Genomic DNA, 224548 nt, shown 5'->3' with positions numbered 1-224548 from the left:
GTGCGCAGCATTCCGATCATGCACTACAGTTCCCCCGAGGGACATTGCGAACTGTTGTTCCGGAACGTCCGCGTTCCAGTTTCGAATCTTATCGGTGAGGAGGGAAACGGTTTCAGACTGGCACAGGAGCGGCTCGGTCCCGGGCGCGTGCATCACTGCATGCGCACCATCGGCCAGTGTGAGTTGGCGCTTGAGCTCATGTGCGAGCGTTCGTTGGAGCGACAGACGTTTGGGCGTCGTATCGCCGATTTCGCCAATGTGCAGGACTGGATCGCTGAAACACGGCTGGAGATCGATCAAGCCCGGCTTCTGGTATTAAAGGCGGCCCACAAAATGGATCGCGAGGGCAATGCGGCGGCGCGCGTCGATGTTTCGGCAATTAAGATCGTTGCGGCCCGGCTTCAGACACGGGTGATCGACAGGGCCATGCAGGTGTTCGGCGCAATGGGCCTGACGCCAGATACACCGCTATCCTATCTGTGGACTTGGGGGCGCGCCCTGCGTTTTCTCGATGGCCCTGATGAAGTTCATCTGCGTGTTGTTTCCCGAGCGGAACTGGCAAAAGCCAAAGCCAACAGCGGCAAAAATGCACCCTATTTTGTGCCGCCTATCGGCCTTGAAGCAGGATGAGCGCGACCGCGCGATTTCAGCTAACGCGCTGGCGATTGGCCGAACGGAAAAACCCTGCGCGGAACGACGTTGATGTCGTCTTTGGCACATTTCGGACCTCTCGCGAGGTCTGACTTGCGTCCCGACGCGCGAGCGAATAGTCACGCGGACTATTCCACTGATCCTAGGCGGATTTCCCGGAGCGCTGGTCGACGGTTTTGACCCTGAACGCGCGATCGGCGCCACCCACCGGAGGGATAGGCACGTCGCATCCGCCGCTGCGACTATCGCGCCCAGCGTGTTGGTGGCGAGCAATCTGAAAGACTTCGACTTCGCAGCGCTGGCCGCACTCGGCGTCAAGGTCCAGACGCCCGACGATTTCCTGCCGGATCTGTTCGACGCAAACCCGGCGCTGAACGGGAAGCTACCGGCGGGCGAAACGAGATAGGCTAAGTTGCAATCATCGAGCGCGGCGACGATTAGACGGCGCCGATGACGGGAAGCTCTATCGGTAGGGGCCAGACGTGATCATATTTTGATCCGGATCAACGCAACGATGGTCGGGCTAAGATTGAATGCAAAGTGTCTGAGGGGCGCTCCGGCAAGGAGCTGAGATACCGTAACTTTGCAACGGGAAAAGCGCGGTGACTTGATCCGAGTCATGCCGGCGAGGGGACGGGAATGCTTCGAGAACCATCTTCCCTATACGGAACATCTTCCGTCATTGTAATTGGCGCAGGCATCGCCGGTAGCTGGCAAGCGTTGCTGTTTGCGCATGCAGGCTACGATGTCACACTGCTTGATCGGGACAGCGCTGAGATGACCCAAGCGACCAGTCATTGGGCTGGTGGCATGCTGGCGCCCTGGTGTGAAGGCGAATCCTCCGAACCACTGATCACGCGCCTCGGCGTTCAGTCGCTCGATCTGTGGCGTCAACATTTGCCCGAAACACCGTTCAACGGTTCTCTTGTCGTCGCCAATTCACGCGACCGCCCGGACTTCGAGCGCTTCGCAAGGCGGACGACCGGCCATGAACGCCTTGATGCCGGGGGTGTCATGAGTCTTGAGCCATCGCTGGACGGAAGGTTTCGTGAAGGCCTGTTCTTTGCGGGCGAGGGCCATGTTGAACCACGCGTCGTGTTGCCGCAACTGCATGCAAGGTTTGTAGCGAATGGTGGCATCGTTCGATTCCAGTCTGAATGCGATCCAGAACAGCTTGCTAAGGAGACCGACAGCATTGTGATCGATTGCCGGGGCCTTGCAGCCCGTAAAGAATCCTCCGACCTACGCGGCGTTAAGGGTGAGATGGCCATCATTGAAACGGCGGAAGTACAGTTGTCGCGCCCGGTACGCTTGCTGCACCCGCGCTGGCCAATCTACGTCATTCCGCGCGATGACAATTGCTTCATGATCGGTGCTACCACCCTCGAGAGCGAGGATACCGGGGTCAGCGTACGCTCGGCGCTGGAATTGCTCACCGCAGCTTATGCCGTTCATCCGGCATTCGGCGAAGCGCGTATCGTCGAGATCGGGGCAGGGCTTCGGCCTGCGTTTCCGGACAACCTGCCGCGCATCATCGTCGGCAATCGAAAAATATCAGTGAACGGGCTTTACCGTCATGGATTTCTGCTGGCGCCCGCACTGGCCGAAATGACGCTCGCTTATGCGCAGCGCGGTTTCATTCATAATGAGGTGATGCAGTCTTCCTTCGATGCGGCGTTCTAAAAGGCGACGCGTGTTCGCCGGTAGCTGAAGAGCAGCATTAGCCCTCCCATTCGCGCGCCGAAATGTCGAGATCGAGATTGAGAAGGTCGATCGTCCGCCGCGCGATATGATCGATCATCTCGAATATCGAACTTGGCTTCTGATAGAATGCCGGAACCGGCGGCGCAATGATTGCGCCGATTTCTGTCGCCGCAGCCATTGCTCGCAGATGACCGAGATGCAGAGGAGCCTCCCGCACCATCAGCACGAGCTTCCGCCGCTCCTTGAGTTGAACGTCTGCCGCGCGGACCAGAAGATTGTCTGCGGCTCCCGCGGCGATCGCAGACAAAGTGCGGATCGAGCACGGTGCCACGATCATGCCCGCGGTGCGAAAGGAACCACTGGCGATGCTCGCGCCGATGTCTTCATTTGAGTGATGGTGCGTGACTAGCGCGGAGACAGCCGACAGAGCGTTTGGCCCTATTTCGTGTCGGACCGTCCGTTCGGCACTGCGCGTGACCACCAGATGGACATCGCATTGGTCATTCTCCGATAGCAACTCGGCAACTCGTACGCCGAGCGCTGCGCCCGAGGCCCCGCTGATGCCGACCACGACTCGTAACCGGTTGCTCATCGCGCGCTCTCTCCGAATGCGGCGTTTGGCGGTAGGCCGAGCTGCTGCCAGAGCCTGTCCACGCGCTCGACGACCGCGCTGTCCATGGTGAGGAGCCGCCCCCATTCGCGATCCGTCTCGGGATGGACTTTCGTGGTCGCGTCGATACCAAGCTTGCCGCCGAGGCCCGGTTTGGGGGAAGCAAAGTCGAGATAGTCGATCGGCGTGTCCGTCAACGTGATGAGATCGCGAGAGGGATCGGAACGGGTAGCAATCGCCCACATCACGTCGGACCAGTTGCGCACATCGATGTCTGGATCAACGAGGATGAGAAATTTCGTGTAGGTGAGCTGTGGCAGCATTGACCAAAGCGCAAGCATAACCCGCCGCGCTTGTCCCGGATAACGCTTAGCAATAGATGCGACCGCGATCCGGTATGAACACGCTTCAGGGGGGAGCCACAGATCGACGATCTCGGGAAGCCGCTTCTTGAGCAACGGCACGAGAAGCTCGTTGAAAACTTCGCCGATGCGTGAAGGTTCGTCGGGCGGTCGGCCGGTGAAGGTGGAAAGATAGATCGGCTGTCGGCGCATGGTGATCGCGGACACGCGCATCACGGGAAAATTCTCGACGGCGTTGTAGTAGCCAGTGTGATCGCCAAACGGCCCTTCCGGCGCTGTCTCGCTTGCGGAGACGGTGCCTTCTATGACTATCTCCGCTTCAGCGGGAATCATCAGCGGGACGCTGACGCAACGCGCGAGCGGAAGACGCGCACCGCGAAGGAGGCCAGCGAAGCGGAATTCAGAGAGTGTTTCTGGCAGGGGAAGAACTGCTGAGAGAATCGTTGCGGGATCGGCACCAATTGCGATAGCAATCGGCATGTCGAGCCCGCGAGCCTTCCATTGGTGATGATGGCGGGCGCCCCCGCGGTGGGCGAGCCAGCGCAGGATCGCACGATCGCGGCCGATCACCTGCATTCTGTAAACGCCAACATTGGCATTGTTGCCGGCCTCGTCGTCGGGCGGCCCGGTGATGACCATCGGCCAGGTGATGAGCGGCGCTGGTTCCTGCGGCCAGCAGACCTGCGCCGGCAGCCGCAGAAGATCGATCGATTCTCCGCGCCACACAATGTCCTGTACAGGCGGCGTGTCGACCTGCTTGGGGCGCATCGCCATGATTCCGCGAGCAAGAGGCAGTTTCGCGATCGCGTCTGCGAAATCGCGCGGCGGACGCGGCTCACTCAGTTCCGCGAGCGCTTCGCCAAGGGCTGCAAGCCGATCGGGATTGACGCCGAGTCCCCAGGCGACGCGTTCCCGTGTGCCGAACAGATTCACGAGGACAGGCATTTCAGCTGTAGTGCCGTCGGCCTTGATCGCCGCCTCGAACATCAGCGCCGGGCCGCCTGCCTGCAGGACGCGTCGATGAATTTCGGTCATCTCGTGGACGACCGATATCGGTTCGCGGATTCGGATAAGCCGGCCGCCATTTTCAAGATGGGAAAGGAAACTGCGTAGATTGGTGAAAGGTGGCTGGTCGCGGCGCAGCACGGGTATGTTCTCCAGAATCTCAGAGTCGATAAGTATTCCTCTGCGTCTTTGCTGGAGGATACGGATCTGTATAGGCCAGTGTCATGTTCAGCGAACATGGCGGCGGAAGCTGTGGCCGCTCCCACCGCAGTCTATGCGTGTGCGATCAATGCTTTCCCGCCTGCGGGGATATGGAGCGGGCGGCATCGGTCCATCGGCAATGCGGCTTGCCGGATGGAATGAGATCGATCATGGATATGGCCATTGCGTTCGATACTCGGCGCAGCAGTACGATGGAGATGTTGCCTCTGCCACTCTCAAGTAGTGCAATGTAACGTTCGGAAATGCCCGACGTCTGGGCCAGCGTCTTGCGCGACATGCCGCGAATATCGCGTGCGGCCATGACTCGTTGACCGAGTTCCTCCAGAAAGATCACGTCTGCGCGCTGGATCATATGAGACCGTCATCGTGGAGTGGAAGGGGCCGCCATCTCCAGGGCACGTACCGAAAATGTGCGAGTCTGGAAATCACGGGAGGGACGCGGCACACCGCTTCCTTAGAATCATATTCAGCATGGATTCTCCGAATGTTCATTGTTCTCGAACAAAGAGTTCGTTTCGGCCGGATGATATGAAGACTTGAAAGGGGGAAGTCTCATGCCGGTATCCGGTTCGTCCATATCGAGGCTGCCGCTTGTGTTTGCCCTTGCGGGGCGAGTCCTGCCGCTTTTGCCGTTGCAGCCGGTACTCGCCGCCTCGCTTTACGGGATACAGAAGCGGCATCCGCAAATTTTCGATCGTCTCGGCGCCCATGCCGCCAAACGGTACGGGCTCGATCCGACAGACCTGCCTTTCGCCTTTGTGCTCAAGCCCAGGAGGGTGAACCCAACGGTCACTGCAACAAGGTCCCTGCCGCGACAGATTGACGTCCGGATTACGGGGCCTCTCGCGGCGCTCATTGGACTCGTGGACGGGTCCTGCGATGGGGACGCGCTCTTCTTTTCGCGGGATCTTCAGATCGAGGGCGATATGGAGGCAGCGGTCGCGCTGCGTAACGCAATCGATGACGCCGGAATTGACATTGTCGCTGAATCCGTCGCGTGGATGGGACCGTTGTCGCCCGTCGTCGAGCGGTTCGTGCGGAGCGTCATCGGCGATCCCCCCGGACAGCAGCGGAGCGATCTGACGTCCAAAGGCGGATCATGGAACTGATCTGTCCCGCCGGAACGCCAGCCGCACTCAAGGCCGCCGTTGAAGCAGGGGCGGATGCGGTCTATTGCGGTTTTCGCGACGAGACTAATGCGCGCAATTTTCCTGGGCTTAATTTCAGCCGCGAAGAACTGCGGGCGGGGGTCGCGCGTGCCCACAAATATGACGTTAAGGTTCTGGTTGCCATTAACACGTTCGCGCGAGCGGGAGCGCTCGACGTCTGGAAACGCGCGGTCGACGATGCGGTCGAGGCGGGCGCAGATGCTTTGATTGTCGCCGACGTCGGCGTACTCGACTACGCGGCGCAACGTTATCCGGACCAGCGCCTTCATGTTTCGGTTCAGGCCGCCGCTGCCAATCCGGATGCAATCAATTTCTATATGAAGGCGTTCGGAGCGCGCCGGGTCGTTCTGCCCCGAGTGTTGAGCGTGGCCGAAATCGCTGCGATTGCGCGCGAGGTCAGTTGCGAGATCGAGATCTTCGTCTTTGGCGGCCTTTGCGTCATGGAGGAGGGGCGCTGTTCGCTCTCCTCCTACGCCACGGGAAAATCCCCGAACATGCACGGCGTTTGTTCACCGGCAAGCGATGTCCACTATCTCAAGCGGGATGGGCAGCTCATCTCGCGCCTCGGCGAATTCACGATCAACAAGTTTTCCGCGAAGGAGGCGGCGGGATACCCGACGCTGTGCAAGGGACGTTTCCAGACTGAGTATGGTGCCGGCTATCTTTTCGAGGACCCGGTGAGTCTCGATGCAACCTCCATGCTGCCGGAATTGCAGAAAGCCGGCGTCACGGCGCTGAAAATCGAGGGACGGCAACGCGGCCGCGCCTATATCGAGCGCGTGGTCCGCAATTTTCGTCAAACGCTCGCGGAACTGGAAGGCGGTCTTCCTGCTCCGGTGGGCGGGCTGGTCGCTCTCACCGAAGGTCAATCAACGACTGCCGGAGCTTATCGCAAGAGCTGGCGATGATGCCATATATGTTTATGATTCACGACATATCTCGGGTGAGGTCACGCCGATGCAATTGACCCTTGGGCCTGTGCTCTACCATTGGCAACCTGAGCAGTGGCGCGACTTCTATTTTCGCATTGCCGAGGAAGCGCCCGTCGATGTGGTAGTGGTCGGCGAAATCGTATGTTCGAAACGTTCGCCGTTTTTCGCGGAACATATGCCTGTGGTGATCGAGCGGCTCGCGGCTTGCGGCAAGCAGGTTGTTCTCGGATCTCTCATTCTCGTGTCGTTGCAACGGGAGCGACGGCAGATGGCGGAACTTGCCGCAAACACGGACTTCATGGTGGAGGCGAACGATCTATCCTGCTTTGGATCGCTCGCGGGTCGCCCTTATGCAATCGGCCCGTTTGTGAATATCTACAACGAGGCGACCGCCGCCTACTTCGCCGGACGGGGGGCGCGTCGCATCTGCCTGCCCCCCGAATTGCCGATGGACTCGATCCGGACCATCGCGACCGCTTTGCCAGGCGTCACAACGGAGGTCTTTGCCTTCGGTCGCGTGCCGCTGGCGATCTCCGCACGCTGTTATCATGCCCGCCTTCACAAGCTGTCAAAGGACAATTGCCGTTTCGTTTGCGAGAAAGATCCGGACGGGCTGACTGTGACCACGCTCGATGGCGAGCCGTTCCTTGCCATGAATGGAGTGCAGACCATGTCGCATGCGTGTGCCAATTTGCTGGGGGAGGTGGAAGAGCTTGCCGCAGTGGGCGTCGGTGCACTTCGCCTGTCGCCGCAGCAATGCGACATGGTCGCGGTTGCCCAGGTTTTTCGCGACGTGGTCGACGGCAATCGGGAACACGAGGATGCGACTCGCGCGCTGTCGCAGATTTATCCCGATGTTCCGTTCGCGAATGGCTTCGTGCATGGACAGCTGGGCGCTGCGTTTATCTCAGCCTCCAAGGAGCCTGGTCTGGGTGGCGGCCGGGCACAGATGCAGCATTCGATGCCATGAGTCACGACAACGCAGCGTCAGCACGATTTGGGAAAGAAACGGTCATGGCGGAGCAAGGCCGAAACTGCGAAACTCTCGATCTGATCGCACGGCTACAGATTGTACTGACACGCACGGATCTGGACTGCAGCTGCCGAGAGCTTCTCAGCGGCGCTCTTGAGCGATTCTCGGATCTTGAAACGCGCCGTCTTTCGAGGCGATCGCTGCTTCGTGCCCGCGATCAGAAGGATCGCATCGCCGCTATTCTCGCGCTTCTGTCAGAACTCAACCAGTTGACCGAGAACGAGAGGGACCGCACTGTTTTCGTGGAAATGGCGTTGCTGTTTGATGAAATCGGCCATTCGGCTGCGGCTGGCGCGGCCGCCTTGCGTGACATCGATCCACCCAAGGTGAACTGTCCACGCGATGAGCTGTCGTGCGCAGTCAGCACGATTCGGCGGTAGCTGCCTGTTTCAGACAGCGCGGCTGTAGACCGGGCCGGATGTCCCGATGTACGCATCGAACGCGGAGGCGACGCTGCGCACCAGATGGCGTGCGTCATCCCTGACTGAAAGCACAGCGCCGTCGAGACTAACGACGCCATCAGCCGTCAGTCTGTGCAGGCGGGTGGCTGATTGTAGGGTGGCTGCCGGCGTTGTGCCATGCCTCGTGCAAACCTGCTGAAGGTCGACGCGGAAGTCGCACATGATACGTTCGATAATGTCGGCACGCAGGCGGTCATCGGCTGTCAGCGCATAGCCCTTCTCGGTCGCCAGATCGCCGCGGCCGATCTGCGTGCAATAGGATTGGGTCGCCGCGTCATTCTGGACGTAGCCTTGGTTAAGCCGCCCAATGGCGCTTGCGCCGAAGCCGATCAGGACATCACTTGTGTCGGTAGTATAACCTTGAAAATTCCGGTGAAGGCTCCCCGCCGCTTGCGCCGTCGCCAGACTATCTCTCGGAAAGGCGAAATGATCGAGGCCGATCTGCCGATAGCCTGCCGCGGTCAAGGAGTAGGCGATCATGTTCGCCTGAAGGTGGCGATTGGCACCATCTGGAAGTGCGGCTTCATCAATCTTGCGCTGGTGTTTCTTGAACGTGGGTACATGCGCATAACCAAAGACCGAGAGACGGTCGGGACGAAGCCAAAGGCATTTCCTGACCGTATCGAAACATGACGCCACTGTCTGATGCGGCAAGCCGTAGATCAGGTCGAAGTTTATGCCGCGCACACCCGCCGCTCGCAATTGTTCGGTCGCAGCGGCCGTGTCTTTAAAACTCTGAATACGATTGATGGCTTGCTGCACGGCGGGGTCGAAGCTCTGCACGCCGAGGCTGGCCCGCGTGACGCCGCTTGCGCCGAGTTCAAGTATCATCTCACGGGTGAGCGTGCGCGGATCGATCTCGACGGCCACCTCAGCGTCGGGAAGAAGAGTGAATTTTTGCCTCAGAATATTCATCAGTTCTGCAAACTGCGAGGGCGTCACGATGGTCGGCGTTCCTCCGCCGAAGTGTATGTGATTGATCCTGAGCGGCCGCGCGACATGACTTGCCACCATGTCGATCTCGCGTCGCAGCGCGGCGAGATATTCGGCGATGGGCTCGTTGCGCCGGGCAATCGTCGTATTGCAACCGCAATACCAGCACATGGACCGGCAGAAGGGAACGTGTAGGTAGAGCGAAACCGTTTGTTGTTGCGGAATCGATGCGAGCCACTGGCGATAGGTCTGCTGCGAGATAGTGCGTGAAAAATGCGGCGCGGTCGGATAGCTAGTGTAGCGCGGTAGACGTTCCTCGCCATAACGAATGTTGAGATCGGAGCGCATGCGTGCGGGGGCTCGGTGAGGGTTCACGGGCATATCTTGTCATGCATAATGAAAGTTGGCGTTCCTACAGGGCAAACCATCCGACCAGATCACCAGGCTTAACATCGCCGTAGTCGGGTTTGATCACGACAAACCCCTCCGCCTTGCTTAGAAGGAAGAGCTTTCCGGAATTGTTTCTTGGAAGTACATCCACAAGGGGGGCTCCGTTAGCGTTATATCCCTTGAGAACTCCAGGCAGATAAGTCGAACGCCCGGTCCGGCATGTCCATGTGAAATCTGCGATCACGGGACGTACAGGCTCAACGCGCTGCTTCAGACCGGCCCATGCTCGCAATAAGCCATCGACCACGACGCGGAACGTCGTGAAGACTGCCCCGGGATTACCTGGGAGGCCGATATAAGCGGCCTGTCCGACCTGACCGAGTGTTAGCGGCTTTCCGGGTTTGATTGCGACGCGGGTGACTGCGATCGTTCCATCGCAACCTCGGACGACGTCAGCCATATGATCTTCATCGCCGACCGAAACGCCGCCTGTGGTGATAACTACATCCGCCTGCGCTGCGGCATCTCTCATATAGGCGCGCAACACTTTAGGCTCGTCATGAGAAGTGCCAAGATCGATGAGGTCGATCCAGGGTTTGTCCAGCAGGCCTCGCAGAATGTAGCGGTTCGAATTGTAAATCTCACCCGGCGCTATATCCTCCCCGGGCTGGCGCAATTCGGACCCTGTCGAGAAGATAGCAACGCGGAGTTTGCGGAACAGCTCCACCCGCGGTATTCCCGCCGATGCCGCGACGCCCATCGCCCGCGGGTCCATCAGACTCCTGCGCTCGATCAATGTGTCGCCGGTCTGGACATCCTCGCCGCGGAGCCTGATGTTCTCGCCACGTTGCGGAATGCGGGAAAGCACGACAATATCCCCCTCGCGCCGTATTTCTTCTTGGGCGATGACGGCATTCGCGCCGGGCGGGATCGGTGCTCCAGTCAGAATTCTGACGGCGCTACGGGTTCTCAGCGTGATTTCTTCCTTCGTGCGGCTGGCTGCGATGTGCCCGATCAGTCTCAACCTTACCGGCAGAGAGCTACCAATGTCCTCGACATTGACGGCATAGCCATCCATCGCACTGTAATCGAAGTAGGGTTGCGGCGCTTGCGCAGTGAGGGTCTGCGCCAGAACACGTCCAGAGGCGTGTTTCAGATCGACGGACTCCGTCGTCACGGGAAGTCTCAACCTCAACCCTTTCTCGACCGCGAGATCGACAGGGGTCAGCGTGCCGTCCTCATGATCCGCGCACGTCGGCTGCAAGATTTCATCCTGCTGGTTGCTGTGACGCTGGCGCAGAACAGGCGATAGCATCTCGGAGGATTTGCGAGGATGACCCATTTGTGCGCTCCATTCTACTTCAGAGGAACGATGCCCGTGTTCCGCGGGGCCATCGCCTGCAACATTTAGCAAGTCCTCCGAGCTTCACTTTGCGCTATCGCAATGCTGTGTCGCTATTTTGTGCTGCTGTTCATACCTTTCGCGACGATTATTTGCAGCCGTGTGCCTCATTCATTGGGTTCATAAGGAACGGCAGAAAGCCGGCGAGCCAGACACCGTATGCGGCCGACCACAATGCGGCACTCAGTCCGTAGTGGAGGCCGGTCAGAGACGGACCTAAGCCCAATTCAGGTAAAATGCGTACGATGCTCGCGCATACCATCAGCGCCACGGCCGCATGTGCCTGCCAAGGGAGGACTAGCGAGCGACCGGTATGGCGCAAGCCCGCGACGATGAAAACAGCCAGTACGGCAAGACCGAGGCTGCCGACTGAAAGCATGTGCAGTCCGGTTGCCGTCGCGACGGGAGCTCCCAGGCCGGACAGGCCGATCAGCAGAAAACCTCCTCCGGCAAATGCATTGGCAATGGCAAGGGCGAGTACTTGCGTCTTCAGGACGGCCATGCCGATGAACCATTCGGCAAGCCGATCGAAGAAAGTCGCCGCAGCGGCGAGAGCGAGGTAGGAGGGTGCGGTGGAGTGCGGAAACGCCAGCGCTGCGACGGCATAAATCGACACCATGCCGGCGGCGAGGTTTTGGCGTCCCGGATGCGGGCGATAGGGCGTCGTCTCTCCGCTTGGATCCAGCGCGAGATTGATCACGACGATATTGATGCGGGCAACTGCCAGCGCGAAGAACACCAGAAAGATGATCAGCGACGTCTGGAGAAGTTGTCCAGCGAGATCGATCCGTCCGGTTAGCCATGCTGCACGAATGCCCAACTCGGCGAGCGCGAACAGTCCGACCCAGATGGCGAAGGAAGCATGCCGGGTACTGCGCCGTTCCAGCAGAGGTTTCAGCACATACCAGAACAGCAGCGACAGGAACGCGACGTCCGTGACGCCGACGGGAAACACAAGTGCTTCGATGCCGAGAAGGCCGACGATTCGTCCCGGCAGCCAGAGACCAAGCAGCAGCAGGAGGTCGCGTCCCCGTCGGGGCTGCGTGTCCGTCCATTCGGGAACGGCTGACGTCAAGAAACCTGCGAGTGCCGCGCCATATGTGCCAAATATCATCTCATGCGCGTGCCATTGATGGGACGGAATCGCATGCGTGTACGGCAGCGCGAATACAAACAGCGTGGTCCATATCAGCGGTGATAGCATCGCGTGGAGCGCTGCAACCGGAAAGAACAGCAGCAGTCCTTCGACCAGCAGCGGGTGGCGACGGACGCTCGCGTCTGTTCCCTGCAATAATGCAATCGTCACGGCAACCCTTTTCTTTCGCCGTCGAATAGTTCGGAAAATGCGGGATCACGCGACCATGCTTCCATCATATCGAAGATGGCGCGGTCACTGCGGTCACCGGGCCGTCCGTCGATGCGGCGATTGGTGACGAATCCCGTGCCGCCTTCCGATAGCACGACCAGTCGATCGGCGACGCGCACCGCCTCTGAGAGATCGTGTGTGACGAATAGTGCGGAAAAATGCTCCCGCGCCGCGGCAGCGATCACGAGATCCTGAAGTACACGCTTGAGGCCGACATCGACCGCCGTGAATGGTTCATCGAAGAAAATCACATCGGGATCGACCGCCAGCGCCCGCGCGACCGCGGCGCGCTGGCGCATGCCGCCGGATAGTTCGACAGGATACTTATCGAGGTCGTTGGGATGAAGGCCGACCTCGCGCGCACGTCGTTCCGCGATCTGGCGGTGTGAAGTGCTTTTGCCTCCCGTTACGCGGAGTCCGTAGGAAATATTGTCGCGGGTCGTTACCCACGGCAGTAGCCGTGACTCCTGAAAAACTACCGCGTGACGCCGATAGGACCTACGGATGCGCCCGCGCAGCGGATCGATAAGACCGGCCGCGATTTGCAGCAACGTGGTCTTGCCGCAACCGGAGGGACCGAGCAGAGCGACGACCTCGCCGGGCGCCAGCGAGAAATCGAGTTTCTCGAACACCGCACGGCCAAGGAAGGCATGGCCGATTCCTTCCAGCACGAGCTTCATCGTTTGATCCCCCATGGCAAGCCGGCTTCGCGCCAGTTCTCCAGACGATCGCGGATCGGGTGCAGCAGCAGGTATTCGGTGAACAGGGCAAACGCGACAGTGACCACGATCAGCGCCATCACGCGAGGAATATCGAACAGTGCGCGGGCGGTGGCCAGTTCGCCGCCGATCCCGCCGGAGTTCGACAGCAGTTCCGCCATCACGGTGACTTTCCAGGCCGTGCCGGCTGTTGTGGTCCAGGCCGGAAAGAGATACGAGACGAGATGAGGCGCGGTGATGGTGCGAAAGCGTGTCCATGCGCCTGCCCCGAAGGAGCGGGCCATCATGTCCAGTGAGCGGTCGCGTGTGGCAACACCTTGTAGACCGCCGGCGAATGAAATCGGCAGCGCAGCAACCACTACCGTTAGTACGGCCGATCCTCCGTTCGATCCGAACCAGATCAGGGCAAGCACGATCCATGCGATCGGCGGCACGCCGAGAATCACGGTGACAATCGGTCTTGTCAGTCGCATCGCCGCGAACGAAAAGCCTGCGATGATCCCGGCGGCGCTACCGAACGCGACCGCAAGCGCAAAGCCGGCGAGTGAGCGGATCGCAGTTTCACCCGCTGCTTTCGCGAAGCTAGACTCCTGACCGATACTGCCGATAGCGTAAAGAGTTTCCAGCGGCGAAGGCAGTACGAACGAGCCATAGATTTCATGGCCCGCCTGCCAAGCGGCTGCCAAACAGAACAGGCCCGCAGCACCCGCCCATCCCGACCACAGATAGCGACCAGCCCATGCGGCGAAGGCGAGACTATGCGCTGTCAGTTTCACGGTGTCGATCTCATAAGGCGAAGAACCCGTTGTCGGGTTGCTTTCCACCGATGATGCGCGGGTCTTCCTTGGCAAGCACATCGAACAGCGTTGTGAGATCGGCGCGGGCCGTAGTTGCGCGCGCAACGACAAGGTTGCTGTATTCTATGGAGCGTTCGATGACTGTCGCAGGAAGGCCGAATTCCGGGGCTGCAAGGCCTGCAGCTGCGGAGGGATCCTTGATCACAGCCGTCACAGCGGTCTCGAGCGCCTGTTGTAGAGCGACGATGCCGTCAGCCCCGATCTGCGCTGTGAGCTTATCGGTCACCGCAAGTCCCGCCTGTGGAATCGTCGCGCTTCCCGTAGCCCTTGTCCAGACTTTCTGACAATCGATGGCGTGTTCGAGATTCTTCCACGCTGTCCACTTGGCGCGCATAATGGAGCCGGTGCTCGCCGGCTCAGTGAGGAGCGCTGCGTTCACGCGGCCTGAAATCAGCAACTGCACTGCTTCCGGCGGTGTTCCTGAATACTCGATTGCGATGTCCGACGGATGAAGACCTGCCGCTGCCAGCAGGCGGCGGAAAATGAGATCGGGCATATCGTTGCGGAAGGGTACGGCCACGCGCATGCCTTTCAGGCTGGCGATATCAGTCACCGTCCCGGATGGCGCCACGACGTAGAGCAGACCGCGCGTCATCACATTGGCGAGCCGCACTCCGAGTCCGCGATTGTAAAGGTTGGCGGCGACGTTGCTCGGAACGACCACCGCCGTCATGTTGCCGGAGCTGAGGCCGGCCCGCATTTCATCGGGCGTTTTCCAGGCCTTGAACGACGCGCCGGAAGCGAAGGGCTTGAGAAGTCCGTCCGCGATGGCTTGCGCCAGGATGATCGAAGGGGCGGCGGGCGGTCCCCACAGCGTCAGCGGCTCGGCGGTACGACCAATGCGTGGACATGCAAACATCGCTGTCGAGGCGGTTACGAATGTGCGGCGATTCAGCATGGAAACTTCCTGTCCTGGATTTCGGGGTGCCTAGAACTTTGCCTTGATGCCTCCGTAATAACCTCGCCCGTCGCCGGGCAGGAACGCTGCCTGATCCGGCCGCGCCACATCGACGATCAGTGTCGATGAGGCGTAGGTCTCGTTGAACAGGTTGGTGACTTCCGCGAACAGCGTGAAATGCTGGTTGAGCTTGTATTCGGTCCGCACATCGACGACGGCATACGGATCAGCAAACAAAGTGTTCATGTTGTCGACCGGCGTCTTGTCGGGACTCCATCGCACCGCGCCTTGAAGTCTCCACGCGTCGGTCGCCTGGAATTGCAGCATGGCGTTGATGAGATGGCGGGGTGCGCCGGCCAAGCGATTGTTGCCGCGCACCGGATCGTCCTTGAAGCGGAAATCCTGATAGGTGTAGGCGACGCGGGTGGTGAGCTGTTTGGTCAGCTTCGCGCCGCCTCCAAGCTCGATGCCGAAATGCGTCGTCTTGTCGGCGTTGATAGCGCCGATCGATGCGCCCGTTGCATCGCGCAGGCTGAGCAGTTCGTTGTTCACCCAAGAGTAGTAAACCACCGCATCCCACGAGAAGACGTTGCGCTGGCCGCGCCAGCCGCCTTCGATGGTCGTTGCGGTCTGGGCTTTCAGGTTCGGAGTAAGGAATGCGGCGGAGACTAGGCCGGGATTCCCGGGAGCCGGACGGCCTGCGCTGCTGTTGGGCGTGCCGTTGATGGTTGCCAGCAAATCGTCATGCGTCGGGGGCTCGAAGCTGCGGCTGACCGCGGCGAAGATGGTCTGATTGCTGTCGGGTCGATAGCTCAGGCCGAGGCTCGGATTCCAGCCGCTGTATGTCCTGTTGTAGTTCGTGCTGACAGTCGGGACAGCGCCGTTGGGCAGCAGCATCGTAGGATTGGCCGGATTGTAGGCGATCGTCGGGCGTGTCGCGAGATTGTAGGTGTCCTTGTTATCGCGCGTTGCATAGGCGTAGGAAATCGCGGGCGATAGGAAGACCGATTGCCAGACAGGGAGGTTCAGGCCCGAATAGAGCGACAGCGTCGTCGCATCGAGTTCGCTCTCGCCGAATTTGGCGCCGGTCCTTCCGCCCTGATTGATGTAATTGCCGCGATCCGCGGAGCCGATGGTGTATTGCGCCGTGCTCTCGAACAGTGGCAGCAGGCTCGCCGCGTCCGGCTTGTAGGCGTATCGCACAAGACCGGTGAAGTCGCCGCCCGTGGTGGTCCGCACACCTGATGAGATTGGGAACCGGAACATGTCGTCGGTGTAGGTGTAGCCGAGCGCTACATCGTAGATGTGGGCGTCAAAGGTGGCAGTCGTCCGCGATCCGATCAGGAACTGGCTGGCCTCGCGTCGCGGCTTGTCGCGCACGACATTTGGTCCCGGATTGATTGAGGTGCTGGGCGGGATGAAGGTCGGCCCGGTGGCGACCTGCCGCGGATTGCCTTCCATCATCGCTTTTGTCAGCGGCCCCGCGACGTCGAATCCGAGATCGGTATAACCTGCGAAAAAGCGCGTGGTCACGTTCTCCGACAGTTCGACGCCGATATTGCCGTTCACGCTGATGCGTTGGGATTCATTGTAGTCGCGGAAGCCGTCGCGCCGGCTGATGTCGGCCTGGATCAGGGCGTCAACATTGTCCTTCTTGCCGCCAGCCTGCCCCCCGAAATTGAATTGTCCGAAGCTGCCTCCGCTGATCACGGCTTTCGTGCCGGGTGAATTGGATCCCGTCGGCGAGGCGAAGTTGATGGCGCCACCGAGCACGGTCGCGCCGAGCCGGTTGGCCATGTAGCCACGATAGACTTCGATCGAATCAGCCTGCTGTGGATTGGCGAAGCCGACGATGTAGGAGCCATCAGCACGGTTGATGGGAAGGCCGTTCTGAAGAACCAGGATGCCGCGTTCGACGGGGTTCTGTTGAAGGCCCGATCCGCGAATCTGGACGCGCGGCTGATCGTTGCCGCCGAAGAAATCCTGCACGACGACGCCGGGAACGCTGCTGAGGGCCTTGGACAACGTGAGATTGGCTGTCTCAGGCATTTCGTTCGCGGTAATCAACCCAACTCCACCCGGAAGCGCATTCAATCGCTCACGCAAGGAGCCCGATGATACATTTTGCGAGCTTTCGACGTTGATCGGATCGAGAGTCATCGTCGCGCCCGGCGTTGCAGATTGTGCAAAGCAAACTTGGCCGGTGGTCGTGCACAATAACATCGCGATTGTCAGTGGTGTGATGATCTGCGATGGCGCCGTCGGCAAATGCGTCTCAGTCGCAATCGCGTGCCGCAAAACTTCCTGCTTCATTCCAGTTGCCCCAGTTACCATGCAGCGTGATTATTTAGATCGGTTCTAAAAGATACATATCAAATATATCTTTTATGGCAAAATCCACATGACAAGAGATTTGTCAAATGTCGCGCGGGTGCACTATCGACCTGACATGAATTGTCGAGATTGATCTGGATGGCAGTTGGGCTGTCTGGATCAGATGTCGTTTACGGGATTTTTATCCGCCATTGTTTGCTTTGAATCAAAGAACGGAGATTCGCCCCTTACATTTGATCGATTATAAATTATGGTTTTCCGGAATATCATGTTGAAAACATGAGCATCCAGCGCACGTAAATCTCGGATTATCGCGTGGATGTTCCCGAAGCGCACCAACGACTGGGCATCGGGCTACTGTTCTTGTACCGCCATCAGATGCGTCCCATTGATGATCGGCGGCTTGGTGAAGCGTTTCCTTCCACCACCTCATCGAATTGCGGCCCTCATTAATCATATCAGCATCGATGGATATCGGCGCGCTTTGCGGCAGCGCTGGGTCGGTCGCTGCTATGGAGATGATCCTGGCGTCAAAGCCGGAAGATGGAGACGCGTATCGAGTGCGAAGGCTTCCTGAATGTGCTGCTGGTATGCGCCTGTCGCCTTGGTCGGATCGAAGATCAGATTCCAGCTATGGGTGGACACCGCGCTTGGAATGACGACGAACTGGTGCTTGGTCAGAAGCGCATCACCGAACGCCTGCTGTCCTGCGCTTGGGATTCCGGGCCGCAGCCAGTTGACGTTGGGAACGTCGGCAGGCTGAACCACATGAACGCCAGACACGTCGACGACATGAAGTGCGGTCAGGACATGTGGCAGCGTGTCGAGCGCTTTGAAGCCTTTGTGAACCGCGACTTCGAGGATCGCGGTCGCGGGATCGAGGGCGCTATAGACGACGCGAACACCTTTGCTGTTCCATCGGCCGCCGAACTGGAAAGCCCCTTCGCCACTATCGCAGGTCGGCGCGAAGCGCGCCTGATCGAGGCGCCAGGCGATGAGATGGCTGCCTCCCAACGGCACTGGCAAAGGCGTCATGCATAGACGCCGTATGCGAGACGTTCGAGATATTGCTCAACAAGTTCGATGCCCGCTGGCGTGGCAAGCAGGTCGATCGGGCGGCGCTGGTCAAGGCCGATAGCCGGACGCTCGAGCCACTGCTCGGCCTCTCCCTGCGAGCCGAATACGTCCGTGGCCTTGGCCAGGATTTCGGCAAACTTCCAGGTTCGCCCGCTTTGTTCCTGGCTGAGCGGCTTGGCGGGAGCGTCCTTGCGCCGCTGAAAGGTGCGAAGGCTCATTCCGACGGCTTTTTCCAGCGAGTCCGTCTTGTGAATCACGAGGAGTCCGTGAATGAGGTGGTTCAGCGCGGATCCGGGCAGCCCATGCACCAACAGCTCATGGGCGTCGAGGGAGCTTGTGATGGGGCGCGACAGGATGCGCGGCCCGCCAAGCAGTTCGGCCACTTTCTGCAAGTGATCCCCTGGCCCTTTCGAACCCGGTTTTTCGGCGGCGACGGCCATGGTGGCGCCCCTCTGACACGTGTCACTTAAATATGTGTCATATGTCGCAATAAATCAAGTATGGCGGGGGCCTAGTTTCCCGCGAAAGAGCTCTTGCATCGTGCTGACTGCGGTGCGGGCGCTTACGATGTCGGATCGTCGATGAGTCGCTGCGGACGCGCGAAGACAGCGAGTTGCTCCTTGTCGTCCATGACAATCTCACGTCCTCGAATCCGCACACCGTACTCGGTTAGATACGCAAGGCTTCGCGATAGGTTTTCCCGCGTGGTGCCAATGTGTGACGCCAGCGTGCCGCGGTCGAATGGAATCACGACATTTCCTTGATCAATGTCCTTCTGAGCCTCGGCCAATATCCAGTTGGCCAGCCGTTCGACGCTCGACCGTGCCATGTATCCTTTGAGTTTCTTGACCGATCCGCGGTAAGCGAGCGCAAGTTCTTTTGCGACCATGCGGGCAAAGGCGACGTCCTGATCGAAAATCTCACGGGCTCGCTTTGCGGGAATCAGCAGAACGCGTGATTCAACCAGCGTTCTTGCCGAATTCAAATAGGGTTGGTCGCTGACGATGGCTGCAAGAATGAAAGTCGACACCGGATTGACCAGTGAGATCCCCCACTCTCCACCATCCTGCTCGGTGTAAATCTCGGCGAGGCCGTCGATCAGCACATGAAGGAAGTCGGCCTGATCGCCTTCATGGATCAGGACGACACCGGCTGGAAATTGCTGAAGCAATGCAGCATCCAGCAGACGCTCCAGATTCTCTAGACTCATTTCGGCAAACAGCGGCAATTTCCGCAACTGTTGGAGTTCATGGGGACGCAATGGCATCGCTCCGCTTCAGGGTCGCTGATGGATTGTGATGTTTATCAATTCAAAATGCAACAAACGTCATTTCGCAATGCACAAAACATCAAGCAGCAATGCCTATTTTCATATAAGTCACCGCTGACCGGCCCCAGCTTGATCCAGCGCAAATCAATTCCGGCCTCAAGAGGCGATCTCCAACCCATACGGGTTTTGGGGATGCACTATGAGCGGGTCAAGTCCAGTCGGTACGGCTCCAGGTCGGGCGCTTTGGCTTTCGACCATTGCTTTCACGATCTGCTTTGCAGTTTGGACGATCTTCTCGATCATCGGCATCCGCATCAAGCAGGATCTGGGCCTTAACGAAACCCAATTCGGACTTCTGGTTGGCACGCCCATCTTGAGCGGATCGCTAATTCGGCTGGTCCTCGGTGTGTGGACCGACCAGTACGGTGGCAGGCGCATCTACACCGTTGTGATGCTGGCGGCTGCGATTGCCACCTATCTGCTGACATGGGCGCATACCTATCCGCAGTTTCTGATCGCCGCGCTCTTCGTCGGCATAGCCGGTGGCTCGTTTGCGGTCGGCGTCGCCTACGTCTCGCGCTTCTACCCAGCAGGTAAGCAGGGTACGGCGCTTGGCATCTTCGGCGCGGGCAATGTCGGCGCTGCAGTCACAAAATTCGTGGCGCCGTTCGTGCTGGTTGCTTATGGATGGCAAACCGTTGCGCAGGTGTGGGCGCTGGCGATTGGCGCGATGGCCATTATCTTCTGGCTGTTCTCGGAAGAAGATCCGGTTGTGCTCGCGCGCCGGAAAAATCATGAGAAACCGAAGAGCGCGTGGCTGGAACTCGAATCTCTCAAAAATATTCAGGTTTGGCGCTTTGCGCTTTACTACTTCTTCGTTTTCGGCGCGTTCGTCGCTCTTTCGCTGTGGTTGCCGCAGTATCTGATTAACGTTTACGGCGTGAACATCAAAACCGCGGGCATGGTCGCGGCCATGTTCTCGTTTCCCGCCAGCGTGTTCCGCGCATATGGCGGACACCTGTCGGATCGGTATGGCGCGCGCCGGGTGATGTACTGGACACTCCTCGTCGGCGTTCTTTGTACGTTCATCCTGTCCTATCCGCCGGCCGATTACATCGTGCGGACCGTGTCCGGGCCGGTGAGTTTTCATATGGAAATGGGCCTCGTGCCCTTCACCGTCACTGTGTTCGTGCTTGGCTTCTTCATGGCGCTTGGCAAGGCGGCCGTCTTCAAGCACATCCCGGTCTATTATCCCAAGCATGTTGGTGCGGTTGGCGGCCTCGTCGGGATGATCGGCGGCCTCGGCGGCTTTGTGCTTCCGATTGTGTTCGGTGCGCTTAACGACCTCACCGGGTTGTGGACGAGCTGTTTCATGCTGCTGTTCGTCCTGGTCGCAGCCTCGCTTGCCTGGATGCATCTTGCCATCCGGCAGATGGAGCGCGGTGTTTCGGGCGAGGCACTGAGAAAGTTGCCCGAATTCCCTGAAATGGAAGAAATCCACAAGCCGGAACATGTCGGCGCTCTGTCCGGCGTGGTGTTGACCGACTGGCGTCCTGAGGACAAGACGTTCTGGGATACGACGGGGCGCGCCATCGCGCGGCGCAACTTATGGATATCGATCCCTTCGCTGCTGCTGTCGTTCGCGATCTGGCAGGTATGGTCGGTGGTCGTGGCGAAGCTGCCAGCGGTCGGCTTCAAGTTCACCACGGCGGAGTTGTTTTGGCTGGCTGCGTTGCCAGGTATTTCCGGTGCGGTGCTGCGCATCTTCTATTCGTTCATGGTGCCGATCTTCGGCGGACGGCTGTGGACGACGCTCGCGACTTGGTCGTTGATGATCCCGGCTGTCGGCATCGGCTATGCCGTGCAGAACCCGTCGACTCCTTATGCCCTTTTCCTCGTGCTGGCGCTGTTGTGCGGGCTGGGCGGAGGAAACTTCGCTTCTTCGATGGCGAACATCTCGTTCTTCTTCCCGCGTTCCGAAAAGGGGAATGCGCTCGCGCTCAACGCCGGACTCGGCAATCTCGGGGTCAGCACCGTGCAGTTCGTGGTGCCGCTCGTGATCACCGCGGGCGTGTTCGGCTGGTTCGGCGGCGATCCGGCGATGGTGACAAGCGGCACGCAGCAGGCGCCGCTCTGGTTGCAGAATGCCGGCTTCATCTGGGTGCCGTTTATCGCGGCGAGTGCCTTCGCCGCCTGGTTCGGAATGAACGACATTGCTTCGGCGAAGGCCTCGTTCGCGGATCAGGTCGTGATATTCAAACGCAAGCATAACTGGATTATGTGCTGGCTTTATACTGGCACCTTCGGCTCGTTCATCGGTTATGCGGCGGGCTTCCCGCTGCTGGCGAAGACGCAGTTTCCGGCGATCGATGCAATGCCGTTCGTGTTCCTGGGACCGCTGGTGGGTGCCTTGTCCCGGTCGGCCACCGGCTGGATCTCCGACAAATGGGGCGGAGGCCGCGTCACGCTGTGGGTGTTCGTGGCGATGATGATGGGCGTCGTCGGGATTCTCTATTTTCTCGGTATCAAGGATCAGCCGGGCGCGTTCTGGGGCTTCTTCGCCATGTTCCTGTTTCTGTTCTTTGCGACGGGCGTCGGCAACGCATCGACCTTCCAGATGATCCCGAACATCATGCGCAAGGAGATTGACCGCTTGATGCCAGGAGCTGACGTCACGACGCGCATGCGTCAAGCGGAGAAAGAGTCGGCCGCGATTACGGGCTTCACTTCGGCGATTGCTGCATTCGGCGCATTCTTCATTCCGAAATCCTACGGAACGTCGATCGATCTCACCGGCGGCGTACAGGCTGCGCTGTGGGCTTTCTTCATCTTCTATGTGACGTGCGTACTGATCACCTGGGCCGTCTACACTCGCAGAGGCGGCCTGCTTCATGACATCGAACGGCGTGGCGTAACAACGTCCGTCCCACAGCCAGCTCAGTAAGGAGAAAAACGATGAGCCATTTCCTTGACAGGCTTACGTTCTTTACGCGAGCCAAAGCCGAATTTTCCGGCGGTCACGGCATCACGACCACCGAGGACAGATCGTGGGAGGACGGCTATCGGAAGCGCTGGCAGCACGACAAGATCGTTCGCTCCACGCACGGCGTCAATTGCACGGGGTCTTGTTCGTGGAAAGTCTACGTCAAAGGCGGCATCGTCACCTGGGAAACCCAGCAGACCGATTATCCGCGGACGCGGCCTGATCTGCCAAATCACGAGCCGCGCGGATGCGCGCGGGGCGCAAGCTATAGCTGGTATCTTTACTCCGGAAACCGCGTGAAATATCCGCTGGTGCGTTCCCGGCTGCTGAAGCTGTGGCGCGACGCCCGGGTGATGATGACGCCGGTAGCGGCATGGAAGTCGATCGTTGAGAATCCTGACAAGCGCGCCTCCTATGTCAAGAAGCGCGGTCTTGGCGGCTTCGTGCGCGCAAGCTGGGACGAGGTCAACGAGATCGTCGCAGCCGCGAATGCCTACACCGTGAAGAGCTACGGGCCGGATCGCATTTTCGGCTTCTCACCGATTCCGGCGATGTCCATGGTGAGCTATGCCGCCGGCGCGCGGTATCTTTCTCTGCTCGGTGGCGTGTGCATGTCGTTCTACGACTGGTATTGCGACCTGCCGCCGGCATCGCCGCAGACATGGGGCGAACAGACCGACGTGCCGGAAAGCGCCGATTGGTACAATTCGGGCTTTCTCATCCTGTGGGGCTCCAACGTTCCGCAGACGCGTACGCCGGATGCTCATTTTTACACCGAGGTTCGCTACAAGGGCGCCAAGAGCGTCGTGATCTGTCCGGATTATTCGGAAGCGTCTAAATTCGCCGATCTATGGGTTTCGCCGAAGCAGGGCACCGATGCCGCCCTCGCCATGGCGATGGGTCATGTCATCTTGCGCGAATTCCACATCGATCGGCAGGCCAAGTACTTCAACGACTATGCGCGGCAATACACTGACATGCCTATGCTGGTGCGTCTGGTGAAGCAGGGTGAGTACTATGTGCCGGAGCGCTTTATACGTGCGTCCGACTTCGACACCACATTGGGTGAAACCAATAACCCGGAATGGAAGACCGTCGCCTATGACGAGAATTCCGGTGAGATCGTCGCTCCGAATGGAACGATCGGTTTCCGCTGGGGCGAGAAGGGTAACTGGAATCTCGAGGAGAGAACGGCGGATGGGCGGGAGACGAAACTCCGGCTGTCGCTGATGGACATCCAGGATGACGTTGCTTCAGTCGGCTTTCCGTATTTCGGCAACCGCGAGCACGATCATTTCCTTGGCACCGATCATCCTGACGTGCTGATGCGTAACGTGCCGGTGAAGGCGCTCCAGCTGGCGGACGGCGAAACACTCGTCGCATCTGTGTTCGATCTGTTCGTCGCCAACTACGGTGTCGATCGCGGTCTGGGCGGTGCGCATATCGCCGCAAACTACAACGACGTGGAGCCCTACACGCCGGCTTGGGCGGAAAAGATCACCGGTGTGCCGCGCGATCAGATCATCACGGTGGCGCGAGAATTTGCTTTGAACGCCGAGAAGACGGGCGGGCGCTCGATGGTGATCGTCGGTGCCGGGTTGAACCACTGGTACCACATGGATATGAACTACCGTGGCATCATCAACATGCTGGTGATGTGCGGATGCGTGGGCCAATCTGGCGGTGGCTGGTCGCACTATGTCGGGCAGGAGAAGCTGCGCCCGCAAAGCGGGTGGCTGCCGCTCGCCTTCGGCCTCGACTGGAGCCGTCCGCCGCGCCAGATGAATTCGACCTCGGCGTTCTACGCTCACACCGATCAGTGGCGCTATGAGACGCTCGACGTGAAGGAAGTTCTGTCGCCGACGGCGCCAGCAGGTCCGTGGGATGGTGCGCTGATCGACTATAATGTGCGTGCCGAGCGCATGGGCTGGCTGCCATCCGCGCCGCAGCTTCAGGCCAATCCGATCGAAGTGTCAAAGCGGGCCGCGGCATCTGGCCTGGAAGCCAAGGATTATGTCGCGAAGGCTCTCAAATCAGGCGAGTTGAAGCTTGCGTGCGACGATCCGGATAATCCAAAGAACTGGCCGCGCAACATGTTTGTCTGGCGCTCCAACCTTCTGGGAGCGTCCGGCAAGGGTCACGAATATTTCCTGAAGCATCTGCTTGGTACCAGCCACGGGGTGATGGGCAAGGATCTCGGCGAGGACGGCAAAAAGAAGCCGAGCGAAGTCGTCTGGCACGAAGAAGCGCCGGAAGGCAAACTTGATCTTTTGGTCACGCTCGACTTCCGCATGTCCACGACCTGTATGTATTCGGATATCGTGTTGCCGACGGCGACTTGGTACGAGAAGAACGATCTCAATACCTCCGATATGCATCCGTTCATTCATCCGCTGACGGCGGCGATCGATCCGGTGTGGGAGTCGCGCAGCGACTGGGAGATCTACAAGGGTATCGCCAAATCGTTTTCCAAGGTGGCGCCCGAAGTGCTGGGCGTGGAAAAGGATGTCGTTCTCACTCCGATCATGCATGATACGGCGGGCGAGATAGCACAGCCCTTCGACGTGAAGGACTGGAAGAAGGGCGAGATCGATCCGATCCCCGGCAAGACCATGCCGGCGGTCACCGTGGTGGATCGCGACTATCCGAACATCTACAAGCAGTTTACGTCGCTCGGACCGCTGATGGAGAAGCTCGGCAACGGCGGCAAGGGCATGAGTTGGAACACCGAGCATGAGGTCGATCTGCTCAAACACCTGAATGGCGTGGTGACCGAGGAGGGGCCGAGCAAAGGTCTCGCGCGCATCGATACAGACATCGATGCCTGCGAAGTCCTCCTGAGCCTCGCGCCTGAAACCAACGGCGAGGTTGCGGTCAAGGCTTGGAATTCGCTCGGCGGATTCACTGGTCGCGATCATGCCCATCTCGCGATCCCGAAGGAGGATGAGAAGATTCGCTTCCGGGATGTGGTCGCGCAGCCGCGCAAGATCATCTCGTCGCCGATCTGGTCCGGACTGGAGTCGGAAAAGGTCTGCTACAACGCCTGTTATACGAACGTCCACGAATTGATCCCCTGGCGCACGCTCACCGGGCGTCAACAACTCTATCAGGATCACCTGTGGATGCGGGCCTTTGGCGAGGGCTTCTGCGTCTATCGGCCGCCGATCGACACCAAGTCGGTCAATCCCGTGATCGACCGCAAGCCGAACGGCAATAAGACGATGGTGCTGAACTTCCTCACGCCGCACCAGAAATGGGGCATTCACTCCACCTACACCGACAACCTGCTGATGCTCACGCTGTCGCGCGGCGGGCCGATCGTCTGGATCAGCGAAACAGACGCGAAGGGCGCCGGCATCGTCGATAACGACTGGATCGAGGTCTTCAACACTAACGGGGCACTGGTGGCGCGCGCGGTGGTCTCCCAGCGCGTCAAGCAGGGCATGTGCATGATGTACCATGCCCAGGAGAAGATCGTGAACGTGCCCGGCTCCGAGCAGACCGGTCAGCGCGGCGGTATCCACAACTCCGTGACCCGTATCGTGCTCAAACCAACGCACATGATCGGCGGATACGTCCAGCAGGCGTACGGCTTCAACTACTACGGAACCGTCGGCTCGAACCGCGATGAATTCGTCGTCGTTCGCAAGATGGCAAACATCGACTGGCTCGATACGCCGCTCGACGCAACCACACCCGGCCTGGAGGCTGCAGAATGAAAATCCGTGCCCAAATCGCGATGGTGCTGAATCTCGACAAGTGTATCGGGTGTCACACCTGCAGCGTAACATGCAAGAACGTCTGGACCAGCCGCGAAGGCATGGAATACGCGTGGTTCAACAACGTCGAAACCAAACCCGGCATCGGTTATCCGAAGGATTGGGAAAATCAGACACGTTGGAAAGGCGGCTGGACGCGCAAGCGTAACGGCTCGATAGCGCCGCGGATCGGCGGCAAGTGGCGCGTGCTGGCGAATATTTTCGCAAATCCGGATTTGCCGGAGATCGATGACTACTACGAGCCGTTCACCTACGACTATGAACATCTGCAGAAGGCCCCGGAGATGGCGGCGATGCCGACTGCTCGCCCGCGCTCGCTTATTTCCGGCGAACGCATGGAAAAGATTGAATGGGGTCCGAACTGGGAGGAAATTCTTGGCGGAGAATTCGCAAAGCGTTCGAAAGATGTAAATTTCGACGGCGTGCAGAAGGAGATCTACGGTCAGTTCGAAAACACCTTTATGATGTATCTGCCGCGGCTGTGCGAGCACTGCCTGAATCCGACCTGCGTTGCGGCGTGTCCTTCGGGCGCGATCTATAAGCGCGAGGAAGATGGCATCGTCCTGATCGATCAGGACAAATGCCGCGGTTGGCGCATGTGCGTCTCGGGATGTCCCTACAAGAAGATCTATTACAACTGGTCTTCGGGAAAGTCGGAGAAGTGCATTTTTTGCTATCCGCGGATCGAGGCCGGTCAACCGACCGTGTGTTCCGAAACCTGCGTCGGCCGCATCCGCTATCTCGGCGTCGTGCTCTACGATGCCGATCGGATTGCCGAAGCGGCCAGCACACCTGACGAGCGCGACCTGTATCAGGCTCAACTCGACGTTTTCCTGAATCCCAACGATCCGGCGGTGATCGCGGAGGCAGAACGGCAGGGCATTCCCCATGCATGGCTGGAGGCCGCTAAGATATCGCCGATCTGGAAAATGGCGATGGAATGGAAGGTGGCGTTCCCGCTGCATCCTGAATACCGCACATTGCCAATGGTGTGGTACGTGCCGCCGCTGTCGCCCATCACCTCGGCCGCGTCTGCCGGCAAGATCGGCTCCGACGGTGAAATGCCCGACGTCAAGTCGCTGCGCATTCCAATGAGGTATCTCGCCAACTTGCTGACAGCAGGGGACGAGAAGCCGGTGACGCTCGCGCTCGAACGTATGCTTGCGATGCGCGCCTTCATGCGCGCCAAGACGATCGACGGGGTCGTCGATGAAGCGATTGCACGGCGGGTCGGACTGAAAGCCGAACAGATCGACGAAATGTACAAGATCATGGCGATCGCAAACTACGAAGATAGGTTTGTCATTCCGACGGCCCATCGCGAAGTGGGCGCCGACGCCTACGATATGCGCGGCTCCTGCGGCTTCACGTTCGGTAACGGATGCTCGGGTGGCGAAACCGAAGTTAATCTGTTCGGCTCACCGCGCAAGGACAAAACTCCGATGGAGGTCATGTGATGAAGACGTTCAAAATCCTTTCGGCGCTTCTCACCTATCCCTCCCAGGATCTGATTATGGCGGCTCCAGAATTCAGAGCGGTTCTGGATTCGGAAAATCTCGTGCCTGCCGCCCGGCGGCGCGCGCTTGATATTCTTATCGAGCAAATCGCGACTGGTGAGCTTTACGACCTTCAGGAGGATTACGGTCTGTTGTTCGACCGGAGCCGTACGCTTGCCCTGCATCTGTTCGAACACGTTCACGGTGAAAGCCGCGACCGGGGCCAGGCCATGGTCGATCTGAAGAAGCTCTACGAGGATGCCAGCTTCTCAATTGCCGCCAATGAACTGCCGGACTTTGTGCCGTTGTTTCTCGAATTCCTGTCGACGCAGCCAGTGGCGGCGGCGCGTGATCTGCTCGCTCAGCCGGCACATATTCTAGCCGCAATGGCCGAGCGGCTTGGCCGGCGCAAATCCAGCTATAGAGCCATCTTCGATACGCTTGTGGCGATCGTTGCCGTAGCGCCGCAACGAGAGATTGTCGATGAACTCCTGAAAGGTCCCGATCCGGATCCAATGGATTTCGCTGCGCTCGATGCAGCGTGGGAAGAAGAGGAGGTCAGGTTTGGCCCGGGCACGCAAGGTCAGAGTGCGTGCGGGCATGAAAGCCTTGCCGCCCGCCTTCGTCATGCCACGCGCGCGGTCAAACCCGCGCCGTCAGCCCTCTAAAGGGAGGCAACAATGATGCAATCGCTCAACTCTATCGTCTTCGGCTGGTATCCCTACCTTTGCTTCACAGTGTTTCTGCTCGGGAGCCTCTTTCGGTTCGATCGCGAGCAGTATACGTGGCGTACCGGATCGAGCCAGTTGCTGCGACGTCGTCAGCTGATGTGGGGTTCGAACCTTTTTCACGTTGGCATCCTGGTGATCTTCGGCGGCCATTTCGTCGGCCTGCTGACGCCGATCTGGGTGTTCGACATGATGGGCATCTCGCACAGCTTCAAGCAGATAATGGCGATGGTTGCTGGCGGCGTGGCGGGCCTGATGTGCCTTGTCGGCATTACTCTGCTGACCCACCGCCGATTGTTCGATCCGCGCATCCGCGCCAATTCGTCGTTCGGTGACACCGCGATCCTGCTGATCCTGTTCGCGCAGTTGCTGCTCGGTCTTGCCACCATTCCGCTGTCGGCCGGCCATCTCGATGGTCATGAGATGGTGAAATTCATGAACTGGGCGCAGGCCATCGTCACGCTGCAGCCGGATGCCGCTCAGTATGTTCTCGACGTGCACCCGATCTTCAAAGCACATCTGACGCTGGGCATGACGATCTTTCTCGTCTTTCCATTCACGCGCCTAGTCCACGTCTGGAGCGCTCCGGTCTGGTATCTCGGCCGGCGCGGCTATCAGGTGGTGCGCAGCCGCACCGGTGGCCGGGTTGCCCCGCCGCCGGTCCAACCCGCGGAGTAGATTCATGGATTGCTCAGTTTCGAATGTCTTGCCGAAGCCGAAGACGATCAGTGTGAACGGGGTGCTTATTCCCCGGGAGGCGATCGCTAGGGAAGTCCAGAACCATCCTGCCGAAAAGCCAATTCTGGCGTGGCAGGCGGCGGCTCGTGCCTTGGTCGTGCGGGAACTGTTATTCCAGGAAACCGCGCGCCTTGGCGTCGAGGCGGAGCCCCTCAGCGATCCCGATGGCCGCATCGAGACAGCGGACGAGGCTGCGATGCGGACGCTGGTCGAGCGTGAAGTCATCACACCCGAACCGGACGAAGCGGCCTGCAGACGGTTTTACGAACAGAACCGCCAGCGGTTTCGCTCGGGAGATCTTTATGAGGCAGCTCACATTCTTGTCGCCGCCCCGCGTGGCGACGTGGCTGCGCGTGGCGAGGCGCGGGCGACTGCCGATACGATCCTTGCGGCCGTGAAATCGGACCACGCCGCTTTCGCGGATCTTGCCACCAATCATTCTGCTTGCACGACGTCGGCATTGGAGGGTGGGTACCTGGGGCAGATCACTCACGGACAAACCGTGCCGGAATTCGAGGCGGCACTGGAACGGATGCAGCCAGGCGATATTGCGATCGTCGAAACCCGTTATGGCTTTCATGTCGTGCGTCTTGATCGTCGCGCGGAAGGGCAGATGTTGCCTTTCGAGATCGCACGGGAGCGGATCGCCGACTATCTGGCATTCAGCGTCGAACATCGGGCGCTCGCGCAATACATCTCGATCCTTGCGGGCCGGGCCGAGATTACCGGCATTTCGCTCGCGGCCGCGGACACGCCACTGGTCCAGTAGAAAGGAACGCCGCATGCAACTCGGTGAAATTATCCGTGGCTTTGACGACGAGGTCCATGCGGCGGAAGCGCTGATTGCCTGCGGCGACATCGTACTGTTGGCGCGTGTCGATGCCATGATGCACCGGTTCGGGGAAAGCGTCGGCGAATATGCATCGGGGGCCGTGCGACGTTTTGCAAACCTTGCCGGCAGCGAAGACTGGCTAGGCCTTATGAATGCTCTCGAACGTACCAGTGATCCGGGGGCGGGTTGTCTGACGTACATGATCGCTTGGTCGCTGCAGCAGGACGAAGCCCCGCCGGCTTCTCACAACGATATGGACCATGCTCATGCGGGATGCACGTGTGGAGGAAGCGGAGGCTGTTCATGAGTCTCGGACGCGACAACCCAACCAATCTCACGGAATCAAAGCCGCTCGCACGGATCGGCATTCTTGTTGTCTCTGATCGCGCGAGCCAGGGTCTCTACGACGACAAGAGCGGGAAGGCTGTTAATTCCTTCCTAGGAAAGGTCATTCGGTCGAACTGGATCGTTATCTTCAAGATTATTCCTGACGGCGCGGAAAGCGTTGCTAATGCGCTGATCGAATTGTCGGATCGCGAAGGTTGCGATCTTGTTCTGACAACAGGCGGGACCGGACCTGCTCCACGCGATCTCACGCCCGAGGGAACGCGCATGGTCATCGGTCGCGAACTGGTTGGTTTCGGTGAATTGATGCGGCGAGTCAGTTTAGACCACGTTCCAACGGCCATTTTGTCGCGTCAAATCGCCGGTACACGCAATCATTCCCTGATCGTCAATCTGCCCGGTCGCCCTGCAGCCATCGACGTCTGCCTGAACGCGATCTTCCCTGCGATCCCGTATTGTCTTGAGCTAATCGGGGCGCGTCCAATCGAGGTCAATTCCGATGTTTGCATTGCATTCCGGCCCGGCGCCTGATTTGACGCGGCAGCACGAACCGAGCCTTGCCGCGATTGTCTACGCGAACGACGAATATCCGGATGCGATTTTCAAGTGGATCGTCAGCGAATGCCGCTCGCGCAATCTGGTTCTCTCAGGAGTTCTGCAACACCCGGTATGCGAGGGATCCGATCGGCGCTGCGATGTGCTGCTCGAAGATCTCGCCAGCGGTCACCGCACTCCGCTTTTTGACGACCGCGGCGCAGGCGCGAGGGGATGCCGTCTTGATGTGGCGGCTCTGGTCGATGCCTCCATGAAGGTCGAAAGAAGCCTCGAGAATGATCCTGCCCTGCTTGTGCTTAACAAGTTTGGCAAGGTGGAAGCCGATGGCGGGGGGATGTGCGGTCTGATGGCGAAAGCGCTTGAGCGCGGCATCCCGGCCATTATCGGAGTGCCGGCGCGCAACCTAGATGCCTGGAGAAATTTTGCCGGCGAATTTTCGACCGAGCTTTCGGAAAATGCCGATGAAATACGAAAATGGCTTGGAGAACTCTATTAGAGAGTTCCGTCATGGTTGCGCACATACCAATTCACAGAACCGGCATTTGCTTTTGCAGATTGCCTTGTTCCGATATCAAGCGGAGCGAGTTGACTGATTGGTTCCGGTTGTTCGATCCTGTCTCCGGCTGCGCCCTAACTCCTGCCGAAGAGCATCGAATGTCTCGGCATTAGGACAATACTCGTGATAGTTCTTTAGCGCCGTGCCTGCGGCAAGTTCACTTTGGCATCGGCTTGTCGCCAAACATTCGGAACAAACGACACTTATGTCGCGAGCTACGCCGCTATCGAATGATCTGATTTTATTCATATCGAGTTCAAGCGCATACATAAGACGTCGTGATTGATCGTCGGTGCGGCCGCCGCGTGCAATAAGTCGCCCCAAGACATCCTCGGGTAGTCCAATATCCCGCGCCAACTCACCCCGCTGAATCCTATCGAGGGATCTAAGCTCACGCACAGCTATCCAACGGGAAAGCCGCCGCCTCAGAGTCTCAGCGAAATCATAAGCCATGGGCCATCCTCCAGTTTCGTATACTATGGCATGCAACAAAGTTACGAACTTTGTTTTGGCGCAAACTAGAGTGTCAGAAAGCCGCGGAGGATTTCGCGCGTGAGTATCGCACCGTGACGTCATATGAATTGATCTGGATCAATTAGGAGACTGAGAATTCGCAGATAATGCGACGATCCGCTCGTGTCTTATGTGTAGTTAGCTGTTGGTTAGGGGAACTGGGAAGTGCCAGAATGCGGGTCAAGCATCCATCCTGGAGCAGCCTGATGCCGCAGTCCGCCCTCCCGCGATTGTCCGGTGACTGTCCGCGCCGTTGTCTGCATTGCTGGGCGCGCGCGCTCAGCTTGTGCGCAGCGCTCGGCTCAGTCGAACTCCACGACCTAGAAAAATTAGGTAAGGAGACCCGCTTCGCATCGAAGGAATCCTTGTTTTCGGAAGATGAGAATGCCAGCAAGGTCTATAGTCTGACGCAAGGCGTCGCGCGTTTGTATAGACTGTTGCCCGACGGACGACGCCATATCGTCGGGTTTGCATTGCCCGGAGATTTCTTGGGAACGACACTTTCCGATCGCTACAGTTTCTCGGCCGATGCGATTACACCGATTGTCGCCTGCCGGTTTTCCAAGGAAGGGTTCTCGCGCTTCGCTGATGACAAACCAAATATGTTGCGCCGAATGAATGAGTTCGAGGTGCGTGAGCTTCATTTGGCCCGTAACCAGATGCTTCTGCTCAGTAGCCGTTCGGCGGAGCAGAAGGTCGCGTTGTTTCTCATTGGCTGGCGCGACCGCATCGCACGGCTTGGGGAGGAGCCGAAAACCTTGCCATTGCCCATGAAGCGCCGGGACATTGCGGACTTTCTTGGCCTGACAATTGAAACGGTGAGCCGCACATTCACCCAGCTTGAGCGGGAGAAAGTCATCATCAATGTTCCGAAGGGATTTCGCTTGCTGAATCTGGCGCGCGCAGAAGCTCTGGCGTGGACGTGATGAATTGTCCGACATCGGAAATTTTGAGAAGAGATTGATTTCGCTCAAAGACCTCGCATCCTGATCCGGCATACTGCCGCTTGACGAGACGAGATTTTCATGCCGGTCGACGGCGAGCCCGATTACGCATCATCTGAAAGACGGCAGCATTCGCCATATGTCAAACAGAAAGCGTTACGGCTTGAGGAGTTAACGGCGGTGCCGCGACTGACGGTGACAAAACCAGAACTGATGCCGGGAGGAAGCGACGCACTCTTTCGCAAATGTATTCTTGATTTTCTAGCATTCAGTGCGCGGGTGAGCCAGTGCCGCGCGGGTTTTGGCGAACGGTTTGGAATTTCGGGTGTCGCCTATACGACGCTGATATCGATCGCATACCTACAGGGAGAGAGGGGGGTAGGCGTCAGCCGTATTGCCGAGCACCTTCATGTATCGGGTGCTTTCGTCTCGATCGAAGTATCGAAGCTCGTTGAGGCGGATCTTGTCAAAAAGCGGATCAACAAGAATGATAGGCGTCGCGTTCTGCTGACGGTGACGCCAATAGGGAGGCGGTTACTCGACGATCTCGTCAGTGTGCAAGCCCCTGTTAACGACGCGCTTTTTGATTGTCTGAGCGCCGCCGAGTTTCAGCAACTGTCGTCGATGATGGAACGTCTTGTGCCCTGTGGCGACCAAGCGGCTATGCGAATCGGCTCGTTACCGCGGCGAGCATCATTGCCGTCATGACTGCTGACCATAGCCTTGAGTGATCAATGTCGACGGCATTCTCTCTTCGCGAGGCACGCAAAACGTTGCTGAGATTCAAGAAGAAAGATAAGAAGAAATACATCGACGTATTCAAGAATCTCTACTATCGAACTGGAAAATCGACCGAGGGCACCTGCAACAACTTTCATTGTTCGAGAGCAGACTGACTATGGTCCGGCTGTCCGGCCGAACCAAACGATCGATTTCCCCTCGCTTTGCTCTCCGTTATCCCGCCACATGGCGGACCGCGGCACGCGCCAGAATACGCACCTTCTGGTTCAGCGGGAAACGGCCGAAGTTGGTTTTGACCGTCCCGGTGGTAAACGCCGTGCGCTTCGAGTAATCGATCCGTACATCCACGATCACTGGCAATCCGCTGCGCGAAACTTCATTCGCCTTATGGAGGACATCGGCAATCGCCGCGTTATCCTGCATGTGCAGATAAGTCGCACCGGTGGCCAGCGCAACGCCTTCGATATTCAGCGTTCCGAGCTTGGTGCAGGGCTTGCGTTTGTAAGGGATTTGCTGCGCTTGCGCGATCTGCGCCAGTTCGCCATCGTTGAACACATAATATATGACGCCCAGATTATTCATGGCCGCCGTTAGTATTTCCATGCACGTCATCAGAAACGCGCCGTCGCCGACGATCGTTTGTACAGACCGGCCGGGATGAGAGAGCTTGGCCCCGATCGCCGCCGGCACCGCGTATCCCATGCAATTGAAATCCGTCGGGAGGATCACGCTTTTCGGGGAATGAATCGGCATTAGCTCCGCCGTGAGGAAGGTGTGATTGCCGTCGTCGATCACGATGATGCCGTCGTCGGGGGTCTGGTGCCGGAGTTCATCGAAGAAGCGCGCCGGATTGACGAGACCCGCAACATCGTGGTCGTACCAGGTCGCGCGATAAGCGATCTTGTCGCGCTGAATCTGCTTTCGCAACGACGTCTGCTGCCAATGCCGCGGCACGCTGGCCTCTAGCTGGATCAGCAACTGCCTCAGCACTGTTCCGGCATCATCCGCGATACTGACTTTGGCCGGGTAGTTCGCGTTGAACACCTCGGAGTTGATATCGATATGAATCAGGTTTTCCGGCACCTTCACGCCGTAACTCCCGGTGGCGATTTCCGAGAAGCGCGTGCCGATAGCCAGAAGACAATCGCAATCCCTGAATGCGTTCTGCGCCGCCGGCACCGCTGATGCGCCGAAGCCGAACCCCACATGCAGAGGATGGTTGCCCGGAAAAGACGACAACCCCTGCAAGGTCGTCGCGACCGGTGCTTCCAGCCACTCAGCAAGGCGCACGACCAGATCTGTCGCGTCGCGCGCGCCCCAGCCGACAAACACACCCGGGCGTTTGGCGTGCCGCAGCATTTCGGCCGCAGTGACGATGTCCGACACAGCCTCCACCGGCGGCCGCGCCGGCGGCAGGTAGCGCGGTAGTTCGCCCACTTCCTCTGTCATCAGCAGGATGTTGACCGGCAACTCGACGAATACCGGCCCCGGTTCGCCGTGGATGGCGATCGCGTAAGCCTCGAACAGGATCGGTACGACCTGTTCGTGGCTGGTGACGTGGAAAGTCGCCTTGGTCAGCCCACTCATGAATTTTTGGGAGTCCATCTGGTGTAGCTGATAGCGATAGTCCATGTCGGTCCGAGGACCGCCGCTGATGACCAGCATAGGCACGCCATCCAGGAACGCCTCACCGATGCCGCTGCTGGCGTGAGTTAGCCCCGATGCGGGCACCACAGTCAGCACGCCGATCGAGTCGGACAAGCGGCTGACAGCGTCGGCCATGAATGCACCGCCGCCTTCATGGGTCACCAGCACCGGCGTGATCTGATTTGAATTATTCAGTTCGTCGTAGAGCTCCGTCGTATGCACGCCAGGAATGCCGAAGGTGAACCGCGCGCCGATCTGCTCCAGCGCATAAACAGTGAGCCAAGCTCCAGTTCTTTTCATCTTTTCCTCCCGAGCTTCAAGAATTGAACTTGCCGCTGATCGCAGCGGCAGCGGCGCGGCCGGACAGTATACAGCCGCCGAGAAACGTTCCTTCCAATGCACGTAGTCCATGCATGCCGCCGCCGCCGAAGCCGGCCGCCTCGCCGACCGCGTACAGACCGTCGATCGGCTGCCCGGCAGCGGCGAGCACGCGGCTTTGCAGGTCGGTTTGGATCCCGCCCAGACTCTTGCGGCTGGTAATGAACTCGCGAACGGCAATCAGCGGTAGTGCCTTTGCATCGCGTATCGGTTGGAATTTACATAATCTCAGCCGGTCGCCGCGATATTGCCGCAACGCGCCGATGCGACGCAGTTGTTCGTCGTTCATCAGGCTCGGGCCACGCACGATAGTGGAATCATAATGCCGGACTGCGTCTTCAACGGCGGTCAGTTGCACCGCCTGGTCACCCTGCAACGCATTCATTTTTTCTACGAGTTCCGGCAGCGTTACTGCCGTCACGAAGTCGAGGCAGTGACTGAGCATTTCATTCACCAGCCACCGGTTGCCGAACAGGATGTCGCGCAAGAACGCGAATGGCTTCCTGTCGCGGATCGACGGATTGAATTCGGCGCCCGACACGGCCAGTTCCTTCAGCGCAATGCGCAGGTTCATGATCTGCCATGAGTACTGCTTCTGCTGGGCGCAGATGTCGGTCACCAGCCGCCGGGTGTCGAAGCCGGACACCAGCGGCTGCGGTCCCATGCGCTCGCCGCGCCAGTTGAGCCACAACGCCGAGCGCGGCGGCACCAGCGATAGCCCGTGATGCGGTTTGCGCGGGCGCGGATGATGCACTCCGGCAGCATAATTCCACATCTTGTCCATGTGGGTCAGCGTGCCGCCGACCGTCGTCACCGCGTCGTGAAGGCGGCCGTCGGCAAAACGGTGTGAGCCATTCAGCAACTGCGCGGGCGGCATATTCCAGTCGCGATGCCAGCTTTGTCGCACCCGTTCCAGATCGCCATTGATGCCACCGGCGGCCACCACCACCCGCTCCGCGCACGCCTCGAACGGGGTCTGGTTGTTTTCATCGACCCCGGACGCACCGTCGACGCCGCCGTCGCGCATCAGCAGGCGATCGACCCGATGCTGAAAATGGATGGTCAGCCGGTCGGCGTTGGCATGTTCGCGCAACGCCGCGATCAGTCGCTCCGCCAACCTCTTGCCGGTCCCCCACACCACATGAAAGCGCGGAACGGAATTGCCGGGACGGAATTCGCCACGCTCAACCCAGTTGATGAGCGGCAGAAAGCGCACACCGTAGCGGCGCACCCAGCGATGGACATCCGATGTGCTGCGTTGCACGTAAGCCTCGGCCCACGCCTTGGGCCATGTATCGTCAGAACCGAATTCGGCGAAGCTGTGCCAATCGCGAAGCGCCAGGTCGGTCGAGTCGCGGATGCCCTGGCGGCGCTGCTCCGGCGAGTCGACGAAAAACATTCCGCCGAAACTCTCGCGCGCCAGACCGCCGAAGACAGATTCCTCGTCCCGATCGAGCAATACCACCGACTTGCCGCTGTCGAGCAAATCGAGCGCGGTGGTGATCCCCGCGATCCCGCCGCCTATGACCAGTACCTCACTGCGATACACGCGCATCTGCTTCTCTCGTCCGGCTTTTCGTGTCAGTATCCATGCAACAAGAAACCCATCGTAACTAATCGCCTCAGGGGCGGCATTGTCCGCGCAAACAACGAAAATTGTCCCGGCAGACCGGATGACCGGGCAGGTCCTCATACAAGACAGGACCGTAGCTGTCGGTTGGGTCAAAGCTATCGTTGCTGCTGCCCAGCGCGGCGGCGGCGATGAAGCAAAGATGCTGACCGCCGCCGGCATCGATTCTCTACCCAACGATCCGCTGGTGCGGATACCGCTCGATGCAGTGGTGCGATTATGGCGCGCCGCCATCGACTCGACCGGCGACAGCGCATTCGGCCTGCGCATGGGACAGGCGATCGAACCGACGTCCTTCGACGTGGTTGCGTACACGCTGATATCAAGCAACAGCTTACGCGAAGCGATCATCCGCTTGCAGCGCTTCCAGAAGCTGATCAGTGACGGCGGCCGCGTTCAACTGGTCGAACGAAACGGGCTGGAATGGATGATGTATCAGTCGATGGAAGCGGACCTGCCGTTCTCGCCGCAACAGGTGGAAGCAGCGCTGGCTTGCTCAGTGACGCTGATGCGATGGGTTATAGGCGCGAGCTTTGCACCTGCCAGAATCTGCATGGCGCACGCCGCCATCGCTCCTTTATCCGTTTATCGCGACATCCTAGGGTGCGAGCCCGAGTTTCGCAGCCGCTTTAACGGCATCGGCCTGCCACCGTCGCAGCTCGACGCCTTGTTGCCCGCACGCAATCCTGAACTCTGCCACCTGCACGAATTGATGGCCCGCCGGCAGCTATCGGCGCTGAAGCATTCCCCTAACATCAAACAGCGGGTCGCAGCGATCCTGCAACAGCTTCTCACGCGAGGCATGGCCCACAAGAAACAGGTCGCGTCATTGATCGGTATGTCGCCGCGCACGATGCAGCACCGTCTCGCTGAGGAGAACAGCAACTTCGCGGCGTTGTTGGACGAAGTACGGCACAGGCTGGCACTAAAATATATTGCCGAGCCAATGCTGAGCCTCAGTCAAATTGCGGAGTTGCTGCATTTCTCGGACGCCAGCGCGTTCTATCGAGCCTTCAGGCGATGGACCGGTCGCGCACCGGGCGAATATCGCCGCACGATCAATCCGCAACCGGCGATCCCTCGCGCCGATTCGGAAAAAGCCGACTATTCTGCGCCCGACGCATGATTGTTCGCATCGCAAAGCGCGTCTGAGGCGCCGACCAAAGTACGTCCCCTCGCGCCCCTATAAGTAATTGGAATCGCACATTTCGAATTCCGAGACGGACCGCCGGAATCCGACCATGCGGCACTCAGTCGCCATTCACCAACTTACCTTGGACTGGACCTGTCCCCGAAGATCTGCGCGATCTATGCTGAATCCACCGATCACCTGCGGAAGATGCGGTACACTTTTTCAATGCATCTGATCTAGAATTTTCCTCGCCTAGGCCAGAAGGCAGCGGCGCGGACCAGCACGGTTGTAACTGCCTAGGCGGAAAAGTTCCTGACGGTCTGGTCGTTCACGGCGTTTCCGATCTTTTCACCGTCAAGGAGCACGAATTTCATTCGCTCAGCTTTGTGGTTTGTGCATGACCGGCGGTCGTTCGCCAAAATCAACGACCGAGCGTTGCAGGATACGGCCCGATTCATCGACGCGTAGCCGGCCGCGACGGTTGCCGTAAAAAAAGCTCAAGCGAAACTGCCCCTCGTGATCGTCGATACCGCGTTCGCACACACTTGTAATGGCGTGCTTCCGCATGAGTTCGGGGATGTCAGCAGGGTGAATATGAAGAAGACTACCCAGCGTTGAGCTGTCGACACAAAAGGCGCCATCTTCGATTTCGATGTGATGGCTGCTGGCGGATCTATCGTTGGATTGTTCACGGGAGCTGTGAGTTTCCACCGGAACGTCATTCGAGGCAGAACGGTGGTCGTTTGGCGGCGTCGGAAGGGCAACATTCCCAAGATTGCTTCGCATGATCACACGCTCTCTTGCTGCTTGAACGTAATAGATATATAATGTATATATCTTATGGTTCAACCACGGAGAACCGCGAATTGGATGGGGCCGCAGACGGGTGGAGATGGGCAGTCGGCCTTTTCGCCGTCGCAGCTGTATGGGCTGGTTTGCTGCTCGGCGTGTCGTTTCTCGCCACCCCTGCAAAATTTCTGGCGCCCAATCTTTCGCTGAGCGTGGCGCTTGATGTCGGTCGACATACGTTTGCGGTTTTCAACAAGTTGGAGTGGCTGCTCGCTGCGACGGTGCTCCTGATGGCATTTGGGGCGCGTGCGCGATTAAGCGCCATGATGGTCATCGCGCTTTGCCTCGTGGTTGCCGTGGAGACGTTCTGGTTGTTGCCGCTGTTGGATCAGCGCGTCGGATTGATCATCTTGGGGCAGCAGCCGCCAGCCTCGAACCGGCACAGCCTCTATATTTTGCTCGAGCTTGCCAAGCTCGCTGCGCTGATCGTTGTAAGCATCGATATGACGCGGCGGCTTCAGCGTCCGCTGAATCCGTCGTGATGTGTGCGATCTTTTTGATGCGCGGGCATTCTCGCTGAGACGTCACAATGTCTGTTGAGTAGTCGCGGCAGCATGGTTTCGGGGCGAGCTTGCAAAAGATACCGTGTGTGCATCTTTTGGGGATGAAGGATTCTTCGAGATGTCACGGATGGCCTACAACTCTCGGAATCTGCGATGCGATTGACACATTTCTCGGACTACGCGCTCCGCGTACTAATGTACGCGGCTGTGCGTGGTGAAAACTTGATCACTATTGAGGAAACGGCCAAGTTGTACGGAATTTCCCGGGCGCATCTCATGAAAGTCGCAAACCAACTCACCCGGGCTGGCTACCTAAAAGCCATTCGGGGGAGATCGGGCGGTCTTGCATTGGCCAAACGTCCGGATGCGATCAGTCTCGGCGATGTCCTAAGGGTCACGGAGCCGGATTTTGCCTTGGTCGAGTGTTTCACAGCCGACAACCGATGTCTGATCACGCCACGCTGTCGGCTACGTGGTGCCCTCCACGAAGCGCTCGCTGCCTTCGTCGGAACGTTGGACGGTTATACGCTGGCCGATCTGATTCTTAGCCCCAAGGATTTCGGGATCAAACCCGCGGTCTGATCGATATTTGTTCATCATTTATCGTCCATTTCCGAGATGGAACTTGCATGAGCTGACAATTCTTATAAGAGTCATTTTTAGTATATCTTTTTTTGGCCGGCCGGTGGAGTAGCACTCAATTTGACCGACTTGCAGCTCCGTGAAGCGAAGGAATTGGCGATGTCTGAAGACGTTCATGCCTCAGAACGAGTGATCAATGTGCGGGATATTGATCCACGTCATCGTCACAGGATCATCCTCCAGTTATTCGAACAACTTGGTTCGGATAGCAGTCTTCAACTGGTGGTAGATCATGATCCAAGACCCCTGCGTCTTCAGCTCGAAGCAAAACATGGAGCGCGCTGCCGATGGACATACCTCGTTCAGGGACCGGATGTTTGGCGAATCCGGCTTCAGCAAGGCTAGGAAATTTTACGGCTTGAGATTTGTTGGCGACGCCATCGGTCGCATACAGATTGATGCTCGTTTCGTCGGATTGCGCGGGTACCGAAGCGATGTGAGGCTGAGGCGTGCTGATCCGGTGTCGAGGAACGGTTGATGACAACACAAAGTACTCCGGTGCCGCGGCTGCGGCTCTACCAGGGACCTGCGGTTTTATCCTACGGGTTCAGGCCATTTTTCCTGCTCGGCGCGGCTTATGCGGGACTTGCCGTTCTGGCCTGGTTGCCGGTGTTTCTGGGGGAGTTGACGCTGCAGACAACGTTCGCTCTACGCGACTGGCATGTGCACGAAATGCTGTACGGCTATTTGCCAGCGGTCATCACCGGGTTTCTGTTCACGGCGATTCCGAACTGGACCGGACGGTTGCCTATTCAGGGTATCCCGTTGCTCGCGCTGGTCATCGTTTGGATCATCGGACGGCTTGCCGTGACATGCTCGGCGGGGATCGGCTGGTTCGCAGCCATGCTGATCGATATCAGCTTCCTTGCGCTGATCACGGCCGCCATCGGACGTGAAATTCTCGTCGGACGAAACTGGCGCAACCTCAAGGTTGTCGCGCTGGTCGCGCTTCTTCTCCTCGGTAACACCGCTTTCCACCTAGAGGCACATTTCGCCGGTACGGCGGATTACGGCATTCGTGCAGGTATTGCCGTTGTCGTCCTGCTGATCCTGCTGATCGGTGGCCGGATCATTCCAAGTTTCACACGCAACTGGCTGGTGCGTGAAAATCCCGGACGCCTGCCGTCTCCCTTCGCCAGGTTCGACGTGGCGATCGTCATCCTGAGCGCGGTGGCACTGCTGGCGTGGGTTTTCCGTCAAGATGGCTTCTGGATGGGCATCCTGCTTGCACTGATCGGAGTCCTGCACGTCATTCGCCTCGGCCGATGGGCTGGTGACCGCACTTTCCGGGAGCGCCTCGTCCTCGTCCTACACGTCGGATACGCTTTCATTCCGGCTGGCTTTTTGCTATCTGCGGCATCTGCCTTCAGTTTCGTTCCCGCAAGTGCCGGCGTCCACGCGTGGATGGCAGGAGCCGCCGGAGTCATGACGTTGGCGGTGATGACACGTGCAAGTCTTGGTCATACTGGCCAGCGGCTGACGGCCTCGCTCTCAACGCAGGGAATTTATGCCGCTATTGTGATTGCGGCGCTTGCTCGCATCTGCGCGGTCATGGTCCCAGCCTGGAGCGGCCAGTTGCTGCATCTAGCCGCCTTTGCATGGGCAACGGCATTTCTCGGCTTCGTAGTTTACTTCGGCCGTGCGCTTATGAGTGCGGCGAAGTGACAGCGCGCAGAGATATGTCCTGCTGCTGGCCCGCAATGCGCAGGAACGAGTCGGAGATGGCACGTCAGCACTCTCCCGTTGCGCCGCCTGTTTCTTTGCGTTTTCGCAAAATGCCGCTACTTTGTTTTCGGTATCCCGTCTTCGCTATGACGATTTCCACTTCCTCACGATCAGGATAGATAGATGATTGCCCAGCTAACAAAGTCCGAGCGACAGAACGCCCTCGTTCTGTTTCTGCTTTTGGCAGTGGGCGGCCTCGCTATGGCAGTCGTCGGACACGATGATCCATTGGGCGTTCATGGCGCCATCGTCTTGATCGCTGCCCTCGCAGGCATCTTCTTCGTTATTTCGCGCTACTACGATCCGGAGCCCTCGCGGGATCGGCTCGAACGCTATTACGACGATCCCACCAAGGTCGGAATTGTACTGGCGATGGTGTGGGCCGTTGTAGGAATGTTCGTCGGCGACTGGGTCGCCTGGCAGCTTGCCTATCCGAACCTGACCTTCGACGCCGCGTGGTCGAGCTTCGGGCGGTTGCGCCCCGTCCACACGTCGGGCGTGATTTTCGGCTTTGGTGGCAACGCCCTGATCGCTACTTCGCTCTACGTCCTCCAGCGGACATCGCGGGCGCGGTTGCCCGATCAGCTAAGTCCCTGGTTCGTCCTGCTTGGATACAATCTGTTCTGCGTGATCGCTGCGTCGGGCTACCTCATGGGTGTCACGCAGTCGAAGGAATACGCGGAGCCGGAGTGGTATGCGGACATCTGGCTGGTGATCGTGTGGGTTGTCTACTTCGTGATCTACCTGCGCACGCTTGCCCGCCGCAAGGAGCCGCACATCTACGTCTCCAACTGGTACTACATGGCCTTTATCCTGGTCGTGGCCATCCTGCACATCGTCAATAATCTCGCCGTGCCGGTGTCGTTCGGACACGCCAAAAGCTACTCGGCTTTCTCCGGTGTTCAGGATGCGATGACGCAGTGGTGGTACGGCCACAACGCCGTGGCTTTCTTCCTGACATCCGGCTTTCTGGGCATGATGTACTACTACATGCCGATCCGCGCAGGGCGGCCGATTTTTTCCTACCGGCTGTCCATCATCAGCTTCTGGGGTATCACCTTCATGTACATGTGGGCGGGTTCGCACCACTTGCACTATACGGCGTTGCCGCATTGGGTTCAGACGCTCGGCGTCACCTTCTCTGTCATGCTTCTGGTTCCGTCGTGGGCGTCCGCAGCGAACGCGTTGCTGACGCTGAACGGCGCCTGGCAGAAGGTGCGCGACGACGCGACGCTGCGCTTCATGATGATTGCCGCGGTGTTCTACGGGTTGTCCACTTTCGAAGGCTCGTTCATGGCGATCCGTTCGGTCAATTCACTGTCGCACTACACGGACTGGACCGTGGGGCATGTGCATGCGGGAGCGCTTGGCTGGGTCGCGATGATCACGTTCGGATCGATCTATGCCTCCGTTCCGTGGCTATGGAACAGACAGCAGATGTATTCGTCGCGGCTGGTCGAGGCGCACTTCTGGCTCGCGCTTGGCGGAACGCTCGTCTACGTTTTTGCGATGTGGAATTCCGGCATCATCCAGGGGTTGATGTGGCGGACCTACAACGACAGCGGCACGCTCGCCTATTCGTTCATCGAAACGGTCACGCCGATGCATCCATATTACATCGCGCGTGCGATCGGCGGCCTCATGTTTCTGATCGGCGCGCTGATCGGCAGCTACAACATCTGGATGACCATCCGCACCTCGGACCAGCCGGAGGAGGAACGCGCTATGGATCGCCCGGTGCTGCGTCCCGTGGCTAGTCCGGTTTTGCAGCCAGGAGAATGACATGAGTTTCTTTGGTCTGCATTACAATCTCGAGAAGAAAGCCGTCGGCCTCGTCCTCGCGATCATCGGCGTCGCCAGCATCGGTGGTGCCGTTGAGATCGCTCCGCTCTTCACGATCCATCAGACGGTGGAGGAGGCGCCGAACATGCGCGTCTACACGCCGCTCGAGGTCGCGGGGCGCAACATCTACATCCGGGAGGGATGCTACGCCTGTCACTCCCAGATGATTCGTACGCTTCGTGACGAAGTCGAACGCTATGGACCGTACTCGCTCGCGGTCGAGTCCAAGTACGATCACCCGATGCTGTGGGGCTCAAAACGAACGGGCCCGGACATCGCGCGTCTGGGTGGGAAATATTCGGATGAGTGGCATGTGGCGCATCTCAACAATCCTCGCGACGTCGTCCCTGAGTCGGTCATGCCCCATTACTCCTGGCTTGGGCGCAATTCCCTGCGCAACGATGATCTCGGCGGACATCTTGCGGCGCTTCGCAAGGTCGGAGTTCCGTACACGGATGAGATGATCGTCAACGCGGCCGCGGATGCGTACGGTCAGGCTGCTCCGGATTCCCCGCGCGCCGAGGGCGTGGCCAAGCGATACGGGGAGGCCACGAACATTCGCGCTTTCGATGGTCGCCCCGGCGAACTGACGGAGATGGATGCGCTTGTCGCCTATCTGCAGATTCTCGGGAAGCTGACGGATGCAGCGCAGAAGACTGCAGCTTCGGGAGCACAATGATGCCGATTGATCATGACTTCACAGTCTGGTTCTCCAAGTCATTCGGTTTGTTCTATCTGATCGCAATGTCGGCGGTGATTGTCGTCTATGCGTATTGGCCGTCAAACCGGAAGCAGTTCGACGCGGCTGCGCAATCGATCCTCGGCAACGAGGACAAGCCGTTGAAGGACGAATCATGGCGGTAGAGGAGCGCGACCCGCACACGGGATATCTGACGACAGGTCACGAATGGAGCGGGATCAAGGAACTCAACACGCCCGTTCCGCGTGCAGTCTACCTGTTCCTGATCGCGACAGTGCTGTTCAGCGTCGGGTACTGGATTCTGATGCCGGCCTGGCCGATCGGGGTGACGTTCACGAAAGGGTTGCTCGGAATCGATCAGCGCACCAGCCTTGAAGCCGATCTGCGGGAGGCCGCAGCGGAACGAAAGGCGTGGAGCGATCAGATCGAAGCGAAGAGCTATGATGATATCCGGAAGGATCCCAAGCTGATGCGGATCGTCCGGCAGACAGGGCAGACGCTGTATCGGGACAATTGCGCGGCCTGTCACGGTTCGACCGCACAAGGGTCGAAGGGATATCCAAGCCTGACGACTGCGTCGTGGCTGTGGGGCGGCGATCCGGCGACGGTAGCGGAGACGATCCGCGTCGGGATTAATTCGTCGCACAAGGACAGTCGCGCCTCGCAGATGATGGCTTTCGGCCGGGATGGAATCCTGAAGGCGCAGGAAGTCGATGACGTCGTCGATTATGTGCGCAGCTTGTCTGATCCGAAGGTCGCGCAGAAAATCTCGGTGCCGAGGCTCAATGCCGGCAAGACGGTGTTCGCAGCGAATTGCGCCGCCTGTCACGGCGACGACGGCAAGGGAAAGACTGAGATGGGCGCACCGGACCTTACAGACCACTTCTGGATTTACGGTGGCGATCTGCAATCGGTCTCTTCGACAGTCTGGAACGGGCGGCAGGGGAAGATGCCGACCTGGGAGGAGCGCCTGTCCGCTCTCGACCGTAAGATTCTGGCGCTTTATCTGACCGACCTGCCGAGGGCCGCGCAATGAACCGGATCCCGCTCCGATCGCCGAAGGCTGTGCTTTGGCTTGCGGTCTGCGCCGGGTTGCTTCTGGTGATCGGCGCTAACGCGCATCTCGTCTATGTTGCGGTCATGTCGCAGCCGGAATGCGTCGCTCATGCGCGCGCCGGTGAGCCTGCGCCGAACCAGGCGCGGTTCGGGGCCGCGCGCTCGTCATGCAATCCGCAAACACGTTGAGGCCACGATCATGGCGACCATTCCTGTTCTGGTTCCACCGCTGCCCCGCGAGAAGCCCTGGAAGCGCGATGTCCCGAATGCCGCGGCGCTTCAATGGCTGTCGGCCGGCTGGAAGGATTTCAAGATCAATCCGGGAGCAAGTCTCGGATATGGTTTGCTGGTCTATCTTGTATCGGTAGCCACCACTGTTGGGCTGTTTGTCTTCGGCTGGGACTACATTCTGTTTCCTGCATTCGCCGGCTTCATGGTGATGGGGCCAATCCTCGGCATCGGACTCTATGAGAAGAGCAAGCGGATTTCCGAGGGGAGGCCGGTCAGCCTTCTCAACATGATGCTGGTCAAGCCGAAGTCCGGCGGGCAGGTGCTGTTTGCCGGCGCGTTGCTGGTCATGCTGACGCTTTTGTGGATGCGCGCCGCTGTTATCATTTATGCACTGTTCTTCGGGGTCCGCCCGTTTCCGGGCCTTGATCACATCGTCGCGATGCTGCTGACGACCGGAACCGGCTACGCGATGCTGCTTATCGGCAGTGCGGTGGGAGGCCTATTCTCGGCATTCGCGTTTGCTATCAGCGCGTTTTCGATACCGATGCTACTCGATCAGCGCGTCGACGCCTTGACGGCAATGGGAACGAGCATGGCGCTGGTGTGGCACAATCTGCCGGTAATGCTGACATGGGCTGCGATCATGCTGGTTCTTATCGTCTTGAGTCTTGCGACAGGGCTGTTGGGTATGATCGTGGTCTTTCCTGTGCTCGGTCATGCGACCTGGCATTCCTATCGGACGATGTGCGCGGAGAATCCGGCCTGATCGGAGGAGTGCGTTATGAGTTGTTGCGACACAGGTCTGGCTGTCGCGGCGATCGCTGCCGAATCCGGTGCGATCGGAGAAGAGGTTCGGCTGGCAAGCCGTGACGTTGGCGGTGGATTACGGCAGACGGATCTCTCGGTGCCCGGTATTCACTGCGGCGCCTGCATCGCGACGATCGAGCGTGAACTCTCGAAGCTGCCCGGTGTGGAGCATGCCCGCGTCAATCTCTCGACGAAGCGGGTCACCGTCCGTTGGCGCGGTGCCGAACCGGTTCCGGCGTTCATCGAAACGTTGAAGGGCGCAGGCTTCGACGCGCATCTGTTCGACGTCGAATCCTCGCGGGGCGATCCCGTTTTCTCCGAATTGATCAAGGCGCTCGCTGTCAGCGGTTTCGCGTCAAGCAACATCATGCTGTTGTCGGTATCGATATGGTCGGGCGCGGATGCCGAGTCCCGCGACCTCTTTCACCTGTTGTCCGCGTTTATTGCTCTCCCGGCACTGGCCTATTCAGGTCGCGTCTTCTTCCGTTCAGCTTGGCGGAGTCTCCGGCACGGACGCACCAACATGGACGTTCCGATCTCGATCGGGGTCCTGCTGGCTTTCGCCCTCAGCCTTTACGAGACGGTCGTTCACGGGCCGCACGCCTATTTCGATGCGGCGATATCGCTGCTCTTTTTCCTGCTCATCGGCCGCACGCTCGATCACATGATGCGGGAACGGGCGCGTAGCGCTGTCACGGGGTTGGCACGTCTCGCCGCACGCGTTGCCCGGCTCGCTGGCGACGACGGACGTCAGACGTTTATCCCTGTTGCTGAAGTCAGGCCGGGCATGTTGCTGCTTGTCGCGGCTGGAGACCGCGTTCCGGTCGATGCCACGGTGAAGCAGGGCGTTTCCGATATCGATGTTTCCATTGTCTCGGGGGAGAGCGCGCCGCAGACGGCGAAAGTCGGCTCGGTTCTTCGCGCCGGCTCGCTGAACCTGACCGGACCGCTGACGGTCGTAGCCAACGCAGGCGCGAGCGACTCGTTTCTTGCAGAAATGGTGCGGTTGATGGAGGCTGCGGAGCAGGGGCGCTCGGCATATCGCCGGATCGCGGACCGTGCGGCGGCGATGTATGCGCCCGTGGTGCACCTCACGGCTCTTGGCGCTTTCGTCGGCTGGTTGTTCGCGACCGGAGATTTCCATCGCGCGATCACGATTGCGATCGCTGTGCTTATCATTACCTGTCCTTGCGCGCTTGGCCTGGCGGTGCCGATGGTGCAGGTCGTGGCATCGCGGCGCCTGTTCGAAGCGGGTGTGATGGTGAAGGACGGCGGTGCGCTGGAGAAGCTCGCTGAAATCGACACGGTCCTGCTCGACAAGACAGGGACGCTCACGTCGGGAGACCCGCAGCTGGTTGTCCGCGCCGGCAACCAGCAGGCGCTGTCCATCGCGGCGGCGCTCGCATCTCGTTCATCTCATCCGTATTCACGCGCGATCGCGCAAGCGCTGGTCCCTGACGGAGCGCCATCGCTCGACGGGATTGTTGAGCGCCCCGGACTGGGGCTGGAGGCGCGCCTTGGCGCTGACGCGATCAAGCTAGGGCGGCCGTCCTGGGCTTCGCAGCAGGATGCCGCCGAAGAATCGTCTGTCGTTCTCTCCAGGGCAGGCCGGATCATCGCTGCTTTCGATTTTCAAGACCGGATGCGCCCAGGTACGGAAGAAGCTGTCGCGGCGTTGACAAGCGAAGGACTGGATGTGGAAATCGTCTCGGGAGACAGTGAGGCGCGGGTCCAGCGGCTCGGCGGACTCCTTGGGATCGAAGCGACTGCGGAACTGATGCCGAGCGACAAGGTGGCGCGGATCATCAAGCTGCGTGCCGCAGGCCACAAAGTATTGATGGTCGGAGACGGCTTGAACGACGCTCCGGCCCTTGCCGCAGCTCATGCTTCCATCGCGCCGTCGTCTGCCGCCGATGTCGGACGGCAGGCCGCCGACGTCGTGTTTCTTCAGGAGAGTTTGATCGCGGTTCCGCTGGCCGTGCGAGTTGCGCGACAGGCGAAGCGACTCGTACATGAGAATCTGGTGCTGGCGGTCGCGTACAATGTCATCGCGGTGCCGGTGGCCGTGGCGGGTTACGTGACCCCGTTGGTCGCCGCGGTTGCGATGTCGGGCTCTTCGATTCTTGTAGTTCTGAATGCGCTCCGTCTTTCCGGACTCGCGGGACGAGCATCGCCAAAGAAAGAAATCGCACAGGTTGCTCGCTTCGTCGAGGCAGCCGAATGACGGACTACTATTATCTCATACCGATTGCGATCGCTCTCGGGCTCACGGGCCTCCTGGCCTTCATATGGTCGCTTGGAAGCGGGCAGTATGAAGATCTCGACGGCGCGGCGGAGCGTATCCTTCATCAGGAGACGGACGAACCGCTGAGTTGATCGGTTTCATTAACCTATCGATCAGCACACGGACACAGTAAGGTTGCACATCGCTCAGCCACCAAATCCATTTAAGTCGGAAGAAGTGGATGAAAAGCGAGGTCGGCCCAAGGATCGAAATTTCCCGCGGAGAGTGACGTTTCCAAAGCTGATGACGATCACGGCATGGGTCAACCACCCCCTGACTATTGCGATAGATATCTCGATCCGGCGCGCGGCGCGTGCCCAACTTCTCCTCCTCCTCCTCCTCGACTTTAATAATCAAGCATCCGCAGCGCGGTGACCGCAGGTAGCTCACAGTGATCGGCCTGCGTTTCGATCGGCGAAGACGTCGATCGTTCAGACAGAAAGCCAATCGAACGTCGGTTTAGGAGCCAAGCCCGAACTGCTTCATCGAATAGGGTCTCGATGACAGAGTCTGTCGTGGTAGGTGGGATCGGCTTCACTCAGTTGATGGTCCCCGTCACGTCGCACTAAAAGGATCCATACATTCGAGGTGCTGTGACCTAGAGCAGCCTAGGTTGAGCCATGTGCAGGACGACGATTTGGCGGCCGCGATGAGAGCGGGCCGCCGGATCGGTTGCAGCCGTTGTTCCCAAATCAAGCTGCAAAAGGTAATAAAGGTTTAGCTCCAGCTACCAACGGAAGGGGGTTGCCGGCCATGGTTCATCCGGTGGACGTCATTGTAGGCAAACGGATTCGGCTGCGTCGCTCTGCGCTTTCTATTTCTCAGACAGAACTTGCGGAGCGTCTGGGCCTGACGTTTCAACAAATTCAGAAATACGAAAGGGGATCCAATCGCGTGAGTTGCAGTCGTCTGGTTGAACTGAGTAAGGCGTTGGACGTTCCTATCGTTTATTTTTTCGAGGATACAGGAAGCGACGAAGGCAGGCTGTTCGACCAACTTGATCTCAGAATCATCCCGGAAGTACGGCGCCTCGTTTCCGCATTTCAGAAGATCGAAAATACGCAAGAACGGCGTTTGGCCATTGCGCTCATGGAAAGCATGGTGACAGGTTCCGATAGGTGACCTCTTGCCAATGGGAAATCCTCACATAGCCGCAGACCGGTACGAATCTCATGTGTCGAGACGCCAGTGTCGCTGTTGTCGTAGGCTGGCAAGCCATCGCAATTCCCCTCTACCGACCGGCTGCCTTTCGCGCATCGCTTCCAGCTTCCCAAGCCTTCATACCATGATTTGCGGCTTCGGTTGATCCGGTTGCTACCTTCTCAGGCTGACAACGGGTCGTCGGCGGGTTGCCACAGGTGCGGCCCAGTTCAGCCCATCCTACGCATTTCCCATTTGGGCCACGATAGCCGGGTCCACCTTTGTCTCCGCATTCCGCGAGAACAGAAGTTGATGCGAGCGAGATAATGAGCAGTGCGAAGAGCCATCGCATAGCGATCAGCTACCGGCAGAGGCCTGTGCGACATCGATCACATGGCGGTCGGCTCCCACGGAGATGATGATCTTGTAGCTCTTCTGATTGCCAGAGGGCGGGTTGGTTGGTGGTGAAAGGTGCAGCGCGCCTCCATACCATTCACCTGGCATCAAAGTGTTGTCCTTGATGACGGTTTGCTCAAGCTGGGCCATATTTCGCTGTCCGGTTTCGATGGTGTTAGAAATCATGACTTCATTCTGCACAGCAGCGTTATTCTGAGCGATGGCTGCTGCCGTCGGACTGTAAAACGTGCCTGTACGTCCGCCTGGCGTTGTGTAACTTCCGTACCCGGCGCGTGACGCACCATAGGCATTCGCGCCAGCGGCCAGGCCGGTTAAGATCGCCGCTGCTACCTGACGATTCTTTTCTTCCTGAGCCAACATTTCGTAGGTGACTACGGTCATCGCGAATTCGTTTTCGCCAACGATCTGATTAACCTCGATCTGGCTCATACGAAATTCGACGGGCGCCTTACTAAGGTTATTGATATTCACAACAAATACTGGCCGTCCTCCCGCCTGTAGTTGGCGAGAAGCCGGTCGAACCAGGACCAATGATGTCTTCTGCTTCGAAACAAGAGCGGGCTGGCCGTCACGTATCAATGCTTGCTGATTTGGATTGCTGGCTCGAAATTGAACCGTTTCAGTTGTGACGCAGCCCGTCAGCGCGGTACAAAGCACCGCCACCCCCAATGTACGCATTTACTAATCTCCCCAGACCCGAAACTATCCAAGCGCAGCCTGCGGGCGAGGGCAAGGAGATTTGCAGTAACTAGAAGTGATGGAAGTCCCGGACGATCGCGACCTCTAGCTCAGCAACTCATGCTCGTTTCATCAACGGTGCAGGCGTCGCCGATGCGGCGCCAATGACGCCCGCGACCTCGGGATCGCCGGTCTCGATGGACTCGGCGAAGGCGGGGAACGCGGCCAGATGGTCTTCCTCAAATGGTCTTGTCCCGAACCGCACGACCAGCCGCCCGACGGCGTAGGCCTGGTCCTTGGCCATGCGCGTCGCGGCCCCGTCTCGGTCCGGATCCAGCGTGGCCAGCGCGTATTTCGTAAGCGCGAACGCCCGCGGATCCATTCCCGTCATTCCGACGAGCACACCGTCACGGGCGATCGCGACCGCCGACACCGGCTCGAGATCGAGCAGGCTGTGCAGCACGGACAACTGCTCTTCGGAGGTCCCGTCCAGCTGATCGATGGATTTGAGCAGGGATCGGCGTGTGTGCAGGTGGACCCGGAAGCCGTGGTCGTTCCTGATCGATCGGGAGGCGGCGTGAAGCACGAAGGACTTGTCTGCGCGCTGGATGACCGGAAGGAGTTCTTCCATCGCTTCCTGGCGGCTCTCCGCCGACGACAGCAGGTCCAAGTCACCTTCCGCGAATAGCGATCGCGGCAGCAGGGCACCGGCGGACGCCTCGAAGAGGTGCATGGCGGCGCTGCCGATCACGAGCAGCTTCTCGTCGAAGAGTTCATGCCTCGCGAGTTCGCGCAGCACGTCGCTGGCGATCGGCTCGAGCCGGCCGATCCGAAGCGCGCGCCCGACCCGGATGAGCGGTTCGAGCTCGAGCTTCATTTTGGCCGCAGCCTTGTCGACCTCGGCCCGGCCCAGGTCGAAGTCGGTCTTCTTCTTCTCGGTCTCGGGCGAGCGCCGGCCGAGCGAGCCCATCTGCTTTTTGCCGGTGGTCGGGTTGGTGAAATAGGTCGTGAGGTATTCGTGGGGACCGACCGTCTTCCACCCCATGGCGCCGCGGAACTTTTCCTGCAGCGTCAGGAAAAACTCGTAGCGCTCCCACATCTCACGGGCATCTTCGAGATGCCGGAGCTGGGTTCGGTCCATGGCAATGGGTTCGAGGTCTGACATTGGTGCGGACATTTCTACCAAATTTATAATAAACATAGTATCGGTAGAAAAATCTGCAAGCCCGGTCATGAGGATATTGTTCCATGCCGTTTTCACGTATATATGTGAGCCATGGAGATCGGCGATGAAGCGTAATACGACATTCAATCTTGACGACGAACTGGTTCAGCGAGGGAAATCCTACGCGGCCACCCACGGAACGACGTTGACCGCGCTCGTCAGGGATCACCTCACGAAGGTCACGGGCTACCGACCGAATGACGGCACTAACGATCCGTTGGTCGCCTTCTCCAAGGGGGAGATCGACAAGGCGCAGGCGATCGAGCAGTCCGGGCTGCGTGACTATGCGGAACTGCTGGTCGCACTCGGCGATCGTGGCCTTGATCTTCCGCGGCTCCCTCCCCACGAGATCACCCAGATGACAGAAAATTTCCTGCGTATCTGCCGGGAAGCGGGACTACCGCAATGACCGCCCGCTGCGTTCTCATCATCCCGGATGCCGGGCCGATCAACAGCCTCTGGGTTGCCGGAGAGATGCCTCTGCTGGCGAAGCTTGGGATGCCGGTGGTCCTCATCGACCAAGTTTACGCCGAGTTGACGTCGGATCCCGAGAACTACCTCAAGGACCGCGAGGTCAAGGCGTTCGTCGAGGCGCATCCGAAGGTGTTCACGATCGAGGAAACGAACGTCGGCAAGATGGCGGCTGCCCTACGTGCCCAGGGCACATTCAAAACCGGCCAAAGCCTTGGCGAGGCGGCCATCGCCGACTTCTTCCAGCACGGGCTGGAAAAATACGTCCGTGACGACCAGGCGGCGCTGCTGTTGTTCGAGGACGCCGACTTCCGTTCCGTCAAGGTTATTCGCAGGCCGCGCAACGTGCATCTCTCCAGTACGGTTTCCTGGCTGCGCGGGCTGCAGGACCTCGGCATCGTTGCGTCGGCTGACGACATCATTCGAGCGATGACGCATCCTGCCGATCCCACGAAGCGCCCCCGTAGGTTCACCGACCTCCCGGACGGCACCGACGAGTCTGCCGAAATCGGAAGTAGTTGGCGGCCGTAAGCACGGGGGCGGAGCGATGACGCAAAAGCATCGGCGGACTGCATTGGGCACCATTGGGTCCGGCAACGTCTTCGCAGACCTCGGACTTCCGGATGATGAAACGCGACTCCTGAAGGCTAAGCTCGTTTCGAAGGTCGACGACGTCATCGTTGAACGCGGTCTGAGCGATGGCGCGGCGGGCGCGATCATGGGGCTCTCTCGCCAGAAGGTGTCCGAACTCCGCAACGGGCGTACCGACGACTACAGCGTGGAGCGCCTCTACGAGTTTCTCAACAGTCTCGGCGTAACCCGCCTTTAAGGTACCGGTAGCGCCGAAGGAGACGATCTGTGGAGTTGCAGAATTCGCTGGTCCTTCGGTTCTGAAGGAAGGGCCCTCCCGCAGGAGTTTCTCAAGCTCACTGTTACAAATTCCGATTCCTGCGCTTTCGTCTGTGAACGCGTTTACATCTCCTAAATGACTCGGGCCCCGGAAAGCTTATCTTTTCGGGTCCCGCGTCTCTTTTCGGTTACAAATTAAAGAAGCTACGTTTTAGAACAGCCACTACTTCTTTTTGCCGTCGGCGTCGAACTGCTTCAGGAACGCGATCAAGTCAGTGGTTCTTTTTTCATCCTTCAATCCGGCGTAGATCATCTTTGTGCCCGGAATCTTGGCCTTAGGATCCTTGATGTATTCGCGGAAGGTCGACTCTTCCCAAGTGATACCGGAGTCCTTGTTCGCGACAGAATATGAGTAGCCCGGCACGCTGCCAGCCTTGCGGCCTATGAGGCCGTTGAGAGTCGGTCCGACGACGTTCTTTGCGTTCTCACCGATCTGGTGACAGGACTTGCAGACGGCGAAAACCTTCTCGCCTGCGACGGCGTCCTGAGCTCTTACTTCACCCGAGCACGCAACTACCAACAGCGTAATGAACAACAGTCCTCGCATTCCATTCTCCTCTTTTCACGTTCGCCATTCAAAAGCTCAACACCTCGCGTTTAGTTTATCTCCGACTTTGAGATCCGATGTCGGGCGACCGTCGTCATGCGCCGTACACGCACGATCGTCCGTCTGCAGTGGTCAGCCGAACCTGCGTGCCCGACCGAACCGCAACAACGTCGGCGATCCGAGACGCTGGCATCAGGCTGAAAGCCGTCGAAAGCGCGTCGGCTTCGGTTGCGGTCGGAGCGATCACGCTGACCGTGCGGTACAGGGCGGGACTGCGTCCAGTCTTTGAGTCGAACAGATGATTGAACCGACCCGCCGTGTCGAAACGGAAACCCGCTCCGGCGGTGGTCGCAACCGCGCGATCGACAAGATCGATGGTTTCCGTGAGCGCGCCGGCCTCGTCCGGATCGGCTAGTCCGACGCGCCATGGTGTCCCATCCGGTCTAGCTGCGATCGCGCGTATCTCGCCCATATTGACGAGCGTCGTTGATAACCCCGATCCGCGTAAAATATCCACAACGCGGTCAGTGGCGTATCCTTGTGCGATGCCGTTCAAGGTGATCGCGGCGCCGGGCTTGAGGAGTGCCACGCGATCGTCACTAACCAGCAAGCCGCTATGGCCAACCTTCGCGAGCGTCTCAGCCAGCTTTTGCGCCGACGGGCCGGCGGGGTGCGGTTCGTCCGAAGAAAAGTGTTCAGCGTAAAGCTGCCAAAGCGGCTGGACCGTCGGATCGAACGCGCCGTCGGTCACACTCGCGAACCGCAACGCGGACTTCAACAGTGCGACCATCTCAGTGCTGGGAGAAACGAGGATGCCGGTGCGGTTGAGCTTTGAGATCGCTGAATCGGTCCGGTACAGGCTGAACTGTTGCTCAAGCCGCCGTACATCTAGCACACATCTGTAAACCAGCCGTTGGGCCTCTTCGCGGTCCGAATGATGGATCTCGATCGACACCTGCGCCCCGAGCGCTGATCCGCGCCAGCGCACAGATTCGTCCGCCGCGGCCGCTCGGCCGCCGGTCAGAAATGTCGATCCGGCGGCGCTCGCGGCAATGACGATCATGCGCCGACGGGTGAGTTCTCGTTTGAGCATCGGCTGTTCCTCGTCAGTTGACCCGCACGTCCGGACGACCGTGCTGGCTCTGGTCGGTCGGCACGTCGCTGCCGAGCACGTATGCACTTGGGATTTGCTCGAATGTCACCACCCGGCCGGCATTGTCGTTGGCAAACGCTTCGGCGGCCTCGCGATTTCCGAACGGCACCGCCTCGGCTGCTCCCATGCCGCCCTGTTTGCGGCTTTCGATCACGAAAAATGCCTTGCGCGCATCGACCCAGTTTGTTGGGCCCGGATTATCCCAGCTTGTCGCCCGCGCCATGTCCGAAACATAGATCGCCCGGATGTCGCGGGGCTGGTCGGGCATCAAGGTGAAGGCCACGGTGTCGCGGACCGACGAGAACCAGAATGGGTCGATCCGGCCGGCCGTAATAATCTGGCCTTTTGGTCCGGGATGTTCGAGCAGATTCATGCCGCAGAACACGCCCATGGCGTCGCTGTTGAGCGCCACCGGCGGCGGCACCACCGAATTGGCTGCATCCTGATTGCATCCCGCGAGAAAGATCGCGGCGAGAGCGGCGGCCAGGATTCGCAAGGTTCGCAAACTCATAATTCTCTCCGCGCAAAGAATGCGGTCGCGAGCCCGAGCGGCGCGGCTATCCAGACCACCAGACCCAGCAGCAGTGCGCCGATGCCCGTGCTCGCGGTCCCGGCCAGTCCGGCCATGCCGGAAAACTGGCTAACGTTGAACCCGGTCAGATTGGTCAGCCGATAAAGATCGGTCGGGTTGAGGAACAGCAGTGCCTCGAGCACCGGCGCCGAGACGATGCGTCCCTGATCGACCACCAGGATGCCGAGCAGCGCCATGTCGAACACCAGCACCATCAACAGCCAAACCCCCACGGAAATGCCCGCTGCGGTACCGCGATCGCGCACAAGGCTGCTGATCAGATATCCGATCGCAACAAACACCGCACCGAGCAGGATCGATGTTCCGAGCATCGAAGCGAAGGCGTACCAACTCGAGGTCAGCACTGAGGCGCCGGTGATGGCAAGTGCTGCGGCCGCCGCGCCATAGCCGATCACGGTGGCGAAGGCGAGGATCAACACGTGTCCGCAGAATTTTCCAAGGATAACCTGATAGCGGCCGACGGGATAGCTGAGCAGCAGGATCATGGTGCCCCGCTCCATCTCGCCGACCACCGCGTCATGCGAGATCAAAAGGGCGATCAGCGGTAGCAGAAAGATGGTGAGGCTAGACAGGCTGACGACCACGACGTCAAGCGCGCCAGCGCCGACGTTGCCAGTCGGCGCGCTGCCGAGGAATGTCAAGGACAGCGACAGCGCGGCCAAGAGCAATGTAGTCGCCAGAACCCAGCGGTTGCGCAAGCCTTCCTTGATTTCCTTCGCCGCGATGATGACGATGTTTCTCATGCGGCATTCCCTCGCAGAAAATGGGCGTAGAGATCGTCGAGCGTCGGAGCCGCGATCTCGATATTGGTGACGCAGGGATCGCCGGCCGCGACGCGCAGCAACTCCATCTTGCTGACCTCATCGGGCACCAGCAGGATGCGGCCATGCGGAGTTGCGACACTCGTCCCGTTTATCCATCCCGGCGGGACGGTGGCCCCGGGCGCAATATCGAGCGAAACCCGGATTGGCAGTTGCGAGATCGAGCGCAGTTCCGCCAGCGTGCCCTGCGCGACCAGTAGCCCGCGGTTCATGATCAACACATGCTCGGCGCGATCCTCAAGTTCGGTGAGCGCGTGCGAGGAGATCAGGACGGTGGCGCCGTCGTCGCGCAATTCGCCAAGGATCTCGTAGAAGGTCTGACGCAGCGCCGGGTCTAGCCCCGTGGTCGGCTCGTCCAGTAACAGGACGCGCGGCCGCCCCAGCAGCGCCTGGGCTAGGCCGAGGCGCTGGCGCATGCCCTTGGAATAAGTCCCGACCCTGCGATCGGCGGCATGCATCAGGCCGACGCGGTCGAGCAGCGGCCAGGCCGAAGCGGGCTCTATCTGCTTCAGCCGCGCGTAGAACGCCAGTGTTTCGCGCCCGGTCAAAGCGGCGTTGAACGCGACATTCTCCGGCAGATAGCCGAGCTGCCGGCGCGCCGAGAATTCGCCGGCCGCCGGATCCTCGTCGAGCACGCGGACCGCGCCGCGCTCGGCATGAATGAGGCCGAGCATCAGCTTGATCAGCGTGGTCTTGCCGGCGCCGTTGTGGCCGACCAACGCGTTCAGCCGTCCCGGACCGAGGTCGAACGAAACATTGCGCAGCGCCTTGACCGCGCCGTACCTCTTCTCCACGCCGTTGACGGCGACAGTGATGGTCATTGCAGCCTCCGACTGGTTGATGGCTTCGGCGGTGGCGCGATCAAAGGATGGGTGTCGACGACGCCGCCGGGATAAAGCGCGGGAAACTGCGCCTGCGCCCAGCGCAGCACCTGCACCGCGGGGCTGTTGATCAGCACCTTCGCCGACGGCGCGGTCCACAGCACCCGGTCGACGAGATCGTTGGGGCGGTAGGCGGTGTCGGCGATGCCGTCGCCATTGAGATCGAACGCCGGATTGTCGCTCCAGTAGTTGCCGCGGCCCCCCTTAGACCAGTCGAGGTCGCGGGTGCCGACATACTTCACTTGGTTTCGGTTACCGACAAAAGCGTTGCCGGTGATCTCGTTACCCTCGGAGCCGGCAGTGAAATGAACCCCGATGCCGCAACGCTCGAACCAGTTGTTACGAAACTTGTTGTGGTTGGTGTTGTAGATGAAGACGCATTTCCCTGGTCCGCTGCGCAGGCCCGGTTCGGGTTTCGATTCCGGCAGCATGCCGCGTTCTTCGACCGGACCTTCGTCCTTCCTGCTTGCAATATTATCGAGCGAGCCACCGTTAACCCAATTGCCGTCGATCTCGGCGTAATTAGCGTAGTTGAACAGCAGTCCGTAGTCGCGGTCGCGGTCCGAGATGTTGTTGCGGATCATTAGCCGGTTCGAATACATGATAGCGTAGCCAACGTGATTGCCGATGGAAACGTTGCCGCTGACTTCGCTGTCGTTGGTGTACATGTAATGCACCGCGAACCGAACTTGGTCGAAGCGGTTGTTGATGAAGCGGTCCTTGCGGCTGGAAATCGTGAAGATGCCGTCGCGGCCGTAGCGGAACGTATTCTCGGCGATGGTGACATCGGGCGCATTCCAGACCGATACGCCGTTACCGCGTTCGTTGAGCCGTCTGTCCTGCATGCCCTCAATGATATTTCGCTGCACGCGTGACCCCGTCGCGCCATGGACGTAAACACCGTAAAGGTTGCCTTCGAAGCGGTTGTTTTCGACTAGGGCACGTTGCGCGGTCTTCGCGAGAAACACACCGGAATCCATCTTTTCCAGATCGTAGCCCGATCCCCGGATGGTTATGCCGCGAACCGTGACATCAGGCGATGTCACGGTGACGACGTTGCCGGCACCGCCGCCGTCGAGTACGGCGCCCGGCCGTCCGCTTAATACCACGCGCCGCTCGATCCTGATCGCACCCTTGTACTCACCCGCTGAGAGTTCGATGACGTCGCCGTCAAGGGCCCGGTCCAGCACAGCCTGCAACGACTGCTCCGGAACGGCCCTCAGCGTCTCCGCAACCGCAAAGCCCGGGATTCCGACGGCGAAGATCGCCGCCGGAAGGATTCGTAAAAGGAAGAGCATGTGCCGATCCCGCCTCAAACCGACTTGGGTTCGACCATCATGCGGCCCTTCATCTCCATGTGCATGGCGTGGCAGAACCACGAACAATAGTACCAGAAGACGCCGGCCTTATCCGCCGTGAACGTCACCGAGGCCGTCGCCATGGGCGCTACTTCCATGTTGACCCCATAGTTCACGATGCAGAAACCGTGCGTCAGGTCTTCCACCGCGTCGATGTTGGTGACGTAGACGGTGACCTCATCGCCCTGCTTGATCTGGAACTGCTCGAGACCGAACGCCGGCGCGGTCGACGTCATGTAAACACGGACCTTGTTGCCGTCCCGGATCACCTTGGAGTCGGCCTCGAGATCGATTCCGTCGGTCTTGGCCTGCTTGACGGCATCGGCAAAGAACGGATCGGCACGATCCCAGATCGAAACTGGGTTGATCTTGGAGCGGTGAACGATGGTGGCGTCATGAGGTTCGGCAAAGCTCGGACCGTCATGGACCAGTTTCATCTTGTCGCCGGAGATATCGATCAGTTGGTCGTTCTCGGGCTTAAGCGGCCCGACATTGAGGAAGCGGTCCTTTGAGAACTTGTTGAGCGAGATCAGCCACTTTCCGTCGGCTTCCTTGGTCTGTCCCATCGAGGTATGGTTGTGGCCGGGCTGATAGTGCACATCGAGCTTCTGAAGGATAGGATCGACCTTCTCGCCCTTGAACGCGCGCCTGGCAAGATCGATGTTCCACTTGCAGACCTGACTGTCGAGAAAGAGCGTCGTGTAGGCGTTGCCTTTGCCGTCATAGGCCGTGTGCAAGGGTCCGAGGCCGAGTTCCGGCTCCGCGACCACGACGTCGCGCGGTTGGATCTTGTCGTCGAACAACTGGTCGAACAGCCGCACGTCCATCACCGTGACCGTGGGAGAGAGCTTGCCCGCCGCCACGATATGGATGCCATCCGGCGCGGTGTTCATGCCGTGCGGGCTGTTGGAAACTGGGACATAGCGGGTATAGGGCGAGCCCTTGCGACCATCGATGACAGGCACGCCGTTGATTTCCTTGAAGTCCCCCTTCTTCACCGCCTCTTCGATGCGCTTGATGTTGAAGATCGTGACCCAGTCCTGCTCCTTGGCGGTCATATCGGCGAGGGTGACGCCCTCTTCCGAATTGTAGCAGGTGGAGAAGGCGTACTTGCCCTGGTAGTCGGCATCGACGTTATCGAGATTGCCGCTGACGATCACCTGCCAGGCCACCTTCATAGTGTCGCCGTCAATCGCGCTGAAGATCGAGCGATACTGCTTTGGATCGTCAAGTATCTTGCCGTCGTTCGGCACCGGCACGCCATCCTCGCCGTTGGCGAACACATAGCCGGTACGAGGGTATTTCTGCACGCGCAGCCCGTGCACCGTGTGCTGGTTCGGAAGCTGAATGATCTTGTCGCACTTCATTACGTCGAGACGCACCCGCGCGACGCGGGTGTTGGACTTGTCGTTCATGAAGGCGTAGCGGCCATCATAGGTGCCGTCGGTGAAGGAGATGTGCGGGTGATGCAGGTCGCCATTCATGTAGGTGCCGCCGCGGGTCTTGAGGAACTCGCGGGTCTCGGGCAATAGCCCCTCGGTCAGTACTTTCAGGCTTTCATTGGTCTGGCCCCAGCCTGTGGCGCTGCAGCGATTGAACACTGGTACCCGCATTAACTCACGCATCGACGGCAAGCCAACGATACGCAATTCACCGGACTGGCCGCTCGAGAAAAAGGTATAGTATTCATCCAGCTCGCCGGGATGCACTTCGGCCTTCAGAACCGCGGGCCGCGCTGCGGGCGCCGCCTTCGCGGGCGCCGTCTTAGTCTGCGCGTCAGCAGCCGTGATTACGCCATCGGTCTTGAGGGCAACGCCGCCCGCGAGGCCCACGCCCGCAGCTGCTGCAGTCGTTCCAAGCAATTTGCGTCGGCTCACGCCCTTTGCATTTTCATTTTCGCTCATAATAGTCTCCTAAGCTTCAGGTTGCGGGTGGTGTGATGGCAGCAGCAGGCTGCGAGCCGATGGGCTTGCCTCCGGCAGTGATGACGGTATTCGGCCCCTTGCCGCCGCTGCGCATCGAGGGCGAAGAAAGAGCCTCGCGCTTCTCGCGCTTCAGCCGAACCTGGATCATGTGCGGGCAGCGATGGTCATCGAAATACAGTTCCTGACAGTGCATGCAGTAGATGCACTCGTTGACGTTGATGTGCCCGTCGGGATGAATCGCTTGCACCGGACATTCCTTGGCGCAGCGCTGGCAAGGCGAGCCGCATTCCGGCCAGCGCCTGAGCCACTCGAACATCCGGATGCGGCCCGGAATCGCGAGTGCAGCACCGAGCGGACACATGTAGCGGCAGAAGAAACGCTCGACGAACAGGCCGGCCGCGAGCAGCGTCAGCGCATAGAGGACAAACGGCCATTCGCGCGCAAATTTCAGGATGATGGAGGTCTTGAAGGGTTCGACCTCGGCGAGTTGCTCGGCGAACGCGGTCGAGTACAGTGACATGCCGAACAGGCCGAGAAAGATGATGTACTTGATCGGCCACAGCCGCTCGTGCAGACCCCAAGGCACGTTGAACTGGGGGACCTTAAGCGCTTGGGCGATGTTGTTGAGCAACTCCTGCAGGGCTCCAAAGGGGCATAACCAGCCGCAGAACGGCCCGCGTCCCCAGAACAACAGCCCAGCCGCGATCGATGCCCAAAGAATGAAGATCAGCGGGGCGGCGAGGAAATACTCCCAGCTGAAGCCGGTCAGCAACGAGTTGACGAAGGTCAGGACGTTGACGACCGAGAGTTGAGCGTTCGCATACCACCCCAGCCAGACCAGGATGAAGAGTAGGTAGCCCCGGCGGACCCAGACGTATATCGCCGGGCGACGGACCAGGAAGTTCTGAAAAAAGAAAATCAGCGTAAGCGCGCCCAACGCGACGACGGTCATTCCGATCTTGACGACGTCGCCGCGCCAGATGCGCATCCAAAGCGGCTCTTCGTCGGTCGCGGGCGGCGGCGTACCGGCTTCACGCCTCTCAGCAGCCAAGGGCGCCGACTTGGCGGGCGGTGCCGCTGCGGTGGCGGGGGGCTGAAGCGGCGCTTCGCGCTTGAGGTAGATTTCCGGAAGCGTATAGCCGAGATCGAAGGTAACTAGAGCCTTGTCCCGCGCGCCGACGACGCGCTGCACCAGGAGCTGCAGCGCCCATGGTTCGGTCGGATCGAGCGGAAGCTCGGGCGGCACCGTAAACAACGCGATTTCCGGGAAGTCGGGCGCGCCTTCGGCAACAAGATTGCCCAAGCGCGTGTGATCGCGGTCGCGGAAGCGGACGCTGTTAGTCTCCTGGATCAATTCGACGCGATCGAAAATCCCTCCTCGCACGTAGGCGGCTCCCTTGAACGAGTAGCGGCCGGATCCGGCGACGACGAGCGCTTGTTGTCCGGGTTTCAACCGGCCAACCAAACGATTGTAACCGTCGTCTCCGAGCAGACTGCGGCCGATCGTCGGCACGGCGACATCAGCCAGATATAGATCAATGAAGGTTTCGTCCGGATCGCCTTCTTCCGGACGCGCAGTCGCGGCGGCGTTGCCGGTTTTCTCGAAAGCCTTGTTCACGTCCGCGACCGAAAGGAGCAACCTCTTGACGGATCCGTCGCCGACGAGGCTCTGCCAATCTCGGATTTCGCTTTTTGCTGGATCGATCGTCCTCGAAACTCGTGGCACCGTGCTGCCGGCTGGATTGGCTTGGGCGCCCAGACGGCCGCTCCTGATCAGCTTGGTGGCGGACCGAACGATGCTGTCGCCGATCACCAGAACGGTGACGGTCGCGCCGCTGATGATATCGACCTGCGGAGCCGGCGCGGCACCTCGCGCCACGCTTCCCAAGTCGGCGCCGATCAACTTGTTGACGGCCTCCAGAATGCGCTTTTCGGGAATGCCCACCAGCACGATGGGTTCCTTGTGCTCGACCAGCTTGAGGCCCGTCAGGATTCCCTTGGGATCTATTCCGACGAGGGTGTGTATCGGCTTACCGGAATAGCCGACCGCATTGGCGAAATCGGAGTTGAGATAAACGAAGCCCAGCAGCTTATCGCTTTGATAGACCGGCGCGATTGGCGGATCGCCTTGGACAGGACCGAAACGGTCGGCGCTAGGAAAGAAATGCGACGGCGCGGCTTTTGACAAGTAAGTCGCGAGATTGTCGGCCGCGAACGCGGTGCACGAAGCCAACGCCGCCAACACCATGACAGCGGCGGCAGCGAACACGGTCAAACAAGATTTCGGATTCACGCAAAACCTTTCGAGCGTAGAGCGCACGCAGACGTAGTTTTGCGTGATCGGCTCGCCGGCGCGATCTGGAGACAGCCTGTCGCTGCGGACGGCCTGGAGGGGCTTGCGAGTATTTCCATCATAAAGGTGCGCTTCCGCTCATGGAGACCACCCGTAATCTATCAACAATGAAAGCGGTTCGATTTGCGCTGGCGCAAACTCGACACCCCACGGTTCCGGTTAAAGAGAGGAACTAATCATCGATTTACAATTGCGACCCTCAACATGCGTCCGCATTGCAATTTACTGCGATGATCGGAATTCACGGGACTAAGTGAAGCAAAATGGCCGATTCCGATCCGCCAGTATCCCGGCGAGAACTTGCCAGCATCGAGCTGTTTCGAGGAGTTTCGGCGGCGGCTCTCGATGAGGCACGCAAATCGGCTCGGCGCCTCATTTTTTCAAAAGACGCCAGGGTATTCGATCAGGGTGATACTCGGGTTCGGGCGCACGCGCTCCTGAAAGGAATCGTGCGCATTTCACAATCGGGTAGCGATGGAGCGCAAATAGTCATCAGATTCATTGGGTCCGGCGAAATATTTGGAGTCGTGGCTGCCTTTACTGACCATCGATATCCCGCGGATGCCGATACAATGGCGCCGTCCGTCGTGGTAAGCTGGAGTGAAGCAGATCTGATCAGGTTGATACACCGCCATCCTCAGGTTGCGCTGAATGCTCTTAGAATCATGGGGAGACGTCTTGCCGAATTGCAAAATCGCCTCCGGGAGGTCTCCACGCAATCCGTCGAAAGACGTGTAGCTCACACGATACTTCGCCTGGTCCGGCAATTCGGCAGAGAGGAGTCGTTTGGAACGACCATAGGTCTTTCTCTGCGACGCAAGGATATTGCTGACATCGCGGGGACCACGCTCTATTCCGTGAGCCGTGCTCTTACGAATTGGGAAAAGCGTGGGTTGCTGTTCACGCGCGATCAGACGCTGACCGTGACCAAGCTCAAGGATCTTCGCGCGATCGCAGAAGTGATCGTCAGCTAACAGCTTGGCCGAGACCTAGAAAAAGATCGCAGTTCGGTTGCGGACTGCCCCAACGTAACCGAAGGGCAGGTCACACATTGGTTGCAGGAACGCTCGCCTGTCGCTCGATGCGGCGGCGGAAGCCGCCCTTGAGCCAGGTCAAACCCGCTTCCGATTATATATGCTTTATCTACTCTGGAATCACGTTGTGCCGGATCGAAACGGGCGGGGAAGCATGCTGCTGTCACGAACCTTGCTATTGAAAGGAGAGCCCGCAGGAAATCTGCAGTCGCTCAACGAGCTGTTTGCGCTTGCGAATGCGATGGAACAGGAGGCCGCCAGCAAGTACGACGATCTTGCGGCAGACATGCAACGTCAGAATAAGCCGGATCTCGCTGCCGTCTTCGCGCAACTTGCCGCGGCGGAGCGCGAACATGTCGACAGTGTGGCGCGCTGGTCGCAATCCCGTCTCGGCAGAGCGCCCGATGCCGCGCTCGTGCGCTGGGAGGCGCCCGAAACGTTCGATCGCGAGACAGCCGCGGAAATTATAACCTCCAGACTGATGACACCCTACCGCGCACTGTCCATGGCGGTGCGCAATGAGGAGCGGGCATTCGCGTTCTGGTCATATGTAGCTGGATTTGCGGAAGATTCCGAGATCAAACAGGCCGCTGAAGCCATGGCGCGGGAGGAACTGGACCATGTCGTCATACTGCGAAAGGAGCGGCGGCACGCATATCATAGCGAGCACGACAAGATGCGCGCAGTCGAGCAGGGTAATGTCGGCCAAGTCGATGCGGCGGTGCTGGAACGTCGTCTAGCAGGAGAGCTCGCCGATCTGGAGCGTCGCGTCGAAGGCGAAGCGATCAATCGGGCGCGCGAGCTTCTTCAGGAAACGACGCGCATGTCGGCTCAAGCGGCCGGGATCGGCCGATTTCCCGCGAACCTTGAACAATGCGACGCGCAAATTATCGCCGAGGCGCTGGCTGATGCCTACCTCGAGGGCGCCGAGAGTTCCGGCGATCCCGGTCGTCTTGAAGCCATGCAGGCGCTCGCAGAGTGCGCGATCGCTCGCCTTGCTTGGTTGCGGGCATTGGCGTGAGCAAATTCTGGTTCACGACATCGGCAGTTGTGGGCGAGGGGCGCCCGGACCGGTCGAAGCAACCATGCCACTTGGTTCGTACGAAGTTCAATTCCGGAAGTCGAGTTCAGCCCTCGCGTCGGCCGTCATCAGCGCAGGCGTCCATGGTGGGTCGAACGTCATCGTGACGTCGACCGATTTGACGCCTGGGACCCGAAGGGCGCTGTTGGACACACCTTCCTTGAGAAACCCGGTGGCGGGGCAACCGGGTGTAGTTGCCGTCATGACTATCCACGCCGCTCCATCCTCGACCGAAATGCCGTACACGAATCCGAGATCAACGATGTTGAGACCTAGCTCCGGATCGATGACGACGCGCAGCGCGTCCCTGACCTTGGCGGCCAGCGTGGAGCCGATGATCGTCATCCCGCAATCCTTACGGTCAGCTCGTACGCGGTACCGTCAGGCGTGAAACCACCCCGCCATGAATGCCCGCGTTTCTCAAGTTCGGGAAATAGAAAGACCGGCTCGCGGCGCAGCTGTGCCGACATGATCTGGCCGGGACTTAGCGTTTCGACCGCCGCCAGGATTCGCACCATAGGTTCCGGCGGATCGAGATCGCGATTGTCGAGACGCACGATGGGATCGGGCCACTCGTCCACGGAAGGCGCCGACTGCGCCCGCGCCGGCGCGCCTATGGGACGGAACAGAACTTCCCACTCCCCGTCCTGGAGTTCGGTTTCCTCATGCACAAAGCCCTTATCGGCCATGACGCCGAACAACGGGATCGGCTTGAAGGTCGCGAAAAGTCGTAGACCCTGACCGGGTTGAAGTGAGGCGAGGGCCGCCATAATGGTCGAGAACGGCTCGCCGCCAGCGCGGAGGATCGGCCGGACATCCACGTCGATGAATTCTTTCATGTCTTGCTCCTTGCGGTTAGTTACGGGAAAACATTAGCCGCGGGGCAATTGCGCCCGCTGGCAGACGCAGCGCGCCGGCGACATCGAGGAGACGTCTGGCCCTTGCGAACTCACGGACGATGCCGGCGGTCGCGATCGTCATGGCCAGCGCGGCAGTGCGGAAAGCAAGCGTCGCATCGACGAGCAACATGGCGGTCGCGGCCCAGACAGCCAGGAAGTATACGAAGAACCATTTCGAGGCCCGTCGTTCGACGACGAGATCCTGAACGCGCGGTGTCGCCGTTCGTCCCATCACTGGCCCGTAGACCTCAAGCCAAGTGAGGAAAGCGACGATCTTGTAGAGTTTTGCGAGGATCAGTCCCGACAGCCAACCGAAGGCGACCAGGAAGGCGAACGCTCCGATGTGTCGAACGAACGAACCCGTGGCAGCCAGCAGCCCGCCGAGCAGAACGACCGCAGCCAAACTGACCAGAGATAAGGCCGTCATGCGGATATTCAGTTCAAGGGCGCGACGCTTGCGTCCGCGGAACAACGCGATCACGTCGCGCCCATAGAGGCCGAGGGTCATCAATCCTGCAATCGCGGCAAGGGCAAGTACAGCGTCGATGCCGTCTTCTGCGACGACCGCGAAAACACCTCCCGCGATCGCGATGGCCATGGTTCCCGCACCCGTTAAGAGCGTCGCACGTATCTTCCTTGCATCGGCGTCCGGAGCCAGCATGAACATCGCCAGCAGCCGGTAGCTCACACCCATTGCGGTGAGCGTCAGCCATCCTCCCAGACCCGCGATCGCGTGAATCGAGACGCCTGACGCCAACGCATCCGTGGCGAGCGGCTCGGCGATGCGCCCCGAACGGGCGAGTGCGAATACGGTGCCGATCGCCGCCGTCGCGCAGATGCAGGCAACACCCACTGCGACGAACCGTGCGGGAGCCGGAAGCGGCCGGGCCCGCCAGAGTGTCAGGCCGAGATTGATTGAAACCGCGGCGAACCCTGCGACAAGCATAATGGCCCCAACTGGAAGCAGGGAGATCGACCAAGGGATGCGACCGCCCAACGCCAGAAATCCCGCCAGCAGCGCCATCAACCCTGCGTTCAAAAGCAGTAACGCCGGTAGCGTCCATCGTTCAGAGAAGAGCGGTTTGGCGACGAGCACCGGCACGAACTGGAACAGGGCGCCGCACAGTGCCATACTTAACCAGCCGATGCAGACTACGTGTACCAGCACGAGCGTGTCGGGAGACGCGACGTCGGCGCTCGGCGCACCGAATCCGACAACCATCAGCACTTCGGCGGCCAGCAACCACGTGATCGCAACCGCGAAGTAGGTGATGGTCCACCTGGAAAGATTATTACCCATTATCGCCATTCCTCGCGCCGCGCGCGGCGTATGTAGGAGGCGCCCCGCAGGGCGAACGCGGTCGGTAGGGAGAGATCGCCGGCGGACACCGGCAGCCAGACGAGTGCGGTCGCGCCCCCATAGATCGCACCGAAAAAGTAGAAGAGCCTGAATCCGCGAGAGAAGATCGCGGGCCCGGATAGGCCTTCCGCTTGTGCATTATCGCCACGACGTATCCTCGTTGTTGTCCGTACGATAGTCGTCGTGGCCGTTGGTTCTTTGTCGCGGCACAAATCCCGCGTGGGCCTATCGGTTGCTCCGCGAGCAAGGACTGCCAGCATGCCATCGGCCAGACAGCAGCAGCGGAACCGGAGACGAGATATGCGGACATTCGAACGACTTCGTGCACGACGTGGCGGAAAAAGACGGTGGGTGAAACTGCCACCGCCCCCACATCATTAGAGCCGATACTTGTATGGTCGCCCTTGGACGTGTGGCTGCTGTTCTTGCTGCTCCGCCGAGTCCGAAGCAGACTGACACTCCCTCTAGCGCCGCCTAAGCGAGCCGACCGATCCGCGCCGACTCTTTGCCTACCGTCTCGTTGACCGCCGGTCGCGACAATCTGGCAGCGCCCGGCCGGGAAGGGGAGCGCCACTCCCGCGGTGCCACCGCGGTCGCATCATCAACCTACCCCGTCAGTATCCCCTGTCCCGGGTTCCGGTTTGCGCCAGCTCAAGGTTTCAGGCGAATGCGCGGATATTTGTTTTCCCGGCGAAAAGTTGCCGTTTACGTTGCACAGATTTAATGTCCGCCACCGAAAGAGAGAATGACGATGGCCTCTATCGACCGCTCGCTGGTCGCCGCTCTTCCGATGTTCGCCGGCCTGACGCCCGTCGAGCAAGAGGAACTGCTGAGGGAAGCTCGCTCGGTGCGATATCCGAAGGACACCACGGTGTTCGATCAGGGCGCCGACGCCGACCGGTTCTTCGTTCTGCTGCACGGCCATCTGCGGGTCGAGAAGACGTCGCCTCAAGGACAGCAAACCGTCGTCCGGTACGTGTCGGCCGGGGAATTGTTCGGCGTCGCGCAGGCGATGAACCTCAAGCATTATCCGGCGACCGCGGTCGCGGCGGTCGACAGCATTGCCCTCGTCTGGCCATCGTCCTCTTGGTCTCGTCTTCTCGCCCGATTTCCGAGCCTAGCCAGCAGCGCGCTGCAAATCGTGGGCAGCCGGTTGCAGGACACACAGGCCAGGATCATGGAGATCTCGAACGAGCAAGTTGAGCAGCGCGTCGCGCACGTGCTTCTGCGATTGGCGAAGCAGGCCGGCAAGAAGGTCGGCGGGGGCATTGAGATTGACTTTCCGATCAGCCGCCAGGATATAGCCGAGATGACCGGTACGACCCTGCATACGGTCAGCCGCATCCTCAGTTCCTGGGAGCAGCGCGGTTTGGTCGAAGGAGGACGTCAGCGGATCGTGCTGCGCGATCCCCATGCGCTGTTCGGCCTGACCGAAGGACACGAAGCCCCGTCCGCCAAACCAGGTCCGAGATAGCGCGCCGCCGCGTCGATCGCTACACGCTGGCGGATTTAATCCCGAAGGACTTTGGGATCAAACCAGCGATAGAGACGGCGGGTCTGGACTATCGTTCGGCTTGCGCGCGCTGACGCCGCGAAATTTCCGGATATGCACCGTTCGGGACGGCGCTCGAACGAGAATTTGCGGCGTCTCATGAATGAGACGCCGGTGTATGAGGCCAATCAGTTTGAGCTTGCGCTGGCTCAACATCATCACGTGGCAGCCATCCTAAATGACAGCCGAAACGGTCCGCTCGGGTCGCGGATGATCAATGGAGAACGATAATGCGCAAGATAATGACGTTGGCAACGATCGCGGTTTTTGTGGGTCTCACCAGCCCAGCGCTGGCCGCCGAAATCAAGGTCAAGATGCTCAACAGAGGAACCGAGGGAGTGATGGTGTTCGAACCGGCGCTGGTGAAGATCGAGCCCGGGGATACAGTCAAATTCGTGGCGACTGACAAGGGTCACAATGCCGAAACGATCAAGGGAATGTTTCCGGCCGATTCCACGCCGTTTGCTGGTAAGCTCGGCGAGGACATCAATGTCACCTTTGACAAGCCCGGAGTGTACGGTGTGAAATGCCTGCCACACTACGGAATGGGTATGGTCGCGCTGATCGTGGTAGGGACGCCGGGCAATCTCGCGGAAGCCAAAGCAGTCCCTCAAACGGGCAAGGCAAAACAGGTTTTTTCGGGTCTGTTCGACAAGCTTCCAACTCAGGCCGCTGCGGCGAAGTAGACGGTGGACAGAGCGGATTGTCGGCCCCGGGTGGCTTTGCTTGCCGGGGCGGCGCTTGTTCTCACGAGAGTGCGCGTCTCGGACGGGGCGATCGGGCGGTTGGCCGTTGATCGCCGCGCCCTCTGCAGTTGTGCTTCTGTTGAATCTGCGTTCGGCTGGGGCGGCATTTCTCGGTTTCTTAATCTGTCTTGACCGGTTGATCACCGACGAAAATACGGACGAATGCTCCACGGCCTCTCGCCCAGTTCGTCATCGCCGCGCATTTGGGCAATGTTACTCATAGTGTTGGGCGAGTGTGCCGGCGTTGGAGCCACGGTTGCGCCGGCGGCCTCGTCGATAGCGAGGACTTCAGCAATTGCGGCAATTCATCGCTGGTGTGCCGCGGTTCTTGGCGAACCGCGGCATCAAGCTCGCGGTGCTTTGAAATTCAATCCCGCGGCTCGAACTTGCCTCGGAACTTCCCTGCCGTTTGCGTGGGCAGTTCCGGAATGTGTCCTGCCGCGTTTCCGGAACAATGGCCACAACACGTGGCCTCAGCCGCGGCGGGAACATAGGGTGTCGCAACGGTTACATCGGTCAGATCACCCGTCTCTGTTGAATCCCTCTGAGTTTTGATCGGCAAGAATCCGAAACTCAGACGTAACCGCTCGAACAATCGCATTGCAAATTTTTCCGTGCTTGACCTTGCCATGCATAAGCCTCGTCATGGTAGTCGTCTTTGCGCCCGGACAAAGAAGTCACAGCTTGCGCGCTTGGAACGGACTTTGAATAGTTAGAGTAAGAGGTCGCACGGTCCAAAGCAGGGACAACGTCAAGTCCATAACCACCTTGGACTGTTTCATTCCGCCGATGGAGCGCTGAAGCGCTGATCACAGATTGTCGATCGCGTGGTTACGTCGGGACGAATAGCGTGGAGAAGCACTGCGGCTGTGCCGATCACGCAGGACTCTCGGGGGATGCGCCGTAGGTTATTGACCGCTTGCTTTGACGGGTTTTGCGTAATCAGCGGGTGCTGCCGCCCCGGCGAACGGGTCTTTAGACGCCTTTACTTCTTTTGGCGCTACCGATCTAGATCGACTGGATCGAGCCGGTTTACGGTGCCCGCGCTGGTTGTGATAGTAAGCTGGACCGCCCCTGCTGCCCTGCATCAAGATGGCGGTGCCGATGGCCGCGCCGATCATACCTGCGGCGAAGGCTCCATCGCGCGACCCGGCCCAAGCCCGATTTTGCGGAAGAATCGCACATAGCGCAATGATCGCGAAAATCGAAGCGATGTTCCTTACTGTCAAAAAGACCTCCTATTTTTCACAAAGAATTTTAACGGTGGTTAGCTTTGCTCTCTCGGCCAAATCCGCGAATTCATAGATTTTAGCGGTTTGGGGTGGGCTGTCGGCCTGAATGCCGTTTGCATCAAGAAAGCTCCTTGCGATGTTCGCTTTTATTGCGAAGTTGATATTCTGAGGAGCGACGCCTGAGCGGTCGGCAATTATCGCAGATGTGGCAGTAGAAACGATCACGCCAACCGCGTTTCCGTAGTGGTCAAGCACAGGACCGCCGCTGTTGCCCGGCTGGATTGGTGCTGAGATTTGAAACTTTGAACTATCGTCACCTAACCCGGCGAGGGCGCTGACGTATCCGACTGTGAAGTTGCCGGTGGTTGCCAACCGGCTAGATAAAGGAAAGCCATATACTGCGATATTTTCGCCAACCCGCAGATTAGTTCTTAGGGAGGTGACATTTTCGGGTTTGATGCCGGTTTTGAGAACCGCCAGATCGTTTGCCTTGTCTCTAGCGAGTGCTGTGCCGTGGACTCTTGAATGTCCAGCTCGTTCGATCGCTAAGTTGCCACAGGATTCCACGACATGGTTGTTGGTAAGGATGTGGCCTTGCTGGGAAACAATAAAGCCGGTGCCGCTGCTGACGACCTTGCCAACGCTCCTACCTGCTTTTTGCGACGAGCCGGGGTTTCGACTCGAATGACAGTCCAACATCGCGCCAAATGCGGCCGGCGATCCATCGAGATTGAGTTTCGCTATAAGGGTCGATCCGAGATAGACCGCAATTCCGGGGGTTCGGATTACTTCTTTGACGAACTCTTCTTTGAGACCACCCGAAATCACTCCCTTTTCTTGACTTCGGCTTATGCCGTAAAAATTGCCCTGCCAACGGGTGCCAGCAAGCGAAGCGATACGAATGCGGTACTGCTTGCCTTCCTGAATGGACTGCCAGTTGGGGTTCGTTAGGGCTAGATAAACTTCATCATCGTCCAGACCTATCCAAACCGTGGTTTCATCGCCGTAAGTGGCAGTTGTCAAACAACTGCCACTCGCGCGGTTATAGCCGACGGTCCACGCGTCAAGCGCGGCAATTTTCTCATCGAAATTCAGTTTGGATTGGGCGTTCGCTAAGTCGTTCCAACCGCCAAAAAAACACAGCCCAAAAATCGCTGCGATGCGCCAGCGTTTCATCAGCCCACTTCCCCATTGCCCGCAAGAACCATACTCGCTGGCGCTGGCGTCTTCAATCCTTCTGGATTGGTCTATAGTTATAGGGGCGGGCTGGGATGGCATCGAGCAAATCGCAACGCGAACAAATGCCGCGCCTGCCGTTCACGCCAGTCCGCCGCTCTCGCATTCCCCGCGTGAGGGCGATGCCGAAAACTGGAACGCGAGCATATTTCATCCAGTGTTGATTCGTAGCGAGCAGGCTATACGGTCCCATCGGCGGTTCGAATCAGGATCGCTCAGACGTTATGCTCGGCGCTGATCTGCCAACTCCAGTTTTTGCCTGTTGCAGTCGCAGCCGTCTCCGCTGCGACGGGGGCAGACGACGTGGCAAGTGTGTAAAAGCGCTCGTTACCGAAAGACGATTTCCGCGTCGTCGTAAGACATAAACGCCTCGTCAATAGTGTTCGGCTGCATGTAGAGACCGCCAAGGGCGCTGGCGAGAAAGCGCCGCACCGTGAGCAATCCGTCCTGTGAACCGCTGGTCGCCAGATGTATGGGCGGTCGCCTGCCGAAGATGATGGCGTTGTGCGGGGTTCGCAGCCACTCGACGCCAAGTTGCTCCGTTGGGAACAGAATTCCGAGACCCCGATGGATCCCGAGTACTGTGGAAATTCGTGTGAGGACGTCGACATCGAGAGTAAGGTCGCCGTGCTCTCGGGCCTGCTTGCACCACTTGTGATAGGTGGATCGAGACGGATAGCCGAGGATCAGGAGACGTTGCTCTCCAGTCAACCCCCATAGATCCGCAATGGCGAGGAAAGTACGCAAAGCAGGAGCGCTGAGCCGCCGTCGGTTGGCCGACGCAAAACGTGACTTGTCGAGGCGCGGAAGCACCTTTGCTGCTTCAGACGGGCGTGGTCTTTGATCGTTCGATATGGAAGCCAGCCTCCTATTAGAGACAGACATAGTTAAATAGAAAATGACCGCGTCGTGGAAAATCTGGCTGTGCCGCTGTTGAAATAGACCTCTGACAGAGGTGTCAGGTTTTATCGCGAGCTACCGGCCAACTATCGCAAAGCCAGCCAGAAGTAATAGAAAAGCAAAAGCCAGATCGCGATGCTCCCGATCCAGAGGATTGTCCATTGCCATTTCGGCATGGGTTGATGCGCCGCCGGAGGTCTGACTTCGCCGGCGCCTCCATCAATCAGTTTGAGTTTACCCTGCTTTTCGTAAGTCATTCGTGCTCTGTGTTCGAACAGGATAGCGCGCGATTGGGCTGTAGAAAAGTTAGCTTCCGCCGTTCCTACCACCATCAATCGCCTGCGAGGGGCGCCACCGCTGGCTGCTCCGAGGCGGTGTCGGGCCCGAATGTTCGGGGATCTATCGCGATCAGGATGTCGGCGCCTGCAGCCGCCTACGTCAAGTCCTCGTCCCCGGCGAGCGATGCGGTTGCATCATGCCAGGTGGGGACTGCGTGTTGCTGGGCGGGCTGAGGTTTTTTGGAACCATAAGACGCCCATATCTAGGATTGTGGTAGTTTAAGCTACCAAGCCTTGACTTTCTCCAAATTTATGATACTTAAGTCAGGAACCATAAGACGCCTTTAAGGTAGATAAGGGAGCCTTAAGACGCCATGCCACCTCGTAGCGCACTTACAAATGCTCCGCCGTTTGCTGTCCAAGATGCCCTGAAGTCCTTGGGCAACAACCTTCGTACCGCACGACTTCGGCGCAACCTGAGCCTTGTCGACCTCGCGGCCAAACTCGGCGTGGACAGGCATGTCTTGACCGATGCGGAGAATGGGAAACTAGGCACAAGCGTTGGCGTCTACGTCGGCATGCTTTGGGCTATGAACCTGCTTTCGTCTCTCGAAAGCGTTGCCGATCCAAAGGCTGACGAAGAGGGCCTCGCCCTCAGCGGTCTCGACGAGCGCGAGCGCGCGCGAAGCGGAGGAGGGCCCAGCAATGCCTTCTGAAGAATGCTTCGTCTACATTACATTGCCCGGACAGACTGAACCTGTAACCGCAGGCAAATACCAACTGGACACAAATCGCCAAGGAACTGCGGTTGGCCAATTCGTTTATGGCCGAAGCTATCTTTCGCGAAATGACCGAGTCGAATTCGACCCAGTCGAACTCAAGCTTCAGGTGCCGGCCTTCCGCACGACGAAACTACGCGGCAATTTCGGCGCGCTACGCGACAGTTCTCCCGACGCGTGGGGACGGAAATTAATCGAGAAACGGCTAGGTAACGTCGAGCCGACGGAAATCCAGTACTTACTCAACTCGCCGGATGACCGCGCCGGCGCTTTGGGATTTGGGCTTAACGCCGAACCGCCGGCACCTGTGCGGAAATTTAATCGAACGCTCGACTTGGCAAAACTGATCGAACTTGCCGATCAAATCGTGGCCGCAGAGAAAGATCCAGACGCTCCGAAGCCTGCAGGCGCGGATGCAGAGCAGGCAGAAGCTCTTCTTAACGCTGGAACCTCTATGGGCGGCGCCCGCCCAAAAGCAACCGTTGAGGACGACAATTCGCTCTGGCTTGCCAAATTTACGCATCGCGACGACCGTTGGAATAATCCGCGTGTCGAACACGCTATGTTGACGCTGGCGCGCGATTGCGGAATTTCTTGCGCAGAAAGCCAATTAACAACGGTCGGTGATCGGGACGTGCTTTTGGTGAAGCGGTTCGACCGCCACAAAACCGAACGAGGTTATTTACGCAGCCGTATGGCGAGCGCCTTGACCCTAGTCGATGCAGACGACTCGCCCAACGATGCGGACAAGCGTGGGAAATGGTCCTATCTATTGCTCGCCGATGAAATACGGCGTGCCGCAACAGCAAGTCAGGGCAAGGATCTTCCGGAACTCTTCCGTCGTGTGTGTTTCAACGCGCTTATCTCGAACACCGACGATCATCCACGGAATCACGCGATCATCGCAAAGGATGCGGCTTGGTCATTGTCGCCAGCTTACGATCTGACACCCAATCCCATGATCGCCATGGAGCGCCGCGATCTAGCGATGACGTTCGGAGATTGGGGCCGATATGCCAATCGCACCAATTTGCTTTCCCAGTGCGAGCGGTTTCTTGTCTCAAAAGAGGAAGCGACGATCATCATCAACAGCATGATCGACGCCATCAGCGCCTCTTGGTACCCGACAACTCGCAAGGCTGGCGTCAGTGAAAGAGACTGCGAGCTTATCCGTAGCGCTTTTGTCTACGAAGGCTTCGGCTACGACCTGAATGATCCGACGATAGCGACAGATGATCTCGAAGAATTGCCTTCGACAGGCCGCCGTAGATAGTGGCTGGCTGACCGTGTTGCGGGTCCCGCCGTCGGGGCCGACGGGGTCGAACGGCGCCGCCCGCTTTGCGTTCAGAAACCGGCAGATGGTGCGAGCCGTCGGCTCAGACTTAGTTGCTGGCCTCGCCGGCATTGGCGGATCACTATCTCGAGCCGCGGCCGAACCCCGCATCCTTCCCCGCGGCGATGGCCTTCTCAATTAGCGACCAGACGCTCTGGTTACGATCATGATCGCGCACGTAAACGGTTCTGGTGAACGACTTCATACCGGTTAGGGGATTGTTTCCTTCCGTGAAATCGACCCGGTAATCGCTCCGCCGCGCAAGATCAGAGATATTGGCGATATGCATGAGCCCGATCGTGCGCCGGCCCTCAGCGTAGCCGCCAGGGATGATTTCGATCGTCACCTTGATCATTTGAGCGCCCCGTTATCTGTCGCCACATTTCGCACCGGATACCTTTTCAAGAGTTCGTCAATGGCGGCTCGATCCAGATACCCCGTCTGTTCCAAAAGGCGTGCCACGGCTTCGACTGTCTGCCGATTCGCAGCGATGAGTTCGCGTGCCCGCGTATGGCAGCGATCTAAGCGTTTCGTGATCAGGCTCACGATGGAGGGGTCCTGCAGTAACATCTCGGTGGCACGATCCGAAAACCGCGCCAGACCAATCACTCCGAAGCCGAAACGAAGTTCCAGGTCGATCGCCGCGGCAGTGGCTCTCGAAAAATCGCTCTGCTCTCCAATGCCAGCCCCTGCCGTTGCCTGCGAAGAGCCGAGGATGATTTCTTCGGAGGCGCGACCGCTAAGAAGCGCAGTGATGAAGTTTTCAATGCCGTTCTGAGTTTGCGAGTTGGCTCGCGAAAGTTCGACGCGCGTGGCGCCGCCATCATCGAGTAACGTCAACGCCTGAGGCTCGAACACAGCCAAAGCGACGCCTACGATGAGGTGCCCGGCTTCGTGGACGGAACAGGTCCGCCTCAAGCTTTCCGGCAACCCTTCCCGCCCAGATCGGATCTCGTGAAGGAGATCGCCGAAGACGAGGTCTTGTTTGGCGCGGCGGGCACGTGACTTCGCCCGTCGGACCCACGCCTCAATATCGGCACCGGTTTTACCTAACGCCGCGAGGGCGGCCGGCATCAAATCGACTTTGGGCAGGACGTCTTCCCCGAGATGAAAGCGGAAGATCGCCGCCAGGTTCTCGGCGTCAGGTAGCTCGATTTCGATCGTTCGATCGAGACGTCCTGCGCGCCGTATTGCGGGATCGATATGGTCGGGGTGATTTGTTGCTCCGATCACGACCACGCCGGGGCGATCTTCGACGCCAGCTAATTGCTCCAGGAGAAGATTGACGATCTGTGTCCAATACTCCCTGTAGTCGGAGGTTAGTGTTGCCCGATCCGATATTCCGTCCAATTCGTCGATAAACAATATACAGGGCGCGAGTTGTTGTGCCCGCGAGAACGACTCTTTGATCGCGGTCAATGTACCCGAAAGATAGGCGGACGCGTTCCAATCGGCGACAGACGTTGCTACGAGGGGCACATTTGAAGACTTTGCGACCGCGCGCGCAAATTGCGTCTTACCTACGCCAGGTGCTCCAGCCAAGAGTAAGCCCTTTTCCATACATTCCCAATCAAGGCGGCCCGCTCGGTACTCACGCAGATCGGCAACAAGATTGAGCCCCCATTCGCGCGCTTCGCCGTAGCCGGCAAGCTCCTCTAAGCTTGGACCACGATGGTCAAAGAAAGATTTTGTAGAGACGATCCTTTCGAGCCGCTTGATACAATCATCTGCCGTACGATCCGATCGAACCGACAGCGCGAGGTCTGAAATATCGACGGCTCGGACGAGCTGCTCGTCCACTGTTAGGCTGGGAGGCCTTCCTGTGACGGCTTCGATCACCAGCGCGATGGCGGAGGCATCGAGCTGACTCAGGGAAAGATGGTGTTCCGCCGCCCGAAGGAGATCGCGCGCCAGATGACGACGCGGATCAGGTGCAATGCCGAAGATCGGCGCGCGGGCGTGCAGCGCGCTTGCAACGGTGTCATTTCCTCGTTCCGCCTTGGCGTCCTTGGAGGTGCCGTCTCTGGCCAGCAGCAATACGGGATGCGTGTAGCCGCGATCGAAGGTTCGTTCATCGAGCACTTTTGCTTCAGAGCCAAAAGCGCAGGCTTCTAGAACCTGCTTAACCAGGGAGACCACCTCGGCTCTATGGGTGGCGAGCGACACGACAGGACAGCCTCGGCGCAGATCGCGGGTGAGTCCGTTTACTGACTCAATCGCGCGGGCGACCAAGACTGCAGCAGCTGCAAGGTCGGCTCGTATCGATGTCCGACCTGCGGACTCTGGGGGCCTCGACAAATCATCAATTAATCTCTCGATCGGATCGTCGGGATTGCCGCTGCGTAAGAGCGGACTGCTGTTTGTTCCAGCTTCCGTGGCTAACATGTCGAGGTAAGCCCTCGCGAGGAGATCGGTCGGAAACTTCTGCGAGTCCATGCCTCGCACTCCACCATCAGATTTCGACAACCAAATTTGGATCAAAGAGTGGGTTGTCCCAACTGCGCTGACTCGGCAACCAAGGACCGTATCCCTTCGCATTGCTAACGATGCGCGTGCCGCCGATCGTGAACTCGCGGCGCTCGTGGGTGTGGCCATAGATCCAGAGATCTACCCCGTGCAGGAGTTCGGAGCAGTCGCTCACGTAAGCGGCAGATATTATATCGTGTTCCATGCCCGTCCGGATGGCTTCACGGACGCAACCATGGTGCGAGACCACGACCTTGCGTCGCGCATCTATTTCGCGGACAGAGCGCGCGATGAATTCGCGGGAGTCAAAATGCCGGCTGAGGGTATCGGTCGGACGGAGGCGCTCTCTGTAGGAGTTCTTCCTGATTTTGCGATAGTCGTTCATGACGCTGGCCGCGGAGTTCATCGCGTAGTCACGATTGCCGAACAACTCGAAATCCGTCCAAAGCGTTGCGCCTAGAAAGAAAACGTTGTCGATCATTGCGCTTTCATTCTGAAGGATTCGGACGTTGGTGCCAGCCGCGGTTTGGCGAGCCTTTTCGACGGTTCGATCGATGTCCGCCCCATAAAACTCGTGGTTTCCTGCGACATAGATTACCTGTTGATCGGCTACTCGCTCGAGCAGCCAGCGCACGCCTCGCTCCATTCTCGGAATCAGATCGCCTGCGACGACCATGATATCGAAGCGGGGACGCTCGCGTGGCGGCGGCAGGTCCCAGCCGCGGGTCAACTCGATGTGGAGGTCTGAGAGGATCCACAGCAACACTGCCTTCACTCCCCGTCCTTCTTGTCGTCTTATTCGGTCAGCCGCTTCAAGGCATCTATGAGTGGGTCATCGTCCGACAGTTCTTCAATGCCCAAGGCAAACTGCACATCCGGCGAGCCGCAGTTCGGACAGGCGTGCCGACCGTTGTAGACGAACGTGCCTCCCCGGCCGCGGCCGTGGTAGCGAAATCTGGACATCGCCTATTCATCCGAGTCCGACGGCGGCTCAATCTCGGTCAATGTGTCGGTGTCCCGGTCGTACCGCGCGTGGTACATGTCCGACCCACTTGGTCTCCGGCGCAAGAGGTGGACATTCTCGAAGCCAGGCCGTCGCGGGACCGGATCGCCCGTAGCGTGTCGACTACACCTCGTCGCAAGCCATTCGCGGTTGCTGTAAAGCGTCCCTTCGATACCGCAGATTTCGCAGGTACAGGCTGAACGCGCCGTCGCAAGATCGACGGCCTCAACGACCCGGATCTCGGTCTCGTCGGAGATTCCGCCATCCCAGTCGACGCGGAGGATGCCCATCTTCTGTTTGATGCGGACAAACGCAAATGTCTCGCCCTGCTGCAACACGGCTTCGATTCTGATGCAGAGATTCTCCAGTACTTCGCGCCAGCCCTCGTTGCAGAGCGGGTAGCCGAAGGAATGCTCCGGCTCGCCGGGCATGACGTCGAACAGGCGAGGGTGCGCTCGCATGAAGTCGAGGCGCCAGTCGTTGACGATTTGCGCCATCTCACTCTTCCTCGATCCCCAAAGAGGCCGGGTCGACGTCGATGAAGCGGTCCGACGCCCTGTCGTAGCGGCGACACGCGACGGTTCGAAGCCGACCGTCTACGATGCGTTGCATGAGGTGAATGTTTTCGAAGCCTGGTGGTCTCTCGACGGGACGTCCCCGGGCGTGGGTCATGCAGCGCGTCGTCAGCCAGTCCGGGCCGTACAACCGCCCGTTTTCGCCACAAAGCTCGCACGTGCAAGCAGAGCGGGCTTCCGCCAAATCGACGGCCTCTGCGACCTGGGCGCGGGCCTCGGGTGACAAGCTGCCTTGCCAGTACAGCCTCAGCGTCCCGTACTTTTCCTTGATCTGCGCGACCTTCAACGAGCCGCCGTCGGCCTGGACCGCAGTCCGGATGCGAGCAAAGGCGCGCTCTAGCAGGTCGCACCACCCTTCGCCGCATTCCGGCGATCCCTGGGCGGCACCTGGGTCACCCACCGGCGGGTGAAAAAGGTCGGGGTAAGCCTCGACCAGCTCGGTCCGCCAATCGCGCACTATATCTGCCATCATACGCCTCATGCCAAATCAGCGAACGTCGTTCGCGAAACCAGCCCGCGCGAATAGCTCGCACCAGTACACGCGGTCAGATTTCCTATCCTCCGAGCACAATGGTGCTCGGGCTTAAGGGGGCATCGTCGATGTTGAGCCGCACCAGGTCCTCGCAAGCCAGAGCGCAAACTGCAGCGAGGATATCGCAGGTAGGACGAGCACGCTCTTCCAACTCGATGATCGATTGCGGTCCGTCTTCGCTGAGCGCCGCTGCGATCTTGAGCCTGTCCTTGAGTGGGACATGATAGCGCTCATACGACCAGACTGTGCGCGCGTTGGAGAACAAGGGTTCACGTCTGATATCGTGAGCGTCCCGTTCGAGCAAGCGTAGTCCGCTGCTTTCGAGCGCTTCTGCCAGGCGAGAGAGTTCCTCGTCGCTACGCTTCGGTCGCGTCTCGCAAACCGCGAGAAGAAAATTCCCGTCCACTCTTTCTATCACCACGCCTATAAGCGCGACCGGCGAGCCTTGTAAGTGCGTAGCCTTCCGATAGCTGATCGCCCGAACCGAAGACTCAAGGCTCGCTTGCTGGAGCGCGTCGCGGAGAAGGACGTTGCGTAGGGGAATCGCAATCTTGCATTTGGAGCTCGCGAAGAAGGACGGGACGACAGTCTGACGGCGAAGTTGAGAGATGCGCATTGATCGATGTCCTGAAGAAGTTGCGGATCACGGAAGATGTCGTCATGGCGGGGGTGTTTGCTGGACATCGGCGTAATCCTTTCTTTCATGGAGCTCGAACGTTCAAGGTCCGTATTGATCTGGGATTGAAAGGTGAGAATGGCGGTTCTGATGCTGTCCGTCAGGGTGGCCGGAAAGGTCCGTGGCGTTTCGGACTAACGAATCCAGCCGTTTCGACAATCCGAACATCGGATTCGAAAGGTGGCGCCTCTGCAGTGATCAAGACGAAGACAAAACCGGCTGCTGGTCAAATCCTCAGCCGCATCAAAACGCCTTACAATTTAATTCGCACTCATGTTATACTAATTCGCAGTCATGTTATGCGATATAACGTATAGCAAAAGTACGTCAAAGATATGGCGCTAAAAGTCTTGGGACGGATTTAGGTCGTCTCGGCGGAGGCAGGCTCCGCCTACGATCAATCCAGCTTCATCATTGACGTGAGTCAAAAAGCTCGACCACCTCAACACCCAAGGCTGTTGCGATCCGCAGGATCGAGTCGAGCGTCGGGTTGGCTTCTCCTCGCTCAATCTCACTGATGAACGCCTGACGGGTCTCCGTCCTATCTGCCAAATCTGCCTGGGACATGCTCAAGGAAAGCCGAAGTTCTCTTACCTTTCGGCCGAAAGTATCTTTGACGATATCATCGCCTGCTTTTCGCATCGGAAAGGACTTAGGTTTGGGCACGGCTCCTGTCGAATCCTTGACGCGTCTTCGGACAAGTCGACGTAGGAGCATGCCACACCAACCTTGGCATGATTCAAAAGCTCCCGCTACCCCGATTAGGGGCAAGGATTCGCGTGGAGGTGATCAACGCAGCTACGTGCAGATCGGCGGCCTATCGGAATGTGGTGCGCGCTGCTTGTGGCTCGTGAACAGGCGCATCACCACGTCGCCTAGGTGCGTAGTCTCGCGGCTGATGCCAATCGGAAGTAGTCGGCGCGTTCGCCTACAACGCCGGCGTATCTGCTCCGCTCACTTGCGGGACGCGTCGAAAAGCTCGGCTAAGTCCACGCCCAGAGCCCGTGCCAGCCGCGCGAGCGAATCGAGCGTGGGATTTGCGTCGCTGACTTCGACCTTGCTTACGAGAGCCTGCCTTGTCTTGGCCTCGGCAGCGAGTTCCTCCTGGGAATAGCCGCGCTCAAGCCGAAGCCGTCTGACGTTACGTGCCAGAACGCTACGTGGCGAATTTCTTGGTTCCTTGGCCATCCACCGCGATCAAGCATCGCGGGCAAAAGACTTTCTATACGTTATGACGCATAATACGCTTTGGCGTATAGCAATATACTGATGGATGCGCTCGGGCCGCCCAAAGCGATATTGCTATCTGAGCTTCCTCTTGACGCCAGACACGCGGCGAACGATCACGTCGGATAGATGCCTCCTGCGTTATCGAAAGCCTCTAGAAGGGCTTTCGACCACAGCTCCATTCCTTTGGTCTTTTCGGGGATGCGCTGCGCCTGGAAGTACCAACGTTTTCCCGTATCGCCAACGCGGTCCATTTCTGACCTGTGGTCGCCCGCAATTTCATGGGCGATGATGAGCGAGGCCACGCCTCGAGGGAGATCTGTTTCATCAAGGATATAATCTCCCATCGTGGAGCGGACAATGTGCATGCTGAATGGCGGGATGCCCTTGAGAATATCTCGATGATTGCCGCCATGTTTAGCACGCTGACCGCGCATATTTCGAATGTGGTTCGCGAGGCCGGAGCCTGATGCGGGGATGATGCCCGCATCGGATTGAAGCACCCTCGAAGTGAAGATCCATGGACTTTTGAGGTTCTTGACGATGCGAGCGGTCGCTGTATCCACATCCCGTCGGCAGCAGCGGATGATATGAAGTCCGAGCGGTGGGATCGGAAGAGTAAAGGCGTTCTGTGTTTTCATGACTTCCGGCTGCCAAGTCGCCAGTCCCCAGCCTTTCGGAAGGCGAGGGTCCTCGAAGACGATATCGTCGTAAGCAATCCACGTACCGGATCCCCGCCGATGTCCGGTCAGGCAGTCCCACCATAAGCCCCATCGCACACCGGGCGAAATGCGCTCATTGCCGAAGCGTGCAAGACAGAAGCGCTCATGCTGGGCCAGAAGCTTGCCGAGATGCTCGACCCTGAAGTCGGACTTCTTCTTCTTGAGCTCCTTGGTCCGGACGAGCTTCTTTTCGACTTCCTTTGAGGTGCGCCTCCGCTCCTCAGCCAGCTTCCACCATTGTCGGCCGTCCAGGCCGCTCTCCTTGCGTTTGAATTTCTGGGCCCAATTCAGCGCCGCGCGGCCGTAGCTCCGGAACTTCCGGTAAGCGTCGTAGCCATGTGCGTTATGGAGAGCCTCCTGAACATCCTCGAACCAGTGCTCATCCAGGTTGTTGAGGAGCCTGGTTGCGTGTTTGGCGACCTCGGGACGGGCAAAGATCAGCCTGACGTCGCTTTTGGTCTCCTTTGATGGGTAGATAGGCTGACCCCGGGCGTCCTCGCGCATGCCCGAGATATACGTCTTATAGGCTTCGACGAGTTGGTCCCAGGTCCAGCACTGCCTCTCTTCCAGCGCGGCGACCTGGTTGCCCAGCTTGGCCCATTCGATCTTGGCCCTCCTGGTGGCCTCCCGCAGTCCGAGGTCCTCATCGCCCACCTTGCTCGCCCGCATGCGCCGCTCCGGCAGGCGCTTGCGATGCTGAGGAGGCATGGCGTTGCCGATCTTGATGCTGTTATCCCGCGTCTTGACCAACCAGGACAAGGAATGACCCCGGACCCGCAGCACGAAGTAGGGCTGACTGTTGTCGCAATAATCGTAGCGCGGGGTTTTGCCCGCGAGCGCCAGTGCAATGGCCTCCTCGACGACCTTGGCGGTCAGGTCGCACCTCGTGGAAAGCTTGTTAGCGGCCACAATTGAATCCTTGGAATTGGAATTTCGCGGCAATCGTACCACGCTCGTGCCAGCGAAACCAAGAATTCGGACCGGATTGCAGCCTCAAGGAGTGAAGTCTCCCCGTTTTTCGGGGAAAAAACGTCACGGTATGATCCAGTGAGGCTCCTAGACCATAAAAGGCGGCTCATCATAATCCTGGGGTCGGGGGTTCGAGTCCCTCTCTCGCTACCATTCGGCCCCCCACCCACGAGAGGCCGGTCGACTAACTCGTGCAGACGGCCTTTAATTTCGACCTCAAAGCCCTTTACGCCGGGGCTGGCGTGCACCACGACACTTTGAATCAGTCGCCTTAGCGGTTCGATTAGTTCGGATCGTTCGGCAGCCTTATCGTCTTCCAGAGCCGCCCTCATGAGTTCCACATCGGCGAGATAGTGCCTGATCGCGGCGGGGTGGATCATGACGACGTTGTTTTCCGCGTCTGCCGCTGCGAGCTGATCTGCGATAGAAATCTTCTCAGCTTCGAGTGCTTGAATGCGGGGCGCTATATCGATAGCTCTAGGCGCTATAGCACGATCTTCGACGGTTACTATTTCACACCCGTTACGACTGCGCTGAGAGGCCCAATCCTGTCCATTCTATTGTAGACGAGGCGCTTGTCTTTGATGTCGAACTTGCAGGCCATAATTCCCTTGCGGGGTCCGCCGATTGCATTCGTGAAGAGGGCTGGAGCTACCAGGGCGATCGCGTCGTCAGGCGGAACGCTGAACAGTTTGACCATGGTCTCGTTTCTCCGCCGCGTGGCGAGAATGAGCTTTCCTGTCAATTTTATCGTTGGGTTGTCCTTGGCCATGCGGGCGCGGCATTCGTTCGCCGCCAAATTCAGCTGCTCCCGGCCAAAGGGTTGAACCTTTCCCCCGAGCGTTTCCTGCACTTTTACGACGTGATTATCTGGCGCGGCGCTTGCGAGAGCGAGCCACACGCCGGTAATTGCAAGGAGCATTATCAGACCTCAGGTTTTACGAAGTGGCGCGCGGCGGAGCCTTTGGGCGTCGCGGCTTGTGCGGAGGCGGTGGAGGGGCAATAGGCTTCAGGGTGACAATGACCGGGTTTGGCTTGTGGTCGAGCGCAGCGCCGCTTGCGGCATCAACTACGCCATCGACCACGCCGCCCAGGAGGATGTTGCCCCGCGATTTGCTCATCCCAGCCGCGCGTAACAGACGCGCAGCCGCCCAGCGCGACGCAAAGCGCCGCAACGCACAATATTCTCATTTCTGTAAGCCTCCCCAGACCCAGACACCATCCAAGCGCAACCAATGGGGGAGAGCAAGTAGACTTTAGCGCGATGCCCTTCGTGATCCGACGCGCTTCGTTCGGTGGGGTGTCTATGAATTCGCGTATCAGTTCGACGCGATCAGGTTTTGGTATAGGTTCGGCGGCAAGTGGATTGTTGGCGATGACTTCATAGAGCGCGGAAGCGCCGCGCGATTTAAAGGCGATGCAATCGCTGAATTGAGACGAGTAGGGGACAGCTCATAGCTACGTCGGAATCCTAGACTGTTGCAGCGTCCAATACCTTCGATGCCTTCTAATGCGGATGTATTGAGCATCAATCGGGAAAAGCATACAGGTCGTCGGAGATGCCCCGCGATTGTGCAGGCGCCCCACAGCGGGGGAGAAATGCTGAAACCACAAGACGTCCCGAATACTGACGATCCTAGGTCGGTGGAAGCTGATCTTGATCGCGTACTGATGACGGCTTTCTGCCGGGCACTTGATGCTTCGCATCTCTCGCCTGTGGCCGTCATCAGTGCCATGGCTGGAGCGCTCGGATCGGTCTATCGGCAGGTCGCCGCTACTCACCGGAATCAGCAATGCCCTTGTGGATGGCAGCCAACGACCTCGCAGGACATCGAACTGCTGCAAGCTGCCTTCAAAGCAGCGGCGTTGCGGTAGCCGGACGACCAGCTTTTGACGATGCAAGTTCTAGGTCGGGCGTGAGACGCCGGTGAACAGGCCGGTCCCGGTATTTCCGTCAGAGCAGCGCTCCGGCTTAGGGATCGCTGATAAGAAAATCTGAAAAGCTAGCTGGCCGTTGATTGGTTCTACGCGTACGGCTATGGAATGTCGTCAATCAAAGATCGATTGAAAGTTTATACAGCCAACTCAGTTACCGTTGCGGCATGCTCTCCGGAACAATGGTCTGGACGATGGACGCATCCAGCGCTTCGTACTCATGAAGGCCGATCATGTCGTAGAGTTCGGCGCGGGTCTGCATCCGGTCCACAACCTTGTGAGTCCCGCCGTCGCGTGCAATGGCCGCATAGAGCTCCTGCTGGGCCTTGTTGGCGACGCGCAGCGACGACACCGGCCAAATCACCATCCGGTAGCCCATGTCCTGAAATTCGGCTGCCGTGAAGAACGGCGTTTTTCCGAATTCGGTCATGTTCGCCAACAACGGCACGCCGGGCATGCGCTTTGCGAACGCGCGAAACATCTCGGCGGTGTTCAGCGCCTCGGGGAAAATCGCGTCGGCGCCGGCCTCCATGTAGAGCTTCGCGCGTGCCACCGCGCCGTCCAACCCCTCGCTCGCGGCCGCGTCGGTGCGCGCGATGATGACCAGATCGCGGCGCGCTTTTGCAGCGGCGGCGACTTTCGCAGCCATATCGTGGGCGTCCGCAAGTTTCTTGTCGTTCAGGTGTCCGCATTTCTTGGGCAGGAGTTGGTCCTCGAGATGCACCGCGCCAGCGCCCGCTTCCTCGAAGGTCCGCACCATGTGCATGACGTTGAGCGCCTCGCCGTAACCGGTATCGCCATCGACCAGCAGCGGCAGGCCTGATGCGCGCACGATCTGGCGCACGAAGAACGCGACTTCATCCACCGTGATGACGCCAAGATCCGGCAGGCCCATCGAGGCCGTCATGGCCGCGCCGGACAGATAAAGCGCATCGAATCCCGCAGCCTTGGCTTGAAGCGCGGCCATGCCGTTGTGAGCGCCCGGCATACGGAGAATGCCGGGACGTTGCAGCAATGCGCGGAAGCGCCGACCCGCGCTCTCAGCGGGAAGATCGGAGGCAACAAGATAAGGCATGAGGATTTCCTTGGATGGCCGTCAGGCGGCCCGGACCGAAGAGGGCGCCTTGCCCCGTTCGTCGAGCGGCACGAATGTCAGGTTTTCCGGGCCGACATAATTCGCCGACGGCCGGATGATCTTGTTGTCGATGCGCTGTTCGATCACATGCGCGGCCCAGCCGGACGTCCGTGAGATCACAAACAGCGGCGTGAACATCGCGGTCGGCACGCCCATGGCGTGATAGGACACCGCGCTGAACCAGTCGAGATTGGCGAACATCTTCTTGGTTTCGTTCATCACGGCTTCGATCCGGTCCGCGATCTCAAACATCCGCATGCTGCCGCCCTCGGTGCTGAGACGCCGTGCGACCTCCTTGATGACCTTGTTGCGCGGATCGGCAATCGTATAGACCGGATGCCCGAATCCGATCACGACCTCTTTGGCCTCCACGCGGCGGCGGATGTCCGCTTCCGCCAGATCGGCGCTGTCGTAACGCTTCTGAATCTCGAACGCGACTTCGTTGGCGCCGCCGTGCTTGGGTCCGCGCAGGGCGCCGATGGCGCCGGATATAGCCGAATACATGTCCGAGCCGGTGCCTGCGATGGATCGCGCGGTGAACGTCGAGGCGTTGAACTCATGCTCGGCGTAAAGAATGAGCGAGGTGTGCATCGCGCGCTCATGCGACGCCGAGGGCTTTTTGCCATGGAGCAGATGCAGGAAGTGCGCGCCGATGGAATCGTCGTCGGTCTCGACCTCGATGCGCCGGCCGTGATGGGCGTAGTGATGCCAGTACAGCAGCATCGAGCCGAGCGAGGCCATCAGCCGATCCGCGATGTCGCGCGCGCCGGGCTGGCCGTGATCGTGCACCTCCGGCAGGATGCAGCCCAGCGCTGAGACGCCGGTTCGCATCACATCCATCGGATGCGCCGCGGCGGGCAGCAGTTCGAGGCTGCGCAGCACTGCCACCGGAAGGCCGCGTAGCGATTTCAGCTTGGCCTTGTAGTTGCGCAGTTCCGATACGGTCGGCAGGCTGCCGTGAACCAGCAGATGCGCGATTTCCTCGAACTCGCAGGTCTCGGCGACGTCAAGAATGTCGTAACCGCGATAATGCAGGTCGTTGCCGGTGCGGCCCACGGTGCACAGCGCGGTGTTGCCGGCGACGACGCCTGACAGCGCCACCGATTTCTTGGGGGCAGGTTTCACATCCATCGCATGGTCCTCCTTTACCGGGCAGCTGCGCGCTTTGCCGGCGCATCGTGGTGCCAATCGAAGATGCCGTGCGTCGTGCGGCTGCCGAGCAGTTTCGCATCGACGGTGAATGTGAGATCGGTCAGTTCACCGGCCTTCAACGAGGTCAGCCGTTCCACCGTGGCGATGAAGCGATCTTGCTCGGCTTGTGCGATCACACCGTCCGACAGCGTGCGGAATTTCTTGATGTAGTCCGGCCGCTTGAACGGGCGCGCGCCGAGGGGATGCGCGTCGGCCACCGCGAGTTCATCGCTGACGACCGAGCCGCCTTTCAGCGTAACGACGACGCGGCCGCCGAAGGCTTTTTCCTTCGGATCGTGGCTGTGATAGCGGCGTGTCCATTCCGGGTCTTCCACCGTGGAGATCTTGTGCCACAGCGCCACGGTCTTCTCGCGGTTGGCGCGTTCCGGCGCGTAGGATTTCTCGTGATGCCAGCCGCCGTCCTCGAGCGCGACGGCGAAGATGTACATGATGGAGTGATCGAGGGTTTCGCGGCTCGCCTTCGGGTCCATTTTTTGCGGATCGTTGGCGCCGGTGCCGATCACATAATGGGTGTGATGGCTGGTGTGGATGACGATGCTTTCCACCTTCGACAGGTCACCGATCTTCGGACCCATGCGCCGCGCCAGATCGATCAGCGCCTGGCTCTGATATTCGGCGGAATGCTCCTTGGTGTAGGTGTCGAGGATCGCGCGTTTCGGCTCGCCCTTTTCGGGCAGCGGCACGATGTATTGCGCCTTCGGGCCGCTCAGCAGATACGCGATGAAACCGTCCTCGCCTTCCCACGCGGGTGATGGTGCGCCTTCGCCGCGCAGCACGCGGTCGACTGCTTCGATCGCCATCTTGCCTGCGAAGGCCGGTGCATAGGCCTTCCAGCTCGAGATTTCGCCCTTGCGTGACTGGCGCGTGGTGGTGGTGACATGCAGCGCCTGCTGCACCGCCTGATAGGTCGTCTCGGTCGGCAGGTTCAGCAGCGTGCCGATGCCCGCGGCAGCGGACGGGCCGAGATGCGCGATGTGATCGATCTTGTGCTCATGCAGACAAATGCCCTTCACCAGATCGACCTGAATCTCGTATCCCGTCGCGAGGCCGCGAACGAGATCCGCGCCGGACAGTCCGCAGTGCTGCGCGACGGCGAGGATCGGCGGAATGTTGTCGCCGGGATGCGAATAGTCGGCCGCGAGGAAGGTGTCGTGAAAATCCAGTTCACGCACCGCGACGCCATTTGCCCACGCCGCCCATTCCGGCGAGATACGCTGGCTCTTGTTGAGGCCGAACACGGTCGCGCCCGGCTGGAACGGATGCGCCTCTGCCTGCGCCCGCGCGCTCGCGACTGGACGGCGCGCCACTGAAGCCGCCGCAACCGCTGCATTGTCAATGATGCGGTTGCCGATCATCTCGACCACATCGGTCTCGACCGCCACCGGATCGGATGCGACCTCAGCGATCTTCCAGGCGAGCTGATCGGTGCGATTGAGCGGTTCTGCCGACTTGTAGGTGCGAACGGTATGCTGCTTCACGGGTGTCTTTCCCTGTTCAGGTCAGTTGATGTTTCAGATTGAGTGGAGCGCTTTGCGCGATGGCGACCGGCCGGCCGTGCTCGTTGACGGCAACCATCTCGAAATTTCCGCGGGTCACGACATCGCGTTGCCCGCTGGCGAGATTTTCGCGGATCATCTCCACGCACACCGTCATTGAGCTACGGCCCTCGCGCTCGACGCGAGCGACGATCTCGATCAACTCGCCGACGGGGATCGGCTGGTGGAATTCGATCTTGTCGGATGTCGCCATCACCACGTTGCAGCGGGCACGCCGCGCGGCGGCGACGAATGCGGCCTTACCCATCAGGTTCAGCGCATTGCCGCCGAACAGTGTGCCGTAGTGATTGGACAGGCCGGGAAATACCATTTCGACGAAACGGGTTTCCCGGACTGGCTCGGCGGCTTTTGCAGATAATTGCATCGGGAGCGCTCCGGACGGCTTGTTATTCCGTCAGAACTTCGCAATATCTGCATAGCGAAGTGCTTGAAAATGCCTGAAATAGCGAAGTTTTGCGAAGGTTCGTGGTCGAGTTTGCAAAGTCTGCAAAGTGAGGCTGTCCAATGAAAAAGACTTTCATGGGTGTGCGGCTGAAGCGGCTTCGCGAGGAGCGGCGGCTGACGCAGGCGGCGCTCGCCGCCAAGCTCGGCATTTCGCTGAGCTACCTGAATCAACTGGAGAACAACCAGCGGCCGCTGACGCTGCCGGTGCTGCTCGCGTTGAATTCCACCTTCGGTCTCGACGTGCAGTCGTTTTCCGATGACGACGAGGCGCGGTTGATTGCCGATCTGCGCGAGGCGCTGGCCGATCCGGCGCTCGGCGAGACCATTGCGACAGCCGACTTGCGCGAACTTGCGCTGAACATGCCGGCGGTGGGGCGCGCGCTGGTGACGCTGAATCGCAAATACCGTTTAGCGACCGAACAAAGTGCGGCACTGTCCGCGCGGCTCGGCGAGGACCGTCAGGCGGCGTCCGCGATCCTGCCATCGACGCCGTTCGAAGAGGTGCGCGATTTCTTCTACGCGCACAACAATCACATTCCGGAACTGGACGAGGCCGCCGAAGCCATCGCCATGCGGATGAAATTTCCCATCGGGCAGATGGCGCCAGCGCTCGCCGCCTATCTCGAAAGCCGTCACGGCGTCAAAGCGGTGTTCGACACGTTCGACGAATTGCCATCGGGAACGCAACGGAAATTCGATACGCGCGCGAAGGTCATGCAGTTGTCGCGGCGTCTGCGGCCCGGCCAGCAGGCTTTTCAGTTCGCCACACAGATCGCCATCCTGGAGCTCGACAACGAGTTGCGCTCGATCATCGACAAGGCTGGCTTCACCAATGACGACGCGCGAGGGTTGGCTCGCATCGGCCTTGCCAATTATTTCGCCGGCGCGATGGTTTTGCCTTACACGGTATTTCTGAGCGAAGCGGAGCGCTGGCGTTATGACATCGAATTGCTGGGGCATCGTTTCGGTGTCGGGTTCGAGACCGTCTGCCACCGGTTGAGCGCGCTGCAGCGGCCAAATGCGCGCGGGATTCCCTTTTTCTTCGTCCGGGTCGATCGCGCGGGAAATATCTCAAAGCGGCAATCCGCAACCGACTTCCATTTCTCCCGTGTCGGCGGAACCTGCCCATTGTGGAACGTCTACGAGGCGTTTGCGAATCCGGGGCGCGTCCTGACGCAACTGGCGCGAATGCCGGACGAGCGGACATATCTATGGATCGCGCGGACCGTGTCGCACGGGCAGGGCGGCTATGGCGCGCCCGCGAAGACATTCGCCGTCGCGCTGGGCTGCGATGTGCGTCACGCCGAACGCATCGTCTACTCACAGGGGTTGAATATCGATCCGGCGGTTGCGACGCCGATCGGCATGGGCTGCAAGGTCTGCGAGCGGCTTGATTGTCCGCAGCGCGCTTTTCCGCCGATCGGGCGCGCACTGAACATTGATGAATCTCGCTCGCATTTTTCTCCCTATGCGACGTCTGCACCGATCGCACAATGACAAGGTTATGAGCGCTGGCTCACGATTTTGCCAGTTCTTGGAGATTCTCTAAACACCCACGGTTGTAGAAGGGCTTGGGGATCAATAGACAGGAGAGGCAGGTGCCTCTCAGTCATCGCTGGTCGAAAACAGGCAGTCATGTTTAAGACAGGATGCGACAAGCAAGCGCGCAGGCTGGGAGCACGCACGATAGGCATTGCCCGCGCGGGACTTCGGAGATACTTGCAGTCAGTTCTGATCATCCGGCGGAGTGCCTGATATGAAGAAGGGCGAGGGGCATTACCGAGTTTATTTCGCGCATCGTGCAGCTTTGATCGATTATGCAGCTCCTATCCTCGGCTCCCGCGAAACAGCCGAGGACACAAGGAATTTTGGCGACTGATCGAGTTACGGTGGCACCGAAAGGACCAGTCAGTCGCGACCGATGTCCCGCCGCAGAATAGGCGGGGCTATTCCCACGACTGTTCAAAGATTTGGCGATAGCCCGCGGCGTCAATGGGCCTTGGGTTGGTGCCGGTGGAGTGATCCTGCGCGGCCTTCCTGATCATGTCGTCGATGACACTGGCCGAAACACCCATCGCACGCAAACCGCGCGGAAGCTTCAGATCAACGTTTAGTCCTGCGAAGAAGTCGGCAACATCTGCAGTAGCCGACAGTCCAAGCGCGGCCCTTAGCCGAGCAATCTTGTCGGTGATCGCCCCCGCATTGAAGCGCATCACCGCCGGCATCAGTACGGCATTCAGCGTGCCATGATGAAGACTAGGCTCCGTCAATCCGCCCAACGCATGGGAAAGTCCGTGCACCGCGCCGAGGCCTTTCTGAAAACACAGCCCGCCTTGCAGGGCGCCCATCATCATCTGCCAGCGCGCATCGCGATCGTCGCCATGGGCAACAACCTGGGTCAGATTGCCGATAATGCGCGTTGCGCCGTCGAGGGCGATAGCATCCGCCGGTGGATTGATGCGCGGCGAGAGATAGGTTTCGACGCAATGCGAGAGCGCGTCCATACCGGTCGCGGCGGTAAGCCCGGACGGCAGGCCAAGAGTCAGCAACGGATCGCAAATTGCGCGCATCGGAATCAGATGCGGGCTGACGAATCCCAGTTTGCGGCCATCGCGCAGCGTGATCAGGGCGGCACGTCCAACCTCGCTTCCTGTCCCGGCGGTGGTCGGAACAGCAATGACAGGCGCGATCGATGCGCTGATCTTCGGTACGCCGCCAAGAATTGCGGCATACTGTTCAAGCGGTCCCTCGTGCGTGGCAAGCAGTGCGACCGCTTTGGCGAGATCAATCGGTGAGCCGCCGCCGATCGCGATCAAGCCATCGCATTGTTCGGCTGTGTAAATCGCGAGAGCTTGATGCGCCGCCTCTTCGGTCGGATTGGGCGGCGTTCCCTCGAACACGGGCCAATGAGCGCCACCTGCTTTCGCCAGCACGCGCTCCACCAGTCCGGCGGCAATGATCCCCCGATCGGTGACAACGAGCGGTCGGGCAATGCCGACCGCCTTGAGTTCGTCGGACAACGCATCCGATTCGTCAAAACCGAATCTGATGGTGGTGAGATAGGATATCATGGTCATGACGCGTTGCCCTTTGGTCTACTCAATCAATCTCGCGTCACAGATCCGTACGCTCTTCCCGAATGTCGCGGCGCTCTTCCATATTGAAGCGCCCGGCATAAATCGGCCGACCGCCAGTGGTGGGGCCGGGATATTGCACGATCAGGATATCCCCGCCGGTCGCGGTTTCGAATTTGCCTTCGAAATGCGGGTCCGGATGAAAGATCATCGTGCCTGCCTTGCATAGATTATCGTCGATCTGAAATTCGCCGCTGAGGATGTACCAGACCTGCGCGAAGTCGTGGTTGTGCACTGGATGGTGGGCGCCGGGTGCGAGCCGCAGAATCCCGGCATTGGGTTCGGTCGGGCGCTCAGGACGGGGATGAAACAACATCTTGCCGGTTTCTCCCGGCCAGCGAATGGTCTCCCATTCGATATCGTCCATATGCTTCACTTCATACGGCAAGTGCTTGCCGCTTGGTGTGATCGGAGCCGTCTGCATACCTTGGTTCTCCTAGTTTGATTTGGTCTTGGTTGTCCGCATCGCAGGCGACGCGGTTGGTACTCTCCACCAATCGAAGTGTTCAGTCTTCGAGGGAGACTTTGCGACCACCATCAAGATGCGCGCCTCGTCATCTCCGACGTTATCGGCGCGGTGCGGCAGTTCAGAATTCAGGAAAATGCCTTCACCGGGGGAGAGGTCAAAGCTCTCGGCTCCGACATGGAAGCGGATCAGTCCGCTTATCACGTAGCAATATTCCTGACCGGGATGCGACACCATCAGGTCCATCCGGTTCTTGCGTGGAAACACCAGATGAAACACTTCGAGATCGTCGTTCGGCATGCCGCCGGCAAATAGCCGCCAGCGATAGCCGGTGCTTGGAATGTTCTGAGCTTCCCCGGCATCCTTGACCCGATGCACAGTCACGCTGCTTCGCAGCTGATCCGGAGCTCCGACAAAAAGTTCTGCGACGCCGACATCGAGCGTATGTGCGATCTGGATCAGATTGGCCACCGAACTGGAAACCTGCCCGCGCTCAAGGCGTGACACGAACGCATCTGAAAGCCCCGCGCCATCGGCCAAGTCCTTCAGTTTCATCCCACGCCCCTCGCGTAGCGAACGAATTCGCGCTCCCAAAGCAACCAGCGCATCGTCCTGCATTTTCATCTCCGGCACCTTTCTCTGAATTTGCTTCCTTGTCAATTAAAATTGCTTTATAAGCAATTAAATTGGCGAATTACGATGGTTTATATCCGGAATCAGCGAGTGCCGCCAAGAAGATTGCGTACCAAGCAATCACTCACAAACAGGAGGGTCGCCATGAAGATCGTGAAGTTAGGGGTTCTATTGTGCACAATCGCCGGCACGGCGGTTTCGCAAAGCGTCGCTGCCGACAGCGGGAAATCGGACAACGTCATCAAGATCGGCATTCTGAATGATCGATCGGGCGCTTACGCGGATCTCGGGGGCGAAGGCTCCGTCGTCGCAGCGAAAATGGCTGCTGAGGAATTCGGCAATGCTATCGACGGCGTGCCGATCGAGATTATCTCGGCGGATCATCAAAACAAGCCGGACATCGGTTTAGGCATTGTCCGGCGCTGGTTCGATGTCGAGAAAGTCGATGTCGTCGCGGACATTTCCAACTCTGGAGTTGGATTCGCGGTAACGACACTGGCAAACGAACGCCAGAGGATCGTGCTGAATGCATCGGCCTCTTCCGATTTCACAGGAAAGGCCTGCACCCGAACCTCGTTCCAGTGGGTCTATTCCAGTTATACCAATGGATATGGGCTCGCGAGCGCGCTGACCAAGCAAAAGCTCGATAGCTGGTTTCTCATAACCGTGGACTATTCCTTCGGTCATGCGTTTTCGAACGATATGCGCCGCGCCATCGAAAAGGCCGGCGGCAAGGTCGTCGGCGAGGTGCGACACCCGCTCAACACGGCGGATTTCAGTTCGGTCCTGCTGCAGGCGCAAGCATCAAACGCCAAGGTCGTTGCGCTCGCCAATGCCGGCGCGGACATGACGACGGCCGTCAAACAGGCCAGCGAGTTCGGTATCACCAGCAAGCAGACGCTTGTCGCTCCCACAGTGTTCCTCACTGACATCGACTCCATCGGGCTTGCCGCTGCACAAGGCCTGCAGTTCGTCACGGCTTTCTACTGGGATCGCGATGAGGCTTCGCGGACCTGGTCAAAGAAGTACTTCGCACGTCAGGGCCGCATGCCGACGATGACGCAGGCCGGGATATATTCCGCGGTCCGGCACTACTTGCATGCTGTGCGAGCGGCAAAGACCGACGACGCCCTGAAGGTGGCCGACAAGATGCGTGAACTGCCCGTTTCGGATGCATTCGCGCCGAATGGAAAGGTCAGGGCCGACGGCCAGTTTCTTCATGACATGTATATCGCGCGGGTGAAGAAGCCGGCCGAGTCCAAACAGCGGTGGGACTACTATGATATCGTTTCAACGATACCGGCTGATGAAGCCTTCCGCCCGCTGAGCGAAGGTGGATGTCCGCTCCTAGCTCAACGATAATGCGACGAAGCGCCGTCCTTCGGGACGGCGCTTGAAGCCCAAGCGCATTACAAGATGCCGCCATGCGCTCTCAGGCAGGAGTTTGTGGGCGCGCTAACGCAAGGTCAGTCGCGAGACACCAACCGCGAGGTTCACGCCAGTCTGGCCCTGAATTGAGAGCGGCTGGAGCGAAATCGAGCGGTTAAATCCGCCAACCAGAACATTCGCACCTGCGCCAAAGCCAAAAGAGGCGTCCCCACTCGCTCCAACGTAGGTCCCGGCGAGAGTGCTGCGCTTAACACGTGACGATCGCGCGGAAAAAACCACCCATAGCAATCTGGATCCGCTTGTTACACCAATGTCGAGACCAACACGCCTCATGGTGCCGGAATAAGTGTATCGCCGGCCAGTCTCAAAAGAACGAAAAGTGCAGCTGAGCCTTTGGCTCGAACCGACGATCAGTCCTACGCTTGGCCCACCTCTACATACGAGTTCACCGGCCTGGGCGCGGGACTCTTGTGCATTGGCGTGTGACGCGCCCATGACCAGCGAAAGACAAAACAGAATCAATATCCCTCGTCGCATTTTTCATTCCTTGTTCAAGAAAGAGCCGCGGCAATGTTCATTACCGATGGATATAACGGCGCCCGATGACACGTCCGGTTCGTGCATCGATCGTCAGTCGCAGAATGTCGCGCCGGCGGCGACTTTCACCGGTGACGACCCAATAACGGCCCCGCATGTCGGCATGTCTGACGCGAGATACTCCGTTTCGTTGGGCTATTCTAATCGCCTCCGAACGGCCCACGCGATGCGATCTTCGATCGATGCGCACACCATCGCGGTCGATGGTGACGCTTTGCGCAGTAGCGCTGGAAACCAGCCGTGGCGTCAATTCTGCGAAGAGCAGGGCAGCGGCCACAAGGACAAACGCTAGAAATTTATTCATATGCGCGCCTTTCCATCGCTCTTGAGAAGCGCCCATACTCGGCATGCAGCGAGTTACCAGCACTTCAACATCCAAGACTAGCAAGACATCGGACATTGGCAACAGCGTAGACCACCCCCGTGGTCCGTTTGAAATGTTGGTTTGGAATGTGCATTTTGTGCCATCAATTGGTCTGCGGCCAGACAATTCTCTCGGGTTCCGGCGGTCGATCCGGCACTGAGTGAGGATCACGTCAAAGGAGCGCTGCCCGCTCATTGAGGATCAGAATCATTTAGCTCCACGTCGCACTGACGCTGCTGCGGGAAAGCTGCGGGGGCGGAGCGTCTCAGGGAGACATTGTCGGCAAAGATGCGCGAATGCGCTCCGAAAAATCGGATGCGCCATCGGCGGCCCGCGCGGCTTCGTTGATCAGGGAGCGCCGACGCAGTTCGTCAAACGGAAGCGTCGTGTCCACCCGGCCCGAGTGATAGAGGTAGCTGTCGATCAGGCCGTTAAGCAGATGGCGGATGTCGAACCGGCCGGCTCGTCCGGCGGCATTCGCATAGCGCACGATGTTGATCGTGCAACTGTTGGTCAGCAGGTGATAGAACTCCGGCCGGTCGGCGAGTTCGTTGATCCGCGTCAGGTAAACCAGCAGCAGCCGGCGTGCATCGTCGGCGGAGGCGTTGAGGCGATAGAGGTATGTTGGCTCGCGCCGGTGGTTGGTGCGTACGCCGACGAGGTCGCCCTCGTCGCCCACCACGTAGATCAACTCGAATTGCTTGAACAGTGAAGCGACCGGCGCAAAGCCCTCGCCGATCTCTGGTCGTGTCTCGATCGAGATCGTCAGCGGCGGGGCGTTGTCGAAGATGAAACTTACGAACGTGTGCCCGACCGGCCCCTCGGTAAAATATGAGACGTAGAAATCAAGCGCGGTCAGGTGCGACAGCGATACCTCGCGCTCCTCCCAGCGTACGGTGAAGTCGTTCCGGGTACGGTAGTCGAAGTTGCGCACGCCGGTGATGCGCACGCGGTCGCCGTCGATGATCGCCCGTGGCATCACCGCGACTTCCGGCCGCCACTCGCGATCGTGCGAGGGAGGAATCGAAATCCACCACGCAACAACGCCAAGAAACAACAAGCCGAAGACCGCGGGCATCCGCCGTTGACGTGAGAACCAGAGGGCCCAGATCGCGAAGGCCGCAAAGGCCACTGCCAGCGCAAGGCGCGCCGCGGTCCATGGCAGGTTCGAATAGTAGATTGCCAGGGCTGCCCACGCGATGAGCAGGACCCGGCAAAGAAACCAAAGCCCGGCTATTAGCCAGCCGAGCGACGTGGACAAAAACCTGCGCAGCGAACTCATGGATTCCTTCCGCTGTTTTCAACTGAATCCGTATTCGAGGTATTTGTCACGCCAGGGTGGAAGCGGACGCAGGGAGTGTACCGGCCAGACTTCACTTGCTAAGTACGTTCTGGTAGCCTTTCGCAACTCTACATGATTGTTCAAATTCGTTTCAAGTTTGGCCCCAGTGGGCATCGCAATTGATCGAGAGACCCAAATGCTTACTTGTTACAGGTTACGCTCCGGCGCCCTGAGCCTGGCTTTGCTTGCCGTATCATTTGTGTCGCCCGGGTCCGCCAGCGCTCAGACATTGAACGCTGTCAAGGATCGCGGAACGCTCAATTGCGGCGTCAGTCAGGGTCTGCTGGGCTTTTCGAGCAGGGACGACAAGAACGCTTGGTCCGGCTTTGACGTCGACTTTTGCCGCGCCGTGGCTGCCGCCATTTTTGACGATCCTGCGAAGGTGACGTTTGTGCCGCTCGACACAGCGTCGCGTTTTGCCGCGCTGCAGTCGAAGGAGATCGACGTGTTGTCGCGCGGCACGACCTGGACGATGTCGCGTGAAGGTTCGCTGGGCGTGATGTTTGCCGCTGTTGCGTATTATGACGGCCAGGGATTTTTGCTGCGCAGGGCTGCCAAGATCGACACCGCACTGGATCTCGGCGGAAAGACCGTTTGCACCCTGAGCGGTACGACGACGGAGCTCAATCTGGCGGACTACTTCCGCGCCAATACGATGGAGCTCAAGATACTGGCGCTTCCCACGTCGGACGAAGCGTTGAAAGCCTATGACGATCGCAAGTGCGATGTCCTGACAAGCGACGTTTCACAGCTCTATGCGCAGCGTCTCAAGCTGTCCGCGCCCGACAGTCACATTATCCTGCCAGAAGTGATTTCGAAGGAGCCGCTCGGACCGGCGGTGCGTCAGGGCGATGAACGCTGGTTCAACCTGATCAAGTGGACGCTTTTTTCACTGATCAATGCCGAGGAGTTAGGGGTCAAATCGAAATCGGTCGATGAGGCGCTGAAATCGTCCGATCCGGATGTCCGCCGCCTTGTCGGCATCGAGGGCGAATTCGGCGCGCAATTGGGTCTCACCAAGGATTGGGCCGTCCGGGTTGTCCGCGCCGTCGGCAACTATGGCGAGATCTATGAGAGAAATGTTGGGACACAGTCGAGCTTGAGCATTCCTCGCGGATTGAATGCGCTTTGGACGCGCGGCGGAATCCAGTACGCGCCTCCCATCAGGTAATTCCTTATCGGGCAGTTCTTGGAGCAGTTCTTGGGGCAGTTCTTGGGGCAGTTCTTGGGGCAAGTCATGAATGTGGATTATTTCTCGCTGTTGACGACGGCCGTTGCCGGCAAGGGCGCAGCCGAACGCGACAAGATTTACAGGGACGCGCGCGGCCTGATTGCCAGGTCCAACCTGGCGCGAGAGGCCGCCGCGCTGCATGTCTCTGCACTCGAAGCTGCCATCCAGCGAATAGAGAGCGATCTCGCTTCCGAAGAGTTGAACCAGGACAAGTCGACGGCAGCCGAAGAACTGCTGTCACCCGGCATTGATTGGAAGCGCGTTGCGGTGATTGCATGCGCGATCGTCGCTGTGATCGGTCTGTCGGTCTTTCTTTATCAGTATCTGGCCGGCAAGCGCGGCAGCGCGACTGCTTCGCGCGGCCGCGAAGATATCGTCATGCCGGACCTGAAGCCCGGGGTCGATGGCGGTTCATCGGCTGAGGGCCTGCCATTCGCGCTCCAGCGTCAGGTCGTGTTTTATCGAACCACCGTCATTCCTGGATCTATCGTGGTCGACCGGGAAAACCGCTTTCTCTATCTGATCGATTCCAACAATTCCGCGCGCCGTTACGGGATCGGAATTGCCCGGGAATGCCTGAAATCGGGAACGCTCTATCGTGTCACTAACAAACTCGAGTGGCCTGAGTGGAAGCCCGCGAGCGCCGAGACCGCGAAAGAGACGGCGGCATTTCGTCCGCTGGCCGGCGGTCCTGGAAATCCCTTTGGCGCTCGTGCGCTGGTGATGGACAGGCCCGATCTGCTTATTCACGGGACGAACTCGCCGAAAACCATCGGTCACCTCGTGGCTTCCGGATGCATCCGATTGGTGAACGAAGATGTCGAAGATCTGTATCGCCGGGTTTCCCTGGAAACCCGGGTGATTTTTGTCAGCTAGCGCTTTCGGCCGTTCGAATCTTAGCTTTCGGGAGGCGGGACGAAGCAGAGGATGCCCGCCTCGGGCGTGTAGCACAAAACCGCACCCCCGGTCGGGTTGCTGTGCTCATCGAGTATTCTCTCTGCCGGGACTCGGAGCCAGAAGATCGTTGAGACATGCCACTTCTGGTCAATCTTGACCTCATAACCTTGGCTATCCCGCCGCACCTCAGCGGTGCGGCAATCAGCGATTGAGCAACATTCCGCGCCCGTTCCCGGCTGTTTCAAACTCTTGAACCAAGGGGCCAATGACGGATCGGCGTTGTCCGGTGGCAGGGCATGGAGCGGCGTGCTGGACAATGCGAACGTCATCGCTCCCGCAAGCAGTGTTCGCACGCTGACCTCCGTAAGGACTGTGCGGCCGCATGAGCCGCGATGCTGGGCGAACGGATACATTCCCGGCATCAGATCCCGTCAGTGAGTTCAACCTATACCGTCTATTCACGATGGCAATGCAGGCGGATCGCTGGATGCTTGCCTCAATCGTGCCGGCGAGTTGTTGAGCGGTGCTCGTTTTCCTGGGCGGTATGCCAACAGAGAATCTAGTCGAACTGAAAACTGATCGCGGGAACTCTGGGACATTGGGCGCTCTGACCCGTAGCCAAAAGGATTATCTTGGGTCGGCTGCAAGTCGAATAGAGTTTGTGCATTGAGGTCAAGCCGGCAGCGGAGGCGTCGGCGCTCGAAGCGCAGTCGTTGGAGCAGGAGCGACGCCGCACGGAGACCTTGGCAAATGAGCTTGCTGAGACGCGGCGCTCTGTCAATGCACGCAATCTCCAGTTACGCGAACTCGCAAACGAACTCAGGGAAGCGCGCCGCGAGATCGACACGCACGTGGCGATGTCAAACAAGACTGCTGACGAAGCGGCACAGCTCAAGCAAGCGGCGGAAAGCGCCACGGCGGAATTGCGACGCTCGTTGCAGCAGGAACGCGACAGGGCCGAAGCGCTGGAGCGGGATCTGGCCCACCGAACGGCCGATCCGCCCATAGCGCTCCAGACCGCGGCGAGCAGCCCGGTTGCCCAGATGGCTGCGGCATCGCCGCATATTTGCTGCGGAGGCGCAAAACAGTCCGGAAGCTGCACGGTTGATTGCGCGCGCCAGCGCGCTGCTCCGCCAGGGGATATTGGCGCGGCGCGGATCGTGCTTGAGCGCGCTGCCGAGACGGGCAGTGCACAGGCGAGCTTCACGCTCGCGGAGACTTATGACCCCGTCATTCTCTCCACCTGGGGACATATGGAACGCGCGGCGATACGACGAAAGCGCGCGAGCTTTATGCAAATGCTTATGCCGGCGGCATTCAGGAAGCGAAGGACCGATTCAACGCGTTGCGGCAATGAGGGAATGGTGAACCGGAATCGCTTTTGTGCAAAGCGCGAGCGATCCGATGGTCCATCTTCGCGCCTGCTCTCTGATGGAGCGTGTGGAGCGGCTGGAATGTCTGGACAGGCTGTCGCGTGACATCGCGTCGCCGGCCTCGTTCGGCCCCGGAGGGCAGCAACAACTGGATTGTCAGCGAGACCACTTCGCCCATCGACTATACGCCGATTGTCACCGCCACCAGTTCCTTCCGCGGTGGCCCCAACAGCTCATCGATGGACCTCTCGATTCACTGCCGCAGCGGCCGCACTGAACTGGTGATCACAGGGCCAGCGGTCTCGCGCACTGGCGAGGACTACACGATATCCTATCGCATTAATGACGATCGGCCGGTGCAATCCGCAGCACGTTCGCCAGCATTTGGAGCGGGCGCTGCATTCCGGGGCGACGTCGTGCAATTGTTGCTGTCGCTCCCCGAAGAAGGGGGCATTACCGTCCGTCTCTCCGCCCGGGATGGTGCCGCCCAAGACGGGTATTTTTCCTTCGGCGGACTGAAGACGGTCCGAGACAAGGTCGCCGCAGCGTGCAAGTGGCCTCACGCCGTTGCCAAGCCACGCAACTAATGATCCTCGAGCTAACACGGGAGATGCGCGATGATGGAATTTGGAAGATTTGCCAGGGCTGCGTTGGGGGCCCTCGTCGCGCTGCTCATCGTCGCACCTTCCGCGACGGCACAGGAAAAGAAGCAGACCATAGCAAAGAAGCCGACGACAGCGCAGTCGTCGAAGCGGCCTGCTACCGAGAAGAAGCAGCACAATCTTGTCTTGCAGGTGAATACGAACGAACCTGCGATGATGAATCTGGCGCTCAACAATGCAACGAACGTCGCGCAATACTACAAGGACCTCGGCGAGAAAGTGACGATCGAGATTGTCACTTTCGGTCCCGGCCTGCATATGCTGCGCGACGACACCTCGCCGGTCAAGGCGCGGATCACGGCGATCACGGCGAGTACGCCAGCTATCTCCTTCAAGGCCTGCGGCAATACCCAGGAGAATATGAGCAAGGCCGAGAATAAGGAGATTGCTCTCGTTTCAGAAGCGAAAGTTGTGAAATCCGGCGTTGTGCGCGTCATGGAGCTGCAGGAGCGTGGATGGTCGTATGTAAAGCCGTGAGCATCGAGGTGGGTGGGCGCTCTTCCAGAGCGCCTGGCGCCGCGAGTGATTCGGCTTTCGGTTCAATCCGCGCACATCGGTACGGAGGCTCGCTCCACCAGCGAACTGGGAGCCAACGGATATCCGGCGAACATCGGTTGGGAGTAGTATGCTGCCCTCAGCTAGATAGAACTAGCGACTGCAGAGGAGGCCAGCATGACGATATACATTTCTCAAGGTCGTTACACTGCCGCGGCCATCAAGGGGATGTCCGCGAGTCCGGAGGACCGTTCCGAGGCGGTCGCGGAGTTGTTCACTGCCGCCGGTGCTCGACTGATCAGTTGGTATCTGACTTTGGGACCCTACGATTGGCTGATCATAGCGGAAGCACCGGATGAGCCCACAATGATTTCAGCGGTGCTTGCCGCCGCGGCCGGCGGAAGCCTTACGGACATCACCACGACCGTGGCGCTCACGGCGAGCGATACGACAAAGGCCTTCCGGCGGGCAGGCGAGCTTACTCAGAAATTCAGATCGGCGGGCCAAGCCGATTACTACGGAGTAGGGATCGATCCGGGGCGTGAAATCGGCGAGGCTTGAATACCAAATTCTGTGATGTGCGCTGCCGCTGACATGACGACCAGAGGTCGTCGGTCATAGCCGTGCGCGCTGCTGTTTCGCCGAGTCGAACGTGGTAGGGCTCGCGTGCTTTGCACGATGTAGGCGAGGGCTTCGTTCAATGTCTTTGGAGGCAATCTAAATCCCTGGCATTGCAGGCAAATTCTGGGACCCTTATGGGTAGCTGATCGACAGCTGCCGGAGATTGACGTGTGCCGGCGTCAAATTCCATCTCGGTAGTGCTCGTTCATGACACCGCGAACTGTGTTCAAAAGCTTACGGCCGATCCTTCTTCTGGTGAGCGAAAATGGTGACGAAGGTGATCAAGTCACCACCGCTGCCGCTCAGGGATTTTGCTGATGTGGGATCTCCAGAGTCTTTTTATCAAACATGCCCGGGAGATTGATCGTTTTCTGCGTCGCCGTGGTCACAGCCCGGAGACGGCAGCTGACCTGACGCAGGACACATTCCTTCGGATTCTCACTGCCGTTCCGGATGAGGGCACGGCCGATCATAATCCAAAAGCCTATTTGTATCAGGTCTCCCGTAATCTTAGCATCAACCATGCCCGGCGCGAGCGCCTGGCCAGCACTGTCGATCTCAGTGACGATGCGGTCGCCCAGTATGCCGATCCAGCACCCTCGGCGGAAACGGTTGTCTACGATCGCCAGCGTTTGAAGCTGACGGAGGCCGCCTTGGGTGAACTTCCCGAGCGCACGCGGGTTGCTTTCGAGTTGCACCGTCTTGCGGATCGCACAATCAGCGACGTGGCGCAGGAACTCGACCTCTCGACCACGCGCACCTGGGCTTTGATCCGTGAGGCGTACCGACATATTGTGACCCGCACCGGCGGAATCTGAACTGTATTTATTCCAAAGAGAGAAAATCACCGCCACTCATTTGTAATAGATGGTAGGTGAGATTTTCTGACCGTTCTGGTCGCGCCCTATCGGACGGAAATGAATGAACGATGCTGCGCCGAATTTTGATCGGCTGCTTGATGAGGCCATTGATCTCGTCATTCGCTTGCAAAACGATCCCGGAAATCCGGTCGCACTGGAGATGATACGGGCGTGGCGCGCGCGCGGACCTGACCATGAAAAGATGTGGGCCCGGGTTTCCGATGCCCGGGGGATGACCGGCAAGATTCTCACGGATCGCCAGAGGGCCGAACGTCGCAAGAATTTGGGGCTCACCCGCAGAAACCTGATGATCGGTGGTGCGGTCGGCCTTGGCGCAGCAGTTGCTGGTTCACTTGTCATACCGGACGCCATCATCCTCGCTCGGGCAGATCACATCACGGACAAGAGCGAAATTCGCCGCGTGAACCTTCCCGATGGAAGTGTCGCCACGCTCGGTCCCGACAGCGCCATCGCACTCGGCTACGGGTCGAACCGACGCCAGGTCGGGTTGTTGAAGGGGATGGCATACTTTGAGGTCGAGAAAGATGCTCAGCGGCCCTTTATGGTGCAGGCGGGTGAACTGACCGCGACGGCGCTGGGCACCGCCTTCGACATTTCCAATGACGCCGGCATATTCATGGTGTCTGTCGATCACGGGCTTGTCGAAGCGCGCGCTTCCGGTTCAGCGCTTCCTTTAAGCAGAGGGCTCGGGGCGGGCGACTGGATGGCATTCAATCAGTCTTCGCGAAGCGTAGATCGCGGCAAGCGAGAAGCGGGCCAGATCGCCGCTTGGCGCGACAAACTTATCGTGGCGGAGCGTGAGCCCATCTCCGCTCTCGTTGCCCGGATCGGCCGTTGGGTTCCTGGCCGCATTGTGGTGGCTGATCCTTTCGTCGGTTCGCAGAAAGTTAGCGGACTTTTCGATCTCAATGATCCGCTCCGCGCGCTTGAAGCCGTCGTCCATCCGGTCGGTGGCCATGTTCGCCGCGTCTCGTCGTTTCTGACGGTGATCTCTCCAGTTTAAAAGACATCTAAAGCAGAGAAAAAGTCGAAGCCCCGTTTGTATCAGGAACAGGGCAACACGAATGACATGAAGGCGCGGCCGCCCTCCGATGCGATCGATAGGGGCGGCTTTGTTATGCAGGCGTTGGGGACGTATCCGGTCAGAACTAAAAGGCAGAATGCGTTGATCACGGCGCTGCTGATGACAACAGCCATCAGTTTCGGTGTCGTTGCCTCGGCTCATAGGGTGCTCGCGCAGGCTGCCCCGAAGACGACTGCCTATTCCATTCCTCCAGGTTCGCTGAATGGAGCGCTGATCGCATTCGGCCGCCAAACGGGACTTCAGGTCACGTATCTGGCTTCCATCGCATCCGGCAAAGTATCGCCGGGATTTTCCGGTTCTGCGACGCGCGAGCAGGCGCTGGCGCAAATTCTGAAAGGCTCGGGACTATCCTATAGTTTCCCGAATTCGGGCACCGTTGCAATTTCCGGGCCCGATAGCAGTTCGGTTGGTGCTGCGGCTAACGGCGCGACCCTGCTCGACCCGGTCGATGTATCTGGTGGTGTTTCATCGACCGATGCGCCTTATCAGACGCCGGGGTCGTCGGGACATATCTCTCAGGAGCAAATTCAGCGCCTGCCGCCAACCTCCGTCGGCGACATGTTCCGCAACACGCCAGGTGTGATCTCTGCAGGTAGCCGCAACGGTCAATCACTCGATCTCAATATCCGCGGCCTGCAAGGCATGAACCGCATTGCTACCCTGGTGGACGGTGCGCAACAGACGAGCTCAACCTATCGAGGTTACAAGGGGCATTCCAATCGCACCTTCGTCGATTCGGAGTTCATCGGCGGCATCGATATCGAGAAGGGTCCAAGCGGCGGTCCTTACGGCGCCGGTGCGATGGGCGGCGTGGTCAACATGCGTACGCTCAACGCGAACGATCTTGTCGAAAACGGAAAAACATTCGGAGCGCGGCTGCGTGGCTCGTTCGGAGGCAACACCATTGCTCCTCCGGCAGTAGATACGATGGTGCAGAGATTCGGCGGCAACGAGCTGATGAGCACCGAGAACCGGATGGGCAGCGTGGCGGCGGCGGTTGCAACCGAGCATGTCGACCTTGTTGCAGCGTTTGCCCATCGCAGCAACGGAAACTACTTCGCCGGCAACAACGGCGACAGCATGGTGGCTCTGAAGAATCCAAACGAAGGCCGGGCAACCATGCATCCGATGTCGCGCTATAAGCCGGGCGGCGAGGTGCTCAACACGTCGCAGGACACCAATTCGGCGTTGCTCAAGGGCAAGGTGCGTTTCGGTGACGGGCACTCGGTCGAACTCGGATATGTGAACTACAGAAGCAAGTTCGGCGAGGAGTATCCCGATGCGAACAATCCGTTCAGCAGGTTCGGCTGGATTCAGCAGTTTGGATTGAGCGAAGTCACGGCGTCCACCTACACTGCGAAGTATAACTGGAAACCGACGGACAATCCGCTTGTCGATTTTCACGCCAGTACGTGGATGAGCGATGTCACGGACAAGTGGGTGGCATTCGGCAGTTTGTCGGACGTGGTGACCAAGGGCGGCGAAGTGTGGAACACTTCAGGCTTTGATACCGCTGTTGGTGCGCTGACGTTGAAATATGGCGGGCAGTATTCGACCGAGTCGGTCGATCAGCGCGGGTTGCCCGGCACCATCGGTTTTTCCAATTTCATGGGCACGCGTACGATCGGGAGCGTTTTTCTCCAGAGCGCTCTGGATCTGACATCATGGCTCACGCTGTCAGGCGGATTACGCTACGAAACCTACAAGTCGCAGGACGACAGTGTCGTGAATCCCCTCAAGGGTCTCGAAGACAGCCGGTTGAATCCGCGCGTCGGTGTCACGGTCAAGCCTTGGGATGGGGTTCAGCTGTTCGCCACCTATACGGAAGGTTGGCGGCCGCCGAGCGTGCGCGAGACGCTTCTCAACATGCCCTTCCTTCTGGTCCCGAATCCGCGCCTGCGTCCCGAAACTTCCAAGAACTATGAGTACGGCGTCAATTTCATGCGCGACGGGATATTCCGGAGTGGCGACAAGTTCCGCGCCAAGCTGGCATTCTTTGACAACAATTACGAAGATTACATCATGCGGGAGTACGGCTCTTTAATCGGCCTTCCCACCACGGAGCGTGTATTCGGCAACATCCCGTCAGCTCATTTTGACGGAATTGAACTGTCCGGAGCATATGATGCAGGCGGAGTCTTCATCGAAGGTAACTACAACTATTACACCAACGTGGATTTCTGTAATCCGAAAAGTAATTTCAGAAACGTTCCGTGCGCCAATTTTACCAGCGGCGCGGACTACTTCTCCAATTACATTCCGCCGAAATACGCCGGCGCGCTCACGGTCGGAACGCGCTGGCTGGATCAGAAGCTGGTTGTCGGTGGACGCATGACATTCGCCGGCCCACGTGCAGTGGGGCGGAAAGACCGGTCAAGCAGCACGGTGGATTCCGATTGGAATCCCTACCAGGTGTACGATCTGTTCGCGAGCTACAAGGTTGACGACATGGTGTCGTTCAATCTCAGCATCGAGAACGTTTTCGATCGCTATTATCTTGACGCCATCGCGACCGCGCTCGTTCCGGCGCCGGGGAGAATGATGCGGCTTGGCGCGACTGTGAAGTTTTGATCTGTAGCGCGACATTCCGATCGAGCAATCTTCAAGGCGCACGAGCTAATACCTCGTGGGCGAGCATCCGAACGTTTTGCGGAACATCGCTCCGAACGCGCTTGAACTTTCATAGCCAACTTCGAAGGCGACAGTTGTGACTGAAGCGCCTTCTGCCATGAGCGACATGGCCTCCACCAGTCGCGCCTGCTTGATCCAGGTCGCGATGCTGATGCCTGTTTCCAGCCGAAAGTGACGTGTCAGGGTCCTGCGGCTCATGCCTGTCTTCGCTGCCCAGTCGTCGAGGTCCGCTCGCGTTGACGGATCGCGGAGAATTGCCTCGCACATCCGTCGCAAGGGCCGAGACTGCGGCATCCGTATGTATAGCGGGCTTACAGGCGCTATTCCGATTTCATGCAGGATGAGCTGCATCAGGCAGCCGTCACGCCCGGTGACGTCGTAATCCAGCGGGACTTCGACTGACTCGATGATAAGCGATCGCAGAAGGTCGGACACCTCCATGACGCGGCATGCCTTTGGCAACTGCGGGCTTGCATCGGGCTCGATGTAAAGCGTGCGAAACGAAACCGGGCCGCGACAAACCACCTGGTGTTCAATTCCGCCCGGCACCCAGATCGCGCGGAGCGGAGGCGCAACCCACGTTCCGTCCCTGGTCGCGACACGCGCCACGCCGGATGAGCCGTAGAAAAGTTGCGACCTGCGGTGCGAATGGAGAACGGTCGCATGACCCGCAGGATACTCGTCCGCCATGGCGGCTACGGGACGAGGCACATCCTGATAATCGACCGCTCTTCGGCTTCTCGCCATTGGCCCGATCCATAGATTCTTTGACCCTCTCAAGATAGCAGGCCGCCGCAACCACGCCTAGCCTCCTCGGAATTCAAGCTCTGACCTGAGGCCAGGTGAACGGCATGTACATCCCGGCGCCCTTTCGGAATGCAGATCGCGAGACAGCCTACGCGCTGATCGAGGAAATCAGGCTCGGCTCCATTATCTCCGCTGCGGAAAGTATTGAAGCGAGCCACCTGCCTTTCATGATCGATCGCGAGGAAGGCCAGCTCGGCCGTCTGGTCGGACATTGCGCGCGTGCGAATCCGCAATGGAAAAGTCTCGATGGCGGGCGCGAGGTGCTCGTAACCTTTCTGGGCCCGCATACTTACGTCTCGCCGAGCTGGTATGGCACGCATCCGCGTGCACCGACCTGGCTCTACGTCAGCGTGCACGTTCGCGGAACGTCGAGACTGGTTCTCGATTCCGGTGCCATGCGCGACATGGTCGTTCGCTTGTCGAAGGACATGGACCCGCCGTCATCGGCCTGGACGCCGGAAAGCGTCGCTCCCTACATCGATCAGTTGCTCCCCGGGATTGTCGGCTTTCACGTCGACATCACGGATATCCAGACTCAGCTCAGGCTCGCCCAGCAGAACGGACCTGATGATCGCCGCAGGGTTTATCGCGCTTTGCAGGACGGCAGCCTTTCGCAGCGTCTGGTCAGCCAATTGATGGAACGCTTCTCGTTCCAAGACCGGCGTGCAGCAGGCGCCGAGCAGAACTCACCCGTCGTAAACGCCACCCAAAATGAGGAATGACATGGACGCAAAGACACAGGTCTATCGAGGACTTGATCAGGCAAGTTTGGACGCCCAATACAACATTCGCGCCCAGATTCCCGATCATCCTGAAATTTCGCGCAGGTGGGGGGCGGAGAGCGAGCGAGTACGTCATGCTTTGGCGAGCCGCGCCAAAATCAACGTTCCGTTCGGTTCCCAGCCGCTGCAGAAACTGGATCTTTTCCTGACCGAGAAGCCAGGAGCACCGTTGCTCGTGTTCATTCACGGCGGCTATTGGCGCGCGCAGGACAAATCAGAATTCAGCTACGTAGCCGAGACCTATGTTGCGCACGGCATCAATCTTGCCGTTATCAATTACCGTCTCGCGCCCCATGTGACGATGGATGACATTGTTGCAGACGTCAGGACGGCCATCGCGTTTCTTCACAAGAACAGTGCGAACTACGGCTACGCATCTGACAAGATCTACGTGTCGGGAAGCTCGGCCGGCGGCCATCTGACGGTGATGGCTCTTATGACCGACTGGCGGGAATTTGGATTGCCGACCGACACCGTCAAAGGCGGTTGCGCGCTCAGCGGCCTGTACGATCTTGAGGCCATCAGGCTTTGCTATCTCAACAAGGAAATCGGCCTCGACGAAACGACCGCCGAACGCAACAGTCCGATCCTCCATTTGCCGAAGACATCCGCACCCCTGATCCTGTCGGTGGGCGGCGCGGAATCGGCCGAATTCCACCGGCAGCAGGATGATTTCGCGCACGCATGGCGCGGAGCCGGACTCGACTGCTCCATCGTGAAGCAAAACGGCGGGCATCACTTCGACATGATCGACCGTCTCGCCGACCCATCCAGCGAGCTATGGGCCGCAACGTTGCGGATGGTGCGTACCTAGACGGCGAGTTCATCGCAAGCCTCGGCCGCCGAGGAAAACAAAACAAATCGTAACCCGGAGGAGGATGACATGAAGCTAATCGTCCGTCACATCGCTACAATCGTCACGAGTACAGCCTTCGCATTGGCCGGTTCGTTCCACGCATCGGCGCAAGACAAGACCGTCAAGGTCGGTGTGTTGACCGATCAATCCGGACTTTATCAGGACCTGGGTGGTGCAGGTTCGACGCTCGCCGCCGAGATGGCGGCCGAGGATTCCGGGCTTCGCGCCAAAGGCTGGAAGATTGACGTTGTTTCCGGCGATCATCAGAACAAGCCGGATGTCGGCGTCAATCTCGCGCGAAGCTGGATCGACGTCGACAAGGTCGATGTTATTGCGGATATCAATAATTCGAGCGTTGCACTCGCCGTCAACAATCTTGTGCGGGAGAAAAACGCCATTCATCTGAATTCGGGTGCTGCAAGTACGGACCTGACGAATGCGCAGTGTTCTCCGAACACCGTTCACTGGACCTACGATACCTATATGCTGGCCAACAGTACGGGGCAGGCGCTGGTCAAGGCCGGGAGCGATAGCTGGTTCTTTTTGACCGCAGACTATGCTTTCGGTGCGGCTCTGGAGCGCGATGCTTCGTCCGTCATCAAGAAATCGGGCGGCAAGGTTGCGGGAGGCGTCAAGCATCCGCTCAATACATCCGATTTTTCGTCCTTCCTGCTCCAGGCTCAAGCATCAAAAGCAAAGATCATTGGACTTGCGAACGCGGGCGGTGACACGACCAATGCAATCAAGCAGGCGGCCGAATTCGGGATTACAAAAGGCGGACAGAAACTTGCGGCGATGCTTTTGTTCATCACCGACGTTAAGGCGATCGGGCTGGAGACTGCGCAGGGACTCAATCTTACCGAGACCTTCTATTGGGACTTGAACGACAAGACCCGTGCGTTCTCCAAGCGTTTCGCTGAGCGCATGAAGAACAAGTCTCCCCCGACCATGACACACGCCGGCGTGTACGGCGGACTGATCCATTACTTCAAAACGCTCGAGGCGCTGGGTGCTAACCCGCACGACGGCGTCAAGGTTGTCGCGAAGATGAAGGAGCTCAAGACAAATGATCCGCTGTTCGGTGAAGGAGCGATCGAGCCTAATGGCCGCAAGATTCATCCGGCTTATCTCTTCGAGGTCAAGAAGCCATCGGAATCGAAGGGACCATGGGATCTGTACAAACTCGTCGGTACGACTCCGGCCGATCAGGCCTTCATGCCCCTTTCCAGCAGCACCTGCGCGTTGCTGAAAAAGTAAGCAAAGAAAATTGCAACGGGAGGCTTGATCAGCCATGCTCTTTGCAGGCAGCCTCCCGCCTCAATCCAGACAAGCCAGCTACCGCAGGAAAACATTATGGGCATATCCAACATTCAGGACGTTCTGTTGACCGTCCAGACGTATCTTGACGGCCTGTACGAAGGCGACACCAAAAAAGCTCCGGCAGACTTTCCATGAAGTAAGCCATTTGCACTCGCTTGCGGATGGCAAGGTATCGGACCTGCCGCTGGAAGACTGGTGCAAGTTGGTGGAGGGGCGCGCTTCACCCAAGAGCCAGAATTTCGGCCGCGAGTTGGAGCGTATTGTCCGCGTAGAGGAAAGCGCCCCGAACTGCGCGAATGTCACGCTGACCTGCGCGGTGCCCGGACGGTTTTTTACCGATCATCTCAGCCTGTTGAAAGCGGACGGACGCTGGCAGATCGTCAACAAGGTTTTTCACAGTCGGCCGCTCGAATAGCGCTGGCTGAATGACGAGATATTCTACACATTGAAGATGGCATAGACTGTGATCGAAAACTGGCGCCGCCACTGCAACACGATGCGTCTACACACCTCCGGGATGTCGACCACTGGCAACACCCGAGACGCTCGTCTGGCCAGCACCAAAGGAGATAGTCAGAATACAATCCCTAAACTAACATGCCATTCGGACCACTCGGTGGGGTCGGTCAAGGAATGGAGCTTCAGTGAACAATTTTGTATCGATTGAGAAGGGGCTTGGCCCCGAAGGACGCGTTGCAGTCGTCCGTTTCGACCGTCAAGATGGAGTCAACGCGCTTTCGCGGGACGCCATGCGGCAACTTACGGAGGCCGCGCGCAGTTTCGAAGATGATCACGAAACGTCGGTTGTTGTCCTGACTGGCACGGACACGGCATTTTCTGCTGGGTTCGATTTGAAAGAGGGCAGAGAACGAGATCCCGCCACGGACATCGGCGCATGGCGGAGACAACTCAAGTCGGGTCCGCGTCTTGCGCGCGCGTGGCAGGAAATGGAACAAATCACGATTTGTGCGATAGAAGGGTTTTGTATCGGCGGCGGCGTCGCTCTTGCAGTGGCACTCGATTTCCGCGTGATGGCTCGCGGCGCTCACATGCGCGTTCCCGAAGTCGCACTCGGCATGAGCATGAGCTGGCAAAGCATCCCGCGAATGCTGCATCTGATTGGACCGGCTCGAACCAAGCAGGCCGTCATTCTCGCGAACGATCGCATTTCTGCCGATCAAGCGTTTGAATGGGGGTTAGTAGAAAAGGTGGTTGAGGCTGACGCCTTCGCGGCCGCAATGGAACTTGCAACAAAAATTGCCGAGCAACCGCCGCTTTCGGTCATGATGACCAAGCTGACCGTGAACCGTCTCGCTCATGCCTTGGATGATCTTGCCAGTCATATGGATGCAGATCAGTTCGCGCTCACGAACATGACTGCAGACCATAAAGAGGGTGTCGATGCATTCTTTGAGCGGCGCAAGCCCCGCTTTAAAGGCCGGTAAATCTTCCTGGTGCTGATGGTGTCCGCGCCATCAGCAAGGTCTTCAGGTAGGCTTCTGCGCAATTCGATAGATCGGTAAACGCGCCGGCGTGTCTGTGCGCCGCTCGGCCGGCGCATCATAGAGACGAGTTGCTGCAGCCTTGCTCCGCCGCTAGTTCCTCGGCATTGGGGTCGCCCGGTGCCGTTGCCCAAGCCAGTTCGACAAGCGTCACGATCCGTCGGCCAGCCCCGTCAAGCTGGCAAACGATGAGGCCCTGCTCCTCGATGTAGGTCAGCAGACGCCGTGCACGGCGCAACGAGTGCGAGCCATAGGCGCGGGCAATCGCCGCATCGTTCGGGCAGGGCCAACCCTCCTTCGCGGCGCGGGCGATCATCATGAAGACACCCTGCATATCCTCAGGCAGAATGGAGGCGCGGACGGAGACATCCTGCCACGCGTCGTCCTCCGCCATATCGGAGCCGAGCCCTGCGCGGGCGTGCGTCAGCATGCGGCGGAAGTCAGTCAGGTCCGGCACGGCCAAACCGAGGCCCGCTATTCGGCAGCGGACCACGAATTCCTGATAGAGGACGCCGATGGCACGGAATCCTGCGTCCGGTTCCGCAAGCACGGCGCGCAAAATACTGTCCACGCGCTCTCGCCGTTCCGCCAGTTCTTCAGCGCTGAGTGGCTGCTCCACCGCTTCGGGACGAATCTCCAGCGCCGCGGACTTCGCCGCCATGAGCTGACCGAGGAGGTCTGGCGAGGACGGGCGACGCTGGGGCCGGATATTCTCAGGCGGCGGAGCTGCCAGAATAATGGCGCGCGCGTCTTCCAGCGTCGCTTCCGGCAGCGGCATGAGTCGCGGAGTCGCATTGCGCGGCTGGGTATCCGTTGGACCGATGCGCAGTCCCAAGGGGCGGCGGGAGAGGGCCGGGCCCAGCGCCATGAATTGCCCGCGCTCCAGATCCCGGAAGGCGTCTGCCTGTCGCCGCTCCATGCCCAGAAGGTCGGCGGCGCGCGCCATGTCGATATCCAGGAAGGTTCGGCCCATGAGGAAATTGGAAGCCTCGGCAGCGACGTTCTTGGCGAGCTTCGCCAGTCGCTGGGTTGCGATGATGCCTGCAAGCCCGCGTTTGCGGCCACGGCACATCAGGTTCGTCATGGCGCCGAGAGAGAGTTTGCGCGCCTCGTCCGAAACCTCCCCGGCGACTGCGGGCGCGAAGAGCTGCGCCTCATCCACCACCACCAGCATCGGGTACCAGTGGTCGCGCGCGACCTCGAAAAGCCCGCCGAGAAAGGCGGCGGCGCGCCGCATCTGATTCTCTGCGTCGAGCCCCTCGAGATTGAGCACCGTGGAGACGCGATGGATGCGCGCTCGTTCGCCGGCGGCCTGCAGGCCACGCTCGGTATGGTCCTCGGCATCGATCACGAGGTGGCCGAAACGGTCGGTCAGCGTCACGAAGTCGCCTTCGGGGTCGATGATGGTCTGCTGCACCCAAGGGGCAGTCTGTTCCAGCAGCCGGCGCAGCAGATGGGATTTTCCGGAGCCCGAATTTCCCTGCACCAGCAGGCGAGTCGCCAGCAGTTCCTCAAGGTCGAGAGTCGCCGGGGCGCCTGCCGTTGTGTGTCCCATCTCGATTGCAACGGTCATGTCTCGACTCAAAGTCTCCCTGCGGAGAGGGGCTTACCAACCTGATCGCTGCCCGTCGAGCGCCGAGAGCGCAGCGCCGGTGGGAACGCTGGTCGTGGGGCTTCTTTGACGCGCGATGACTTCCTTGTAGACTGCGCTCAGCGTCTGACCGGTGCAGGTGTGCATCTCGACGTGTTGTTTCGTTGCTCGGAATAGGGGAATCATCATGACGGCATCGATTGTCGGTTGGGCGCATACGCCATTTGGGAAAATGGACGCGGAAACTATCGAAAGCCTGATTGTTCGCGTTTCGACCGATGCGTTGGTCGATGCGGGCATCGCGCCTGGTGACGTCGATGAAATCATACTCGGGCATTTCAACGCGGGATTCTCGCCGCAGGATTTTACCGCTGCACTGGTGCTGCAGGCGGACCCCGCGTTACGATTCAAGCCCGCCACACGTGTCGAAAATGCTTGCGCGACCGGATCGGCGGCGGTTCATCAGGCCATCAAGACAATTCAGGCGGGCGCTGCCCGTGTTGTTCTGGTGGTTGGCGTTGAGCAGATGAGCCGAACGCCAGGTCTCGAGGTCGGCCGCAATCTGCTGCGAGCGTCGTACCTGCCCGAAGACGGTGAGATCGCTGGAGGATTTGCGGGCGTATTTGGCAAGATCGCCGAGCAGTACTTCCAGCGTTATGGCGATCAGTCCGATGCGTTGGCGATGATCGCCGCGAAAAACCACAAGAACGGCGTAGCCAATCCATATGCCCAGATGCGCAAGGATCTCGGTTTCGAATACTGCCGTTCGGAAGGCGAGAAGAACCCATTCGTGGCCGGACCGCTGAAGCGCACGGACTGTTCGCTGGTGTCCGATGGCGCGGCGGCGCTGGTGATGACTGATGCAGAGACTGCAAAGACAATGCGCAAGGCGGTGTCCTTCAAGGCAACAGCGCATGCACAGGATTTTCTGCCGATGTCGAAGCGTAACATCATTGATTTCGAAGGCTGCTCTGTGGTCTGGGCGCGCGCATTGCAGTCCGCTGGTGTCGGACTGTCGGATCTATCCTTCGTGGAAACCCACGACTGTTTCACAATCGCCGAACTGATCGAGTACGAAGCAATGGGGTTGACGCCGAAGGGGCAGGGTGCGCGCGCGATCAAGGAAGGCTGGACGCAAATTGGCGGCAAGCTGCCGATCAATCCGTCCGGTGGACTGAAGGCAAAGGGGCACCCGATCGGTGCAACCGGGGTGTCCATGCACGTGATGAGCGCGATGCAGCTCACCGGCCAGGCACCTGAGGGGATGCAGCTGAAGAATCCTCAGCTTGCGGGCATTTTTAATATGGGCGGCGCGGCGGTCGCGAACTACGTCTCGATTCTTGAGCCCGCGCGCTAGATGGGCTCGTTGCACGGCAGGTCCTGAGGGGTTTCAGCTCGCGGTTGGAATCCTATGGGCCTAAGCGTCGCGACTGTCAGTTCAGGGGTGTCGCGGGAACGCTGTGGGTCATCCCAACCGAAAATTGTCGGACAATAAATAGGGTGCTTCTGTAGTTCCTGCGACTTTTGCGCCTTGACAGGGAGGCTGAGGGCGGATTTAGATATTATTGTACGACAATAATATCAAGGATGCCTTTCGCATGCGCAGCGAACGCGCGGACGATTTGCAGATGAGCGTCCTGAAATCGACCGCAAATCGGGAACTCCTGGCAGCGTCGGACGCTGCTCCAAGCGATTGGGGGGCGCTGGCGCGCTATCTCTCCGCGCAGGGGATGAGCTTCGATCCGACAGAATCGGCGCACCAATTCGCCGGTGGTCTCGCAAATCGCAATTACCTGCTCACGATCAACGGTCAGCCGACGGTTTTTCGTCGTCCGCCCGATGGCGAACTTCCTCCGGGTGCCCACGACATGGCCCGTGAGCATCGCATTCTATCGTGCCTGTCTCATGCGTTGTCGTTTGTTCCGAAAAGTCTGCACTACTGCGGTGACAAAGGCGTCATCGGTGTACCGTTCCAGTTGATCGAATATCGGCCTGGCCTTGTTGTGCGCGGAGCCGATATGTCGCTGCTCCAGTCCTGCGCGAACGCTTCTGCGATTTTAAGCGAAACCCTCGTGTCGACCCTGGCCGCGTTGCACGCTGTCGATGCGCGAGCCGTTGGTCTGGATGGTTTGGGTCGCCCTCAAGGATTCGTGGCTCGCGCGATTGCCGGGTGGTCGAAAAGGGGAGCGCTCGTCGTCGGTGATACCGGCGCGCGCAAGCTTGTCGATGACATCTCGGGCTGGCTCGCTCGGCAACGCTTTCGCGAGCGGCCACCGACGATCCTTCACTGTGACTTCAAGCTCGATAATTTGATCCTCGATCCGGCGACGCTTGCACCGGTCGCGCTGGTTGACTGGGACATGGGCACACGGGGGGACCCGCTGTTCGATCTCGCAACGCTTCTGAGCTACTGGGTTGAGCCCGACGATCCCGCCGCCCTGTTGCAACTCAAGCAGATGCCCACGTCGCTGCCGGGGTTCTGGCGCCGTGATGACGTGGCGAAGCGCTATGCCGCGCTGACGGGTATCGATCTCGACGGCCTTCCCGCGATGCGCGTTCTTGCTCTCTTCAAGCTGGGCGTCGTTTTCCTGCAATTGCACCGGCAATTTCTGAATGGCGCTGTCAATGACGCGCGGTATGCAGACTTCGCTCATGTTGGTGAAGCACTGTTGCTCCTTGCCAAAGACATCGCTTCTGGATCGACGAAAGGAATCTGATGAATCCGCGAGACCTTGATATGAATTTCTCCGTTCCGGCGCAGGTGTTGGAACTCGCGTCCCGCGTGAAGGAATTCGTCCGCGATATTGTCGTTCCTTACGAGAAGGATGAGCGCTGGACGTCGCACGGTCCGACGGACGACCTGCGCCGCGAACTGAATGATCTTGCACGCAAGGCGGGCGTATTCGCACCGCATGTTTCAAAGGAGTATGGCGGCCAAGACCTGTCGCACCTCGGCCAGGTCGCGGTTTTTTCAGCTGCGGGATACTCCATGCTGGGACCGGTCGCTCTGCATTGTGCGGCCCCGGACGAAGGCAATATGCACTTGCTTGATGTCGTCGCGCGTCCTGACCAGCGCGAACGCTACCTGAAGCCGCTCGCCAGCGGGGCTGGCCGCTCATGCTTCTGCATGACGGAGCCTTCGCCGGGGGCGGGCTCTGATCCAAGTCAACTCCTTACGACAGCGCGACTCGACGGCAATACATGGGTGATCGATGGGGAGAAATGGTTGATTACGGGAGCCGAGGGAGCGGCATTTGCCATCATCATGGCCAAGGTGGTCGGTGGGGAAGCCGATGGCCGGGCAACCATGTTCCTCGCCGACATGTCCGACGATGCAATCAAGATCGAGCGGACGCTCGATACCATCGATTCAAGTTTCACGGGCGGGCACGCCGTGGTTCGGTTTGACCAACTGCGTGTTCCGTCAGACGCTATCCTTGGAGAAATCGGCGAAGGGTACAAGTACGCGCAGATTCGTCTTGCGCCCGCACGGCTGACCCACTGCATGCGCTGGTTGGGCTCTGCGATCAGAGCGCAGGAAATCGCTACCGAGTTTGCGCGTCGCCGGACGGCATTCGGAAAAGTCCTCGGTGAACACGAAGGAGTATCCTTCATGCTCGCCGACAATGCCATGGACATCCATACCTCGCAGTTGACGATCTGGCATACCGCCTGGTTGCTCGATAAGGGCGAGAAGGCCTCGGCAGAAAGCTCGATGGCCAAGGTCATTTGCTCGGAGGCGATCGCCCGCGTCGCAGACCGCTCGCTTCAAATCCTCGGCGGCCTCGGCACAACGCGGGACACGATCATCGAGCGATTTTATCGCGATGTGCGTGCCTTTCGGATCTATGACGGTCCGTCGGAAGTGCATCGATGGGCGATCGGGCGCCGGCTTGTGCGAGGCCATACGAAATAGTCGGAGATAAGTGAGCGCAAAAAGGGTGCGACACAGCGACCGATGCCCAAAATTGAGAGGCGGGGAGAAAGCGATGCGTGATGTATGGGCGCCCGAAAGGCATTCGGAGCAAAGCTACGACGCGATGTGTGCCGCCTTCCGATGGGATATACCCGAGACCTTCAATTTCGGTGCTGACGTTATCGACCGTTGGGCGCGTGAGAGAAATGGTCCAGCGCTGATCTGGGAGAACGAAGCGGGCGAAGAGCGAACGTACAGCTATTCAGACCTCTCGCTGCTGTCGAACAGGCTCGCCAACGTATTGCGTTCCCGCGGCGTGACCAAGGGCGATCGCGTCATCGTCATGCTGCCGCGGTTGCCAGAATGGTTCATCTCCATGATCGCGGTGATGAAGATCGGCGCGGTTCCCATTCCCAGCATCGAGATGCTGACGGCGCGCGACGTCGAATATCGGGTCAAGAACGCCGAAGTTAAGGCTGCGATTTGCAGGCCCGAGCATGCAGGGAAGTTTGATGGGGTAGAAACAAGTATTCCGGTGCGGCTCGCAACAGGTCGAGCGCAGGGTTGGCTCAATTGGCATGAGGAATGCGCGTGTGCGCCGGAGACGATCGACGCGCCGATCGTCAACGCGGAAGATCCCGCGATCATGTATTACACATCGGGATCGACCGGCCATCCGAAAGCCGTCGTTCACGCGTCGAGGGCGATTTACGCGTGGCGCGTTTCTGCCGTCTATTGGCTGGATCTGCGCCCTCAGGAGATTATCTGGTGTACGGCTGATACCGGATGGGCAAAGGCCGGCACCAGCATTCTGTTCGGGCCGTTGAGCTGCGGTGCCTGTTCTTTTTTCTATGACGGCCCGTTCGTACCCAAGGAGCGTCTCCGCCTTTTGCGTAAGCACAACATCACGGTGTATTGCGCGCCTGGCACGGAGTTGTCGCGCGTCGTCGATGAGGTCGGAGGCCGCGACATCGGCTCTTTGCGCCGCGTGGTGACCGCGGGTGAGGCCATGAACCCGGTGATCGCCTCGCGGTGGGAAGACGCGACAGGTATTCGCATTGATGAAGCATACGGACAAACCGAGGCACTGATGGTCGCGTTGAACTACACGACCGAGCCTGTGCGCTATGGGTCCATGGGCCGGCCTTCACCAGGATCTGACCTCGATGTCATTGATGCGCAAGGGCAGCGTCTGCCGCCCGGCAGCGAAGGCGATTTGGCGCTCCTGCTTCCAAATCCGCAATTGATGCTGGAATACTGGAAGGATCCGGAGAAAACCGAAGCATGTATTCTCAACGGCAGCGATGGGCATCGCTGGTATCTGACCGGTGATCGTGCGGAAAGGGATGCTGAGGGGTATTTTTGGTATCGTGGCCGTTCCGACGACATGATCAATTCGGCCGGTTACCGGATCGGTCCACTCGAGGTCGAGAATGCGTTGTTCGAGCACCAGGCGGTCCGGGTTTGCGCCGTGGTGGGCAGCCCGGATGTCGAGCGAGGCGAGATCGTCAAGGCGTTCGTGGTGCTACGTGACGGCGTGGTGCCGTCACCAGAACTGACGCGCGAACTTCAGGACCACGTCAAGTCCGTGACGGCTCCTTACAAGTATCCACGTGCGATCGAGTATCTTTCCGAGCTTCCGGTGACGATTACAGGAAAGATCCGGCGGCGTGACTTGCGGGATCGCGAACTGGCCCGCGCGCAGGACAGCGCGGGCACTTGATACCTGCTTGAGGTCGCGATGGCGATCAGGCGAGCGTCAAACCGCCGTCGACAATGATGGTCTGCCCAATGATATAGGAGGCAAGGGGTGAGGCGAGGAACAGCGCCGCGCCCGCAATGTCCTCGGGACGACCCAAGCGTTTCAGTGGCACTTTCTGTTCGACGCCTTCGCGCCGCTTCGGATTTGCGGTCGTCACCTTGGTCAGTTTTGTATCGACAAGGCCTGGTGCTATTCCGTTGACCCTGATGTTGTCCTCCGCCCATGCTTCGCCGAGTGTGCGGGTCAGGCCGTATGCGCCGGTCTTGGACGCGTTGTAAGCGGGATTTCCTTTCGTCGAGCGAAAGGCGGCCATTGAGCTGATGATGATCAGCGATCCGCTGCTGGCCTTCAGCATGTCGTGAAATTTCAGGCTGCACGCCATCAGGCTGTTGAGATTGACGTCGATGATTTTCTGAAATCCGCCCATCTCGAACTCGCGGCGCCCATATAGAACGGTGCCTTGGGAAAGGACCAGGATATCGAGCCGATCAAAGGGCGGTTTGAGCTGTTCAATGGCTCCGAAATCGGAGACGTCGATCTGCGAGTAGTTCAGACCGCCCAGATTGGAACCTTCTTCGGTATCGTAGTCAGCTGCATGCGGCCTGGTGCCCCAGACATGCACATTTGCGCCCCTCTCCCTGAATGATTGCGCAACTGCATTTCCGATTCCGCTCGATCCTCCGACGACGAGCGCGGTCTTTCCGGTGTAGTCCAATTCGTTCATCGTCTTCTCCTAGAAGAGCAGGGTCGGGATCGTTTCATATCCGCGATGATCAATTTTCCACGCGAAGAGGGCGCGGGACATTGAGTCTCGCGCCCCTGCCGACATGATTTACTTCACGAGAGGGCATTTGCCATCCGCCATCGGCCGATAAGCTTCATCGCCGGGAATCCGGGCCAAAATCTTGAACACATCCCACGGCTCTTTCGACTCTGCCGGGGCCTTCACCTGCAAAAGATACATGTCTCGCACCAGCCGCCCGTCCTGTCGGATCTTGTAGTTGTCGCTGAAGAAATCATTGACGGGCAGTTCTTTCATTTTTTTGGTGACGGTCACGCCTTCATCGGTGCCGGCCGCCTGGATCGCTTTGAGATAGTGCCCCACGGCGCTGTAGACGCCGGCCTGTGCTGAAGTCGGCGCACGGCCGCCATGCAGTTTCATGAACCGACGGGACCATGTGCGGGTACGCTCATCTGCATCCCAATAAAACGCGTCGGTGATGATCAGGCCCTTGGCTTGCTCGAGCCCGACCGCCTTGACGTCGCTGATAAACATCAGAAGGCCTGCAAGCTTTTGGCCACTCGCGGTCAAGCCGAATTCATTGGCTTGCTTGATCGCGTTCACCGTGTCGCCGCCGGCGTTCGCAAGACCGATCACCTTGGCCTTGGACTGCTGAGCTTGAAGCAGGAACGAGGAAAAGTCCGAGGTGTTGAGTGGATGTCGAACGTTGCTGACGACGGTTCCTCCCGCTTTTTGAACGAACGCCATGGCGTCGCGCTCCTGCGAATGGCTTCCGGCGTTGTCGCCGGTGAGAAAGAACCAACTGTCGCCACCCTGCTTGACGACGGCACGTGCCGTACCATTCGCCATTGCGTAACTGTCGTAGGTCCAGTGGACCGTCGTAGGAGCGCACTGTGTTCCGGTAAATTCCACATAGGCTGGACCGGACAGCAGCAGAACCTTGTTCTTTTCCTTTGTAACGCTCAACACAGCAAGTGCGGTCGCCGAGTGAGGGACGTCGACGATGACATCGACCTTCTCGTTATCGATCCAGCGTCGCGCAATGGCGTTGCCAATGTCGGGCTTGTTTTGATGATCGCCAGCGATGACCTCAACCGGCACGCCCAGCACTTTCCCGCCGAAGTCTTCGACGGCCATTTTGGCCGCCAGCGTAGATCCCGGCCCGCTGATGTCGGCATAGAGGCCGGATTGATCGTTCAGGACGCCGATTTTCACGACACCGTCGGAAACTTGCGCAAGCGCCGGTGTGGTGAGGCACAATGCGGCGGCGAAGCCGAGCTTTCTAAAAACTGTCATTTACTCCTCCCAATTTATTGTCGGACAATAATGTCTTTGGAAGAGCGTTTGTCAAACCAAAAAGTCTGGAAAATCGCGCAGCTTTACTCTATAGCTGTATCTTCATACGGGAGTTGTCGGACAAAATGTCCCTTTTAGATGTTGAAATTGTTCCCGTTTCAAACGAGCCGGCCTACCGATCCGTGGTGCGGCGCATCGAAACAAAAATCATGTCAGGGGAGTGGGCTGTCGGCGATCGCGTGCCCGCAGAGACCACCCTGGCGCAGGATCTTGGGGTTCACCGGTCAACCATCCGGGAAGCCATTCGTGTCCTTGAGCAGAACGGATTGGTTCGGCGGCACGACGGCGGAAAGCTTTTATTCGTTACGGCGCCCCGCGAAGCCGATATTTCATCGAAGATAACCGCGGCCATTGTGCTGCAGGAAGTTACCTTTTTCGAATTGTGGGAAAGCATGCGCTGTATCGAGCCCGCGCTTGTCGAAGGCGCAGCGTCGCGCATCTCGGAAGATACCCTCGACGCTCTGCAGGAGAACGTTGAGAAGACGCGCGTGGCCTACGCAGACAAGAAGAGCCTGGTTCAGCTCGATATCGAATTTCACCAGTTGATTGCGACAGCATCTGGCAACCGGGCGCTTCAACTTTGTCGTCAGCCGATTAGCCAACTCTTCTACCCGGCATTTCTGAACGTATTTTCCCGGTTGAACGCGGGAGAGCGTCTCGTTTTTGCCCACGAGAAGATCTTGCAGGCGCTCCGAAGCCGCGACGCGGCAGTTGCGCGCGAATGGATGGATAAGCACGTCGTTGATTTTCGTCGTGGTTATGAGCTCGCAAGTCTGGATATCGATGCACCGGTCGGTTGGCCGGGCAAGATCGACGCTGCCTGAAGCGACCTGGGAAAGAGACCACTGCCGATGCGATTCTTCGACTATATCGATCAGGATCGCATTGTATTCGAGGCGGCCGCTGCCGAAGCGGTCATCGCCGAGGTCGAGCGAAGAAGGGCGAAGCGGGTCTTCGTCGTTTCAACGCGCAGTCTCACAAGATCCACCCAGGTCCAGGACATCATTTCGATGCTGGGTGCTGTGTGCGTTGGTCATTCCGATTTGATCGAAGCCCATGTGCCGCTGCCATTGGTGGCCAAACTGGCGCAAATCATCGGATCGGCAAGGCCTGATCTTGTTGTCGTCATTGGCGGTGGAAGCGCCATTGATTCAGTCAAGATCGCGACCCTTGCCCTGACGCATGGTCTCTCCGGTGAAGGCGAGCTCCTGCGCCATACAGCGGCGCAAATTGGAAGCTCCGACAAATTGCCGCCGTACCGGACCATTGCAATTCCCACCACGTTGTCCGGGGCGGAGTTCGGCGTCATTGGCGGCGGCGTCGATCCGGAAAGCGGAATCAAGCACATGTTCCGCGCTCAATATTTTTGCGCAGCCACCGTGATTTACGATCCGCATCTCGCAACCCTCACGCCGCCATGGTTGTGGCTATCGACGGGCATGCGCGCCGTTGATCATGCGGTAGAAGGGTTTCTTTCGCCCGATGCAAATCCCTTTAGCGATGGGACCGCGCTGCATGGCCTGCGGCAACTTGCGCTTGGCTTGCCGAACTCAAAACTGAACCCGGATGACTGGCGCGCTCGCTCCGAGGGCCAGATGGGTGTCTGGCTCGCTGCAGCGGGGCTTGGCCGGGTGCGCTACGGCGCGTCTCACGGCATCGGTCATCAATTGGGAGCGTTGGCAGGCGTGCCGCATGGCTACACCTCCTGTGTCTTGTTGCCCGCTGTGTTGGCGTACAACTTCGCCGTTGTGGGAAACAGGTATGCCGAGATTTCCAGCGCGCTCGGCGGGGCTGGTGAGAGTGCCGTGGCGGTTGTTGCCAAGCTCGTCGCAAGGCTTGATCTGCCGCGGAATCTCCATGATCTCAAACTCGAAAGATCATTGCTTCCGAAGATTGCACAGAGTTCGCTCGCCAATCCGTTTGTTCAAGCCAATCCGCGTACCATCGCCACAGTCGAAGAGGCCATGCAAATTCTTGAAATGGCATGGGATGGAAAGTACGAAGCTTAAAGTGCTTTGGTTAGGAGCGAGGGGGCGGTATCAGTCGCGCGGCGAAGGTAAGCCGTCCGTTTCGCCGATAACCTTTCACTTCCCTCGACCAGCGCGTCTCAGGCGTCCCTCAGCCTTCTGCTTCCCTGAGCCCGCCATAGGTGCTCCACGACGTTCCCGCGAGCCAGCCGCAATCAACCGGGAGGTTTATCCCGGTGATAGCCGACGCCGCGTCCGATGCGAGAAACGCGACCGCCCGCCCAATCTCCTCAGGATCAACCAGCCGCCGCAGCGCCGCGTTGACCGTCAGCGACGACACATCGCGCTCGCCGCGATCAATCGCGTTCTTCAGCGCCGGGGTCAGCGTGTAGCCTGGCGACACCGCATTGACGCGGATACCGGATGGCCCCCACTCCGCGGCGAGGCATTCAGTGATAGCAATCACCGCAGCCTTGGCCGGCGCATAGGCATGCAGCGGCATCGAACGCATCCCGGCGACCGATGCAATGTTGACGATGTTGCCCCGCCGCCGTTCAATCATTCGACGCGCAAATGCCGTGCAGGCAACATAGGTACCACGCTGGTCCACGCGCACGACGTCATCCCATACGGACATTTTCATGTCATGCGGCCGCACCGGCACCTGGATGATTCCGGCGCTGTTGACGAGCACATCGACGGCACCGCAATCGCGCTCGATTTGCGCAGCGCATGTCTCAACTGCGGTCTCGTCGCCGACATCGATACTGTGAGCCTGGCCACCAATGGCATCCGCAACAGACCGCGCCCGTTCCAGATCGCGATCCGCGACAATCACGAGATCACCGGACAATGCGAGCTGCCGCGCGCATGCGGCGCCGATGCCGCTGGCGCCGCCGGTCACCACACTGACGCGGCGCTTGGAATCAACACTCATAACGGATGCTCCCTGAGTTTCTTATTGAGCGATTGAGGATTGTCATCGCAGACAGTGCCCTGCGTGGGCGCCAGCCATGATCAAACCGCAAGATACCGCTGCTTGATTGCTTCGTTATGCCGCAGATCATCTATCGTGGCGCGATAGACGATCTGCCCCTTGTCGACGATGGCGGCATGGGTCGCAATGCCAAGACAGAAATGCATGTTCTGTTCAGCCAGTATGATTGTTACGCCCATATTCCGTAACGTTCGGATGAGTTCGCCGATGGCTTGAACGATGATCGGTGCGAGACCTTCGCTCGGCTCGTCGAGCAGGACGATGTCAGGATTGCCCATCAACGTGCGGGCCAGTGTCAGCATCTGCTGCTCACCGCCGGACAATCGGCCAGCCATTCGCGTCTTCATCCCCGCAAGAAGCGGAAAAACTTCATAGATGCGCTTGGTGTTCCAATAATCCTCGCCGCATGGGCCTTTCTTCGCACCGACAATCAGGTTGTCATCGACGGTGTGTTCGGGAAAGACCTGGCGGTCTTCCGGAACATAGCCGATACCCGCCTTCGCGATACGATATGGCGGCTGCCCGGTTACGGCTTTGCCGGCCAGGATCACGTGGCCGCGTTTTGGCGGGGCGATGCCCGCAATCGCTTTGAACGTTGTGGATTTGCCGGCCCCGTTGCGGCCGAGAAGAGCCATGGTCTGGCCCTTCTCCACCTCGAGATCGATGCCGAACAGGATTTGACTGGCGCCGTAGAAGACTTCCGCGGCTTCGATCCTCAGGAGTGGCTCAGCCATCATTGCTCTCCCGCGGCTTGAGCGAGATGATGATCTGTTCCGAGATAGGCATCGATAACATCCTGATTGCTGCGGATCTCGGCGGCAGTGCCTTGCGCCAGGATCGCTCCGTACTTGAGGACGTGAATCGTCTGGGCAATCTTGAACACGATATCCATGTCATGCTCGATAAAAAGCACGGTCATCTTCTTGGCTTCCCACAGGCGCTGTACCTTGCCGATCATTCGCCAGCGCTCGTCCGGTCCCATGCCTGCGGTCGGCTCGTCGAGCAAAAGCACTTTCGGGTCCATTGCCAAGGCGAGTCCGATATCGAGAAGCTTCTGGTCACCGTGACTGAGATTGCGCGACAGCGTCGCGGCCTTCGATGCCAAACCCAGCAATTCCAGGATTTCCTCCACCCGCGTCTTTGTTCCCTCCAGAGGGAAGCTGCGAAACAACGCTGCGGAGCGCCTTTGATGCGATGTGACAGCGGCGGTGATCGCATCTGAAACGCTGAGGCTGGGAAACAACGCAGCAACCTGGAAGGCACGGACCATGCCGAGCCGCACGATCTCAAGGCTGGATTTTCCGACGATATCCTGACCGTCGAAAATCACCTGTCCCGAATCCGCCGGGAAAGCCCCTGATATCAGGTTGAAGAAGGTCGTCTTGCCGGCCCCATTCGGACCGATGATGGCAGTCAGCGACCCATCCGGAAAATCGATGGAGATGTCGCGGCTTGCCTGCACGCCGCCAAAGCTTTTTGTGAGGTTCTTTACGCTCAGCATCAGGCGCTTTCCTTGCTTGGAAGCGCGCTGGTCTGGGCCGTTGCAGACCTGGTGGTACGTCGCCGCTCAAGCCAGTCGGCGATGTAGTCCGCAATGCCCTGTCGCAGGCCCAACACGATCGCGAGGATGACCACACCGAGAACGAGGCCATGATATTCGGTGTAGACCGTGACGAAATGCTCCAGCAGGCGAAGGAGAACGGCGCCGATCATGGGTCCCACAAAGAGCTGGCTTCCCCCGAGCATGATCATGAAGATGGCTTCGCCCGACGTCGTCCAGAATCCGAATTCCGGATAAGCTCCGGAGACAAAAAGGGCGAGCAGGATGCCGGCGACACTCGCCATCGCGCCTGCGATGACGAAGATTCCGAGCTTCATTCGTATGATGTCGACGCCGATGAAGTTGGCGCGGGTCGGGTTGTCCCGGATCAATCGCAGCGTGTAGCCGAACGGAGATTGCCAAACCTGCCGCATGATCGCGATGCAGATGATGAAGACAACAACGCAAAAAACATAGAGTGTCATTCCATTGTTCAGATCGATGCCCAGAAAGGTCGGGCGCGGTATTCCGCCGCGAAGGCCCTGATCTCCGCCGGTCAGATTCACCCACGTGAGAATGATCGAGTGAATGAACATCTGAAACGCCAATGTGATGAAGGAGAAATAGATTTCCTTCAATCGGACGCAGATCGCTCCAATGACCAGAGCAAGGAACGCTGTGCCAGCAATTGTTGCCATGATCGCGAGCGGGATCGACACCTTTCCGGTCTGCATCAGCAGGCCGAACATATAGGCGCCAGACGCAAAGTAAGCCGCGTGCCCGAATGACACGAGGCCGGTCAGGCCGACCAGCAGGTTGAGAGATGTTGCCAGAAGGCCATAGGCCATCACGTAGATAAGAAAATCTCTTATGGCGGGCTTGGTAAAGATGAAAGGCAAAACAAGCAGGACCAGCAGAAGGGCCAGTCCTGCCGCGAGGTCGCGCAGAAGACCCGGCTTCATCGTGCCGCCTCCCGGCCCAGAAGGCCGCTTGGCTTGAAGATCAACACGAGCGCCATCATTCCGAACATCAGGCCATCCACGAAGAGGGGAAACCCGATCGCCCCGAAGGCTCGCGTGAAGCCGATCAGAAGCGCCGCAATCAGTGCGCCCGCTATCGATCCCATGCCGCCGATGATCGTCACGATGAAGCTTTCGATCAGGATTGAGAGGCCCATGCCGGGTGTCAGTGTCCGCGTGGGCGCTGCAAGGGCGCCGGCAACGCCCGCGAGGGAACTTCCGACGGCGAAGACTCCGGCGTAGAGCAGCGTCGTATTGATGCCAAGTGCGCCGACCATTTGCGGATTGACCGCAAGTGCTCGCACAATTTTTCCGACGCGCGTTTTGTTAATAGCCAGCCATAGCATGGCGCCGATGGAGAGGCTCGCCCCGATCATGAACACGTAGTAGGCGGGTATGAAGCCACCCAGGAATTCAATCGGAGGCAATGCAAACGACTCCGGCATGCCCATCATCTTGTACTCAGGGCCGGCCAGCATTTTCACAAGATCATCGAAGATAAGAATGATCGCATAGCAGACGAGCAACTGCATGAGGATGTCGCTGCCGTAGACCTTGCTCATCGCGAAACGTTCGAAGATGACGCCGATGATGCCCACTCCGATCGCGCCAGCGAGGAATGCCAAGGTGAAACTTGAGGTCACCTGATAGGTCGCGTATGCGAGATAGGCTCCGACCATATAAAATGCGCCATGCGCGAAATTTATGACGCCGAGCACGCCGAAGATCAGCGACAGACCGGACGCCACCATGAAAAGCAGCATGCCGACGATGAGCGCTGTCGATAGTTGTGTAACGACGCAAGCGCTCGACGAAAAGCAGCCAGCCAAAGCCTCGAGATTCACGATATCCCTCCAGATCTTGTTTTTTGCGGTTGTTTCCGCAAATCGCTCATGGCCGGGCTCGCGCCCGGCCATAACTTGCATCAGGGCAGGACTGCCCTGAACTGGAGGAGATCAGGCGTATCCCTTCGCCTTTTTCCATTGCTGCTCGTGCTCGAGGATCTTCGACCATTCCATGTTGACATAATCGATGACCCAAGGGTCCTTTGGTATGGTTTTGCCCCAGGCGACCGGATAGTTGATGATCGTGTGATCCTTGGCGCGCATCGTGATCGTGCCATCGACGCCGAGCGGCGTCTTGAGTTGCATGCCCTCGACCTCACCAGCGAGCGCAGCGCCATCGGTCTTGCCGTTGGTCCGGCGCAACGCCTCGATGATAAAGTTGGCGCCGACGAAATTCTGCCAGCTCCAGTTGGTAGGCTCCTGTTTGGCGATTTTTACGTAGGCCTCGTAGAATGCCTTGTTCTCCGGATACGGGGGATATTCCTTGCTGTAACGATAGACCGTGTTGAGGCCGGTCGGCAGCTGCTTGATCGCTGTCAGAAGCGGCGGGTCGCCGAGACCGCCGGAGAAGAAGGCTGTGTTCTGGAACAGCCGGTAAAGGTTCGATTGCTCGATGAATGCCACGAGATCGCCGCCCCAAAGCGCCGAATAGACCGCTTGCGGTTTGGTCTGCAGCAGCTTGGTGATGCTCTCGGTATAGTCTGGTGCAAACAACTTCGGCCAAAGTTGATCCACCACCTCGATTGAAGGTTCGAAGATCTTGGCGTATTCGATGAACTCTCCTGTATTATCCCGCCCGTAAGCGTAGTCGGGCGAGCAGGTCGCCCAGCGCTTCAAGCCTTTCTCCTTGGCAATCTTGGCTGCGTACGAACCGCCTGCGACGGCGTCATGGATGCCCTGACGTGCGCAACGGAACGCGGTCTTCACGAACTGTTTGGGATCGGCCGTGAGAGTCGAGGATTCAGAGCAGGTGTGAAGGCACAGGACACCAAGGTCGCGAATAACTTCATGGACGGCGAACGATCCCGAGGATGCCTCGGCGTCGATAATGATCTCGCAGCCGTCATTGTTGATGAGGTCGCGCGTGACTTTCGCGGCTTCGTCCGGGCGTCCCTTTGAATCGCGGTCGACCAATTCCAGCTTTCGGCCATTGATGCCGCCTGCTTCGTTGATCTGGTTGAAGGCAACCTGCACGCCGGCTCGGCTCGATGTACCCAAAAGGGCAACACGTCCGGACAGGATGGTCGGCATACCGACCTTGATCGTTTTGGCTTGTGCGCGGGCTACATGGGGAAAGCCGGTAATCGCCACCCCGGCGCTCGCAATCGTTCCTCCGATGAAAGTACGTCGTCCAATGCCGCCTGTGGTTTTACTCATTGTATCCCTCCCTTTTTGTTTTATTGACCAAGTTAGCTTGGTCTGTCGTTTCACGCTTGGTCAACACCTCGTACGTTCTGATGGGCGACGTTGAACACGTCGCGAAGATGAGCACCGATGAATGCGAGAACTCCCGCGCTTGCTGAAATCACCTTGCTCAGGGTCAGCATGCCATGAGTATGCGCACTCATATGTAGCGTTGTCACCGGCACGCCTTCTTGTTCGAGGCGTCGAGCGTAGGCTCGCCCTTCCTCGCGCAACGGATCGTGCCCGCACGTCATGACTAGCGCCGATGGCGCGCCCGCAAGCGAGGAAGACTTGAGGGGCGATGAGCGCCAGTCTTCGCGGCTTGCTGGGTCCGGCGCATAGTGGTCGATAAAATAGCGCATTGTTGCCGGCGTAATCGTCATCCCAACCGTGGTCGCTTTGTAGCTCTCTCCCTCGACACTGAGATCGACTGCGGGATAGAGCAGGACCTGGTGGAGCACTTGCGGCAGTTGTCCATCCCTAGCCATCAGCGACAATACGGCGGCGAGGTTACCGCCGGCGCTGTCGCCGCCAACGGCGATCCGCGAAGGGTCGATGCGGAGCGTCTTTGCCTGTTGCGAGATATAGTTGAGTGCGGCCGCGCAGTCCTCGACGGCCGCAGGGAAGCGATGTTCAGGAGCGAGGCGGTAATCGACCGCAACGACGCAGCACTGCGCCTCGTTGGCGAGCCGGCAACAAATTCCATCGTGGGAATCGAGATTGCCGAGAACCCAGCCGCCGCCGTGCAGATAGATCAGGCAAGGGAGAATTGCGTCCCGATCCGTGCCCGCGCCGCGATAGAGTCGCAAGGGAAGCGGGCCGCCTGGGCCATCGATGGTGATGTTTCTAAGTTCGGCGACCTGATCGGGCGGCTCCTGCACCAGCGGCCGGCGAGCCGCATAAGCCTGCCGTGCCTGCTCGGGCGCCATTGCCTCGAAAGGCAGACTGCCGGCCGTGCGACCTGCGGCGATCAAGGCAAGGACGTCAGGATGTGGCGCGATCATCGTTTCTCCCACTCAAGCCTTATGCAGGCAGCACTGTTGACGGAACCCTGACTCCATTTGGGCCAGCCTCACCGGATGTCGAACCCCTTGTAGCCAGCGCCCGCAACCTCGTTGCAGATGTTCGTGTAGCGCGCGAAGCCGCCTGCGTAAGGCATGAACACGCGCGGTTTCCCGGGCACGTTCGCGCCGAGATACCAAGAGCTGCTCGCCATCGGTAGCAGCGTCGCGTTGGCTGCGTCGTTGACGTGCTCGACCCATTTCTCCGCGGCGTCCGGCAGCGCCTCGATGCGGGCGAGATCCTTCTCGCGCAGATGCCGGATGCAGGCCGTGATCCAGTCGACGTGTTGCTCGATCGCGACGGGCATGTTGCAGAGAACAGACGGACTGCCCGGGCCTGTGATTGTAAAGAGGTTTGGGAAGCCGGGTGTCTGGAGGCCGAGATAGGTGCGCGGTCCGGCTGCCCAGGCTTTGCTGAGCGGTTGATCGTTCGAGCCCGTGATGTTGAGGGCGAGGAGTGGACCTGTCAGCGCATCGAACCCTGTCGCGAACACAATGATGTCGAGTTCATACTCACCTGCGCTCGTCTTGATGCCGTTCTTTGTGATTTCGACGATGGGCTCCTTCTTGAGATCGACGAGCAAGACGTTGTCTCTATTGAACGTCTCGAAATACTCCGTGTCGATCGGCGGGCGCTTCGTCGCGAATCCGTGGTCGCGCGGCGTCAGGCGCTCCGCCACCTCGGGATCTTTCACGACTTCGCGGATTTTCTCGCGGATGAAATCAGAAGCAGTTTCGTTTGCGGCGGCGTTCGTCAGGACGTCGCTGAATGCGGCACGAAAACGAAGCCCGCCTGTTTGCCAGGCTTTCTCGTAAGCTACGTTTCGTTCGGCATCCGAAACCGACATGGCGGACTGCTGCGAGATTTCGAACGGATGGCCATTTGTTCCAGAGCGGGCCTTTTGCCAGATCTCCGGATAACTCGCTTTGACCGAACGCTGATCCTCAGCGGAGAGCGGGCCATTGCGGGCCGGAACGCTATAGTTCGCGGTGCGCTGAAAAATCGTCAGATGCTGTGCTGCAGCAGCGATAACAGGTGCAGCCTGGATACCAGTCGATCCGGTGCCGATCTGGCCGACGCGCTTTCCAGTGAAGTCGACACCTTCGTGCGGCCACGCGCCTGTATGATACCACTGGCCCCCGAACGTCTCTAAGCCTTTAAGTTTGGGGACATTTGCGGTCGAGAGGCACCCGACGGCTGCAATGAGGAAGGGAGCCACAAAGGTCTCGCCACCTTCCGTCTCCACGATCCAGCGGCTCGTCGCGTCGTCAAAACGCGCATGCGTCACCTTGGTATCGAGTTGGACATCGCGTTTCAGGTCGAGCTTGTCGGCAACGAAGTTCAGGTACTTGCGGATTTCCCAGTGCTCGGGATAGCGCTCAGTCCATTCCCATTCCTGTTCGATCTCTTTCGAGAAGGAGTAGCAATAGTAATAGCTCTCGCTGTCACAGCGTGCGCCCGGATAACGGTTCCAGTACCACGTTCCGCCGATGCCGCCGCCTTGCTCCAGCAAGCGGACGTTCAGGCCGAGCTCGTCGCGCAACTTGTGCAGTTGATAGAGTCCCGAGAAGCCCGCGCCGATGATGATGGCATCATACGATCTTTCCGACCGATGTATGGTAGTGGGAATCGTCGATTCGACCGGCAATATCTGCTCCTCCCTGTCAGGTCGCGCAAAACCGATGCGACGTCCCATGACCATGCGTTTTTGTTTTATTGCCAGAACAGGTCTTGTGACCATTCAACCCGTTCTCGCACGCCACGTCCACGCTAGCGTCTTGCGTGGGTGCATTCTATTTCCTAAAATTCACAACCGATGTGAATTATGGTCATGTTTGAAAATGAACCGTTTCGCTGAAATGACCGCATTCGTGAGATCGGTCGAAGACGGGAGTTTCACGGCAGCGGCTCGCAATCTGGCGCTGACGCCATCGGCGGTCAGCAAATTGATCGCGCGCATCGAGGATCGGTTGGGCGTTCTTCTGTTTCGACGCACCCACCGGGAGAATGTGCTCACGCCTGAAGGCGAGGCGTTCTACCGCGCTGCAATAGACGCAATCGAGGCCGTGGAAGCAGCGGATGCGGCGGCGTTCGCCAACAAAGCCATACAAGATACTTTGCGTGTGAGGTGTATTCCCATCTTCGCGACCGCTGCTTTGGCGCCGCAGATACCAGCATTCTGTCGCCTTCACCCGGCGCTTCAGGTCGAGATCCAGCTTCGGATCGATCCCGGTAATCTTCTCGACGACGGGATGGACGTTGCAATCCATGTCGGACATCTGAAGGATTCGTCATACGTCGCACGACGCTTTTCGAGCACGCGATGGGTCATTTGCGCATCCCCGGCTTACATCGCTGAGCACGGCAAGCCCGCGCATCCGAATGATCTTGTGCACCGCAACTGCATCAATTTTCTTCCCAGCATCAGCGCCAGCACGTGGTTCGTCAAAGACGGCACCCGCTCATCGAGACAGTTGCCAGTACAGGGTAACATTGTGACCAACCAGGCATCGATGGTGCGGGAATTGGCTCGGGCAGGGGTTGGTATTGTTCGGCTCACGGAGATGCAGATCGCCGACGATTTGAGGAGCGGTCAACTGATTGAATTTTTTCCGCGCCATCAATGTCCGGACGAAGATCCAATCTATGCGGTGTATCAAAGCCGGCGGCACCTCAGCTCCCGTGTGCGCGCGTTTCTTGATTTCCTCGACAGCACTTTCTCGAATCCGCCTCCGTGGAAGCGCAGACAGCGCTGAACAGGCCCGCTTCGAGCTGTCAGCGGCGTGAAAGTCATGTTTCAGCAAAGATCGCCGGTTCCCCAGTTGACGGAGCATTCGCGGACGAATATTAACTAAGCGATCGTTTAATTATATGAGGCTGCGATGCCGACGGCCATTCCTAAGCTGGGGCGACCCAAGCACGTGAAGGACACGGACCTCCGATGTCTCGCGGCTGCCGAAGAACTGTTTGCCGTCCGTGGCTTTGAAGGCACGAGTTTGCGTGAGGTGTCGGCTGCGGTGGGAATTACCAGCGCGGCACTCATTCATCACTTTGGATCTAAAGAGCGACTTTACGGTCTGGTGCTCGAGCGCCTCGCCAAAAGCCTCGATAGCTACATTATGGAAATTTCCGAGCCCGCCTCGATCGAGACGGTGGTTCGGATGTTTGAGCGCTTTCTCGACTGGAGTTTCGATCAGCAGCATCTCGCGCAGTTGCTTTTGCGCGAACTGATGGAAAACCGGACCCGCGTTTCACGCGCGCGGCGGATGCATTTGTTGTCGCTGATCGCGAGCTATGTTGAACAAATCCGCAGTGGCCAGAAGTCCGGTGCGTTCCGGCAGTTCGATGCGGAATTATTCGTCTACTACACGCTCGGTGCCATCACGCATTTCAGCGCCGCGGCTCCAACCATCGACCGGATGCTGCGGGTCGATATGGGAGACGCCATTTCGAGATTCCGCCTGACATTGCGTGACAACGTCGCAGCGATGCTGACGACCAATCAGAACATCCGATCCTCATCCAGGAGCAAGACGCCTGCGCGACGGCCGCGGGGCTGACATGGAGGGCGGCAACAACTCATCGAGAGGTGTTGGACCGGCGGGCGTTCTGCCGCGGGAAACCTGCGTTCTGCGCTACGCTCTTGATCGTCACGCTTCGGAACGCGGCGACGCGGTGTATGCCGTCTTTCAGGACGGAACGGAGTGGACCTTTCAGGAACTTCGGCGGCGGGTACGAACCTGCGCGGCTGGATTCCGCGTCGCAGGCGTGAAGCAGGGCGACCGCGTCATCATCATGATGCCGAACGGCCCGCTTGGAGTGCTGGCGCTGTTTGCAGCGAGCTATCTCGGCGCGGTGTTTGTTCCCATCAATCCTGCATTGAAGGGCAATCTTCTCGAGCATGTCTTCGCTGATTCCGCTGCGACATTTGCGGTTGTGCATGAAGATCTGCTTGGTCAGGTCGCAGCTCTGAATGCGCCTGCGCTGAACACGATTTTTTCGTCCGGCAGCGTGCCGGACGAATTTGTTTGCTCAGGCCGGACGGTGCTGCCGGTAAGCCATCTCGATGGCAAGCCGGATACTCTGCCGGAGCCGGGCGATCCGATCGAGCCATGGCATACCCAATCGATCATCTACACCTCTGGAACAACCGGCCGGTCAAAGGGTGTGCTGTCTTCGTACATGCACAGCTATTCGGCGATGAGTCCCGAGACGTGGACCTGTACGCGGGCTGGCGATCGCCACTTGCTGCATATGCCGATCTTTCATATCGGCGGTGCCTTCGTCGCCAGCACCTGTCTCTGCACCGGAAGTTCGATCGCGGTCGTGCCGGCGTTCAAGACCGGTACGTTCTGGCAGACCGTTCGCGATATGAAGGTGAACGTGGTTTTTTTGCTGGGGGCGATGGCGACTTTTCTGCTCAAGGCGCCGTCCCAGTGCGTTGATAAGGACCATCCTTTGCGCATGGTCTTTATCGTTCCGCTAGGTCAGAGCGGACCGGATTTCCAGAAGAGATTTGGCGTTGAGGTTTTCACGCTGTTCAACATGACGGAGATCAGCACGCCGCTTCTGTCGGGTGTAAATCCCGTCAAGCCGAGCACCTGCGGCCGTCCACGGCCCGGCGTGGAAGTCCGGCTCGTCGATGAAAATGACTGCGAGGTGCCTAGGGGCACGGTAGGCCAGCTTGTCGTCAGGACCGAGCAGCCGTGGGCGATGAATCACGGGTACAATGGCAATCCGCAGGCCACCGCCGATGCCTGGCGCAACGGCTGGTTTCACACCGGCGATGCCTTCATTTGCGACGAGGATGGCGATTTCTTCTTTGTCGATCGTCTCAAGGACACGATCCGCCGCCGCGGGGAAAACATCTCGTCGTATGAAATCGAGGTCGAGTTGCTGGCGCATCCCGACATCCGTGAAGCCGCAGCGGTCCCCGTTCCCAGCGAATTCACCGAGGATGAGGTGCTGGTGGTCATCGCGCCGGTTGCCGGCCGTTCAATCGAGCCGCCGGCCATCGTTGAGTTCCTCCGCGCGCGGCTGCCGCATCACATGATTCCTCGTTACGTGCGGATCGTGGAGGAACTTCCGAAAACGCCGACCGAGAAGGTCCAGAAGCACGTCCTGCGCGAACAAGGCACCACGGCCGGTACGTGGGATCGCGAAGCGACGGCGCCGGCAAGAATCAAATCTCTCTAGTTGAAGGTGAATGAAACGATGAAAACGCGTGTGCGTGTCTATACCGATTACAAAAGTCCATATGCCTATGTTGCAAACAAGCCTCTGTTTGATCTCGAGAAGTCGCACGACGTCGAGCTCGAGTGGCTGCCATACACATTGCGCATCGCCGAGTATCTGGGATCGGTCGATGACCGGTCGCCGCATTACTGGCGCAAGGTCAGGTATGCGTACATGGATGCGCGGCGCTATGCCAACGAGCAAGGTCTCATTCTGAAGGGTCCCAAGCGGATTTACGACGCGACCTATGCGAGCGCCGGCATGCTGTTCGCGCAGCGGAGCGGATTCTTTCGCGCCTACCACGACACGGTGTTCGAGATGTTCTGGACCCACCAGCTCGATCTCGATGTTCTCGATCAGATGAAGGCCGTGATCGAGAAGCTCGGCGGTTCCGCCGATGCATTTGAAGCCTATGCGACCGGCCCAGCGCAAAAGGAAGTCGATGCAATCACGACGGAGGCCGAGAGCCTTGGGGTGTTCGGCGTGCCGAGCATGTTGCTGGATGGTGAATTGTTCTGGGGCGGCGACCGTGTCGATATGCTGACGCGAAAGCTCGAACAGCGCGCCAAGGGCATTTCCCCTCCGAGCATGGCGGTGTCGCGTTGAGCGGGTCGAAGGCTTCGCTCACGATCTACAGTGTTGCGGCGTGTCCCTATGCGCAGCGCACCCGTATTCTGCTCCACCTGAAGGGATTGCAGGCGGATCTGGTCGAACTCGACCTCTCCAAACCGAGGCCTTCGTGGTTTCTGGATATCAACCCGGCAGGGAAGGTGCCTGCGCTGGTCCACGACGGGCGGGCATTGAACGAATCCAGCGTGATCAATGAGTACCTGGAAGATGTCTTTCCGGATCGGGCCGTTTTTCCTTCCGATTCATACTTGAAGGCGCAGTCGCGCATCCTGATCGATTTCTGCAACACGCAGTTCACGACCAATCTCTATCGCGTGCTGATGGAGCAGGACCCTGTTAGACGCGAGCGTATCGAAGCGGCCGCCAGAAAAGATTGGGAATGGCTCGAGAGGTTTCTCACGCGCGTCAGTCCCGATGCAAATTTCGTGTTCCCGGAGTTTGGAATGGCAGACTTAACCTACGCACCGTTCTTTCAGCGGTACGAGCTGAATGAGTATTTCTGGGGCTTCAGGATTCCGGACGGCTTGAAGCGTGTCGAGCGCTGGCGCCGTGCGTTGGCTGACCATCCATCCGTCGAAGCCACAAGTCTGCCGATGGAAGATTACGCCAAGCTCTATGCCGACTACTCGCTTGGCTTTTCCAATGGAGCGATTCCGCCGGGTCACGAGAGAAGCGCGCTCGACCCGACGATACCGCTGAGCGAGCGGCCGATGCCGCCGCGCCGTGTCGCATAAGAATCAAAATCAAAAGGAGAAACGAAAATGAAGAAACGTTTGATGGGAACTGTTGCCGCGATATGCAGCTCGCTGTTCCTGCAGGGCGCTGTCGCCGGTGAGGGAAAGATAAAGATCGGGGTGCTCACGGATCTCAGTGGTCCGGCGGCTGACATCGGCAAGGGAAGCGTTGCATCGGCTCAGATTGCGGTTGAGGAGTTCGGGGGCAAGCTTCTTGGCAAAAGCGTCGAAGTCATCTTCGGCGATACCGGCAACAAGGCCGACATCGCGGCAGGCGTGGCGCGGCAGTGGATCGATGTCGACAAGGTCGACGTTCTGGTGGATCTGGGGCTGACTAATACTGCTCTGGCGGTGCTGCCGATTGCGGCGGACAAGAATAAGATCGCCATCGCCGTCGCCCCCGCGGGAACGGCGATCACCAACGAGGCCTGCACGCCGACCAGCATTCACTGGATGTACGACACCTACGCGCTGGCTGCTGGAACGTCGAAGGTCCTCATCGATAAGGGGTTCAAGGACTGGTACTTCGTCACGACGGACTATTCGTTTGGCCACGCACTCGAAAAGGACGCGTCTGAGTTCATCAACGGCAACGGCGGTAAGATGCTGGGGTCGGTACGGCATCCGTTTAACGTCAGCGACATGTCCAGCTTCATGCTGACCGCGCAGGCTTCGAAGGCGCAGGTCATCGCCTTGGCCAACTCGAACAATGACACTGTCAACGCCATCAAGGCTGCTCGGGAATATGGCATCACGCCGAAGCAGTATATCGCACCGCTGGTGGTCTATCTCAGCACGGTTCATGGCATGGGGCTGGATCTGGCCCAAGGTCTCTATTTGACGGAAGGCTTTTACTGGGACCAGGATGAACGCGCTCGCGCCTTTGCACAGAAGTTCAAGGCAAAGACGAATGCGATGCCAGGTTCACTCCCCGCGGGCACCTATTCCGCTGTTCTCAATTACCTGAAAGCTGTTCAGGCCGCGGGCAGTGATGATACGGCAGCAGTTCTGAAGCAACTGAGGTCTGCCAAGATCGACGACCCAGTGATCCGCAACGGCCGTATTCGGGAAGACGGGCGTCTTGTCCACGACATGTATGTCTTTCAGGTGAAGGCTCCCGCCGAATCGAAAGCGCCGTACGACTATTACAAGACGATCGGTATCGTGAAGGGCGACGATGCATTCCAGCCGATTTCCAAATCGCGGTGTCCGCTGCTCAAGAAGCAAGGTTGATGAGAGCAGGAGTAGCCGGGCTCAATCTGGCTCGGCTACCTTGCTTTCTTGCGGCGATCGCGTTCGGCACGATCAGGACGACCGGAAACTCAGGACGGTGCAGTACCCTTGATCTTCCGGCACGAAGTCGCGCCGGTCGATGACATCTTCACAATGCGGGAGACGGAGTTCGCCTGCAGCAGATCCTTGCGGCTGAGGAATCGAAGGGTGCTGCGCGGATATGCATCGCAGAATTTCGAAAGTGTCGCCGCCGTCGCCGCGACGCTATCCTGCTTTGGAATGACAGCGATTCCGCCATCCCTCAGGACGAAAGCATCCTTGACGTTCGTTATGGACATGGTTGCAAGGCAAATCTTGAACAGTCCCTGATAGGCTTGCGGCGGTTGCGCCAGATCGCCACCAAGACTCCCGAGCAAATGATCGCGGCTCTTGGTGCAGCTTTCGGCTTGCGCAGAGCCCGCTGCAATCGACATCAAAATGATGCCCGCAGCGATGATCTTCATCTGCGGCCTGCGACGGCCGTGCGCGGCAGCGCATCGCCTGAATGAGCCTGCTCTCGCGCCGGTTGATTGTCCGTTGTCTTGACTTCCTTTCGCTCGCCTGCGCGCGGGAGATGGTAGGTTTCGGCAGCGCATCGTTCCCAGGACAAAGAGCGCGCATGCGCGGCGGCGCCTGCCGCCAGAATTGATCGTGTGTTGCTGTCTTCGGCGATTTCCGTGATGGCTTGCGCGATGGCTTCGACGTCAGGCTCAACGAGCAATCCGGTCTCATCCGCTAGGACGGCATCGGGAACTCCGCCGACCGCTGTCGCGACACTGGGGAGGCCGCCTGCACCGGCCTCGAGATACACAAGACCGAAGCCCTCCACGCGTCCCGATGATTCCGGGATACCGGTCAGACAGAAGAAATCGCTGGCGCCATAAATGTCGCGGATATGTTCGTTCGACAGCGATCCGAGCAGGTGAACTTCGCAATCGGTGGTGTCGACCATATCGCGAAACTCTTCGACAAAATCGGGCTCGCCGTTAGGACCGATCACGAGCCATGCGATTCGTCTGCGCAACTCGTTCGGTAGGCTCGCCAGTGCCGCGAGAGTCTTGAGATGTCCTTTCCGCCGGGTGAGGCGTGCAACGGTGACCATCACGATCTTGTCCGCATCGACGCCGTAGGCCCTGCGCGTCGCCTTGCGGCTCTTTCGTGGACCAAACCAGAAATCCGATACGCCGAGCGGAATGGCGACAACGCGTTCGCTTTCGATGGAGAAACGCTCCCGGAAAAGCTCGCGTGTAAACCGGCTGTTGGCGGCGACTTCAACGCGCGGACCGAAGACGCCGGCAGCCTGGATCGCAAGCCTCTTGAGCGGCGTCTGGGTCTCGTTGATCTCAGTCCCGTGCACAGTCATCAGGAGGCGCGCCTGAGTCCGGTGACGCGACAGGGCCAGCGGGATGAAGAACGGCCAATCGGCCGCATGGATGACGTCGTAGTCCTCGATCCGCACGTGGTTGCGCGCAAGCAAAATCTTCGAGGGAAGATTCCGCATGGAATGCAGTCCGCCGTGAAAGCGATGCAACTCAAAGGGAAACGACTTGTCTTCATCCGGAGAGCTCTTGGAATAGTCGGGGGCCAGGACTGTGACACGGGCGCCGAGCTCGGTGGCTGCTGTCGCGATTTCCCGCGCGTAGGTGCCGATGCCGCCGGTCGCAGGTGCAAATTCGCTTGTCAGCATGAGAATGTTCATGGCTGCGTCCTCAGTAAGCGAGCGGATTGGCCATCAGGCCGCGGGTGTTTTGGATTTCCTGGTGATAGCGGAAGACGCGGGCTAGCTGGGTGCTTGGCGTGAAGGTCCGGATGCTGGCCGCGATCCGCGATGAATCCATCTCGCCACGGGCGATGGCATCGCGAACATTGATGAAGCGATGCACCAGCCGTTCGACTATGTCGGCTCTCGAATCGCTTCGCGGAACCAGATAGCCGGACTCGCCGTCTCGAATGACGGCTTCAAGCTGCGGCAGGTGCGTGGAGACGACCGGGCGGCCGACCGCCAATGTCTCGAGGACGAACCGTGGCATTCCTTCGAATTCCGATGTCAGGATTCCGGCATGCGCAGATGCAAGGGTTGCGGCCATTCCGACTGCATCCTTGAATCCGTGGCGGACAGTGATCGCCTCGATCGCCGCGAACTCGGAGAACCGGTGTGGATCGCTGGTTCCGATGTAGTGAAATTCGACCTTCTCCGGCATCACCTGACGCAAGCGGTCGATCGTCTGGAACATCAGTGGCGGGTCCTTGAACTCGTCGAGGCGGCCCGCAAAGACAATACGGAATGGCGCAGTATCGCGGGGCAGGGGCTGCGGCCGAAAAATCTCGGTGTTGACCCAGGTCCACAGCGTGTCGATCTTGTCCCGCTGCCGCGGGTATTCCTTCTGCAGACGTTCGGTGATGTACGGGTTCACGCAAAGAAACTTTGCGCTGGTCGCCATGGCGAAGCGCTCGCCTGCGTTGTGGACGAACGAATATCTGCGCAATAGCGAGTCCATCTGGAGTTTCGGAACGCCCTCGCCGTGAAGCATCTGAATAAAGGGAAGGCGAAGGACTGCCGGCAGCCACGAAAATTCGACCCGGCGCAGGTCGATCGAGCACCGCCGAGAGCGGATAAGTTTCGAGACCAGACCGAAGTTGCGCAGAAGGGCTACGAAAAACTGGCCGGTGAGTGACGCGGCGATCGAACGGGCCGCCTCGCGCGCCTGGCCATCCGAATAGCGCAGGATGGGCAGGAAATCGAATGTGCGTCCCCTGAAGGTGAGTTTATGAATCTCGCCGAGTTTAAGGTCGCCGACGGAATCGACGCCGATGAAAAGAAGATCGGTATCGGTCGGATGGAATGTGATGAAGTCCCGGATGTAGGTTTCCAGCCCGCCGACCTTCTCCCCGCGCGGATCGAACGGATGAATCAGGCAAATCTGATACCGCGGGGGCGTGAGGTGAGTATTTCGGGCGCGTTGAGCCAGTGTAACCGTGGATGTCATGCCGCTTTCCTTGTCCGGGCGTTTACGATCTGCGGGATACTGCTTGCGACCAAACGTGGAACGATAGACATGCACCGTGCATAGCGCGGGCCCAGCCGACGCGGATCGCGCAGCATTCGCCACGCCCATTCGAGGCCAATCTTCTGTGTGATCAGCGGAGCGCGATTCTGCGTATGGGCGATGAAGTCCAGAGCGGCTCCGATGCAGAGCAATCCGACGCCGGGAAGTCTGTCGAGACAGCGCGCAGCGAAGATTTCCTGCCGCGGTGCGCCGAGCGCGACAAAGCAAAGTCTGGCGCCTGATTTGCGGATGCCTTCAATCGCGCGGTCAGCTTCGTCCGAGTAGGGATCGAAATTGCCGCCTGGCGCGTCGTAGCCGACGATCTGAAGTCCCTTGAAACGGCTCGCCAGCCGCCTTGCTGTGCGATGAAGTGTCAGGCGGTTGGAGCCCAGCAGATAGACAGGAATGTTTTTGCTTCCGGCCTGCTCGCAAAGAGGTTCGACCAGATCGGCGCCGGTCGTTCGTTCGATCTTCGTGCCGGCGAGACGTCCCAGCGCAACAATCGGAAAACCATCGGCGGTGACAAAGCGGGCGCGGCGATAGGCTGCCCGGAAGTCAGGCCGCTGTTGCAACTGCGCAACGTGATCGAGATTGAGTGTACAAACGCTGAAGCTGTCGCCGGTCTGTGCCGCCGACACGATGGACGACACGGCCTCCGGCATTGAGAGAATGTTGATGGCGATGCCATCGACAGTCATGTCGCGCGATTCGTGCGCCTGCGATTCCATCATGTCGAGTCCCCAATGACAATGTGGTCGAGTAACGCTTGCTCATAACGCCGACGTCATTCGCGGTGACGATCGGAACTTTGAGTAAAAGTTTTCTCTCTTCACCAACACAGTCACGAAATCGCACCATTGCGTCGCAACGATGGCGTCTCGTTTGCGAAACGCGTTGACGATGAAACAAAATCATTCTCGCAATGGAGATCTGCCATGCATGTGAAGATTTCGCGGCGACAGGCGATGTCGATACTCGCTGGCGCGGGAGTTGCATCGCGTATCACCACGCCATCTGTTGCGGCGGGTGAAAGTCTTGGCGCGATTGCGGCAGAAAATGGATTCGTGTTCGGGGCCGCTGCAGGTCCTGTGATCGACAAGGATGTTGCATATCGCGAGCTCTATACGACGCATGCGCGAATCGTGACGACCGATGTAGCCATGAAAATGGGCACGATCGCGCCGCAGCCCGGACCCAAGCGATTCGAGAGCGCGGATCGTTTGCTGAAATTCTGTGCAAGCAACAGGATTCCAATGCGCGGCCACTGCCTTGTTTGGAACGAGTGGGTTCCCGCATGGATCAAGAGCATGAGCAGCGCGGAGCGGCGGACATTCTTCGACGGTTATGTCGAGGAGGTCGCTGCGCGTTACGCCGGAAAACTGCAGTCGTGGGATGTCGTTAATGAGCCGTTCTGGCCGGGACACAAGGCGCCGGGCGGATATCGGCTCGGCCCATGGTACGACGCGTTCGGAACCGGATATGTGCGGCGAGCGTTCGAACGGGCGGCGCTTGCAGACAAGAAGACTAAATTCGTCCTCAACGAGGCGCATACAGAGCGGGATGACGACGTCGGACGAGCCATTCGCGAGGGCCTGTTGCGTCTGGTCGACGAACTGAAGGACGCAGGGGTTCCGCTCCATGCAGTCGGCCTGCAGGGACACCTTCAGCCGCGCTACCCCCACGATGCGGAGCGCTTCGCGGATTTCGTGCATGCCCTCGCCGAGCGCAAGGTGGACATCTACATCACCGAGTTTGACGTGCGGGACGACACGTTCCCGGACGATATTCCGACGCGCGACGCGATGATCGCGGACACGGGTGAAAAGTTTCTCAACACGGTGTTGCGCATCCCGGCGGTGAAGATGGTGGTCGCGTGGGAGCTTGCAGACAACTATTCCTTCTATACGGACGCAGCTAAGAAGAAGAATCCGCTGGCCGAGCGACTTCCCCGGCCATTGCCGTTTGATGATGCCAATCAAAGAAAGCCGCTTTGGTTTGCGATGGCGCGCGCATTCCGGAATGCGAAGAAAGCATAGGGTGCGGCCCTCAGCTACTGGATCGCTGTGGTCGTGTGCGAAACATCTTGAACAGGGTTGGCGCATAGAGCAGGGCAAGGGCGGCGATGTATGAGGTGGCACCCGTCGCAATATGCGCGGCCATGGTGGCGATGTTCTTGGCCTCGGGCAGAAGCCGCAGCAGGCATCCCATTGCAATCGTCGCAATGGCGATGCGGAGGAGATGACCGAGCGGTAGCCTCAGGCTGAATTGCGAGAGACCGATCGTGAAGCTCGCAATCGCGGCTGCCGATGCCGCGATGACCGTTGCAACGGCGCCGCCGACGATTCCCCAATACCAGATAAAGACGAAGCTCAGCGCCACCGTCACCAGCGCGTCGATGCTCGCAACCGCGATCATCAGGCGTGTACGACTATGCAGGAGAAAGACCTGATCGCCGAAATGGGCGCGCAGGTTTCGAATCGCTCCGGCCAGAACGGCCAACGGCAGAACAGCGAGCGTCACCTGCTGGAAGGGAGCTGCGATCAGCAGATGAACAATTTCAGCGCGCAGCATGAAGATTCCCAAGATGCTTGGTGCAAGGACAGCAATGAGCAGCGCGCTGTTGTCCGACAGCTGCTGCATCGCCGCCTTGCTGCCACTGTCCTCCATGCGCTTCACCGCGATCGGGAAAGCGGCCGCCGTCACCAGCATCGCGGCCACGGCCGCAGCCCGCTGGCCGAGACCGTAACCGACGGCGAACAGGCCCGCCGCGGCAACGCCTAGCATGTCGTTGACGACAAAGCGCGACGCGTTGAGGCCGATCCAGCTCAGCCCGCCCCCGACAATCAGGGGGATTCCGTAGTGCAGGGCATGATTGATGATCTTTCGGTCGATCGGCCAAAGGCTCCGGCCAAAACCGATCCTTGGAAGGACGACCAACGCCGCGACAAGCTGGGCTATAGCATAGCCGGCGAGCGGCCATTCGGGACCCTGACCGAGCAATTTGATCATGAGCAGGCCGATCAGAAAACCCGCGGCCGGTCCGACGATCTGCTGGATCGAGTAGACGCCGATCTGCTGCTGCACGCGGGCGCGTTCGCCGATGTAGAGATTAAGCGAGCGGGTCACGACGTAGGCGACCGCTGCAACGAGCAGGCCGGTGCTGGCGTCCGGTGAAATCACCAGGAACAGGATGCCGATGATCGCGACGCTCTGAATGATGACAGAGATCAGAAGAATCAAATTCTCGGTTCTGTAAAACCGTTGCGCTTCTTCCCCGCTCTGGAAGCGTCCGAAAAAGCGCAAGGCGTACTGGGACCACCACGCAAGAAATCCGATCTGCAGAAGTTCGTGGGTGGCCGTGACCAGCGTGATGACGCCAAGGGTGTGTTCGTTGACGACATGGGTCCAGACGACCATTGCGATCAGCTGGAATAGCGGACCGATGATCTGCGCGGGCATATAGAGGAGCGTGTGTTTCAAAAGCATGATCAGGCTCCCAGCCAGCGCAAGGTGCGGGACGGCATCACCCGCCGGATCGTCAGCAAAGCCATCACGCTGACGAGCGCCGTGATGATGTATGTAGCCACGAAGTCCGGAAATGCGCCGAACCCGCGCAGGGAGGTGTGGTCGCGCAGCATCATGACGATGAAAATGTGCCAGAGGTAGATGAAGTAGCTTCCGGATCCGATCGCCGCGAGAAACGGGAGGCGCGGACGAAAGGCCAGGAGCAGAACGCTGAAAAGCGCTGCGTAACCGAAGAAGGCAACGGAATCGTAGTCGGCGGCGTCGCCGAGGTTCGTGATTCTGATTGCTGTATAGATGAGATAGGCGATCAGGGTCGCGCCGAGGATCATCGAGCGCATATTGGGCAGCGCAGCCTCGCCGCCAGCCTTGCCGAATAGAACTCCCAGCGCCGCGAAGGAAAACCAGAATGGAATGTCACGCAGGCGTGCTTCCTGAACGAGCGATTCAGAGAAGCCCGCGCGCAACAACAGCGGATCGAGATAACTTCCGGCAATCAGTCCGAATATGATCGAGAGACCAAAAAGAGTGGCCCACTGGGAAGATCGCTGGGCGTCGATGCTGGCCCAGCGAAAGATCAGCCATAAGCCGACGGTGCAACCGAGATAGACGAAGACATAATAGTAGACGAACACGTAGGCGAGCAGGAATCGCGCCATCGTTGTGGTGACGCGATGATCCATCGCCGGGTTGTGCCAAGCCATGTAGATGTAGGCGGCGGTGAAGGCGATGGCATAGGGAACAAGCGCAGTCATGACCCGCTTCCCGAGGGGAACGCGATTCGCGCGCGCGGTCAGATATCCGGATGCGAACAGAAAGATCGGAACGCATGGCCGTAGCGCTGCGTCGAGGATGGTCGGCCAAGACGCATCGAGCGGCTGCGGCAGCGAATGGATGCCGATCACCATCAGGATGGCGATGCCCCGCATGGTGTCGATCGCGGAATCACGGCTGGCTGGTTCGGCCCGTGACGAAATCCAATTGTCCGGAATGCGCGCTGCTGCTGTCATTGTCATCGTGCGCCCCCTTGCGACGATCCGGCAGGGACGGTTGCCACCGCGCTGGGCGTGGAACTGACGATCGAACGCGCTATTAAGCGCTCGGCGTAGCGGTGTTTCAAAGAAACGGTAAGACAGAATGCTCAATGCTGCGAGCATCACAACCGCGACGGGCAGCAGCGCCAGCTTTCCTTCCGGGGTGTTCGCCAGATAGCGCGCCCCGACAGTCAGAACGATGGTGGCGACGGGAATATGAAGCATGTAGCAGGAGTAGGTATATGCGGAGGCGCGGTCGAACCGCAGGTGAGACAGGATGGTTGGTGTCTCGGACAAATCGTGCTGGATCGCGAGCACCGCGATTGCGTACACAGCGACAAGCGCCGCCATCTCGGGCAGCAGCCAGCCCAGAAGAATGAAGAGCGCTAGGCCTGCTGTCAGAGTTCCGGGGAGAACAGGCCAGCGCGCGATCTGATGCCGGAACACATAGCAGGCGACGCCGAGATTGAATCCGGGCAACGCTCTGAAGATGCCGCCCTGGTTGATCCACTCAGCCCAGGATACGCTGCCGGTAAAGGCGACGTAGACACTGTTTGCAAGAGCGGGAAGCACCACAAGTGGAATCACCAGAGCCTTGCGCCGCGCGGCTAGCAGTGCCGTGATTGGAAAGAGGAGATAGCAGAACATCTCAGCCGATAGCGACCAACTCGGGAAGTTGAAAGTCAGCCGTTGCCCGTCGAACGCGTGAAGCAGCAGAAGCTGCGCGGGCACGTCGGACAACGGGTAGCGCGCAGGATTGTCGGTCCTGGCAAGCCCGAAGTATGCGGCGGCGGCAATGGCCATATAGAACGTCAGCGTTGCCAGATGAAGCGGATAGATGCGGGCCAGCCGACGCCACATGAACCGCCCTGTGGATGAGAGGTTATTGACCTTGCCGAGATACTGGCTTGCGATGACAAACCCGGACACCACGAAGAACAGATCAACAAACAGATTGAAATGCAGGGTGTGACTGACCATGAAGCGCCCGGCGGGATGATCCTTCACATAGTCGGCATAATGCAGAACGACGACGGCGCAGGCGGCGATGATCCGCAACTCGTCCAGATGCCGCATGTTGTTGTTTCTTTGATTCTGCAATGATCGCCCTCGGATTACGTGCGCCAGACAAAGTTTCTCGTCACGGTATGATGCCTCGACCTTTGGGATCGTGAGGCGCGGGCGTCCGGGCTTTGCGTATTCGTCGTTGGGACAGCGTTGCAACCAGGTCGATCACCGCGCCTCGATCTCCTGACGCCAGCGCATTCCAGCGCGCGAGATTTTCTGCGCCGCATGTTGTAAACGATGTTCGCCATTCCGGTTCGGACAAAGCCGCGGTGATTGTGCCGGCGGCGGCAGCGGGATCGCTGGGATCGATGAAGATGCCGGATCGATCAAGCACCTCGTGAAAAATAGCCGCATCGGGTGCTATGATGGGAAGGCCTGCATACTGAGCCTCCAGCAACGGCAGGCCGAGGCCTTCTTCGTGAGAGGTGCAGATGAAAACATCGGCGCGCTGGAGAATTTGACGGACCCGGTCGCTCGATTGGTATCCGTGCAGGATCACGCCAGGGCTTTGCTCCAAGGTATTCCAATCGTCTCCCCAGCCGCGCCGTCCCACAATCTCAAGCGTGGCGTTTTCAAAGCCTCGTTCGCGTAACGCTGCGAGAATTTGGGCCGCGGCCGCAAAATTCTTGCGCGGCTCCACGGTGCCGAGCGCGACGAGACGAAGCGTTGGCGATCGGTCGGACCCTTCGATGCGGCCATCCGGACGCAAATCGAACACGTTACGCACCGGCGGGCGATAGAGTGTGATGTCAGCATCGGGCCGGCAGTGCGCGGCGAGCTTGCGCTTCGTGTCGGCGGAATTGACGAGAAAGCGAGGATAACTCCGCACCGCGAGCCTGAAGGACGGCGCCATATAAAGCCGTGCGCGCCGGTTGAGGTCGGCGCGGCGGGACAGCAGAAACATGTCGTGAATATAGGGAATGACGCGCGCCGCGAACGGCCGCAACAGTGGGCTGGGCGGAAATCCGGGGCACAGCAGAATCGCTGACGGATCCGTCAGGCGCAGCGGCAGTCCGAATGTCTGCGTGGCGATCATCCGTCCGGTGCCGTGTGCCGTTACAGGAGCGACCTCGAGCGGTGCAAGCGCCTTCGGAGAGAACAACTCAAGCGTGATACGCTCGAGGCCGGTGACGTGACGTCCGAGATGGGTGTGATCGACATAAACGGTCATGTGAGTCCGATCTCAAAGTTCATCGCTGAATCCGGATTGGCTTGCCGGAACCGGTCCGCAACGCCGGTGTGGCGCCGGATGGATCACGCGGCAGCAGCAGCGTGATGAGGATGATGAATTGGGCAAGCTGGATGTTCTTGGACGAGAAACTGACGGAGCTCGCCGCGATCACCAGTATCAGCAGGACGATCGCCCACACTGCGGGGTGCGCGCGTCTGATAATTTCCACGAAGAGGGCGATCAGGCCAATCGTCAGCAGAATGGTGTGAATGAGGCCGAACTGGACGATGCAGGAAATCCAGAAGTTCTCGATTCCATAGTTGAGGCCGAGCTGTGCCTGCAATGCATTCACGCGGGTGGGATTCGGCCCCAGTATCAGCTCATGCCAGTCGAAATGGGATAGCAGGTTGAATGTCGCAAAGCGCGCCAGCGCACTGCCCTTGTCCGACGAAAAGCGCAGCAGCATCTTGTCGAAAATACCGAGATCGAATGCTGCGAAGATCCCCGCGGCCGCGACAAACAGCAGGCAGAGGGTAGCGATCACCGTCGGAAGCGAAACCCGCTTTCCGCGCAGGATCAGCCAAACTTCCTTTGCTACGACAGAACCCAACAGCAGCAGCACTGTGACCAGAGCGGTTCGGCCGCCGAATGCCATCAACGATCCGAGACTGAATGCGATCAGCGGAATGCGAAGCATGGGGATGGGGCAAAGGGCGGGGCGAAGAATCAGAGCGAGAATGTACCCGCCAACAAGCCCCGACGCGGTCAACGGGTGTCCGAGCAACGCCGAGGCACGCCATTCCCCAACCACCAGCACGTTACCGAGCGTCAGGGGGATCAGCCGGTGGCCGGAAAAGTATTCGTAGTAGCCGAGGCAAACATTCAGCAGGATGGTCAAATGCGTCGCCCAAATCAGCGGGTTCCGCTGCATCGGGGACAGACGCCAGATCACGAGGCACAACACGACCGGAAGAAGGAAGGTGTCGATGATGACGGTGAACGGGCGATTCAACACGAACATCTGAACGAGCAGGAATGACCAGCATCCGAGATAGAGAAGAATCAGTTTCGACCGGGAGAACATGCGGTCGATCTCGCCGACCGGATCGCCGTGACGCAGCAGCAGAAGCCCGAAGGCGAGGAATGTTAGGCCGGTTGCCGGATGAAATTTCTCGTAGAAGCCACCGCCCGCGGTCAGGTAGTGAATCTTCCAGTTGGTCAGCATCGCCGACGACAACGTGAATGTCGCGGTTACCGCAAGCAGCATCACCAGGACAATCATGCGGTCTGCGACCCAGCCGGCCATCGCGGTGTCGCGGCCCGGCGCGGAAGGCGGTCGCGGGAAGCCGGCTCTGACGGTTGCCCCGCCGCGGTACGGCGGGTACGGGCCGTTCACTGGAATCGCGGTTGCGATTCGAACCATCGGTTCGCGCGCTTTCATTCCGCAGGTCCGGGCTTCAGTGCGACGCTGCCGTACGGCTTGAGATACGCCGAACTGCGATAGTAGTCGTAGAAGCGCAGCCGGCTGAGATCGACCCGCGTCAACACCGTGCCCAGAATTTTATCATAGACAGGAGACAGCAGATTGACGGTGTGTGTGATGACCTCCTGAGGAGTTTGATCCCATCCCATGGCAAGAATAATTCGGTCGGAAATTTCGGCCAGCGCGCGGCCGTCAACCAGAGGCACCAGCGGCGGTGAATCGATGATGATCAGTTCATAGTGCTGGCGCAGGTGATCGAGAATGTCGACAATCCGCTCGGAGAACATCAACTCCGTGATGACGTCGACGTCCTTCACAGCCGGTGACGGCAGAATGGAGAGACCGGAGCTCCGGTCCAGCAGGATGGCCCGGTCCAGCGAGACCTCGCCCGTCGCGACCTCCATCAATCCAGCGTTGGCGTGCGGCGAAAGCGCCCGCGTCAATTGCGGATTGCGAAGATCGCCATCGATCAGAAGAGTCTTGATGCCGAGCGTTGCCAGCGACAGGGCTAGATTGGCGGCAAGCGTTGTCTTGCCCTCGTTGTCGAGCGCCGATGTCACCAGCACGACCTTTAGCGGCTGGATCCGCATTGTGCGCTGAATCGCGAGGCGAACGGCGCGGATCGCCTCCGCGAAGAAGGTGCCTGGTTCGTCGATGGCGTAGCGCATCAAGGGCGGCTGCAGCGCGGGCGGCAACAGTCGCACCGTCCGCGGATCGTAGCTACCGAGTTCGTTCCTTCCGCGTTTTGCACGGGCGGCGAGTTCGCGCGTGCCGATCAACGGAACCGCGGCGAGTGCCGGAACACCGGAAATGGATTCCGCCTGTTCAAGCGTCTTGATGCGGCGGTCGAGATAATCGGCAAGGAACGCGATAATGCATCCGCCGCCGACGCCGATCATCAGGGCGAGACCAAGAATCAGCATGGTCTTGGGCGAAGAGGGCCTGATCGGAATGCTCGCCTTCGTCACCACGCGGGAGTCCGGCATTTCGAGACTTTCCTGCGCGGACGTCTCCTTGTATCGGGCCAGATAGGACTCATAGAGTGTGCGGTTGGCTTCGGCCTCGCGCTGCAACTCGTGAAGGCGGACAAGGGCCTGACCGGAGGAACTCGATACACCTTGAACCTGATCGAGGCTCTGCTGCAACGATGCTTCGCGAGACTTGGCGACGTCGTAGTCATGCTGCGTGCTGTCGAGAATGCGGCGGATTTCCTCGTTGATGAGGCGCTGGGTGTCTTTCAACTGCGCCCGCACATTGGCGACGAGGGGGTGGCGCGTGCCGTACTTGCTCGAAAGGTCGGCTTCGTTCTTTGCGATGTCGGCATACTGCGTCCGCAGCTTGGTGATCATCTCCGAGGTGATGGCGGCGTTGATGCCGCCAGGATCGCTACCGGATTTGGCAAGCCGCTGTACCTGATCGTACTTCGCGCGCGCCTCGGCGGTTTGCGCGCGGGCAGCGATCAGCTTGTTGTTGAGATCTGTGATCTGTTGATCGTTCACCGTGACGCCTTGCGCCACGGAGAGATTGTTGGCGGCGCGGAAATCCTCGACCGCTTGCTCCGACGCGACGACTCGCGTTTTCAATCCTTCGATCTGGCCATTGAGCCAGCTCGCGGCAATCTTGGTCGCGTCGTATTTGGCGCGGACCTGTTCCTCGAAGTAGCTTTCTGCAATGGCGTTGGCGATAGCGGCGGACTTTCGCGGTTCCTCAGAGCTGACGCTGATGTCCACGAGGAAGGTGGTGCCTTGACGGGTCACCTTCATCCGTCTCTGGAGAATCTCGACGGATCTTGCCTTCGCGGCATCTTCCGGGCTCGCCCCGGAGGCAGGGCCGCTGCTGCTGAACAATCGCCTGACAGGGTCGAGCAAGCCCGGCTTTGGCCTGAATTCAGGGTCGGAGGTCAGCTTAAGCTTGTCCACCACGCGCTGCAGGATCGCGACGGACTGAATCAGCAGCGCCTGGCTCTCGATGGTGGCGTCGTCGGTGCCGAAATTCGACAGAACCGTCTGGCTGGTATCCACCACGTTGGCGCGGCGAGGGTCCACAAGAACGGTGGACGTCGCCGTATATAGAGTGCTGACGGCGGTGAGGTACATCAGCGCGAGCACAATCAGCGACAGCGGCGCAGCGGCAACCATCCTCCAGCGTCGGCGCAGGATGCGCGCCATCTCGCGCAAATCGACAGTGGGCTGCTGCCATCGCCCCGTTGCAGCGCCGGCAGGCTCGTCGAGGGCCTGAAGCTCGTAGTCAGAACTGCGCTGTAACATTGATTCCTACCTGATGTTTGTCGAAGCTGAAGGCGGGAATGTCGCTGTTACGGTCGGTATATCGATGGAAGACGGAAATGGAGCCGTATCGATTCATCAAGTATTTGATCCGCGCGTCAGACGTCGTGACCTTGTCCTTGCGCTGCTGTCCGAAAAAGCGATCGTTTTCATAACCGCCCGCAAGCGACACGATCACGTTGCGCCGCAGTTCGTAGTCGACACCGAGCTGGAACGCGTTTGCGAGCACGCCGGTTGAGCTGGTGTCCGATGTCTGCGTGACGACCTGTTCGGCCTTGAAGTGGACGTCGAGCATACGGGTCGGACGCCAGGTCAGCATCGCGCGGTAGGCGGGACCTTCGATAGTGCCGATGGAGGCGGCATCGAATCGCTGCTGGACGTAACCCGCGCCGAATTCGCCACTGAGCAGATTGCCAAACCCGACTGTGAAGCCGGACAGAGCACGGTATCCCTGAGAGTCGAGCGTTTGAGCAGGCGTTCCGCGGATGTTGCGTTGATTGCCCTCGACGCCGGCGAACCACCCCAGAACGGGCGAGAACGCATAGTCGACGCGGCTGTGAAGCGAATAGATCTGACCGTCGCGGCCGTCCTGATTGATGATTGAGCCGTCCTGCGCCCGCGTTTGTCCGTAATCATAGGAATCGACACGCATGCCGACCGATGTGGTCAGGCGATTGAATTCCTTGCGAACGGTCACATCGCCGGAGAACAGATCGTAAGGGGTCGGCGAAATGGCGTTCACCGGTGAACTGAGCGTACCGACGCCTTCGTTGAGATGAGCGATTTGGAGATTGGCCAGAACGGCAAGGTCGTGCGCGATGTCGAACCAGCCGTTGCCTCTCAGGCGGGCATTGGTCTGATCAAGACTGGAGTTCTCATTATATATAGTCGACTGGGCGTCCAGCTTCAGGTCGAGGCCGTGCCGCTCCCATAACGTGTGGGCGCGTAGCGATGGCTCGACCACGGCAGCGACATCCGAGCGCTTCGTGGTGTTCGAGGAGAAGACATTGCTGTCGTAAAGGGCGCCGGACATCAGCTTGGGGCTGAACATCCAGGAACCCGCCCGGATTCCGACTGGTTCGTATCCCGGCTGTTGTCGTTTTCTCACCGGCATATCCTCGGGTTGGATCTCGTTGCGTGTCTCCGGATCTGCCAAATCGGGCAACGTTGACGGCTCGAAAACCCGTTGTGCATTCCAGGGTGCAGAAAGTTGTTCAGTGGTCGACGGTATCACCTGTGCATTCGACGGCGCCGCGAGACCAAGCATGAGAGCGGTCGCCGGCAACTGTGCCTTTCCCAGCCTTGCAAACTTCGATCCACGTCGCGGCAGCGTCACGGACGCTCGTTCGCGGCTTCCGATTTCTTCCAACACTATCAACGCAACAGCACTCTTCATTGATTGTCCCGTTAGGGAAACTTGAACGCCCGGCGGAGGTCGCCGGTATCGGATGTCTCGGAGTAGCCCAGAAAATCATCGTGCCTTCGCCCAAAGAAACGTCATGACGGAATCGATTCACGACATTGATGCCGTCACGAACATTCTTTCCACGGCACGTGAGAAACGCTTTCTGCGCATCTCAACGCGAAACATCGAATATCGTTCTGCAGTGCAGAAAATTTGCATTGCAAAGAGACCGCACTATGGCGACGCGCATTTGTACGACACAGCAAAACCATTTTGCGGATCGTTGTGATGTGGAACTTCAAAGTATGAAATCGGGATGACGCGTCAGAAGAAACGTTCTGGAACGCGGATGTTGTCGCCGGGGTAAATCAGCACGGGTGCGTCCAGCGGATAGATCTCTTCGCCAGCGCCACCGGCGCGCCGCAGGTACACCTTGTTCTCATTGGCGCGATAGGTGAAACCGCCTGCGCTTGCGATCGCATCGAGAACGGTCATGCCGACGCGATACGGATATTCTCCACTCTTCTTCACTTCGCCAAGAATGTAGAACGGCCGATAGAGCGCGATCTCCACGTTGACGCGCGGATCGCGAACGATTCCCTTGGATAATGCGGCAGTTATGGAGCGTTCCAGCTGGTGTGTGGTCGATCCGGCCGCTTTGATGCGGCCCGCGAGCGGAATTGAAACATAGCCGCCGCTGTCGACTTCATATTCGCCCGCAACGTCGGGCTCACCGTAAACCTTAACGCGAACCTTGTCGGTCGGCCCGAGCACATATGTTCCGGAATTGGACGGAGACGAATGCTTTTGTTGAGCGATAGCGTTGGTGTCGATGAAGATGCTGACACTGCTCGCTGCAATAACAGCAACAAGAATCAGGCGCGCGATGCGCGCAGACAATTTTGGCATGACTCAACCCCACTCGGCACATGATTTGCACGAATCGATATGGATCGAACGAGATCCATGACGCGGCCCGAGTGATAGTCGAGAAAAAAACGGCGAAAGAATGTGATGCCGTGTTCCAATGTGTCGCTGGATTGTTCTCGTTATTGATTGGGGCAAGCGCGACTGGTGACCGACTGGCTTCTTGTGCGCGTCTGCTATGCACGATGCTGAGTTCTAAAGCACCAGAACGCTCGCGTCCTCGATCGCGATGCACGTCAGGACGCCCGTCCGCCACGCACCGGTGTCGATGTTGATTCGGTTCTGCCTGATGTCGGGATGATCGACCGGAGTATGGCCGTGCACGATCACCTTGCCATGATTGATCTCCGAGTTCAGGAACTCATCCCGAATCCAGTGCAGATCCTCTGGATCTTGCAGGTTCATGGGTACGCCTGGCTTTATTCCCGCGTGAACAAACAAAAAATCTCCACAGACGAAACTGTTGCGGAGACATTGCAAGAACAATTCGTGTTCGCGAGGAAAGAGCTCAATCAGCGATCGTCGAATCGCGGATGGTGTTTCCATTTCGGATCGCGAGCGTGGAACAATGCCGTATGACGCAAGTGTCTGAAGACCGCCGAGCTTTGACCAATGATAAAGAGCATCCGCGTCCTGCCGGAGGAACCTCTCGAGGATTGCCTCGTGATTGCCGCGCAAGCAAATGGCGTGCCGACGCACAAGGCGAACTGCGAGAAGATCGAGTACGCCGCTCGAATCGGGCCCGCGATCGATATAGTCACCGAGATACACCTCGATAACGTGCTCGACGGGCCGGCGGCGGACATCCTCGTCAATGCGCGCGATGGTCTCCGCCAGCAAGTCCGAGCGTCCATGAACATCGCCCACGGCGTAGACGCGCGTGTTCGGGGGTACGGCGGCGTTGATCGCCCGCGAATCATGGTGAGTGGTGCCGGATCGCATCGTTAGGAAGTTTCGTCTTGAACGGTTCCGCGGTCAAACGGATGAACCCGTGATGACAGATACCAGCCGGAGGAACTCAAAAGAAAATCAACCGGATCGCCAGTATAATGAGCGCCCAGGCGGCGACATTGGCGAGAATGATCCAGTTTCTCAGCCGGCGATTGGGCGTCACGGGGGGCGCCAGCGAGGCCGCGTTCATTTGGTCAGCGATCATCGCTGGTTCCGCTGAAGGCGCAGACGACACAGGTGAGTCGCCGCTCGTTGTCTCGATCTTCCGTAGCTGGACAATCATCTTGCGGGCTCGCTGTGAGCTAAATCCATCTTCCCCGAGAGGAGTCTAAGGAGTCTCTTTTAGTTTTTAGTGAACGAATTTGCACAAAGTATCGGCGCGCTGCTCGCGCATGACGCCGGTGCGACATTGCGCCTGTTTGATTCGATAATCGACTCCATTCTTGAATCTTGTCCACGTCGTTGATTGTGCATGGCAGTGTCAACGAAATTGCAGCGTAAGAAATCGGCATCGTACTCTAAGCGCTTCGCAGCGCGATAAATTTTCGCGTCGCAAAAATTTTGTGAACCTCACGCGTGAGTCGTGTGCGCGAATTTTTCGTTTTGCTGCCCCATTTCGCACAAAACTTTAGGAAACCTTCGCGCCGCTGAAGGTTGGCGCCTTCGTCACCTTCATCGTGCTTCGCGCCTGCGAAGAATTCGAGTGGGGCGATGCCATCCTGTGCAAGCGTTGAGTTCCGATAGACGTCCAGTTGAAAGCAAGAGCAAATGGCCGCGACAGTCACGACCCGTTTTGTTCAGGACAACTCGGCAACGCCATGGAAGGGGTCGCGGCTGATCTCGGTTCGTCCAGTCGAATATGCCAGCAGCAGTCCCTATCGCAGTCGAAATGCCTATCGCTCTCGTGCCGCCGTTCGCATATCGCACACCGAGCCGGCCGTTGCGTTCAGCAAACGGCTATTCGACACATCGGCTGCTGCACTCGCGCTTCTCTTCTTCGCTCCGCTGTTGATTGCGATCGCGATTGCGATCAAGGCGACGTCGCGCGGACCGGTATTCTTTCGGCAGTATCGCTACGGATACCGCAATCAGCTGTTCAAGATTTACAAGTTCCGTTCGATGCATGTGAATCTTGGCGATGCCGCGGGTATCCAGCAGACGGTCCAGGGTGACTCCAGGGTGACCCGCGTCGGGCAGATCTTGAGAAGCACGAGCCTCGATGAGCTTCCGCAACTGATCAATGTGGTGAAGGGCGATATGTCGCTCGTGGGGCCGCGCCCTCATGTGCCGGGGATGCTCGCTGCGAACATGCCCTATGAAGACTTGGTCCCTTACTATTTTCAGCGCCATACCGCGCGACCGGGGATCACCGGACTGGCTCAGGTGAGTGGCTGCAGAGGCAGCACGGTCGAACCGAATCTGGCGATCGCACGGATCGATCATGATCTCGATTACATCGAGAAATGGTCGCTGCGGATGGATATCACGATCATCGCACGTACGGTGCGGCGGGAATTCCTGTCTGGAAGCGGATTCTGACGGCGTCATTCGATCCGACTCGACGGCTATCTCATCCGCTATCTCGCATCCACTTCTTGTGTTCCTGGGGGCAACAATGACGCAGCGACAACACCGTATCATTCCTGTTCTTCTGTCGGGTGGCACCGGTTCGCGGCTATGGCCGTTGTCTCGGGAAACCTATCCCAAGCAATTGCTCTCCCTTCTCGGTGAGAAGACGCTGCTGCAGCAGACCGCGCTGCGCGTGAACGACCCCGCGATGTTCGGCGGGATGATGGTCGTCGCGAATGCGGAGCATCGGTTTGCCGTTGCGGAGCAACTGCGTGGAGCAGGCGTCACAAATCCGACCATCGTGCTCGAGCCGTTCGGGCAGAATACCGCGCCAGCCGTCGCCCTTGCCGCGCTTGTCGCCCATGAGTCCGATCCGGATGCGATTATTCTGGCCATGCCGGTGGATCACTGGGTTGGTGATGCGACCGCTTTCCGCAAAGCAGTCAGCGTCGGCTTGACAGCAGCGCAGGCAGGTCAGTTCGTCCTGTTTGGTTTACGCCCGACCGCGCCGGCAACCGGTTTTGGCTACATCCGCGCGAGCAACGAACTCGCTGCCGCACCCGGCGTTCATCAGGTCGCGGGGTTCGTGGAGAAGCCGGATTTGCCAACCGCGGAGCGGCTTCTTGCCACCAGCGACCATCTCTGGAACAGCGGAATCTTTCTGCTGCCGGTGCGATTGCTTATCGATGAACTGTCGCGGCTGGCGCCGGACATCCTCGCCGCATGCCGGGCCGCGCTGGCGGGCGCGACACGCGATCTCGACTTTCTGCGTCTCGATGAAGCGGCGTTCCGGGCGTGCCCATCGGTGTCGCTGGACTACGCTGTGATGGAAAAGACGGATTCGGCTGTAGTGGTTCCGGCGGATTTCAACTGGAGCGATATCGGGAGCTGGTCGGCGTTATGGGAGATGGGCGACAAGGACAGTTCCGGCAATGTGGCGATCGGCGACGTGGTCATGGAGGATGCCAGCGGATGCTATGTTCGTGGCGAGGGGCCTCTGGTTGCCGCGCTGGGCGTCGATGATCTGATCATCACGGCGACACCGGATGTCGTGCTCGTTGCGTCGAAGGATCGCGATCAGGACGTCGCCAAGCTCGTGGGCCGGCTGAAAGCCAGTGGCCATCGCTCGGCGACCCAGACCCAGTCCGTTCATCGGCCATGGGGCTACTATCAGTCGATTCACGCTGGCGATCGCTTTCAGGTCAAGCGCATCACGGTCAATCCGGGCGCCAAGTTGTCGCTGCAGAAGCATTTTCATCGCGCGGAACATTGGGTGGTCGTAAATGGCACCGCGATCGTCACGCGGGATGACGAGGAAATTCTGCTGCGCGAGAACGAATCGGTTTTCGTCCCGTTGGGATGCATGCATCGCCTCGAAAATCCAGGGAAGGTGCCGCTGAATCTGATCGAGGTGCAGTCGGGTCCGTATCTCGGCGAGGACGACATCGTGCGCGTGGAAGATATTTATCACCGGGTTTGAGCCTGATCGAAGATTCCGCCCGTCGCGGCGGTTTCGCGTGATGAGGCAAGAGAAAGGCGGCGGCGATGACAGCTGTGCGGCAAGTCAAGAATGCGCTGAAAGAAACTTTTCCGGGACTCTGGTTGCGGTGGCATTTCATGCACCGTCCAAAAACGGCGGAGGTGGAACTCTCGTTTCTGGACAGGATCGTGCGCAACGATGCCGTCACCGTCGATATCGGTGCCAATTGCGGGCTCTATACCCGCGAGTTGGCGCGGCTTTCGCGCCGCGTGCATGCGTTCGAACCGTCGCGGGCAATGGCGGATGTTCTCCGCCGAACGTCTGCGCCGAATGTGGTCGTGCATGAAGTCGCGCTGTCTGACCACGAGGGTGCGGCGGAACTCCTGATTCCGCAAAGCGAGCAGGGCGCGGTTCATGGTCTTGCGTCCCTCGAGCCGCAGGTCGCGCTTTCGGCAAAATCCTGCACCGTCCTGAATGTTCCGATGGCGCGTCTTGACGACATGATTCAGGACGACGTCGCCTTCGTGAAAGTCGACGTCGAAGGCCATGAGCTGAATGTTCTGAACGGCGCGGCCGGCCTGCTCGAACGAAGCCGGCCGGTTTTCCTTGTCGAAGCGGAAGACAGGCATCGGCCGCTGGCCACTGAATCGGTTTTCGAGTTCTTTCAGGATCGGGGCTATAGCGGATTCTTTGTCGAGGATGGCGACATCGTTCCTGTCGATCAGTTCGATGTCGAAATCTTTCAGGATCCCAACTCGCTGCTTTCCAACGGCGGGCGCAAAACCGGCCAGGCGTACATCAACAACTTCTTTTTCTTTCCGCCCGGCAAGGACGGATGGGAAATTCTCGCCAGCTAGATAGCGATCTATTCTCTCATAACCCGAACGATGCGCGCTGAAAGCGCCGCAGCAATGGCATGACCAGACAGGAATATAGATGCGGATCACGATGGTTGGGGCGGGGTATGTCGGGCTGGTCTCGGGTGCATGTTTTGCTGATTTTGGACACCATGTTGTTTGCATCGACAATGATGTGACCAAGGTGAAGGCGCTTAACCGGGGTGAAATCCCGATCTACGAACCCGGTCTTGCGGAGCTTGTGGCGAGCAATGTCAAGCAACGGCGCTTGAGCTTCTCCGGCGACATGGCGGCGGGAGTCCGCGGTGCCGACGTCGTTTTCATCGCGGTCGGAACGCCGTCACGTCGCGGCGACGGGCATGCGGATCTGTCGTATGTTTACGCTGCGGCGCGCGAGGTGGCCGCGGCGCTGTCGGACTTCACGGTGGTGGTGACGAAGTCGACGGTGCCGGTCGGTACCGGCGACGAAGTAGAGCGCATCATTCGTGAGCAAAATCCGGACGCGAAGTTTGCTGTCGTCTCTAATCCGGAGTTCCTGCGCGAAGGCGCCGCAATTCGGGATTTCAAGCATCCGGATCGCATCGTGATCGGGACCGATGACGTCGCTGCTCGCGAGATCATGGCCCAGGTGTACCGGCCGCTTTATCTCAATGCCGCGCCCATCGTTTACACAGATCGCCGCACGGCGGAGCTGATCAAGTACGCGGCGAATTCATTTCTCGCGACTAAAGTCGCCTTCATTAATGAAATCGCCGATCTGGCCGAAAAGGTCGGCGCCAATGTGCAGGAGGTCGCGCGGGGAATTGGTCTCGATAATCGAATCGGCGCCAAGTTCCTGCACGCGGGTCCGGGATACGGCGGATCGTGTTTCCCGAAGGATACGCTGGCTCTGATCAAAACCGGACAGGACAATGAAGCGCCGCTGCGGATCATCGAGACCGTCGTTGCGGTGAATGACCAGCGCAAGCGCGCCATGGCCCGCAAGGTTGCGAATGCCTTCGGTGGCAATCTGCGCGGAAAGTCCGTGGCTGTGCTGGGAATGACGTTCAAGCCGAACACCGATGACATGCGTGACGCGCCGTCGATCCCGCTGATCACCGCGTTGCAGGACATGGGCGCGACCGTGCGCGCTTTCGATCCGGTTGGCATGGAGCAGGCGAAGAAGGTGCTGGAGGACGTGACGTTCTGCAGCGATGCTTATGAGTGCGCAAAGGGAGCGCATGCGCTGGTTATCGTCACCGAGTGGGAGCAGTTTCGCGCGCTCGATCTGAAGGAAATGGCGGTGACCATGGCCACGCCGGTCATTGTCGATCTCCGGAACATCTATTCGCCGGACGAAGTTTCGCGGAACGGATTTCTGTATTGCGGAGTCGGACGCCCGCAGCCGATGGCTTATTGAGTTTCAGTAGGCAGAACGCTCCGCGATCGGCAACGATAATCGATTGTGCGGCGCAAGCATTGAGCCAGAAGGCAGGTTCGGGATGATGACCCAGGGACTGGGGCCCGTTCTTTATGCGCCAATCTGTCCCGTCTTTCGCCCTTGTGCAGGTCGAGACAATGGATACCCTCTTAAAAAAAATCAGGGAGGGGACCATGTCAGAGAAATTCAATCGCCGTCACTTCATCGCCGCGGGCACCGCAACTGCCGCGATGCCCTTCCTCGGGCGCGGGGCCTCGGCGCAAGCCGCGTGGCCGTCGCGACAAATCCGTATGGTCTGCAGCTACCCGGCCGGCGGGCAGACCGATCTGCTTGCGCGCTCCTTCGGCGAATTCATCGCCAAGCAGGTGGGACAGACCGTCGTCATCGAAAACAAGGCGGGCGCTTCCGGCTCCATCGGCGCGGCGGAAGTCGCGCGCGCGGAGCCCGATGGCCACACGATCCTCTGCTCAATTTCCACCACCTATGTGATGAACCGGGCAATGATGAAGAATCCCGGCTACGATATGGACAAGGACCTGACGCTCGCGAGCATCATCCCGGGCGCCGGGCTGCCGCTGGTCGCGAGCCCGAAATCCGGCGTCACGACGCTGGACGAATTCGTCGCTTTCGCACGCAAGAGCGGCAAGGTGAATTTCGGCACTTATAGCGCGGGCTCGGCGCCGCACATGACGATCAATGAACTCAACAAGCAATATGGCCTCAACATCGAACCGATCCACTATCGCGGCGAAGCGCCGATGTGGACAGGGCTGATGGAAGGCACGCTCGACGTCGCGATGGGTAGCTACACGGCGGCGCAACCGGTCCTGCAAAGCAATCGCGGTGTTGCGTTTGCGGTGCATTCGAAGAAAGTCGATGCGCTCCCGAACGTCAAGACATTGCCTGAACAAGGCGCGACGTCGAAGTTCTTCACTGTGAGCGGCTTCACCGGCTGGGCGCTGCCGAAGGCAACGCCGCAGCCGATCGTCGATCGGTTGGCGCAACTCTGCGTGGCGGCGAATAGCGATCCGAAAGTGAAAGAGGTTCTCAAGACATTCGTGCTGGAACCGGCGCTTGGCTTCAAGGAAACCAATGCGTTGTATCAGCGCGAATTGCCGGTCTGGATGGAGAGCGCGCAGTCGCTGGGCCTGCAACCAGTCTAGACCGTCAAGGCCATCGGCCGCGGCGATCGATCATCCCTCTGGAATTGGCGCCGATTTCCCGCTTGTCGCGAGACCGTTTGTGAGGCATCCTGAAGTGGCGAGGCGAGGGCAAGCCGATGATATCGCAATGCCTATTGAAGCCGACTCCGGAAGAGATCGCAGACACCCATGTCCTGTTCCTGGCGCGTCACGCCCTTGACGCCAGCCCTGAACGCAGAGCCAAGTATGGCTATCACGTTGTCTATCACGCCATCTTGCTTAATGCGCTCCGGAGCCTCGGCTTCAGGGTCACGCCGGCGAGCGAACATGCGGTGCTGTTCGGGCCTCTCGATTTCGATTTCCTGTACGCCATTCACTCCCACGCCATCTTCGATGGCCACGAACTGTTGACGCCGGCGATTGCCGCCTATCGTGGCGTGGCCTGCCTCGGAGCGTCCGCGCCCACCCGCGCGATCTCGGAGGACAAGGTGCTGGCCAAGCAGGTGGCTGTGAGCGCGGGGCTTGATGTTGCCGGACACCAGATCATCAACTTCAGTGATGTCGGTCGCAATGGGTTCCATCTCCCTGGCTCCTGGATTCTCAAGCCGCGCGGGGGAATCGCTTCCGACGCGGTGATCAAGGTCGACAGCGAGGCCGACTGGCCCGGCGCGCTAACTGCCATTTCGGATCCACGTCACGAAGGCCGTGACTTCATCGCTGAAGAATTCGTGCCGGGCCTGAATCTAACGGTTCCGGTGGTGGAGGGATTTCCTCCGGGTTCGCTCGCCGTATTCCAGGAAACTGGCCGCCCCGGCGACAATGTTCTGACGAATGAAGGAAAGCGCGGGCTCAACAATACCTACACATCGGCTCCGTATGACGGCCCCGGAGCCAAGGAAGCGCTGAAGGCAACGGCGGACATGGCGGCGCAGGTGTCACCATTCGACTATGCCCGGTTTGACTTCCGGTATGATCCCGCTACTCGGAGAACCGTATTCATAGAGGTCAACATCGCCTGCAACATGGCCCCGGCGTCGGCCGTCTATCGCGCGGCCGCCCTGCATGGGATCAAATACGAGGAGCTGGTGGCGCATGTCCTGACGTACAGTTTCAGGCGTCAGAGAAAGAGACCGAAAGCCTCGCCTAAGCCTGCTTCCACTCCATCGAAAGCCCATGCGGATCGCACACCGCGAGCGTTATGACCCTCCGCTCTCCGTTGAAATACCTGCTGACCTTGAGCGGGTTGAACGTCTCTGTCGGATTGGAATGTGCGACCTCGCCTTCGACAGTGATCCGCCAGACAGGCTTCGTCTTGCTCGCTGCGAACAGCGTGTTGTTGATGCTCGTATGCTGGTCGCCGTTGAGTTGATAGCCCATGATCGTGTGATAGACGCACGGCGTTTGATTTGATGGAATTTCAGCCAGCGCGCTGGCCAGGTTCGCCACCGCGTCGCCGCCTCTGATCCGCGGCGGGTGCGCGACGATAACCTTCAGCGCGCCATCAAGCTTTGCAAGCCGATCGAGGCGCTCAGGCCAAACAAGAGCCTTGAGCCACCGCTGTTCGTTCGCGTCCCTGCCATCTGTTGGATAAAGCTCAAGGCCGACACGCGATCCAACCGGCGGCGGAAACTGTCTCAAAGGGGGGATGGCAGACCCTTCCAGCACGCATGAAAGGACAAACTGCGCATCTGTCCATCTTTCGAGTCTCGGCGTGCCTTTCTCGTCCGTGTATCGATACCCGTATCGGTCAAAGTTCAGATTGAGTCCGGCACTCGATCCGATTTCGACGAGTCCGAGAGGGGTGCCGGTTTCGCGCGCAAGCAGATCGAACGCCGGCAGCAGCAAGGCGCTGCGCCCGACTTCATTGGTATTGGTAGCGCGTTTCGAAATGATCTCGGCAAGCTCGGCTTCGTGAGCGCTGCAAAAAGCAGCGAATAGATCGAAGGCCCCGTCGTCTGCTGCTCGTTTGCCACCCAGGCTCGGATAGTAGTCCTTGAGTGGATCATCAATGTCCCCAAGCAGGAGATACTGAACCGCTCCGAAAATCAGGTTGGCCGCCGGCTGACCTTTTTTCCGGCCCGCCGCCAAACGTTGTAGCTCCGGGCTCTCCGCAATTCCCAACGACAGCCTCTCGTAGAGAGGAGAACCGCCGCGGCGTGACTCATTCGCAAAAAAGCGATAATAGTGAGCGCTTGTTTCAAAGACAACCATAATACGAACCCGCAAAAAATGGCGTGGTTATAGAGAGTATTAGGGATTGCTCTAACGCTGGCCGCCAAGTCGGTGGACGAGACGAACCAGCCGGAAATTCTTGCGACCATAAATTCTTGCGCGTCTGATGAACGGAGTCAAATCTTGAATCCGGCTTGCGCATACAGCGTGACAGACGGCGTCCTTCATGATCGAGCGCGTGGCCGCGCGGTGCCATACCGCAGCTACGCTCCGGCCCCTCCCGACGGTGTTTATCCCTTGATCCTTTTGTCCCACGGGATCGGCGGAACGCGCGAGTCGATGCCGTATCTCGGGCGGAGCCTGGCCGAAAGCGGATATGTCGCCCTGCATTTGCAGCATCCAGCGACCGACAACTCGGTCTGGCAGCACGCCATGTCTCCTCCGGACGTCTATCGGGCGCTCCGTGAGGCGATGTGGGATGCCAATGCCGCGCGCGCGCGCTTTCAGGACGTGCCTTTCGTTCTGCGCGAGCTTGCCAGGCTGAACCACGAAGGGCCGCTGGCCGGGCACCTGGATCTCGGGTGCGTCGGAATGGCCGGCCATTCCTATGGCGGCGTATCGACGATGGTTGCTGCCGGTCAAAGGATGGGGCCAGGCGGACAATGGTTCTTCAAGGAACCTCGCGTCAGGGCTGGCTTGGTGATGAGCCCCAATATGCCCATTCAAGGTGGCGACCTGGCCGCGCTCTATCGTGATATCGACATCCCGCTCTTTCACATCACAGGCACGGAAGATGGCAATGCCGTACCGGGCAACAAGGAGTTTGATCCGATACAACGGACCATCCCCTATGAAGTGCTGACAATCCCCCATCAATATCTGCTCGTTCTGGACGGCGCCGGCCATAACGCGTTTTCCGGTCTGGAGCACGGACCACACGCTCACGGGGCGGAAGTGGAGACGCGTTATACCAGCGCCGTGGCGGCCGGGGCGCTGTTGTTCTTCGACGGCTATCTCAAGGGGGATTCAGCCGCTGTTCAAGCCCTTCGCCATGGTTTCAAGTCCGGGTTGAAGCCAACGGATCGATTTGAATGGAAATAGCTGACGATGCGACGCTGACGCTCCAGCGAAGCTTCACGACGATTTCGATCCGGGCGCGCCCGTCTTTCCAACCCGCTCATAAGCCTCGACCAGATGGCGCCGCATCAACTCGGCGGCGGCATCGCCGTCGCCTCGGATCATTTCTTCGAGAATGCGGCCGTGCTCTTTCCAGACGCTGATCGACATGCCCGGATGGCGCAGCACTTCGCCCATCGCGCGCCGCAGATGCCGCCAGTGCAGCCGCATCGTTTCGGCGATCAGCGGATTGCCGGAGAGATCGTAGATGAATGAGTGGAAGTCCATGTCGGCCTGCAGGCTGGCGCGGCTTTCGCCGACGGCCACCAGCTTGCGGCCATTTTCAACAAGTGCGCGCCCGCGTGCGATCGATTCCTTGGTCAGGCGCGGTGTCGCCAGCTTGACCGCGAGCGGTTCGACCGCCGAGCGGATCTGGTAGATCGCTTCGAAGAAATCCGGATCGACCGCGGTGACGGTCAGTCCCTGGCGTCCCTGCGCGAGAAATCCCTGTGCTTTCAACACCGCGAGCGCGTGAGTCACAGGCTGCCGCGACACATTCAGACGCGCGGCGATGCTCCCCTGGGTGAGACGTTCGCCCGGTTTGAATGTGCCGTCGCACAAGGCATCGAGGATGACCTCGTAGGCCTGATCGACCAGACTTTTCGGCGGGGCAAGGGACTCCAGCACGTCTCCTCCAGGAATGAGCGAAGAATCACCGAGGCTCTTCGCTGCGCAGCACCACGGTTGCTGCTTGACAGGGCAGGGTGCAAGCCGCATCTTGAGTTTAGAATACTGAATTCAGAATGCAATAATGGTGTACCGTAAGAACTGGGCGCCGACCAAGACCGAAGACGCAAAAAGCGTCACGAAAACAACGACAACCGGGAAGCGATCCAAAAATAACAAGGAGAGCCATCATGCGATTGACCCCTGAGCAACTCGAGCAATTCCGCACCGAAGGCTGGCTGTTTCTGCCGGAGCTTTTCACGCCTGAGGAAGTCGATGTCCTGCGGCGCGAGGCCGTGTCGATCTACGACGAGCAGCGCCCGGAGGTCTGGCGCGAGAAGAGCGGTGCGCCGCGCACCGCCTTTGCCGCGCACCTTTATAATGAGGCGTTTCGCCTGCTCGGCGCGCATCCGCGCATGATCGATCCGGTCGAACAGATCTTCGGCGAGAAGGTCTACATGCATCAGTACAAGATCAACGCCAAGTCCGCCTTCACCGGCGACGTCTGGCAATGGCATCAGGACTACGGCACCTGGAAACGTGACGACGGCATGCCACAGCCGCTTGCCATGAACATCGCGGTTTTTCTCGACGAGGTGATGCCGATCAACGGTCCGCTGATGCTGGTGCCGAAAAGCCAGAACGCTGGCGACCTCAAGGCTTCGCACGATCTTGCAACCACGTCGTACCCGCTCTGGACGCTCGACGAAGAGACCGTGACCCGCCTCGTCAAGGAGGGCGGCATCGTCGCGCCGACCGGCAAGCCCGGCGGCATGCTGATGTTCCACGGCAACCTGGTGCACGGCTCGTCCGGCAACATTACGCCGTATCCGCGCAAGATCGTCTATCTCACGTTGAACTCGGTATCGAACTACATCCGCACGCCGACGCGGCCAGAGTTCATCGCGCATCGCGACTTTACGCCGATCCAGACCGTGGATGACGATGCGCTGCTCCGCTACGCACGCAGCCATCGTCAGGCGGCTGAGTAAACGAGCACTTCGTCATGCCCGGCCTTGTGCCGGGCATCCACGTCTTTAAAACAGAAAACAACAAGACGTAGATGGCCGGGCATAGGCGAGCGGAAGCGACGCCGTTCTTCGAACGGCTAAGCCCGGCCATGACGGGGATAATTTGGCGATAACCATTCGTCGACAAACCGCTGGATCGAATTCCAAATGAACCTGCATCACCTCCTTGAAAAGCGCCGCGTGGCGGGAAAGCCCGTCCGCGTGGCCCTGATCGGCGCCGGCAAATTCGGCTCGATGTTTCTCTCTCAGGTGCCGCATACGCCGGGCCTTGAAGTGCCAGTGATCGTAGATCTTGACCCGGATCGTGCGCGCGAGGCTTGCCGGACAGTGGGCTGGGACGGTGCGCGGATCGCCGCCACCACCTTCACCAAGGATGGCGCCGCGGCGACCGGCGGCAACGTCGAGGTGATTGTCGAAGCCACCGGCAATCCCGCCGTCGGCATTCGCCATGCGCGTGCCGCCATAGCTGCGGGCAAGCATATTGTGATGGTCAATGTCGAAGCCGACGTGCTGGCCGGACCACTGCTGGCCGATGAAGCGCGCAAGGCAGGCGTAGTTTATTCGCTGGCCTATGGCGATCAGCCTGCGCTAACCGCCGAGATGGTCGACTGGGCGCGCGCCACTGGCTTCAAGGTCGTCGCTGCAGGCAAGGGCACCAAGTATCTGCCGATCTATCATGATGTGACGCCTGCCGGAGTGTGGGGGCATTACGGTCTGACTGCCGCCGAGGCGCAGTCCGCTGGCATGAATCCACAGATGTTCAATTCGTTTCTGGATGGCACCAAGTCCGCTATCGAGATGGCTGCCATCGCCAACGCTACCGGTCTCGATGTGCCATCCACCGGCCTGTTGTTTCCACCCTGCGGCGTCGACGATCTGCCGCATGTGATGCGTCCGCGGGACAAAGGCGGCGTGCTGGAGAAATCCGGCGTGGTCGAAGTCGTGTCGTCGCTGGAGCGCGATGGCCGTCCGGTGTTCCGCGATCTGCGCTGGGGCGTCTACGTCGTGTTGGAAGCACCGAACGATTACGCGGCCGATTGTTTCCGCCAATACGGATTGAAGACGGATTCCTCGGGGCGTTTTGCAGCGATGTACAAGCCGTATCACCTGATCGGGCTCGAACTGAATATCTCCGTGCTCTCAGCGGCGCTGCGCAATGAGCCGACCGGCCAGCCGCAAGGTTTCCGCGGCGACGTCGCGGCCGTCGCCAAGAAAAATCTGTGTGCGGGCGAAATGCTCGACGGCGAGGGCGGCTACACGGTGTGGGGCAAGCTGATGCCGGCGACCGAGAGCCTCAAGACCGGTGCGCTGCCGATCGGCCTCGCGCATCGCGTCAAGCTGACGAATGACGTCGCACATGGCGCGGTGGTCCGATGGGCGGACGTGGAAATCGACACGACGGACGATGCGGTCGCGTTCCGCCGCGCGATGGAAGCGAAGTTCTCGCGCTAGGCGAGGCGTTGCTGCTCAGCGCGTCACGTGCGCTGACACCGCCAGCCACTGGCCGTTGATCTTGGCCCAGACGTCGGTGTAGCGCCCGCCGCCCGCGCTGCCGTCCGGCATCAGGTAGCTGGTGCGTGCGTGGATGATGGCGACGTCGCCGATGATGCGGATCAGCACGTCTTCCGCCTTGAGATTCCTGATCGCGACCGGATTGGCGGTCTGCTTCAGAAATCCGGCGCGATCGACCAGCGATCGGTCGGGATTCGAGCAGTAGAAATCTGGCGCGAGAATTTCATCGAAGCGGCTGACATCGCTGTTCTGCACGGAGTCGATATAGTCGCGGTTGAGGCCGGCGAGGATGTCGTGATCGGTCACTTTCTGGTCCATATCCGGCTCCGATGCAGTTGCGCGCTGTTGCGAACAATATCCCCGGGCCTGTGGCCGGCAAGACGAAATGCGCGACGTTCTGCCCTGCATAACACGCAGGTATGCGCTGCGCTGCAAAATGGCGGAAGATTCACTCTTTTTGCCTTTTGCTCAATCCGTTGTGGTCACGTATGTCTCGGTCCCGTCATGTCATTAGGGATCGATCTCGATGGACTTCGCACTGAACCAGCAACAAGAATCCATTCGCGATGCGATTCTGAAAATCTGCGCCCGTTTCGATGACGCGTACTGGCTGGAGAAGGACCGCGCCGGCGGCTTTCCGCACGAGTTCTACGATGCCATGGCGCAGGCGGGCTGGCTCGGCATCTGTATCCCAGAGGAGTATGGCGGCGCGGGCCTAGGCATCATGGAAGCCGCGATCATGATGCGCGCGATCTCGGAGTCGGGCGCGGGCATGTCGGGGGCGTCCGCGATCCACATGAATGTGTTCGGGCTCAATCCAGTGGTGGTGTTCGGCGACGACGCGCAGCGCGCGCGCATGCTGCCCGGCATCGTCGAGGGCCGCGAGAAGGCGTGCTTCGGCGTGACCGAGCCGAACACCGGTCTCAATACCACGCAGCTGAAAACCCGCGCGGTGCGCAAGGGTGACAGGTATGTCGTTAACGGCCAGAAGGTCTGGATCTCCACCGCGCAGGTCGCGCACAAGATACTTCTGCTTGCGCGCACCACGCCGCTGGAAGAGGTCAAGAATCCGACCCACGGTCTCAGTCTGTTTTACGCGGATTTCAACCGCGAAAAGATCGCGGTGCATGAGATCGAGAAGATGGGCCGCAAGGCCATCGACTCCAACGAACTCTTCATCACGGACTTTGAGATTCCGGTTGAGGATCGCATCGGCGAGGAAGGCCGCGGGTTCGAATACATCCTGCATGGCATGAATCCGGAGCGCGTCCTGATCGCGGCAGAGGCTGTCGGCCTCGGCAAACTCGCACTCGAACGCGCGGCTGCTTACGCGAAGCAGCGCATCGTGTTCAACCGGCCGATCGGACAGAACCAGGCGATCCAGCATCCGCTGGCGAAAAACTGGATCGATCTCGAGGCGGCATGGCTGATGACGATGTCGGCGGCCTGGCAGTACGATCAGGGATTGCCGTGCGGACCTGCCGCGAACGCCGCAAAATACCTCGCGGGCGAGGCGGGGTTTGACGCCTGCCAGCAGGCGGTGATGACCCACGGCGGTTTCGGCTACGCCAAGGAATATCACGTCGAGCGCTATCTTCGCGAAGTGATGATTCCCCGCATCGCACCGATCAGCCCGCAACTTATTCTGAGTTTCATCGGCGAGAAGGTTCTGGGACTGCCGAAGTCATACTAACGTCATGCCCGGGATTTCCCGGGCATCCACGTTTTCCATCCTTTGTGTTACAAGTGCGTGGATGGCCGGGAAGCCCGGCCATGACAGTAACGCTGGGATGAAATCCCTCTGACGTTTTAAGAACAAGAATAGAGAGCTGCCAATGTCGCACGATCATCATCATTCCCACGATCACCCGCACGATCATTCCCATGCGCACGACGACGAGCGCTGGAAGCATGACGGCGTGCGGGTCATTCCCGGCAATCAACTCGACCCGAATGTGCCGTCCACTGCCGGCATGGACCGCAAGGCTGCAATCAACTTCGCGCGCGTCGGCGCGCAGAAGCTTTGGGCGGGAACGGTGACCATCAGACCGGATGCGAAGACCGGCGCGCATCATCACGGCCATCTGGAAAGCATTATCTATGTCGTGAAGGGCAAGGCGCGGATGCGCTGGGGTGAGCATCTTCAGTTCACCGCCGAAGCGGGGCCGGGGGATTTCATCTTTGTGCCGCCTTACGTGCCGCATCAGGAAATCAACGCCAGCCCGGACGAAGTGCTGGAATGCGTGCTTGTGCGCAGCGACGGCGAGGCGGTTGCGATCAATCTCGACATCGAGCCGGTCGAAAAGCCGGAGACGGTGCTGTGGGTCGATCCGATTCACCGCGACCCGGCGGAGAAGGCTTAAAAAGGAGCCCGAAGGCGTCGGATGCCGAAACGCGTTTCAGACCAAAGGTTTGCGCTGCGTCATTCTGACTACTGACGAATATTGACAATCGTCAATCGTTGTAAGAAGCTCCCGGGAACATCCCAAGGGAGCTTCCGATGCCGCGCATCTCTAAATCCTCAAGCCGAAACAATGGCTTGGCTGTCGTTTCGTTGATGGTTTCCGCGCTGGCGCTCGGCGCCTGCAGCAAGGAGCAGGCGCAGGAGGGCGAGAAAGGCCGTCCGGTCCTGGTCGCCACGGTCCATTATCAGTCGCAGTCGCCGGAGCGCAGTTTCGTCGGCACCATCCGCCCCCGCATCGAAACCGACATGGGTTTCCGCGTCCCCGGCAAGGTTGCCAAGCGTCTGGTCGAAGTCGGACAGATCGTCGATGTCGGGCAGCCGCTCGCGACGCTCGACGAGGTCGATCTCAAGCTGCAGGCCGAGCAGGCCGAAGCCGAATTCCGCGCCGCGACCGGCGTGCTGGCGCAGGCGAGCGCCGCCGAAGGCCGCGCCAAGGAGTTGCGCGCAAAAGGCTGGTCCACCGAGGCGCAACTCGATCAGGTCAAGGCGGCGGGTGACGAGGCGCGCGCGCGTCTCAACCGCGCCGAGCGCTCGGTCGAACTCACCAAGAACAGCCTGTCCTACGCCCAGATTGTCGCCGATACGCGCGGCGTTGTTACAGCGACGCTGATCGAGCCGGGACAGGTGGTGGCGTCGGGGCAAACCGCGATCCGCGTGGCGCGCTCCGCCGAGAAGGAAGCCGTGGTTGCAGTCCCCGAAACGCTGGTCGCTTTCGCCAAGAGCGGTCAGGCCAGCGTCACGCTGTGGTCGGAGCCGAACAAGAAGTATGCCGCGAAGTTGCGCGAGATCGCGCCCACTGCCGATCCCGCGACCCGCACCTATCTGGCGAAGTTCTCGTTGCCCGGCGCCGACGACGCAGTGTCGCTCGGCATGACAGCTACGCTGACGCTGGCCGATCCCGCCACCGAGCAGGTAGCGCGGTTGCCGCTATCGGCGCTGTTCAGCCAAGGCAACGGCCCCGCGCTCTATGTCGCCGACGCCAAGACCGGCGAAGTGTCGCTGAAGCCTGTCGCGGTGAAAGCCTATGAGACCAAGGACGTCATCATCACCAGTGGCGTCGAGGAAGGCGCCAGCGTTGTGGTGCTCGGTGTGCAGAAGCTCGATCCGGCCCAGAAGGTCCGTGTCGTCTCGTCGCTGTCGTTCTAAAACCTTACGAGGGTCCGATGAAGCGATTCAATCTCTCCGCCTGGGCCGTGGCGCACCCGACGCTGGTTCTGTTCTTCATCGTGATGCTCGGCATCGCGGGCTTCTTCTCGTATGAGCGGCTGGGCCGCGCGGAAGATCCGTCGTTCACCATCAAGGTTGTCATTATCAACGCGATGTGGCCCGGCGCCACGGCGAAGGAAATGCAGGAGCAGGTCGCCGATCCGATCGAGAAGAAGCTCCAGGAACTGCCGTACTTCGACAAGGTGCAGACCTACACCAAGCCGTCTTTTACAGCGATGACGCTGACCTTCAAGGACAACACGCCCGCGAAGGATGTGCCGCAGCTGTTCTATCAGCTGCGCAAGAAACTCGGCGACATCAAGAACGATCTTCCGCCGAACCTGATCGGTCCGAACATCAACGACGAATACGGCGACGTCGATTCAGTTCTCTACATGCTGACGGGTGAGGGCGCGGACTATGCGCAGCTCAAGAAAGTGGCCGAGGGCCTGCGCCAGCGCCTTCTCAAGACGGAGAATGTCACCAAGGTCAATCTTTACGGCACGCAGGATGAACGCGTGTTCGTCGAATTTTCGCACGCCAAGCTGGCGACGCTGGGCATCACCACGCAGGCGCTGTTCGATTCGCTCGCCAAGCAGAACGCGGTGGTTCCCGCCGGCACGGTCGAGACCTCGTCGCAGCGCGTGCCGCTACGCGTCACCGGCGCCTACGACAGCGTCAAGGCAGTGGCCGAAACTCCGGTCGAAGGCAACGGCCGCGTGTTTCGTCTGGGCGACATCGCCATGGTCACGCACGGTTTCGTCGATCCGCCGAGCTATCAGGTACGCCAGGAAGGCAAGCCCGCGCTCGGCGTCGGCGTGGTGATGGCGAAGGGCGCCAACATTCTCGACCTCGGCGAGACAATCAAGAAGGCGACTGCCGAATTCATGGCCGCGGTGCCGCAGGGCATCGAGATCGAGCAGATCGCCGACCAGCCGAAGGTGGTTGAACACGCAGTCAGCGAGTTCGTGCATTCCTTCGTCGAAGCGCTGGCGATCGTGCTGTTCGTCAGCTTCCTCGCGCTCGGCTGGCGCACCGGCATCGTGGTGGCATTGTCCGTGCCGCTGGTGCTGGCCATCGTCTTCATCGTGATGAACGCGATGGGCATGGACTTGCATCGCATCACCCTCGGCGCGTTGATCATCGCGCTCGGTCTTCTGGTCGATGACGCCATCATCGCAGTCGAGATGATGGTGGTGAAAATGGAGCAGGGCTGGGATCGCGTGAAGGCGGCATCCTTTGCCTGGGAATCCACCGCGTTCCCGATGCTCACGGGGACGCTGGTCACGGCCGTTGGCTTCCTCCCCATCGGCTTTGCCAATTCGTCCGTCGGCGAATATGCCGGCGGCATCTTCTGGGTGGTGGCGATTGCGCTGGTGGCATTGTGGTTCGTCGCGGTGATTTTCACGCCCTATATCGGCGTCAAGCTGCTGCCGAATTTCAACCACGGCAAGCATAACCACGATCCGCACGCGATCTACGAGACACGGATGTATCGCGGCCTGCGCCGGGTGATCGAATGGTGTGTCCGCCGCCGCGGCACCGTGGTGCTGGCGACCATCGGCGTGTTCGTGCTGTCCATCGTCGGCTTCGGTTATGTACAGCAGCAATTCTTCCCGCTGTCGGAGCGTCCGGAACTGTTCCTGCAATTGCGTTTGCCTGAAGGCACCGCGTTCAACGTCACCAAGGAAAGCGTCAAGAAGGCGGAAGCGCTGCTCAAGGACGACAAGGATATCGTCACCTACACGACCTATGTCGGCCAGGGCTCGCCGCGCTTCTGGCTCGGCCTCAACCCGCAACTGCCGAACGAGGCGTTTTCGGAAACGGTGATCGTTTCGAAGGATGTCGCGGCGCGCGAACGTATCAAGGCACGTCTTGAGAAGGAGGTTGCCAACGGCGCGCTGTCTGAAGCGCGCGTGCGCGTCGACCGCTTCAACTTCGGCCCTCCGGTCGGCTTCCCGGTTCAGTTCCGCGTCGTCGGCCCGGACACCAAGACTGTGCGTGACATCGCCTATCAGGTACGCGAGGTCATGCGCGGCAACGACAAGGTGGTCGATCCGCATCTCGACTGGAACGAACAGACTCCGTACCTCAAGCTGGCTGTCGATCAGGACCGCGCCCGCGCGCTCGGCCTGACGCCGCAGGACATTTCGCAGTCGCTGGCGATGCTGATTTCCGGCGTGCAGGTGACGACGCTGCGTGACGGTGTCGAGAAGGTCGGTGTGGTTGCTCGCGCCGTGCCGTCGGAACGGCTCGATCTCGGCCATGTCGGCGATCTGACGATCTATTCGCGGGGTGGCGTTGCCGTGCCGCTGTCGCAGATCGCGAAGATTGAGTATGCCCACGAAGAGCCGATCCTGTGGCGGCGCAACCGCGACATGGCGATCACCGTGCGCGCAGACATCGTTGACGGCGTGCAGGCGCCTGACGTGACCAGCGCGATCTGGCCAAAGCTGCAGGGCATCCGCGACAGTCTGAAGCCAGCCTACCGCATCGAGATCGGCGGCGCGATCGAGGAGTCCGAAAAAGGCAATGCGTCGATCAACAAGCTGTTTCCGCTGATGGTGATCGGCATGCTGACGCTGCTGATGATCCAGTTGCAAAGCTTCTCGCGGCTGGTGCTTGTGTTCATGACCGCGCCGCTCGGCATCGTTGGCGCCTCGCTCGGGCTTAACGTCGCCGGCAGCCCGTTCGGTTTCGTGGCGTTGCTCGGCCTGATCGCGCTGGCCGGCATGATCATGCGCAACTCGGTGATTCTGGTCGATCAGATCGAGACCGACGTCGAACACGGCCTGACCCGGCGCGAAGCCATCGTCGAGGCGACGGTGCGCCGGGCCCGGCCGGTGGTGCTGACCGCGCTGGCCGCGATTCTGGCCATGATTCCGCTGTCCCGGTCGGCCTTCTGGGGGCCGATGGCGATCACCATCATGGGCGGATTGTTCGTTGCAACATTCCTGACTTTGCTGTTCCTGCCCAGCCTCTATGCGTTATGGTTCAGGAAGAGTCTGGACGAGCGGGGCGAGGGCGTGGCTCCCGCGCCCGCGCAACCGGGCCAGCTCCGGCACGCACCGCCGCTGGCGACCGCGGCCGAATAACCGAACTTGGTACGATGCTGATATGACCATGCTTCACGACGACACCGATTCCGAAAAGAAGGCGTGCATTCTCGCCACGGCGGAGCGCCTGTTTCGCGAGATCGGTTATCTCAAGACCACGGTTGCCGACATCGCCAAGACGCTGAAAATGTCTCCGGCGAACATCTATCGCTTCTTCGATTCCAAGAAGGCGATCCATGAGGGCGTCGCGCGCCGGCTGATGAACGAGGTCGAGACCGAAGCGGAAGCCATCGCCGCCAAGACGACTCACCCAGCCGTGCGGCTACGCGAGTTGCTGTCCACTGTCAGCCGCATGAACGCCGAGCGCTTCGTCGGCGATGCCAAGATCCACGAGATGGTTGCCATCGCGATGGAGGAGAGCTGGGAGGTCTGTGAAGCCCATATCCAGCGGATCACCATGGCGATCGCTTCGGTTATCGCAGAAGGCGCCAAAATGGGCGTGTTCAAGGTCACCGACATCGAACTGGCGGCCTTGAGCACCTGCACCGCGATGCTCCGTTTCTTTCATCCGCAGATGATCGAGCAATGCGCCAAGAAGCCGGGGCCAACCCTCGATCAAATGATAGACTTTATCCTCGCAGCGCATACCTTAAGTCCGCCTGGCACGATGCCGGGCAGCAACGGCGCGGGCAAAATCTCTCATGGCTGATTTCCACTATTACGAACCTTCCCAGGGCCACGGCCTCCGGCACGATCCCTTCAATGCCATCGTCGGTCCCCGGCCCATCGGCTGGATTTCATCGAAGGACGCCAAGGGACACGTCAACCTCGCGCCCTACAGCTTCTTCAATGCCTTCTGCTATGTGCCGCCGATCATCGGCTTTTCCTCGACCGGCTGGAAAGATAGCGTCGCCAATATCCAGGAGACCAAGGAGTTCACCTGGAATCTGGTGACCAAGCATGTCGCCGAGCAGATGAACATGACGTCGGCCACCGTGCCGCACGAGACCGACGAGTTCACGATTTCCGGGCTGACCAAGGTGGCGTCGCGCAAGGTCGACGTGCCGCGGGTCGGCGAAAGTCTGGTCTCGTTCGAGTGCAAACTGACGCAGATGATCCAGCTTCAGGGCGCCGATGGTAAAAAAGCCGACGCCTGGGTGACTTTCGGCGAGGTCGTCGCGGTCCATATCGACAAGAGCCTGATCAAGGACGGCGTCTATCAGACCGCCGAGGCCTATCCGATCCTGCGCGCGGGGCGAATGGGTGACTATGTCCAGGTCCGGCCTGACATGATGTTCGAGATGGTGCGGCCGCGGTAGCGGCATTTTGGCTCAAGTCTTGGTGATTTTTACAGTCTTGCCGATTGTTTGGGAGGCCGTCGCGGAACGTTGCGCCGCCGTGCAGGTTATTGAAACGTAGGTATTTTTGGGGGCTTTCGCTTCAAACGCGACACAACATCGAAGCTGGTTTTCAGCATTGCCGGCGCTAGAGTTGAGGCATGATCTAAACGAAATTCCCTCCCACGTTTCGGGATCATGCCGTAGCATTTCAGCCCCGTGGTTACGCTGGCCTTTCCACAAAAGGATCGTCCCATGAGCTTTTCCCTCCGCCGCGACCTCATCACCCGCCCGATCTTTGCGTGGGCGCACAAGGCCCTGCCGCCGATGTCCGATACCGAGCGCGAGGCGCTCGAAGCCGGTGATGTCTGGTGGGATGCCGATCTGTTCACCGGCAATCCCGACTGGTCGAAGCTCCTGGCCTTCGCTCCGGCAAAGCTCACCGATGAAGAGACGGCGTTCCTGAATGGTCCGGTCGAACAGCTCTGCGAGATGGTTGATGAGTGGAAGGTCAACTGGGAATGGCGCGACCTGCCGCCCGAAGTCTGGGAATTCATCAAGCGCAATAAATTCTTCGGCATGATCATCCCGAAGGAATATGGCGGCCTCGGTTTCTCGCCTTATGCGCATTCGGAAGTTGTGAGGAAAATCTCGTCGCGGTCGGTCACGGCCGCTGTCACGGTGATGGTGCCGAACTCGCTCGGACCGGGTGAACTCCTGATGCACTTCGGCACCAAGGAGCAGCGGGACAAATGGCTGCCCGGTCTTGCCGAAGGCCGCGAGATTCCCTGCTTCGGACTAACCAGCCCGGAAGCCGGCTCCGACGCCGCGTCGATGATCGATACCGGCGTCATCTGCAAGGGCACGTTCAACGGCAAGGAGACGCTGGGCCTGCGGCTGAACTGGCACAAGCGCTACATCACGCTTGGTCCGGTGGCGACGTTGCTCGGCCTGGCGTTCAAGGCTTACGATCCCGACCACTTGATCGGCAGCGAGGAAGAGCTCGGCATCACGGTTGCGCTGATTCCGACCGATCTGCCGGGCGTCAGTATCGGTCATCGCCATCTGCCGGCGATGCAGGTGTTCCAGAACGGCCCGAACTGGGGAAAAGACGTTTTCATACCGATGGACTTCATCATCGGCGGGCAGGAGCGCATCGGCCAGGGCTGGAAGATGCTGATGACGGCGCTGGCTGCGGGCCGCGGCATCTCGTTGCCGTCGCAATCGTCCGCAGGCGCGGCGTATTGCGCGCGCGCGACCGGCGCCTATGCGCGCATACGCGAGCAATTCCATGTGCCGATCGGAAAGTTCGAGGGCATTGAGGAGCCGCTGGCGCGCATCGCGGGCACGGCCTATCAGCTCGACGCCGCGCGGCGGCTGACCTGCGCCGCGCTCAATCAGGGCATTCATCCGGCGGTGGTGTCCGGCATCATGAAGCTGCACGCCACCGAGCGCCTGCGCATCACGGTCGACGACGCGATGGACATTCACGGCGGCAAGGCCGTGATCGATGGCCCGCAGAATTACATGGGCAATCTCTACCGCTCGGTGCCGGTCGCCATCACGGTGGAAGGCGCGAACATCCTGACGCGTAACCTGATCGTGTTCGGGCAAGGATCGGTTCGCGCGCATCCCTATCTGCTGAGCGAAATGAACGCCATCGGTGAAGCGGACCAGAAGAAGGGTCTGGCAGATTTCGATACGTCATTCTGGAAGCATGTCGGCCACGCCATTACCAACACTTTCCGCGCGTGGGGCCGAAGCTGGACCGGCGGCGCGTTCGCGCCTGCGCCCGACGCGGGTGCCGCCACCGGCTACTATCGCCAGCTCTCGCGTTATTCCGCGGCCTTCGCGCTGTGCTCCGACATGGCTCTGCTGACGCTGGGCGGCGCGCTGAAACGCAAGGAAATGCTGTCCGCGCGGCTAGGCGACATTCTTTCCGAACTGTATCTGCTCTCGGCGGCGTTGAAGCGCTGGGAGGATGAGGGTCGTCAGGAGGCCGATTTCCCGGCCCTTGAATGGGTGATGGCCAACGGCATTCGCACGATTGAAAATAGACTGGCCGAAGTGATGGCCAACATGCCGAATCGCTTCGTGGGCGTAATCCTGAAGTTTCTGATTCAGCCGCTTGGCGCCAATCCGCTCGGTCCGTCGGACAAGGTGGTGCATCGCTGCGCGCAATTGATCCTCGCGCCGGGTGCGGTGCGCGACCGGCTGACCGAGGGACTTTATCATGCCAATGACGACGGTCCGCTGGCGCGGCTTGAGAAGGCGTTCCTGCTGGTCACCGCCAATGAGGCGATTGAAAAAAAGATGCATACCGCAAAAATTCGCGATTGGAACGAAGCTGTGAAAAAAGGCGTCATCACCGCCGACGAAGGCGCAAAGCTCAAGGCTGCGCATGACGCGGTCGGGCTGGTGATCGAGGTCGATGACTTTGCGCCGGAAGCGCTGTCGCCGATCTACAGGAAGCGGCAAGATCTCAAGCAGACGTCGCCGGACAGGGCGGCAAGCTGATGGCGCGTCCGGTTTATATCGTTGACGGCGCACGTACGCCGTTCCTGAAAGCACAGGGCGGGCCGGGACCATTCACCCCGGTCGATCTTGCGGTTCAGGCCGGGCGGCCCTTGCTGGCGCGGCAACCTTTTGCTCCCAATGCGTTCGATCAGGTCATTCTCGGCTGCGTTAACGTCATCGCGGATGAGATGAATCCGGCGCGTGTCGCGGCACTGCGCCTCGGCATGGGCGAGCGGATGGTGGCGTTCACGGTGCAGATCAATTGCGGCTCCGGCATGCAGTCGATCGATACGGCCTATCGCACCATCGAGGCCGGCAAGGCGGATATGATTCTGGCGGGCGGCGCGGAGGCTTTGAGCTATGCGCCGCTGGTGTTTCCGCAATCGGGCGTGCGCTGGTTCGCGAAATTCGCGTCCGCGAAGGATTCGCTCTCGAAAGTGGCCGCGTTTCTGAAAGCGCGGCCTTCGTATTTCAAGCCGATTATCGGGCTTGAGCGCGGATTGACCGATCCGATCACCGATCTCAACATGGGGCAGACCGCCGAAGTGGTCGCGCATCTGATGGGCGTGACCCGTGAGCAGGCCGATGCCTATGCAGTGGAAAGCCATCGCAGGCTGGCGACCGCGCAGGCGCAGGGATTTCTGCAAGGCGAGGTCGAGATAGCTTTTGCGCGCGACGGTAAATTCTACGATCATGATGACGGTGTGCGGCCGGATTCGTCGATGGACAAGCTTGCCAGACTGAAGCCCGCCTTCGAGCGGCCATGGGGGCAGGTGACGCCGGGCAACTCATCGCAGATCACCGACGGAGCATGCTGGACCATTCTGGCATCGGAAGACGCCGTCAACAAATACGGCCTCAAGCCGAAGGCGATCATCGTCGACAGCCAGTGGGCGGGGCTCGATCCCGGCATCATGGGCTTCGGGCCGGTGCTGTCGTCAACCGAACTCCTGAAACGCAACAGGCTGAAGCTTCAGGACATCGAGACCTGGGAAATCAACGAGGCGTTCGCGTCGCAGCTGCTCGGCTGTCTCAAAGCATGGAACGATGACAGGTTCTGCCGCGAGGTGCTTGGCCTTGATGGTGCAGCCGGTCAGATCGATCAGACGAAACTCAATGTCGACGGCGGCGCGATCAGCCTCGGCCATCCGGTCGGCACCAGCGGCAACCGCATCGTGCTGCATCTCGTGAACGCGATGAAGCGGCTCGGAACCAAGCGCGGCATCGCCACCGAATGCATTGGCGGCGGCCTCGGCGGCGCCATGCTGATAGAGACAGTGTAAGGGAACGGACATGGACTCACGCATCATGGATGTTCTTGAAGCGCGCGTGCTCGAACTCGGGCCGGATCCGGCCGCGGGACCCTACAGGAATTTCAAGCTGACGCGCGACGGCGACGGCATTGCCTGGCTGCTGTTTGACCGCGAGGGCACCAGCGCCAACACGCTGTCCGCGAGCGTTCTCGAAGAATTTGAGACCGTCATCGCCGCTCTGGAAAGCGAGCGCCCTGCGGGCGTGGTCATCCGTTCCGCGAAATCCTCCGGGTTCATCGCAGGGGCAGACGTCAACGAGTTTCGCGGCGTGACCGATCCCCGCGAGGTCGAAACCCAGATGGCGCGCGCGCATGCGGTGGTGGACCGGCTGGAAGCACTGAAGGTTCCGAGCGTCGCGGTGATCCACGGTTTCTGTCTCGGCGGCGGGCTGGAAGTGGCGCTGGCGTGCAACACGCGCATTGCCATCGACAATGCGCGTTTCGGATTTCCCGAGATAATGCTCGGCCTGCATCCGGGCCTTGGAGGCACCGCGCGCTTCACGCATCTCGTCAGCCCGCTTGAGGCGATGACGATGATGCTCACCGGCAAAACCATCGACGCGCGCAAGGCGAAATCGCTGGGCCTGGTCGATGCCGTGACGCAGGAGCGGCATGTCCGCAATGCCGTGAAGGACGCGATCTTCGGGCGGCTTCGGCCTCACAGGCAGGGCCTGCTCGCGAAGGCGATGAACCTCGGTCCAGTCCGCGGCCTGCTCGCTAACCGCATGCGCGGCGAGGCGGCGAAGACCGCGCCGAAGGAACATTATCCCGCGCCGTATGCGCTGGTCGATCTGTGGGAAAAGCACGGCGGCGACCGCAAGGCGATGCTCTCTGCGGAGAAGACCTCGTTCGCCGACTTGATGGTGACGCCGACGGCGCAAAACCTGATCCGTGTGTTCTTCCTGCGCGAGCAGATGAAAAAACTCGCCGGCGGCAAGAACACCATAAAGCACGTTCATGTCATCGGTGCGGGTGCGATGGGCGGCGACATCGCAGCCTGGTGCGCCCATCAGGGGTTGCGCGTGACGCTGGCCGACATGAAGGCGGAACCGATTGCCGGCGCGATCAAGCGCGCGTCGGAGCTGTTCGGCAAGATCATCCGCAAGAAGACCGATCTGCGCGATGCACTTGACCGGCTGATTCCGGATATGAACGGAGAGGGCGTTCGCAACGCCGATCTCATTATCGAGGCTGTGCCGGAGAAACTTGAACTCAAGCAGAAGGTCTATGCCGGGCTTGAGCCGATCATGAAGCCGGGCGCGATCCTTGCCACCAACACGTCCAGCATCCCGCTTCAGGATCTGCGCACCACGCTGAAGAATCCCGAGCGACTACTCGGCCTGCACTTCTTCAATCCGGTCTCGCGCCTGCAACTGGTCGAGGTGGTCAGCCACGACACTGTCGATCCACAGGCGCTGGTGATCGCACTGAAGTTCGTCGGCGCGATCGACCGCCTGCCGCTGCCGGTGAAAAGCTCGCCGGGCTTCCTCGTCAACCGCGCGCTCACGCCGTACATGCTGGAAGCAATGGTGATGCTGGACGAGAAGGTGGACAAGGCTGTCATCGACGCCGCCGCCGAGAAGTTCGGCATGCCGATGGGGCCGATCGAACTGGCGGATCAGGTCGGGCTCGATATCTGTCTCGCGGTTGGCGACATGCTGCGTTCGAAATTCGGTGAAAAGGCATTGCCCGCCGCGCCGGACTGGCTGCGCGACAAGGTCAAGAAGGGTGAGCTTGGCCGAAAGACCGGCAAGGGCTTTTACGAGTGGAAGGACGGCAAGGCGGTGAAAGTGCCGTCGCCGGTTCAGCCCACCGAGGAAATGATCGACCGTCTCATCCTGCCGATGTCCAATGTCTGCGTCGCCTGCCTGCGCGAAGGCATTGTCGATAACGCCGACGTGGTGGATGGTGCGATGATCTTCGGCACAGGCTATGCACCGTTCCGCGGTGGCCCGCTGAATTATGCGCGCACCCGCGGTGCTGCGAATGTCGCGGCCGCGCTGAGTGCGCTGGAAGCGAAGTTCGGCGAGCGCTTTAAACCCGACGCCGGGTGGGATACGTTCGCCTGATCCATCCTTCTCATTTGATGTATATTTGACGGATATCATCGATGGCAGAAACGCACGCCGCGCCCGCACCCGCCGCGCCAGAGGGCGAGTTGTCGATCCGCACGCTGGCGATGCCGGCCGACACCAACCAGAACGGCGATATTTTCGGCGGCTGGCTCCTGAGCCAGATGGATCTGGCTGGCAGCATTTTTGCCTACAAGACCACGCAAAGCCGAAACGTTACTGTCGCCATCGAGGCGATGACGTTTCGCAAGCCGGTCTATGTCGGCGATGTGGTATCGGTCTACGGATCGTTGGTTCGTGTCGGCAGAACCTCGATCACGGTGCACGTCGCGGCGTGGGTGCAGCGGCGCAACGAATCGGAATTGATTCTGGTGACCGACGGGAACTACACCTACGTCGCTGTGGACGACGACGGTCATCCACAGGCGATCCGGCAGGATTCACCTTCCATCAAGGCCTGATTCGCCTTAATCGTTAACACGTCTAGCCGACTTTTCGCGCAGACGGTGTTTGCACTGGCTCTTTCGTTCGCCGTTGCGGTGCTGTGCGATGGTCTCATTGCTATTTTGCAGCAGTGCGGCCGATCATCTTCCAGACTCAACATGCCGGTTATAAAACTGTCGTGCGAAGCGCCTACAGGTGCGGCGGGCTGCTCATGGGAGAGCCAGTGTGCGTCTGTTTTCGAGTCATTTCGGATGGAAATCCGATCTGAAGCACTGGCCCGAGATGTGCATAGCAATCGGGGAGGCGAGTGATGTGTTGGACAGCTTTCGGCTGAAACCTTTTCAGCCCTTCTGAGTTATCGCGCGTGAGGAACCCTCAAGACGGGGCACGGATAAGAAACATGTCAGACACCTACATCATCGAAGTCAGTTCGGAAGCTGCAGGCATCGTCGTTCGCGAGAAATCGGGTTTTCGTTTCTTCGCAGCGGTACACAAGTACAATCCGCTCGACGGCCGTGTTTTCAAGAACGCGCGCGAGGCTGAGCGCGCCGCCACGAGATTTCTGGCCGGGCAACTGGACCCGGTTCCCGCATAAGCCCTTCATCCAAAGAAGAGGCCGGGATCGCCCCCGGCCTTTTTGATTTCAGACTAATCGCGTGGCTTATTCCGCCGCTGCCTGACGCCCGAGCACCGGATAGTCGGTGTAGCCCTTGGCATCGCCGCCATAGAACGTCGCTTTGTCGAAATCGTTCAGCGGCGCGCCGAGCTTGAGGCGCTCCACAAGGTCGGGATTCGAAATGAACGGCTTGCCGAACGCGATCAGGTCGGCCTTGTTCTTCTCCAGCACCTCGGTGGCCAGCTTGAAGTCATAGCCGTTGTTGGCGATGTAGGCGCCGCTGAAGCGCTTGCGCAGGCTGTCATAGTCGAACGGCGCGATGTCGCGCGGGCCGCCGGTCGCGCCTTCGATGACATGGATGTAGACCAGCTTCAGCGCGTTGAGCTGATCGACGATGTGATCGAACAACGGCTGCGGATTGCTGTCGGAAATGTCGTTGGCGGGGGTCACCGGCGAAATGCGGATGCCGGTGCGGTCAGCGCCAGCTTCAGCCGCGACAGCTTTGGAAACTTCCAGCATCAGCCGTGCTCGGTTCTCGATCGAACCACCGTAGGCATCGGTGCGTTTGTTGGCGCCATCCTTGGCGAATTGGTCGAGCAGGTAGCCGTTCGCGCCATGGATTTCGACGCCGTCGAAGCCAGCCTCCAAGGCATTGGCAGATGCGCGCTTGAAGCGATCGATGATGCCGGGAATTTCGTTAAGGTCGAGTACGCGTGGCTCGGACACATCGGCGAAGGTGCCGCCGACGAAGGTTTTGCTCTTGGCGCGGACTGCGGATGGGGCGACTGGCGCTCCATCATTCTCCTGCAACGTGGTGTGGGAAATACGTCCGACATGCCAGAGCTGGATGTAGATGTGCCCGCCGCGCTCATGAACGCGGTCGGTGACCTTGCGCCAGCCCGCGACCTGTTCCTTGGAGTAGATGCCAGGTGTGTCCTGATAGCCCTGGCCCTGCTGCGAGACCTGGCTCGCTTCGGTGATGAGCAGCCCGGCCGAAGCGCGCTGCCCGTAATAGTCGATGGCGAGAGGATTGGGCACGAAGCCTGCGACGGCGCGATTGCGCGTCAGCGGAGCCATGACGGCGCGATTGGTCAGCGTGACGGCGCCGAGCTTGTAAGGGTCGAAAAGTTTGGAAGCGGACATGGTTTGCTTTCCTGAGGCGATTTCAATGCAGATGCATGTAAGGGTCGCGCTTCTGAAAACGCAAGTCACAGCCGATTGAAAAGTGCCGATTCAGCCGTACCGAATGGCAGGCATGTTTCCTGACCGAAAATAGTGCTTCCGCATTTACGCAGAAGGATTCATTCGACGTCAGGAGATGATGCAGCATGGTGATCTCCCAACTGGTCGTCGGGAAGCCGAAAGGCACTGTCGGCGCCATTTTGCGCGGCAATTGGCGTTGGAATCAGATCTCGCCGAGGAAATCTCGCTTCCCCAGTTCGACGCCGTTGTGACGCAGGATGTCGTACGCTGTGGTGGCGTGAAAATAGAAACTCGGCAGGGCGAAATTGCTCAAATACCGCTGGCCGCTGAGGGTCACGGGTTGCCCGGCTCCAACGTCGACGGTGACGTTTCGTGTTTCCGCACCGTCGAATTGGGAGCGTTTGAATGCTCTCACATACGCGATGGCGTTCCCGATGCGTTGCTTCAACTCGGCGAAGGTCGTTTCGGTGTCGGCAGTGATCGGAATTTCAACCTGTGCGAGACGTGCGCAGGCTCGCCCCGCCAGATCGCATGCGTGCTGGATCTGGAGGGTGAGCGGAAACATGTCGGGAAACAGCCGCGCGCCAAGCAGGACGTCCGGCTGAATTCTTCTGGCCTTCGCGTGCGCTTCGGCCTTGTCGAGAACCGCGGAAAGACTGGTCAGGGTCTGGACAAACGCCGGCACTGACGAATCGAACAACGACATGAAGATGCCTTTCCGGGCGTATGAAACGCGCTAACGCTTACGCGACGCCGAGGAAGTCGCGTTTGCCGAGCTCGACGCCCTTGTGACGCAAAATGTCGTAGGCCGTGGTGCAATGGAAAAAGAACTGCGGCATCGCCGAGTGATTGAGGAACTGCTGGCCGGTCAGGGTCATGGTCTTACCGGGACCAACCGGAAACGTGATCTCGCGTTTTTCGGCACCTTCATACTTGTCTGCCGGCAGCGCCTCGATGTTCGCCAGAACCTTTTTGATCCGCGCCTGCAATTCCGCGAAGGTGGTCTCGGTGTCGGCCATCACCGGCAGTTCGGTCTGCGTGAAACGTGCGCAAGCCTTGCCGGAGAAATCGCATGCAAGCTGAACCTGCTTCGTCAGCGGGTACATCGTCGGGTGCAACCGCGCCTCAAGCAGGTCGTTTGGCGCGATCTTGTTCGCGGCGGCGTGGGCCTCGGCCTTTGTGAGAATGGCGGAAAGTGCGTTCAATGTGCGGATGAAGACAGGAGCTGAGCCGTCGTAGAATGAGATGGACACGTTGGGCGACCTTTCAGGGAAAATCTTGCCGTGAAGTCAGGCTAGCCCGATGTAGATGTTCTCCGTGGCCTTACAAGGCACTGACCGGTGACAATCAGCCGGGGCCGCCACGCATGCGCGCCAGCAGTTCGGCGGTCGGCCATGAATCGGCGGGCAGGCCGTACTTCGCCTGCATGGTTTTGATCGCGATGCGGCTTTGCTGGCCGAGAATGCCGTCGATCTTGCCGACGTTGTAGCCTTGCCGCGCGAGCAGTTGCTGCAATTCCTTGATCTCGTTGAACGGCAATTGCGCCACCGGCGCTGCAGGCTTTCGCATCGGACCCGCGCCTGCGATGCGGGTAGCAAGATAGCCGGCCGTGGTCGAATAGATCAGCGAGTTATTCCATTCGGTATAGGCGGCGAAATTCGGATAGGCGAGGAATGCCGGCCCAAGGCGGCCCATCGGCAGCAGCACCGAGGCGGCCAGGTCATCCTTCGGCAGCGGACGTCCGTCGGCATAGGTCACGCCCCACGCAGCCCATTTTGAGCGCGGATGTTTGATAGTCAAATCGGCCTGATCCCACGGAAGATTTGCGGGCACGCGGATTTCCTGCAGCCAAGGCTCGCCGCGTCGCCACTTCAATCCGTTCGCGATGTAGTTCGCGGTCGAGCCGATCACGTCGGGCGCGCTGCGCAGCATGTTGCGGTGGCCGTCGCCATCGTAGTCCACGGCGTAATCGAAGTAATGACGCGGCAGAAATTGCGTCTGGCCGAGTTCACCGGCCCATGAGCCGATCATCTCGGAAGGTGAAAGATCACCGCGGTCGATGATCTTCAGGGCGGCGATGGTCTCCTGCCGGAACATCTCGGAACGACGGCAGTCATAGGCGAGCGACACCAGCGAGCGCAGCGTCGGCAGCTTGCCTTGCACTACGCCGAAGTCGCTTTCCAAAGCCCAGAACGCGGCGATCACCGCGGGCGGAATACCGTACTCCTTCTCGGCGCGCGCAAAGGCCTGAGCATGGGTCTGGATCAGCTGCTGCCCCTTCACCCTGCGCCCCTCGGTCGCCATGCGGCCGGCGAACTCGGTGAAAATCTGGCCGAAAACGCGCTGGCCCCTGTCGCGATTCACAATGCCCTGGTCGTACACCATGCCAGGGGAGGCGGCGGCAATCGCGCGTTGCGACACACCGGCAGCGATAGCGTCCTGTTTCAGTCGTGTCAGGAACTGATCGAAACTCTGCCCGCCGTGGCAGCGCGCGCCACTTTGGGCGAAGGCGGGGGAGGCGATCGATGTCACGGCGAGAATAAGAAACCAGAATCTGGAAAATTGCTTCAGCATAAACTCACCGCGTTGGCCGATTGGCGCAAAGTGATTTTCTTTGTCATGCCCGGGCTTGTCCCGGGCATCCACGCCTTACGTCAGTATCAAACAAGACGTGGATGGCCGGGACAAGCCCGGCCATGACGAAAATAATCGAGGTGCTCCGTTAGCCGACGACCTGCTGCGACATCAACTCGATACCAGATGCAAAAATGCCCGGCTTGAGGCCGGGCATTCTGTTTTTGTGATTGTGTCGAGCCGTTCGTTAGCCGAACTGGTTCATTGTGTTGTGGGCGCCGCCCGCCTTCAGTGCTGCTTCACCGGCGAAGTATTCCTTGTGGTCGTCGCCGATGTCGGAGCCGGCCATGTTCTGGTGCTTCGCGCAGGCGATACCCTGGCGGATTTCCGCACGCTGAACGTTCTTCACGTATCCCAGCATGCCCTGGTCGCCGAAATATTCCTTCGAGAGGTTATCGGTCGACAGCGCTGCCGTGTGATAGGTCGGCAACGTGATCAGGTGGTGGAAGATGCCGGCGCGCTTGGCCGAATCTGCCTGGAAGGTGCGGATGAGCTGGTCGGCTTCGATCGCCAGCGGCGTCTCGTCATACTCCACCTTCATCAGCTCGGCGCGGTTGTACTTGCTGACGTCCTTGCCGGCCGCCTTCCACTCGTCGAACACCTGCCAGCGGAAGTTCAGCGTCCAGTTGAACGACGGCGAGTTGTTGTAGGCTAGCTTCGCGTTCGGGATCACTTCGCGGACGCGATCGACCATTTCGGCGATCTGCGCGATGTTCGGCCGCTCGGTTTCGATCCACAGAAGGTCAGCGCCGTTCTGCAGCGAGGTGATGCTGTCGAGAACGCAGCGGTCGACGCCGGTGCCGGAGCGGAACTGATACAGGTTGCTCGGCAGACGCTTCGGACGCAGTAGCTTGCCGTTGCGGCTGATGATGACGTCGCCGTTGCCGATCTTGGACGCGTCAACTTCGTCGCAGTCGAGGAAGCTGTTGTACTGGTCGCCGAGGTCGCCCGGCTTGTGGCTGACAGCGATCTGCTGCGTGAGGCCTGCGCCGAGCGAGTCGGTGCGGGTCACGATAATGCCGTTGTCCACGCCCATTTCGAGGAATGCGTGGCGGCACGCACGGATCTTCGCGAGGAAGACTTCGTGCGGCACAGTCACCTTGCCGTCCTGATGGCCACACTGCTTTTCGTCGGACACCTGATTTTCGATCTGCAGGGCGCACGCGCCTGCTTCGATCATCTTCTTGGCGAGCAGATAGGTTGCTTCCGCATTGCCGAAGCCTGCGTCGATGTCGGCGATGACCGGCACGACGTGGGTCTGGAAGTTGTCGATCTTCGCGATCAGCGCGGTTTCCTTGGCCTTGTCGCCGGCCTTACGCGCAGCGTCGAGTTCGCGGAAGATATCGTTGAGCTCGCGCGAGTCGGCCTGACGCAGGAACGTGTAGAGTTCTTCGATCAGCGCCGGCACCGAGGTCTTCTCATGCATCGACTGATCCGGAAGCGGACCGAACTCCGAGCGCAGCGCTGCGATCATCCAGCCCGACAGGTAGAGGTAGCGTCGGTCGGTCTTGCCACCGAAATGCTTCTTGATCGAGATCAGCTTCTGCTGGGCGATGAAGCCGTGCCAGCAACCCAGCGACTGTGTGTACTTGGTGGGATCCGCGTCATAGGCAGCCATATCCGCGCGCATCACGTCAGCGGTGTAGCGGGCGACGTCCAGACCGGTCTTGAAACGGTTCTGCAGGCGCATGCGGGCGACGGCTTCGGCGGTCACGCCGTTCCACGTGCCCTTGTCCTTGAGCAGGGTTTCCGCCGCAGCGATTTCGCTCTGGTAGGAAGCCGGGCCCTGAATTGCTTGGTCGGTAAGTCCGCGCGATTGGTAATTCATGGTTGTGATCCCTTGTGAAGTTACCAATGTTTCAACGCATTGCCCGGCCAACCGCTAGAGGCTTTGAAGATAGCTTGTCAGACTTTACAAACTTTAATTGTAATGCTGTAATTATTTTACAATTTGGCTAGTTTGGCAGGATGACCGCCCATGGCGACATCGACAATCCGCTCGGTTTTTATGGGGCCGCGGCTGCGGCGGCTGCGGCGTGACCTGGGACTGACGCAGGCCGATATGGCGGCCGATCTGGATATATCCGCGCCTTACGTGGCGCTTCTGGAGCGCAATCAGCGGCCGGTGACGGCGGATATGCTGCTGCGCCTCGCCCGCACATACAAGATCGATCTCGCGGATCTGGCGGGTGACGGCGGTGCCGATCATACGGCCCGTATGCAGGCGGTTCTCAAGGAACCGATGTTCGCCGACATCGATATCCCACCGCTTGAAATCAGCGATATCGCAATCGGCTATCCGGGACTGGCAGAGGCATTCCTGCGGCTCTATACGGCCTACCGCGAAGAACAGCTCGCGCTGGCAGAAGGCGCTAAATCGCTTTCGAGCCGGGGCGGTCTGGACGTCAACGATCCGGTTGCGGAAGTCCGGCGGTTTCTGGCTGCCCGCCGAAATAACTTCGCGGATCTCGACGACGCGGCCGAGCGTATTTTGCACGGCCCTGCGGATACGGGCTGGTTTATCGAAAGGCTAAGCAGTCGTCATAATCTTCGCGTTCGCCATCTGCCGCCCGATGTCATGCTCGGCTCTGTCAGGCGGCTGGACCGTCACCGCAAGGAAATCCTGTTTGACGACTCGCTCGACACCGCGAGCTTCAACTTCCAGTTGGCGCAGCAACTTGCCTATCTCGAATTTGAAGACGAGATGAGTACAGCGTTGAAAGCCGGCCAGTTCTCCACCAAGAGCGGCGAACTCTTGGCGCACCGGTCGCTTGCGAGTTACGCCGCCGCGGCGCTTATCATGCCGTATTCGGCGTTCGCGAAAGCAGCGGAGACGCGTCGTTATGATGTTGAGGCGCTGGCGCGTCAGTTCGGAACGAGCTTCGAACAAACCGCGCATCGCATCACGACGTTGCAGAGACCGGGTTCGGAAAAAGTCCCGTTCTTCTTGATCCGTGTCGATCCGGCCGGCAATATTTCGAAACTGCTCGACGGCGCGGGCTTTCCCTTTGCAAAACATGGTGGAGCCTGTCCGCTGTGGTCGGTTCACGGCGCCTTCAAAACGCCGCGTCAGATCGTGACGCAGTGGCTGGAATTGCCTGACGGTCAGCGGTTTTTTTCCATTGCCCGCACAGTCACCGCCGGTGGGGGCTCGTTCGGCGCCGTGCGCGTGGAGCGTGCCATTGCGATAGGCTGCGCCGCTGAACACGCCGGAAAGCTGATCTATACCAGTGATGAAACCGGGCCTCGCGCCGATGCGCCAACGCCGATTGGCGTCGCATGCCGCGTCTGCCATCGTCCGACATGCGCGGCGCGATCTGAACTTCCGATCGGCCGTGAACTGCTTCCCGACGACTACCGGCGGCTCAGCGTTCCGTTCGGGTTCTCGTCCGATTGATTGATTATTGCAGAATTTGCATTACAAACGGCGTCGACGTGACTAGATATAGTCCAGGATCAATACACGACACGAAGGCGCACGCGGCTGAAATGCCGAGCATGAACCGGGAAGTGGATTGATTTTCCGAAACGATCATGTTCACAGAACAGTCTATTGCACTTCAAGCTAACTGACGGAGACTCAAATGAGCGGCAGCAATTTCTGGGTGATTGGCGGAGAGTTCGGCTCGATGAACTTCCACAAACTCGTGGAAGGCTCGGCTCAGGTCCAGGGTCCGTTCAAGACCCGCAAGGAGGCCGAGGATGCCTGGCGTGTCGTCTCCGAAGAAAACCGCCATCGCGCGGGCGTGCGTTTCTCCATTGTGGAAGAACCGCACCGTACCAGCAGCACCTGATAGCTCCCGGGCGGGGTTCGTCGCCCGCCCCATTTTACGGCCTTGTTCCGCATGGGAACGGGGCCGTTTTTTCATTTTGGGACATGAACAACGCCGCGAACTGAGCCACGAAAGCGCCTGGGACCTTTGCGGGGAACAGGGTTACTGATAGATTAAACGGGTCAAAACAAAGCTATCGAACCCGAGGTTTTCAGATCATGGCGGAACAGAGCGCCCCGAACGATTTGGCCGGCAAACCGAGCCCGGTTCGGTTGCGCGACGCGCTGCGGAAAGCCCGAATCGAAGCCGCGGACCGGACCGGGGTCGTGGTGGATCTGCGTGACGCAGAGGTCGCCCGGCTCGAGATTCTGCACGAGGCGCTCGATTCGCTGTTCTCCGAAATTCCGCCGGGGGTCGATCTGTTCGACCGCGGCATCAGTCAGGGCGACACGCCGCGGCTGTGGATCGACGCCGTGGCGCATATTGCGATGGGCCGCGACAAGCGCATCTATCGCTTCACGCAGGACACCCGGTTCGGCCGTATCGTGATCGCCGAATCGCACGACATCCCGGTGATGGTCGATGCGGTGACCGACTATATCGCGCGCCGCCTGATCGAACGCGAGCACGCGATGGTGGTGACGCCGGCCCAGGCGACAGCACCAGCACCGGTTTCAGCCGCTGCGGTCTCCACGATTGCGCCCGCGAAACGCCGCAACGCTGTGTGGACATTCGCGTTCGGATTCGCGGCGGGCCTAGCCGCGCTGTTCGGCTTCGCGCTCGTGATGGCGCTGCGCGGAATTTAAATCAGCCGTTCATCCTTGATCTCGCCGAGCATCATGCCGTCGGCAAATCCGCGCACGCGATGATCGCAGCGCCATGCGCCATCGGCGCGTTCAATTGAAAACAGATTGTAGGCGGCGGGATGATTGTGCCCGTGCGCCATCGCTGATGCGGACGGGACGCCGATAGCCGGAATGCGCCCACGTGGTCCGTCGAGCCAGACCGTGGCATGGCGATGGTCGTGGCCGTGCAAAATCAGATCGACGCCGTAACGTGCGATCAGATCCAGCAGTTCATCAGAATCGCGCAGCCGCGCCGCCCATCGCCCGGGCGACGTCCTCGGCGGGTGATGGATCATCAGCACGCGAAACAGCTTCTCGGTTGCCAGTTGCTGCAGCAGTTTTTCAAGATCGCCGCGCTGCTGCTGGCCGAGCCGCCCGGTTGCCATGAAGGGCGCGGTCGGAATAGCAGTCGACACGCCGATCAGCGCCAGCGGGCCGCGGCGGCGCAGATAGGGAAACGCGGCATCGCTGTTTGCCGCGATACCGTCGCCGCGAAAGTAATCCGCCCACGAATACGGGAAATGCTCGCGGATACCGCGCACATAGGCGTCGTGGTTGCCCGGCACCAGCGAGACATCCTCGGGCGCGCCGACGCTCTCGAGCCATCTGCGGGCTTCGGTGAATTCCAGTGGCAGCGCGATGTTGACGAGGTCGCCGGTGACCGCGATGTGATCGGGCCGCTGGGCCTGCATGTCGGCGACGAGTTCGCCGAGCACGTCGCGGCGATGGATCATGTGCCGCTTGCGCTGCCAGTTGAGATAACCGATGGCGCGCTTGCCCGCGAGTTCGCGCAGGCGCGGCCGCGGCATCGGGCCGAGATGCGGATCGGACAGATGCGCGAGCACGAATGACGTCATTGCAACGTGACCGTTACAGGCTGAAATGCTATCACGCTCCAGTTCGCCACCAGCGTCCTCATACCATTCGTTCGGGGACAGACTGACATAACATGATCGCCGGACGGAATCTCGCACGATGAGTATTCAGGATGCCAGGCTGCGATTCGAGCCTTTGCTCCGGCGCGTCTTTCATTTCTATTCCCGGTTCGCCCGGGGCATGACGCTCGGCGTGCGCGCGGTCGTGCTCGATGGCGAGAATCGCGTGTTTCTGGTCAAGCACAGCTACGTTTCCGGCTGGCACCTGCCGGGCGGCGGGGTCGAGACCGGCGAGACCTTTCTGAGTTCGCTCAGGCGCGAACTGATCGAGGAGGGCCGCATCGAGATGACCGGCGAGCCGCTGCTTCACGGGCTGTTCTTCAACCGCCGGGTGTCGCCGCGCGACCATGTCGCGGTCTATGTCGTGCGCCAGTACCGGCAGGACCAGATGCCGAAGCCCAACCACGAGATCGTGGCGTGCGGGTTCTTCGCCGTGGCCGAACTGCCGCCGGAGACCACCCGCGGCACGCGGGCGCGGATCGCCGAAGTGCTGGATAGCAAGCCTTTGATCGAGGACTGGATCTAAATATGCCGGTCTCGGCAATGGACCGTGCCCGCGTCAGATGCTATCTGCCGTCTGATATGTCCGATCTTTCCCTTACCATATTGGCCGAGACCCGCGGCGACGAGCAGGCCATCGAGCGCCTGCACGAACGTACGTTCGGCCCCGGCCGTTACGCACTCAGCGCCTATCGTCTGCGCGAGCATGTCGATCATCTGCTCGACCTGTCATTTACCGCGCGGATCGGCACGCTGATGGTCGGCTCGGTGCGGCAGTTGCCGGTCTGTGTCGGCAATACGCCAGCGCTGCTGCTCGGGCCGTTGACGGTCGAACCACCATTTCGGGATCGTGGCGTCGGCCGTGCGCTGCTTGAGCGCGCCCTGAAGGATGCGAAGACGAAGGGGCATAGTCTGGTGCTGCTGGTCGGCGACGAAGCGTATTACAGCCGCGCCGGCTTCAAGCGGATTCCAAAGGGGCGGGCGACGATGCCGGGACCGGTCGATCACGCGCGGCTTCTGGTACGCGAACTGGTCGACGGCGCATTCGAAGGCGTCAGCGGCGCCATCCGGCCGGACTGGACATTCGCGCGGGCGCTTTAGCCCTACGCGAGTTCATCGGCGCGCCGCCATCTGGGAAACGGATCGGCCAGCTTCGCCCACTCCTTGATATTCATGCCGGGCTTACCGTCCACAAGACAGGCATCGAGTCGCGCGCGGATCTCGGTTTCATTCATGCCGGTGCCGATGAAGACGATCTCCTGACGGCGGTCGCCATAGATGTCGCTCCAGTTTTTCTTGAGCGATTGCCGCCAGAACGGATCGTCGGGCCAGCGGTCCGCCGGGACATTCGCCCACCAGAACCCCAAAGCTTCGGTTTTGACGATGGCGCCGGCTTGGCTGATTTCGCCAAGCCATTCCGGGCGCGTTGCGATCCAGAAGTGCCCCTTGGCGCGGATCACGCCGCCCCAGCTTTCGTGCAGAAATTTGTGAAATCTCACCGGGTCGAACGGACGGCGTGCGCGGTAGACGAAGTTCTTTACGCCGTACTCCTCCGTTTCGGGCACATGGTCGGCGAAGCCATACAATTCCTTGAACCACAGCGGATGCTGTTGCGCCCGCTCGAAATCGAAACGGCCGGTGTTAAGAATGCGCTCGAATGGCGCGCGCGAGAAACTCGTCTCGACGATATCGGCTTCCGCATTGAGCGATCGGATGATCTGACGTGCAGCGTCGCGCTGCGCCGGGGTTGCGTCATCGACCTTGTTCAGCACGACTACGTCGGCGAATTCGATCTGCTCGACGAGCAGGTCGACGAGCGTGCGTTTGTCATCGTCGCCCAGGGATTCGCCGCGGTCTTTCAGAAAATCCGTTGAGGCGTAATCGCGCAGCAGATTCACGGCATCGACGACCGTCACCATCGTATCGAGGATCGCGACGTCCGAAAGGCTTTCGCCGTCTTCGGTACGGAAGTCGAATGTCGCGGCCACCGGGAGAGGTTCGGAGATGCCGGTCGATTCGATCAGCAGGTAGTCGAAGCGATCACTTTCAGCGAGCGCGCGGACTTCTTTCAGCAGGTCGTCGCGCAATGTGCAGCAGATGCAGCCGTTGGTCATCTCGACCAGCTTCTCATCAGTCCGGGACAGATTCGCACCGCCATCGCGAATGAGGTCGGCGTCGATATTCACTTCGCTCATGTCGTTCACGATCACAGCCACTTTCAGGCCCTGACGGTTGTTCAGCACGTGATTCATGAGCGTCGTCTTCCCCGCACCGAGGAAGCCGGACAAGACAGTGACGGGGAGTTTTTGCATCGAGATCAAAGAGCCTGTTGAGGGCGCGAAGCCGGGAGGAACGGGAAGCAGCCAACGCAGCACCTGTTTCGTGATAATGTAATGTTATAACATAACATTCAGAAGGCTGAACTATGGCGGAGGGCCAAGAGAGTTGGATCCTTTGAGAAGAATCCAGAAATCTTGCAGCGTCGATCGTAGCCAACGATTGCTGCGATCGACGCTGCGACGTTCAGTACTTCACATTCGCGAACATGCGCACGCCGAGGCCCGGCATCAGGACCTGATCCTTGCTGTAGGACACGGAGTTGCGGATGTCTTCGTTGAGCAGGTTGTCGCCGACAACGCCGAACGTGAACTCCTGCGCGCCCCACCAGTCGGTCTTGGCAAGTTTCGTGGTGTAGCTCAGTTCGGCCTTCAGGCGATTGTAACCCGGCGTCGATGTCTCGATGTCGCCGATGTTGTTCTGCGCGAAGGCGTGCAGCAGGTTGACGCGCGCGAGCCAGTTGGCGTCGCGATAGTAGATGCCGCCGCCGAGCCGCTGCGGCGGAATGCGCGGCACATTGGTGCCGTCGGTGAAGGTGGCGCGCACGATGTCATACTGTCCCTCGACGCCGAATTGTCCGGCCAAGACCGGCAGCACGTCGTACTGGAACTGGAATTCAGCGCCGCGGAAGTTTGCGTCCTTCTGCGAGTAGATCGCCTGGTTGAGTTCGAGGCCGGGGCCTGCGACGCACGCGACGTCCTCACACGTATTGCCGGTCAGCCGCCGATAGATGAAGCCGTCGAAGCGCGTGACATAACCGGTCAGTTCGAACCGGAACGGTCCCGTCGCCTTCCGCAATCCGACCTCGATCGATTTCGCGGTCTCGATGCCGAGATTTGGATTGCCGATGTCGAAGGTGACGGTGGCATCGTGTCCGCCGCGCGAGAATAGCTCGGCAGGCTTGGGTGCGCGTTCGGTGTATTGGCCGGTGATGCTGGCCGCCAGATTCCAGGGAAGATTCTGGATCAGGCCGACGCTGCCGCTCATCGGCGTGAAATTCAGGTTGCGCGACGTGGCAGGGCCGATCCCGGCAGGATCGACGTTGAGATCGAACAACTCCGGAATGAAGCTCGGCGTGGTGCCGGTCAGATTGACTTGCTCGATGCGGGCCGCCACCTGCGCCTTGGTGATTTTGCTGAACTTCAGTTCGTTGAAGATGTATCCCGCGACCTTGGTGTTCTTGTTCGGATCCCACAGGCCGTTCAGCGGGCTGCCCGGATCGTCCGGGCTTGGCGCGGTCAGTTCCTGATGCGACGCCTGCACGCCGACCGCAGTGGTCAGTGCCGCGAAACGCAGGTTCAGCGGCATGAATTGCACTTCGACGCGGCCTTCCTGCTCCTTGTTGGTGAAGGTCTGGCGCACGCCGTCGCTGGAGAAATCCGCCGGATCGGCGAGGCCGATTTCGTTGTGCTTGTAGTTAGTCGCGCCTGCCCAGAAACGGATCACCTCAATGGCGGCGGAATTCGGATGGTAATCGCCCTTCACCGTCAGCTTGGTCTGCCGCGCGCTGATGCGGGTGCGGTGCTCTTCGCCGTCGATGCCGGGAATACCATAAATGCTGTTGTTCTGTTGCACGGCCGCGCCGATGAAGCCGCCCGCGAAGAAGTACGACCCACCGATCGATGCGCCATCGGACTGTGTTGCGGAGTTCGGCTGCTTGCCCGCGAACGGCCGGCTCGGATCGAAGCGGTAAGGCGAATTCGGTACGCTGTAGTCTTCGGTCTTGCGTGCGAAGGCGTCGGCATGGATCGCGACGTTGTTTCCTGCTGCATCGAGCAGCACAGCACCTTCACGTCCACGATCGACGCTCGACAGCGCTGAGCGCGCCTCGAAGCTGGCGCAGGGGTTCGAAGCTGAAAGCTGCGGCGCCTTGACGTTGTATCCGTAGGTCTGGATCGATGGCACCGCGCTGCACGGCAGGGTTTCAGGAATGCGGTTGTTGCTGGCGCTGACTACGCCGCCGATCGACTGCGATCCGTAACGCAACGTCGCCGGCCCACGAATGACTTCGACCTGATTGGTGGACAGCGGATCGATCGGCACGAAATGATCTTCGCCGAGATCGGATGCACCGTTGCTGCCGATGCCGTTCTCGACGATGCCGACCCGGTTGACGTCGAGTCCGCGAATGATCGGGCGGCTCGATGCCCCGGGCGCGAACGACGAGCCGGTGATGCCGGGTTTGTTGTTCAGGAGATCGCCGAGCGTCGAAGCCGCGCTGCGGCGGATTTCCTCGTTCGGAACCACAGTGACGGTGGCGAACTGATCGGTAACGATCGGCAGCGTGCCCGCATAGGTCTCCGGATTGGGCGCAGGTGCCGCAGGCGGCGCTGCGGTCGTGGTGCGGCCAGGCTGCGCACGATGCTGGTGCGGTCGCTGGATAGGACTCGGCGCCTGCACGACGATCTCAGGCAGTGTTGTGCCGGCGCCCGGATCGGCCTGCTGCGACCGCGCAGCGCCGTTGACGAGAAGCGCCATCGCGACGGCGGAGCCGCCGGCCAATGAGGCACGAAGAAACTTGTACGACATGATGCTTTGATCCTGATGCCGTGTCCGTCTTTGCGGAGTCGGGCGGCTCACCTCGAATGTCCCGCGATCACCGCTGCGCGGCGAATGTCGGGATCGGACAACAATTCGAGTCAGGCTTGCGGAGGTGCGCGGGAGCGAAATGCGCTCCGGCGGGAGTCGGATGCGATGGCTTCGGGATGAAACGCGGTTTGCAGCGCCGTGATCGCCAGGGGCACCGTCAGCGATGGCGGGGCCGCTGCAATGAGAGTGTTGGCCATCGCGACCGTGGCGCAGATCGCGCACAGGTCGCGGTGGACGCCCTGATGATCGTGATCATCGTGATCGGCGTCAGGCGTCGAGGCCAGCGACAGACTCGCAGAAACCGAAATACCAGCCTCGGCGACATCGTGATGGGTATGGCCGAACGACAGGCCAAGCTGCAGCGCCAGCGCAAACAGCGCCAGCAGCGATAGCCTTTTCGCCTTTGATCTCAGCCAGTTCATCAGGAATTACGCCCCGTCCCATCCGCATCCGGTCCTGATAGGGCCGGTTTCAGATGTTATAATATAACATCGCCGGTCGGGGGCGGGGTGTCAACACGGGAAGGCTGGGCTTGCCGAAGAAGGCGGCCGCACGAGGCCAAAAGGACACAGGGCAAAGATCGTTCGGGGTCGCCAATGCCGCCAGCGGAGTGCCAGTGATCGGCGGATCGGGCGTGCGGATGCGGGCGGTATGGTTGACCGAATCGTAACGAACGGCTGTTCTCATTCGTGCGAGGAGAGCGTGAATGCTCAAGTATTTTGAGAACGTCCGTCTTGTGCGAATGGCTGACGGTAAAACCTACAAGCTCATTCGGGATCTAGGCTTGGTCAAAGGCGGGAAGGGACTTCGCTGCCACGAAGCCATCATGACCTTCCAGCTCAAGCTGAAGCCAGTCAGCATTCATGTTCCGTTGTCGGAGCTTATCTCGATGCTGTCGGTCGCAGTGGCACGGCGTTCGGCCGCGTAATCTCTCACTCTCGATGATTTTTCTGACCGGGTGTCCATTGACCCAGTCGGCCAATGGCTGATGCCGGTTGAAACCGTCAGCGGCCTTCGCGCAGCCAGGTGCTGGCGAATGCGCCGAGCAGCAACAGCAGCCCGATCAGGCCGGCGAAGATCGGCAGCACGCCGATGCCGCGCACGACACTGGCATCGCGCATCTTCACCCCGAGCCAGCCTTCTCCGCGAAACACCGTCGAGGCGCGCACCGGCAGCACGCGCGGCAGATCGATGCTGCCGCTGTCAGCTACGCGGCGGGTATCGCCGCCGGTTGCCTGCACCAGCGGACGCAGCGCTTCGGTCGTCGATGTGACTTCCGCGAACTCTTTCGGGTTGACCGGGCCGACATTGATCAGCGCCTTGAGCGAGCCGTCGGTCGCCTGCCACAGGCCGAGTTCATCGGCGCTGAGCGAGGCTCGCCATTCACCGGGATCGGCCGCGGTCAGGTTGACCTGACGCGTCACGCCGGACGGCGAAGTGACGGTGACGGGCACCACGGCGTCGGCCATGGTCTGTCGCACGACAACGAGATCGCGTCCTTCGACCTTGAGGCGCAGCGCTTCCTCGTCGAGGTCCGGCTGCTTCATCAGCCAGTGCGACATCCGCCGCAGCAGATCGAGATGCGGGCCGCCGCCTTCATAGCCGCGCGCCCACAGCCAGATGTGATCGGACAGCAGCAGCGCGACGCGGCCTTCACCCTGCCGCGACAGCAACAGCAGCGGTTTGCCGTCGGTGCCTTCCATGATCGGCGGATTGGCGGGATTGCGGGTGTCGATCAGGCGGAAGAAGCGGCTCCAGTGCGGCGGTTCGCTGCCGGAGCCTTCAAGCCCGCGCGTCACAGGATGGCGCTTGCCGATATTGGTCAGGCGCGCCGTGAAGGCCTGTTCGGTGACGCCGACCGGTTCGGCAGGCAGGATCGTATCCAGCGGCGTACGCCAGATGCTGGTCTGGCTGGCGTAGTCAGGACCCGCGGACACCAGCACCGCGCCGCCGCCACGCACGTAGCGCGCGATGTTGTCGAAATACGAGATCGGCAACACACCTTGCCGGGCGTAGCGATCGAAGATGATCAACTGAAACTCGTTGATCTTCTGCTGGAACAGTTCGCGCGTCGGGAAGGCGATCAGCGACAGTTCGTTGATCGGCGTGCCGTCCTGCTTCTCGGGCGGGCGCAGAATGGTGAAGTGCACCAGGTCGACGCTGGCATCCGACTTCAGCAGGTTGCGCCAGGTGCGCTCCCCTGAATGAGGCTCGCCGGAGACCAGCAACACGCGCAGCTTGTCGCGCACGCCGTCGATCGACACCACGGCGCGGTTGTTCACCGGCGTCAGTTCGCCCTCGAGTTTCGAGGCTTCGATCTCGACGATGTTCGGGCCGGCATGCGGAATGTCGATAGTGACGCTCACCTGCTCGCCGCTGCGCACCGCGCGCTCGCTGAGCACATCCCCATCGCGCCGGACCGTGACGCGTGCGCTCTGGCCGGTCACGCCCTGATCGTCGAGACGATAGGTGATGGTCTGGGTCTGGCCGACGATGCCAAATCGAGGTGCGGCGACGATGGCGACGCGGCGGTCGCGCTCGTTGCTGCGGCCTGTAATCAGAGCATGAACCGGCGCGTTGAAGCCGATAGCGGCGGCATTGGCGGGAATGTCATGAACGCGCCCGTCGGTGATCAGGAACGCGCCGGCAACGCGGTCGGTCGGCACATCGGACAGCGCCGATGTGACTGCGGAGAACAGTTTTGTGCCGTCGGTTTCGCCGTCGGCCTGTCCAGCTTCGACCGTGCGAACCTCGATCCCCTTGATCTGCTTGAGCCGGTCAACCAGCGCATCGCGCGCCTCGTTGGTTTCGCGGGTGCGCTCGCCGAAATTCTGGCTCGGACTCTTGTCGACCACAACGGCGACGACCGACGAGAGAGGTTCGCGCTCCTCGCGCGTGAACGACGGATTGGCCAGCGCCAGCAGGATCAGCGCCAGCGCGGCAATGCGGATTGCAGCGCCGCGTGCACGCGCCACCATCAGCACAGCCGCGATCACGACGATCGCAGCAAGGCCGATCCACAGCACGAGTGTGGGAACGAGAGGCGCGAAGGCGATGCCGTACTGCATAATGTTATTGTCCCAGCCGTTCGATGAGGGCGGGTGCGTGCACCTGATCAGCCTTGTAGTTGCCGGTCAGGGTGTACATCACGATGTTGACGCCGGAACGGAAGGCCATTTCGCGCTGGCGCGGATCGCCCGGTGTCAGCGGCAGCATCGGCTGGCCGTCGGTCCGCATCGCCCATGCGCCGGCAAGATCGTTCGAGGTGATGATGATCGGCGAGACGCCGTCGCCACCGCGTGCGGGCCGGTCGGCGGCTTCCTCGTCGTCGACTCGCGGCAGTGTTTCGACCCATGTCTGCCCCGAGTTGAAACGGCCCGGGAAGTCGCGCAGCAGGTAGAACGTCTTGGTCAGCACGTGTTCGCGCGGCACCGGCTCAAGCTCGGGAATATCAAGCGAGGACAAAATCTCGCGCAGCGTCAGCATGCCGGGGGTTTGCGATTCACCGCCCGGACCCGGTGGTGCTTCGGTGGCATCGCGGGTGTCGAACAGCACCGTGCCGCCCTGCTTCATGTAGGCGTCGAGCTTGTTGATGGCGTCCTGCGATGGCTTCGGCGCGCCCGTGATCACCGGCCAGTACACCAGCGGGAAGAAGGCGAGTTCGTCGCGCGCCGGATCGACGCCGACGGGTTCGCCCGCTTCCAGTGCGGTGCGTTGCGCCAGAAACAGCGTCAGGCCCGACAGGCCGGCTTTGACGATCGAATCGACGTCGGCATTTCCGGTGACGACATAGGCGAGGCGGGTCTGTGCGACAGACTTGATGGCGAAGTCATCGTTGGCGGGGTTGCTTGCAGGACGGTTCGCGGGCGCACTTTTCGCCGGAGCTTTGGGAGCTTGCGCATAAGATGGCGAGGGCAAGCCAGTCACAGACGCCAGCGCAAACGCGACGGCGAGCGCTGCCGTCGCCGTCCGCCGCCGCAGCAGAGCCGCGAGGCCGCCGCCCAGAATAGCGACGATGATCGCGTCGATCAGGAACAGCGCCAGTGCAGTGGAGAGCAGGATGCCGCGCAGATCGCGCGGTTCGGCGTTGGTGTAGGTCGCGCGGCGTGCCTTCAATGCGGAGGTATCAAGCGGTGCGAGCCTGTCCGCAGCCGCCAGTGCGTTCACCGCGAGTGGGCCATCTGCTGGACCATAAAGACCGGGCGGATGATCGGGCGTGGCGCGGTCGCGATAGTCCGCGCGCAACGGCTTTGCGGTGGAGGGCGGCGGTCCGAAAGCGCCGAAGCCGTCGAGGGTGCGGATCGGCGCAACAGTTTCCGCTCCGGCTTCGGCGGCGACACCCGCGCCCACGTTGGCCGTATAGCCGGACATATCGACAATTCGCCGCAGCATCTCGACGAAGGTGCCAGACAATGGCAGGTCCGACCAGCGCATATCGGCGCTGATATGGAACAGCGCGATCAAGCCTTTGTCACGATGTTCGCCGGTTACCAGCGGCGTGCCGTCGGCAAGCGAGGCCCAGCTTTTTGAGGCAAGCCCGGGATCGGGCTCGGCCAGCACTTGACGCGTCACGGTGATGTCCTTCGGAACGGCAAGGCCAGCGAACGGTCCGTCGGCGGTGAACGACGCCAGCGGCTGCGGCTTTTCCCAGGTGAGGCTGCCACCGAGGCTGCGTCCACCACGCCGTAGTCTCACCGGCACGAGATCGTCGTCGCCTGCGGCAAGGCGCGGCCCGGCGAAGCGCACCAGCACGCCGCCCTGCCTGATCCATGTGTTGAGCCGGTCGCGGATCTCAGGCGACAAGGTGCCGACGTCCGCAAGCACGATCATCGGCAGCTTCTGGTCGAGAAACTGTCCGATCGCGACTGCAGGCGAGCCGCGCTCGCCAAGCCGCACATCGGCGAACGGCGCCAGCGCGCGCGTGAGATAGAATGTCGAGGCCAGCAGCGGTTGCGCCGTGTCGCTCGTGGCGCCGGAAACGATGCCGATGGCGCGCCGGCGCCAGCGCTTGTCGAGCAATTGGACCGCGCCGGCGGAACGCTCGCCGGAGACTTCGAGGCGCGTGATGTCGTTGCGCAATTCCACCGGCAGGTCGAAGCTCGCCTCGGTTTCGCGATCCTGTGCACCGAAGGCAAACTTCGCCTCGCCGATCGGTGAGCCCTTCTGGTCGAGCGCGCGCACAAGCCCGGCGTCGCCACCGCCGGTATTGGCGCGCAGCACCTTAACCGTCATTTTCGCCGCTGCGTTCTCCGCTGCGACCAGCGCATGCGCTGGCGGCATACCGCCTTCGAAAATCGTCAGCGCGCGATCCTGAATCGTTTTCGCCAGGCCTTCGGTGAACTCGCTGCCGCGTCCGGTATCGATGCCGTCGCTGAGCCAGACGATTTCGCCGTCGCCGGTCTTGGCAAGGAAGCGCGTCAGCGCGGGCAGCGTCTCCACCCGTTCGACCGAGTAGGGCTTCGGCGCAAGCTGGCGCAGTGTCACGCGCGCGGTGCCTGCAGGAATCAGCGTGATATCGCGGGTCGAGTCCGACAGCGGAACGAGCGCGACAGCGCGCCGGTCGGCCTCTGCATTGGAAATCAGTTCGTCGGCGGTCTTGATGCGTGCATCCCAGCTGGACGCAGCGCTCCAGCCGTCATCGAGGAGCAGCACCAGCGGCGCGCTGGAGCGCGTCACGCCCTCGCCCGGATTCCAGATCGGACCGGCGGCGGCGAGAATGACGAGCGCGGCGGCGAGCAGGCGCAACAGTGTCAGCCACCAGGGCGAGCGTGACGGGGTTTCTTCCTTCGGCGCAATGTCGAACAGCAGGCGCGTCGGCGGAAAATCGACGCGGCGCGGACGCGGTGGCATGACGCGCAGCAGCCACCACAGCGCCGGCAGGCTCAGCAGTCCCATCAGCAGCCACGGCTCGGCGAATGAGAGCGGCAGGCCCATCATGAGCTGCGCCCCGCTGTCACGGCGACGCGGCCTGCGCTGCCTTTGGCGACCATCATGCCGCTGTGCAGATACAACAGAAGTTCGGCAGCGGAGCGATCGGTGGTGTGGGTCGAGAACAGCCAGCCGAGCCTGTTGGTTTCCTCGCGAATGGCGGCCCGATGCGCGGCGACGCGCGCGATATAGTCCTTTGCCCAGGTTTCGGCGCGCCCGGCCGTGATGACCTCGCCGCCCTCGGGCTCGACGAATTCGACACGGCCGGAATAGGGGAATGTCTCCTCGGCGGGATCGACGACCTGCAATAGTGTGCCGTGCGCGCCCGACGAGGAGAGTCCGGCGAGCATGGCGCGGATGTCGCCGATGGGCGACCAGAAATCAGACAGCACCACGACTTCCGACAGCGCCGACGGCACGAAGGACGGCGGCAGGCTCGAACGCGCGACGGTGTCGTGCACGATGGCCTGCGCCATCTTGTCGACGATGTTGCTGCTCGAACTCGGATTCATCAGGCCGGGAATGCCGACGCGCTCGCCGCCTGCGACCAGCAGGTCGGCCAGCGCGAACGTCACCACCAGCGCGCGCTCGAGCTTGCTGTCGCGCGCGGTCTTCGAGGCGAACGCCATCGATTTGGAGCGATCCGGCCACAGCCACACGGTGTGCGCGGCCTCCCATTCCTGCTCGCGGACGTAAAGATGATCGTCGCGCGCCGAACGCCGCCAGTCGACATTCTGCGCGGCTTCGCCGGAGACGAAGCGGCGATATTGCCAGAAATTTTCGCCGGTGCCGGCGCGCCGCCGCCCGTGCAGGCCGTGGATCACGTTGGCCGAGATGCGCCGCGCTTCCAGCACGAGACGCGGCAGCGACGCGGCGAGCGAACGGCTTTCACCATCGGCACGCCGGACTGCTTCGATCTCCTGAAGTGCTGGTTGCGGCCGTGCTGCCATCAACCGATCCGTGATTTGAGTTGCTTGATGATGTCGGGAATGGTGCGGCCCTCCGCGCGCGCCGAGAACGTCAGCGCCATGCGATGCTTCAATACGGGCTCCGCGAGATCCAGCACGTCGTCGATCGACGGCGCGAGCCGTCCGTCGAGCAGCGCGCGCGCGCGAACCGCGAGCATCAGTGCCTGGCTGGCGCGCGGACCCGGTCCCCACGCGATCGACTTGCCGATTTCGCCGCTATCCTCACCCGGACGCGCGGAGCGGACGAGGGACAGAATCGCCTCAACCACGGAATCGCCGACCGGCAGGCGGCGCACCAGCCGCTGTGCGGTGAGCAGCGTTTCGGCGGTCATCGCCACTTTCGCGACCGACTGGTCCGCGCCGGTGGTGTCGAACAGGATCTTGCGCTCGGCGTCACGGTCCGGATATTCGACATCGATTTCCATCAGGAAGCGGTCGAGCTGGGCTTCCGGCAGCGGATAGGTGCCTTCCTGCTCCAGCGGATTCTGCGTGGCGAGCACATGGAACGGCTTCGGCAGATCGTGGCGCGCGCCGGCGACGGTGATGTGCTGCTCTTGCATCGCCTGCAGCAACGCAGACTGCGTGCGCGGGCTGGCGCGGTTGATTTCGTCTGCCATCAGGAGTTGTGCGAACACCGGCCCCGCGATGAAGCGGAATGAGCGCTTGCCGCTGACGCTTTCATCCAGCACTTCAGCTCCGAGAATATCCGACGGCATCAGGTCCGGCGTGAACTGCACGCGCTTGGCATCGAGGCCGAGCGTGATGCCCAGTGTTTCGACCAGCTTGGTCTTCGCCAGACCCGGAACGCCGATCAGCAATGCGTGTCCGCCCGACAGGATTGTGACCAGCGCATTTTCGACGACACGCTCCTGTCCGAAGATGACGGTCGACACCGCTTCCCGGGCGGTGCGGATGTTCCCCGCGATCTGCTCGGCCGAGCGCACGATCACGTCTTCCAGTTTCTCGACACCTTCTGCGCCAGCCATATTTATCGCTCCTTGCGTGGACCGCACGATTCCGTCTTCGGGTTCCGCGGGACTCAAAGCCCAGACTTCAGACCGCAGGCCCATGCTAAACTCGTGCAAAGGCCATGTATTCTCTTATGTATTCACCCATTCAGCCTGTCCCCACATTAGCGGGTGGGGGGCTTGAAACTCATCACGATGTGGCGAGTAATCGCGCCGGACGCCGGGACGATTTGTTGGTCGTTGTCATGCGTTCTCGATCAGCGGTCTCTCGGCTTCTTGTTGTGCACCATTCGTGCCAAACAGAAGCGTCAACGGTCAGGGCAAACAATGGCGAACCAAGGGCAGAAACAGGAGCCGAATCCGATCCAGCGTCTGGACGGGCTGACTCACGCTGCGCGCGGTGCTGCGACAAAAGGTCTGCCGCCGGTCCATTTGTGGAATCCGCCGTTCTGCGGCGATCTCGACATGCGGATCGCGAACGACGGCACATGGTTCTATCTTGGGACACCGATCGGGCGGCCGGCGCTGGTGAAGCTGTTTTCGACAATTCTCAAGCGCGAGGACGGCAAGTATTTTCTGGTCACTCCGGTGGAGAAAGTTGGTATCCGCGTCGATGACGCGCCGTTTCTCGCCGTGGAGATGGAACAGGACGGCGACGGCGCGGCGCGGGCGTTGAGTTTCCGCACCAATGTCGACGAATGGGTGCCATGCGATGGCGCCCACCGGCTGCGGTTCGAAGCGGCCGCCGACGGTGGGTTAACGCCATACCTCCACGTGCGTGCGGATTTGTGGGCAAAAGTCACACGCGCGCTCTATTATGATCTGGTCGAGATGGGTGAAATTCGCACCGTCGATGGCCGAGAGATGTTCGGGGTCACGTCGGGCGGCGAGTTCTTCTCGATGGCGGACGCCGCGCAGGCGCGCGACCCTGTTTGACAAAAGAGGATTTGGGTTGACGAAGACTGTTTTGAGGGACGCGGTCCCTGACAACATCGCCGCAGCGGCCGAGATCACGTCCGGCGAATTCTTTCGCCGGTCGCGCGAACGCCTGAATTTCGATGTGCCGCCTGGATTGACCGACGCCGCCGTGCTGGCGCCGACGGGCGATTTCGGCACCGATGCGATGCTGGAAATCATCGCGAAAGAACGTCCTGTGCGTCCGGCGGCGGTTCTCGTTCCGATCGTGGAGCGCGATGTGCCGATGGTGCTGCTGACCAAACGCGCCGAACATCTCAACGAGCACGCCGGACAGATATCGTTTCCCGGCGGCAAGATCGATCCGACGGATGCCTCGCCGATGGATGCGGCGCTGCGCGAAGCCGACGAGGAGATCGGGCTCAAGCGGGATTTCGTCGAACCGATCGGTTACCTCGATGTGTATGCAACCGGCTTCGGATTTCGGATTCTGCCGACGCTGGCGCGTGTCCGGCCGGGCTTCGAACTCACGATCAATGCGAATGAAGTGGATGCCGCGTTCGAGGTGCCGCTGGCGTTCCTGATGGACCCGGTCAATCACAAGCTCGGCAGCAAGGAATTCCGCGGTATGCAGCGCTCGTTTTATGAGATGCCGTTCGAGACGCACTACATCTGGGGCGCGACCGCGGGTATGCTGCGCGCGATGTATGAGCGGATCTGTCTTTCATGATCCGTCCCGTTCTCACCGAGATCGCAATCTTCCTCATTCCATTCGCGGTCTATGCGGCGTTCCTTCTGGCAAGCCGCTCGGGGGTCTGGGTCAAGTCGTCGTGGCCGCTGCATGTCGTCGGCAAGCTGGCGGTGGCGGCGTTCGTGCTTGTGATCATCAGCCTGGTATTGCTGGCGCATTTTTCCGGCGCGCCTCCCGGCTCGACCTATACGCCCGCGCGCGTTGAGGACGGCAAGCTGATCCGGGGGTCCGAGAAATGAGCGCTCCGCGTTCGCTGCGCGACGCCCCCTGGTTGAGATCAGGCGCGACGGCGCGGGTGCTCGCTTTGCTCAATGCGGACGGCGAAGAGGCGCGGGTGGCGGGCGGCGCTGTGCGCAATGCGCTGCTCGATCTTCCCGTGGGCGATATCGATATCGCGACCACGGCGCTGCCGGACGAGGTGATCCGCCGCGCCAAGCTTGCGCATATCAAATCGGTGCCGACCGGCGTGGAACATGGCACGGTCACGCTGGTGATCGAGGGCCAGCCGTTCGAAGTGACCACGCTGCGCGAGGACATCGAGACCTTCGGGCGCAAGGCCAAGGTGGCCTTCGGCCGCGACTGGAGGCGCGACGCAATGCGCCGTGACTTCACCATCAACGGCTTGTCAGCGACGCCGGATGGTGTTGTTCACGACGAGGTCGGCGGACTGGCGGACATCGAAGTCCGTCGCGTGCGTTTCATCGGCGAGCCTGCGCAGCGCATCGCCGAGGATTACCTGCGAATCCTGCGCTTCTTCCGGATTCACGCAGCTTATGGCGAGGGTGCGCCAGACCCTGCCGGGTATGAGGCCTGCATTGCCGGGCGCGACGGCCTGTCAGGCCTCTCCGCAGAGCGGATCCGGATGGAAATGCTCAAGTTGATGGTGGCGAAGGGGGCGGCACCGGCGCTGGTGGCGATGGACGACGCTGGATTGTTGCTACGGCTGACGGCGGGCGTAGTCTATCACGGCGCTCTCGCCAACATGATCGCCGCCGAGCGCGAGCTGGGGATTGGACCGGACGCAACGCTCCGCCTTGGCGCATTGGGGGTCGCGGTTACCGAAGATGCGAAGCGCCTGTCGCTTCGTTGGCGACTGTCCAATGCCGAAACCAAGCGCCTCGATTCGATGGGGCATCGCTGGTGGCGGGCGGCCGGCATGGACGAGGCGACGGCGCAGCGCAGGTTGTACCGGCTGGGTGCGCCGCGCTATCTCGACCGGATCATGCTGGCATGGGCGCGGGCGGGGCGGGATTTCAATTCGCCTCAGTGGCGTGATCTGGCGACGCTGCCGCAGCGCTGGACGGCGCCGGTTTTCCCGCTCAAGGCGGCGGACTTCATTGCGCGTGGCATCGCGGAGGGTCCGGCGCTCGGCCACGTCCTGACGCTGGCCGAGGATGCGTGGCTGGCGATGCAGTTTTCGCTCGATGCAGCGGCGCTGAAGATCATCGCCGATGACACCGTCGCGAGATTCACGCGGGATCACCGGCTTTGATCGATGCTGCCGGACAATTCCGGCGGCGTCTCTGTTCAGCGATGCACGGTTTCAGGCGACTTCCGCCGTTTTCTTCGCGTGATGGTCTTCGCTCTTTTCTTCGCTGTCTTCGTCTTCGTCGTGCTCGTCCTCATCGTCCGACATGTCGATGTGAGCAACTTCGAGAACGGACGCCGGAAGCTTCTCGCGGAACAGGTCGCCTTCTTCGCCGAGCCAGATGCACTCGACCGTCTCGTCGGTGGCCTCGGCGACAGTCATCGCCTGACCGCCGGATTTAAGAACAACGACGTCGCCTGCTTTCAGTCTCATGATCGGCTCCTTGCTGATGTGAGGAGCCTGCAGCCTAGCCGCGGGTCATGACACGGCGACAAAGGGTCGTTGATAAGATTTGCGACAAACAGAAAAAGCCCCGGACCATGTCCGGGGCTTTGACGTTTTAGAGAACTGTCGGCGCTTAGCGAACGATGCCGAGGACGTAGCCGAGCATGTCGAACTTGTAGTTCAGACCGACCTTGGCGGTATGAATGCCGGGGAGGCTGGTCGTCGTCCAGACCTGAGTCGGAGGGCCAGTGAAGTTGCCAGTGGTGGTGATGTTGTTGTCGAAGCCGAGATAGAGGTATTCGGCCTTCACGCTCCACTTGTTGTCGAGAGCATACTCCCAGCCGCCGCCGATTGCGTAACCGAGGCGATACTTGGTGTGCATGGTGTCGATGTGGGTGCCTGCCGTACCGTTGGACACACCGGTCTCGAAATCGACCAGAGCCGCGCCGCCCTTGACGTAGATCAGCGAGCGGTCGAACGCGTAACCGAAGCGAGCGGCCCAGACGCTATAGAGGCCTTCAGCGCGAGTTGTTGCGATCGAGGTCGCCGATCCGGCATAGGCGGATGAACCCTTGAGGCCGATGTAGCCGGTTTCACCTTCGTAACCGATCACCCAGTTCGGAGCGAACTGGTAGTTGTAGCCGCTGGTGTAGCCGCCGATCACGCTCGAGTTGTAGCCGTAGGACGCTGCGGGGCCAGCGAAGATCGGTGCGCCAGCGCCATTGAGCGGCACGCCGGTCACGACATCTTCTGCACCGAATGCGCCGCCGATGTAACCGCCGATGTAACCGCCGGTCCAAGTGAACACCTGCACGGGAGGCGCCTTGCGGTAGATCGGTGCGGTGCCGAGATCGGCTGCGGAAGCCGCGCCTGCCAGGCCAACGCCTGCGGCAGCGAGAAGAAGAACAGCAATCTTGCGCATGTGAGCCCCTGTATAACTTGTCGATGGCAGCACGATTCCGCCACGCCTATGACCATAGCAATACCGGCGGGATGTTACCGGCTCAATGCGTTCCAGCGGTTTTGGGGACTTTGGGTGCTGTTCTTTGCCGAGTGTGTTGTCTCGGTGACACGTCGAAACCGCTCAGAAAGTGCTCCTTTATTAAGCTTTTCTGAACTTTTGCCTGGCGCGGGAGCCGTTACGGCCACTTCACCTCAGGCGGCATCGACGACAGGATCGAATCGACATTTCCGCCTGTTTTCAGCCCGAAAATCGTCCCCCGGTCATAGAGCAGGTTGAATTCGACATAACGGCCCCGGCGAACGAGCTGCTCCTGGCGGTCCTTGTCGGTCCAGGCTGCCCCGAAATTCCGCCGCACCAGATCCGGGTAGATCCCTGCAAAGGTCCGGCCGACGTGCTGGGTGAAAGCCAGGTCGGCGTCCCAGTCTCCCGAATCGAGCCAGTCGTAGAAGATGCCGCCGATGCCTCGGGCCTCCTTGCGGTGGGGCAGATAGAAATACTCGTCGCACCAGGTTTTGTATTTCTCGTAAGGCGCGACCGCCGCATGGGCATCGCAGGCCGCCTTCATGGCGGCGTGAAAGGCGACCGTGTCGGGGTCGTCCTGCGTCCGCCGCCGGTCGAGCACCGGGGTCAGGTCCGCGCCGCCGCCGAACCACGCCTTCGTCGTCACCACGAAGCGCGTGTTCATGTGGACCGCGGGGACGTTCGGATTGCGCGGATGAATGATCAGCGAAACGCCTGAAGCCCAGAACCGCGGATCGTCCGCTGCGCCGGGAATCTGTGCGCGGAATTCCGGTGCGAATTCGCCGTGCACGGTCGAGCAATGCACGCCGGCCTTCTCGAACAGCCGACCGCGCAGCACCGACATCACGCCGCCGCCGCCGGGCTTTCCCGAGTGGTCGGTGCGATCCCACGGCGTGCGCACGAAACGCCCGGCATCGCCGGGATAAAGCGTGGTCGGCGCGTCCGCCTCTAGTTTTTCCAGCGCGAGGCAAATGTCGTCGCGCAGTCGCTCAAACCATATCCGCGCCTGCTGTTTGCGTTGCTCGATCGTGGTGACGGGCTTTTCCAATGGACGTCTCCGGCTAGCCCTGCGGGCCGTAATAAGTGCAGCTTTCGTTGCAACTGTCGCGATGAACGCTGACGCGGGTGACCTTGCCCGCGTGCTGGACCCGGTCCCAGATGAAGCGCGTGAGGTTTTCCAGCGTCGGTGCGCCCAGCGCCTCGACCTTGTTGAGCAGCTTGTGGTCGAGCATTTTCTGCACGTCGGCCATCGATTGCTCGAGCACGCCCAGATCCATCACCATCCCGGTGGCGGGATCTGGCGTGCCGCGGATGCTGATCTCGGCGCGGAACGAGTGGCCGTGGATTTCGTCGCTGGCTTCGCCCAGCGTCGTGCCCGGCAGCGAATGCGCGGCCTCGAAACGGAACGATTTCGTCAATTCCCACATAGATTTTATCCGGTCTTGGCTGATGCCAGTTCTATCTGATGCCCAGCGTCTTGTGCGTTTGGACGCTGAGGCGCCACTGCGGATGACGCAGGCAATACGCGATTGCCGCCTGGGTGCTTTGCGCTATGTCAGGTCCGTCCATCGGCTGCAACGAGAACCGCTCGAATTCCAGGCCTGCGAAATCCTCCGGAGTGTTTTCCTCCTGCGGATAGACCAGTTTCAATTCGTGCCCCTTGCGGATGACCAGTTCCGATCCGGCCTTCGGGCTGACGCAGATCCAGTCGAGGCCAGGCGGGGCCGCGATGGTACCGTTGGTCTCGACCGCGATGGTGAAGCCGCGGGCATGCAGCGCATCGATCAGGGCAGGGTCGATCTGGAGCAGGGGCTCGCCGCCGGTCAGGACCGTATAGCGATGGTCCTGCGGGCCCACCCATTGTTCGGCAATGGCGGAGGCGAGGTCGTCGGCGTTCGCGTAGCGTCCGCCGAGCGTACCATCCATGCCGACGAAATCGGTGTCGCAGAACTTGCATACGGCGCCGGCGCGGTCCTGCTCCCGGCCGGTCCACAGGTTGCAGCCGCTGAACCGGCAGAACACGGCGGTGCGCCCGGCATGGGCGCCTTCGCCTTGCAATGTCAGGAAGATTTCCTTGACCGCGTAACTCAACTCGCCGTTCCTTTTAGCTTTACCGTGTTTTCTTAACGCGAACTGGTGCCCACTTCGCTCGAAAACACGCTGCGTGTCTGTCTGAGCGCTTCACCGAGCGCCATGGCCACGGTCATGGCGACGTTCAGGGAGCGCATTCCTGGAGCGATCGGGATGACCAGCCGTTCGTCGGCCGCGTTTACCACGTCATCCGGGACTCCGGCGGATTCCCGGCCGAACAGCAGGATGTCGTCATCCCGATAGATATGGTCGAGATAGGGCGTTGCCGCCTTTGTCGAAAAAAGAACCAGCCGGCCGCCGGACCGGGCGCGCCAGGCCTCGAAGGCCGCCCATGAATCGTGGCGCACGATGGTGACCTGGTCGAGGTAGTCCATGCCGGCGCGGCGGAAATGCCGGTCGGAAATGGGAAATCCGGCCGGCTCGATAATGTGGGCCTCCACGCCGAGGCAGGCGCAGAGCCGCAGAATCGTCCCGGTGTTTTGCGGGATGTCAGGTTGAAAAAGGACGACGCGCATCGGAAAACGGCCTCTGGCCCCGGTGGAAAACGTGAAGAAAAATCACAGCTATGGGCGGTTTTAGTGCGTCGCACTAAATGTGCCGATAGCGGGCTTGCGCTCTCCCGGCAAGGGTGCCAATAGATCGATTCTAGATCGTATGTTCTGCCCGGTTGAGTAGGACAAGTGGTCATTCTGCCACCGCGGGGCCCGCGGGCACCGGCTTCCTCTCCCGGCGCATGCGATGCGTCGTACGGGGATGGGTCAGCCGGTTGCAGTTCGGAAAGGGTTTGCAATCGTGACGTCTTCATCATCGGCCGCTGCGACACGCCGTGATTTTCTCTATGTAGCGACGGGATCCGTAGCCGCCGTTGGCGCGGCGGCAGTGGCCTGGCCGCTGATTTCCCAGATGAACCCGGATGCCTCGACCATCGCGGCAGGCGCTCCGATCGAAGTGGATCTCACGCCGATCGCCACCGGGCAGGACATCAAGGTGTTCTGGCGCGGCAAGCCGATCTACATCATGAACCGCACCAAGAAGCAGATCGACGAAGCGCGCGCTGTTCCGACCGCGAGCCTTCCCGATCCGGAGAGCGACCAGGCGCGTGTCAAGGAAGGCCACGACCAGTGGCTCGTCGTGGTCGGCATCTGCACGCATCTTGGCTGCATTCCGATTGCCCACGAAGGCACCTATGACGGCTTCTTCTGCCCGTGCCACGGCTCGCAGTACGACACCTCCGGCCGTATCCGCTCGGGCCCGGCGCCGACCAACCTCCCGGTGCCGCCTTATTCATTCGTCTCCGACACCAAAATCAAAATCGGCTGATTCCTAATCTGACCCGATTGCGTCGCTTCTTCTTTTTCAGGATCGCATCATGAGCGGACCATCGAACTACAACCCGCAAAACCCAGCCTTGAAATGGGTTGAACGGCGTCTCCCGATCGGGGGGCTGATCCACTCGTCCTTCGTTGCCTACCCGACACCGCGTAACCTCAACTACTGGTGGACGTTCGGCGCGATCCTTTCGATGATGCTCGGCGTGCAGATCATCACCGGCGTCATCCTGGCGATGCACTACACCCCGCATGTCGATTTCGCCTTCAAGTCGGTCGAACTGATCGTTCGCGACGTCAACTACGGCTGGTTGCTGCGCTACCTGCATTCCAACGGCGCATCGATGTTCTTCATCGCCGTATACATTCACATGTTCCGCGGCCTCTATTACGGGTCATACAAGGAGCCGCGCGAGGTGCTGTGGATCCTCGGCGTCATCATCTACCTGCTGATGATGGCAACCGGTTTCATGGGCTACGTGCTGCCGTGGGGCCAGATGAGCTTCTGGGGCGCCACCGTCATCACCAACCTGTTCTCCGCCATTCCGTATTTTGGCGAGAGCATCGTGACGCTGCTGTGGGGCGGATACTCGGTCGGCAATCCGACGCTGAACCGCTTCTTCTCGCTGCACTACCTGCTGCCGTTCGTGATCGCCGGCGTCGTTGTGCTGCACGTCTGGGCGCTGCATGTCGCCGGTCAGAACAACCCGGCCGGTGTCGAGCCGAAGACCGAGAAGGACACCGTGCCGTTCACGCCATACGCGACCCTCAAGGACGCGTTCGGCATGGTCTGCTTCCTGCTGTTCTTCGCCTGGTTCCTGTTCTACATCCCGAACTATCTGGGCGATCCCGACAACTACATTCCGGCCAACCCGGCCGTGACGCCCGCGCACATCGTGCCGGAATGGTATTACCTGCCGTTCTACGCGATCCTGCGTTCGATCCCGAACAAGCTCGCCGGCGTCATCGCGATGTTCAGCGCGATCATCGTGCTGGCATTCCTGCCGTGGCTCGACTCGGCCCGGACGCGCTCGTCGAAGTATCGTCCGCTCGCCAAGCAGTTCTTCTGGATCTTCGTAGCCGTCTGCTTTGGCCTCGGTTGGCTGGGCGCCAAGCCTGCGGAAGGCATCTATGTCGTCGCCGGTCGCGTCCTGACGTTCGCCTACTTCGCCTACTTCCTGATCGTGCTGCCGATCCTCAGCCGCATCGAAAAGGCGCGTCCGCTGCCGAATTCGATTGCCGAAGATGTGCTGCGCAAAACTGGCAAGACGCCGGTGTCGGCCATGATCGCGCTTGCGGTCGGCGGCACCCTGATGCTGGGCGCCGTGGACACGGCGCGCGCGGCCGAAGGTGCTCCAATGCCGCCGTCGCTGAAGTGGTCGTTTGCCGGTCCGTTCGGCAAGTTCGATCAGGGCCAGTTGCAGCGCGGCCTCAAGGTTTACAAGGAAGTCTGTGCGGCTTGTCACGGACTGTCGTTCGTTGCGTTCCGCAACCTCGCCGATCCCGGCGGTCCGGGCTATTCGCCTGCGCAGGCGGCTGCCTTCGCGTCGGAATACAAGGTCAAGGATGGACCGGACGACAAGGGCGAGATGTTCGAGCGTAACGGCCGTCCTGCTGACTACTTCCCGTCGCCATATCCGAACGAGCAGGCCGCGCGCGCCTCGAACGGCGGTGCCTTTCCGCCGGACCTGTCGCTGATCGCCAAGGCCCGTGGTTACGAGCGCGGCTTTCCGCAGTTCATCTTCGACGCCTTCATCCAGTTCCAGGAGAAGGGCCCGAACTATCTCGATGCGCTGATGCAGGGTTACGAGGACAAGGCGCCCGCCGGCTTCGCGCTGCCCGAAGGGTCGTACTACAACAAGTTCTTCCCCGGCCACGCGATCAAGATGCCGAAGCCGCTCAGTGATGGCCAGGTGACCTATGACGACGGCTCGCCGGCGACCGTCCAGCAGTACGCCAAGGACGTCTCCGCCTTCCTGATGTGGACTGCCGAGCCGCATCTGGAGGCCCGCAAGCGCCTCGGTCTGCAGGTCATGCTCTTCCTGATCGTGCTGTCGGGTCTGCTGTACTTCACCAAGAAGAAGGTCTGGGCCGACGCTCACTAAGTCTTCTTGAATTCCGAATTGCGAAAGGCCCCCATCGGGGGCCTTTTTGCTGCGCCGATGCTTCAGTGCAGCATGATACCGCAAGGCTGGCGCCCCGTGAGGCTCTCAACTAACGTTGAGGGTCAGGGCTGAGGGACACATGACGGGCGCACCGATCGACGACATTCTGCTCAACATCAATCCGACCGGGCAGCTCGTGCTCGGCGGCGTGCTTGCACTGATCATCTACGGCGTGGCTCTCGATCTGCGGATCGATGACTTTATCGAAGTGTTCCGCAGGCCGATCGCGCCGCTGTCCGGCTTGCTGGCGCAACTGGCCGTGCTGCCTGCGGTGACCTGGGCGATCACCATGCTGCTGAAGCCGCAGCCCAGCATCGCGCTCGGCATGATGGTGGTGGCGGCGTGTCCGGGCGGAAACATTTCCAACCTGATCACGCACATGGCGCGGGGCAACACCGCGCTCTCGATCAGCATGACCGGTGTATCGAGCCTGCTCGCCATCGTCACGACGCCGCTCAACATTCTGTTCTGGGCGGCGCTTAACCCGGATACCAACGCGCTGCTGCGACAGGTGAGCATCGAGCCGCTGTCGTTCCTCGGCTCGACCATGGCGATTCTCGGCATCCCCATGGCTCTGGGTCTTGCGACGGTGCATTACTGGCCGCGCCTCGGCCATCTGCTGCGCCGTCCGCTGCAGATCCTGTCGTTTCTGTTTCTGGTCGCGTTCATCGGCGGCGCGATCTTCACCAATGCGCGCTATCTGACGATCTTCGTGCAATCGATCCTGCCGTTCGTCGTGCTTCACAACGCAATTGCGATCGCGCTCGGCTGGGGCACCGCCAAGGTGTTGCGGTTGAGCGATTACGACACCCGCGCGATGACCATCGAAGTCAGCATGCATAATTCAGGTTTAGGCCTCGCGCTGATCCTCAACCAGTTCGATGGCCTTGGCGGCGCGGCGCTGGTCGCGGCAGGGTGGGGCGTCTGGCACCTGATTTCCGGATGGGCGCTGGCGGCGTGGTGGAAGCGCCGCGATCCGCATCCACAGGGCGGAAGCCAGGTCCCACGCACGGACACGGCAGAATGAGTGAAGCTCACGCAGGACAGTATGCCATGCACGGCGGCGTGCTGGTTACCGGCGCTGCGGGTTTCATCGGCAAGTCGCTGATCGCCGAACTTGCGCGCGCCAATACAAACTCGGAGATCCTTGCGCTCGATATGCGCGAGGTCGTCGCTCACGAGCGTTTGCCCAATGTTACTTATCTGACCGGCGACGTGCGCGACCCGGCGCTCAGGGATCTGTTTCAGGTCCGTCGTCCGCAGACCGTGGTGCATCTCGCCTCCGTTGTCGCAGTTGGTGGCGATCCGCAGCGTGACTGGGAAATCGACGTGCTCGGGACCAAGAACGTGCTGCAATGCTGTGTCGACGCCGGGGTCGAGCATCTGATCGTCACATCGAGCGGGGCGGCTTACGGCTATTACGCCGACAATCCGGTGCCGCTGCGCGAAGATGATCCACTGCGCGGCAACGCGGATTTCCCCTACGCGCGCAACAAGCGCGAAGTCGAGGAAATGCTGGTCGAATGGCATGATCTCCATCCGCACCTGGAGCAGACGGTGTTCCGACCCTGCACGGTGCTCGGTCCCACGACAAACAACCAGATCACCGCGATGTTCGAGGGGCCGGTGGTGCTCGGTCTCAGCGGGACCTCGACGCCGTTCTCGCTGATCGCCGACAGCGACGTGATCGATGCGTTGGTGCAGGCCGTTCGCCATCCGAAGCCCGGCACCTACAATCTGGCTGGCGACGGCGTGTTGAGCCTGCGCGAGATCGCGGCGCTCAATCGAAAACTCTATGTCGCGATTCCGCCGGGGCCGCTGAAGTTCTTGCTTTGGCTGCTGCAATCCCTGCGCATCACCAAACTCGGCCCCGGAGCGGTCAAATTCGTGCAGTACCGGCCTGTGCTTGCCAACGACAAGCTGAAATCCGAGTTCGGATTCACGCCGCGCTATAACGCGCGCGAAACATTTGAGCGCTATCGCGACGGCCGGGCGGAGCGCGAGACATGACGACGCTCGTTATCGGCGCAGGGCCCGCGGGCCTTGCCGCCATCAGAAGTCTCAAGCAGGCCGATCTGCCGGTGAAGGCCGTCGAGAGAAACGCCGATGTCGGCGGACAATGGCTTTACGGCGCTGAACCCAGCGCTGTCTATGCTTCGACCCATCTGATCTCGTCCAAGCGCACCACCGCCTATGCGGATTTCCCGATGCCGGAGGACTGGCCGGCCTATCCGGGCCACGAGCGCGTGTCCGAGTATTTCAAATCCTTCGCCAAGCATTTCGATCTCTATCCCGCGATCCGCTTCAACACTGAAGTCCGCACCATCGAGCAGCGCGACGGAAGCTGGCGCGCGACGCTCAGCGACGGCACCACCGACGACTATGAGAGCGTGATCTTCGCCAACGGCCATCTCAGCGATCCCCTGACGCCGAAAATTCCGGGCGAATTCAGCGGCAAGCTGATGCACGCGAAGGACTACAAGACCGCCGATATTTTCGAGGGCAAGCGCGTGCTGGTCGTCGGCATGGGCAACACCGGCTGCGATATCGTCGTCGATGCGATTCACCGCGCCAAGCAGGTGCTGTGGAGCGTGCGCGGCGGCAATCATTTCGTGCCGAAATTCCTCGCCGGCAAGCCGGCGGATGAGGGCAACCACAAGCCGAGGCGTTTCATCATTCCGAAGCGCCTGCGCTCGATGCTGCACGAGCCGATCCTGCGCTTTCTGGTGGGACCGCCCGAGCGTTTCGGCTTGCCGAAGCCGGAGCATCGGCTCTACGACAAGACGCCGATCGTGAACTCGCTCGTACTACAGCACCTGGGGCAGGGTGACGTCGTGTTGCGCAAGCCGATCAAGGAATTTCGCGGCGACACGGTTGTCTTCACCGACGGGCAGGAAGATCAGGTCGATCTCGTGTTGCTTGCGACCGGCTACGAGATCACGTTTCCGTTTCTCGAAGACCTGACCGAATTGAACTGGCAGCCAGATGCGCACGCGCCGCGTCTCTATCTCAACATCTTTCCGTCACGCCCGAATGGCCTTTACGTTGCGGGACTGCTGGAAGGAGCTGGCGTCGGCTGGCCGGGCCGCGCGTTGCAGACCGATCTGATTGCTGCCTACATCAAGGCGCAAAAAGAAAGTCCCGATACGACGGCGGACTTCCGTGAGAAGATCGTCGCCTTTCACGCGCAACCTTTAAGCAAGGGCCGTGGAGAGCACGGTATTTTTGTCGACTTCCTGCAATACAAACGTGATCTTCAGAAGGCCATCGCGAGCTTGAGCGTCGCTTCGCCCGCGGTATAAGACACTCAAACATCGGAGGACATCATGGGCACGAGCATCACTTTCAAACGCCCCGACGGCAAGGAAGCCAAGGGTTATCTCGCCAACGCCGCGCGCGGCAACGCGCCGGGCGTCGTCGTCATTCAGGAATGGTGGGGTCTGCAGGACCAGATCAAGGGCCTGTGCGATCGCTTCGCCGTGGCCGGGTTTGATGCGCTGGCGCCGGATCTCTACAACGGCGTGGTGGTGCCGTATCACGACACCGACGCCGCCAACAAAGAGATGAACTCGCTCGATTTCATGGACGCCACGACGCAGACCGTGCGCGGCGCGGCGCAGTATCTCGCGCGCAACGGCGCCAAGGTCGGCCTCACCGGTTTTTGTCTCGGTGGTGCGGTGACGGTGATCGGCTCAACCCGCATTCCCGAACTGGCAGCAGGCGTCGCGTTCTACGGCATTCCCCCGGAGCAGGCGGCGAAGCCAGCCGACGTCAAGATTCCGCTGCAGGGCCATTTCGCCAACCGCGATGACTGGTGCACGCCGCAGGTGGTCGATGCGTTCGAGAAGGGTCTGAAGGCAGCCGGAAAGACTTGCGAGTTCTTCCGCTATGAGGCCGACCACGCCTTTGTCAACGAGCAGCGGATGTCGGTGCATGACCGCGAGGCCGCCGAACTGGCCTGGGGCCGTGCGACCGAATTCTTCAAAAAGCATCTGGGGTGAGCTTCACCATCTCCGACCTGCGCCAGCAGCCCGCGTTTTTCGACGCGGCTGCTGACCGCATCTGGCGGGCATGGTGGAAGGAGCAAGGCGTCCCGGCCGATTACATCGCCGGGCGCTTGCAGGAAAATATGACGCCGTCGCCAATCCCGTTTGCGCTGGTGGCGCATCGGGGCGATACCTTTCTAGGCACGGCGTCGGTCATCGCCTCCGATCTCGAGGATCGCCCGCAATATTCCCCCTGGGTGGCGGCGGTCTGGGTCGACCCAAAATACCGGATGCAGGAGATCGGCACGGAACTGGTCGGACGCGCGGTCAGCGATGCTTTCGCGCTCAGTTTTCGGCGGGTTTATCTCTGCGCTCAGAAGGAGAGGCGGCGGTTCTACACCCGGCAGGGCTGGGTGCCGATCGAGGAGAGCGTGGGGGAGCGTCGTCTCACCGTGTTCGTCCGAGTTGCGGATGGTCAGAGATAATCCAAGATGTCGTCCCCGCGAAGGCGGGGACCCATACTCCCTGGATTCAGTAGCGGGTCCCAAACGTCCGTTTCTGAAACAGATATGGTGGTTATGGGTCCCCGCCTGCGCGGGGACGACGCGTGGAGGGACCCTGCGTTTGCTCCCCTTGACATCGCCCCCCGGCAATGATGTTTTGCCTGCCATGAGCACCCTGTCCAACCCGACCCGTCTCTGGTGGCGCACCTTCTAAAGGTGGCCGGTGCGATTTATTTCATGAACAATCGTCGAGGCCGTCATCGCAGAGCGACGGCCTTTTTTCGTTTGTCCTGTGTGGCGTTCCTCCAGCAAGTCTCGTAAGAGGACCAGATGAACAGGACAGTTTTCGCGCTTCCCGCGCAGAGCGAATACCGGACCGCCCGCGGCCTCGATGTGGCCCGTTCCGTCGAGCATTTCACCGGCGGCACGGCGCTCGACCTGCTGATCGAGCGGCTCGATACCCGCCGCGGCGTGGTGCTGTCGTCGGGCACCACGGTGCCGGGCCGCTACGAGAGTTTCGACCTCGGCTTTTCCGATCCGCCGCTGCGGCTGGAATCCACCGGCACGGATTTCTTCATTGAGGCGCTGAACGCACGCGGCAAGGTGCTGGTGGCCTTCCTCGCCGAGACTTTGAAAGAGCCCTGCGCCGTCATCACCGAAAAGAGCGCGACGCGCATTGCGGGTCACATCGTGCGCGGCGACGCGCCGGTGGACGAGGACCAGCGCACGCGGCGTTCGTCGGTGGTGTCGCTGGTGCGCGACATTATCGCGGCATTCAATTCTCCGAGCGACGGGTTGCTCGGGCTGTTCGGTGCTTTCGCATACGATCTGGTGTTCCAGTTTGAAGATCTCGTGCAGAAACGTACGCGCGAAAAAGACCAGCGCGACATCGTTCTCTACATTCCCGACCGCATTCTGGCCTATGACCGCGCCACCGGGCGCGGCGTCATTCTGAGCTACGAATTCGCCTTTAACGGCCAGTCCACCAAGGGGCTCGACCGCGAAACGCCGCAGAGCGTTTACGCCAAGACCAAGCGCGAAGGCTTCGCCGATCATGCGCCGGGCGTCTATCAGGCGACCGTCGAGACGGCGCGTCAGGCATTTGCACGCGGCGATCTGTTCGAGGCGGTGCCGGGGCAATTGTTCGCCGAACCGTGCGAGCGCACGCCCGCCGAAGTGTTCCAGCGCCTGTGCAAGATCAATCCATCGCCTTATGGCGCCCTGATCAATCTCGGCGACGGCGAATTTCTGGTGGCGGCGTCGCCGGAAATGTTCGTCCGCTCCGACGGCAAGCGGATCGAGACCTGTCCGATCTCCGGCACTATCGCGCGGGGCGTCGACGCCATCAGCGACGCCAAGCAGATTCAGGAGTTGTTGAATTCGCAGAAAGACGAATTCGAACTCAACATGTGCACCGACGTCGACCGCAACGACAAGGCGCGCGTTTGTGAGCCGGGCACGATCAAGGTTCTGGCGCGGCGGCAGATCGAGACCTATTCGAAGCTGTTCCACACCGTCGATCATGTCGAAGGCATGCTGCGTCCGGGCTTCGACGCGCTGGACGGCTTCCTGACCCACGCCTGGGCGGTCACCGTGACCGGTGCGCCGAAGTTGTGGGCGATGCAGTTCGTCGAGGACCATGAGCGCTCATCGCGGCGCTGGTATGCCGGCGCGCTCGGCTTTCTTGGCTTCGACGGCAGCATCAATACGGGCCTGACCATCCGTACCATCCGCATGAAGGACGGTTTGGCCGAAGTGCGCGTCGGCGCGACGCTGCTGTTCGACAGCGATCCCGTCGCTGAAGAGAAGGAATGCCAGACCAAGGCCGCGGCGCTGTTTCAGGCACTACGCGGCGATCCGGCGAAGCCGTTGTCGGCGTTCGCGCCGGACGCCACTGGCTCCGGCAAGAGGGTGCTTCTGATTGATCACGAAGACTCATTCGTGCACATGCTGGCGGATTACTTCCGTCAAGTCGGCGCGACCGTCAGCGTCACGCGGCACAATCATGCGCTCGACATGCTGAAGAAGGAAAACTACGACCTTCTGGTGCTGTCGCCCGGTCCCGGCCGCCCAGAGGATTTCGGTATCTCGAAGTTCATCGGCGCGGCGCTTGAGAAAAAGCTGCCGGTGTTTGGCGTCTGCCTCGGCGTGCAGGCCATCGGCGAATATTTCGGCGGCAAGCTCGGGCAATTGTCCACGCCGGCACACGGCCGCCCCTCGCGCGTTCAGGTGCGCGGCGGCACGCTAATGGGCAACCTTCCGAACGAGGTCGTGATCGGCCGCTACCACTCGCTCTATGTCGAGCGCGAGGGCATGCCCGACGTGCTGGAGGTGACGGCCAGCACAGAAGACGGCATCGCCATGGCGATCGAGCACAAGACGTTGCCGGTCGGTGGCGTTCAGTTTCATCCCGAGTCGCTGATGTCGCTGGAAGGCAATGTCGGACTACGGATCGTGGAAAACGCATTCAGGCTCGGCCGGTCCGGAAACGCCTGAACATTCGTGTTTTGAAAGACGCCACATGACTCTCGAAGACGATTTGAAAGCCACCGTCCGCGCCATTCCGGACTACCCAAAGCCCGGCATTGTTTTCCGCGACATCACCACGCTGCTGGGCAATGCCTGGGCCTTTCGCCGCGCGGTCGATGAACTGGTGCAGCCCTGGGCCGGGTCGAAGATCGACAAGGTCGCCGGCATGGAAGCGCGCGGCTTCATTCTTGGCGGCGCGGTGGCGCATCAGGTCTCGGCGGGCTTCGTGCCGATCCGCAAGAAGGGCAAGCTGCCGCATACGACGGTGCGAATTGCCTACTCGCTGGAATATGGCCTGGATGAGATGGAAATGCATGCCGACGCTATCATGCCCGGCGAACGTGTCATCCTGATCGACGACCTGATCGCGACCGGCGGAACGGCAGAGGGCGCGGTGAAGCTGCTGCGCCAGATCGGTGCCCAGGTGGTTGCAGCGTGCTTTATCATCGACCTTCCGGGACTCGGCGGCGCGGCCAAGCTGCGCGCGATGGATGTGCCGGTGCGAACGCTGATGACATTTGACGGCGACTGAGGGCGTTTCGATGAAGTGAAACGGGTAGCCGTCAGACAATGCTCTCAAACATAACGGGCGGCAGATGGATCTTCAGCTCACGGGTAAAATCGCAATCGTCACCGGCGGCACGCGCGGCATAGGCAAGGCGATTGCGCGCTCGCTTGCCGGCGAGGGCATGGACGTCGTGATCGTCGGCCGCGATCTTGAGGCGGCGAAGGCGACGGCCTCGGAAATTTCAAGTGAAACGAGCCGCACCGTTCGCGCCTATGCAGCGGATACCGGCAAGGACGAGGCGGTTCGCGCCGCAGTCGCTGCGATCCGTTC

The 224548-nt window shown here is 59.9% G+C and carries 214 protein-coding genes and 1 pseudogene (1 of these 215 running past the window's edge); 113 read left to right on the top strand and 102 right to left on the bottom strand.

What is annotated here, in order from left to right; genetic code table 11:
- The 3 genes from HNQ36_RS19580 to HNQ36_RS19570 form a co-directional block, all read left to right on the top strand.
- A partial coding sequence (locus HNQ36_RS19580) for an acyl-CoA dehydrogenase family protein (protein WP_283814043.1) occupies positions 1–630 on the top strand: 630 nt, incomplete at its 5' end.
- A 277-nt stretch (positions 631–907) separates the two neighbouring features.
- Positions 908–1057 (top strand): hypothetical protein, encoded by a 150-nt coding sequence (locus HNQ36_RS19575; protein WP_210312105.1) that lies wholly within the window; start codon positions 908–910, stop codon positions 1055–1057.
- Positions 1058–1290: 233 nt separating this feature from the next.
- Positions 1291–2334 (top strand): FAD-dependent oxidoreductase, encoded by a 1044-nt coding sequence (locus tag HNQ36_RS19570; protein WP_184087765.1) that lies wholly within the window; start codon positions 1291–1293, stop codon positions 2332–2334.
- A gap of 37 nt (positions 2335–2371) precedes the next feature.
- Here the strand turns inward: HNQ36_RS19570 and HNQ36_RS19565 are convergent, their stop codons facing one another.
- The 3 genes from HNQ36_RS19565 to HNQ36_RS19555 all read right to left on the bottom strand — a co-directional run bounded on the left by HNQ36_RS19565 (position 2372) and on the right by HNQ36_RS19555 (position 4906).
- Positions 2372–2947: a UbiX family flavin prenyltransferase gene (locus HNQ36_RS19565; protein WP_184087763.1), complete on the bottom strand. Its 576-nt coding sequence runs from the start codon at positions 2945–2947 to the stop codon at positions 2372–2374.
- The gene (locus HNQ36_RS19560; protein WP_184087761.1) at positions 2944–4473 is read right to left on the bottom strand and encodes a UbiD family decarboxylase; all 1530 of its coding nucleotides are present in this window, start codon (positions 4471–4473) and stop codon (positions 2944–2946) included. Before HNQ36_RS19560 ends, HNQ36_RS19565 begins: the two co-directional genes overlap by 4 nt.
- 145 nt (positions 4474–4618) lie before the next feature.
- Entirely contained in the window at positions 4619–4906 is a 288-nt protein-coding gene (locus HNQ36_RS19555) for a helix-turn-helix domain-containing protein (RefSeq protein ID WP_184087758.1), read from the bottom strand.
- Positions 4907–5108: 202 nt separating this feature from the next.
- Between HNQ36_RS19555 and ubiT the strand changes: the two genes are divergently transcribed.
- From ubiT to HNQ36_RS19535, 4 genes are read left to right on the top strand one after another with little or no spacing between them, the layout of a single operon-like run.
- A complete protein-coding gene (gene ubiT, locus HNQ36_RS19550; RefSeq protein ID WP_184087756.1) occupies positions 5109–5663 on the top strand; it encodes a ubiquinone anaerobic biosynthesis accessory factor UbiT in 555 nt (184 codons plus the stop codon).
- A complete protein-coding gene (ubiU, locus tag HNQ36_RS19545) occupies positions 5654–6631 on the top strand; it encodes a ubiquinone anaerobic biosynthesis protein UbiU (RefSeq protein WP_184087754.1) in 978 nt (325 codons plus the stop codon). Before ubiT ends, ubiU begins: the two co-directional genes overlap by 10 nt.
- A gap of 49 nt (positions 6632–6680) precedes the next feature.
- Complete coding sequence (gene ubiV, locus HNQ36_RS19540) at positions 6681–7625, top strand: ubiquinone anaerobic biosynthesis protein UbiV (RefSeq protein WP_184087752.1); 945 nt, start codon at positions 6681–6683, stop codon at positions 7623–7625.
- A gap of 44 nt (positions 7626–7669) precedes the next feature.
- Positions 7670–8068, top strand: coding sequence for a hypothetical protein (locus HNQ36_RS19535; protein ID WP_184087750.1), 399 nt, complete (start codon positions 7670–7672; stop codon positions 8066–8068).
- A gap of 9 nt (positions 8069–8077) precedes the next feature.
- On the opposite strand, the gene hemN is transcribed toward HNQ36_RS19535, so the two are convergent.
- The 10 genes from hemN to HNQ36_RS19485 form a co-directional block, all read right to left on the bottom strand.
- Positions 8078–9430 carry an oxygen-independent coproporphyrinogen III oxidase gene (gene hemN, locus HNQ36_RS19530; RefSeq protein ID WP_184087748.1) on the bottom strand — a complete coding sequence of 451 codons (1353 nt, stop codon included), beginning with the start codon at positions 9428–9430 and terminating at the stop codon, positions 8078–8080.
- 64 nt (positions 9431–9494) lie between these two features.
- On the bottom strand, positions 9495–10886 hold the full coding sequence (locus tag HNQ36_RS19525) for a molybdopterin molybdotransferase MoeA (protein ID WP_246395448.1): 1392 nt from the start codon (positions 10884–10886) through the stop codon (positions 9495–9497).
- A gap of 76 nt (positions 10887–10962) precedes the next feature.
- Positions 10963–12180 (bottom strand): NnrS family protein, encoded by a 1218-nt coding sequence (locus tag HNQ36_RS19520; protein WP_347339987.1) that lies wholly within the window; start codon positions 12178–12180, stop codon positions 10963–10965.
- Complete coding sequence (locus tag HNQ36_RS19515; RefSeq protein WP_246395447.1) at positions 12177–12920, bottom strand: ABC transporter ATP-binding protein; 744 nt, start codon at positions 12918–12920, stop codon at positions 12177–12179. Before HNQ36_RS19515 ends, HNQ36_RS19520 begins: the two co-directional genes overlap by 4 nt.
- On the bottom strand, positions 12917–13735 hold the full coding sequence (locus HNQ36_RS19510) for an ABC transporter permease (protein WP_347339986.1): 819 nt from the start codon (positions 13733–13735) through the stop codon (positions 12917–12919). Before HNQ36_RS19510 ends, HNQ36_RS19515 begins: the two co-directional genes overlap by 4 nt.
- Before the next feature lie 10 nt (positions 13736–13745).
- Positions 13746–14714 carry an ABC transporter substrate-binding protein gene (locus tag HNQ36_RS19505; protein ID WP_184087741.1) on the bottom strand — a complete coding sequence of 323 codons (969 nt, stop codon included), beginning with the start codon at positions 14712–14714 and terminating at the stop codon, positions 13746–13748.
- Positions 14715–14744: 30 nt separating this feature from the next.
- Positions 14745–16937, bottom strand: a complete 2193-nt coding sequence (locus HNQ36_RS19500; protein WP_246395459.1) for a TonB-dependent receptor family protein — start codon at positions 16935–16937, stop codon at positions 14745–14747.
- Between the two features lie 621 nt (positions 16938–17558).
- Positions 17559–18083, bottom strand: coding sequence for an RES family NAD+ phosphorylase (locus HNQ36_RS19495; RefSeq protein ID WP_184087737.1), 525 nt, complete (start codon positions 18081–18083; stop codon positions 17559–17561).
- Positions 18080–18565 (bottom strand): type II RES/Xre toxin-antitoxin system antitoxin, encoded by a 486-nt coding sequence (gene parS / locus HNQ36_RS19490; protein WP_019198805.1) that lies wholly within the window; start codon positions 18563–18565, stop codon positions 18080–18082. The genes HNQ36_RS19495 and parS overlap by 4 nt, the downstream gene beginning before the upstream one ends.
- Positions 18566–18687: 122 nt before the next feature.
- On the bottom strand, positions 18688–19335 hold the full coding sequence (locus HNQ36_RS19485; RefSeq protein ID WP_246395446.1) for a cyclic nucleotide-binding domain-containing protein: 648 nt from the start codon (positions 19333–19335) through the stop codon (positions 18688–18690).
- Positions 19336–19594: 259 nt separating this feature from the next.
- Here HNQ36_RS19485 and HNQ36_RS19480 point away from each other — a divergent pair, with 259 nt between their 5' ends.
- From HNQ36_RS19480 to HNQ36_RS19430, 11 genes are all read left to right on the top strand, one after another.
- The gene (locus tag HNQ36_RS19480) at positions 19595–22339 is read left to right on the top strand and encodes a nitrate/nitrite transporter (RefSeq protein ID WP_184087735.1); all 2745 of its coding nucleotides are present in this window, start codon (positions 19595–19597) and stop codon (positions 22337–22339) included.
- Positions 22340–22350: 11 nt separating this feature from the next.
- Positions 22351–26097 carry a nitrate reductase subunit alpha gene (locus HNQ36_RS19475; protein WP_184087733.1) on the top strand — a complete coding sequence of 1249 codons (3747 nt, stop codon included), beginning with the start codon at positions 22351–22353 and terminating at the stop codon, positions 26095–26097.
- Positions 26094–27614, top strand: coding sequence for a nitrate reductase subunit beta (narH, locus tag HNQ36_RS19470; RefSeq protein ID WP_062312637.1), 1521 nt, complete (start codon positions 26094–26096; stop codon positions 27612–27614). The genes HNQ36_RS19475 and narH overlap by 4 nt, the downstream gene beginning before the upstream one ends.
- Positions 27614–28321 (top strand): nitrate reductase molybdenum cofactor assembly chaperone, encoded by a 708-nt coding sequence (narJ, locus tag HNQ36_RS19465; protein ID WP_184087731.1) that lies wholly within the window; start codon positions 27614–27616, stop codon positions 28319–28321. The genes narH and narJ overlap by 1 nt, the downstream gene beginning before the upstream one ends.
- A 12-nt stretch (positions 28322–28333) precedes the next feature.
- Positions 28334–29059 (top strand): respiratory nitrate reductase subunit gamma, encoded by a 726-nt coding sequence (gene narI, locus HNQ36_RS19460; protein WP_184087728.1) that lies wholly within the window; start codon positions 28334–28336, stop codon positions 29057–29059.
- 4 nt (positions 29060–29063) lie between these two features.
- The gene (locus HNQ36_RS19455) at positions 29064–29888 is read left to right on the top strand and encodes a peptidylprolyl isomerase (RefSeq protein WP_184087726.1); all 825 of its coding nucleotides are present in this window, start codon (positions 29064–29066) and stop codon (positions 29886–29888) included.
- 13 nt (positions 29889–29901) lie between these two features.
- Positions 29902–30258, top strand: coding sequence for a hypothetical protein (locus tag HNQ36_RS19450; protein ID WP_184087724.1), 357 nt, complete (start codon positions 29902–29904; stop codon positions 30256–30258).
- Positions 30255–30827 carry a molybdopterin adenylyltransferase gene (mog, locus tag HNQ36_RS19445; RefSeq protein ID WP_184087722.1) on the top strand — a complete coding sequence of 191 codons (573 nt, stop codon included), beginning with the start codon at positions 30255–30257 and terminating at the stop codon, positions 30825–30827. The genes HNQ36_RS19450 and mog overlap by 4 nt, the downstream gene beginning before the upstream one ends.
- Positions 30796–31347 carry a DUF2478 domain-containing protein gene (locus HNQ36_RS19440; protein ID WP_184087719.1) on the top strand — a complete coding sequence of 184 codons (552 nt, stop codon included), beginning with the start codon at positions 30796–30798 and terminating at the stop codon, positions 31345–31347. Before mog ends, HNQ36_RS19440 begins: the two co-directional genes overlap by 32 nt.
- 779 nt (positions 31348–32126) lie before the next feature.
- On the top strand, positions 32127–32846 hold the full coding sequence (locus HNQ36_RS19435; protein WP_246395445.1) for a Crp/Fnr family transcriptional regulator: 720 nt from the start codon (positions 32127–32129) through the stop codon (positions 32844–32846).
- 99 nt (positions 32847–32945) lie between these two features.
- Positions 32946–33572 carry a MarR family winged helix-turn-helix transcriptional regulator gene (locus tag HNQ36_RS19430; RefSeq protein ID WP_184087715.1) on the top strand — a complete coding sequence of 209 codons (627 nt, stop codon included), beginning with the start codon at positions 32946–32948 and terminating at the stop codon, positions 33570–33572.
- A 246-nt stretch (positions 33573–33818) separates the two neighbouring features.
- On the opposite strand, the gene HNQ36_RS19425 is transcribed toward HNQ36_RS19430, so the two are convergent.
- Together HNQ36_RS19425 and HNQ36_RS19420 are read right to left on the bottom strand one after the other, a co-directional pair.
- Positions 33819–35552: a thiamine pyrophosphate-binding protein gene (locus tag HNQ36_RS19425; protein WP_184087713.1), complete on the bottom strand. Its 1734-nt coding sequence runs from the start codon at positions 35550–35552 to the stop codon at positions 33819–33821.
- A 16-nt stretch (positions 35553–35568) separates the two neighbouring features.
- Positions 35569–37185 (bottom strand): FAD-binding dehydrogenase, encoded by a 1617-nt coding sequence (locus HNQ36_RS19420; RefSeq protein ID WP_184087711.1) that lies wholly within the window; start codon positions 37183–37185, stop codon positions 35569–35571.
- A 118-nt stretch (positions 37186–37303) separates the two neighbouring features.
- Between HNQ36_RS19420 and HNQ36_RS19415 the strand changes: the two genes are divergently transcribed.
- Positions 37304–38386 (top strand): AraC family transcriptional regulator, encoded by a 1083-nt coding sequence (locus HNQ36_RS19415; protein WP_184087709.1) that lies wholly within the window; start codon positions 37304–37306, stop codon positions 38384–38386.
- A 384-nt stretch (positions 38387–38770) separates the two neighbouring features.
- On the opposite strand, the gene HNQ36_RS19410 is transcribed toward HNQ36_RS19415, so the two are convergent.
- Positions 38771–39178: a DUF6522 family protein gene (locus tag HNQ36_RS19410; RefSeq protein WP_210312104.1), complete on the bottom strand. Its 408-nt coding sequence runs from the start codon at positions 39176–39178 to the stop codon at positions 38771–38773.
- Positions 39179–39258: 80 nt separating this feature from the next.
- On the opposite strand from HNQ36_RS19410, the gene HNQ36_RS19405 reads away from it, so the two are divergent.
- The 13 genes from HNQ36_RS19405 to HNQ36_RS19345 all read left to right on the top strand — a co-directional run bounded on the left by HNQ36_RS19405 (position 39259) and on the right by HNQ36_RS19345 (position 50153).
- Positions 39259–39723, top strand: a complete 465-nt coding sequence (locus HNQ36_RS19405; protein WP_246395444.1) for a hypothetical protein — start codon at positions 39259–39261, stop codon at positions 39721–39723.
- 174 nt (positions 39724–39897) lie between these two features.
- A complete protein-coding gene (locus tag HNQ36_RS19400; RefSeq protein WP_184087707.1) occupies positions 39898–40326 on the top strand; it encodes an RrF2 family transcriptional regulator in 429 nt (142 codons plus the stop codon).
- Between the two features lie 159 nt (positions 40327–40485).
- A complete protein-coding gene (locus tag HNQ36_RS19395; protein ID WP_184087705.1) occupies positions 40486–40731 on the top strand; it encodes a DUF2249 domain-containing protein in 246 nt (81 codons plus the stop codon).
- Positions 40732–40863: 132 nt separating this feature from the next.
- Positions 40864–42051, top strand: coding sequence for an NnrS family protein (locus tag HNQ36_RS19390; protein WP_184087703.1), 1188 nt, complete (start codon positions 40864–40866; stop codon positions 42049–42051).
- 183 nt (positions 42052–42234) lie between these two features.
- Positions 42235–43893 (top strand): cytochrome-c oxidase, cbb3-type subunit I, encoded by a 1659-nt coding sequence (gene ccoN / locus HNQ36_RS19385; protein ID WP_184087701.1) that lies wholly within the window; start codon positions 42235–42237, stop codon positions 43891–43893.
- A 1-nt stretch (position 43894) separates the two neighbouring features.
- A complete protein-coding gene (gene ccoO, locus HNQ36_RS19380; RefSeq protein WP_184087699.1) occupies positions 43895–44632 on the top strand; it encodes a cytochrome-c oxidase, cbb3-type subunit II in 738 nt (245 codons plus the stop codon).
- On the top strand, positions 44632–44817 hold the full coding sequence (locus HNQ36_RS19375) for a cbb3-type cytochrome c oxidase subunit 3 (protein WP_062312708.1): 186 nt from the start codon (positions 44632–44634) through the stop codon (positions 44815–44817). The genes ccoO and HNQ36_RS19375 overlap by 1 nt, the downstream gene beginning before the upstream one ends.
- On the top strand, positions 44808–45689 hold the full coding sequence (ccoP, locus tag HNQ36_RS19370; protein ID WP_184087697.1) for a cytochrome-c oxidase, cbb3-type subunit III: 882 nt from the start codon (positions 44808–44810) through the stop codon (positions 45687–45689). The genes HNQ36_RS19375 and ccoP overlap by 10 nt, the downstream gene beginning before the upstream one ends.
- A complete protein-coding gene (locus HNQ36_RS19365) occupies positions 45686–45898 on the top strand; it encodes a hypothetical protein (RefSeq protein WP_184087695.1) in 213 nt (70 codons plus the stop codon). Before ccoP ends, HNQ36_RS19365 begins: the two co-directional genes overlap by 4 nt.
- Positions 45899–45908: 10 nt before the next feature.
- Complete coding sequence (locus HNQ36_RS19360; RefSeq protein WP_184087693.1) at positions 45909–46706, top strand: DUF2189 domain-containing protein; 798 nt, start codon at positions 45909–45911, stop codon at positions 46704–46706.
- A gap of 15 nt (positions 46707–46721) precedes the next feature.
- A complete protein-coding gene (locus HNQ36_RS19355) occupies positions 46722–48971 on the top strand; it encodes a heavy metal translocating P-type ATPase (protein WP_184087691.1) in 2250 nt (749 codons plus the stop codon).
- Positions 48968–49123 (top strand): cbb3-type cytochrome oxidase assembly protein CcoS, encoded by a 156-nt coding sequence (gene ccoS, locus HNQ36_RS19350; RefSeq protein WP_062312690.1) that lies wholly within the window; start codon positions 48968–48970, stop codon positions 49121–49123. The genes HNQ36_RS19355 and ccoS overlap by 4 nt, the downstream gene beginning before the upstream one ends.
- Positions 49124–49784: 661 nt before the next feature.
- Complete coding sequence (locus HNQ36_RS19345; RefSeq protein WP_184087808.1) at positions 49785–50153, top strand: helix-turn-helix domain-containing protein; 369 nt, start codon at positions 49785–49787, stop codon at positions 50151–50153.
- Between the two features lie 375 nt (positions 50154–50528).
- Here the strand turns inward: HNQ36_RS19345 and HNQ36_RS19340 are convergent, their stop codons facing one another.
- Together HNQ36_RS19340 and HNQ36_RS19335 are read right to left on the bottom strand one after the other, a co-directional pair.
- Positions 50529–51266 (bottom strand): hypothetical protein, encoded by a 738-nt coding sequence (locus HNQ36_RS19340; RefSeq protein WP_184087689.1) that lies wholly within the window; start codon positions 51264–51266, stop codon positions 50529–50531.
- Between the two features lie 118 nt (positions 51267–51384).
- Positions 51385–52431 (bottom strand): GSU2403 family nucleotidyltransferase fold protein, encoded by a 1047-nt coding sequence (locus HNQ36_RS19335; protein ID WP_184087687.1) that lies wholly within the window; start codon positions 52429–52431, stop codon positions 51385–51387.
- A 124-nt stretch (positions 52432–52555) separates the two neighbouring features.
- Between HNQ36_RS19335 and HNQ36_RS19330 the strand changes: the two genes are divergently transcribed.
- Genes HNQ36_RS19330 through HNQ36_RS19320 form a run of 3 tightly spaced genes read left to right on the top strand, consistent with a single transcriptional unit; the run spans position 52556 to position 53791 of the window.
- Entirely contained in the window at positions 52556–52900 is a 345-nt protein-coding gene (locus HNQ36_RS19330) for a DUF6364 family protein (protein WP_062316470.1), read from the top strand.
- Positions 52897–53493 carry a hypothetical protein gene (locus HNQ36_RS19325; protein ID WP_184087685.1) on the top strand — a complete coding sequence of 199 codons (597 nt, stop codon included), beginning with the start codon at positions 52897–52899 and terminating at the stop codon, positions 53491–53493. Before HNQ36_RS19330 ends, HNQ36_RS19325 begins: the two co-directional genes overlap by 4 nt.
- Before the next feature lie 16 nt (positions 53494–53509).
- Positions 53510–53791: a helix-turn-helix domain-containing protein gene (locus tag HNQ36_RS19320; protein WP_062316474.1), complete on the top strand. Its 282-nt coding sequence runs from the start codon at positions 53510–53512 to the stop codon at positions 53789–53791.
- Between the two features lie 243 nt (positions 53792–54034).
- Here the strand turns inward: HNQ36_RS19320 and HNQ36_RS19315 are convergent, their stop codons facing one another.
- The 8 genes from HNQ36_RS19315 to HNQ36_RS19280 form a co-directional block, all read right to left on the bottom strand.
- The gene (locus HNQ36_RS19315) at positions 54035–54418 is read right to left on the bottom strand and encodes a c-type cytochrome (protein ID WP_184087683.1); all 384 of its coding nucleotides are present in this window, start codon (positions 54416–54418) and stop codon (positions 54035–54037) included.
- Positions 54419–54512: 94 nt separating this feature from the next.
- Positions 54513–55511: an FAD:protein FMN transferase gene (locus HNQ36_RS19310; RefSeq protein WP_184087681.1), complete on the bottom strand. Its 999-nt coding sequence runs from the start codon at positions 55509–55511 to the stop codon at positions 54513–54515.
- 13 nt (positions 55512–55524) lie between these two features.
- Entirely contained in the window at positions 55525–56082 is a 558-nt protein-coding gene (locus HNQ36_RS19305) for a nitrous oxide reductase accessory protein NosL (protein ID WP_184087679.1), read from the bottom strand.
- On the bottom strand, positions 56079–56906 hold the full coding sequence (locus tag HNQ36_RS19300) for a DUF2705 family protein (RefSeq protein ID WP_184087677.1): 828 nt from the start codon (positions 56904–56906) through the stop codon (positions 56079–56081). Before HNQ36_RS19300 ends, HNQ36_RS19305 begins: the two co-directional genes overlap by 4 nt.
- Entirely contained in the window at positions 56903–57805 is a 903-nt protein-coding gene (locus HNQ36_RS19295) for an ABC transporter ATP-binding protein (protein ID WP_184087675.1), read from the bottom strand. The genes HNQ36_RS19300 and HNQ36_RS19295 overlap by 4 nt, the downstream gene beginning before the upstream one ends.
- Positions 57802–59163 carry a nitrous oxide reductase family maturation protein NosD gene (locus HNQ36_RS19290; RefSeq protein WP_184087672.1) on the bottom strand — a complete coding sequence of 454 codons (1362 nt, stop codon included), beginning with the start codon at positions 59161–59163 and terminating at the stop codon, positions 57802–57804. The genes HNQ36_RS19295 and HNQ36_RS19290 overlap by 4 nt, the downstream gene beginning before the upstream one ends.
- A gap of 14 nt (positions 59164–59177) precedes the next feature.
- Positions 59178–61127: a TAT-dependent nitrous-oxide reductase gene (gene nosZ / locus HNQ36_RS19285; RefSeq protein WP_184087670.1), complete on the bottom strand. Its 1950-nt coding sequence runs from the start codon at positions 61125–61127 to the stop codon at positions 59178–59180.
- A 16-nt stretch (positions 61128–61143) separates the two neighbouring features.
- Entirely contained in the window at positions 61144–63396 is a 2253-nt protein-coding gene (locus HNQ36_RS19280) for a NosR/NirI family protein (RefSeq protein ID WP_184087806.1), read from the bottom strand.
- 368 nt (positions 63397–63764) lie between these two features.
- Here HNQ36_RS19280 and HNQ36_RS19275 point away from each other — a divergent pair, with 368 nt between their 5' ends.
- Both HNQ36_RS19275 and HNQ36_RS19270 read left to right on the top strand, forming a co-directional pair.
- Positions 63765–64475, top strand: a complete 711-nt coding sequence (locus HNQ36_RS19275) for a Crp/Fnr family transcriptional regulator (RefSeq protein WP_184087668.1) — start codon at positions 63765–63767, stop codon at positions 64473–64475.
- A gap of 214 nt (positions 64476–64689) precedes the next feature.
- Positions 64690–65556, top strand: coding sequence for a ferritin-like domain-containing protein (locus tag HNQ36_RS19270; protein ID WP_184087666.1), 867 nt, complete (start codon positions 64690–64692; stop codon positions 65554–65556).
- A gap of 87 nt (positions 65557–65643) precedes the next feature.
- Here HNQ36_RS19270 and HNQ36_RS19265 read toward each other — a convergent pair whose 3' ends face one another.
- The 3 genes from HNQ36_RS19265 to HNQ36_RS19255 are packed head-to-tail and all read right to left on the bottom strand — an operon-like array spanning position 65644 to position 67818.
- Positions 65644–65961 (bottom strand): metal-sulfur cluster assembly factor, encoded by a 318-nt coding sequence (locus HNQ36_RS19265; RefSeq protein WP_184087664.1) that lies wholly within the window; start codon positions 65959–65961, stop codon positions 65644–65646.
- Positions 65958–66455 carry a DUF2249 domain-containing protein gene (locus HNQ36_RS19260; RefSeq protein WP_184087662.1) on the bottom strand — a complete coding sequence of 166 codons (498 nt, stop codon included), beginning with the start codon at positions 66453–66455 and terminating at the stop codon, positions 65958–65960. The genes HNQ36_RS19265 and HNQ36_RS19260 overlap by 4 nt, the downstream gene beginning before the upstream one ends.
- A gap of 16 nt (positions 66456–66471) precedes the next feature.
- Positions 66472–67818 carry a hypothetical protein gene (locus tag HNQ36_RS19255; protein WP_184087804.1) on the bottom strand — a complete coding sequence of 449 codons (1347 nt, stop codon included), beginning with the start codon at positions 67816–67818 and terminating at the stop codon, positions 66472–66474.
- Between the two features lie 808 nt (positions 67819–68626).
- Between HNQ36_RS19255 and HNQ36_RS19250 the strand changes: the two genes are divergently transcribed.
- Positions 68627–69349 carry a Crp/Fnr family transcriptional regulator gene (locus tag HNQ36_RS19250; protein WP_184087660.1) on the top strand — a complete coding sequence of 241 codons (723 nt, stop codon included), beginning with the start codon at positions 68627–68629 and terminating at the stop codon, positions 69347–69349.
- Positions 69350–69657: 308 nt separating this feature from the next.
- A complete protein-coding gene (locus HNQ36_RS19245; protein WP_184087658.1) occupies positions 69658–70113 on the top strand; it encodes a pseudoazurin in 456 nt (151 codons plus the stop codon).
- A gap of 1298 nt (positions 70114–71411) precedes the next feature.
- On the opposite strand, the gene HNQ36_RS19240 is transcribed toward HNQ36_RS19245, so the two are convergent.
- From HNQ36_RS19240 to HNQ36_RS19230, 3 genes are all read right to left on the bottom strand, one after another.
- Complete coding sequence (locus HNQ36_RS19240; protein WP_184087656.1) at positions 71412–72581, bottom strand: S1C family serine protease; 1170 nt, start codon at positions 72579–72581, stop codon at positions 71412–71414.
- A gap of 387 nt (positions 72582–72968) precedes the next feature.
- Positions 72969–73388, bottom strand: a complete 420-nt coding sequence (locus tag HNQ36_RS19235) for an antitoxin Xre-like helix-turn-helix domain-containing protein (protein WP_246395442.1) — start codon at positions 73386–73388, stop codon at positions 72969–72971.
- A 239-nt stretch (positions 73389–73627) separates the two neighbouring features.
- Entirely contained in the window at positions 73628–73798 is a 171-nt protein-coding gene (locus tag HNQ36_RS19230) for a hypothetical protein (RefSeq protein WP_184087654.1), read from the bottom strand.
- A 395-nt stretch (positions 73799–74193) separates the two neighbouring features.
- On the opposite strand from HNQ36_RS19230, the gene HNQ36_RS26605 reads away from it, so the two are divergent.
- Both HNQ36_RS26605 and HNQ36_RS19225 read left to right on the top strand, forming a co-directional pair.
- Positions 74194–74535 carry a helix-turn-helix domain-containing protein gene (locus tag HNQ36_RS26605; RefSeq protein ID WP_062316514.1) on the top strand — a complete coding sequence of 114 codons (342 nt, stop codon included), beginning with the start codon at positions 74194–74196 and terminating at the stop codon, positions 74533–74535.
- Positions 74525–75871 carry a type II toxin-antitoxin system HipA family toxin gene (locus HNQ36_RS19225; RefSeq protein ID WP_184087652.1) on the top strand — a complete coding sequence of 449 codons (1347 nt, stop codon included), beginning with the start codon at positions 74525–74527 and terminating at the stop codon, positions 75869–75871. Before HNQ36_RS26605 ends, HNQ36_RS19225 begins: the two co-directional genes overlap by 11 nt.
- 142 nt (positions 75872–76013) lie before the next feature.
- On the opposite strand, the gene HNQ36_RS19220 is transcribed toward HNQ36_RS19225, so the two are convergent.
- The 7 genes from HNQ36_RS19220 to HNQ36_RS19190 all read right to left on the bottom strand — a co-directional run bounded on the left by HNQ36_RS19220 (position 76014) and on the right by HNQ36_RS19190 (position 81123).
- Entirely contained in the window at positions 76014–76286 is a 273-nt protein-coding gene (locus tag HNQ36_RS19220; RefSeq protein WP_062316517.1) for a hypothetical protein, read from the bottom strand.
- Positions 76283–78367: an AAA family ATPase gene (locus HNQ36_RS19215; protein WP_184087650.1), complete on the bottom strand. Its 2085-nt coding sequence runs from the start codon at positions 78365–78367 to the stop codon at positions 76283–76285. Before HNQ36_RS19215 ends, HNQ36_RS19220 begins: the two co-directional genes overlap by 4 nt.
- Positions 78368–78383: 16 nt before the next feature.
- A complete protein-coding gene (locus HNQ36_RS19210) occupies positions 78384–79172 on the bottom strand; it encodes a metallophosphoesterase (protein WP_347339985.1) in 789 nt (262 codons plus the stop codon).
- 20 nt (positions 79173–79192) lie between these two features.
- Positions 79193–79360, bottom strand: coding sequence for a hypothetical protein (locus HNQ36_RS19205; protein WP_184087648.1), 168 nt, complete (start codon positions 79358–79360; stop codon positions 79193–79195).
- A gap of 3 nt (positions 79361–79363) precedes the next feature.
- Positions 79364–79897 (bottom strand): hypothetical protein, encoded by a 534-nt coding sequence (locus HNQ36_RS19200; protein WP_184087646.1) that lies wholly within the window; start codon positions 79895–79897, stop codon positions 79364–79366.
- Position 79898: 1 nt separating this feature from the next.
- Positions 79899–80444, bottom strand: a complete 546-nt coding sequence (locus tag HNQ36_RS19195; protein WP_082757966.1) for a hypothetical protein — start codon at positions 80442–80444, stop codon at positions 79899–79901.
- A gap of 85 nt (positions 80445–80529) precedes the next feature.
- Positions 80530–81123: a hypothetical protein gene (locus HNQ36_RS19190; protein ID WP_184087644.1), complete on the bottom strand. Its 594-nt coding sequence runs from the start codon at positions 81121–81123 to the stop codon at positions 80530–80532.
- Here HNQ36_RS19190 and HNQ36_RS19185 point away from each other — a divergent pair.
- Entirely contained in the window at positions 81123–81500 is a 378-nt protein-coding gene (locus tag HNQ36_RS19185) for a hypothetical protein (protein WP_184087642.1), read from the top strand. The two genes, HNQ36_RS19190 and HNQ36_RS19185, sit on opposite strands and share 1 nt — an antisense overlap.
- Before the next feature lie 94 nt (positions 81501–81594).
- Here HNQ36_RS19185 and HNQ36_RS19180 read toward each other — a convergent pair whose 3' ends face one another.
- The 5 genes from HNQ36_RS19180 to HNQ36_RS19160 all read right to left on the bottom strand — a co-directional run bounded on the left by HNQ36_RS19180 (position 81595) and on the right by HNQ36_RS19160 (position 85222).
- A complete protein-coding gene (locus HNQ36_RS19180; protein ID WP_210312102.1) occupies positions 81595–81825 on the bottom strand; it encodes a helix-turn-helix domain-containing protein in 231 nt (76 codons plus the stop codon).
- A 312-nt stretch (positions 81826–82137) separates the two neighbouring features.
- Positions 82138–82371, bottom strand: a complete 234-nt coding sequence (locus HNQ36_RS19175) for a helix-turn-helix domain-containing protein (protein ID WP_019198754.1) — start codon at positions 82369–82371, stop codon at positions 82138–82140.
- A gap of 155 nt (positions 82372–82526) precedes the next feature.
- Positions 82527–84041 carry a site-specific integrase gene (locus HNQ36_RS19170; RefSeq protein ID WP_184087638.1) on the bottom strand — a complete coding sequence of 505 codons (1515 nt, stop codon included), beginning with the start codon at positions 84039–84041 and terminating at the stop codon, positions 82527–82529.
- Between the two features lie 568 nt (positions 84042–84609).
- The gene (locus HNQ36_RS19165) at positions 84610–85023 is read right to left on the bottom strand and encodes a hypothetical protein (protein WP_184087637.1); all 414 of its coding nucleotides are present in this window, start codon (positions 85021–85023) and stop codon (positions 84610–84612) included.
- Positions 85024–85039: 16 nt separating this feature from the next.
- Positions 85040–85222, bottom strand: a complete 183-nt coding sequence (locus tag HNQ36_RS19160) for a hypothetical protein (RefSeq protein WP_246395441.1) — start codon at positions 85220–85222, stop codon at positions 85040–85042.
- 478 nt (positions 85223–85700) lie between these two features.
- Between HNQ36_RS19160 and HNQ36_RS19155 the strand changes: the two genes are divergently transcribed.
- Positions 85701–85976: a hypothetical protein gene (locus HNQ36_RS19155; protein ID WP_184087635.1), complete on the top strand. Its 276-nt coding sequence runs from the start codon at positions 85701–85703 to the stop codon at positions 85974–85976.
- Positions 85977–86190: 214 nt separating this feature from the next.
- Here the strand turns inward: HNQ36_RS19155 and prpB are convergent, their stop codons facing one another.
- Genes prpB through HNQ36_RS19135 form a run of 4 tightly spaced genes read right to left on the bottom strand, consistent with a single transcriptional unit; the run spans position 86191 to position 90303 of the window.
- The gene (gene prpB, locus HNQ36_RS19150) at positions 86191–87111 is read right to left on the bottom strand and encodes a methylisocitrate lyase (RefSeq protein ID WP_184087633.1); all 921 of its coding nucleotides are present in this window, start codon (positions 87109–87111) and stop codon (positions 86191–86193) included.
- A gap of 21 nt (positions 87112–87132) precedes the next feature.
- A complete protein-coding gene (prpC, locus tag HNQ36_RS19145; RefSeq protein WP_184087631.1) occupies positions 87133–88302 on the bottom strand; it encodes a bifunctional 2-methylcitrate synthase/citrate synthase in 1170 nt (389 codons plus the stop codon).
- A gap of 14 nt (positions 88303–88316) precedes the next feature.
- A complete protein-coding gene (locus tag HNQ36_RS19140) occupies positions 88317–89861 on the bottom strand; it encodes an MmgE/PrpD family protein (protein ID WP_184087629.1) in 1545 nt (514 codons plus the stop codon).
- Positions 89862–89877: 16 nt separating this feature from the next.
- Complete coding sequence (locus HNQ36_RS19135; RefSeq protein ID WP_246395440.1) at positions 89878–90303, bottom strand: acyl-CoA thioesterase; 426 nt, start codon at positions 90301–90303, stop codon at positions 89878–89880.
- Positions 90304–90443: 140 nt separating this feature from the next.
- On the opposite strand from HNQ36_RS19135, the gene HNQ36_RS19130 reads away from it, so the two are divergent.
- Positions 90444–91880 carry a short-chain fatty acyl-CoA regulator family protein gene (locus HNQ36_RS19130; RefSeq protein WP_184087627.1) on the top strand — a complete coding sequence of 479 codons (1437 nt, stop codon included), beginning with the start codon at positions 90444–90446 and terminating at the stop codon, positions 91878–91880.
- 449 nt (positions 91881–92329) lie between these two features.
- Here the strand turns inward: HNQ36_RS19130 and HNQ36_RS19125 are convergent, their stop codons facing one another.
- Genes HNQ36_RS19125 through HNQ36_RS19115 form a run of 3 tightly spaced genes read right to left on the bottom strand, consistent with a single transcriptional unit; the run spans position 92330 to position 94601 of the window.
- A complete protein-coding gene (locus HNQ36_RS19125) occupies positions 92330–93460 on the bottom strand; it encodes an iron-containing alcohol dehydrogenase (RefSeq protein ID WP_184087625.1) in 1131 nt (376 codons plus the stop codon).
- A 37-nt stretch (positions 93461–93497) separates the two neighbouring features.
- On the bottom strand, positions 93498–93941 hold the full coding sequence (locus HNQ36_RS19120; RefSeq protein ID WP_184087623.1) for a cupin domain-containing protein: 444 nt from the start codon (positions 93939–93941) through the stop codon (positions 93498–93500).
- Positions 93942–93953: 12 nt separating this feature from the next.
- Complete coding sequence (locus HNQ36_RS19115; RefSeq protein ID WP_283809716.1) at positions 93954–94601, bottom strand: helix-turn-helix domain-containing protein; 648 nt, start codon at positions 94599–94601, stop codon at positions 93954–93956.
- 159 nt (positions 94602–94760) lie between these two features.
- On the opposite strand from HNQ36_RS19115, the gene HNQ36_RS19110 reads away from it, so the two are divergent.
- Positions 94761–95978, top strand: coding sequence for an ABC transporter substrate-binding protein (locus HNQ36_RS19110; RefSeq protein WP_184087621.1), 1218 nt, complete (start codon positions 94761–94763; stop codon positions 95976–95978).
- A 93-nt stretch (positions 95979–96071) separates the two neighbouring features.
- On the opposite strand, the gene HNQ36_RS19105 is transcribed toward HNQ36_RS19110, so the two are convergent.
- The 3 genes from HNQ36_RS19105 to HNQ36_RS19095 form a co-directional block, all read right to left on the bottom strand.
- Positions 96072–96500: a DUF992 domain-containing protein gene (locus HNQ36_RS19105; RefSeq protein ID WP_347339990.1), complete on the bottom strand. Its 429-nt coding sequence runs from the start codon at positions 96498–96500 to the stop codon at positions 96072–96074.
- Positions 96501–96582: 82 nt separating this feature from the next.
- Positions 96583–97002 (bottom strand): hypothetical protein, encoded by a 420-nt coding sequence (locus tag HNQ36_RS25975; RefSeq protein ID WP_210312101.1) that lies wholly within the window; start codon positions 97000–97002, stop codon positions 96583–96585.
- A gap of 229 nt (positions 97003–97231) precedes the next feature.
- Positions 97232–98248, bottom strand: a complete 1017-nt coding sequence (locus HNQ36_RS19095; protein ID WP_184087617.1) for an Lnb N-terminal periplasmic domain-containing protein — start codon at positions 98246–98248, stop codon at positions 97232–97234.
- A gap of 196 nt (positions 98249–98444) precedes the next feature.
- Here HNQ36_RS19095 and HNQ36_RS19090 point away from each other — a divergent pair, with 196 nt between their 5' ends.
- Positions 98445–99479: an amino acid ABC transporter substrate-binding protein gene (locus HNQ36_RS19090; RefSeq protein ID WP_184087615.1), complete on the top strand. Its 1035-nt coding sequence runs from the start codon at positions 98445–98447 to the stop codon at positions 99477–99479.
- 66 nt (positions 99480–99545) lie between these two features.
- Complete coding sequence (locus tag HNQ36_RS19085; protein ID WP_184087613.1) at positions 99546–100415, top strand: L,D-transpeptidase; 870 nt, start codon at positions 99546–99548, stop codon at positions 100413–100415.
- A gap of 20 nt (positions 100416–100435) precedes the next feature.
- Here HNQ36_RS19085 and HNQ36_RS19080 read toward each other — a convergent pair whose 3' ends face one another.
- Positions 100436–100789 carry a hypothetical protein gene (locus HNQ36_RS19080; protein WP_347339984.1) on the bottom strand — a complete coding sequence of 118 codons (354 nt, stop codon included), beginning with the start codon at positions 100787–100789 and terminating at the stop codon, positions 100436–100438.
- Between the two features lie 1121 nt (positions 100790–101910).
- Here HNQ36_RS19080 and HNQ36_RS19075 point away from each other — a divergent pair.
- From HNQ36_RS19075 to HNQ36_RS19050, 7 genes and pseudogenes are all read left to right on the top strand, one after another.
- Positions 101911–102396 (top strand): hypothetical protein, encoded by a 486-nt coding sequence (locus HNQ36_RS19075; protein ID WP_246395439.1) that lies wholly within the window; start codon positions 101911–101913, stop codon positions 102394–102396.
- Between the two features lie 30 nt (positions 102397–102426).
- Positions 102427–102948 carry a DsrE family protein gene (locus HNQ36_RS19070; RefSeq protein ID WP_184087611.1) on the top strand — a complete coding sequence of 174 codons (522 nt, stop codon included), beginning with the start codon at positions 102427–102429 and terminating at the stop codon, positions 102946–102948.
- Positions 102949–103143: 195 nt separating this feature from the next.
- A complete protein-coding gene (locus HNQ36_RS19065) occupies positions 103144–103527 on the top strand; it encodes a GYD domain-containing protein (protein WP_184087609.1) in 384 nt (127 codons plus the stop codon).
- 377 nt (positions 103528–103904) lie between these two features.
- On the top strand, positions 103905–104405 hold the full coding sequence (locus HNQ36_RS19060) for an RNA polymerase sigma factor (RefSeq protein WP_184087607.1): 501 nt from the start codon (positions 103905–103907) through the stop codon (positions 104403–104405).
- A gap of 103 nt (positions 104406–104508) precedes the next feature.
- Entirely contained in the window at positions 104509–105471 is a 963-nt protein-coding gene (locus HNQ36_RS19055; protein WP_184087605.1) for a FecR family protein, read from the top strand.
- A 66-nt stretch (positions 105472–105537) separates the two neighbouring features.
- Positions 105538–105927: pseudogene (locus tag HNQ36_RS26680) on the top strand (STN domain-containing protein); the annotation flags it as partial.
- Positions 105928–105933: 6 nt separating this feature from the next.
- Positions 105934–108123 (top strand): TonB-dependent receptor domain-containing protein, encoded by a 2190-nt coding sequence (locus HNQ36_RS19050; RefSeq protein ID WP_430641386.1) that lies wholly within the window; start codon positions 105934–105936, stop codon positions 108121–108123.
- Between the two features lie 45 nt (positions 108124–108168).
- Here HNQ36_RS19050 and HNQ36_RS19045 read toward each other — a convergent pair whose 3' ends face one another.
- Positions 108169–108930, bottom strand: coding sequence for an AraC family transcriptional regulator (locus HNQ36_RS19045; RefSeq protein WP_184087601.1), 762 nt, complete (start codon positions 108928–108930; stop codon positions 108169–108171).
- A gap of 104 nt (positions 108931–109034) precedes the next feature.
- On the opposite strand from HNQ36_RS19045, the gene HNQ36_RS19040 reads away from it, so the two are divergent.
- The 5 genes from HNQ36_RS19040 (at position 109035) to HNQ36_RS19020 (ending at position 113393) form a co-directional block, all read left to right on the top strand.
- Entirely contained in the window at positions 109035–109712 is a 678-nt protein-coding gene (locus tag HNQ36_RS19040; RefSeq protein WP_184087599.1) for an FMN-binding negative transcriptional regulator, read from the top strand.
- A 1-nt stretch (position 109713) separates the two neighbouring features.
- Positions 109714–110586, top strand: coding sequence for an alpha/beta hydrolase (locus HNQ36_RS19035; protein WP_184087597.1), 873 nt, complete (start codon positions 109714–109716; stop codon positions 110584–110586).
- 69 nt (positions 110587–110655) lie between these two features.
- The gene (locus HNQ36_RS19030) at positions 110656–111885 is read left to right on the top strand and encodes an ABC transporter substrate-binding protein (RefSeq protein ID WP_184087594.1); all 1230 of its coding nucleotides are present in this window, start codon (positions 110656–110658) and stop codon (positions 111883–111885) included.
- A 145-nt stretch (positions 111886–112030) separates the two neighbouring features.
- On the top strand, positions 112031–112363 hold the full coding sequence (locus tag HNQ36_RS19025) for a nuclear transport factor 2 family protein (protein ID WP_184087592.1): 333 nt from the start codon (positions 112031–112033) through the stop codon (positions 112361–112363).
- 229 nt (positions 112364–112592) lie between these two features.
- The gene (locus HNQ36_RS19020; protein ID WP_184087590.1) at positions 112593–113393 is read left to right on the top strand and encodes an enoyl-CoA hydratase-related protein; all 801 of its coding nucleotides are present in this window, start codon (positions 112593–112595) and stop codon (positions 113391–113393) included.
- 115 nt (positions 113394–113508) lie between these two features.
- Here HNQ36_RS19020 and HNQ36_RS19015 read toward each other — a convergent pair whose 3' ends face one another.
- Complete coding sequence (locus HNQ36_RS19015; RefSeq protein ID WP_184087588.1) at positions 113509–115023, bottom strand: helicase HerA domain-containing protein; 1515 nt, start codon at positions 115021–115023, stop codon at positions 113509–113511.
- A gap of 205 nt (positions 115024–115228) precedes the next feature.
- Between HNQ36_RS19015 and HNQ36_RS19010 the strand changes: the two genes are divergently transcribed.
- From HNQ36_RS19010 to HNQ36_RS18995, 4 genes are all read left to right on the top strand, one after another.
- The gene (locus tag HNQ36_RS19010) at positions 115229–116398 is read left to right on the top strand and encodes an acetyl-CoA acetyltransferase (protein WP_184087586.1); all 1170 of its coding nucleotides are present in this window, start codon (positions 115229–115231) and stop codon (positions 116396–116398) included.
- A 241-nt stretch (positions 116399–116639) separates the two neighbouring features.
- Positions 116640–117758, top strand: coding sequence for a phosphotransferase family protein (locus tag HNQ36_RS19005; protein WP_184087584.1), 1119 nt, complete (start codon positions 116640–116642; stop codon positions 117756–117758).
- A gap of 20 nt (positions 117759–117778) precedes the next feature.
- Positions 117779–118957 (top strand): acyl-CoA dehydrogenase family protein, encoded by a 1179-nt coding sequence (locus HNQ36_RS19000; RefSeq protein WP_184087582.1) that lies wholly within the window; start codon positions 117779–117781, stop codon positions 118955–118957.
- A gap of 73 nt (positions 118958–119030) precedes the next feature.
- Positions 119031–120680: an acetate--CoA ligase gene (locus tag HNQ36_RS18995; protein WP_184087580.1), complete on the top strand. Its 1650-nt coding sequence runs from the start codon at positions 119031–119033 to the stop codon at positions 120678–120680.
- Between the two features lie 25 nt (positions 120681–120705).
- On the opposite strand, the gene HNQ36_RS18990 is transcribed toward HNQ36_RS18995, so the two are convergent.
- Both HNQ36_RS18990 and HNQ36_RS18985 read right to left on the bottom strand, forming a co-directional pair.
- Complete coding sequence (locus tag HNQ36_RS18990) at positions 120706–121443, bottom strand: SDR family NAD(P)-dependent oxidoreductase (RefSeq protein WP_184087578.1); 738 nt, start codon at positions 121441–121443, stop codon at positions 120706–120708.
- Between the two features lie 108 nt (positions 121444–121551).
- The gene (locus tag HNQ36_RS18985; RefSeq protein WP_184087576.1) at positions 121552–122757 is read right to left on the bottom strand and encodes an ABC transporter substrate-binding protein; all 1206 of its coding nucleotides are present in this window, start codon (positions 122755–122757) and stop codon (positions 121552–121554) included.
- Positions 122758–122882: 125 nt separating this feature from the next.
- Here HNQ36_RS18985 and HNQ36_RS18980 point away from each other — a divergent pair, with 125 nt between their 5' ends.
- Together HNQ36_RS18980 and HNQ36_RS18975 are read left to right on the top strand one after the other, a co-directional pair.
- Positions 122883–123641, top strand: a complete 759-nt coding sequence (locus HNQ36_RS18980) for a FadR/GntR family transcriptional regulator (RefSeq protein WP_184087574.1) — start codon at positions 122883–122885, stop codon at positions 123639–123641.
- A gap of 27 nt (positions 123642–123668) precedes the next feature.
- The gene (locus HNQ36_RS18975; RefSeq protein ID WP_184087572.1) at positions 123669–124826 is read left to right on the top strand and encodes an iron-containing alcohol dehydrogenase; all 1158 of its coding nucleotides are present in this window, start codon (positions 123669–123671) and stop codon (positions 124824–124826) included.
- A gap of 109 nt (positions 124827–124935) precedes the next feature.
- On the opposite strand, the gene HNQ36_RS18970 is transcribed toward HNQ36_RS18975, so the two are convergent.
- The 8 genes from HNQ36_RS18970 to HNQ36_RS18935 form a co-directional block, all read right to left on the bottom strand.
- Positions 124936–125721, bottom strand: a complete 786-nt coding sequence (locus HNQ36_RS18970; protein WP_184087570.1) for an SDR family NAD(P)-dependent oxidoreductase — start codon at positions 125719–125721, stop codon at positions 124936–124938.
- Between the two features lie 80 nt (positions 125722–125801).
- Entirely contained in the window at positions 125802–126515 is a 714-nt protein-coding gene (locus HNQ36_RS18965; protein ID WP_184087568.1) for an ABC transporter ATP-binding protein, read from the bottom strand.
- On the bottom strand, positions 126515–127282 hold the full coding sequence (locus tag HNQ36_RS18960; protein ID WP_184087566.1) for an ABC transporter ATP-binding protein: 768 nt from the start codon (positions 127280–127282) through the stop codon (positions 126515–126517). Before HNQ36_RS18960 ends, HNQ36_RS18965 begins: the two co-directional genes overlap by 1 nt.
- Positions 127282–128283, bottom strand: a complete 1002-nt coding sequence (locus tag HNQ36_RS18955) for a branched-chain amino acid ABC transporter permease (protein WP_184087564.1) — start codon at positions 128281–128283, stop codon at positions 127282–127284. The genes HNQ36_RS18960 and HNQ36_RS18955 overlap by 1 nt, the downstream gene beginning before the upstream one ends.
- A complete protein-coding gene (locus HNQ36_RS18950; protein WP_184087562.1) occupies positions 128280–129185 on the bottom strand; it encodes an ABC transporter permease subunit in 906 nt (301 codons plus the stop codon). The genes HNQ36_RS18955 and HNQ36_RS18950 overlap by 4 nt, the downstream gene beginning before the upstream one ends.
- Positions 129186–129296: 111 nt before the next feature.
- Positions 129297–130562 carry an ABC transporter substrate-binding protein gene (locus HNQ36_RS18945; protein WP_184087560.1) on the bottom strand — a complete coding sequence of 422 codons (1266 nt, stop codon included), beginning with the start codon at positions 130560–130562 and terminating at the stop codon, positions 129297–129299.
- A 50-nt stretch (positions 130563–130612) separates the two neighbouring features.
- Positions 130613–131593, bottom strand: a complete 981-nt coding sequence (locus tag HNQ36_RS18940) for an alpha/beta hydrolase (RefSeq protein WP_184087558.1) — start codon at positions 131591–131593, stop codon at positions 130613–130615.
- A 68-nt stretch (positions 131594–131661) separates the two neighbouring features.
- The gene (locus tag HNQ36_RS18935) at positions 131662–133299 is read right to left on the bottom strand and encodes a flavin-containing monooxygenase (RefSeq protein ID WP_246395437.1); all 1638 of its coding nucleotides are present in this window, start codon (positions 133297–133299) and stop codon (positions 131662–131664) included.
- A 46-nt stretch (positions 133300–133345) separates the two neighbouring features.
- Here HNQ36_RS18935 and HNQ36_RS18930 point away from each other — a divergent pair, with 46 nt between their 5' ends.
- The 6 genes from HNQ36_RS18930 (at position 133346) to HNQ36_RS18905 (ending at position 139483) form a co-directional block, all read left to right on the top strand.
- Positions 133346–134407, top strand: a complete 1062-nt coding sequence (locus HNQ36_RS18930) for a LysR family transcriptional regulator (protein WP_210312100.1) — start codon at positions 133346–133348, stop codon at positions 134405–134407.
- Between the two features lie 126 nt (positions 134408–134533).
- Positions 134534–135211: a TetR/AcrR family transcriptional regulator gene (locus HNQ36_RS18925; protein ID WP_184087552.1), complete on the top strand. Its 678-nt coding sequence runs from the start codon at positions 134534–134536 to the stop codon at positions 135209–135211.
- Position 135212: 1 nt separating this feature from the next.
- The gene (locus HNQ36_RS18920; protein ID WP_184087550.1) at positions 135213–136847 is read left to right on the top strand and encodes an AMP-binding protein; all 1635 of its coding nucleotides are present in this window, start codon (positions 135213–135215) and stop codon (positions 136845–136847) included.
- 18 nt (positions 136848–136865) lie between these two features.
- Positions 136866–137492, top strand: a complete 627-nt coding sequence (locus tag HNQ36_RS18915) for a 2-hydroxychromene-2-carboxylate isomerase (protein WP_184087548.1) — start codon at positions 136866–136868, stop codon at positions 137490–137492.
- A complete protein-coding gene (locus tag HNQ36_RS18910; protein ID WP_184087540.1) occupies positions 137489–138250 on the top strand; it encodes a glutathione S-transferase family protein in 762 nt (253 codons plus the stop codon). The genes HNQ36_RS18915 and HNQ36_RS18910 overlap by 4 nt, the downstream gene beginning before the upstream one ends.
- A 27-nt stretch (positions 138251–138277) precedes the next feature.
- Entirely contained in the window at positions 138278–139483 is a 1206-nt protein-coding gene (locus HNQ36_RS18905; protein WP_184087538.1) for an ABC transporter substrate-binding protein, read from the top strand.
- Between the two features lie 89 nt (positions 139484–139572).
- On the opposite strand, the gene HNQ36_RS18900 is transcribed toward HNQ36_RS18905, so the two are convergent.
- Genes HNQ36_RS18900 through HNQ36_RS18885 form a run of 4 tightly spaced genes read right to left on the bottom strand, consistent with a single transcriptional unit; the run spans position 139573 to position 143297 of the window.
- Positions 139573–139986 carry a hypothetical protein gene (locus HNQ36_RS18900; protein ID WP_246395436.1) on the bottom strand — a complete coding sequence of 138 codons (414 nt, stop codon included), beginning with the start codon at positions 139984–139986 and terminating at the stop codon, positions 139573–139575.
- Entirely contained in the window at positions 139983–141221 is a 1239-nt protein-coding gene (locus HNQ36_RS18895; RefSeq protein ID WP_184087536.1) for a glycosyltransferase family 4 protein, read from the bottom strand. Before HNQ36_RS18895 ends, HNQ36_RS18900 begins: the two co-directional genes overlap by 4 nt.
- Before the next feature lie 10 nt (positions 141222–141231).
- Positions 141232–142509: a glycosyltransferase gene (locus tag HNQ36_RS18890; protein ID WP_184087534.1), complete on the bottom strand. Its 1278-nt coding sequence runs from the start codon at positions 142507–142509 to the stop codon at positions 141232–141234.
- Entirely contained in the window at positions 142506–143297 is a 792-nt protein-coding gene (locus HNQ36_RS18885) for a WecB/TagA/CpsF family glycosyltransferase (protein ID WP_246395435.1), read from the bottom strand. Before HNQ36_RS18885 ends, HNQ36_RS18890 begins: the two co-directional genes overlap by 4 nt.
- A 207-nt stretch (positions 143298–143504) precedes the next feature.
- Between HNQ36_RS18885 and HNQ36_RS18880 the strand changes: the two genes are divergently transcribed.
- Positions 143505–144605: an endo-1,4-beta-xylanase gene (locus HNQ36_RS18880; RefSeq protein WP_184087529.1), complete on the top strand. Its 1101-nt coding sequence runs from the start codon at positions 143505–143507 to the stop codon at positions 144603–144605.
- 10 nt (positions 144606–144615) lie between these two features.
- On the opposite strand, the gene HNQ36_RS18875 is transcribed toward HNQ36_RS18880, so the two are convergent.
- The 6 genes from HNQ36_RS18875 to HNQ36_RS18850 all read right to left on the bottom strand — a co-directional run bounded on the left by HNQ36_RS18875 (position 144616) and on the right by HNQ36_RS18850 (position 154183).
- Positions 144616–146055 (bottom strand): lipopolysaccharide biosynthesis protein, encoded by a 1440-nt coding sequence (locus HNQ36_RS18875; RefSeq protein ID WP_184087527.1) that lies wholly within the window; start codon positions 146053–146055, stop codon positions 144616–144618.
- Between the two features lie 2 nt (positions 146056–146057).
- Entirely contained in the window at positions 146058–148202 is a 2145-nt protein-coding gene (locus tag HNQ36_RS18870) for an acyltransferase family protein (protein ID WP_184087525.1), read from the bottom strand.
- A 64-nt stretch (positions 148203–148266) separates the two neighbouring features.
- Complete coding sequence (locus tag HNQ36_RS18865) at positions 148267–149364, bottom strand: glycosyltransferase (protein ID WP_184087523.1); 1098 nt, start codon at positions 149362–149364, stop codon at positions 148267–148269.
- 19 nt (positions 149365–149383) lie between these two features.
- Positions 149384–150805: a VpsF family polysaccharide biosynthesis protein gene (locus HNQ36_RS18860; protein WP_246395434.1), complete on the bottom strand. Its 1422-nt coding sequence runs from the start codon at positions 150803–150805 to the stop codon at positions 149384–149386.
- Positions 150802–153114, bottom strand: a complete 2313-nt coding sequence (locus HNQ36_RS18855; RefSeq protein ID WP_184087521.1) for a GumC family protein — start codon at positions 153112–153114, stop codon at positions 150802–150804. Before HNQ36_RS18855 ends, HNQ36_RS18860 begins: the two co-directional genes overlap by 4 nt.
- Positions 153095–154183: an outer membrane beta-barrel protein gene (locus HNQ36_RS18850; RefSeq protein WP_246395433.1), complete on the bottom strand. Its 1089-nt coding sequence runs from the start codon at positions 154181–154183 to the stop codon at positions 153095–153097. The genes HNQ36_RS18855 and HNQ36_RS18850 overlap by 20 nt, the downstream gene beginning before the upstream one ends.
- A 448-nt stretch (positions 154184–154631) precedes the next feature.
- On the opposite strand from HNQ36_RS18850, the gene HNQ36_RS25970 reads away from it, so the two are divergent.
- On the top strand, positions 154632–154826 hold the full coding sequence (locus HNQ36_RS25970) for a hypothetical protein (protein ID WP_210312099.1): 195 nt from the start codon (positions 154632–154634) through the stop codon (positions 154824–154826).
- A gap of 35 nt (positions 154827–154861) precedes the next feature.
- Here HNQ36_RS25970 and HNQ36_RS18845 read toward each other — a convergent pair whose 3' ends face one another.
- The 3 genes from HNQ36_RS18845 to HNQ36_RS18835 form a co-directional block, all read right to left on the bottom strand.
- On the bottom strand, positions 154862–155446 hold the full coding sequence (locus HNQ36_RS18845) for a polysaccharide biosynthesis/export family protein (RefSeq protein WP_184087517.1): 585 nt from the start codon (positions 155444–155446) through the stop codon (positions 154862–154864).
- Positions 155447–155659: 213 nt separating this feature from the next.
- Positions 155660–156406, bottom strand: a complete 747-nt coding sequence (locus HNQ36_RS18840; RefSeq protein WP_184087515.1) for a metallophosphoesterase — start codon at positions 156404–156406, stop codon at positions 155660–155662.
- 76 nt (positions 156407–156482) lie between these two features.
- Positions 156483–156620 (bottom strand): hypothetical protein, encoded by a 138-nt coding sequence (locus tag HNQ36_RS18835; RefSeq protein WP_184087513.1) that lies wholly within the window; start codon positions 156618–156620, stop codon positions 156483–156485.
- 563 nt (positions 156621–157183) lie between these two features.
- Between HNQ36_RS18835 and HNQ36_RS18830 the strand changes: the two genes are divergently transcribed.
- From HNQ36_RS18830 to HNQ36_RS18805, 6 genes are all read left to right on the top strand, one after another.
- Positions 157184–157954, top strand: coding sequence for a sugar transferase (locus HNQ36_RS18830; RefSeq protein ID WP_184087511.1), 771 nt, complete (start codon positions 157184–157186; stop codon positions 157952–157954).
- A 76-nt stretch (positions 157955–158030) separates the two neighbouring features.
- The gene (locus HNQ36_RS18825; RefSeq protein ID WP_184087509.1) at positions 158031–159464 is read left to right on the top strand and encodes a mannose-1-phosphate guanylyltransferase/mannose-6-phosphate isomerase; all 1434 of its coding nucleotides are present in this window, start codon (positions 158031–158033) and stop codon (positions 159462–159464) included.
- Between the two features lie 65 nt (positions 159465–159529).
- Positions 159530–160321, top strand: a complete 792-nt coding sequence (locus HNQ36_RS18820) for an FkbM family methyltransferase (protein ID WP_184087507.1) — start codon at positions 159530–159532, stop codon at positions 160319–160321.
- 79 nt (positions 160322–160400) lie between these two features.
- Positions 160401–161720, top strand: a complete 1320-nt coding sequence (locus HNQ36_RS18815) for a UDP-glucose dehydrogenase family protein (RefSeq protein WP_184087505.1) — start codon at positions 160401–160403, stop codon at positions 161718–161720.
- Between the two features lie 194 nt (positions 161721–161914).
- Positions 161915–162904, top strand: a complete 990-nt coding sequence (locus HNQ36_RS18810; RefSeq protein ID WP_184087503.1) for a Bug family tripartite tricarboxylate transporter substrate binding protein — start codon at positions 161915–161917, stop codon at positions 162902–162904.
- A gap of 116 nt (positions 162905–163020) precedes the next feature.
- Positions 163021–164085: a D-alanine--D-alanine ligase family protein gene (locus HNQ36_RS18805; protein WP_184087501.1), complete on the top strand. Its 1065-nt coding sequence runs from the start codon at positions 163021–163023 to the stop codon at positions 164083–164085.
- Here the strand turns inward: HNQ36_RS18805 and HNQ36_RS18800 are convergent.
- Complete coding sequence (locus HNQ36_RS18800) at positions 164027–165094, bottom strand: DUF2332 domain-containing protein (protein WP_184087499.1); 1068 nt, start codon at positions 165092–165094, stop codon at positions 164027–164029. The two genes, HNQ36_RS18805 and HNQ36_RS18800, sit on opposite strands and share 59 nt — an antisense overlap.
- A gap of 72 nt (positions 165095–165166) precedes the next feature.
- On the opposite strand from HNQ36_RS18800, the gene HNQ36_RS18795 reads away from it, so the two are divergent.
- Positions 165167–166156, top strand: a complete 990-nt coding sequence (locus tag HNQ36_RS18795) for an alpha/beta hydrolase (RefSeq protein WP_184087497.1) — start codon at positions 165167–165169, stop codon at positions 166154–166156.
- A 33-nt stretch (positions 166157–166189) separates the two neighbouring features.
- On the opposite strand, the gene HNQ36_RS18790 is transcribed toward HNQ36_RS18795, so the two are convergent.
- Entirely contained in the window at positions 166190–166858 is a 669-nt protein-coding gene (locus HNQ36_RS18790) for an FCD domain-containing protein (protein ID WP_184087495.1), read from the bottom strand.
- A 230-nt stretch (positions 166859–167088) separates the two neighbouring features.
- Between HNQ36_RS18790 and HNQ36_RS18785 the strand changes: the two genes are divergently transcribed.
- Both HNQ36_RS18785 and HNQ36_RS18780 read left to right on the top strand, forming a co-directional pair.
- Positions 167089–167889 carry a phytanoyl-CoA dioxygenase family protein gene (locus HNQ36_RS18785; protein ID WP_184087493.1) on the top strand — a complete coding sequence of 267 codons (801 nt, stop codon included), beginning with the start codon at positions 167089–167091 and terminating at the stop codon, positions 167887–167889.
- Between the two features lie 186 nt (positions 167890–168075).
- Positions 168076–169380 (top strand): NAD(P)H-dependent oxidoreductase, encoded by a 1305-nt coding sequence (locus HNQ36_RS18780; RefSeq protein ID WP_184087491.1) that lies wholly within the window; start codon positions 168076–168078, stop codon positions 169378–169380.
- 15 nt (positions 169381–169395) lie between these two features.
- Here the strand turns inward: HNQ36_RS18780 and HNQ36_RS18775 are convergent, their stop codons facing one another.
- Complete coding sequence (locus tag HNQ36_RS18775; RefSeq protein ID WP_184087489.1) at positions 169396–169758, bottom strand: nuclear transport factor 2 family protein; 363 nt, start codon at positions 169756–169758, stop codon at positions 169396–169398.
- Between the two features lie 208 nt (positions 169759–169966).
- Between HNQ36_RS18775 and HNQ36_RS18770 the strand changes: the two genes are divergently transcribed.
- The 11 genes from HNQ36_RS18770 to HNQ36_RS18720 all read left to right on the top strand — a co-directional run bounded on the left by HNQ36_RS18770 (position 169967) and on the right by HNQ36_RS18720 (position 184443).
- Positions 169967–171133, top strand: a complete 1167-nt coding sequence (locus HNQ36_RS18770; protein WP_184087487.1) for an acyl-CoA dehydrogenase family protein — start codon at positions 169967–169969, stop codon at positions 171131–171133.
- A 142-nt stretch (positions 171134–171275) separates the two neighbouring features.
- The gene (locus tag HNQ36_RS18765) at positions 171276–171803 is read left to right on the top strand and encodes a cupin domain-containing protein (RefSeq protein WP_184087485.1); all 528 of its coding nucleotides are present in this window, start codon (positions 171276–171278) and stop codon (positions 171801–171803) included.
- Positions 171804–171940: 137 nt separating this feature from the next.
- Entirely contained in the window at positions 171941–173050 is a 1110-nt protein-coding gene (locus HNQ36_RS18760) for an efflux RND transporter periplasmic adaptor subunit (protein WP_184087483.1), read from the top strand.
- A gap of 17 nt (positions 173051–173067) precedes the next feature.
- A complete protein-coding gene (locus tag HNQ36_RS18755; protein WP_184087480.1) occupies positions 173068–176205 on the top strand; it encodes an efflux RND transporter permease subunit in 3138 nt (1045 codons plus the stop codon).
- 22 nt (positions 176206–176227) lie between these two features.
- Positions 176228–176875, top strand: a complete 648-nt coding sequence (locus HNQ36_RS18750) for a TetR/AcrR family transcriptional regulator (protein ID WP_184087478.1) — start codon at positions 176228–176230, stop codon at positions 176873–176875.
- A complete protein-coding gene (locus HNQ36_RS18745; RefSeq protein ID WP_184087476.1) occupies positions 176868–177485 on the top strand; it encodes a flavin reductase family protein in 618 nt (205 codons plus the stop codon). The genes HNQ36_RS18750 and HNQ36_RS18745 overlap by 8 nt, the downstream gene beginning before the upstream one ends.
- Positions 177486–177758: 273 nt before the next feature.
- The gene (locus HNQ36_RS18740) at positions 177759–180020 is read left to right on the top strand and encodes an acyl-CoA dehydrogenase (protein WP_184087474.1); all 2262 of its coding nucleotides are present in this window, start codon (positions 177759–177761) and stop codon (positions 180018–180020) included.
- Positions 180020–181303, top strand: coding sequence for an acetyl-CoA C-acetyltransferase (locus HNQ36_RS18735; RefSeq protein WP_184087472.1), 1284 nt, complete (start codon positions 180020–180022; stop codon positions 181301–181303). The genes HNQ36_RS18740 and HNQ36_RS18735 overlap by 1 nt, the downstream gene beginning before the upstream one ends.
- 10 nt (positions 181304–181313) lie before the next feature.
- Positions 181314–183401 carry a 3-hydroxyacyl-CoA dehydrogenase NAD-binding domain-containing protein gene (locus tag HNQ36_RS18730; protein WP_184087470.1) on the top strand — a complete coding sequence of 696 codons (2088 nt, stop codon included), beginning with the start codon at positions 181314–181316 and terminating at the stop codon, positions 183399–183401.
- Positions 183402–183442: 41 nt separating this feature from the next.
- A complete protein-coding gene (locus HNQ36_RS18725) occupies positions 183443–183865 on the top strand; it encodes an acyl-CoA thioesterase (protein ID WP_184087468.1) in 423 nt (140 codons plus the stop codon).
- 383 nt (positions 183866–184248) lie between these two features.
- On the top strand, positions 184249–184443 hold the full coding sequence (locus tag HNQ36_RS18720) for a hypothetical protein (protein WP_184087466.1): 195 nt from the start codon (positions 184249–184251) through the stop codon (positions 184441–184443).
- Positions 184444–184509: 66 nt separating this feature from the next.
- Here HNQ36_RS18720 and HNQ36_RS18715 read toward each other — a convergent pair whose 3' ends face one another.
- From HNQ36_RS18715 to HNQ36_RS18695, 5 genes are all read right to left on the bottom strand, one after another.
- Positions 184510–185607, bottom strand: coding sequence for an alkene reductase (locus tag HNQ36_RS18715; RefSeq protein WP_184087464.1), 1098 nt, complete (start codon positions 185605–185607; stop codon positions 184510–184512).
- Between the two features lie 262 nt (positions 185608–185869).
- Positions 185870–186373, bottom strand: a complete 504-nt coding sequence (locus tag HNQ36_RS18710) for a DUF1993 domain-containing protein (RefSeq protein ID WP_184087462.1) — start codon at positions 186371–186373, stop codon at positions 185870–185872.
- 37 nt (positions 186374–186410) lie between these two features.
- Positions 186411–186914, bottom strand: coding sequence for a DUF1993 family protein (locus HNQ36_RS18705; RefSeq protein WP_184087792.1), 504 nt, complete (start codon positions 186912–186914; stop codon positions 186411–186413).
- Between the two features lie 100 nt (positions 186915–187014).
- Positions 187015–188241, bottom strand: coding sequence for a lytic murein transglycosylase (locus HNQ36_RS18700; RefSeq protein ID WP_184087460.1), 1227 nt, complete (start codon positions 188239–188241; stop codon positions 187015–187017).
- Between the two features lie 247 nt (positions 188242–188488).
- Complete coding sequence (locus tag HNQ36_RS18695) at positions 188489–190129, bottom strand: isocitrate lyase (RefSeq protein WP_184087458.1); 1641 nt, start codon at positions 190127–190129, stop codon at positions 188489–188491.
- A 150-nt stretch (positions 190130–190279) separates the two neighbouring features.
- On the opposite strand from HNQ36_RS18695, the gene HNQ36_RS18690 reads away from it, so the two are divergent.
- The 3 genes from HNQ36_RS18690 (at position 190280) to HNQ36_RS18680 (ending at position 192880) form a co-directional block, all read left to right on the top strand.
- Positions 190280–191698, top strand: coding sequence for a helix-turn-helix domain-containing protein (locus HNQ36_RS18690; protein ID WP_184087456.1), 1419 nt, complete (start codon positions 190280–190282; stop codon positions 191696–191698).
- Positions 191699–191885: 187 nt separating this feature from the next.
- Positions 191886–192095 (top strand): DUF4170 domain-containing protein, encoded by a 210-nt coding sequence (locus HNQ36_RS18685; protein ID WP_019198688.1) that lies wholly within the window; start codon positions 191886–191888, stop codon positions 192093–192095.
- 197 nt (positions 192096–192292) lie between these two features.
- On the top strand, positions 192293–192880 hold the full coding sequence (locus HNQ36_RS18680; RefSeq protein ID WP_184087454.1) for a hypothetical protein: 588 nt from the start codon (positions 192293–192295) through the stop codon (positions 192878–192880).
- On the opposite strand, the gene HNQ36_RS18675 is transcribed toward HNQ36_RS18680, so the two are convergent.
- Positions 192877–193776: a metallophosphoesterase family protein gene (locus HNQ36_RS18675; RefSeq protein ID WP_184087452.1), complete on the bottom strand. Its 900-nt coding sequence runs from the start codon at positions 193774–193776 to the stop codon at positions 192877–192879. The two genes, HNQ36_RS18680 and HNQ36_RS18675, sit on opposite strands and share 4 nt — an antisense overlap.
- A 118-nt stretch (positions 193777–193894) precedes the next feature.
- Here HNQ36_RS18675 and HNQ36_RS18670 point away from each other — a divergent pair, with 118 nt between their 5' ends.
- Both HNQ36_RS18670 and HNQ36_RS18665 read left to right on the top strand, forming a co-directional pair.
- Complete coding sequence (locus HNQ36_RS18670) at positions 193895–194380, top strand: NUDIX domain-containing protein (RefSeq protein WP_184087450.1); 486 nt, start codon at positions 193895–193897, stop codon at positions 194378–194380.
- A gap of 56 nt (positions 194381–194436) precedes the next feature.
- Complete coding sequence (locus tag HNQ36_RS18665; RefSeq protein ID WP_184087448.1) at positions 194437–194955, top strand: GNAT family N-acetyltransferase; 519 nt, start codon at positions 194437–194439, stop codon at positions 194953–194955.
- A 2-nt stretch (positions 194956–194957) separates the two neighbouring features.
- Here the strand turns inward: HNQ36_RS18665 and zigA are convergent, their stop codons facing one another.
- From zigA to HNQ36_RS18650, 3 genes are all read right to left on the bottom strand, one after another.
- The gene (gene zigA, locus HNQ36_RS18660) at positions 194958–196166 is read right to left on the bottom strand and encodes a zinc metallochaperone GTPase ZigA (protein WP_184087446.1); all 1209 of its coding nucleotides are present in this window, start codon (positions 196164–196166) and stop codon (positions 194958–194960) included.
- Positions 196167–196377: 211 nt separating this feature from the next.
- A complete protein-coding gene (locus tag HNQ36_RS18655) occupies positions 196378–198720 on the bottom strand; it encodes a TonB-dependent receptor (RefSeq protein WP_184087444.1) in 2343 nt (780 codons plus the stop codon).
- A 110-nt stretch (positions 198721–198830) separates the two neighbouring features.
- Positions 198831–199202 carry a DUF2946 family protein gene (locus HNQ36_RS18650; RefSeq protein WP_184087442.1) on the bottom strand — a complete coding sequence of 124 codons (372 nt, stop codon included), beginning with the start codon at positions 199200–199202 and terminating at the stop codon, positions 198831–198833.
- Between the two features lie 284 nt (positions 199203–199486).
- On the opposite strand from HNQ36_RS18650, the gene HNQ36_RS18645 reads away from it, so the two are divergent.
- Entirely contained in the window at positions 199487–199708 is a 222-nt protein-coding gene (locus HNQ36_RS18645; RefSeq protein ID WP_006018966.1) for a hypothetical protein, read from the top strand.
- A 76-nt stretch (positions 199709–199784) separates the two neighbouring features.
- Here the strand turns inward: HNQ36_RS18645 and HNQ36_RS18640 are convergent, their stop codons facing one another.
- From HNQ36_RS18640 to HNQ36_RS18625, 4 genes are read right to left on the bottom strand one after another with little or no spacing between them, the layout of a single operon-like run.
- Complete coding sequence (locus HNQ36_RS18640) at positions 199785–201848, bottom strand: hypothetical protein (RefSeq protein ID WP_184087440.1); 2064 nt, start codon at positions 201846–201848, stop codon at positions 199785–199787.
- Between the two features lie 4 nt (positions 201849–201852).
- The gene (locus HNQ36_RS18635; protein WP_184087438.1) at positions 201853–204717 is read right to left on the bottom strand and encodes a DUF4159 domain-containing protein; all 2865 of its coding nucleotides are present in this window, start codon (positions 204715–204717) and stop codon (positions 201853–201855) included.
- Positions 204714–205658: a DUF58 domain-containing protein gene (locus HNQ36_RS18630; RefSeq protein WP_184087436.1), complete on the bottom strand. Its 945-nt coding sequence runs from the start codon at positions 205656–205658 to the stop codon at positions 204714–204716. The genes HNQ36_RS18635 and HNQ36_RS18630 overlap by 4 nt, the downstream gene beginning before the upstream one ends.
- The gene (locus tag HNQ36_RS18625) at positions 205658–206662 is read right to left on the bottom strand and encodes an AAA family ATPase (RefSeq protein WP_046829808.1); all 1005 of its coding nucleotides are present in this window, start codon (positions 206660–206662) and stop codon (positions 205658–205660) included. Before HNQ36_RS18625 ends, HNQ36_RS18630 begins: the two co-directional genes overlap by 1 nt.
- Before the next feature lie 309 nt (positions 206663–206971).
- On the opposite strand from HNQ36_RS18625, the gene HNQ36_RS18620 reads away from it, so the two are divergent.
- From HNQ36_RS18620 to HNQ36_RS18605, 4 genes are read left to right on the top strand one after another with little or no spacing between them, the layout of a single operon-like run.
- Positions 206972–207580, top strand: a complete 609-nt coding sequence (locus HNQ36_RS18620; protein ID WP_184087434.1) for a DUF1285 domain-containing protein — start codon at positions 206972–206974, stop codon at positions 207578–207580.
- Between the two features lie 16 nt (positions 207581–207596).
- On the top strand, positions 207597–208289 hold the full coding sequence (locus tag HNQ36_RS18615; protein WP_184087432.1) for a CoA pyrophosphatase: 693 nt from the start codon (positions 207597–207599) through the stop codon (positions 208287–208289).
- The gene (locus HNQ36_RS18610; protein ID WP_184087430.1) at positions 208286–208549 is read left to right on the top strand and encodes a DUF6111 family protein; all 264 of its coding nucleotides are present in this window, start codon (positions 208286–208288) and stop codon (positions 208547–208549) included. Before HNQ36_RS18615 ends, HNQ36_RS18610 begins: the two co-directional genes overlap by 4 nt.
- Positions 208546–209802: a CCA tRNA nucleotidyltransferase gene (locus tag HNQ36_RS18605; RefSeq protein WP_184087428.1), complete on the top strand. Its 1257-nt coding sequence runs from the start codon at positions 208546–208548 to the stop codon at positions 209800–209802. Before HNQ36_RS18610 ends, HNQ36_RS18605 begins: the two co-directional genes overlap by 4 nt.
- A 51-nt stretch (positions 209803–209853) precedes the next feature.
- Here the strand turns inward: HNQ36_RS18605 and HNQ36_RS18600 are convergent, their stop codons facing one another.
- The 6 genes from HNQ36_RS18600 to HNQ36_RS18575 all read right to left on the bottom strand — a co-directional run bounded on the left by HNQ36_RS18600 (position 209854) and on the right by HNQ36_RS18575 (position 213714).
- The gene (locus tag HNQ36_RS18600; protein WP_184087425.1) at positions 209854–210111 is read right to left on the bottom strand and encodes a YodC family protein; all 258 of its coding nucleotides are present in this window, start codon (positions 210109–210111) and stop codon (positions 209854–209856) included.
- Between the two features lie 145 nt (positions 210112–210256).
- The gene (locus tag HNQ36_RS18595; protein ID WP_184087423.1) at positions 210257–211045 is read right to left on the bottom strand and encodes an outer membrane protein; all 789 of its coding nucleotides are present in this window, start codon (positions 211043–211045) and stop codon (positions 210257–210259) included.
- Between the two features lie 217 nt (positions 211046–211262).
- Positions 211263–212156: an oxygen-dependent coproporphyrinogen oxidase gene (hemF, locus tag HNQ36_RS18590; RefSeq protein ID WP_184087421.1), complete on the bottom strand. Its 894-nt coding sequence runs from the start codon at positions 212154–212156 to the stop codon at positions 211263–211265.
- Positions 212157–212169: 13 nt separating this feature from the next.
- A complete protein-coding gene (locus tag HNQ36_RS18585) occupies positions 212170–212535 on the bottom strand; it encodes a 6-pyruvoyl trahydropterin synthase family protein (RefSeq protein ID WP_046828929.1) in 366 nt (121 codons plus the stop codon).
- A gap of 31 nt (positions 212536–212566) precedes the next feature.
- Entirely contained in the window at positions 212567–213199 is a 633-nt protein-coding gene (gene queE / locus HNQ36_RS18580) for a 7-carboxy-7-deazaguanine synthase (protein ID WP_184087419.1), read from the bottom strand.
- 32 nt (positions 213200–213231) lie between these two features.
- The gene (locus HNQ36_RS18575) at positions 213232–213714 is read right to left on the bottom strand and encodes a tRNA (cytidine(34)-2'-O)-methyltransferase (RefSeq protein ID WP_184087417.1); all 483 of its coding nucleotides are present in this window, start codon (positions 213712–213714) and stop codon (positions 213232–213234) included.
- Between the two features lie 238 nt (positions 213715–213952).
- Between HNQ36_RS18575 and petA the strand changes: the two genes are divergently transcribed.
- The 10 genes from petA to HNQ36_RS18525 form a co-directional block, all read left to right on the top strand.
- Positions 213953–214519, top strand: coding sequence for a ubiquinol-cytochrome c reductase iron-sulfur subunit (gene petA, locus HNQ36_RS18570; RefSeq protein ID WP_046828932.1), 567 nt, complete (start codon positions 213953–213955; stop codon positions 214517–214519).
- Between the two features lie 49 nt (positions 214520–214568).
- Positions 214569–216632, top strand: a complete 2064-nt coding sequence (locus HNQ36_RS18565) for a cytochrome c1 (protein ID WP_184087415.1) — start codon at positions 214569–214571, stop codon at positions 216630–216632.
- Positions 216633–216771: 139 nt separating this feature from the next.
- The gene (locus tag HNQ36_RS18560; protein WP_184087413.1) at positions 216772–217719 is read left to right on the top strand and encodes a bile acid:sodium symporter family protein; all 948 of its coding nucleotides are present in this window, start codon (positions 216772–216774) and stop codon (positions 217717–217719) included.
- Positions 217716–218702, top strand: coding sequence for an SDR family oxidoreductase (locus HNQ36_RS18555; protein ID WP_246395431.1), 987 nt, complete (start codon positions 217716–217718; stop codon positions 218700–218702). Before HNQ36_RS18560 ends, HNQ36_RS18555 begins: the two co-directional genes overlap by 4 nt.
- Entirely contained in the window at positions 218699–219994 is a 1296-nt protein-coding gene (locus tag HNQ36_RS18550) for a flavin-containing monooxygenase (RefSeq protein WP_184087411.1), read from the top strand. The genes HNQ36_RS18555 and HNQ36_RS18550 overlap by 4 nt, the downstream gene beginning before the upstream one ends.
- Positions 219995–220018: 24 nt before the next feature.
- Entirely contained in the window at positions 220019–220693 is a 675-nt protein-coding gene (locus HNQ36_RS18545) for a dienelactone hydrolase family protein (RefSeq protein ID WP_184087409.1), read from the top strand.
- The gene (locus tag HNQ36_RS18540) at positions 220690–221163 is read left to right on the top strand and encodes a GNAT family N-acetyltransferase (protein ID WP_184087408.1); all 474 of its coding nucleotides are present in this window, start codon (positions 220690–220692) and stop codon (positions 221161–221163) included. The genes HNQ36_RS18545 and HNQ36_RS18540 overlap by 4 nt, the downstream gene beginning before the upstream one ends.
- Positions 221164–221511: 348 nt before the next feature.
- Positions 221512–223677 (top strand): anthranilate synthase component I, encoded by a 2166-nt coding sequence (locus tag HNQ36_RS18535; protein ID WP_184087407.1) that lies wholly within the window; start codon positions 221512–221514, stop codon positions 223675–223677.
- A gap of 25 nt (positions 223678–223702) precedes the next feature.
- Positions 223703–224242 carry an adenine phosphoribosyltransferase gene (locus tag HNQ36_RS18530; RefSeq protein WP_184087406.1) on the top strand — a complete coding sequence of 180 codons (540 nt, stop codon included), beginning with the start codon at positions 223703–223705 and terminating at the stop codon, positions 224240–224242.
- A gap of 64 nt (positions 224243–224306) precedes the next feature.
- Positions 224307–224548 carry the 5' portion of an SDR family NAD(P)-dependent oxidoreductase gene (locus HNQ36_RS18525; protein ID WP_184087405.1) on the top strand. 559 nt of this gene lie beyond the right edge of the window, so only the first 242 of its 801 coding nucleotides appear in the window; it begins with the start codon at positions 224307–224309; its stop codon lies beyond the right edge, outside the window.

Source organism: Afipia massiliensis (assembly GCF_014203115.1).
GTDB classification, from domain to species: domain Bacteria; phylum Pseudomonadota; class Alphaproteobacteria; order Rhizobiales; family Xanthobacteraceae; genus Afipia; species Afipia massiliensis.
Note: the sequence above shows the minus strand (reverse complement) of the source record. Positions and strands in the feature narration are given on the sequence as shown.

Bases quoted from the DNA above. Each gene is read 5' to 3' on its own strand.
- HNQ36_RS18535 (WP_184087407.1), top strand. From the start codon at position 221,512: ATGAACAGGACAGTTTTCGCGCTTCCCGCGCAGAGCGAATACCGGACC.
- HNQ36_RS18595 (WP_184087423.1), bottom strand. From the start codon at position 211,045: ATGCGCAAGATTGCTGTTCTTCTTCTCGCTGCCGCAGGCGTTGGCCTG.
- HNQ36_RS19485 (WP_246395446.1), bottom strand. From the start codon at position 19,335: ATGAGTCTAGAGAATCTGGAGCGTCTGCTGGATGCTGCATTGCTTCAG.
- HNQ36_RS19045 (WP_184087601.1), bottom strand. From the start codon at position 108,930: ATGGCGAGAAGCCGAAGAGCGGTCGATTATCAGGATGTGCCTCGTCCC.
- HNQ36_RS19055 (WP_184087605.1), top strand. From the start codon at position 104,509: ATGAACGATGCTGCGCCGAATTTTGATCGGCTGCTTGATGAGGCCATT.
- HNQ36_RS18880 (WP_184087529.1), top strand. From the start codon at position 143,505: ATGCATGTGAAGATTTCGCGGCGACAGGCGATGTCGATACTCGCTGGC.
- HNQ36_RS18770 (WP_184087487.1), top strand. From the start codon at position 169,967: ATGGACTTCGCACTGAACCAGCAACAAGAATCCATTCGCGATGCGATT.
- parS (WP_019198805.1), bottom strand. From the start codon at position 18,565: ATGGCCGTCGCCGCCGAAAAACCGGGTTCGAAAGGGCCAGGGGATCAC.
- HNQ36_RS18955 (WP_184087564.1), bottom strand. From the start codon at position 128,283: ATGAAGCCGGGTCTTCTGCGCGACCTCGCGGCAGGACTGGCCCTTCTG.
- HNQ36_RS19160 (WP_246395441.1), bottom strand. From the start codon at position 85,222: ATGAGCAAATCGCGGGGCAACATCCTCCTGGGCGGCGTGGTCGATGGC.
- HNQ36_RS19120 (WP_184087623.1), bottom strand. From the start codon at position 93,941: ATGCAGACGGCTCCGATCACACCAAGCGGCAAGCACTTGCCGTATGAA.
- HNQ36_RS18925 (WP_184087552.1), top strand. From the start codon at position 134,534: ATGCCGACGGCCATTCCTAAGCTGGGGCGACCCAAGCACGTGAAGGAC.
- HNQ36_RS19280 (WP_184087806.1), bottom strand. From the start codon at position 63,396: ATGGTGTTGGCGGCGTTGGCTTCGTGCACCGCGTTCGCGGCCGACAAT.
- narI (WP_184087728.1), top strand. From the start codon at position 28,334: ATGATGCAATCGCTCAACTCTATCGTCTTCGGCTGGTATCCCTACCTT.
- HNQ36_RS18720 (WP_184087466.1), top strand. From the start codon at position 184,249: ATGTCAGACACCTACATCATCGAAGTCAGTTCGGAAGCTGCAGGCATC.
- HNQ36_RS18550 (WP_184087411.1), top strand. From the start codon at position 218,699: ATGACGACGCTCGTTATCGGCGCAGGGCCCGCGGGCCTTGCCGCCATC.
- HNQ36_RS18670 (WP_184087450.1), top strand. From the start codon at position 193,895: ATGAGTATTCAGGATGCCAGGCTGCGATTCGAGCCTTTGCTCCGGCGC.
- HNQ36_RS18940 (WP_184087558.1), bottom strand. From the start codon at position 131,593: ATGATCGCGCCACATCCTGACGTCCTTGCCTTGATCGCCGCAGGTCGC.
- HNQ36_RS19500 (WP_246395459.1), bottom strand. From the start codon at position 16,937: ATGTTATTGTGCACGACCACCGGCCAAGTTTGCTTTGCACAATCTGCA.
- HNQ36_RS19105 (WP_347339990.1), bottom strand. From the start codon at position 96,500: ATGGGCGCGTCACACGCCAATGCACAAGAGTCCCGCGCCCAGGCCGGT.
- HNQ36_RS19175 (WP_019198754.1), bottom strand. From the start codon at position 82,371: ATGGCCAAGGAACCAAGAAATTCGCCACGTAGCGTTCTGGCACGTAAC.
- HNQ36_RS18605 (WP_184087428.1), top strand. From the start codon at position 208,546: ATGAGCGCTCCGCGTTCGCTGCGCGACGCCCCCTGGTTGAGATCAGGC.
- HNQ36_RS18690 (WP_184087456.1), top strand. From the start codon at position 190,280: ATGGCGACATCGACAATCCGCTCGGTTTTTATGGGGCCGCGGCTGCGG.
- HNQ36_RS18845 (WP_184087517.1), bottom strand. From the start codon at position 155,446: ATGCCAAAATTGTCTGCGCGCATCGCGCGCCTGATTCTTGTTGCTGTT.
- HNQ36_RS19480 (WP_184087735.1), top strand. From the start codon at position 19,595: ATGAGCGGGTCAAGTCCAGTCGGTACGGCTCCAGGTCGGGCGCTTTGG.
- HNQ36_RS18585 (WP_046828929.1), bottom strand. From the start codon at position 212,535: ATGTGGGAATTGACGAAATCGTTCCGTTTCGAGGCCGCGCATTCGCTG.
- HNQ36_RS19325 (WP_184087685.1), top strand. From the start codon at position 52,897: ATGACCGCCCGCTGCGTTCTCATCATCCCGGATGCCGGGCCGATCAAC.
- HNQ36_RS18815 (WP_184087505.1), top strand. From the start codon at position 160,401: ATGCGGATCACGATGGTTGGGGCGGGGTATGTCGGGCTGGTCTCGGGT.
- HNQ36_RS19315 (WP_184087683.1), bottom strand. From the start codon at position 54,418: ATGCGAGGACTGTTGTTCATTACGCTGTTGGTAGTTGCGTGCTCGGGT.
- HNQ36_RS19395 (WP_184087705.1), top strand. From the start codon at position 40,486: ATGTCTGAAGACGTTCATGCCTCAGAACGAGTGATCAATGTGCGGGAT.
- HNQ36_RS18765 (WP_184087485.1), top strand. From the start codon at position 171,276: ATGTCGCACGATCATCATCATTCCCACGATCACCCGCACGATCATTCC.
- HNQ36_RS19065 (WP_184087609.1), top strand. From the start codon at position 103,144: ATGACGATATACATTTCTCAAGGTCGTTACACTGCCGCGGCCATCAAG.
- HNQ36_RS19220 (WP_062316517.1), bottom strand. From the start codon at position 76,286: ATGATCAAGGTGACGATCGAAATCATCCCTGGCGGCTACGCTGAGGGC.
- HNQ36_RS19030 (WP_184087594.1), top strand. From the start codon at position 110,656: ATGAAGCTAATCGTCCGTCACATCGCTACAATCGTCACGAGTACAGCC.
- HNQ36_RS25970 (WP_210312099.1), top strand. From the start codon at position 154,632: ATGACGGAATCGATTCACGACATTGATGCCGTCACGAACATTCTTTCC.
- HNQ36_RS19300 (WP_184087677.1), bottom strand. From the start codon at position 56,906: ATGAGAAACATCGTCATCATCGCGGCGAAGGAAATCAAGGAAGGCTTG.
- prpC (WP_184087631.1), bottom strand. From the start codon at position 88,302: ATGGATGTGAAACCTGCCCCCAAGAAATCGGTGGCGCTGTCAGGCGTC.
- HNQ36_RS18995 (WP_184087580.1), top strand. From the start codon at position 119,031: ATGCGTGATGTATGGGCGCCCGAAAGGCATTCGGAGCAAAGCTACGAC.
- HNQ36_RS19425 (WP_184087713.1), bottom strand. From the start codon at position 35,552: ATGAAAAGAACTGGAGCTTGGCTCACTGTTTATGCGCTGGAGCAGATC.
- HNQ36_RS18675 (WP_184087452.1), bottom strand. From the start codon at position 193,776: ATGACGTCATTCGTGCTCGCGCATCTGTCCGATCCGCATCTCGGCCCG.
- ccoO (WP_184087699.1), top strand. From the start codon at position 43,895: ATGAGTTTCTTTGGTCTGCATTACAATCTCGAGAAGAAAGCCGTCGGC.
- HNQ36_RS18630 (WP_184087436.1), bottom strand. From the start codon at position 205,658: ATGGCAGCACGGCCGCAACCAGCACTTCAGGAGATCGAAGCAGTCCGG.
- HNQ36_RS19090 (WP_184087615.1), top strand. From the start codon at position 98,445: ATGCTTACTTGTTACAGGTTACGCTCCGGCGCCCTGAGCCTGGCTTTG.
- HNQ36_RS18920 (WP_184087550.1), top strand. From the start codon at position 135,213: ATGGAGGGCGGCAACAACTCATCGAGAGGTGTTGGACCGGCGGGCGTT.
- HNQ36_RS19505 (WP_184087741.1), bottom strand. From the start codon at position 14,714: ATGCTGAATCGCCGCACATTCGTAACCGCCTCGACAGCGATGTTTGCA.
- HNQ36_RS18875 (WP_184087527.1), bottom strand. From the start codon at position 146,055: ATGCTTTTGAAACACACGCTCCTCTATATGCCCGCGCAGATCATCGGT.
- HNQ36_RS19070 (WP_184087611.1), top strand. From the start codon at position 102,427: ATGATGGAATTTGGAAGATTTGCCAGGGCTGCGTTGGGGGCCCTCGTC.
- HNQ36_RS19290 (WP_184087672.1), bottom strand. From the start codon at position 59,163: ATGCTCTTCCTTTTACGAATCCTTCCGGCGGCGATCTTCGCCGTCGGA.
- HNQ36_RS19475 (WP_184087733.1), top strand. From the start codon at position 22,351: ATGAGCCATTTCCTTGACAGGCTTACGTTCTTTACGCGAGCCAAAGCC.
- HNQ36_RS18710 (WP_184087462.1), bottom strand. From the start codon at position 186,373: ATGTCGTTGTTCGATTCGTCAGTGCCGGCGTTTGTCCAGACCCTGACC.
- HNQ36_RS19000 (WP_184087582.1), top strand. From the start codon at position 117,779: ATGAATTTCTCCGTTCCGGCGCAGGTGTTGGAACTCGCGTCCCGCGTG.
- HNQ36_RS19275 (WP_184087668.1), top strand. From the start codon at position 63,765: ATGGCCGATTCCGATCCGCCAGTATCCCGGCGAGAACTTGCCAGCATC.
- HNQ36_RS19555 (WP_184087758.1), bottom strand. From the start codon at position 4,906: ATGATCCAGCGCGCAGACGTGATCTTTCTGGAGGAACTCGGTCAACGA.
- HNQ36_RS18700 (WP_184087460.1), bottom strand. From the start codon at position 188,241: ATGCTGAAGCAATTTTCCAGATTCTGGTTTCTTATTCTCGCCGTGACA.
- narJ (WP_184087731.1), top strand. From the start codon at position 27,614: ATGAAGACGTTCAAAATCCTTTCGGCGCTTCTCACCTATCCCTCCCAG.
- HNQ36_RS19180 (WP_210312102.1), bottom strand. From the start codon at position 81,825: ATGCGAAAAGCAGGCGATGATATCGTCAAAGATACTTTCGGCCGAAAG.
- ubiU (WP_184087754.1), top strand. From the start codon at position 5,654: ATGGAACTGATCTGTCCCGCCGGAACGCCAGCCGCACTCAAGGCCGCC.
- HNQ36_RS18930 (WP_210312100.1), top strand. From the start codon at position 133,346: ATGACCATGCGTTTTTGTTTTATTGCCAGAACAGGTCTTGTGACCATT.
- HNQ36_RS19015 (WP_184087588.1), bottom strand. From the start codon at position 115,023: ATGACCGTTGCAATCGAGATGGGACACACAACGGCAGGCGCCCCGGCG.
- HNQ36_RS19270 (WP_184087666.1), top strand. From the start codon at position 64,690: ATGCTGCTGTCACGAACCTTGCTATTGAAAGGAGAGCCCGCAGGAAAT.
- HNQ36_RS19205 (WP_184087648.1), bottom strand. From the start codon at position 79,360: ATGTCCAGATTTCGCTACCACGGCCGCGGCCGGGGAGGCACGTTCGTC.
- HNQ36_RS19355 (WP_184087691.1), top strand. From the start codon at position 46,722: ATGAGTTGTTGCGACACAGGTCTGGCTGTCGCGGCGATCGCTGCCGAA.
- HNQ36_RS18625 (WP_046829808.1), bottom strand. From the start codon at position 206,662: ATGGCTGGCGCAGAAGGTGTCGAGAAACTGGAAGACGTGATCGTGCGC.
- HNQ36_RS19155 (WP_184087635.1), top strand. From the start codon at position 85,701: ATGCTGAAACCACAAGACGTCCCGAATACTGACGATCCTAGGTCGGTG.
- HNQ36_RS19225 (WP_184087652.1), top strand. From the start codon at position 74,525: ATGCCTTCTGAAGAATGCTTCGTCTACATTACATTGCCCGGACAGACT.
- HNQ36_RS19095 (WP_184087617.1), bottom strand. From the start codon at position 98,248: ATGAGTTCGCTGCGCAGGTTTTTGTCCACGTCGCTCGGCTGGCTAATA.
- HNQ36_RS19440 (WP_184087719.1), top strand. From the start codon at position 30,796: ATGTTTGCATTGCATTCCGGCCCGGCGCCTGATTTGACGCGGCAGCAC.
- HNQ36_RS19340 (WP_184087689.1), bottom strand. From the start codon at position 51,266: ATGCGTACATTGGGGGTGGCGGTGCTTTGTACCGCGCTGACGGGCTGC.
- HNQ36_RS18970 (WP_184087570.1), bottom strand. From the start codon at position 125,721: ATGAGTGTTGATTCCAAGCGCCGCGTCAGTGTGGTGACCGGCGGCGCC.
- HNQ36_RS18555 (WP_246395431.1), top strand. From the start codon at position 217,716: ATGAGTGAAGCTCACGCAGGACAGTATGCCATGCACGGCGGCGTGCTG.
- HNQ36_RS18980 (WP_184087574.1), top strand. From the start codon at position 122,883: ATGTCCCTTTTAGATGTTGAAATTGTTCCCGTTTCAAACGAGCCGGCC.
- HNQ36_RS18775 (WP_184087489.1), bottom strand. From the start codon at position 169,758: ATGGACCAGAAAGTGACCGATCACGACATCCTCGCCGGCCTCAACCGC.
- HNQ36_RS19515 (WP_246395447.1), bottom strand. From the start codon at position 12,920: ATGAAGCTCGTGCTGGAAGGAATCGGCCATGCCTTCCTTGGCCGTGCG.
- HNQ36_RS19295 (WP_184087675.1), bottom strand. From the start codon at position 57,805: ATGACCATCACTGTCGCCGTCAACGGCGTGGAGAAGAGGTACGGCGCG.
- HNQ36_RS19125 (WP_184087625.1), bottom strand. From the start codon at position 93,460: ATGACCATGATATCCTATCTCACCACCATCAGATTCGGTTTTGACGAA.
- HNQ36_RS18730 (WP_184087470.1), top strand. From the start codon at position 181,314: ATGGACTCACGCATCATGGATGTTCTTGAAGCGCGCGTGCTCGAACTC.
- HNQ36_RS18740 (WP_184087474.1), top strand. From the start codon at position 177,759: ATGAGCTTTTCCCTCCGCCGCGACCTCATCACCCGCCCGATCTTTGCG.
- HNQ36_RS19215 (WP_184087650.1), bottom strand. From the start codon at position 78,367: ATGGACTCGCAGAAGTTTCCGACCGATCTCCTCGCGAGGGCTTACCTC.
- HNQ36_RS18975 (WP_184087572.1), top strand. From the start codon at position 123,669: ATGCGATTCTTCGACTATATCGATCAGGATCGCATTGTATTCGAGGCG.
- hemN (WP_184087748.1), bottom strand. From the start codon at position 9,430: ATGCGCTCCGATCTCAACATTCGTTATGGCGAGGAACGTCTACCGCGC.
- HNQ36_RS19410 (WP_210312104.1), bottom strand. From the start codon at position 39,178: ATGCGAAGCAATCTTGGGAATGTTGCCCTTCCGACGCCGCCAAACGAC.
- HNQ36_RS19250 (WP_184087660.1), top strand. From the start codon at position 68,627: ATGGCCTCTATCGACCGCTCGCTGGTCGCCGCTCTTCCGATGTTCGCC.
- HNQ36_RS18640 (WP_184087440.1), bottom strand. From the start codon at position 201,848: ATGCAGTACGGCATCGCCTTCGCGCCTCTCGTTCCCACACTCGTGCTG.
- HNQ36_RS19245 (WP_184087658.1), top strand. From the start codon at position 69,658: ATGCGCAAGATAATGACGTTGGCAACGATCGCGGTTTTTGTGGGTCTC.
- HNQ36_RS26605 (WP_062316514.1), top strand. From the start codon at position 74,194: ATGCCACCTCGTAGCGCACTTACAAATGCTCCGCCGTTTGCTGTCCAA.
- HNQ36_RS18915 (WP_184087548.1), top strand. From the start codon at position 136,866: ATGAAAACGCGTGTGCGTGTCTATACCGATTACAAAAGTCCATATGCC.
- HNQ36_RS19035 (WP_184087597.1), top strand. From the start codon at position 109,714: ATGGACGCAAAGACACAGGTCTATCGAGGACTTGATCAGGCAAGTTTG.
- HNQ36_RS18825 (WP_184087509.1), top strand. From the start codon at position 158,031: ATGACGCAGCGACAACACCGTATCATTCCTGTTCTTCTGTCGGGTGGC.
- HNQ36_RS19435 (WP_246395445.1), top strand. From the start codon at position 32,127: ATGCCGCAGTCCGCCCTCCCGCGATTGTCCGGTGACTGTCCGCGCCGT.
- HNQ36_RS19535 (WP_184087750.1), top strand. From the start codon at position 7,670: ATGGCGGAGCAAGGCCGAAACTGCGAAACTCTCGATCTGATCGCACGG.
- petA (WP_046828932.1), top strand. From the start codon at position 213,953: ATGGGTCAGCCGGTTGCAGTTCGGAAAGGGTTTGCAATCGTGACGTCT.
- HNQ36_RS18890 (WP_184087534.1), bottom strand. From the start codon at position 142,509: ATGACATCCACGGTTACACTGGCTCAACGCGCCCGAAATACTCACCTC.
- HNQ36_RS18785 (WP_184087493.1), top strand. From the start codon at position 167,089: ATGCGATTGACCCCTGAGCAACTCGAGCAATTCCGCACCGAAGGCTGG.
- HNQ36_RS19195 (WP_082757966.1), bottom strand. From the start codon at position 80,444: ATGGCAGATATAGTGCGCGATTGGCGGACCGAGCTGGTCGAGGCTTAC.
- HNQ36_RS18830 (WP_184087511.1), top strand. From the start codon at position 157,184: ATGGCCGCGACAGTCACGACCCGTTTTGTTCAGGACAACTCGGCAACG.
- HNQ36_RS18560 (WP_184087413.1), top strand. From the start codon at position 216,772: ATGACGGGCGCACCGATCGACGACATTCTGCTCAACATCAATCCGACC.
- HNQ36_RS19265 (WP_184087664.1), bottom strand. From the start codon at position 65,961: ATGACGATCATCGGCTCCACGCTGGCCGCCAAGGTCAGGGACGCGCTG.
- HNQ36_RS18835 (WP_184087513.1), bottom strand. From the start codon at position 156,620: ATGATCGCTGACCAAATGAACGCGGCCTCGCTGGCGCCCCCCGTGACG.
- HNQ36_RS19135 (WP_246395440.1), bottom strand. From the start codon at position 90,303: ATGCAATTATCTGCAAAAGCCGCCGAGCCAGTCCGGGAAACCCGTTTC.
- HNQ36_RS18655 (WP_184087444.1), bottom strand. From the start codon at position 198,720: ATGTCGTACAAGTTTCTTCGTGCCTCATTGGCCGGCGGCTCCGCCGTC.
- HNQ36_RS18575 (WP_184087417.1), bottom strand. From the start codon at position 213,714: ATGCGCGTCGTCCTTTTTCAACCTGACATCCCGCAAAACACCGGGACG.
- HNQ36_RS18945 (WP_184087560.1), bottom strand. From the start codon at position 130,562: ATGAGTAAAACCACAGGCGGCATTGGACGACGTACTTTCATCGGAGGA.
- HNQ36_RS19310 (WP_184087681.1), bottom strand. From the start codon at position 55,511: ATGCTCAAACGAGAACTCACCCGTCGGCGCATGATCGTCATTGCCGCG.
- ccoN (WP_184087701.1), top strand. From the start codon at position 42,235: ATGATTGCCCAGCTAACAAAGTCCGAGCGACAGAACGCCCTCGTTCTG.
- HNQ36_RS18645 (WP_006018966.1), top strand. From the start codon at position 199,487: ATGCTCAAGTATTTTGAGAACGTCCGTCTTGTGCGAATGGCTGACGGT.
- HNQ36_RS18530 (WP_184087406.1), top strand. From the start codon at position 223,703: ATGACTCTCGAAGACGATTTGAAAGCCACCGTCCGCGCCATTCCGGAC.
- HNQ36_RS18850 (WP_246395433.1), bottom strand. From the start codon at position 154,183: ATGTTCAGCCCCAAGCTGATGTCCGGCGCCCTTTACGACAGCAATGTC.
- HNQ36_RS18745 (WP_184087476.1), top strand. From the start codon at position 176,868: ATGGCTGATTTCCACTATTACGAACCTTCCCAGGGCCACGGCCTCCGG.
- HNQ36_RS18895 (WP_184087536.1), bottom strand. From the start codon at position 141,221: ATGAACATTCTCATGCTGACAAGCGAATTTGCACCTGCGACCGGCGGC.
- HNQ36_RS19415 (WP_184087709.1), top strand. From the start codon at position 37,304: ATGACCGGGCAGGTCCTCATACAAGACAGGACCGTAGCTGTCGGTTGG.
- zigA (WP_184087446.1), bottom strand. From the start codon at position 196,166: ATGCAAAAACTCCCCGTCACTGTCTTGTCCGGCTTCCTCGGTGCGGGG.
- HNQ36_RS18870 (WP_184087525.1), bottom strand. From the start codon at position 148,202: ATGCGGCATCTGGACGAGTTGCGGATCATCGCCGCCTGCGCCGTCGTC.
- HNQ36_RS18635 (WP_184087438.1), bottom strand. From the start codon at position 204,717: ATGATGGGCCTGCCGCTCTCATTCGCCGAGCCGTGGCTGCTGATGGGA.
- nosZ (WP_184087670.1), bottom strand. From the start codon at position 61,127: ATGAGCGAAAATGAAAATGCAAAGGGCGTGAGCCGACGCAAATTGCTT.
- HNQ36_RS19495 (WP_184087737.1), bottom strand. From the start codon at position 18,083: ATGACGCCTTTGCCAGTGCCGTTGGGAGGCAGCCATCTCATCGCCTGG.
- HNQ36_RS19165 (WP_184087637.1), bottom strand. From the start codon at position 85,023: ATGCTCCTTGCAATTACCGGCGTGTGGCTCGCTCTCGCAAGCGCCGCG.
- HNQ36_RS18600 (WP_184087425.1), bottom strand. From the start codon at position 210,111: ATGAGACTGAAAGCAGGCGACGTCGTTGTTCTTAAATCCGGCGGTCAG.
- HNQ36_RS18780 (WP_184087491.1), top strand. From the start codon at position 168,076: ATGAACCTGCATCACCTCCTTGAAAAGCGCCGCGTGGCGGGAAAGCCC.
- ccoS (WP_062312690.1), top strand. From the start codon at position 48,968: ATGACGGACTACTATTATCTCATACCGATTGCGATCGCTCTCGGGCTC.
- HNQ36_RS18610 (WP_184087430.1), top strand. From the start codon at position 208,286: ATGATCCGTCCCGTTCTCACCGAGATCGCAATCTTCCTCATTCCATTC.
- HNQ36_RS19230 (WP_184087654.1), bottom strand. From the start codon at position 73,798: ATGACTTACGAAAAGCAGGGTAAACTCAAACTGATTGATGGAGGCGCC.
- HNQ36_RS19330 (WP_062316470.1), top strand. From the start codon at position 52,556: ATGAAGCGTAATACGACATTCAATCTTGACGACGAACTGGTTCAGCGA.
- HNQ36_RS18820 (WP_184087507.1), top strand. From the start codon at position 159,530: ATGACAGCTGTGCGGCAAGTCAAGAATGCGCTGAAAGAAACTTTTCCG.
- HNQ36_RS18965 (WP_184087568.1), bottom strand. From the start codon at position 126,515: ATGGCTGAGCCACTCCTGAGGATCGAAGCCGCGGAAGTCTTCTACGGC.
- HNQ36_RS19335 (WP_184087687.1), bottom strand. From the start codon at position 52,431: ATGTCAGACCTCGAACCCATTGCCATGGACCGAACCCAGCTCCGGCAT.
- HNQ36_RS19010 (WP_184087586.1), top strand. From the start codon at position 115,229: ATGACGGCATCGATTGTCGGTTGGGCGCATACGCCATTTGGGAAAATG.
- HNQ36_RS19260 (WP_184087662.1), bottom strand. From the start codon at position 66,455: ATGAAAGAATTCATCGACGTGGATGTCCGGCCGATCCTCCGCGCTGGC.
- narH (WP_062312637.1), top strand. From the start codon at position 26,094: ATGAAAATCCGTGCCCAAATCGCGATGGTGCTGAATCTCGACAAGTGT.
- HNQ36_RS19345 (WP_184087808.1), top strand. From the start codon at position 49,785: ATGGTTCATCCGGTGGACGTCATTGTAGGCAAACGGATTCGGCTGCGT.
- HNQ36_RS18735 (WP_184087472.1), top strand. From the start codon at position 180,020: ATGGCGCGTCCGGTTTATATCGTTGACGGCGCACGTACGCCGTTCCTG.
- HNQ36_RS19320 (WP_062316474.1), top strand. From the start codon at position 53,510: ATGACGCAAAAGCATCGGCGGACTGCATTGGGCACCATTGGGTCCGGC.
- HNQ36_RS18840 (WP_184087515.1), bottom strand. From the start codon at position 156,406: ATGCGATCCGGCACCACTCACCATGATTCGCGGGCGATCAACGCCGCC.
- HNQ36_RS18805 (WP_184087501.1), top strand. From the start codon at position 163,021: ATGATATCGCAATGCCTATTGAAGCCGACTCCGGAAGAGATCGCAGAC.
- HNQ36_RS19130 (WP_184087627.1), top strand. From the start codon at position 90,444: ATGAAAAAGACTTTCATGGGTGTGCGGCTGAAGCGGCTTCGCGAGGAG.
- HNQ36_RS25975 (WP_210312101.1), bottom strand. From the start codon at position 97,002: ATGTCCGATGTCTTGCTAGTCTTGGATGTTGAAGTGCTGGTAACTCGC.
- HNQ36_RS18760 (WP_184087483.1), top strand. From the start codon at position 171,941: ATGCCGCGCATCTCTAAATCCTCAAGCCGAAACAATGGCTTGGCTGTC.
- HNQ36_RS18905 (WP_184087538.1), top strand. From the start codon at position 138,278: ATGAAGAAACGTTTGATGGGAACTGTTGCCGCGATATGCAGCTCGCTG.
- HNQ36_RS19430 (WP_184087715.1), top strand. From the start codon at position 32,946: ATGCCGGTCGACGGCGAGCCCGATTACGCATCATCTGAAAGACGGCAG.
- HNQ36_RS19360 (WP_184087693.1), top strand. From the start codon at position 45,909: ATGGCGACCATTCCTGTTCTGGTTCCACCGCTGCCCCGCGAGAAGCCC.
- HNQ36_RS18715 (WP_184087464.1), bottom strand. From the start codon at position 185,607: ATGTCCGCTTCCAAACTTTTCGACCCTTACAAGCTCGGCGCCGTCACG.
- HNQ36_RS18565 (WP_184087415.1), top strand. From the start codon at position 214,569: ATGAGCGGACCATCGAACTACAACCCGCAAAACCCAGCCTTGAAATGG.
- HNQ36_RS18990 (WP_184087578.1), bottom strand. From the start codon at position 121,443: ATGAACGAATTGGACTACACCGGAAAGACCGCGCTCGTCGTCGGAGGA.
- HNQ36_RS19190 (WP_184087644.1), bottom strand. From the start codon at position 81,123: ATGCGCATCTCTCAACTTCGCCGTCAGACTGTCGTCCCGTCCTTCTTC.
- HNQ36_RS19400 (WP_184087707.1), top strand. From the start codon at position 39,898: ATGCGATTGACACATTTCTCGGACTACGCGCTCCGCGTACTAATGTAC.
- HNQ36_RS19085 (WP_184087613.1), top strand. From the start codon at position 99,546: ATGAATGTGGATTATTTCTCGCTGTTGACGACGGCCGTTGCCGGCAAG.
- HNQ36_RS18725 (WP_184087468.1), top strand. From the start codon at position 183,443: ATGGCAGAAACGCACGCCGCGCCCGCACCCGCCGCGCCAGAGGGCGAG.
- HNQ36_RS18650 (WP_184087442.1), bottom strand. From the start codon at position 199,202: ATGAACTGGCTGAGATCAAAGGCGAAAAGGCTATCGCTGCTGGCGCTG.
- HNQ36_RS18865 (WP_184087523.1), bottom strand. From the start codon at position 149,364: ATGACCGTTTATGTCGATCACACCCATCTCGGACGTCACGTCACCGGC.
- HNQ36_RS19375 (WP_062312708.1), top strand. From the start codon at position 44,632: ATGCCGATTGATCATGACTTCACAGTCTGGTTCTCCAAGTCATTCGGT.
- HNQ36_RS19365 (WP_184087695.1), top strand. From the start codon at position 45,686: ATGAACCGGATCCCGCTCCGATCGCCGAAGGCTGTGCTTTGGCTTGCG.
- ccoP (WP_184087697.1), top strand. From the start codon at position 44,808: ATGGCGGTAGAGGAGCGCGACCCGCACACGGGATATCTGACGACAGGT.
- HNQ36_RS19565 (WP_184087763.1), bottom strand. From the start codon at position 2,947: ATGAGCAACCGGTTACGAGTCGTGGTCGGCATCAGCGGGGCCTCGGGC.
- ubiT (WP_184087756.1), top strand. From the start codon at position 5,109: ATGCCGGTATCCGGTTCGTCCATATCGAGGCTGCCGCTTGTGTTTGCC.
- HNQ36_RS18695 (WP_184087458.1), bottom strand. From the start codon at position 190,129: ATGAATTACCAATCGCGCGGACTTACCGACCAAGCAATTCAGGGCCCG.
- mog (WP_184087722.1), top strand. From the start codon at position 30,255: ATGAGTCTCGGACGCGACAACCCAACCAATCTCACGGAATCAAAGCCG.
- HNQ36_RS18860 (WP_246395434.1), bottom strand. From the start codon at position 150,805: ATGAAAGCGCGCGAACCGATGGTTCGAATCGCAACCGCGATTCCAGTG.
- HNQ36_RS18960 (WP_184087566.1), bottom strand. From the start codon at position 127,282: ATGCTGAGCGTAAAGAACCTCACAAAAAGCTTTGGCGGCGTGCAGGCA.
- HNQ36_RS19570 (WP_184087765.1), top strand. From the start codon at position 1,291: ATGCTTCGAGAACCATCTTCCCTATACGGAACATCTTCCGTCATTGTA.
- HNQ36_RS19240 (WP_184087656.1), bottom strand. From the start codon at position 72,581: ATGAAACGCTGGCGCATCGCAGCGATTTTTGGGCTGTGTTTTTTTGGC.
- HNQ36_RS18680 (WP_184087454.1), top strand. From the start codon at position 192,293: ATGGCGGAACAGAGCGCCCCGAACGATTTGGCCGGCAAACCGAGCCCG.
- HNQ36_RS18855 (WP_184087521.1), bottom strand. From the start codon at position 153,114: ATGTTACAGCGCAGTTCTGACTACGAGCTTCAGGCCCTCGACGAGCCT.
- HNQ36_RS19450 (WP_184087724.1), top strand. From the start codon at position 29,902: ATGCAACTCGGTGAAATTATCCGTGGCTTTGACGACGAGGTCCATGCG.
- HNQ36_RS19390 (WP_184087703.1), top strand. From the start codon at position 40,864: ATGACAACACAAAGTACTCCGGTGCCGCGGCTGCGGCTCTACCAGGGA.
- HNQ36_RS18755 (WP_184087480.1), top strand. From the start codon at position 173,068: ATGAAGCGATTCAATCTCTCCGCCTGGGCCGTGGCGCACCCGACGCTG.
- HNQ36_RS19305 (WP_184087679.1), bottom strand. From the start codon at position 56,082: ATGAGTTTGCGAACCTTGCGAATCCTGGCCGCCGCTCTCGCCGCGATC.
- HNQ36_RS18685 (WP_019198688.1), top strand. From the start codon at position 191,886: ATGAGCGGCAGCAATTTCTGGGTGATTGGCGGAGAGTTCGGCTCGATG.
- HNQ36_RS19110 (WP_184087621.1), top strand. From the start codon at position 94,761: ATGAAGATCGTGAAGTTAGGGGTTCTATTGTGCACAATCGCCGGCACG.
- HNQ36_RS18885 (WP_246395435.1), bottom strand. From the start codon at position 143,297: ATGGAATCGCAGGCGCACGAATCGCGCGACATGACTGTCGATGGCATC.
- HNQ36_RS18800 (WP_184087499.1), bottom strand. From the start codon at position 165,094: ATGGTTGTCTTTGAAACAAGCGCTCACTATTATCGCTTTTTTGCGAAT.
- HNQ36_RS19200 (WP_184087646.1), bottom strand. From the start codon at position 79,897: ATGGCGCAAATCGTCAACGACTGGCGCCTCGACTTCATGCGAGCGCAC.
- HNQ36_RS19005 (WP_184087584.1), top strand. From the start codon at position 116,640: ATGCGCAGCGAACGCGCGGACGATTTGCAGATGAGCGTCCTGAAATCG.
- HNQ36_RS19115 (WP_283809716.1), bottom strand. From the start codon at position 94,601: ATGCAGGACGATGCGCTGGTTGCTTTGGGAGCGCGAATTCGTTCGCTA.
- HNQ36_RS18665 (WP_184087448.1), top strand. From the start codon at position 194,437: ATGTCCGATCTTTCCCTTACCATATTGGCCGAGACCCGCGGCGACGAG.
- HNQ36_RS18900 (WP_246395436.1), bottom strand. From the start codon at position 139,986: ATGAAGATCATCGCTGCGGGCATCATTTTGATGTCGATTGCAGCGGGC.
- HNQ36_RS18750 (WP_184087478.1), top strand. From the start codon at position 176,228: ATGACCATGCTTCACGACGACACCGATTCCGAAAAGAAGGCGTGCATT.
- HNQ36_RS18620 (WP_184087434.1), top strand. From the start codon at position 206,972: ATGGCGAACCAAGGGCAGAAACAGGAGCCGAATCCGATCCAGCGTCTG.
- HNQ36_RS18985 (WP_184087576.1), bottom strand. From the start codon at position 122,757: ATGACAGTTTTTAGAAAGCTCGGCTTCGCCGCCGCATTGTGCCTCACC.
- prpB (WP_184087633.1), bottom strand. From the start codon at position 87,111: ATGCCTTATCTTGTTGCCTCCGATCTTCCCGCTGAGAGCGCGGGTCGG.
- HNQ36_RS19040 (WP_184087599.1), top strand. From the start codon at position 109,035: ATGTACATCCCGGCGCCCTTTCGGAATGCAGATCGCGAGACAGCCTAC.
- HNQ36_RS18810 (WP_184087503.1), top strand. From the start codon at position 161,915: ATGTCAGAGAAATTCAATCGCCGTCACTTCATCGCCGCGGGCACCGCA.
- HNQ36_RS18545 (WP_184087409.1), top strand. From the start codon at position 220,019: ATGGGCACGAGCATCACTTTCAAACGCCCCGACGGCAAGGAAGCCAAG.
- HNQ36_RS19455 (WP_184087726.1), top strand. From the start codon at position 29,064: ATGGATTGCTCAGTTTCGAATGTCTTGCCGAAGCCGAAGACGATCAGT.
- HNQ36_RS19420 (WP_184087711.1), bottom strand. From the start codon at position 37,185: ATGCGCGTGTATCGCAGTGAGGTACTGGTCATAGGCGGCGGGATCGCG.
- ubiV (WP_184087752.1), top strand. From the start codon at position 6,681: ATGCAATTGACCCTTGGGCCTGTGCTCTACCATTGGCAACCTGAGCAG.
- HNQ36_RS19060 (WP_184087607.1), top strand. From the start codon at position 103,905: ATGTGGGATCTCCAGAGTCTTTTTATCAAACATGCCCGGGAGATTGAT.